Origin of the sequence: Bradyrhizobium sp. CSA207, from assembly GCF_029051685.1 — a bacterium.
Classification (GTDB): domain Bacteria; phylum Pseudomonadota; class Alphaproteobacteria; order Rhizobiales; family Xanthobacteraceae; genus Bradyrhizobium.
Genome location: NZ_JAACFT010000011.1, coordinates 1 through 229,005 on the forward strand (window position 1 = coordinate 1; position 229,005 = coordinate 229,005).

203 protein-coding genes and 7 pseudogenes are annotated in these 229,005 nt (G+C 64.0%); 132 read left to right on the plus strand and 78 right to left on the minus strand.

What is annotated here, in order from left to right; all coding sequences use genetic code 11:
- From GWG65_RS13975 to GWG65_RS13985, 3 genes and pseudogenes are all read right to left on the minus strand, one after another.
- Positions 1-296: pseudogene (locus GWG65_RS13975) on the minus strand (hypothetical protein); the annotation flags it as partial.
- 187 nt (positions 297-483) lie between these two features.
- A pseudogene (locus tag GWG65_RS13980) lies at positions 484-738 on the minus strand (transposase); the annotation flags it as partial.
- A 97-nt stretch (positions 739-835) separates the two neighbouring features.
- Positions 836-1,750 (minus strand): WYL domain-containing protein, encoded by a 915-nt coding sequence (locus GWG65_RS13985; RefSeq protein ID WP_275196149.1) that lies wholly within the window; start codon positions 1,748-1,750, stop codon positions 836-838.
- Positions 1,751-1,872: 122 nt separating this feature from the next.
- Here GWG65_RS13985 and GWG65_RS13990 point away from each other — a divergent pair, with 122 nt between their 5' ends.
- The 4 genes from GWG65_RS13990 to GWG65_RS14005 are packed head-to-tail and all read left to right on the plus strand — an operon-like array spanning position 1,873 to position 3,846.
- On the plus strand, positions 1,873-2,139 hold the full coding sequence (locus GWG65_RS13990) for a hypothetical protein (RefSeq protein WP_275196150.1): 267 nt from the start codon (positions 1,873-1,875) through the stop codon (positions 2,137-2,139).
- On the plus strand, positions 2,139-2,504 hold the full coding sequence (locus tag GWG65_RS13995) for a hypothetical protein (protein WP_275196151.1): 366 nt from the start codon (positions 2,139-2,141) through the stop codon (positions 2,502-2,504). Before GWG65_RS13990 ends, GWG65_RS13995 begins: the two co-directional genes overlap by 1 nt.
- Entirely contained in the window at positions 2,501-3,034 is a 534-nt protein-coding gene (locus GWG65_RS14000) for a hypothetical protein (RefSeq protein ID WP_275196152.1), read from the plus strand. The genes GWG65_RS13995 and GWG65_RS14000 overlap by 4 nt, the downstream gene beginning before the upstream one ends.
- The gene (locus tag GWG65_RS14005) at positions 3,031-3,846 is read left to right on the plus strand and encodes a ThiF family adenylyltransferase (RefSeq protein WP_275196153.1); all 816 of its coding nucleotides are present in this window, start codon (positions 3,031-3,033) and stop codon (positions 3,844-3,846) included. Before GWG65_RS14000 ends, GWG65_RS14005 begins: the two co-directional genes overlap by 4 nt.
- Here GWG65_RS14005 and GWG65_RS14010 read toward each other — a convergent pair.
- Positions 3,801-4,214, minus strand: coding sequence for a hypothetical protein (locus tag GWG65_RS14010; protein ID WP_275196154.1), 414 nt, complete (start codon positions 4,212-4,214; stop codon positions 3,801-3,803). The two genes, GWG65_RS14005 and GWG65_RS14010, sit on opposite strands and share 46 nt — an antisense overlap.
- A gap of 170 nt (positions 4,215-4,384) precedes the next feature.
- Between GWG65_RS14010 and GWG65_RS14015 the strand changes: the two genes are divergently transcribed.
- Positions 4,385-5,608: a tyrosine-type recombinase/integrase gene (locus GWG65_RS14015; protein WP_275196155.1), complete on the plus strand. Its 1,224-nt coding sequence runs from the start codon at positions 4,385-4,387 to the stop codon at positions 5,606-5,608.
- Positions 5,609-5,831: 223 nt separating this feature from the next.
- Here GWG65_RS14015 and GWG65_RS14020 read toward each other — a convergent pair whose 3' ends face one another.
- Complete coding sequence (locus tag GWG65_RS14020; RefSeq protein WP_275196156.1) at positions 5,832-6,098, minus strand: hypothetical protein; 267 nt, start codon at positions 6,096-6,098, stop codon at positions 5,832-5,834.
- Positions 6,099-6,677: 579 nt separating this feature from the next.
- On the opposite strand from GWG65_RS14020, the pseudogene GWG65_RS14025 reads away from it, so the two are divergent.
- The 4 genes and pseudogenes from GWG65_RS14025 to GWG65_RS14040 all read left to right on the plus strand — a co-directional run.
- Positions 6,678-6,809: pseudogene (locus GWG65_RS14025) on the plus strand (IS630 family transposase); the annotation flags it as partial.
- A 958-nt stretch (positions 6,810-7,767) separates the two neighbouring features.
- Positions 7,768-7,929 carry a DUF2934 domain-containing protein gene (locus tag GWG65_RS14030; RefSeq protein ID WP_275196157.1) on the plus strand — a complete coding sequence of 54 codons (162 nt, stop codon included), beginning with the start codon at positions 7,768-7,770 and terminating at the stop codon, positions 7,927-7,929.
- Between the two features lie 635 nt (positions 7,930-8,564).
- Positions 8,565-8,699 (plus strand): hypothetical protein, encoded by a 135-nt coding sequence (locus tag GWG65_RS14035; RefSeq protein ID WP_275196158.1) that lies wholly within the window; start codon positions 8,565-8,567, stop codon positions 8,697-8,699.
- A gap of 47 nt (positions 8,700-8,746) precedes the next feature.
- Positions 8,747-8,881, plus strand: a complete 135-nt coding sequence (locus GWG65_RS14040) for a hypothetical protein (RefSeq protein WP_275196159.1) — start codon at positions 8,747-8,749, stop codon at positions 8,879-8,881.
- Between the two features lie 448 nt (positions 8,882-9,329).
- Here GWG65_RS14040 and GWG65_RS14045 read toward each other — a convergent pair whose 3' ends face one another.
- Complete coding sequence (locus tag GWG65_RS14045) at positions 9,330-11,117, minus strand: peptide ABC transporter substrate-binding protein (protein ID WP_275196160.1); 1,788 nt, start codon at positions 11,115-11,117, stop codon at positions 9,330-9,332.
- A 617-nt stretch (positions 11,118-11,734) separates the two neighbouring features.
- On the opposite strand from GWG65_RS14045, the gene GWG65_RS14050 reads away from it, so the two are divergent.
- The 10 genes and pseudogenes from GWG65_RS14050 to GWG65_RS14095 all read left to right on the plus strand — a co-directional run bounded on the left by GWG65_RS14050 (position 11,735) and on the right by GWG65_RS14095 (position 20,371).
- Positions 11,735-11,929: a hypothetical protein gene (locus tag GWG65_RS14050; RefSeq protein ID WP_148738855.1), complete on the plus strand. Its 195-nt coding sequence runs from the start codon at positions 11,735-11,737 to the stop codon at positions 11,927-11,929.
- 137 nt (positions 11,930-12,066) lie between these two features.
- Positions 12,067-12,249, plus strand: a complete 183-nt coding sequence (locus tag GWG65_RS14055) for a hypothetical protein (RefSeq protein WP_148738854.1) — start codon at positions 12,067-12,069, stop codon at positions 12,247-12,249.
- A gap of 201 nt (positions 12,250-12,450) precedes the next feature.
- A pseudogene (locus GWG65_RS14060) lies at positions 12,451-13,234 on the plus strand (MetQ/NlpA family ABC transporter substrate-binding protein).
- Positions 13,235-13,369: 135 nt separating this feature from the next.
- Positions 13,370-14,404, plus strand: coding sequence for a putative FMN-dependent luciferase-like monooxygenase (locus GWG65_RS14065; protein ID WP_275196161.1), 1,035 nt, complete (start codon positions 13,370-13,372; stop codon positions 14,402-14,404).
- 50 nt (positions 14,405-14,454) lie between these two features.
- Entirely contained in the window at positions 14,455-15,081 is a 627-nt protein-coding gene (locus tag GWG65_RS14070; protein WP_275196162.1) for a CMD domain protein, read from the plus strand.
- A 12-nt stretch (positions 15,082-15,093) separates the two neighbouring features.
- On the plus strand, positions 15,094-15,678 hold the full coding sequence (locus GWG65_RS14075) for an alkylhydroperoxidase domain protein (protein ID WP_275196163.1): 585 nt from the start codon (positions 15,094-15,096) through the stop codon (positions 15,676-15,678).
- 61 nt (positions 15,679-15,739) lie between these two features.
- Entirely contained in the window at positions 15,740-16,897 is a 1,158-nt protein-coding gene (locus GWG65_RS14080; RefSeq protein WP_275196164.1) for an ABC transporter substrate-binding protein, read from the plus strand.
- A gap of 53 nt (positions 16,898-16,950) precedes the next feature.
- On the plus strand, positions 16,951-18,774 hold the full coding sequence (locus tag GWG65_RS14085) for an ABC transporter permease (protein WP_275196165.1): 1,824 nt from the start codon (positions 16,951-16,953) through the stop codon (positions 18,772-18,774).
- Positions 18,774-19,628 carry an ABC transporter ATP-binding protein gene (locus tag GWG65_RS14090; RefSeq protein WP_275196166.1) on the plus strand — a complete coding sequence of 285 codons (855 nt, stop codon included), beginning with the start codon at positions 18,774-18,776 and terminating at the stop codon, positions 19,626-19,628. The genes GWG65_RS14085 and GWG65_RS14090 overlap by 1 nt, the downstream gene beginning before the upstream one ends.
- Complete coding sequence (locus tag GWG65_RS14095) at positions 19,625-20,371, plus strand: ABC transporter ATP-binding protein (RefSeq protein ID WP_275196167.1); 747 nt, start codon at positions 19,625-19,627, stop codon at positions 20,369-20,371. The genes GWG65_RS14090 and GWG65_RS14095 overlap by 4 nt, the downstream gene beginning before the upstream one ends.
- A 62-nt stretch (positions 20,372-20,433) precedes the next feature.
- Here the strand turns inward: GWG65_RS14095 and GWG65_RS14100 are convergent, their stop codons facing one another.
- The 6 genes from GWG65_RS14100 to GWG65_RS14125 form a co-directional block, all read right to left on the minus strand.
- Positions 20,434-21,945 (minus strand): ATP-binding protein, encoded by a 1,512-nt coding sequence (locus tag GWG65_RS14100; protein WP_275196168.1) that lies wholly within the window; start codon positions 21,943-21,945, stop codon positions 20,434-20,436.
- Between the two features lie 247 nt (positions 21,946-22,192).
- Positions 22,193-23,257 (minus strand): 2-dehydropantoate 2-reductase N-terminal domain-containing protein, encoded by a 1,065-nt coding sequence (locus tag GWG65_RS14105; RefSeq protein WP_275196169.1) that lies wholly within the window; start codon positions 23,255-23,257, stop codon positions 22,193-22,195.
- Between the two features lie 342 nt (positions 23,258-23,599).
- Positions 23,600-24,235, minus strand: coding sequence for a MarR family transcriptional regulator (locus GWG65_RS14110; RefSeq protein WP_275196170.1), 636 nt, complete (start codon positions 24,233-24,235; stop codon positions 23,600-23,602).
- Between the two features lie 832 nt (positions 24,236-25,067).
- Complete coding sequence (gene fliI / locus GWG65_RS14115; RefSeq protein ID WP_275196171.1) at positions 25,068-26,393, minus strand: flagellar protein export ATPase FliI; 1,326 nt, start codon at positions 26,391-26,393, stop codon at positions 25,068-25,070.
- A 36-nt stretch (positions 26,394-26,429) separates the two neighbouring features.
- A complete protein-coding gene (gene flgF, locus GWG65_RS14120; protein WP_148738839.1) occupies positions 26,430-27,158 on the minus strand; it encodes a flagellar basal-body rod protein FlgF in 729 nt (242 codons plus the stop codon).
- A gap of 3 nt (positions 27,159-27,161) precedes the next feature.
- Positions 27,162-27,950, minus strand: a complete 789-nt coding sequence (locus tag GWG65_RS14125) for a DUF1217 domain-containing protein (protein WP_275196172.1) — start codon at positions 27,948-27,950, stop codon at positions 27,162-27,164.
- Between the two features lie 142 nt (positions 27,951-28,092).
- Between GWG65_RS14125 and motA the strand changes: the two genes are divergently transcribed.
- The 37 genes from motA to GWG65_RS14310 all read left to right on the plus strand — a co-directional run bounded on the left by motA (position 28,093) and on the right by GWG65_RS14310 (position 58,822).
- Complete coding sequence (gene motA / locus GWG65_RS14130) at positions 28,093-28,989, plus strand: flagellar motor stator protein MotA (protein ID WP_275196173.1); 897 nt, start codon at positions 28,093-28,095, stop codon at positions 28,987-28,989.
- Entirely contained in the window at positions 28,986-29,927 is a 942-nt protein-coding gene (locus tag GWG65_RS14135) for a FliM/FliN family flagellar motor switch protein (RefSeq protein ID WP_275196174.1), read from the plus strand. The genes motA and GWG65_RS14135 overlap by 4 nt, the downstream gene beginning before the upstream one ends.
- Positions 29,908-30,222 carry a hypothetical protein gene (locus tag GWG65_RS14140; RefSeq protein WP_148738835.1) on the plus strand — a complete coding sequence of 105 codons (315 nt, stop codon included), beginning with the start codon at positions 29,908-29,910 and terminating at the stop codon, positions 30,220-30,222. Before GWG65_RS14135 ends, GWG65_RS14140 begins: the two co-directional genes overlap by 20 nt.
- A gap of 114 nt (positions 30,223-30,336) precedes the next feature.
- Positions 30,337-30,711: a flagellar motor switch protein FliN gene (gene fliN / locus GWG65_RS14145; protein WP_275196175.1), complete on the plus strand. Its 375-nt coding sequence runs from the start codon at positions 30,337-30,339 to the stop codon at positions 30,709-30,711.
- Between the two features lie 2 nt (positions 30,712-30,713).
- Positions 30,714-31,754: a flagellar motor switch protein FliG gene (locus tag GWG65_RS14150; protein ID WP_275196176.1), complete on the plus strand. Its 1,041-nt coding sequence runs from the start codon at positions 30,714-30,716 to the stop codon at positions 31,752-31,754.
- 13 nt (positions 31,755-31,767) lie between these two features.
- A complete protein-coding gene (flhB, locus tag GWG65_RS14155) occupies positions 31,768-32,853 on the plus strand; it encodes a flagellar biosynthesis protein FlhB (RefSeq protein ID WP_275196177.1) in 1,086 nt (361 codons plus the stop codon).
- A gap of 64 nt (positions 32,854-32,917) precedes the next feature.
- A complete protein-coding gene (gene flgB / locus GWG65_RS14160) occupies positions 32,918-33,319 on the plus strand; it encodes a flagellar basal body rod protein FlgB (RefSeq protein ID WP_275196178.1) in 402 nt (133 codons plus the stop codon).
- An 11-nt stretch (positions 33,320-33,330) separates the two neighbouring features.
- Positions 33,331-33,747 (plus strand): flagellar basal body rod protein FlgC, encoded by a 417-nt coding sequence (gene flgC, locus GWG65_RS14165; RefSeq protein WP_275196179.1) that lies wholly within the window; start codon positions 33,331-33,333, stop codon positions 33,745-33,747.
- 2 nt (positions 33,748-33,749) lie between these two features.
- Complete coding sequence (locus GWG65_RS14170; RefSeq protein WP_275196180.1) at positions 33,750-34,079, plus strand: flagellar hook-basal body complex protein FliE; 330 nt, start codon at positions 33,750-33,752, stop codon at positions 34,077-34,079.
- Positions 34,080-34,096: 17 nt separating this feature from the next.
- Positions 34,097-34,885: a flagellar basal-body rod protein FlgG gene (flgG, locus tag GWG65_RS14175; protein ID WP_275196181.1), complete on the plus strand. Its 789-nt coding sequence runs from the start codon at positions 34,097-34,099 to the stop codon at positions 34,883-34,885.
- Positions 34,886-34,898: 13 nt separating this feature from the next.
- Complete coding sequence (gene flgA / locus GWG65_RS14180) at positions 34,899-35,375, plus strand: flagellar basal body P-ring formation chaperone FlgA (protein WP_275196182.1); 477 nt, start codon at positions 34,899-34,901, stop codon at positions 35,373-35,375.
- Entirely contained in the window at positions 35,372-36,502 is a 1,131-nt protein-coding gene (gene flgI, locus GWG65_RS14185) for a flagellar basal body P-ring protein FlgI (protein ID WP_275196183.1), read from the plus strand. Before flgA ends, flgI begins: the two co-directional genes overlap by 4 nt.
- A 67-nt stretch (positions 36,503-36,569) precedes the next feature.
- On the plus strand, positions 36,570-37,331 hold the full coding sequence (locus GWG65_RS14190) for a MotE family protein (RefSeq protein ID WP_275196184.1): 762 nt from the start codon (positions 36,570-36,572) through the stop codon (positions 37,329-37,331).
- Positions 37,332-38,027, plus strand: a complete 696-nt coding sequence (gene flgH / locus GWG65_RS14195) for a flagellar basal body L-ring protein FlgH (RefSeq protein WP_275196185.1) — start codon at positions 37,332-37,334, stop codon at positions 38,025-38,027. It abuts the gene before it with no gap.
- 42 nt (positions 38,028-38,069) lie between these two features.
- A complete protein-coding gene (locus tag GWG65_RS14200; protein WP_275196186.1) occupies positions 38,070-38,513 on the plus strand; it encodes a flagellar basal body-associated FliL family protein in 444 nt (147 codons plus the stop codon).
- On the plus strand, positions 38,510-39,250 hold the full coding sequence (gene fliP / locus GWG65_RS14205) for a flagellar type III secretion system pore protein FliP (protein ID WP_275196187.1): 741 nt from the start codon (positions 38,510-38,512) through the stop codon (positions 39,248-39,250). The genes GWG65_RS14200 and fliP overlap by 4 nt, the downstream gene beginning before the upstream one ends.
- A 243-nt stretch (positions 39,251-39,493) precedes the next feature.
- A complete protein-coding gene (locus GWG65_RS14210; protein ID WP_275196188.1) occupies positions 39,494-40,399 on the plus strand; it encodes a flagellin in 906 nt (301 codons plus the stop codon).
- Positions 40,400-40,673: 274 nt separating this feature from the next.
- Positions 40,674-41,585, plus strand: coding sequence for a flagellin (locus GWG65_RS14215; RefSeq protein ID WP_275196189.1), 912 nt, complete (start codon positions 40,674-40,676; stop codon positions 41,583-41,585).
- Positions 41,586-41,888: 303 nt separating this feature from the next.
- A complete protein-coding gene (gene fliF / locus GWG65_RS14220) occupies positions 41,889-43,514 on the plus strand; it encodes a flagellar basal-body MS-ring/collar protein FliF (RefSeq protein ID WP_275196190.1) in 1,626 nt (541 codons plus the stop codon).
- Positions 43,511-44,203, plus strand: a complete 693-nt coding sequence (locus GWG65_RS14225; protein ID WP_275196191.1) for a hypothetical protein — start codon at positions 43,511-43,513, stop codon at positions 44,201-44,203. The genes fliF and GWG65_RS14225 overlap by 4 nt, the downstream gene beginning before the upstream one ends.
- 6 nt (positions 44,204-44,209) lie before the next feature.
- Positions 44,210-45,571: a MotB family protein gene (locus GWG65_RS14230; protein ID WP_275196192.1), complete on the plus strand. Its 1,362-nt coding sequence runs from the start codon at positions 44,210-44,212 to the stop codon at positions 45,569-45,571.
- Positions 45,568-46,758: a chemotaxis protein gene (locus GWG65_RS14235; protein WP_275196193.1), complete on the plus strand. Its 1,191-nt coding sequence runs from the start codon at positions 45,568-45,570 to the stop codon at positions 46,756-46,758. The genes GWG65_RS14230 and GWG65_RS14235 overlap by 4 nt, the downstream gene beginning before the upstream one ends.
- Positions 46,755-48,068, plus strand: coding sequence for a flagellar hook-length control protein FliK (locus tag GWG65_RS14240; RefSeq protein WP_275196194.1), 1,314 nt, complete (start codon positions 46,755-46,757; stop codon positions 48,066-48,068). The genes GWG65_RS14235 and GWG65_RS14240 overlap by 4 nt, the downstream gene beginning before the upstream one ends.
- A complete protein-coding gene (locus GWG65_RS14245) occupies positions 48,019-48,600 on the plus strand; it encodes a transglycosylase SLT domain-containing protein (protein WP_275196195.1) in 582 nt (193 codons plus the stop codon). Before GWG65_RS14240 ends, GWG65_RS14245 begins: the two co-directional genes overlap by 50 nt.
- A gap of 83 nt (positions 48,601-48,683) precedes the next feature.
- The gene (locus GWG65_RS14250) at positions 48,684-49,925 is read left to right on the plus strand and encodes a flagellar hook protein FlgE (protein ID WP_275196196.1); all 1,242 of its coding nucleotides are present in this window, start codon (positions 48,684-48,686) and stop codon (positions 49,923-49,925) included.
- A 34-nt stretch (positions 49,926-49,959) separates the two neighbouring features.
- Positions 49,960-51,435: a flagellar hook-associated protein FlgK gene (gene flgK / locus GWG65_RS14255; protein ID WP_275196197.1), complete on the plus strand. Its 1,476-nt coding sequence runs from the start codon at positions 49,960-49,962 to the stop codon at positions 51,433-51,435.
- A 3-nt stretch (positions 51,436-51,438) separates the two neighbouring features.
- Positions 51,439-52,485, plus strand: a complete 1,047-nt coding sequence (locus tag GWG65_RS14260) for a flagellar hook-associated family protein (protein WP_275196198.1) — start codon at positions 51,439-51,441, stop codon at positions 52,483-52,485.
- 64 nt (positions 52,486-52,549) lie between these two features.
- The gene (gene flaF / locus GWG65_RS14265) at positions 52,550-52,894 is read left to right on the plus strand and encodes a flagellar biosynthesis regulator FlaF (protein WP_275196199.1); all 345 of its coding nucleotides are present in this window, start codon (positions 52,550-52,552) and stop codon (positions 52,892-52,894) included.
- The gene (gene flbT / locus GWG65_RS14270; protein WP_275196200.1) at positions 52,894-53,304 is read left to right on the plus strand and encodes a flagellar biosynthesis repressor FlbT; all 411 of its coding nucleotides are present in this window, start codon (positions 52,894-52,896) and stop codon (positions 53,302-53,304) included. The genes flaF and flbT overlap by 1 nt, the downstream gene beginning before the upstream one ends.
- Positions 53,305-53,318: 14 nt before the next feature.
- On the plus strand, positions 53,319-53,732 hold the full coding sequence (flgD, locus tag GWG65_RS14275) for a flagellar hook assembly protein FlgD (protein ID WP_148738809.1): 414 nt from the start codon (positions 53,319-53,321) through the stop codon (positions 53,730-53,732).
- A gap of 2 nt (positions 53,733-53,734) precedes the next feature.
- Complete coding sequence (fliQ, locus tag GWG65_RS14280; protein ID WP_275196201.1) at positions 53,735-54,001, plus strand: flagellar biosynthesis protein FliQ; 267 nt, start codon at positions 53,735-53,737, stop codon at positions 53,999-54,001.
- Positions 54,002-54,078: 77 nt separating this feature from the next.
- Entirely contained in the window at positions 54,079-56,160 is a 2,082-nt protein-coding gene (gene flhA, locus GWG65_RS14285; RefSeq protein ID WP_275196202.1) for a flagellar biosynthesis protein FlhA, read from the plus strand.
- Entirely contained in the window at positions 56,157-56,909 is a 753-nt protein-coding gene (fliR, locus tag GWG65_RS14290) for a flagellar biosynthesis protein FliR (protein ID WP_247389717.1), read from the plus strand. Before flhA ends, fliR begins: the two co-directional genes overlap by 4 nt.
- A gap of 6 nt (positions 56,910-56,915) precedes the next feature.
- A complete protein-coding gene (locus GWG65_RS14295) occupies positions 56,916-57,335 on the plus strand; it encodes a hypothetical protein (RefSeq protein WP_275196203.1) in 420 nt (139 codons plus the stop codon).
- Positions 57,332-57,814, plus strand: a complete 483-nt coding sequence (locus GWG65_RS14300) for a rod-binding protein (protein ID WP_275196204.1) — start codon at positions 57,332-57,334, stop codon at positions 57,812-57,814. The genes GWG65_RS14295 and GWG65_RS14300 overlap by 4 nt, the downstream gene beginning before the upstream one ends.
- A gap of 43 nt (positions 57,815-57,857) precedes the next feature.
- Positions 57,858-58,367 (plus strand): flagellar biosynthesis protein FlgN, encoded by a 510-nt coding sequence (locus GWG65_RS14305; protein WP_275196205.1) that lies wholly within the window; start codon positions 57,858-57,860, stop codon positions 58,365-58,367.
- Positions 58,364-58,822 carry a hypothetical protein gene (locus GWG65_RS14310; protein ID WP_247389721.1) on the plus strand — a complete coding sequence of 153 codons (459 nt, stop codon included), beginning with the start codon at positions 58,364-58,366 and terminating at the stop codon, positions 58,820-58,822. Before GWG65_RS14305 ends, GWG65_RS14310 begins: the two co-directional genes overlap by 4 nt.
- 281 nt (positions 58,823-59,103) lie before the next feature.
- Here GWG65_RS14310 and GWG65_RS14315 read toward each other — a convergent pair whose 3' ends face one another.
- Complete coding sequence (locus GWG65_RS14315; RefSeq protein ID WP_275196206.1) at positions 59,104-59,874, minus strand: response regulator transcription factor; 771 nt, start codon at positions 59,872-59,874, stop codon at positions 59,104-59,106.
- An 815-nt stretch (positions 59,875-60,689) separates the two neighbouring features.
- Between GWG65_RS14315 and GWG65_RS14320 the strand changes: the two genes are divergently transcribed.
- Positions 60,690-61,640, plus strand: a complete 951-nt coding sequence (locus GWG65_RS14320; protein ID WP_275196207.1) for a hypothetical protein — start codon at positions 60,690-60,692, stop codon at positions 61,638-61,640.
- A 13-nt stretch (positions 61,641-61,653) separates the two neighbouring features.
- On the opposite strand, the gene GWG65_RS14325 is transcribed toward GWG65_RS14320, so the two are convergent.
- Together GWG65_RS14325 and GWG65_RS14330 are read right to left on the minus strand one after the other, a co-directional pair.
- Complete coding sequence (locus GWG65_RS14325) at positions 61,654-62,232, minus strand: MarR family transcriptional regulator (protein ID WP_275196208.1); 579 nt, start codon at positions 62,230-62,232, stop codon at positions 61,654-61,656.
- A gap of 583 nt (positions 62,233-62,815) precedes the next feature.
- Positions 62,816-63,667: an SDR family oxidoreductase gene (locus GWG65_RS14330; RefSeq protein ID WP_275196209.1), complete on the minus strand. Its 852-nt coding sequence runs from the start codon at positions 63,665-63,667 to the stop codon at positions 62,816-62,818.
- Positions 63,668-63,822: 155 nt separating this feature from the next.
- Between GWG65_RS14330 and GWG65_RS14335 the strand changes: the two genes are divergently transcribed.
- A complete protein-coding gene (locus GWG65_RS14335) occupies positions 63,823-64,548 on the plus strand; it encodes an HAD family hydrolase (RefSeq protein ID WP_275196210.1) in 726 nt (241 codons plus the stop codon).
- 67 nt (positions 64,549-64,615) lie between these two features.
- Here the strand turns inward: GWG65_RS14335 and GWG65_RS14340 are convergent, their stop codons facing one another.
- Both GWG65_RS14340 and GWG65_RS14345 read right to left on the minus strand, forming a co-directional pair.
- Positions 64,616-65,023, minus strand: coding sequence for a nuclear transport factor 2 family protein (locus tag GWG65_RS14340; protein ID WP_275196211.1), 408 nt, complete (start codon positions 65,021-65,023; stop codon positions 64,616-64,618).
- Positions 65,024-65,112: 89 nt separating this feature from the next.
- Positions 65,113-66,597, minus strand: coding sequence for a mannitol dehydrogenase family protein (locus GWG65_RS14345; RefSeq protein ID WP_275196212.1), 1,485 nt, complete (start codon positions 66,595-66,597; stop codon positions 65,113-65,115).
- 146 nt (positions 66,598-66,743) lie between these two features.
- Here GWG65_RS14345 and GWG65_RS14350 point away from each other — a divergent pair, with 146 nt between their 5' ends.
- The 10 genes from GWG65_RS14350 (at position 66,744) to GWG65_RS14395 (ending at position 77,929) form a co-directional block, all read left to right on the plus strand.
- The gene (locus GWG65_RS14350; protein ID WP_275196213.1) at positions 66,744-67,562 is read left to right on the plus strand and encodes a FadR/GntR family transcriptional regulator; all 819 of its coding nucleotides are present in this window, start codon (positions 66,744-66,746) and stop codon (positions 67,560-67,562) included.
- 90 nt (positions 67,563-67,652) lie between these two features.
- The gene (locus GWG65_RS14355) at positions 67,653-68,612 is read left to right on the plus strand and encodes a sialic acid TRAP transporter substrate-binding protein SiaP (protein ID WP_275196335.1); all 960 of its coding nucleotides are present in this window, start codon (positions 67,653-67,655) and stop codon (positions 68,610-68,612) included.
- Between the two features lie 215 nt (positions 68,613-68,827).
- Positions 68,828-69,406 (plus strand): TRAP transporter small permease, encoded by a 579-nt coding sequence (locus tag GWG65_RS14360; RefSeq protein ID WP_275196214.1) that lies wholly within the window; start codon positions 68,828-68,830, stop codon positions 69,404-69,406.
- A 4-nt stretch (positions 69,407-69,410) separates the two neighbouring features.
- Positions 69,411-70,817, plus strand: coding sequence for a TRAP transporter large permease (locus GWG65_RS14365; protein ID WP_275196215.1), 1,407 nt, complete (start codon positions 69,411-69,413; stop codon positions 70,815-70,817).
- The gene (locus GWG65_RS14370) at positions 70,814-71,863 is read left to right on the plus strand and encodes an L-idonate 5-dehydrogenase (RefSeq protein WP_275196216.1); all 1,050 of its coding nucleotides are present in this window, start codon (positions 70,814-70,816) and stop codon (positions 71,861-71,863) included. Before GWG65_RS14365 ends, GWG65_RS14370 begins: the two co-directional genes overlap by 4 nt.
- An 18-nt stretch (positions 71,864-71,881) precedes the next feature.
- Positions 71,882-73,069 carry a mannonate dehydratase gene (gene uxuA / locus GWG65_RS14375; RefSeq protein WP_275196336.1) on the plus strand — a complete coding sequence of 396 codons (1,188 nt, stop codon included), beginning with the start codon at positions 71,882-71,884 and terminating at the stop codon, positions 73,067-73,069.
- 357 nt (positions 73,070-73,426) lie between these two features.
- The gene (locus GWG65_RS14380; RefSeq protein ID WP_275196217.1) at positions 73,427-75,088 is read left to right on the plus strand and encodes a thiamine pyrophosphate-binding protein; all 1,662 of its coding nucleotides are present in this window, start codon (positions 73,427-73,429) and stop codon (positions 75,086-75,088) included.
- A 3-nt stretch (positions 75,089-75,091) separates the two neighbouring features.
- Positions 75,092-76,357: an FAD-binding oxidoreductase gene (locus GWG65_RS14385; protein WP_275196218.1), complete on the plus strand. Its 1,266-nt coding sequence runs from the start codon at positions 75,092-75,094 to the stop codon at positions 76,355-76,357.
- A 9-nt stretch (positions 76,358-76,366) separates the two neighbouring features.
- Positions 76,367-77,110: an aspartate/glutamate racemase family protein gene (locus tag GWG65_RS14390; protein ID WP_275196219.1), complete on the plus strand. Its 744-nt coding sequence runs from the start codon at positions 76,367-76,369 to the stop codon at positions 77,108-77,110.
- A 39-nt stretch (positions 77,111-77,149) separates the two neighbouring features.
- Positions 77,150-77,929 carry an SDR family oxidoreductase gene (locus GWG65_RS14395; RefSeq protein ID WP_275196220.1) on the plus strand — a complete coding sequence of 260 codons (780 nt, stop codon included), beginning with the start codon at positions 77,150-77,152 and terminating at the stop codon, positions 77,927-77,929.
- Positions 77,930-78,075: 146 nt separating this feature from the next.
- On the opposite strand, the gene GWG65_RS14400 is transcribed toward GWG65_RS14395, so the two are convergent.
- From GWG65_RS14400 to GWG65_RS14410, 3 genes are read right to left on the minus strand one after another with little or no spacing between them, the layout of a single operon-like run.
- Positions 78,076-78,870, minus strand: a complete 795-nt coding sequence (locus GWG65_RS14400) for an IclR family transcriptional regulator (RefSeq protein WP_275196221.1) — start codon at positions 78,868-78,870, stop codon at positions 78,076-78,078.
- A 19-nt stretch (positions 78,871-78,889) separates the two neighbouring features.
- Positions 78,890-80,623: an FAD-dependent oxidoreductase gene (locus tag GWG65_RS14405; protein WP_275196222.1), complete on the minus strand. Its 1,734-nt coding sequence runs from the start codon at positions 80,621-80,623 to the stop codon at positions 78,890-78,892.
- A gap of 7 nt (positions 80,624-80,630) precedes the next feature.
- Entirely contained in the window at positions 80,631-81,845 is a 1,215-nt protein-coding gene (locus GWG65_RS14410; RefSeq protein ID WP_275196223.1) for an ABC transporter substrate-binding protein, read from the minus strand.
- A 353-nt stretch (positions 81,846-82,198) separates the two neighbouring features.
- Between GWG65_RS14410 and GWG65_RS14415 the strand changes: the two genes are divergently transcribed.
- Positions 82,199-83,500, plus strand: coding sequence for an MFS transporter (locus tag GWG65_RS14415; protein ID WP_275196224.1), 1,302 nt, complete (start codon positions 82,199-82,201; stop codon positions 83,498-83,500).
- Between the two features lie 6 nt (positions 83,501-83,506).
- On the opposite strand, the gene GWG65_RS14420 is transcribed toward GWG65_RS14415, so the two are convergent.
- A complete protein-coding gene (locus GWG65_RS14420; RefSeq protein ID WP_275196225.1) occupies positions 83,507-84,982 on the minus strand; it encodes a hypothetical protein in 1,476 nt (491 codons plus the stop codon).
- A 262-nt stretch (positions 84,983-85,244) separates the two neighbouring features.
- On the opposite strand from GWG65_RS14420, the gene GWG65_RS14425 reads away from it, so the two are divergent.
- The 12 genes and pseudogenes from GWG65_RS14425 to GWG65_RS14480 all read left to right on the plus strand — a co-directional run bounded on the left by GWG65_RS14425 (position 85,245) and on the right by GWG65_RS14480 (position 97,783).
- A complete protein-coding gene (locus GWG65_RS14425; protein WP_275196226.1) occupies positions 85,245-86,606 on the plus strand; it encodes an extracellular solute-binding protein in 1,362 nt (453 codons plus the stop codon).
- Positions 86,607-86,688: 82 nt separating this feature from the next.
- The gene (locus GWG65_RS14430) at positions 86,689-87,591 is read left to right on the plus strand and encodes an ABC transporter permease (RefSeq protein ID WP_275196227.1); all 903 of its coding nucleotides are present in this window, start codon (positions 86,689-86,691) and stop codon (positions 87,589-87,591) included.
- The gene (locus tag GWG65_RS14435) at positions 87,588-88,478 is read left to right on the plus strand and encodes an ABC transporter permease subunit (RefSeq protein WP_275196228.1); all 891 of its coding nucleotides are present in this window, start codon (positions 87,588-87,590) and stop codon (positions 88,476-88,478) included. The genes GWG65_RS14430 and GWG65_RS14435 overlap by 4 nt, the downstream gene beginning before the upstream one ends.
- Positions 88,479-88,485: 7 nt before the next feature.
- Positions 88,486-89,592, plus strand: coding sequence for an ABC transporter ATP-binding protein (locus tag GWG65_RS14440; protein WP_275196229.1), 1,107 nt, complete (start codon positions 88,486-88,488; stop codon positions 89,590-89,592).
- Positions 89,593-89,613: 21 nt separating this feature from the next.
- Positions 89,614-90,105, plus strand: coding sequence for a (2Fe-2S)-binding protein (locus tag GWG65_RS14445; RefSeq protein ID WP_275196230.1), 492 nt, complete (start codon positions 89,614-89,616; stop codon positions 90,103-90,105).
- A 2-nt stretch (positions 90,106-90,107) separates the two neighbouring features.
- Positions 90,108-92,495, plus strand: a complete 2,388-nt coding sequence (locus GWG65_RS14450; RefSeq protein WP_275196231.1) for a xanthine dehydrogenase family protein molybdopterin-binding subunit — start codon at positions 90,108-90,110, stop codon at positions 92,493-92,495.
- Positions 92,496-92,506: 11 nt separating this feature from the next.
- The gene (locus GWG65_RS14455) at positions 92,507-93,304 is read left to right on the plus strand and encodes a xanthine dehydrogenase family protein subunit M (protein ID WP_275196232.1); all 798 of its coding nucleotides are present in this window, start codon (positions 92,507-92,509) and stop codon (positions 93,302-93,304) included.
- Positions 93,305-93,320: 16 nt separating this feature from the next.
- Complete coding sequence (locus GWG65_RS14460) at positions 93,321-94,811, plus strand: amidase (protein ID WP_275196233.1); 1,491 nt, start codon at positions 93,321-93,323, stop codon at positions 94,809-94,811.
- 232 nt (positions 94,812-95,043) lie between these two features.
- Complete coding sequence (locus GWG65_RS14465) at positions 95,044-95,502, plus strand: Hsp20 family protein (RefSeq protein WP_275196234.1); 459 nt, start codon at positions 95,044-95,046, stop codon at positions 95,500-95,502.
- A gap of 97 nt (positions 95,503-95,599) precedes the next feature.
- The gene (locus GWG65_RS14470) at positions 95,600-96,091 is read left to right on the plus strand and encodes an Hsp20/alpha crystallin family protein (protein WP_275196235.1); all 492 of its coding nucleotides are present in this window, start codon (positions 95,600-95,602) and stop codon (positions 96,089-96,091) included.
- A gap of 88 nt (positions 96,092-96,179) precedes the next feature.
- Positions 96,180-96,506: a hypothetical protein gene (locus tag GWG65_RS14475; protein WP_275196236.1), complete on the plus strand. Its 327-nt coding sequence runs from the start codon at positions 96,180-96,182 to the stop codon at positions 96,504-96,506.
- 165 nt (positions 96,507-96,671) lie between these two features.
- Positions 96,672-97,783 (plus strand): annotated as a pseudogene (locus tag GWG65_RS14480) (trypsin-like peptidase domain-containing protein).
- Positions 97,784-98,035: 252 nt separating this feature from the next.
- Here GWG65_RS14480 and GWG65_RS14485 read toward each other — a convergent pair.
- Together GWG65_RS14485 and GWG65_RS14490 are read right to left on the minus strand one after the other, a co-directional pair.
- Positions 98,036-98,254 (minus strand): hypothetical protein, encoded by a 219-nt coding sequence (locus GWG65_RS14485; protein WP_275196237.1) that lies wholly within the window; start codon positions 98,252-98,254, stop codon positions 98,036-98,038.
- Between the two features lie 142 nt (positions 98,255-98,396).
- A complete protein-coding gene (locus GWG65_RS14490) occupies positions 98,397-99,296 on the minus strand; it encodes a LysR substrate-binding domain-containing protein (protein WP_275196238.1) in 900 nt (299 codons plus the stop codon).
- Between the two features lie 209 nt (positions 99,297-99,505).
- On the opposite strand from GWG65_RS14490, the gene GWG65_RS14495 reads away from it, so the two are divergent.
- Positions 99,506-100,303, plus strand: coding sequence for a fumarylacetoacetate hydrolase family protein (locus GWG65_RS14495; protein WP_275196239.1), 798 nt, complete (start codon positions 99,506-99,508; stop codon positions 100,301-100,303).
- Positions 100,304-100,580: 277 nt separating this feature from the next.
- On the opposite strand, the gene GWG65_RS14500 is transcribed toward GWG65_RS14495, so the two are convergent.
- A complete protein-coding gene (locus tag GWG65_RS14500; RefSeq protein WP_275196240.1) occupies positions 100,581-101,432 on the minus strand; it encodes a CoA ester lyase in 852 nt (283 codons plus the stop codon).
- 319 nt (positions 101,433-101,751) lie between these two features.
- Between GWG65_RS14500 and GWG65_RS14505 the strand changes: the two genes are divergently transcribed.
- Positions 101,752-102,918: an acyl-CoA dehydrogenase family protein gene (locus tag GWG65_RS14505; protein WP_275196241.1), complete on the plus strand. Its 1,167-nt coding sequence runs from the start codon at positions 101,752-101,754 to the stop codon at positions 102,916-102,918.
- Positions 102,919-102,978: 60 nt separating this feature from the next.
- Here GWG65_RS14505 and GWG65_RS14510 read toward each other — a convergent pair whose 3' ends face one another.
- The 4 genes from GWG65_RS14510 to GWG65_RS14525 form a co-directional block, all read right to left on the minus strand.
- Positions 102,979-104,574, minus strand: a complete 1,596-nt coding sequence (locus GWG65_RS14510) for an AMP-binding protein (protein ID WP_275196338.1) — start codon at positions 104,572-104,574, stop codon at positions 102,979-102,981.
- Positions 104,575-104,622: 48 nt separating this feature from the next.
- Entirely contained in the window at positions 104,623-105,258 is a 636-nt protein-coding gene (gene upp / locus GWG65_RS14515; protein ID WP_275196242.1) for a uracil phosphoribosyltransferase, read from the minus strand.
- Between the two features lie 161 nt (positions 105,259-105,419).
- Positions 105,420-105,548 (minus strand): hypothetical protein, encoded by a 129-nt coding sequence (locus tag GWG65_RS14520; RefSeq protein WP_275196243.1) that lies wholly within the window; start codon positions 105,546-105,548, stop codon positions 105,420-105,422.
- A gap of 452 nt (positions 105,549-106,000) precedes the next feature.
- Complete coding sequence (locus GWG65_RS14525) at positions 106,001-106,468, minus strand: hypothetical protein (RefSeq protein WP_275196244.1); 468 nt, start codon at positions 106,466-106,468, stop codon at positions 106,001-106,003.
- Between the two features lie 497 nt (positions 106,469-106,965).
- Between GWG65_RS14525 and GWG65_RS14530 the strand changes: the two genes are divergently transcribed.
- The 6 genes from GWG65_RS14530 (at position 106,966) to GWG65_RS14555 (ending at position 115,274) form a co-directional block, all read left to right on the plus strand.
- Positions 106,966-107,055 carry a K(+)-transporting ATPase subunit F gene (locus GWG65_RS14530; protein WP_038965694.1) on the plus strand — a complete coding sequence of 30 codons (90 nt, stop codon included), beginning with the start codon at positions 106,966-106,968 and terminating at the stop codon, positions 107,053-107,055.
- A 111-nt stretch (positions 107,056-107,166) separates the two neighbouring features.
- Positions 107,167-108,870 carry a potassium-transporting ATPase subunit KdpA gene (kdpA, locus tag GWG65_RS14535; RefSeq protein ID WP_275196245.1) on the plus strand — a complete coding sequence of 568 codons (1,704 nt, stop codon included), beginning with the start codon at positions 107,167-107,169 and terminating at the stop codon, positions 108,868-108,870.
- 33 nt (positions 108,871-108,903) lie between these two features.
- Positions 108,904-111,018, plus strand: coding sequence for a potassium-transporting ATPase subunit KdpB (gene kdpB, locus GWG65_RS14540; protein WP_275196246.1), 2,115 nt, complete (start codon positions 108,904-108,906; stop codon positions 111,016-111,018).
- Between the two features lie 206 nt (positions 111,019-111,224).
- Positions 111,225-111,827: a K(+)-transporting ATPase subunit C gene (locus tag GWG65_RS14545; RefSeq protein WP_275196247.1), complete on the plus strand. Its 603-nt coding sequence runs from the start codon at positions 111,225-111,227 to the stop codon at positions 111,825-111,827.
- 37 nt (positions 111,828-111,864) lie between these two features.
- Positions 111,865-114,588: a sensor histidine kinase KdpD gene (locus GWG65_RS14550; RefSeq protein WP_275196248.1), complete on the plus strand. Its 2,724-nt coding sequence runs from the start codon at positions 111,865-111,867 to the stop codon at positions 114,586-114,588.
- On the plus strand, positions 114,585-115,274 hold the full coding sequence (locus GWG65_RS14555) for a response regulator transcription factor (protein WP_275196249.1): 690 nt from the start codon (positions 114,585-114,587) through the stop codon (positions 115,272-115,274). The genes GWG65_RS14550 and GWG65_RS14555 overlap by 4 nt, the downstream gene beginning before the upstream one ends.
- 223 nt (positions 115,275-115,497) lie before the next feature.
- Here GWG65_RS14555 and GWG65_RS14560 read toward each other — a convergent pair whose 3' ends face one another.
- The gene (locus GWG65_RS14560) at positions 115,498-116,379 is read right to left on the minus strand and encodes a Ku protein (protein WP_275196250.1); all 882 of its coding nucleotides are present in this window, start codon (positions 116,377-116,379) and stop codon (positions 115,498-115,500) included.
- Between the two features lie 119 nt (positions 116,380-116,498).
- Between GWG65_RS14560 and ligD the strand changes: the two genes are divergently transcribed.
- A complete protein-coding gene (gene ligD, locus GWG65_RS14565; RefSeq protein ID WP_275196251.1) occupies positions 116,499-119,177 on the plus strand; it encodes a DNA ligase D in 2,679 nt (892 codons plus the stop codon).
- Between the two features lie 55 nt (positions 119,178-119,232).
- Here the strand turns inward: ligD and GWG65_RS14570 are convergent, their stop codons facing one another.
- Positions 119,233-119,397 (minus strand): DUF3309 family protein, encoded by a 165-nt coding sequence (locus GWG65_RS14570; protein ID WP_084292022.1) that lies wholly within the window; start codon positions 119,395-119,397, stop codon positions 119,233-119,235.
- A gap of 159 nt (positions 119,398-119,556) precedes the next feature.
- On the opposite strand from GWG65_RS14570, the gene GWG65_RS14575 reads away from it, so the two are divergent.
- The gene (locus GWG65_RS14575) at positions 119,557-119,874 is read left to right on the plus strand and encodes a polyhydroxyalkanoic acid system family protein (protein ID WP_275196252.1); all 318 of its coding nucleotides are present in this window, start codon (positions 119,557-119,559) and stop codon (positions 119,872-119,874) included.
- Between the two features lie 245 nt (positions 119,875-120,119).
- Here the strand turns inward: GWG65_RS14575 and treY are convergent, their stop codons facing one another.
- Genes treY through GWG65_RS14605 form a run of 6 tightly spaced genes read right to left on the minus strand, consistent with a single transcriptional unit; the run spans position 120,120 to position 134,129 of the window.
- Positions 120,120-122,903, minus strand: a complete 2,784-nt coding sequence (gene treY, locus GWG65_RS14580) for a malto-oligosyltrehalose synthase (RefSeq protein WP_275196253.1) — start codon at positions 122,901-122,903, stop codon at positions 120,120-120,122.
- A 1-nt stretch (position 122,904) separates the two neighbouring features.
- A complete protein-coding gene (gene treZ, locus GWG65_RS14585; protein ID WP_275196254.1) occupies positions 122,905-124,659 on the minus strand; it encodes a malto-oligosyltrehalose trehalohydrolase in 1,755 nt (584 codons plus the stop codon).
- Entirely contained in the window at positions 124,656-126,734 is a 2,079-nt protein-coding gene (glgX, locus tag GWG65_RS14590) for a glycogen debranching protein GlgX (protein WP_275196255.1), read from the minus strand. Before glgX ends, treZ begins: the two co-directional genes overlap by 4 nt.
- A gap of 3 nt (positions 126,735-126,737) precedes the next feature.
- Positions 126,738-128,885, minus strand: a complete 2,148-nt coding sequence (glgB, locus tag GWG65_RS14595; RefSeq protein WP_275196256.1) for a 1,4-alpha-glucan branching protein GlgB — start codon at positions 128,883-128,885, stop codon at positions 126,738-126,740.
- Positions 128,878-132,171, minus strand: coding sequence for a maltose alpha-D-glucosyltransferase (treS, locus tag GWG65_RS14600; RefSeq protein ID WP_275196257.1), 3,294 nt, complete (start codon positions 132,169-132,171; stop codon positions 128,878-128,880). The genes glgB and treS overlap by 8 nt, the downstream gene beginning before the upstream one ends.
- An 11-nt stretch (positions 132,172-132,182) precedes the next feature.
- Positions 132,183-134,129, minus strand: coding sequence for a maltotransferase domain-containing protein (locus tag GWG65_RS14605; RefSeq protein WP_275196258.1), 1,947 nt, complete (start codon positions 134,127-134,129; stop codon positions 132,183-132,185).
- Between the two features lie 204 nt (positions 134,130-134,333).
- Between GWG65_RS14605 and malQ the strand changes: the two genes are divergently transcribed.
- On the plus strand, positions 134,334-136,313 hold the full coding sequence (gene malQ, locus GWG65_RS14610; RefSeq protein WP_275196259.1) for a 4-alpha-glucanotransferase: 1,980 nt from the start codon (positions 134,334-134,336) through the stop codon (positions 136,311-136,313).
- A 30-nt stretch (positions 136,314-136,343) separates the two neighbouring features.
- Positions 136,344-138,146: a glycoside hydrolase family 15 protein gene (locus GWG65_RS14615; RefSeq protein WP_275196260.1), complete on the plus strand. Its 1,803-nt coding sequence runs from the start codon at positions 136,344-136,346 to the stop codon at positions 138,144-138,146.
- 209 nt (positions 138,147-138,355) lie between these two features.
- Here the strand turns inward: GWG65_RS14615 and GWG65_RS14620 are convergent, their stop codons facing one another.
- The 6 genes from GWG65_RS14620 to GWG65_RS14645 are packed head-to-tail and all read right to left on the minus strand — an operon-like array spanning position 138,356 to position 145,879.
- Positions 138,356-139,168, minus strand: coding sequence for an HAD family hydrolase (locus tag GWG65_RS14620; protein ID WP_275196261.1), 813 nt, complete (start codon positions 139,166-139,168; stop codon positions 138,356-138,358).
- A complete protein-coding gene (locus GWG65_RS14625; RefSeq protein WP_275196262.1) occupies positions 139,165-139,737 on the minus strand; it encodes a gluconokinase in 573 nt (190 codons plus the stop codon). The genes GWG65_RS14620 and GWG65_RS14625 overlap by 4 nt, the downstream gene beginning before the upstream one ends.
- Entirely contained in the window at positions 139,724-140,473 is a 750-nt protein-coding gene (gene pgl / locus GWG65_RS14630) for a 6-phosphogluconolactonase (RefSeq protein WP_275196339.1), read from the minus strand. The genes GWG65_RS14625 and pgl overlap by 14 nt, the downstream gene beginning before the upstream one ends.
- Positions 140,473-141,984 carry a glucose-6-phosphate dehydrogenase gene (gene zwf / locus GWG65_RS14635; protein ID WP_275196263.1) on the minus strand — a complete coding sequence of 504 codons (1,512 nt, stop codon included), beginning with the start codon at positions 141,982-141,984 and terminating at the stop codon, positions 140,473-140,475. Before zwf ends, pgl begins: the two co-directional genes overlap by 1 nt.
- A gap of 33 nt (positions 141,985-142,017) precedes the next feature.
- The gene (gene gnd / locus GWG65_RS14640) at positions 142,018-143,016 is read right to left on the minus strand and encodes a phosphogluconate dehydrogenase (NAD(+)-dependent, decarboxylating) (protein WP_275196264.1); all 999 of its coding nucleotides are present in this window, start codon (positions 143,014-143,016) and stop codon (positions 142,018-142,020) included.
- A 13-nt stretch (positions 143,017-143,029) separates the two neighbouring features.
- Positions 143,030-145,879, minus strand: coding sequence for a bifunctional transaldolase/phosoglucose isomerase (locus tag GWG65_RS14645; RefSeq protein WP_275196265.1), 2,850 nt, complete (start codon positions 145,877-145,879; stop codon positions 143,030-143,032).
- Positions 145,880-146,203: 324 nt separating this feature from the next.
- Here GWG65_RS14645 and GWG65_RS14650 point away from each other — a divergent pair, with 324 nt between their 5' ends.
- The 4 genes from GWG65_RS14650 to GWG65_RS14665 all read left to right on the plus strand — a co-directional run bounded on the left by GWG65_RS14650 (position 146,204) and on the right by GWG65_RS14665 (position 151,904).
- Positions 146,204-146,833 (plus strand): STM3941 family protein, encoded by a 630-nt coding sequence (locus tag GWG65_RS14650; protein ID WP_275196266.1) that lies wholly within the window; start codon positions 146,204-146,206, stop codon positions 146,831-146,833.
- A 298-nt stretch (positions 146,834-147,131) separates the two neighbouring features.
- Complete coding sequence (locus GWG65_RS14655; RefSeq protein WP_275196267.1) at positions 147,132-149,075, plus strand: PrkA family serine protein kinase; 1,944 nt, start codon at positions 147,132-147,134, stop codon at positions 149,073-149,075.
- Between the two features lie 19 nt (positions 149,076-149,094).
- Positions 149,095-150,372, plus strand: a complete 1,278-nt coding sequence (locus tag GWG65_RS14660; RefSeq protein WP_275196341.1) for a YeaH/YhbH family protein — start codon at positions 149,095-149,097, stop codon at positions 150,370-150,372.
- Complete coding sequence (locus tag GWG65_RS14665; protein WP_275196268.1) at positions 150,369-151,904, plus strand: SpoVR family protein; 1,536 nt, start codon at positions 150,369-150,371, stop codon at positions 151,902-151,904. Before GWG65_RS14660 ends, GWG65_RS14665 begins: the two co-directional genes overlap by 4 nt.
- Positions 151,905-152,123: 219 nt before the next feature.
- Here GWG65_RS14665 and GWG65_RS14670 read toward each other — a convergent pair whose 3' ends face one another.
- The 6 genes from GWG65_RS14670 to GWG65_RS14695 all read right to left on the minus strand — a co-directional run bounded on the left by GWG65_RS14670 (position 152,124) and on the right by GWG65_RS14695 (position 154,947).
- Positions 152,124-152,564, minus strand: coding sequence for a DUF1801 domain-containing protein (locus tag GWG65_RS14670; RefSeq protein WP_275196269.1), 441 nt, complete (start codon positions 152,562-152,564; stop codon positions 152,124-152,126).
- Positions 152,561-152,779, minus strand: coding sequence for a hypothetical protein (locus GWG65_RS14675; protein ID WP_275196270.1), 219 nt, complete (start codon positions 152,777-152,779; stop codon positions 152,561-152,563). Before GWG65_RS14675 ends, GWG65_RS14670 begins: the two co-directional genes overlap by 4 nt.
- A gap of 46 nt (positions 152,780-152,825) precedes the next feature.
- Positions 152,826-153,257: an SRPBCC domain-containing protein gene (locus GWG65_RS14680; RefSeq protein WP_275196271.1), complete on the minus strand. Its 432-nt coding sequence runs from the start codon at positions 153,255-153,257 to the stop codon at positions 152,826-152,828.
- A complete protein-coding gene (locus GWG65_RS14685) occupies positions 153,254-153,577 on the minus strand; it encodes a metalloregulator ArsR/SmtB family transcription factor (RefSeq protein WP_148743467.1) in 324 nt (107 codons plus the stop codon). The genes GWG65_RS14680 and GWG65_RS14685 overlap by 4 nt, the downstream gene beginning before the upstream one ends.
- 259 nt (positions 153,578-153,836) lie before the next feature.
- A complete protein-coding gene (locus GWG65_RS14690) occupies positions 153,837-154,286 on the minus strand; it encodes a DsrE family protein (protein ID WP_275196272.1) in 450 nt (149 codons plus the stop codon).
- Positions 154,287-154,326: 40 nt separating this feature from the next.
- The gene (locus GWG65_RS14695) at positions 154,327-154,947 is read right to left on the minus strand and encodes a hypothetical protein (protein WP_275196273.1); all 621 of its coding nucleotides are present in this window, start codon (positions 154,945-154,947) and stop codon (positions 154,327-154,329) included.
- Positions 154,948-155,285: 338 nt separating this feature from the next.
- Here GWG65_RS14695 and GWG65_RS14700 point away from each other — a divergent pair, with 338 nt between their 5' ends.
- Together GWG65_RS14700 and GWG65_RS14705 are read left to right on the plus strand one after the other, a co-directional pair.
- Positions 155,286-156,833, plus strand: coding sequence for an SUMF1/EgtB/PvdO family nonheme iron enzyme (locus GWG65_RS14700; RefSeq protein ID WP_275196274.1), 1,548 nt, complete (start codon positions 155,286-155,288; stop codon positions 156,831-156,833).
- A 16-nt stretch (positions 156,834-156,849) separates the two neighbouring features.
- Positions 156,850-157,293, plus strand: a complete 444-nt coding sequence (locus tag GWG65_RS14705) for a DUF4399 domain-containing protein (protein ID WP_275196275.1) — start codon at positions 156,850-156,852, stop codon at positions 157,291-157,293.
- Positions 157,294-157,297: 4 nt separating this feature from the next.
- Here the strand turns inward: GWG65_RS14705 and GWG65_RS14710 are convergent, their stop codons facing one another.
- The 10 genes from GWG65_RS14710 to pqqA form a co-directional block, all read right to left on the minus strand.
- Positions 157,298-158,353 carry a 2-oxoacid:ferredoxin oxidoreductase subunit beta gene (locus tag GWG65_RS14710; protein ID WP_275196276.1) on the minus strand — a complete coding sequence of 352 codons (1,056 nt, stop codon included), beginning with the start codon at positions 158,351-158,353 and terminating at the stop codon, positions 157,298-157,300.
- Positions 158,354-158,519: 166 nt separating this feature from the next.
- Positions 158,520-160,367, minus strand: a complete 1,848-nt coding sequence (locus tag GWG65_RS14715) for a 2-oxoacid:acceptor oxidoreductase subunit alpha (RefSeq protein ID WP_275196277.1) — start codon at positions 160,365-160,367, stop codon at positions 158,520-158,522.
- The gene (locus tag GWG65_RS14720; protein WP_275196278.1) at positions 160,337-162,136 is read right to left on the minus strand and encodes an FAD-dependent oxidoreductase; all 1,800 of its coding nucleotides are present in this window, start codon (positions 162,134-162,136) and stop codon (positions 160,337-160,339) included. The genes GWG65_RS14715 and GWG65_RS14720 overlap by 31 nt, the downstream gene beginning before the upstream one ends.
- Before the next feature lie 237 nt (positions 162,137-162,373).
- Complete coding sequence (locus tag GWG65_RS14725) at positions 162,374-163,051, minus strand: DUF4286 family protein (RefSeq protein WP_275196279.1); 678 nt, start codon at positions 163,049-163,051, stop codon at positions 162,374-162,376.
- Positions 163,052-163,198: 147 nt separating this feature from the next.
- Positions 163,199-164,185 carry a prolyl aminopeptidase gene (pip, locus tag GWG65_RS14730; RefSeq protein ID WP_275196280.1) on the minus strand — a complete coding sequence of 329 codons (987 nt, stop codon included), beginning with the start codon at positions 164,183-164,185 and terminating at the stop codon, positions 163,199-163,201.
- The gene (gene pqqE / locus GWG65_RS14735) at positions 164,182-165,372 is read right to left on the minus strand and encodes a pyrroloquinoline quinone biosynthesis protein PqqE (protein WP_275196281.1); all 1,191 of its coding nucleotides are present in this window, start codon (positions 165,370-165,372) and stop codon (positions 164,182-164,184) included. Before pqqE ends, pip begins: the two co-directional genes overlap by 4 nt.
- Positions 165,369-165,680 (minus strand): pyrroloquinoline quinone biosynthesis peptide chaperone PqqD, encoded by a 312-nt coding sequence (gene pqqD / locus GWG65_RS14740; protein ID WP_275196282.1) that lies wholly within the window; start codon positions 165,678-165,680, stop codon positions 165,369-165,371. Before pqqD ends, pqqE begins: the two co-directional genes overlap by 4 nt.
- A 10-nt stretch (positions 165,681-165,690) precedes the next feature.
- Positions 165,691-166,470 (minus strand): pyrroloquinoline-quinone synthase PqqC, encoded by a 780-nt coding sequence (gene pqqC / locus GWG65_RS14745; protein ID WP_275196283.1) that lies wholly within the window; start codon positions 166,468-166,470, stop codon positions 165,691-165,693.
- Entirely contained in the window at positions 166,467-167,396 is a 930-nt protein-coding gene (pqqB, locus tag GWG65_RS14750) for a pyrroloquinoline quinone biosynthesis protein PqqB (protein WP_275196284.1), read from the minus strand. Before pqqB ends, pqqC begins: the two co-directional genes overlap by 4 nt.
- A gap of 151 nt (positions 167,397-167,547) precedes the next feature.
- Positions 167,548-167,628, minus strand: coding sequence for a pyrroloquinoline quinone precursor peptide PqqA (gene pqqA, locus GWG65_RS14755; protein ID WP_007595659.1), 81 nt, complete (start codon positions 167,626-167,628; stop codon positions 167,548-167,550).
- Between the two features lie 248 nt (positions 167,629-167,876).
- Here pqqA and GWG65_RS14760 point away from each other — a divergent pair, with 248 nt between their 5' ends.
- The 6 genes and pseudogenes from GWG65_RS14760 (at position 167,877) to GWG65_RS14785 (ending at position 172,400) form a co-directional block, all read left to right on the plus strand.
- The gene (locus GWG65_RS14760; protein ID WP_275196285.1) at positions 167,877-168,134 is read left to right on the plus strand and encodes a hypothetical protein; all 258 of its coding nucleotides are present in this window, start codon (positions 167,877-167,879) and stop codon (positions 168,132-168,134) included.
- Between the two features lie 236 nt (positions 168,135-168,370).
- Positions 168,371-169,771: an amidase family protein gene (locus GWG65_RS14765; protein WP_275196286.1), complete on the plus strand. Its 1,401-nt coding sequence runs from the start codon at positions 168,371-168,373 to the stop codon at positions 169,769-169,771.
- Between the two features lie 2 nt (positions 169,772-169,773).
- Positions 169,774-170,250, plus strand: a complete 477-nt coding sequence (locus GWG65_RS14770; protein WP_275196287.1) for a glutathione peroxidase — start codon at positions 169,774-169,776, stop codon at positions 170,248-170,250.
- Positions 170,247-170,504, plus strand: a complete 258-nt coding sequence (locus GWG65_RS14775; RefSeq protein ID WP_018318553.1) for a DUF3297 family protein — start codon at positions 170,247-170,249, stop codon at positions 170,502-170,504. Before GWG65_RS14770 ends, GWG65_RS14775 begins: the two co-directional genes overlap by 4 nt.
- A 229-nt stretch (positions 170,505-170,733) precedes the next feature.
- Positions 170,734-171,902, plus strand: a pseudogene (gene tarD, locus GWG65_RS14780) (D(-)-tartrate dehydratase).
- Positions 171,903-172,112: 210 nt separating this feature from the next.
- Entirely contained in the window at positions 172,113-172,400 is a 288-nt protein-coding gene (locus GWG65_RS14785; RefSeq protein ID WP_275196288.1) for a GIY-YIG nuclease family protein, read from the plus strand.
- 327 nt (positions 172,401-172,727) lie between these two features.
- On the opposite strand, the gene GWG65_RS14790 is transcribed toward GWG65_RS14785, so the two are convergent.
- Together GWG65_RS14790 and GWG65_RS14795 are read right to left on the minus strand one after the other, a co-directional pair.
- Positions 172,728-174,080, minus strand: a complete 1,353-nt coding sequence (locus tag GWG65_RS14790; protein ID WP_275196289.1) for a malonyl-CoA decarboxylase — start codon at positions 174,078-174,080, stop codon at positions 172,728-172,730.
- A 266-nt stretch (positions 174,081-174,346) separates the two neighbouring features.
- Positions 174,347-175,156 (minus strand): helix-turn-helix transcriptional regulator, encoded by an 810-nt coding sequence (locus tag GWG65_RS14795; RefSeq protein WP_275196290.1) that lies wholly within the window; start codon positions 175,154-175,156, stop codon positions 174,347-174,349.
- Positions 175,157-175,207: 51 nt separating this feature from the next.
- Here GWG65_RS14795 and GWG65_RS14800 point away from each other — a divergent pair, with 51 nt between their 5' ends.
- Together GWG65_RS14800 and GWG65_RS14805 are read left to right on the plus strand one after the other, a co-directional pair.
- Positions 175,208-176,380 carry an MFS transporter gene (locus GWG65_RS14800; protein WP_275196291.1) on the plus strand — a complete coding sequence of 391 codons (1,173 nt, stop codon included), beginning with the start codon at positions 175,208-175,210 and terminating at the stop codon, positions 176,378-176,380.
- Positions 176,381-176,896: 516 nt separating this feature from the next.
- Positions 176,897-179,164, plus strand: coding sequence for a cation:proton antiporter (locus tag GWG65_RS14805; protein ID WP_275196292.1), 2,268 nt, complete (start codon positions 176,897-176,899; stop codon positions 179,162-179,164).
- A gap of 202 nt (positions 179,165-179,366) precedes the next feature.
- Here the strand turns inward: GWG65_RS14805 and GWG65_RS14810 are convergent, their stop codons facing one another.
- The 5 genes from GWG65_RS14810 to GWG65_RS14830 form a co-directional block, all read right to left on the minus strand.
- Positions 179,367-182,525: a multidrug efflux RND transporter permease subunit gene (locus tag GWG65_RS14810; protein ID WP_275196293.1), complete on the minus strand. Its 3,159-nt coding sequence runs from the start codon at positions 182,523-182,525 to the stop codon at positions 179,367-179,369.
- Between the two features lie 12 nt (positions 182,526-182,537).
- Entirely contained in the window at positions 182,538-183,731 is a 1,194-nt protein-coding gene (locus GWG65_RS14815; protein ID WP_275196294.1) for an efflux RND transporter periplasmic adaptor subunit, read from the minus strand.
- A gap of 571 nt (positions 183,732-184,302) precedes the next feature.
- On the minus strand, positions 184,303-185,376 hold the full coding sequence (locus GWG65_RS14820) for a hypothetical protein (RefSeq protein WP_275196295.1): 1,074 nt from the start codon (positions 185,374-185,376) through the stop codon (positions 184,303-184,305).
- A gap of 128 nt (positions 185,377-185,504) precedes the next feature.
- Positions 185,505-186,995, minus strand: coding sequence for an NAD(P)/FAD-dependent oxidoreductase (locus GWG65_RS14825; protein WP_275196296.1), 1,491 nt, complete (start codon positions 186,993-186,995; stop codon positions 185,505-185,507).
- A 106-nt stretch (positions 186,996-187,101) separates the two neighbouring features.
- Complete coding sequence (locus GWG65_RS14830) at positions 187,102-187,551, minus strand: cupin domain-containing protein (RefSeq protein WP_275196297.1); 450 nt, start codon at positions 187,549-187,551, stop codon at positions 187,102-187,104.
- 189 nt (positions 187,552-187,740) lie between these two features.
- On the opposite strand from GWG65_RS14830, the gene GWG65_RS14835 reads away from it, so the two are divergent.
- Entirely contained in the window at positions 187,741-188,766 is a 1,026-nt protein-coding gene (locus tag GWG65_RS14835) for an AraC family transcriptional regulator (protein WP_275196298.1), read from the plus strand.
- Positions 188,767-188,811: 45 nt separating this feature from the next.
- On the opposite strand, the gene GWG65_RS14840 is transcribed toward GWG65_RS14835, so the two are convergent.
- Positions 188,812-188,970: a hypothetical protein gene (locus tag GWG65_RS14840; protein WP_275196299.1), complete on the minus strand. Its 159-nt coding sequence runs from the start codon at positions 188,968-188,970 to the stop codon at positions 188,812-188,814.
- 163 nt (positions 188,971-189,133) lie between these two features.
- Complete coding sequence (locus tag GWG65_RS14845) at positions 189,134-189,766, minus strand: cupin domain-containing protein (RefSeq protein ID WP_275196300.1); 633 nt, start codon at positions 189,764-189,766, stop codon at positions 189,134-189,136.
- A 218-nt stretch (positions 189,767-189,984) separates the two neighbouring features.
- Here GWG65_RS14845 and GWG65_RS14850 point away from each other — a divergent pair, with 218 nt between their 5' ends.
- From GWG65_RS14850 to GWG65_RS14875, 6 genes are all read left to right on the plus strand, one after another.
- Positions 189,985-191,676, plus strand: a complete 1,692-nt coding sequence (locus GWG65_RS14850; protein WP_275196301.1) for a peptide ABC transporter substrate-binding protein — start codon at positions 189,985-189,987, stop codon at positions 191,674-191,676.
- Between the two features lie 27 nt (positions 191,677-191,703).
- A complete protein-coding gene (locus tag GWG65_RS14855) occupies positions 191,704-192,654 on the plus strand; it encodes an ABC transporter permease (RefSeq protein WP_275196302.1) in 951 nt (316 codons plus the stop codon).
- Positions 192,654-193,529 (plus strand): ABC transporter permease, encoded by an 876-nt coding sequence (locus GWG65_RS14860; protein ID WP_275196303.1) that lies wholly within the window; start codon positions 192,654-192,656, stop codon positions 193,527-193,529. Before GWG65_RS14855 ends, GWG65_RS14860 begins: the two co-directional genes overlap by 1 nt.
- Positions 193,530-193,572: 43 nt before the next feature.
- Complete coding sequence (locus GWG65_RS14865) at positions 193,573-194,901, plus strand: FAD-binding oxidoreductase (RefSeq protein ID WP_275196304.1); 1,329 nt, start codon at positions 193,573-193,575, stop codon at positions 194,899-194,901.
- 12 nt (positions 194,902-194,913) lie between these two features.
- Positions 194,914-195,840, plus strand: coding sequence for a glyoxylate/hydroxypyruvate reductase A (locus GWG65_RS14870; protein ID WP_275196305.1), 927 nt, complete (start codon positions 194,914-194,916; stop codon positions 195,838-195,840).
- Positions 195,841-196,041: 201 nt separating this feature from the next.
- Entirely contained in the window at positions 196,042-197,913 is a 1,872-nt protein-coding gene (locus GWG65_RS14875) for an ABC transporter ATP-binding protein (protein WP_275196306.1), read from the plus strand.
- Between the two features lie 91 nt (positions 197,914-198,004).
- Here GWG65_RS14875 and GWG65_RS14880 read toward each other — a convergent pair whose 3' ends face one another.
- On the minus strand, positions 198,005-198,613 hold the full coding sequence (locus GWG65_RS14880) for a TetR/AcrR family transcriptional regulator (protein ID WP_275196307.1): 609 nt from the start codon (positions 198,611-198,613) through the stop codon (positions 198,005-198,007).
- A gap of 123 nt (positions 198,614-198,736) precedes the next feature.
- On the opposite strand from GWG65_RS14880, the gene GWG65_RS14885 reads away from it, so the two are divergent.
- The 4 genes from GWG65_RS14885 to GWG65_RS14900 all read left to right on the plus strand — a co-directional run bounded on the left by GWG65_RS14885 (position 198,737) and on the right by GWG65_RS14900 (position 205,285).
- Positions 198,737-199,669: an NAD(P)H-binding protein gene (locus GWG65_RS14885; protein ID WP_275196308.1), complete on the plus strand. Its 933-nt coding sequence runs from the start codon at positions 198,737-198,739 to the stop codon at positions 199,667-199,669.
- Between the two features lie 16 nt (positions 199,670-199,685).
- Positions 199,686-200,801: an alpha/beta hydrolase gene (locus GWG65_RS14890; RefSeq protein WP_342760644.1), complete on the plus strand. Its 1,116-nt coding sequence runs from the start codon at positions 199,686-199,688 to the stop codon at positions 200,799-200,801.
- Between the two features lie 319 nt (positions 200,802-201,120).
- Positions 201,121-201,636: a hypothetical protein gene (locus tag GWG65_RS14895; protein WP_275196309.1), complete on the plus strand. Its 516-nt coding sequence runs from the start codon at positions 201,121-201,123 to the stop codon at positions 201,634-201,636.
- A gap of 319 nt (positions 201,637-201,955) precedes the next feature.
- On the plus strand, positions 201,956-205,285 hold the full coding sequence (locus GWG65_RS14900; RefSeq protein ID WP_275196310.1) for an adenylate/guanylate cyclase domain-containing protein: 3,330 nt from the start codon (positions 201,956-201,958) through the stop codon (positions 205,283-205,285).
- 127 nt (positions 205,286-205,412) lie between these two features.
- Here GWG65_RS14900 and phaZ read toward each other — a convergent pair whose 3' ends face one another.
- Complete coding sequence (gene phaZ, locus GWG65_RS14905; RefSeq protein WP_275196311.1) at positions 205,413-206,636, minus strand: polyhydroxyalkanoate depolymerase; 1,224 nt, start codon at positions 206,634-206,636, stop codon at positions 205,413-205,415.
- A gap of 182 nt (positions 206,637-206,818) precedes the next feature.
- Here phaZ and GWG65_RS14910 point away from each other — a divergent pair, with 182 nt between their 5' ends.
- Positions 206,819-207,475 (plus strand): glutathione S-transferase family protein, encoded by a 657-nt coding sequence (locus GWG65_RS14910; protein WP_275196312.1) that lies wholly within the window; start codon positions 206,819-206,821, stop codon positions 207,473-207,475.
- Between the two features lie 294 nt (positions 207,476-207,769).
- Here the strand turns inward: GWG65_RS14910 and GWG65_RS14915 are convergent, their stop codons facing one another.
- The gene (locus GWG65_RS14915) at positions 207,770-207,994 is read right to left on the minus strand and encodes a hypothetical protein (RefSeq protein ID WP_148743510.1); all 225 of its coding nucleotides are present in this window, start codon (positions 207,992-207,994) and stop codon (positions 207,770-207,772) included.
- Between the two features lie 186 nt (positions 207,995-208,180).
- Between GWG65_RS14915 and GWG65_RS14920 the strand changes: the two genes are divergently transcribed.
- Positions 208,181-208,549: a hypothetical protein gene (locus tag GWG65_RS14920; protein ID WP_275196313.1), complete on the plus strand. Its 369-nt coding sequence runs from the start codon at positions 208,181-208,183 to the stop codon at positions 208,547-208,549.
- A gap of 18 nt (positions 208,550-208,567) precedes the next feature.
- Here the strand turns inward: GWG65_RS14920 and GWG65_RS14925 are convergent, their stop codons facing one another.
- Positions 208,568-209,671 (minus strand): mandelate racemase/muconate lactonizing enzyme family protein, encoded by a 1,104-nt coding sequence (locus GWG65_RS14925; protein ID WP_275196314.1) that lies wholly within the window; start codon positions 209,669-209,671, stop codon positions 208,568-208,570.
- Between the two features lie 183 nt (positions 209,672-209,854).
- On the opposite strand from GWG65_RS14925, the gene GWG65_RS14930 reads away from it, so the two are divergent.
- The 4 genes from GWG65_RS14930 (at position 209,855) to GWG65_RS14945 (ending at position 214,436) form a co-directional block, all read left to right on the plus strand.
- The gene (locus GWG65_RS14930) at positions 209,855-210,688 is read left to right on the plus strand and encodes an AraC family transcriptional regulator (RefSeq protein WP_275196316.1); all 834 of its coding nucleotides are present in this window, start codon (positions 209,855-209,857) and stop codon (positions 210,686-210,688) included.
- 138 nt (positions 210,689-210,826) lie between these two features.
- Positions 210,827-211,753: an SMP-30/gluconolactonase/LRE family protein gene (locus tag GWG65_RS14935; protein ID WP_275196318.1), complete on the plus strand. Its 927-nt coding sequence runs from the start codon at positions 210,827-210,829 to the stop codon at positions 211,751-211,753.
- A gap of 202 nt (positions 211,754-211,955) precedes the next feature.
- The gene (locus GWG65_RS14940; protein ID WP_275196319.1) at positions 211,956-212,549 is read left to right on the plus strand and encodes a GNAT family protein; all 594 of its coding nucleotides are present in this window, start codon (positions 211,956-211,958) and stop codon (positions 212,547-212,549) included.
- Between the two features lie 240 nt (positions 212,550-212,789).
- Complete coding sequence (locus GWG65_RS14945) at positions 212,790-214,436, plus strand: GMC family oxidoreductase N-terminal domain-containing protein (protein ID WP_275196320.1); 1,647 nt, start codon at positions 212,790-212,792, stop codon at positions 214,434-214,436.
- A gap of 1,081 nt (positions 214,437-215,517) precedes the next feature.
- Here the strand turns inward: GWG65_RS14945 and GWG65_RS14950 are convergent.
- The gene (locus GWG65_RS14950) at positions 215,518-216,360 is read right to left on the minus strand and encodes a MoxR family ATPase (protein ID WP_275196321.1); all 843 of its coding nucleotides are present in this window, start codon (positions 216,358-216,360) and stop codon (positions 215,518-215,520) included.
- A gap of 97 nt (positions 216,361-216,457) precedes the next feature.
- Positions 216,458-216,698: pseudogene (locus GWG65_RS14955) on the minus strand (GlsB/YeaQ/YmgE family stress response membrane protein).
- 251 nt (positions 216,699-216,949) lie between these two features.
- Here GWG65_RS14955 and GWG65_RS14960 point away from each other — a divergent pair.
- The 3 genes from GWG65_RS14960 (at position 216,950) to sseA (ending at position 219,821) form a co-directional block, all read left to right on the plus strand.
- Complete coding sequence (locus GWG65_RS14960) at positions 216,950-218,125, plus strand: VWA domain-containing protein (protein ID WP_275196322.1); 1,176 nt, start codon at positions 216,950-216,952, stop codon at positions 218,123-218,125.
- Between the two features lie 223 nt (positions 218,126-218,348).
- Positions 218,349-218,762, plus strand: coding sequence for a rhodanese-like domain-containing protein (locus tag GWG65_RS14965; RefSeq protein WP_275196323.1), 414 nt, complete (start codon positions 218,349-218,351; stop codon positions 218,760-218,762).
- Positions 218,763-218,966: 204 nt separating this feature from the next.
- Complete coding sequence (sseA, locus tag GWG65_RS14970) at positions 218,967-219,821, plus strand: 3-mercaptopyruvate sulfurtransferase (RefSeq protein ID WP_275196324.1); 855 nt, start codon at positions 218,967-218,969, stop codon at positions 219,819-219,821.
- Positions 219,822-219,823: 2 nt separating this feature from the next.
- On the opposite strand, the gene GWG65_RS14975 is transcribed toward sseA, so the two are convergent.
- Positions 219,824-220,570: a hypothetical protein gene (locus GWG65_RS14975; protein WP_275196343.1), complete on the minus strand. Its 747-nt coding sequence runs from the start codon at positions 220,568-220,570 to the stop codon at positions 219,824-219,826.
- Between the two features lie 367 nt (positions 220,571-220,937).
- Here GWG65_RS14975 and GWG65_RS14980 point away from each other — a divergent pair, with 367 nt between their 5' ends.
- Both GWG65_RS14980 and GWG65_RS14985 read left to right on the plus strand, forming a co-directional pair.
- The gene (locus tag GWG65_RS14980; RefSeq protein WP_275196325.1) at positions 220,938-222,146 is read left to right on the plus strand and encodes a L,D-transpeptidase; all 1,209 of its coding nucleotides are present in this window, start codon (positions 220,938-220,940) and stop codon (positions 222,144-222,146) included.
- Positions 222,147-222,283: 137 nt separating this feature from the next.
- On the plus strand, positions 222,284-223,252 hold the full coding sequence (locus GWG65_RS14985) for an NAD(P)-dependent oxidoreductase (RefSeq protein ID WP_275196326.1): 969 nt from the start codon (positions 222,284-222,286) through the stop codon (positions 223,250-223,252).
- A 4-nt stretch (positions 223,253-223,256) separates the two neighbouring features.
- Here GWG65_RS14985 and GWG65_RS14990 read toward each other — a convergent pair whose 3' ends face one another.
- Positions 223,257-224,219 carry a D-2-hydroxyacid dehydrogenase family protein gene (locus tag GWG65_RS14990; protein ID WP_275196327.1) on the minus strand — a complete coding sequence of 321 codons (963 nt, stop codon included), beginning with the start codon at positions 224,217-224,219 and terminating at the stop codon, positions 223,257-223,259.
- A gap of 129 nt (positions 224,220-224,348) precedes the next feature.
- Complete coding sequence (locus GWG65_RS14995) at positions 224,349-224,564, minus strand: hypothetical protein (protein WP_275196328.1); 216 nt, start codon at positions 224,562-224,564, stop codon at positions 224,349-224,351.
- 234 nt (positions 224,565-224,798) lie between these two features.
- Here GWG65_RS14995 and ettA point away from each other — a divergent pair, with 234 nt between their 5' ends.
- Together ettA and GWG65_RS15005 are read left to right on the plus strand one after the other, a co-directional pair.
- A complete protein-coding gene (ettA, locus tag GWG65_RS15000; protein WP_275196330.1) occupies positions 224,799-226,448 on the plus strand; it encodes an energy-dependent translational throttle protein EttA in 1,650 nt (549 codons plus the stop codon).
- 6 nt (positions 226,449-226,454) lie between these two features.
- Positions 226,455-227,681, plus strand: coding sequence for a lytic murein transglycosylase (locus GWG65_RS15005; protein ID WP_275196331.1), 1,227 nt, complete (start codon positions 226,455-226,457; stop codon positions 227,679-227,681).
- 94 nt (positions 227,682-227,775) lie between these two features.
- On the opposite strand, the gene GWG65_RS15010 is transcribed toward GWG65_RS15005, so the two are convergent.
- Positions 227,776-228,060 carry a hypothetical protein gene (locus GWG65_RS15010; protein ID WP_275196332.1) on the minus strand — a complete coding sequence of 95 codons (285 nt, stop codon included), beginning with the start codon at positions 228,058-228,060 and terminating at the stop codon, positions 227,776-227,778.
- Positions 228,061-228,271: 211 nt separating this feature from the next.
- Positions 228,272-228,610, minus strand: coding sequence for a hypothetical protein (locus GWG65_RS15015; protein ID WP_275196333.1), 339 nt, complete (start codon positions 228,608-228,610; stop codon positions 228,272-228,274).
- Between the two features lie 135 nt (positions 228,611-228,745).
- Here GWG65_RS15015 and GWG65_RS15020 point away from each other — a divergent pair.
- On the plus strand, positions 228,746-229,005 hold a 260-nt coding region (locus GWG65_RS15020), incomplete at its 3' end, for a hypothetical protein (RefSeq protein WP_275196334.1).

Consider the following 229,005-nt stretch of genomic DNA (forward strand, 5'->3'; position numbering starts at 1 on the left):
ATCACCGACCTGCTGCCCTTCAACTTCCCCAAAACCGCCACTGCCTGAACAGGCCAGACGCCGCCCCCGATACGAAGGCCATCCGTCAAAAGCGCAGGCGTCAACGTGCGGGGAAAATCGCGCTTACCGTCGATCTGGCGTACACCGCCGCCTTTCTTCGGGATGGCGAAGGTCGTGTATTTGCTCCCGGCCGGAAGTTTATAAAGCAGAAGGACAATCCGCTTGGTTGGTAGCCAAGCAGATGAGCCATGTCGTGAAGCGTTTTTGACCTGTTTAAGAGACTGGAGCGCCGACAAGGATTGCACCGGGGGAGGAAAGGCTTACAGGCACTCTTATGCGCCGCATGGATGGTTCGCCATGCATTTCGTCGAGCTCGTCGTCTCGGAGCAGCACCCGGGACATGGAATCATATATCGCGAAGCACGATAACAAATCTGCCTGTAAGCCCGCGTGATTTTAGAGTGGATGCGGTGAGTCGGGCAACATCGCCTCGAAGATCCGCGCCCAAACACCCTTGATGCTCCATCGACTGAAGCGCCGGAACACGCTGTTCCAATCGCCAAGCAATTCCGGAAGATCACGCCAGGGAGAGCCCGTACGAACGATCCAAAGCACGCCTTCCACGAACATCCGATTTTCGCGCCCGGTCGAGCCTTTCTGGTCAGGCCGACCTATGATCAGCGGTGCCATCCGCTCCCACGCCACGTCGCTCAAAACCAAACGGTCCATCACACCCAAGACTACCTCCCCAAAAGCAGTCTTGAATCTGATTTGCTCCTAAAAAGGAATACCTAGAGTCCACACTACCTAGCGCTGGATTGGAAGCGGGTGTGGCCTATTGGTTTGCTGGCGAATACTTTCCTGCTGCAAGCCGGCGTTTAGATTCCTCTTTCGCTTGTTGGCTTGCGTGTAGGAATTCCTCGTAGTTCTGAAGAAAGAGCTGCGCGCGAGCCGGCGGAATCTCTCCCTTTCTAAGATCGAGGTTGTTCCGCTTGATGAAGTAGAATGCGAGCGCCAGACGCATGTCGATGGCAAGCTCACCATCCTTGAAACGATATTCGCGTTCAATTGTCTCCTTTTGTCGATCATCAAGTTCTGGATAAGCGATCAAGCGGAGCGAGAACTTTGTCTGCCATTCGACGTCGTCCGCAGGATCAATACTGGTGTGAGTCGGAGCGCTACCGATCGACAGAATTCGACCGAGCACGTAATCACGAAACTCCACGCGGTCTAGTGACAGCGCGCGAACGTGCCAGCGATACCCATCATGACCAAGCGCATGCGGGAGGATCGTACGGACGCCAGTCCGTGTCAGCGATTGGTAGTTGATGCTAACTGCACTTCCGGCGGAGATGGCGCGAACAACCGCCCTCAATGTGTACGCCTGGGGACCTCGAACGATGTCGGGAACTACATCCACGGGCGGCACGCGGTCGAACCACGTATCGCTCTGGCGGATCGAGCTGCTGGTCAAAGCCCGCAGCTGAAGAAGGTAGCGCTCGGGTGAAAGGTTGAGAAACTTCGGTCGAAAATCCTGGGTTGCAACATAGGTCTTTTCGGTGGCACTGTACTCGATGTTGCGTGGAACCGTCTTTTGATACTCGCGAAGGTCAATCGACGCTTGTGGCGTCGAAATGTCGAATTCCAGTTCCAGATCACGTCGGTTGATTCGGCCGTCCCAGTAAGCACGCCATTCGATGAACTCGAAGCGCTGCGCCAATCCCCATTTGATTTCAGTAGGTTGCGTCAATTACGTATACTTTCTTGACCAGTCGTGTTTTCATACTTACATAGTTTTTATACCCTCTTGGATGGGTGTGTCTTGCGAGGGTTAACTTCTTACCGCCGGATTCCGGCAGATTGGAAATCATTATGTCTGATGGCAAGCCTGAAACGCCCGGCAACGTGTCCGGGCACCACGAACCGAAGGTGACGATTACTGTCGACGATCACCAATACGAAGTGCGGCCTGGCCAGTGGATTGTCCAAGACCTGAAGACCGCTGTCGGAGTAGACCCCGCGAAGGCCCTCGCTGAGATCACGCCCCATGGTCTGGTCGACCTCGACGACGCATCCTCAATTGGAGTGCACGAAGGCCAGCGGTTCATGAGCCATGTCCGTTCTGGGGCTTCCTCCTGATGTCGGCGGTAACCGACGAGCTGGACGCGAGACTTCGCCCGATCGCTGAACTGTGTGAAGGCGAGGTCTCGTTCCGGAAAGAAGGATGGCGAGAGCTGATCCTCATGAAGGCGCTGCGCCTCGTTGCCTCCGGAGCGCAGCACAAAATTGATGCGATCCTTTGTCTTAATCACGACAATCCTACCTACCCCACAAAGCTGTACTTGGCGCAGCCGGTTGGCAGCGACCTGAATTGGAATGAGACCGTGTACCTCCTCGATCGCAGCTGGCACACGTTCTCTTGGAGCAACGTCAGCCCCGATCAGCCTTGGTTTGATATTTTGGCCGCCCATCTGAGGGCGATCGACCGCGGAGGCAAGCCATGAAGATTCTATTTCGGGCTACTGGAGATTTCATGGCGGCCGTGAGGAGGGATCTCTCGCGTCGTCATCCATTTGCGCACGAACGAGTGGGCTTTATCACGGCCCGTGCGGCTCAGGGGCATGATCATCTTGTTGTTCTCGCTGAGGACTATCATCCCGTCGCGGATAACGACTATGTTCCTGATCCCAGCGTGGGCGCGATGATTGGCCAGGAAGCTCTGCGGAAGGCACTCGAGCTTGCGCTACTGAAACCGGTCGGTGTCTTTCATGTCCACTTGCATGGCCTTCCGGCGGGCAGGAGGTTGTGGTTCAGCCCCATCGATCTACGCGAGCAGGTCAAGTTTGTCCCCGACTTCTTCAAGGTCCGGCGCAATATGCCGCACGGGGCGATAGTTCTGAGTCCTTACAGCGCAGCGGGTAGGGTCTGGCTGCGGCCCGACGAAATCGTGAACTTCTCCGAATTCGTTGAAGTTGACGCGCAGGTTTCCATTCGAAAGTCTTCCCAAGACGGAAGCACGGATTTTTATGCATGAGCAGCAAGGGAGATTTCACGCGGCAGAGTTTTCTTGGTCCGAACTCCGAAAACGTGCTTGCAGATGTCAGGGTGGCTCTGGTCGGTCTGGGGGGGGGCGGCTCCCAGATTGCACAACAGCTTGCTCATGTGGGAGTCGGCCATTACCGTCTGCTGGACCCTCAAGCGATTGAAGAAAGTAATCTCAACCGCCTCGTTGGAGCTACTCAAAACGATGTCGACCGTGGAACGGCAAAGGTTGAAATCGTGCAACGCACGATTTTGGGAATCCGACCGTGGGCGACCGTCGAAGCTGTTCAGGAAAAGTGGCAGGACGCAACCTATCTGCTGAGGGATGCGCACGTCATGTTCGGTTGTGTGGATGGATTTCAGCAGAGGGAAGCACTCGAACGTGCGGCCCGTCGCTTCTGTATTCCCTACATCGATATAGGAATGGACGTGATTGAAGTCGCGCAAGGGAATTTTGCAATCTCCGGACAGATGATCATGACGCGGCCTGGCCGTCCATGTCTGCGTTGCCTTGGCTTTCTGAATTCGCAGAATCTCAGCCAGGAGGAAAACCGTTACGGCGATGCAGGAATAAATCCACAAGTCGTTTGGACCAACGGGACTCTGGCGTCACTCGCGGTTGGGGCATTTATCAGGCTGATTGCCCCATGGTCGAACTTTAAAGATGACTTCACCTGGCTAGAGCTAGATGGAAACAACCAGACGGTGACGCCTAGCCCGCGGCCAGCTTATGAGCCCATTCCCGGCTTATGCCCCCATCACGGTGGGCCGGACGGCGTGGGCGATCCGTTTTTTTCATTGTAAGCTTCCGACTGAAAGGGCGACGGCAGCGGTGCTGCTTGGCTGATGGCGGCGGAGACCCACTCGATGTCCGCGGGCTCTTCCTGAATTTTTAGATGCTTTCGAACTCCGGTCACGAACGCGGCGGGATCCGGCGCGACCAGCTGCTTAAGTTTCAGCGTTTCGGCCTGAGGGTCTAGAGCTGCCCTTGCGTCCCCTTGAATGATGGCGGTCACGATGGCCGCCCAGGGAGTCGTTCCCGTTCGGATGCGCGAGCAGGCTATTGCCACCTTTTCGCCAGGCGCTCGAGTGCTCGCTGCGGCTTTGATGCGCTCCATCATGCTTTCCACCGAGGACCTCGAATAGGCCACCTTCTCCTGCAACATCTGCATGGGGTCCTCCATGCGAGCAACCAAGCGGTCGCTGTTTCTGGGTGCGAAACTGGTGCGGTCACGCCTGCTCGTTGCAGACGAGTCGGGATGGACTTCTATACCCGTAGTCACCGCGCGAACCGTAGGTTTTGGCCGTGGGTTCGGAGGACGGATTTTGCGAGGGAGGACACATGCCTGGCAAGCTCAAGCCACTCGATGTCGAACGTGAAATTCGGCCGGGCAAATACCCTGACGGCGACGGTCTCTACCTGATCGTCGCGAGCGTCACGTCGAAGAATTGGAACTATCGGTACTGGAAGGACGGAAAGCAACGGTGGCTCGGTCTAGGGTCGGTCAAGGACGTATCACTGAAAGATGCGCGCCTAGCTCGGGATGCGGCGCGGCTCCGAGTGAAGGGGGATCGCGGCACACCCGGCGTCGACATCGTGCAAGAGAAGCGAGCGGCGCGCGAGGAAGCGAAAGCCATAGAGATCAAGGTCACTCTGCCCACCTTCGAGCAGTGCGCCGAAATCTACATTCGGGAGCGCTGGCCAAACTGGAGCAAGAAGCATCGCGCCCAATGGCCGTCTTCGCTCAAACGCTACGCTTACGCGACGATTGGAAAACTCACCATCCCGGAGATCAAGCCCAGCCACATCTATGAATTGCTCCGGCCAATCTGGGTTGAGAAGCGAGAGACAGCTAATCGTGTGCGCGGACGGATCGAAACGATCATTGCGAAGAATGTCGATGTTGACGACCGCGATTTTCGGAATCCTGCTGAACTCACCAAACAATTGCGCGAGAAGCTTCCAAGGCGGCCGAAACGCGTCGTTCAGCATCATCCCGCGCTGCCCTACGCCGAAGCACCGCAGTTCTTGATTGACCTGTCCGCAGCAAGCGGCATCGCGGCTTTGATGCTTCGCTTTCTGATCTTCACGGCGTGCCGCACCAACGAAGTCGTAGACGCCCGCTGGTCCGAGATCGATCGACCATCATCGATTTGGAAGATCCCCGGCGATCGCATGAAGATGAACCAGGATCATGTCGTACCACTTTCGGAACCTGCACTCGCGATCCTCGACAAGATACGCGATGGTAGCCAGGGCGAACTGGTCTTCGCGAACCCTGACGGTGGAATGTTCTCAGAGAATGCGATGCTGGCCGTACTGGATCGCCTCGGATACAGTCACGTCACGGTGCACGGCTTCCGCTCGACGTTTGCAACATGGGCAGAGGAGTGCACGGACTATCCCGACGGCGTCCGCGAGGCAGCGCTGGCGCACAAGTACAAATCCGAGACTACAGCAGCCTATCAGCGCGGGCAAAAGCTCGAGAAGCGACGGGTCCTCATGAACGACTGGGCGCAGTTCCTTGCAGGATCAAACATCATCCACTTTGGCGAAAAGGGTTGATCGATCTTGGACAGGCCAATTCTTGGGGCGTTTGATACACTCTCTAGACCGGGCAAAACACGAAATCGCACGACCTGACATCCGAAAATGCGCATGGTCCCCTGAGTGCCTTGCGCCGAAAACCCGGTCTGGCACGCTGCGAAACGTCAGGGAACAACAGGATGGTTCGTATGTCTCGCGCCATGTCCATCGCGGTAGAATCCCCGCTCGTAGCGTCGCCGAATCAGGCGATGAGGGCGATCCAGGTCTCGCTAAAAAGCTGTACGAACTTATCAACACGGGCGAGTTGGAGAGTTATACTGAAGGCAAGTCGCGACGCATCACGGTCAAATCGATCAATGACTACATCGAGCGCCGATTGGTAGCAGAAGCGGTTCGGCGCGGCTGCGCTGCATCCCCTCGAAACAACCAATAATGTCCTGAGTGCCACGCCCGGTTCGGCGGCTGCGAGCCGTTCGGCCAGCGTATCGGACGGGCCGACCTCCGACAATTCACGATGGGCCCAGCTGCAGACGAGCAAACGTGGCCCGGGTAGACTACGAATCTGAGGGGCGGACGTTCGAATCGTTCCGGGCGCGCCATCATCTCGCGAAGTCCTTGTTTCTCGGGAATAAATCGACAAATCAATAGCTTCGTCCTGCCGCACTGGTATCAAGCGGTGGGATCAATGGTGCGTATCGTGGGACTTGGTCTGATACAAAACGAGCATGGCGTTTGGTGTGTGCGCCGGAACGCTCAACGTTTGCCGGCGTGTTCGATGGCCGTTTGTATCTGCCCACCGCGAAGCCACCGAACAAGAGAAGTTTCGATACTCGCTCAGGACGGCGAACGCTGTAGACGATCGAGACGGCGCATCCTTGAGAGAACCTTGCCACAAGCGCGGCGACAGGCGCCGGTTCGCGATTACTCTCGTCCGTGATGATCGCGGCAAGCTGCGCGAGACCTTCCCGTCCCGTCTCCGCAACGAGGCCGAACTCGGCAAGGTGGGCTCGGAGCGCATTGATCAGCTGCGTGCGCTGCGCGCGAACACGGGCCGGCGGCAGGGCATGCCTGCTTGGCCAATTTGGTCCAGGGAACGGTGTGCAAGATCCTCGGCAAGGAGGAAATCAAGCCGCACAAGGTGTGCTACGACTATCTTAAAAATCGCGATGCTGAGTTCGAACGGAAGATGGCCGAGGTCCTGTGCGTCTATCGTGAAGTCGCGAGTTCCTGAAGACCTCCGGTAGGTTCGCGGCCCTAGTCCCGCCCGCGCTGACCGCCTGACTTTCGACGCCGTTGACGTTAACCGCGATTGCGAAGTGGGCGGGCGACGGATCCATCATCGAGCATCACCACCGCGACCGCGATTGAGGAGCTGCCAGTCCGAGCGACAGTTGAACGAAGGCCTGCCGCCAGTGTTCGAGCATCCGCCAGCTCTGAATGCGAGCTCTGCCTTAGGTCTCAGCCACGAGACAGGCCCGGATTGGGGTCTTTTCTCTGCCTGGTGCGACCCCGGCGGGCATCGCGGCCTCAATGGCGCAACAGCACGGCTTCCCGAAGCGCGCGGCTTGAACTTAAGACGCAGACGATACCCAAAGCCATTAGCAGCACGCCTATCCAGGTTTCCGTCCAGCCTCTTCCCTTTTCGCCCGTCTCTGTAGCATGCAGATCGACCGGCACAACCGGTGGCACGGAGGCATCCACCGCGTCGCTAGCAGCCGGCGCGGGCGCCCCAGGCTTTTGGCGGACGATCGGAGAAAATATCGTGGATTTGTGTCGTGTGGGGAAAAGCGGTAGCGGTCTCCCGCTACCAACTTTTCAAGCACTGATCCGCAAATCCACCAGCTCTGAAGGCTTGGCTCAGGCACGCGCGACGTGGCCTGCGTGCATCGCCTGTTGCGCGGTCAGTGCGGCATGGCGCTCGCTTGGTACGAGCAGCCCGCAGAGGACGATGAAACGGCAAGGGCCGAGGCCCGGCGGTATCCCAAGCAGCATCTCCCGATGGAGGCCCGGCACCGGCCGCGCCGAGCCGCCCCGGCCCACGCGAATTAGGAACTCTCGCGCCGGATCAAAGCTTGAATCCCCGGGCCAGCCTCGCCGCCCGATCGCTGGCCTGCACGGCCCCGCCTCCAAGCCCCCCATATCCCCAAGGTGGGGTCGTGCCCATAGCAGGAGGTGCAATGCCCGAGCCGACCGAGCAGCAAATCAGAGAACGCGCGCACCAGCTGTGGGAGCAAGCCGGCAAGCCGGAAGGCCGCGAGCAGGAGTTTTGGCACGCGGCCGAGCAGGAGCTGCGCAACGAGGACAAGTCCAACCCCACGCGCACGCCGGACACGCTGTGACCGAGAAGAAGTGCCCATTCTGCGACGGTCTGGGATGGGTCTGCGCAAACCATCCGCTCCGGCCCTGGAGCGAAGAGCCAGGCGGCTGCCGCTGCGGCGAGGGGATGCCTTGCACCTGCAACACGACTGAAGATCCGGAAGTCAGAGCGGTCGTGATCGATGCGGACACCACCTGGCACTAGACTAGGTGGACTCCGAAGAGTGATACGTAGCTTCCTGCAAACTGCAGGCGATGGAGCAAGACGGAGGGCGGCTCGGCGGCTCACTCCTGCGGCAGAGAAAAAGCCGCCGAGTTCTTCACCCTGGCGGCTTCAGAAGTCGCTAGCTGTTGATCGCCTCCCCAGCCTCGTGCGTACCGCCGTTACCTTGTTTGCGGCCATGCCCAGTCCTTCTAGGCGAAGGCACCTGATTCTGCTGTGACCTGAAGCACACGGCGCAAAGACGATGTTGCGACCTGCGGCAGGTCCCGCGTCACGTGGGTGCCTTAACCTCTCGCCCCAAACCGTTCCTAACCTCCCGCCTGTGAGGAACACGACCAGGTCAAACTTGTTGAACGGCATGGCCGGGAGAGTTCTTTAGGAAGCGCCAATGACGACGTCTGGCGGCTGGTCCGCGATCCGCATTCGGGCGACCCGATGATGGAGCACAGGCCGAACATGAACTCCGGCGCGCAGACGTCGCCGACCGCGATCGGACAATTCGAGCACGCCGGACGCGGCTTCGAACATCAGCCCTTGCTGCAACTCATCGGTACACTTGGTGTCGACTGACAGTGGAGCGCCGGGCCGCCTTGGCGAGCGCTCCTGGAATCGGCTGGTTGGCATCGGAACTTCGCGGCGGACCGAACATGTTTTTCTTCTTCTCAAACCGCTTGGGCTGTTTTGGCTCCCTGCTGATCTCCGCGCTCGTTACGGTTGCGCTGCTTTTCGTGCTCGGGATGCTGCGGTTCTGAGAAGATGTCTGCAATGCACCTGATCGATATCCTTCTTCCCATGAATGACAACAAGGGACGGCCCTTCGCTGCCGAACAATTCGCGGCTACCGGCGCCATTTAGAGCACGTCTTCCAGCAGGACGAGATCATCGTCCGAGCGTCGGGGATCAACTTGCTCTGAGGCCTGGATCATGCGCAGGACGGGAGAACACTTGCGAAACCAATCGTGACCACTGCACACGAAGCTTCGATGCGGCTGCTTTGCTATCCATCCCTTGGGCGGGCAACCATGGTGCAAGGCTAATGGCGCAGCGCCAGGCCGCATGGCCGCACAAGTCCGCGCTCGCCACACCTGTTGCGTCATTGCGAGCGCAGCGAAGCAATCCCGAATCTGACGGTGGAAAGACTCTGGATTGCTTCGCTGCGCTCGCAATGACGACAGCGTTGGCGCCGATGTTTTATCCCCTTCACCCCCGATACCAACTCCCCAAATTCCACGTCGTCACATCCCACCCCGACATATCGACCATCAGGCTATTGACGCCGGCGTTGACGACGTTGCGCGAGAGCAGCGGCAGGAACACGTGGGCTTCGCAGAAGGTCTCGTCGATCTTGATCAGCAGCGCGGCGCGCTTGACCGGGTCGAGTTCGCTCTGCGCGGCCTTGTAGGCCTTGTCGACTTCGGGGTCGGAATAGCGCGAGACGTTGCGGCCGAGCCACTTGTTGTCCTTGTTGGCGATCTCCCAGGACACGCACTGGTTCAGGAAACGCTCCGGGTCGGGCTGCGGCTGCGTCGTGTTGTACATCTCCATGTCGGCATAGAATTTCGAGTAGGTGTCGGGGTTGCCGGCGTCCGACGAGAAGAACACCGAGGCGGTGACCGCCTTGATCTCGATGTCGATGCCGGCCTTCTGGCAGGCCTGCTTGATGATGGCCTGCGTCTTCTGGCGCGGGGCGTTGGTCGAGGTCTGGAACACGTATTTGAGTTTCTTGCCGTCCTTCTCGCGGATGCCGTCCGCGCCCTTTACCCAGCCGGCTTCATCGAGGATCTTGTTCGCCTTGTCGATGTCGAACTCGTATTTCAGCTTGCTCGATTTGAATTGCTTCGGTGCGTTGACGAAGCTCGCCGTCGCGACGCCGCCGCGCCCGTAGATGAATTTCTGGATCGCATCGCGGTCGATCAAGAGGTTGAGCGCCCGTCGCACGGCGGGATCGGACAGCGTCGGGTGCTTCGTCTTGACGCTGGAGCGCTCGCCGTCGACCTCGGTCCACGGGTCCGTCGTGTTGAGGACGATGAACTCGACGTTGCCGGAGGGCGTGACGTCGAGCCGGCCCTTGCCGCCGGCCTCCATGCGCTTGAGGACCTCCTCCTCCACCTGCATGTTCCAGGCATAGTCGTATTCGCCGGTCTGCAGCACGGCGCGCGCCGCGGACACCGCATCGCCGCCGCCCTTGACCTCGAGCGTGTCGAAATGCGGCTGATTCTTGACGTGATAGTCGGGGTTGCGTTCGGCCTTGATCAGGTCGCCCGGCTTGAACTCGACAAACCTGTAGGGACCGGTGCCGACCGGCTTCAGATTGCCCGGGGCCTCGCGCGATTTTGCGCCGACATAGTCGCCGAAATGATGCTTTGGCAGGATCGGGCCAACCGAGCCGACGAAGGGATCGGCCCAGAACGGCGTCGGGGCCTTGAAGGTCAGCTTGACGGTGTGGTCGTCGATCTTGTCGACCTTGATATTCTGGTAGGATCCCGTGGTGTACGCCGCGGTCGCCAAATCCGCGGCGTATGCCCAAGTGAAGACGACGTCGTCGGCGGTGAAGGGCTTGCCGTCATGCCAGGTCACGCCCCGCTTCAGCTTCCAGGTCACGCTCATGCCGTCCGGCGAAAGGCCGCCGTTCGCCTTGGTCGGGACCTCGGCGGCGAGGCACGGGAAGAGGTTGCCGTCCCTGTCCCAGCCGGCGAGCGGCTCGAAGAAGATGCGCGAGGCGATCTGGTCCTTGGTGCCGAGCGCGAAATGCGGATTGAGCAGGGTGGGGGCCTGCCAGAGCAGGATCTTGAGCGGCCCGCCGCCGCCGGCCTTGGTCGGCTTGTAGTCCAGCGTGGCATTCGCCATCGCCACGTCGTTCCACACCAGGATCTGGCTGGCGATCGGCGCCGCGATCCCGACCGCAGCCGCCTTCCGGATGAACGCGCGCCGCGACAGCGTGCCCTGCTTCACCTCCGCGATTGCCTTGCGAATTTCGTTCTCGTTCATCGGATGCCCTCCACCTCGCGACAAGTCGCGGTTGCATGCACTCTAACTCAGGACGCCGGCCCGGAGTCAAAGATGAAATTCCCGGTAGCCCGGATGGAGCGCAGCGCAATCCGGGACCGCTCGGTCCGCATTCGGCACTTCCCGGATTACGCTTCCGCTCCATCCGGGCTACGAGAGGGTGAAGCGACGAAGCAAAGCTCGGGCGAAACGCGCCGCGAGACTATGAAGGCGTGTGTGCAAGTCGAAATGCGAGTTAGAAGATGACGACGGTTCATCTTGCTCACTCATTGCGATCGCAGCGAAGCAATCCAGAGTCTTTCCGCGGCGACAGGCCGGATTGCTTCGCGGAGCCTGTCATCGGGCCGGGCTTTGCGCGGACCCGTTGGCTCGCAATGACGATGTGGTGAGAGCGGCGCGCCACTCCATCGCCGTCATCCTTGTGTGCCCGTCCTGCAACGCAGGACGGGCCTCGAAGGGCGACGGCCCGGCTGCACGATCTCACGAAAGTCTCGTTCTTTCACCATGATGCTTTCACAATCATGGCAGTGGAACGCCATAGCATCACGGCGGTTCCCGTGGGTATCAGGGAGAATCGTGTGGGTATCAGGGAGAATCGGATGAGCGACGCAGACGATCATTTCGCCAGGTTGCTCGGACGGGCGGCGATGGACGTGTGGGGCGACATGCCTCGCGACATCCAGGAAGCGTTGTTCGAGACGGCGATGAAGGAGCGCAGCTCCGAGCGCGAAGAGCTCGCGCGGCTGCTGCACAGCCGCCATCCGCGCACGCTGCACCCGGCGAAGCCGGGCTGAGCGCGCGGTCAGAACCGTGCTCTCGATGCGGGAACGTTTGTGCGTATATCTGGTTGGCGTCTTGAAGGAGACGTTAACTGGACAGCGCAAATGAGCCCCGCGCTCCCGACTGCGCTCGAGCACGTGAGTTGACTGCCGTGACCGACATCAAGATTGGAAAATGGTACGACCCGATCTCCGAGCAGTGGATCGTGCCGCGCGAGACCTCTCCAGAGACGTCGTCTGCGCAGTCGACCGAGGAGCGCCTGCTCGATATCCACAAGCGCGACGAAGCTGAGCGCATCTGGCACCTGCTGGTGGACTGCTGCGCGCGCGAATGAAGTCCGGCCGGCTCGTCGCCGCCCGGTGCGACCAAAGCGCCGTCGCCCGCACGCCAGCGGCAAGCGTTCATTTCCCCGTAGGCGCTGCGCAGAGAAGCGGCATCTCCTCGCGCGGAGAAATTTGAATTTCCATTTCATTGATTTCGGGTCCCCTTCGGAGGAAGACGGCACGAGCTTTTGCCGGTTCCATGGAGACCACAGATGTCGTTTCGTCCCGCCCTGATCATCGCGACCGTACTCGCTGCGTGGTCAGCTGCAGCCACAGCCGAGACCATCAAGATCGGCGTGACGCCGGGTCCGCATGCGCAGATCTTCGAGGCCGTGAAGCCGATTGCGGCCAAGCAGGGCCTCGACATCCAGCTGATCGAGTTCTCCGACTATGTCGTGCCCAATGCCGCGCTCGATGCCGGCGACATCCAGGCCAATTCGTTCCAGAACCAGCCTTATCTCGACAATCAGAAGGTCGACCGCGGCTACAAGATCGAAGCCGTGGGCCTGACCGTGAATTTCCCGATCGGGGTCTATTCGAAGAAGCACAAGGCCTTCGCCGACATCCCCGACGGCGGCAAGGTCTCGATCCCGAACGATCCGACCAATGGCGGGCGCGTGCTGCTGCTGCTGCTGCGTGACAAGGGCGCGATCAAATTGAAGGACGGGGTTGGCTTCAAGCCGACGGTGCTGGACTCACCGAAAATCCCAAGAAGCTGAAATTCGTCGAGGTCGACGCGGCGCAGGCGCCGCGCGCGCTCGACGATATCGATGCAGCGGCGATCAACACCAATTATGCAACCCAGGCGGGCCTCGATCCGGTCAAGGATCCGATCCTGCGCGAGGACCGAAGGGGCCTTACGTCAACCTGATTGCCGTCCGCGCCGCCGACAAGGACAAGCCCTGGGTCAAGACCCTCGTCGACGCCTACCACACGCCGGAGGTCAAGGAGTTCGTCCTGACCAAGTTCAAGGGCGCGGTGCTGCCGAGTTGGTAGGCAGACTGCCTAGCAAAACTCAGGCGGAGAGGCGATCCCGGCCAATTGGCAGCGTTGCGCAATGCCCGCTTGTCTCGGGCTGCGGCAACCGACATCATCGGGGCCGTGGCAATTGATCGCCCGAACAGGGGTCGTATGAAACGCTTTGCAAACCTGAAACGGCTGGGATTCTTCACGCGCCTGCTCGACGAGGCGCCGCCGGCCGAGCGCTATCGCTTCGCCGCCGAGCAGATCGCGTGCGCGGAAAAGGCGGGCCTCGATTCGGCGTGGATCGCGCAGCACCACTTTCACGAGCGCGAGGGTGGATTGCCCTCGCCGTTCGCCTTCCTCGGCTATGTCGCCGCGCAAACCTCGCGCATCCGCCTCGGCACCGGCATCGTCACGCTGCCGCTGGAGAGTGCCGTGCGGGTGGCGGAGGACGCCGCGGTGCTCGATCTGCTCTGCAATGGCCGGTTCGAGCTCGGCGTCGGCACCGGCGGCAATCCCTCCGCCTTCGCCGCCTTCGGCCTCGACAGTGCCCAGCGCAACGAGATCTTTGCCCGCAATCTGGACGTGGTCCGGATCGCGCTGGCCGGCAAGCCGCTCGCCGGCGGCGATACGCTCTATCCGGTGCGGCCGCAATTGTGCGACCGGATCTGGCAGGCGACGTTCTCGGTGGCCGGCGGCGCGCGTGCCGGCAAGGCCGGCGACGGCCTGCTGCTGTCACGCACCCAGCCGAGGGCCAAGGAGGCGCCGCGCGCCACGCTCGCCGAAATCCAGAACCCTGTCATCGATGCCTATCTCGAAGCGCTGCCGGCGGGCTGCGAGCCCCGCATCATGGCCTCGCGCAGCGTCTTCGTCGCCGACGACCGCCGCGAGGCGATGCGCCTTGCCGACATCGGGCTACGGCGCGCACTCCCGCAATTCCTCAAGGGCGGTCACGCCGCGCCGGGCGAGACGCTGGAGGAGATGATCACGGCGTTCGACACCCATGTCGGCGCAGCCGACGACGTCATCGCCTCGCTCCGCGCCGACGCCACGCTGGCGCGGGTGACCGATCTCGTCTTCCAGGTGCATTCGGTCGATGCCCCGCATCCCCATATCCTGCGCTCGATCGAGCTGGTCGCCGACAAGGTCGCGCCGGCGCTGGGCTGGATCAGGACGGCGCCCGATGTGGCCTTGGCAGGCTGATTTGGCAGGCTGCCTGGAATGAACATGATCGCGTTGCACGAGGCTGACTGATGAGCACGAAGGATATCATCGACACGCTGGCGGGGATCGAACCGGGATCGGCTCTGGACGCCATCCGCGCGCGGCGCCTGCAGGCGCGCGACAACGCGCAGAAGAGCTATCTCTCTCTGTTCGAGCCGATCGACGCCAGCGAGGTCTCGCTTGTGGAACGTGCGGCGGTTGCGGTCTTCGTCGCCGGCCTCCATGGCGAGTCTCCCGTGTCCGCCTTCTACCGGGCAAAGCTTGCCGCGAGCGCAGAGCGGGCGGTTCTGATCGAGGCGATCGAGGCCGAGATCGAGCGGGGCAAGACGTCGGGCCCGTATGGTGCCTTTCCGGTCGGCCCGCTGTCGACCGAGAACAAGGCCGGTTTGATCTACCGCGTAAGTGCGGATCGCAAGCCGGTCCTCGGCGCCCGGCTTTCCGCTGCGCTCGAGCATGCCCATTTGCTGGTGTTCCGGCCGCGCGATGCGGCATCCGCTGATATGAAGGTGCTGCTCGGTGCCGGCTGGTCGAACACCGGCATCGTTACCTTGTCCCAGCTCGTCGCGTTCCTGTCGTTCCAGCTGCGCGTCGTCGCCGGCCTGCGCACGCTCGGCGCCTCGCTCGGGCGTCCGGCCAGTGCCGCGGCGAATGCGTAAGGAGATAGCACCATGAGCGCTGCGAGCACCGTCAATCCGCCCGTCGTTTTCACCCAGGACGAGCTCGGCTGGGTGTCCTGGATCGATCCATTGCCCGAGGCCGAGCTGACCGAGCGGCATTTCGCCGGCCTGGTCGATCGCTCCCGCGCCAAGTCGGAATATTTCCGTCTGCTGGTGCGCGATCCCGAGGTGCTGGAAGCCCGCACCAAGACCGACAAGGACATCTTCTACAACACCGCCGACGGCCTGCCCCGCGCCGAGCGTGAGCTCGCGGCGGCTGCGACCTCGCGCTACAACGGCTGCATCTATTGCGCCTCCGTGCATGCGCGGTTTGCCAGCACCTATTCCAAGCGCCGCGACGACGTGCAGCGTCTGCTCGACGAAGGTATCAAGGCCGATCTTGGTGAGCGCTGGAATGCCGTCGTCAAGGCGTCGGTCGCGCTGGCAGCAACGCCGATCGCGTTCGGGCCTGACAATATCGACGAACTGCGCCGCGCCGGCCTGGACGATGCCGAGATCGTCGACGTCATCAACGGCGCGTCGTTCTTCAACTGGGCCAACAGGCTGATGCTGTCGCTCGGCGAGCCGACCAAATAGGCCCTTTCACTGGCATGGAAATTGCCATTTATTTTCAACGTTTGAGCGGATGGAGCCGTGCATGAGCAACATCGACCGTCGTACCCTGGTCAAGGGATCCCTCGCCGCCATGATGGCGGGCGCAGCGATGTCGCGCGGCGCCTTCGCGCAATCGTCCGAGCCGATCCTGATCGGTGTCAGCGGTCCCCTGACCGGACCGAACGCGCAATATGGCACGCAATGGAAACAGGGCTTCGATCTCGCGCTCGACGAGATCCTCGGCGCCGGCGGCATCAACGGGCGCAGGCTCGCCTACAGCTTCGAGGACAGCCAGAGCGACCCGCGCCAGTCGGTGGCGATCGCCCAGAAATTCGTCTCTGATCCAAGGATCGTCATGGAGCTCGGCGATTTCTCCAGCACGGCATCGATGGCCGCGTCTCCGATCTATCAGCGGGGCGGCCTGGTGCAGTTCGGCTTCACCAATTCGCATCCCGATTTCACCAAGGGCGGCGACTTCATGTGGAGCACCTCCGTCAGCCAGGCCGACGAGCAGCCGCTGCTGGCGCAATATGCCGTGCGCCGTCTCGGCCTCAAGAAGCTCGCGGTGCTGCATCTCAACACCGATTGGGGGCGCACCAGCCGCGACTATTTCGTCAAGGCCGCCAAGGAATACGGCGCCGAGGTCGCGGTCACCGAAGGCTACATCGCGGAGGAACGCGATTTTCGCTCGACGCTGGTGCGTGTCCGCGACGCCAATCCGGACGGGCTGATCCTGATCTCCTATTACTCCGATGGGGCGTTGATCGCGCGTCAGGCGCGCCAGGTCGGGCTGAAGCAGACGATCTGCGCCGCGAGCTCGGTCTATTCACCGAAATTCATCGAGCTCGGCGGCGACGCCGTCGAGGACGTCCATCTCGGCACGCGCTATTTTCCGGAAGATCCGCGGCCCGAAGTGCAGAAATTCATCGCTGGCTTCAAGAAGAAATACAACGGGCAGGAGCCCGACGCCTTCAACGCCTATGCCTATGACGCGATGAATATGGCGGCCGCCATGGTCAAGATTGGCGGCACTGATCGCCGCGCCATCCGCGATGCCTTCACCAAGGTCAAGGATGTCTCCAGCGTCATCTTCGGGAAGGCGACGTTCGACGTGGAGAGCCGCCGCGTCAAGGGCGCCATGAATGCCGAACTCGTCGTGCGCAAGGGCCAGTTTGCGCTTTGGGACGGCAAGCCGACCTGACATGATGGCCGGGGGCGCATCCCCGGCCGCACTTCTCTCACTAGGAATGTCGCTTGTCTTCCTGGCTCGACTACACGATCAACGGGCTGATTGTCGGTAATGTGTACGCCCTCGTTGCGGTCGGCCTCGCGCTGATCTTCGGCGTCAGCCGGCTGATCAATTTCGCCCAGGGCTCGATTTATCTCGTCGGTGCCTATATCGGCTGGGTCGCGGTGGTGCAGTTGCACACGCCGCTGCCGCTCACCATCATCGTGGTCGCGTTGGCCGCCGCGTTGGTCGGGCTGATCATCGAGCGGTTCGGTCTGCGTCCGCTCCAGAACTCGGTGCGCATCGCGCCGCTGCTGGCGACGATCGGCATCAGCTTCGTGCTCGACCAGCTCGTGATGCTGACCTTCTCGCCCAATCCGCGGGCGCTGCCGAGTCAGTTGCCTGATGTCCGCTTTCAGATCGGCGGCGGCACGATCGGACCGCTCGACCTGTTGATCGCCGGCGTCGGCCTTACCAGCGCGCTGCTGTTGTTCGCGTTCCTGCGCTACAGCAAGCTCGGCTGGGCCGTGCGCGCCACCGCGCAGGACCGCGACGCCGCGATGCAGATGGGCGTCGACGTCAACCGCGTCAATCAGGCGGTGTTCGGCATCGCCGCCGCGCTCGGCGGCGTCTCCGGCTTGCTGGTCGGCATGTACTACAACCAGATCGACACCGCGATGAGCCTTCAGGCGACGCTCAAGGGCGTCGTCGCGGAAGTGGTCGGCGGCGCCGGCAATGTGCCCGGCGCCGTGATCGGCAGCCTGCTGCTTGGATTGGTCGAGAGCTACGGCGTTGCCGTGTTCGGCACCAGCTACCGCAATCTGTTTGCCTTCCTGCTGCTGGTCGTGGTGCTCGTGCTTCGTCCGAACGGCCTGTTTGCGAGTGCGCGGCAAGCGCCGCCCGAGCCGCTCACGGGCACCTTCATCGCGCCGAGCCGTCCTGTCCGCATTCCTCGCTGGGCCTTGCTGGTTGTGCTCGGCGTCTTCGCGATCCTGCCGCTGCTTCCGGTGTCCTTGTACGTGCTCCAGACCCTGATCAACGCCTGGCTGCTCGGCATGCTCGCGCTCAGCCTCACGCTGGTTGCGGGAACGATCGGCCAGGTCTCGCTCGGACACGCGGCCCTGCTAGCGATCGGCGCCTATACATCCGCGCTACTGTCGCTGAATTTCTCCGTTCCGGTCGGTCTCGCGATCATCGGCGGTGGGCTGACGAGCGCGGCGCTCGGCACGGCACTGATCTCGCCGTCGTTCCGCCTGCGCGGGCACTACGTGTCGATCGCAACGCTCGCCATCGGCGAGATCGTGTCGCTGGTGATACTGAACTGGGAGGGCGTCACCCGCGGCCCAATCGGTGTTTCCGGCATCCCGCCCTTGTCGCTGTTCGGCTATGAGCTGATCAGCCCAACGTCGATCTACTGGTTCAGCTTCGCGGTGATGGTGGTGCTGGCGTTGCTCCAGGCGCGATTGCTCGGCTCGCATCTCGGTCGCAGCTTTCGCGCCATCCGCGACGACGACGTCGCCGCGCGCGCCTATGGCCTCAGCCTGAACCGCTACAAGTCGTTGGCCTTCATCTTCGGCGGGTTCGCGGCCGGCATCAGCGGTGGCATCGCCGCGCATCTGTATTCCTACATCAACCACGAGACCTTCAACACGCAGCAATCCATCCTGGCGCTGACTGTCGTGATCCTCGGGGGTCTCGGCAATGTCGTTGGCGCCGTCGTCGGATCGGTCGCGCTGGTCGGCCTGCCGGAAGTGTTCCGGATCGCGGCCGAGTACCGCATCCTGATCTACGGCATCGTGCTGCTGCTGCTGGTGCGGTTCAGGCCGCAGGGCCTGTTGGGGACGATCTGATGGCGATTGCGCAGGCTGCACCGCTTCTGTCTGTCCGGGGGCTGACGCGCCGCTTCGGCGGCCTCACCGCTGTCGACGCCATCGATCTCGACCTCGCCAAGGGCGAGCTGGTCAGCATCATCGGCCCGAACGGTGCCGGCAAGACGACGCTGTTCAATCTCGTAACCGGGCTCGACAGGCCCGATGCCGGCAATGTCAGCTTCGAAGGGCAGGATGTCACCGGGCTGTCGCCGGAAACGCTGGCGGCCGAAGGCATCGCCCGCACGTTTCAGCTCGGCCGCGTCTTCGGCAATCTCAGCGTCATGGACAATGTCCTGATCGGTGCGCACACGCGGCTGCGTGCGGTGAAGCCAGCCGTGCCGCTGATCGGGCCGCTGCTGGAATTGGGACTCGCGCTGCTGCGGCCCGCAAATGTCAAGGCCGAAGAGGAGCGGCTGCGGGAAGAGGTGAAAGTCATTCTCTCGCGCTTCGGCGAGCGGCTGCTGCCGCGGATCGAGCAGCCGGCCTACAGCCTGTCCTACGCCAACCGCCGCCGCGTCGAGATCGCGCGGGCGCTCGCTCTCAAGCCGCGCCTGTTGTTGCTCGATGAGCCCACCGCCGGCATGAACCCAACCGAGACCGCCGAGATGCAGGCCCTGGTCGCCGAGCTGAAAGCCGAAGGCCTGACCATCCTCCTGATCGAGCACAAGCTCGAAATGGTGATGCGCCTCTCCGACCGCGTCATCGTCATGGACGAGGGCAAGAAGATCGCGGAAGGCGCCGGCGAACAGGTGCGTACCGATCCCAAGGTCATCGAGGCCTATCTCGGCCACGGCCTGTCTGGTGCGGCGGATCAGCGGGAGAGCGCGGCATGACGACCAACGCATTCTCATCCGCTCCGCTCCTGACACTGTCCGGCGTCAACACTTTCTACGGTCAGGCCCAGGTCCATTTCGACCTGTCGATCAACGTCGCCCGCAGCCACATCGTCTGCCTGCTCGGCGGCAACGCCAGCGGTAAATCGACGACCATGAAGATCATTCTCGGCCTGGTAAAGCCGCGCTCGGGCGATGTGAGCTTCGACGGCGCCTCGCTGCTGGGGCTGACCACGCCGCAGATCATCCGCCGCGGCATCGCCTCGGTGCCGGAGGCGCGGCGGCTGTTTGCGGACATGAGCGTCCGCGAAAACATTCTGATGGGCGCCTTCGTGCGCAACGACCGCGATGCCGTCGCGCAGGATCTCGAGCGGATGCTCGCGCTGTTTCCAAAACTCGGCCAGCGGCTGTCGCAGCGCGCAGGCTCGCTGTCCGGCGGCGAGCAGCAGATGGTCGCGATGGCGCGGGCGCTGATGAGCCGGCCACGCATGATCGTGATGGACGAGCCGACCATGGGCCTGTCGCCGCTGTATGTGGACCGCGTGCTGGAACTGATCAGGACGATCAACCAGGAGGGCGTGTCGGTCTTCATGGTGGAGCAGAACGCCAGCCTCGCGCTCGAGATCGCGCATGAAGCCTATGTGCTCCAGACCGGAAAGATCGTGCTGTCCGGCTCCGCGCGGGCGTTGAAGGACGACCCCCGCGTGCGCGATGCCTATCTCGGCGGCGCCGAGGCTGCGTAACTCCATCGGTGGAGCCGCTAACGTTCCGCGTGACAATGGCCGCGCGTTCTACTTCCGTCGGATCAGAGTGACGCGGCGCTGCTGACCGGCTCCGCCGGCATATCGTCGGCGTTGGGATCGCCAGGCGCTGTCGCCCAGGCCAGCTCCACCAGCGTCACGAACCTGCGTCCGGCACCGTCGAGCTGGCAGACGATCAAGCCTTGCTCCTCCATGTAGCTCAGCAAGCGCTGCGCCCGGCGCAGCGAATGCGAGCCATAGGCGCGCGCGATCACGGCATCGCCAGGACACGGCCAGCCTTCCTTCGCCGCGCGCGCAATCATCATGAACACGCCCTGCATGTCTTCGGGCAGGATCGAGGCGCGGAGCGATACATCCTGCCAGGCATCATCCTCGGCAAGTTCAGCGCCAAGTCCCGCGCGTGCGCGCGTCAACATGCGGCGGAATTCGGTGAGGTCGGGCACGGCCGAGCCGAGGCCTTCGATACGGCAGCGAACCACGAACTCCTGATAGAGCACGCCGATGGCGCGGAAGCCGGCATCCGGCTCGGCAAGCACGGCGCGCAAGGTCCGGTCCACGCGCTCGCGCCGGTCCGCCAGCTCCTCGGCGCTCGCCGGCAGCTCGAACGGCTCAGGCCGGATTTCCGGGGCGGCGGCCTTCGCGGCCCGGAGCTGTTCGAGCAGGTCTGGCGCTGGCCGACGCTGTGGCCGGCTGGCATCGGGCGGTGGCGCGGCCAGGATCACGGCACGCGCATCTTCCAGCGTCGCCTCCGGCATCGGCATGAGCCGGGGCGTGGAGTTGCGCGGCTTGGTGTCCGTCGTGCCGATATGCAGGCGCAGCGGACGGCGTGACAGCGCCGGGCCGAGCGCCATAAACTGTCCGCGCTCGAGATCCCGAAATGTCTCCGCCTGCCGCCGTTCCATACCGAGCAGATCGGCGGCGCGCGCCATGTCGATGTCGAGGAAGGTCCGGCCCATCAGGAAATTGGAAGCCTCCGCCGCGACGTTCTTGGCAAGCTTTGCCAATCGCTGCGTCGCGATGATCCCGGCCAGCCCGCGCTTGCGGCCGCGGCACATCAGGTTGGTCATGGCGCCGAGCGAGAGCTTTCGCGCCTCGTCCGACACCTCGCCCGCGACCGCCGGCGCAAACAGCTGAGCCTCGTCCACCACCACCAGCATCGGATACCAATGGTCGCGATCGACATCGAAAAGCCCGCCGAGAAAGGCCGCCGCGCGCCGCATCTGGTTCTCGGCATCCAACCCTTCGAGATTGAGCACGGTGGAGACGCGATGCAGCCGTGCGCGTTCGCCCGCGACCTGAAGGCCGCGCTCAGTATGATCCTCGGCCTCGATCACGAGGTGGCCGAAATGCTCGGCCAGCGTGACGAAGTCGCCCTCGGGGTCGATGATAGCCTGTTGCACCCAGGGCGCGCTCTGTTCCAGGAGCCGTCGCAACAGATGCGATTTGCCGGAGCCCGAATTCCCCTGCACCAGAAGGCGGGTCGCCAGCAGTTCCTCGAGGTCCATGGCCGCCACGGCGCCCGCAATGGTCTGCCCCATCTCGATCGCAACCGTCATGTCCCGACTCAGACCCCTTCATTCGCGGACAGGGGCTTATCAACCCGACCGGGGCGCGTCGAGCGGCACGCGGCGAATCACGTCGCGTTGCCCACGGCGGAGTTCAGGCACGATTCGGTAATTGGAGGGGGGATCGTCGTCCGGGTCATCCGGGATCGCGCAGGATCCGAGCTCCTGCCGCTGCAGTCACGCTCGTCTGGAGTGCCTGCTCGACGAGGATCAATCGAATGAGGTCGCCGCACCGCCGCTATTGCGCGCCGGATCCGCCCTGCACGATCTTCTCGTTCAGCTTCAGGTCCACTGTTTCGACGGTGCGGTCGATCTCGGCATTGGGCGCGCCGAGCTGATGCGAGATCAGCTTCACCAACAGGTCGACGCGCTCGATGAAAGGAGCACCGCTCGCAACCGCGCGCGCCGCCGATGACGGCTTGAGCAGGCTTTCTGCGGCCTTGGCGTATTTTGCAAAGGGTACCTGGTCCTGCGGATCGGCGCCGAGCTTGCGGGCGATGGCATCGACATGGTCGTAGATCGTCTGCGAGCGCGCGAGATCGCCGTGTACGGCGTCACGGATCGACTGTGGCTCGTGCGGTGTGATGCAGCGGTAGTTGCCGGTCAGCAGCATCGACCATTTCGCCAGCGGGACGAACAGCGATGAGAACACCTTCAGCTTCACCGGCACGTCGCGGCCATCGAGCGTCACGGCGTCGATGTCGGCTTCGAGCTCGCGCAGCACCTTGTTGTGCTTGTCGTCGGCGAATACCGACGCCTTGAAGTTCGTGGGCAGGCCGACATGAAGCACATTCGCCGCCTCTTCCGGCGGACGGAATGCCTGCGGATCGGGCGAGCACAGCGTCACCAGTCCCGGCTCGAACCGCTCCCACACCTGCGCATTGGTGTAGGCCTCCTCGAGCTCCATGCCAGCGAGCAACGGGATCCGCTTGAGATAGGGCAGCGGCGGCATGTTCATGATCGACAGGCACGGCAGCTTCGCCGCGGCGATCTTGACCATGAGAACGCGGACCGTGTGGTTGGCGTATTGCGGCTCCTGCATGGCAAGGCCAACCATGTCGTAGCGGGAGACGTCGACGTCGGCGGGCGTCACGGCGTCCAGCTTGCCGGGCAAGTCGCGCGAGAAGATCGCCCGATGAACCGCCTCGTCGCGCAACTTGATGCGCACCTCGGTGCCGTCGCGGTTGATCAGCTCTGCGGTCTTGGCGCGGCAGACCAGGGTGACGTTGTGCCCGGCCATCAGGAGCTTCGTGCCTAGCAGGGAACCGTAAGATGCTCCGAGGATCAAAACGTTGCGCGCCATGCTCTTCCCTATCGCGTGATTTTTGGCCCGGCTGTCATCCGAGGGCGATTAGCGGCATGTAAAGGGAAGTATCCCGTAATGGCAACTGGGATAATGCATACAAGGCGGCTGCAGGATTCTTGCTTCGTTCTCGGCGAGCCCTGAGGCAGCTGCGACGGCAGGCTGCCACCTCAGAATATTCCGCTTCATCGAAATTCGGATTTATCGTCGCCCGGGCCGGGTTACGGTGAATGCGGCAGCGTCGGGCGCGACTATCGAGCAACGGGAGCGCCTACAGCGCACGACACTGCGAAACTTTCCGCAAACTCTGTCAAGCCATTCACCCGGAAATTGCGCGCGGCGTCATCCCTGGCTCGCGACGCGGGCGCGATCGAGATGTTCCTCGATCTTCGGGCGGTCGCGGGTGCGCTCAAAACTCGTGCAGAGCAGTTCGGTCTCCTGGAGCGAGACCGGGGCGCGATACAGCCGGCACATGAATTCGGCGGTCGCACGTCCCTTGCTCGTACTGGGACTGCGTTCGGCGAGAAACATGCAATCCCGGCAGATGCTGGCATCGAGTCGCTGATGTGCCGCATCGAGGTGGTTGAGGATATCCCGCAGCGAGTCGCGCAGCCTGATGCATTCCTCGGTGCCGAGTGCCGTGACCGCATTCACCACGTGATTGACTGGATCATGCTGGCTCAGGCATTTTTCGCCCTGCGCGGTGACGTTGAGCAAGACGGAGCGCTTGTCCTCGGGCGACGGCTTCCGCACCAGGAAGGACTTGCTCTCCAGCGTCTTCACGATCTGCGATGCAGTCGCCCTGGTGGCACCGATGAAACCGGCGAGCGCGGACGGCGTGCGCGAAAACCTGTTGGCGCGACCGAGAAAGCGCAGCGCCATCCATTCCCGATCGCGCAATCCGTGCTGATTGCCTTCGAAATACCAAGCCCTGGCCGCCTGAACCAGCAGCTCGACGGCCTCGCGTGCCAATGGCATGAATCTACCTCGTCCCCGGAACTTCGTCTGCGGCGTCCCGAAGCCGCTTTGCGCCCTGGCTCGCGAATCCATCGAGAGACATCGGACGACCGAAGCTGTCCGATGAGCACGTCATACCCGTCTCTCTTTCGAACGCAGGGACTGCAACGCGCCCGACCTCGACCCATGGGCGTTGCATCGTCCGGAGCAGGAGGCTGCGTCGCTGATCGCATGCCAATCGCGTCGTCGCCGTGGAGCCCGAGTTGCCGTCACCAGCGGACGATGGATCGGAGTTGTTCAACCGAAGCCCCTAAACGTTCAAGTCACAAGCCACGCGTTTCTTATACTCCACCGAAACGATGAATGAGCTTCTCAACAAAATCAAGTAGAGACACTCCTCGAGACCGGATGTCGCTGCAGGCGAATGTAACGTTCAAGACAATCTCGCTGTTCGGGACACATGATAGTGAACACAATACGCTGCTCCGCAAGCAACATGCACGCAACTATACGACGGTTTAATTGCACGGCATGTTGTTGTCCGTCGTTGATGCAAGTTGATCGAAGCTTGTGCATGACGACGATGTGCATAGGCATGTCATCCACAACCTTGTGCGATGGGCCGGAAGAATCGCCAGGGGAACTCGGAGGGAATGCACGCGCCGGTTGTTCGGCCGGCGATCGCAGAATCATGCGTTCGGTCGTTTTTCGCCACGGCCGCGCGCTGCCCATCCGGATGGTTGATGCCCAGGCTGATAGCGGCGATGCATTGGCATGCGCCGGAAGCGGGGTGCCATGCGCGATCGACTGTTGAAAAAAACGAGCAGGAGAGAGCGCGCGCCGTCTTCCCTGATTAGTCGCCCTTGAGCATGTCCCTCAGCTCGCGAAACGGATCGGCACTCGGTCGAGCCGAGGCGTCCTGGCGCATTGCGCTGTAGATCCTCGGAACCATGTCGACCGCCTGGTCGAGGCCCGAATCACGTCCCGACTGATATCCACCCATCAGCCGAAGGTCGCGGGTGTCCTCGTATTTGGCGATCATGGTGCGCAGCTTGCTCACCAATTCGCGCTCTTCGGGGTCCCAGACGTTATGGGCGAGGCGAGAAACTGAGGCGAGCACGTCCACGGCCGGATAGCGCGCCTGGTCGGCGATGTGCCGGCTGAGCACGATGTGCCCATCGAGCGTGCCGCGGATGGTATCGGCAATCGGCTCGTTGTGATCGTCGCCGTCGACCAACACGGAGAAAATGCCGGTGATCGTGCCGGTTCCCTCCTCGCCGGGGCCAGCCCGCTCAAGGAGGCGCGGCAGGTCGGTGAAGACCGTCGGCGCGTAACCGCGCGCAACTGCCGGCTCGCCCGCGGCGAGGGCGACTTCGCGGGCGGCGTGGGCGAAACGGGTGATCGAATCGACCACGAGCAGGACCGATTCGCCCCGATCACGAAAATACTCGGCGACCGCCATCGCGGTCTTCGGCGCCAAACGCCGCATCATCGGGCTTTCATCTCCCGTCGACACGATGGCGACGGCGCGGTTGCGGTTGGTGCCGAGCACGTCCTCGATGAATTCGCGCACCTCGCGGCCACGTTCGCCGACCAGGGCCAGGACGACAGTGTCGAAACCTTCGCTGCGGGCGAGCATCGCGAGCAGCGTCGACTTGCCGACGCCGGAGCCGGCAAAGATGCCGACGCGCTGGCCGGCACAGATCGGCGCGAACAGATCGATGACGCGCACGCCGGTGCGCAGCGGCTTGTGCACACGGGCGCGCTTCATGGCCGAAGGCGCCTCCGCCTCGGCGGAGACGGTCCGCGATCCCGGAGTGAGGGGGCCCTGTCCGTCGAGCGGCGCGCCGAGCGCGTTGATGACGCGTCCCTTCCAGCTCGGATCGGGCGCAAAGGACAAAGGCGGCATCCGGTAGGCGACCGAGCCGAGGCCGCCCGCGAACTGGCGGTCGAACGGTTTGGCGATGATGCCTTCGCTGTCGATCCGCACCACCTCGCCGATCTGGGGCTTGCCGCCCGAATTGACGCCGATGAGCTCGCCGAGCCTGACGAAGCGCGACAGGCCGGAAACACGGAAGTGCGTCGGCGCGATCTCCGAGATCGCGCCGCTGACGCTTGCAAGGGGAGTGCTCTGCTGAAGCTCCAGCAGCGCCCACTCAAGTTGCCGAAGAGCGTTCAAGGAAACCGTCCACTCTCATTGCGCACGAGGCGCAGTCTATCTGCCGGGATCGCCCAGCGTCCGGATTGCGTTCTGGAGCGCGCTCTCCGTGCCCTCGACCAGCGAATTCGTGCCGTCGAAGGCGCGCGAGGCCGACATCAGCTTCGTCAATTCCATCATCGGATTGGCGCCGGAGCCCTCGACATAGCCTTGCTTGAAGCCGTCGCGGGCGAAATCAGAGATGGCGGTTGCGGGCCGGTCGGGCGTGACGCCGGAATTGCCGTAGCGCTCGAGATTGGCATCGGCGGGAATGTTGAACAGGCCGATGGTGCCGATCTCGTTGTTGTCCTGGGTGATCGCACCGCTGCGCGAGATCGAGACCGGTCCGCCGTTCGGGTCGAGCGTGATCTGCGCGCCGCCGGAATCGACGATTGGGAAACCGGTCACGGTCTGAAGGTCGCCGTTGGGAGCGATCTGGAGCCGGCCGTCACGGGTATAGACTGTGCCATTCGGGCCGGCGAAGGCGAGCCAGCCCTGTCCGACCACGGCGACGTCGAGCGGGTTGCCGCTCTCGGTGATATTGCCGAGTTCGCGCGAGATGATGTTGTCGCCGGGCGACGAGAACGCGACGGGGTTCGCACCAGCGCGCGACAGCACGGTCTCGAATTTCACCACGTCGGTGCGAAACGCCGCCGTGTTGACGTTGGCGACGTTGTTGGCGATTGTCTGGAGGCGCTTTTCAAGAGCGACCTGTGCCGACAATCCCACATAGAGAGCCGATTGCATGACTTACTTTCCGAACCGGATGGACTGAAGTTTCGACAGCATGTCGGTATCCATGCTTGCCGTCGTCGACGCGCCGCCGATCAGGACCAGCGCGGGGTTGGTCGAGTTGTCGCTCTGGGCCTGGACTGCATCCCACATCGCGGCAAAGCGTTGCACGAATTTGTTGACCTTGGTCGGATCCTGGAAATCGGTGAGCTTGATCTTGCTGGTGATCATCTTGGCCTGGGCGTCGATGTCAGCCGAGCTGATGGTCGACGACAGGCCGAGCGCCGTCTGGACAACCTGCGTCAGCGCCTTGTCTGCGAGAATCTGGTAGGAATTCTTGATCGTAGAGGCCTTGCGCGTGAAGTAGAGCGCCAGCCGCAGGCCCTCGTTCTGGTCGCCGGCCTTCTGCTCCATCGTCTGCGTGACATATTGGGTTGCCGTGCCGGTCGTGGCCGCGGCGGTCTGGGTCGCCTTGCTGCCGAGGGCGGCAAAGTTGAAGGCGGCGGCGAATTCCCGGTAGCGGGTGTCGGTCAGCTTGTTGGCGAAGGTGTCCTTGTTCGCGATCCCCTCGGTCAGCACCTTGCGCATGAACGCCTTGGCGTAGACCATGTCGCTGAGGCCATAGGCCTTCATCGCATAGGAGTAGAGGCGATAGTCCTTCAGGAAATCGTCGATGGTCTTCACGTTGCCGATATGGCTGAAGAAATAATCGGTCTCGCGGCTGACATCCGGCTGCTTCGCGACCTGCGTCAGCGACTTGCCCATGTCCTTGGTCAGTCTGGTGTAGTCCGCGATCGTGGATAGCATGACACGCGCCCCTCTGGCCGCCATAACGACGTCGTCTCAAGCTGGCGCCAATTGCTTGTGTGAGGCTGGCGACGCCGAAGCCAGCTTCGCGCAAGCGTCGCCCGCTAGATATTCCCGATGGGATCGGTGATGGAGCGGCGTGTTGGGCAGTTTCGTGGGGATCGTCATCACGGTAGCGGCGCTGCTCGGCGGATTTGCCGCCATGGGCGGCCACCTGGGCGTGCTGATGCAGCCGTGGGAGTTCGTGATCATCATGGGCACCGCGGCCGGCACCTTCATCATGGCCAATCCATGGAAGGTGGTCGTGGATACCGGGCTGGCGTGCGTGCAGGCCATCACCGGCGCGGTGCCCGGTGAGCGTTACTATCTCGATCTGCTCGGCGCTCTCCATGCCCTGATGCGCGAGCTGCGGGGCAAGGGCCGCAACGAAGTGGAAGCCCATATCGACGACCCCGCGTCCTCCGAGATCTTCAAGGCGTTCCCGAGCGTGCTCGGTGATGCCTCGCTGCTCCAGTTCATCTGCGACTATGTCCGCCTCATCATCATGGGCAATGCGCGCACGCACGAAATCGAAGCGCTGATGGACGAGGAAATCCACACCATCGTGAAGAGCAAGCTGACGCCCTACCACGCGCTGGTGGTGGTATCCGAGGCGCTGCCGGCACTCGGCATCGTCGCTGCTGTGCTCGGCGTCATCAAGGCCATGGGGGCGCTCGACCAGTCGCCGAAATTGCTGGGCGGCTTCATCGGTGCGGCCCTGGTCGGCACCTTCGCCGGCATCTTCCTATCTTACGGCATCATTTCGCCCTTCGCGCTGAAGATCAAGATGACGCGCGAGAAGAAGTGCCGGCCCTACATCATCGTCAAGCAGACGCTGCTAGCATTCATGAACGGCGCCATGCCGCAAATCGCCGTCGAGCACGGTCGCAAGATGATCGCCAGCAGCGAGCGGCCCTCGATCGACGTCGTCGAGAACGAGACGATTGCCGGTCCCAAGGCCGTCGTGACCGATGCCGAACCAAAGGCTGCACGCGCATGATGACGGAAGACCTCGACGTCGATCAGCAGAAGCGACTGCCGAACTACCTGCTGGACGCCGCCGGCATATCGATCGAGCGTATGCCGATGCTCAATGTGATCTTCGATCGCATGGCGGCATCGTGCACGGACAGCCTCCAGCCGATAGCCGGAACGCCCTGCTATTTCTCCGTCAACGGCATCACGAACGGGCGCGTCGGCGACATCATCAAGGACTACGAGGCCAATGCCGTCGCGGCGGTGCTCTATGCCGAGCAGTGGGATTCCAGAATCCTGATCATGCTTGACCGCGATTTCGTGTTCACGATGGTCGAGGCGATGTTTGGTTCCGACGGTGCCGAACCGCCGCTCGACGTCGAGCGGTCCTTCTCAAACATCGAGATTCGCCTGGTCCAGGCGCTGTTCGAGCGGTTCGCCAAGGCACTGCAATCCTCCTTCGCCGGTACCTCCAACGTCACCTTCCGCGTGGAGCGGGTCGAGACGGCGATGGCTTCGCTGGCGATCGGGCGCAGCGGCAACATGTCGATCTGCGCCAACATCATGTTGCAGGCGCTCTACCGCGGCGGCCAGATGTTCCTCATCATCCCGCACTCTGCGCTCAATCCGCTGCGCCAGAAGCTCGCGACCGTCGTCGTCAGCGACGGCCGCGCGTCCGATCCGCGCTGGCGCGAGCAGATGGAGAGCGAGGTCCATCGCACCGAAGTTACGCTGAGCGCCGTGCTCGATGAAAAGATGATCTCCCTCGGCGACGTCGTGAAGTTCCAGGTCGGGCAGGTTCTCGAACTCGAAGCCACGCCGCGTACGCTGGCTCGGCTCGAGAGCAACAACCAGGTGCTGTTCTGGTGTCAGATCGGCCAGCTTGATGGCTATTATGCCATGCAGGTGGCTGATCACGTCGATCAGAAACGGGAGTTCGTCGATGATATCCTATCTCGTTGATGCCGTGCTGCTGATTGCGCTCGCCTTCACCAGCATGCGGGTGACGCGGATGCACCGCGAACTGGCGCGGCTGCGCAGCTACCAGGGCGAATTTTCGACCATCGTCCACGAGACGGCGGGCGCCTTCGATACGGTCATCACCGCAGCCCACGATTCCACTGCAAATCTCGGGCGGCTCGCCAATGTGTTGAGCGCGAAGATCGATCAGGCTCACGAAGCGATCGCGGCGCTGGATGCGCGGCGCGGGCTTGCGCCCGCGACGACCACGAGCGGCACCGAGGCGAACACGCATTGAATTTGGGGCTTGCGGGACATTTACGATCAAAACGTCATCTGACGGCGGCCCGCAGGCGGGGGAATAATCCCGGGGCGGCGCTCCGGGAGTGGAAATACCAAGAGGCGATACCAAATGGCGCAATCGTTCGACCATGAGTCTGCATCTGCATCGGCAGACACCGAGACGTCTCCGCTGGAGCGGTTGGCGGAGATCGCCGCCCGTACGGCGGAGGAGACCGGCAAGTTCGCCAATGTCGATGCGATCCTGCGGATCCCTGTCACCATGCAGGTGGTGCTCGGTTCGGCGACCATCCCGGTGGCGAACCTGATGAAGCTCGGCCGCGGGGCTGTGGTCCCGCTCGACCACAGGGTCGGTGAGCCCGTCGACGTCGTGGTCAATGGCCGCGTCGTCGCACGCGGCGAGGTCGTCGTTGTCGAAGAGGACAATTCCCGGTTCGGCGTCTCGCTGACCGAGATTGTCGGGCCGTTGGGGCAGGGTGAAACCTGACCATGGCGGCACAGGTCGGCATCGCGCCCATCAAGCAGCGAGGCGTTGCCACGCTCGGTGGAACGGAAAAGGTCGCCGCGCTCCTGCTGGCCATGGGCCGGCAGGCCGCCGCGAGCGTGCTCCAGCAGTTCGAGCCGCAGGAGATCCGCATCGTCACCAAGGCCGCGGCGGAGCTGCGGCCGATCACGGCGCAGGAGCTGGAGGGCATCGTCGAGGAGTTCGCCCAGCAGTTCTCGATGGGCGCCAACATTCTCGGCACCCTCGGCGGTCTGGAGGCCGTGCTCGGCGACGTGCTTCCGGCCGACCAGGTCTCGGCGATCATGTCGGACCTGCTCGGCAATTCGAGCCGGTCGGTCTGGGACCGCGTCTCGTCGGTGTCGGAAAACTCGCTCGCGAGCTATCTTTCCAAGGAGCATCCGCAGACCGCGGCGCTCATCCTGTCCAAGGTCAAGCCGGCCTGCGCCGCCAAGGTCATGAGTCAGCTTCCCTCGAGCTTGCGCAACGAGCTGATGCGGCGTGTGCTCAGCCTGAAGCCGATCGTCGATGACGCCATGAGGGTGCTCGAGAAGACGCTGCACGAGGACCTGACGCTGAACTTTGCCCGCAATCTCGGCGCGGACACCTACGCCCGCGTGGCCGACATCATCAACAAGATGGAGCGTGGCCACATTGAGGACATGCTGAAGAGCCTGTCGGAGAAGCGGCCGAAGTCGGCCGAAGTGCTGAAGGAGCTGCTGTTCACCTTCGACGACGTCATCCACCTGACCCCGAAGGCGCGCACCATGATTTTCGACCAGGTGCCGACCGACCGCATCGTCATCGCCCTGAAGGGCACCGACAAGCACTTCCGGGAGCTGATCCTGGCCTCGGTCGCCTCGCGCGTCCGGCGCGTCGTGGAGCACGAACTGGCCATCGGCGAGCCGTCGAACCAGCGCGACGTGCTCGAGGCGCGGCGGGTGATCACCGACCTCGCGCTCGAACTCGCAGAGAAGGGTGAAATCGAGCTCAACCCCGAGCAGGAGGATGAGCTGGTCTTCCGCTGACCGCTGAAAGGGCATGGCAGAATCATCCGACCAGGAGAGTAAAACAGAAGAGCCGACCGAGAAGAAAGTCCGCGATGCGCTCGAACAGGGCAAAATCCCGGTCTCTCGCGAGGCTTCCATCTTCGCGTCGATGGCGGCGCTGATGGTCATACAGGCGTTCCTGATCGGGCAGGGCGTGCAGCAACTGACGCCGACCCTGATGAGCTTTCTCGACGATCCCGAGGGCTTTCCGCTGAGCACGGGGGCGGACGCGCAGAACCTGCTCACCGTGGTGGGCCTCCAGGCGCTGCGATTCCTGGTGCCGCTGGTCGTCATCATGGCGGTGTTCGGACTGGCCGCCTCGCTGCTCCAGAACGCGCCGCGCCTGGTGCTCGAGCGTATACAGCCGGACCTTTCGCGAATTTCGCCGGTGCAGGGCTGGAGCCGGCTGTTCGGAACCCAGGGACTCGTGGAGTTCGCCAAGTCGCTGTTCAAGCTCACCGCGGTGAGCGTCGTCGTCGGGGTCGTGCTGCGTTCGTCGGAAGCCCGGGCGTTCGAGGCCATGTACACCGATCCCGTCGCGCTGCCGGAGATGATTCTCAGCATCGCGATGCGGATCGTCTCGGCGATCTGCATAGCGACCATCGTCCTGGTCGCGATCGATCTCGCCTGGTCGCGCTTCCACTGGCGGCGCGAACTGCGCATGACCCGGCAGGAGATCAAGGACGAGCACAAGCAGGCGGAGGGCGATCCGCTGATCAAGGCGCGCCTGCGCTCGCTGGCGCGCGACCGCTCGCGCCAGCGGATGATCGCATCCGCATCGCGTGCGACGCTGGTGATCGCGAACCCGACGCATTTTGCGATCGCGTTGCGATATCACCGTGAGGAGAACCCGGCGCCGCTCGTTCTGGCCAAGGGCATGGACGCGCTCGCGCTCAAGATCCGCGAGGTCGCCGAAGAGAACAGAATCCCGGTGATCGAGAACAAGGCGCTGGCGCGCGCGCTCTACGAGGCGGTTCAGGTCGACCAGGTGATTCCGGCCGAGTTCTTCCGGCCCGTCGCCGAGATCATCTACTTCCTTCAGTCGAAGCAGTCGCCGCGGCCTGAGAACGTTCAGTAGATTTCCGAGGACGGCATCCCGCGCATCAGCCTGAGGAAAGCTTGTAGTTCTAGGCTTCTCCCGAATGGACCAGAATGGGACTGCCGTGGGACCGCTTTATCTCTTCGAACTCGCATCGTCGCAGGCGCGCTGGCTCGAGCTTCGCCAGTCGACCATCGCCACCAACGTCGCCAACGCCAACACGCCGGGCTTCAAGGCGCGCGACGTCGAGCCCTTCAACAAGATTCTCGACGGAATGCCGGTCAGGCTTGCGACCACATCGCCTTCGCACATGCAGCTTTCCGCGGCCGAGACCGACACGCGGGCGACGGCGAAGAAGGACAGCTGGGAAGTGGTTCACTCCGGAAACTCGGTCAGTCTCGAGCAGGAGATGATCAAGGGCAGCGACGTCAATCGCGACTACTCGATGAATTCGGCAATCGTGCGGTCGTTTCACCGCATGGTCCTGTCCAGTGCAAAGGCCTGAGGTAAACTGACATGTTGGACGCTCTGCAGTCCTCATTGATCGTCGCGAGCTCCGGGCTCGAAGCGCAGTCGACGCGCATGCGCGTCGTTTCGGAAAACCTCGCGAACGCGAGTTCGACAGGGCGCACCGCCGGCGCCGAACCCTATCAGCGCAAGACGATCACATTCGATGCTGCGATGGATCGCGCCGCGGGCGCGCAGCTCGCGAAGGTCAAGGAAATCGGGGTCGACACCACGCCGTACCGTGTGGAATACGATCCGGGGCATCCGGCCGCCGACAAGGCCGGCTACGTCAAGCTTCCCAACGTCAACATGATGGTCGAGATGGCGGACATGCGGGAAGTCAATCGATCCTATGAGGCCAATCTCCAGGTGGTGAAGCAGGTAAGGTCGATGCTGGGCATGACCATCGATCTTCTGAGGAGCTGACAATGCTAGAGGCGATTTCATCCACGGCGATTTCGGCGGGCCAGGCGGTAGCCCGCGCGACCGAGACGCAGGCCATCGCGCCGGCGGCGACGTCCGCAATTCAGTCGGGCGAGGGCGCAGGCTTCGATTCCGTGCTGAAGCAGGTGACCTCGGACGCGATCGGTACGCTGAAGGCGGGCGAAGCGGCGTCGATCTCGGCAATGCAGGGCAAGGAATCGACACGGCGCGTCGTGGAAGCACTGATGTCGGCCGAGCAGGCCTTGCAGACGGCGGTCGCGGTCCGCGACAAGGTCGTGCAGGCCTATCAAGAAGTCGTTCGTATGTCGATTTGATCTGAAGGAGTCACATTGTGAAATCGCTTGCCATTGCGGCCACGGGCATGAATGCCCAGCAGACCAATATCGAAGTCATCGCCAACAACATCGCCAACATCAACTCGACTTCGTACAAGCGGGCGCGGGCGGAATTCACCGATCTGTTCTACCAGATGGACCGCATGCAGGGCGTCTCGAACGTCTCGGGTTCGTCGCCGATCCCGGAAGGCGCCAATCTCGGCCTCGGTGTCAAGTCTGCGGCCATTCGCAAGCTGCACATCCAGGGCGCGCTCACTCAGACGGGCAATCCCTACGACATGGCGATCAACGGCCGGGGCTGGTTTCAGGTGTTGGGCCCGAACAACGAGGTGCAATATACCCGCGCAGGCTCGTTCAACACCAATGCCAACAGTCAGCTCGTCACGACTGACGGCTACCTGCTCGATCCTTCGATTACGGTGCCGCAGGGAACGGTCGAGGTCACGGTCAACCAGACCGGACAGGTGTTCGCCAAGCTCGATACGGAAGTGAACCCGCGGCAGATCGGCCAGCTCAACCTTGCCAACTTCGCCAATGAGGCGGGCCTCGAGCCGCTGGGCAGCAATCTCTATCGCGAGACCACGGCGTCCGGTACGCCCGTCGTCGGTCTGCCGGGCGATGCCGGCTATGGCAAGATCAACCAGAAGTACCTCGAGGCTTCGAACGTCGATCCCGTCAAGGAAATCACCGAATTGATTTCGGCGCAGCGCGCCTATGAGATGAATGCCAAGGTCATCCAGGCTTCGGATGAGATGGCGTCGACCGTATCGAAGGGCCTTCGCTAGTTCCGGTGTGTCGATGTTGAACAGGGTGGGCCTGATCGCGCGTGGGTTGGCCTCCGCGCTGCTGGTTCTCGTCTCCGCGCGCTTGGCCGCGGCAGAGGAGCGGCGGCTTCCCGTGCCGGCGGTGTCGATTCGCGCCGGCGAGCTGATCAGGGACGACATGATCACCGAGCGCGCTTTTGCGCCGAACGTGCTCGGCGTGGCCATGTTCATCGAAGGACGCCAGGTCCTCGTCGGACGCATGGCGCGGCGAACGTTGCTGCCGGGCCAGCCGATCCCGACCAATTCCGTGGAGGATCCCTGGACCGTTGCCCGCGGCGCCATGGTCAAAGTCGTGGTCGAAGACAGCGGCCTGTCGATCGTGACCTACGGCTCGGCGATGCAGTCGGGCGCCCCCGGCGCGCTTATCCCGATACGGAACACCGATACCGGCGTGATCATCAGGGGCATCGTCCAGCCGGACGGCACCGTCAAGGTCGTGGACGGGTCATGATCAGATTTCTGCTTGCGCTGATGCTCGTCGTCTCCGCGGCCGGCGCGCAGGCTGCCGTCCGCATCAAGGACATCGCGGACATCAAGGGTTTGCGCGAGAACCAGATCGTGGGTTACGGCCTCGTCATCGGCCTGAACGGCACCGGCGACACGCTTCGTAACGCTCCGTTCACCGAGCAGTCCCTGCAATCGATGCTCGAGAATATGGGCATCAACGTCAGGAACGAGACGACGAGCACCAATAATCCTCCGCGCCCGACGACCCTGCGCACCCGCAACGTTGCTGCCGTCATGGTGACCGCGGACCTGCAGCCGTCGATCGGGCCGGGTGAGCGCATGGACGTGACGGTGTCCTCGCTCGGCGACGCGACCTCGCTGCTGGGTGGCACGCTGGTGATGACGTCATTGCGCGCGGCCGACGGCGCGGTCTATGCGGTGGCTCAGGGCGCCATCACGGTCGCCGGCTACAGCGTCGGAGGCCAGGCCCAGAACGTCAGCCAGGGCACGCCGACCGCAGGGCGCATCCCAAACGGTGCGCTGGTCGAGCGCGAGGTGCAGGGAAGCCTCCATGAAATGGAATTCCTGGTGCTGGAGCTCAAGAACCCGGACTTCGTCACCGCCACGCGAATCCTCGACGCCATCAATCGCTACGCCGGCGGCCGCTATCGCGCACAGATCGCCTTCGAGCGCGACTTCCGGACCATCGTGCTGTCCAAGCCGCGCCATATCGGCCCCGTCCGCTTCCTCGCCGAAATCGGCGAACTCACCGTCGAGCCGGACACGCCGGCGCGGGTTGTGATCAACGAACGCACCGGCACGGTGGTGATTGGGCGTGACGTGCGAATTTCGACCGTGGCCGTGACGCACGGCAACCTGACCGTTCGTGTCACCGAGCTTCCCGTGGTGTCGCAGCCGGCGCCGTTCTCGCGGGGTCAGACGGTGGTCGTTCCCCAGACCGTGGTGGAGGCCAACGAGGCCGGGTCGCAGGTGGCGATCCTCAGTGGTGTCGATCTCCAGCGCCTGGTGCGCGGGCTGAACCAGATCGGCCTGAAGCCGTCCGGCATCATCGCCATCCTCCAGGCGATCAAGACGGCCGGCGCGCTCCAGGCCGATGTCATCGTGCAATGATGCACAAGCGTCCTGCAAGCTTGGTCGCTCAATGCTCAGGTCTTGACCGAGAATCGCACGCGGCCCGATGCTGAAGCTGGATCACAAAGCCAAACTCCTCCTCCTGGTCGCGGTGTCTGCGCTCGCGAGCGCGTCGCCCGTGCTGGCGCTGGATGAGGCGACGCCGTCGAAGCCGCTCAACCTGCTCTCCTTCGCGCGCGCGCGTGCGGGCGGACCTCAAAAGCCCCGCAACGTCACGTCGTTTCCGAGCGACACCGTGGCGGTGCGGGCGACGGCCTGGGCGGCCGAAGACGGCGGGCCCGCGACAACCGGTGCAGTGCCGGCTCCCGAGACAGCGGCGCCGGCGCCCGTGGCCGCACGCCCGGCCAAGCCCGCCAGCGTCACGGCGCCGCCGAAGCCTGCACCGCCGCAGTCCGCCGTGCCTGCGGACAACGAAGTCGCGCTGTTCTGCAGCAACGTGGCCGACCCTGCCGTCGATGCAAGGCTGGCCTGGCAGCTCAAGGAGCTGGAGAAGGCCGAGACCCAGCTCCGTGAGCGCATTGCCGAGGTGGAGGCCAAGCGGGCCGAATATGAGAAGTGGATGGCGCTGCGCGACGACTTCCTGAAGAAGGCCGAAGCGAGCGTCGTCGAGATCTATTCGCGCATGAAGCCGGACGCCGCGGCCACCCAGATCGCCGGCATGGCGGACGAGACCGCCGCGGCCGTGCTCGCCAAGCTCAGCCCGAGAAGCTCGAGCGCAATCTTCAACGAGATGGATACGGCACGCGCGGCACACCTCGCCGATCTGCTTGGCGGAATGCGTCGTGTGGATGACGGAAAGACCAGGTAGATGAAGAAGCCGATCCTCATCCTGTTGCTCATGTTGCTGGCCGGTTGCTCGCATGATCCGGCAGAGCTCCTGACCGGTCCGAAATTGTCACCCGTTGGCAGTGGCCTGAGGGCGCAGGCCGACCCGATCCCGGTGACGCCTCGCATGCGTACGCCCGTCAGCTATCGCTCCACCTGGGACGACGGCACCGACCTCTACCGCGATCCCCGTGCCCGCCGCGTTGGCGACGTCGTGACGGTGATCATCTCGATGCAGGACAAAGCCAAGCTCGACAACAAGACCGGCCGCTCGCGCGATTCGCAGATCAAGTTCGGGCTCGACTGGCTGATGGATGTCGCCGGATGGCAAGACAAGGGCCAGACCAACGCCAACCTCAGCACCAACACCCAGATCAAGGGCAACGGCCAGATCGATCGCACCGAGGACATCAAGCTGTCGATCGCCGCGATCGTCACCGACGTCTTGCCGAACGGCAATATGATGATCAGCGGTTCGCAGGAGTTTGGCGTCAATACGGAGCTGCGCGTGCTCAACGTCGGCGGCATCGTGCGTCCGCGTGATATCTCGCGAACCAACACGATCTCTTACGAGAAGATCGCCGAGGCGCGCGTCGCTTATGGCGGTCGCGGCAATCTGTCGGACGTACAGCAGCCTGGATGGGGACATCGGATCTATGACGCCGTTGCGCCGTTCTGAGGTTCAAGGATTCGACGCCGCGTCGCGGGGGCAGGGAGCGCCATGCGCCTGATCGCCGCCATTGTGGTCCTGACGCTGGTCGCGATCGGCGCGGGCGCGTTAGCCGGCCTGCATTTGTTTGCAGCCGCCGAGCGCGTCGCCGACGCGAAGAAGGGTCCCACGGCGCCGCCCATTGCGTCGAGCTACGCCGGCAGCGCGCGGCTCAGGAAGCTGTCTCCGATCGTGACCAATCTCGCCGCCCCGGCCAACAACTGGGCGCGCGTCGAAGCCTCCATGGTGACCGACAGCATGAGCGACGAGGACGCCGGCATTCTCGCCGCCCACATCAGCGAGGACATCGTCGTCTATCTGCGGTCGGCCTCCGTTGCGCAGTTCGAGGGATCGCGCGGGCTTCAGCATCTGCGCGACGACCTGTCCGAACGCGCCAATGTCCGATCTTCAGGCAAGGTGCGCGAATTGATTATCGAGACATTGGTGATCCAGTGAGAGTGAGAGTCCTGCTGCTCGCGTTGGTTCTGGTCGTCCTGCCCGAGGTGGCGCTCGCCCAGATGCCGGACCTCAACTCGCTGCTGCCGCCGGGAAACGGCTCGACCAGCGGCCGGATCATCCAGCTGATGGCGCTGATCACGGTGCTGTCGGTGGCGCCGGGGCTGCTCATCATGGTGACGAGCTTCACGCGATTTGCCGTCGCGCTGTCGTTCCTGCGCGCCGGTCTCGGCCTGCAGACCACGCCAGCCAATCTGGTGCTGATCAGCCTCGCTCTGTTCATGACCTTCTACGTCATGGCGCCGACCTTCGATCGCGCCTGGGAAACCGGCGTCCAGCCGCTGATGAAGAACGAGATCTCGGAGGAGGAGGCCTATCTGAAGATCACCGATCCGTTCCGCGAATTCATGCTGGCCCATGTCCGCGACAAGGACCTCCAGACCTTCGAGGCGCTGGCAGCGGAGAGTTTCCGCAAGAAGCTTGACGACAAGCGCATCGACATGCGCGTCATCATTCCGGCCTTCATGATCTCCGAACTCAGGCGTTCGTTCGAGATCGGATTCCTGATCATCCTGCCGTTTCTGGTGATCGACATGATCGTGGCGACGCTGACGATGTCGATGGGCATGATGATGATGCCGCCGACCATCCTCGCGCTGCCGTTCAAGATGCTGTTCTTCGTGCTGATCGACGGCTGGAATCTGCTGGCCTCCGGACTGGTGCGCTCGTTCTCCTGAGCGCCGCGATCGTCGGCCGGCCGGCTGGTTATGGTTAGCAAAAACTAATATTAACCATATGATATTGCTGCGGAATTCAAGCCGATCTTAATCTGGGCGCAAGATTCGGCGTGTTAGCAACGCGGCACGGCGGGTTGGACCCACCCATTTCAGTCCAAAGGCATGATGCCGCCCTTCCGTACCGGTGAAAGCCCGGTATGTCCCCTGATGAAAATGTAACGCGTACATAAAGGGACATTCGCAATGTCAAGCCTGCTCACGAACTCGACCGCCATGACCGCGCTCCAGACCCTGCGGTCTGTCAGCTCGCAACTCTCTACCACGCAGAACCGGATCTCGACCGGCCAGCGCGTGGCCACCGCTTCGGACAACGCCGCCTATTGGTCGATCGCGACGTCGATGCGCGCCGACAACGCCGCGCTCTCCGCCGTCTCCGACTCGCTCGGTCTGTCGGCTGCGACGGTCGACACTCAGTACACCGCTCTGACCACGGTTATCGGCGACAAGGACTCCGGTCTGACCAAGCTCCAGGCTCTGCTGGTCGAAGCCAAGACCGCCGGTATCGACCGCACCAAGATCCAGGCAGACGTCACACAGATCCAACAGCAGATGAAGAGCACCGCCAATGCGGCGACCTTCAACGGTGTGAACTGGCTGAGCACGACCGCCACCACGCCGACGACCGTCAACCTGGTGTCGTCCTACTCTCGCGTCGGCGCCGTGCCGACCACCAGCTCGATCAGCCTGACCGTCGCCAACTACTCGCTCTATTCCAGCACCCAGACCGGCTTCCTGGACACGGTGAGCGGCACTGCGTCGGTCGACACGATCAACATCGGTGCGCTGACCGACTCGGCGGCTGACCAGACCACACTCGATGGCTACATCGCGCAGGTCACCGCCGCGATCGGCTCGGTCGCTTCGGCGGCGGCCAATCTCGGCGCCGTCAAGACCCGCATCTCGACCAACACGGACTTCGTGAAGTCTCTGATGGACTCGGTGGATCGCGGTATCGGCCAGCTCGTCGACGCCGACATGAACCAGGAGTCCACCCGCCTGGCGGCCCTCCAGGTCCAGCAGCAGCTCGGCGTTCAGGCGCTCTCGATCGCCAACAACAGCAGCCAGAGCATCCTGTCGCTGTTCCGCTAAGCTTCAAACAATTGGGGGGGCCGCGCTTCTCGCGAAGCGCGGCCCCTATTTGTTTGGCGTGATGCCGCCCGCACGCCACGATCTCGGCCGACTGTTGCAGCCGGGGCACAGAGCCACAAGCCTCGCACAAGCTTCGACCTCTATCATCGCCGCTACGACAGGTTGGGCCCTCCAAGCGGATATTCGCGGCCCAAAGGCATGACGCCGCCCTGTCGTACCGGTGCAAGCCCGGTATGTCCCCAATCTCAATTCAATCTCCAAAGGGACATCAAAAATGGGTTCTAGTCTCCTCACCAACTCCGCAGCAATGACCGCGCTGCAGACCCTCCGGAACGTCAGCGCCAGCTTGCAGACGACCGAAAACCGGATCTCGACAGGCCAGCGCGTCTCGACCGCCTCGGACAACGCCGCCTACTGGTCGATTGCGACCTCGATGCGCGCCGACAACGCCGCGCTCTCCGCCGTCTCCGACTCGCTCGGTCTGTCGGCTGCGACCGTCGATACCGAATATACCGCTCTGACCGCGGTTGTCGGCGACAAAACCGGCGGCCTGACCAAGCTCCAGGCGCTGCTCGTCGAAGCCAAGACCGCCGGTATCGACCGCACCAAGATCCAGGCGGACATCACCCAGATCCAGCAGCAGATGAAGGGCACCGCCAATGCGGCGACCTTCAACGGGGTGAACTGGCTGAGCGCGACCGCGACCACGCCGGCGACCTTCAACCTGGTGTCGTCATTCTCTCGCGTCGGCGGCACGCCCACCATCGGGTCCATCACGCTGACGATCGCCAACTATTCGCTCTATACCAGCACCCAGACCGGCATCCTGGACACGGTAAGCGGCACTGCGTCGGTCGACACGATCAACATCTCCGCGTTGACCGATTCGGCTGCTGACCAGACCACGATCGATGGCTTCATCGCCCAGGTCACGGCCGCGATCAACTCGGTGGCCTCGGCGGCCGCCGATCTCGGCGCCGTCAAGAACCGCATCTCGACCAACACGGACTTCGTCAAGACCCTGATGGACTCCGTGGACCGTGGTGTCGGTCAGCTCGTCGACGCCGACATGAACGCGGAATCCACCCGCCTCCAGGCGCTCCAGACCCAGCAGCAGCTCGGCGTTCAGGCGCTCTCGATCGCCAACCAGAACAGCCAGAGCATCCTGTCGCTGTTCCGCAACTAAGCGGCGAGTTCGAAATGACCGTGCTCCCCAGGGAGCACGGTCCCCGCCGTGATAGGCGGATGTAGCGGCCCAAAGCGTGCCCGCAAGCGACCTTCTGACGCCAGCCTTCATGCAACACGCCGCAGCCGATCGCGTGCCATGCGCCCGGTCGCCTGCATGTTGACATTGAGCCGGTTGCGCTGCCCAAGCTTCCTGTAAAACTGCAACGCCTCGAAGGCGAACCGACACGTTCGTGTCCTCACGCAACCTCCAGACAAGGTTCGCAGCGGAGTGTCATCTACGTTCGCATTGGTACGAGGTCTTATGCTCAGCCGCGCGCAGCTACAGCAGCTGCTCAACAATCTGCTGGAACTCGGGCCGCGACGCCTGATGGCCCTGGGACTGATCGGCTTTGCCGTTCTCGTCACCGTCGTCGGAGGCGCCTACTATCTGAGCCGGCCCGAATTCGAATCGCTCTATACCGGCCTCAGCCGTGAGGACGTGACGCGCATCGGCGCCGCGCTGCGCGAGCAGAACATCACCTTCGATGTCAGTGCGGCCGGCGACGCCGTTTCGGTGCGCCCCAGTCAGACCATGCAGGCGCGGATGCTGCTCGCCGAGAAGGGGCTGCCGACCAGCGCCAATTCCGGCTACGAGCTGTTCGACAAGATCGGCTCGCTCGGCCTGACCTCGTTCATGCAGGAGGTCACCAAGCTGCGGGCGCTGGAAGGCGAAATAGCCCGAACCGTTCAGTTGATGAAGGGGGTCAAGGCGGCGCGGGTGCACATCGTCATGCCTGTGCGCGGCTCGTTCCGCGCGACGCAGCAGCCGCCGTCGGCATCGGTCGTGCTGCGCACCGACGGTGCGATCGAAGCCCGCACGGCACAGTCGATCCGCCATCTCGTCGCGGCCGCCATCCCCGGCATGACCCGCGACAAGGTGACGGTGCTGGATGCCGACGGCTCGATGCTGCTGGCCGAAGAGGACGAGGCCAGCGCCGCGCCGACCAAGATGGCGAGCCTCCAGAAGACGGTCAGCGGGATGGTGCAGGAGAACATCCGCAAGGCACTGACGCCTTATCTGGGCCTGGATAATTTCGAGGTCAGCGTCGCCCCGCAGCTCTCGACTGACAAGCGGCAGACCAACGAGACCGTCTACGATCCGGAGAACCGCGCCGAGCGCTCGGTCCGGAACGTCCGCGAGAAGGAGACGTCGCAGAACGCGGATCGCTCGCAGCCGACGACGGTGCAGCAAAACCTTCCGGACCAGCAGGTCAATGCCGGCGGCACCAAGAACTCCAGCGAAGACAAGCAGCGCCGAGAGGACGTCACCAATTTCGAGGTCTCATCCAAGACCACGACGACTGTAAGCGACGGCTATTCAGTCAAGAAGCTCTTCATCGCCGTGCTGGTCAACCGCACGCGGCTTGTCGCCGATCTCGGCGACAAGAGCAACCAGGCCATCGTCGACAGCAAGCTCGCCGAGATCAGCCAGCTTGCGGCGACGGCCGGCGGACTGGACAAGCAGCGCGGCGACCAGATCCAGGTAACGGCCGTCGACTTCATCGAGGGCTCACGCGAGCTGGCGCCGGTACCTCCGATCAGTTTCGTCGAGATGATCAACAAGCAGCTCGGCAGCGTCATCAACGCGGTGACGATCCTGGCCGTCGCCTCGATGCTGGTCTGGTTTGGCCTGCGACCCGCGGTCAACGGCATCCTGACCCACCGCGCGCAGCAGGAGCAGACCGAGGCAGCGGAGGCTGCCGAGCTCGAGGCCGCCGCAGCCCTCGCACTGCCGGAAGGCGATCTGGCCGAGCTCAACCTCGTCGAAGATCTCGAAGGCAAGATGCAGCGAACACCGCAGAAGCGGCTGGAGCAGATCGTCCGCCTCGACCAGGCGCAGGCGGCCGCGATCCTTAAAGACTGGATGCGACGGGAGGAAGCGGCATGAACGCGGCAATCGGAAAACTCCTGACGCAGTTCGACGCGAACGGTCGGGTCAAGTCGCAGCCGCTTCCGCCGCCGAAGGCCCAGGAGCCGGCGGCAAGACCGAAGGAGGTCCGGCGCGAGCCTCAGTCTCAGCCCCAGGCTCAACCGCAGCCGCAGCCTCAGTCGCCGCCTCCGGCGTCCAAGGCGGAAACCCCGCCGGCCAATCTTCTCGACGATGCCCATCGCCGCGGTTATGCCGCCGGCCTTGCGGAAGGCGACGCCAAGCTCGCCGAAGAGCGCGTTCGTAGCGCCATCCGGCTCGGCGAAGAGCGGGCCAAATGGTCCGACCAGCAGGCGGTCGCGGTCGTCAACGGCTTCGAGTCCGCCTGCCGCGAGATCGAAACCAACATCGCAAGCTCCGTCGCGCGGATCCTGCTGCCGTTTCTCGCCGATGCCGTGCGTGACAAGGCGATCGGGTCCCTGGTCGAACAGATTGCTGCGCTGACTGGTTGTTCGCCGGTGCCGGTGTTCAAGATCACCGGCCCGGGCGAGTTGCTCGATCTGGTGCGGGCGCAGCTCGATACGGCCCGGCGAACGGGCATCGAATACGAGGCCGCCGACACTTTCGAGGTTCGCGTCGTCGCCGACCAGACCGTGATCGAGACGCGGATCTCGACCTGGGCCGAACGCCTGAAGGAGGCGCGCCGGTAGTTCGCCATGAATGAGGTCAAGCAAGAGCTAGTGATCATCCGCCGGCGCAGCGCCTTCGACGACGAGAAGGCGCACGGTGGCGTTTGGAAGATCGCCTATGCGGACTTCATGACCGCGATGATGGCATTCTTCCTGGTCATGTGGCTGATCAACGCGCTCAACCAGGACCAGAAGCAGGTGGTCGCGAGCTATTTCAATCCGATCAAGCTCTCAGAAAACGCGCCCGCTCCCAAAGGCCTCAAGGACCTGAGCAAGAAGGAGCCGTCTTCATTCGAAGGCCAGGACGGAAAGCGTCAGCCGGGCGGGCCGAGCGAGGAGCGCCGCGGCGACTCGCCGACGGCGGAGAAGCCGCCGTTCTACGAAGAGAAGGTCCTGTTTCGCGATCCCTACGCCACGCTGGCCGAGATCGCCAATAGCGCGAACCAGGCCTCGGGCCAGCGGCGCGCCGGCGCCCTGGCGTCTGCGGAAGAAGACGGTCTCAAGGGTGGCGACGCCTACCGCGATCCATTCGACCCGGGCTATTGGAAGCTTGCTCCGCAAGCTTCCAAGGATGCCGATCGCATCATCGAGAACGAGCCGAAGCCAAATGCTTCCGCGCGCGACAATCCGGCCGGTACAAGTCAGGGCGAGCCGCAGGCGCGCCGTGCAAAATCGGACGATGCCGGCGGAAGCGTCGATCCGAACCCAGAGGCGTCGTCCGCAAGCATGTCCCCGCTGCTGCCGCCCGGACCCGCGCCGTCGCAGTCTTCGCGCGAAGGCAGCGCCCAGGCGAACGCTCAGCCGGGCGCCCAAGCCAACACGCCTGCCAACACACAAGCCAACACGCCTGCCAACGCCACGGCCCAATCGCGACCTGCCGATACCGCGAAGGACGCCGATCCGCGCGAAGCCGGCCAGGCGCAGCAGCCGACCGTCAAGCAGCTTCAGGCCGAGATCGCCGACGCGCTGTCGGACATCAAGACCGGCGCGGGACCGGTGGCCGAGGTTCGTCAGGTCGAGGAAGGTCTCCTGATCAGCCTGACCGATGATGCGAGCTTCGGCATGTTCGCGGTCGGCTCAGCCGAACCGCGCCCCGAGCTGATCCGTGTGATCGACAAGATCGGGCCGCTGCTGACCAAGCGCCAGGGCCCGATCATCGTCCGCGGCCACACCGACAATCGGCCGTACCGGTCGGAGACCTACGACAATTGGCGGCTGTCGACCGCCCGTGCCCAGATGGCCTATTACATGCTGGTCCGCTCCGGCGTCGATGCGCAGCGGATCGAGCACGTCGAAGGCTACGCCGACCGCCGGCCGAAACTCCCGAACGATCCCGCCGCCGCGCAGAACCGCCGGATCGAGATCCTGATCCGGGAGAAGCGTTCTTGATCAGGCTGCTGCTTAGCGCCGTGCTACTGCTGCTGATGGTACTGCCGCTCAGCGCGACACGCGCAATTGCCGAGCCTGCGCCGGCATCGGTCGAACCCTATGAGCTCGTCCGTGCATTGCAGGCAGTGCAGGACGGAATCGCCAATGGCGATACGGCGGCGCACGGCAGCCACATCGCGCTGATCAGGCAGATCGGCGAAAAATTTCTCGCCGCCGATGCGGGCGCCTGGAGCAATCCGCAGAACGGCCAGGCTGTCGTCATCTATCTGCTCAGCGGCGGCGCGCCGCAGATCGTCCGCAAGTTGCCGCGCGACAAGCTGAACGTCGACGAGCGGCTGCTCAATGGCGCGCTGGCCTATGTCGAGGGTCGCCAGGACGAAGCCCGCGAACTGCTCAAGGACGTCAAGCCGCGCACCATTCCATCGGGCCTGGGCGGGCAGGTCGCACTGGTCCAGGGCGCGCTGTTCGCGCGCTCCGAGGCATCGCTCGCGATCGAGCGCCTGGACGACGCCCGTCTGTTGCTGCCGGGTACGCTCGTGGAGGAGGCAGCGCTGCGGCGCGAGATCCTGCTGGTCGGGCAGGCCGAAGACTTCGACAAATTCGAGTTCCTGACGCTGGCCTATATCCGCCACTACCGCAATTCCATTTATGCAGGCGATTTCTGGCAGCGCTTCTCCTCGGGCCTGACGCAATCGAGCCTGGCCCTCGACGACCGTCGCTTCGCGCGGATCGGCACCCTGCTGGAGCAGATCGATCGCGCGAGCCGCCTCAAGCTCTATCTCGTGATTGCCCGCGCCGCGATGCTCCGCGGGCGACTGGCCGTGACCCGGCTCGCCGGGGAGCGGGCGCTGGCGCTGAGCGCCGATGCCACGGCGGACCGCGAGCGCGCACATTTATTCCGCGGCGTCTCGCGCGCGCTCACGGACGAATATGACGGTGGACTCGCCGAGCTGAAGGCGCTTGACCGCTCGAAGCTGCCTGAGCGCGACGTTCCGCTTCTAAATGCAACGATCCAGCTCGCGCTCGATGTCCGCAAGCCGATCGCGGGCGCGTCAGCCGGCGCCACGGCCGACAAGCCTCCGCCCACGCCGGCGCGTCTCGACCTCGCGTCGTCGACCGCGACGCTCGCGCGTGGCCGCAAGCAGCTCAGCGAACTGGAACTCCTCACCAAGGACCGACGACCATGACCAAGCTCAACGGAACCTCCGCGCAGCTTTTCTCAGGTCTCGCCGAAAGCCTCAGCGTGCGCGGGACGTCGCGCGCCGGCAAGAATGCCGGGGGGAAATCCTCCGGAGACGCGGCGTTTAACGATCTGCTCCACACCGTCTCGAACCTCGCGAAGCGGGCGCTGACCGATGAAGGCAGCGACGCGACCGTGAAAGCCGCAGCGCTGCGCACGCATCTCGTGCATCCGGCCGAGAAGGGCAAGCCGAAGGACGAGGGGCTACACGAGCGCACCGAGGCGGTCGAGGAGCTCAAATCGTCCGAGAAGTCGTCGGAAGACCAGAGTCCGGTCGACCAGGTCGCGAAGGCCGACATCCAGAGCCGATCGAGCATTCCCATGATCGTCGGGCAGGACCTCGCCGCCATGCCGGCCATGAAGCCGCAGATACAACCGCCAGCGGGCGACAAGAAAGACACCTCCGCGCGGGACGAGCGACAGTCCTCAGCCAAACGCGACGTTCAGAGCGTGAACATGGCGAAGGGGGCGGCGACCGACCTCGGTGCCTCCGCTCCATCCGGCTCGCGTCCGCAGGTCGCGGCTCCGCAATCGGCGGCCGCGCAGGAGGGCAGCGATGCCTCGCCGAGGGCGATGCCCACCACGCCCGGCTTCGAAGCGGTCACGGCCAGTGTGGAGCGCGCCGCAAAGGTGTCGGCGCGGGACGCATTGCCCGAAGCGACCAAGGTCACGGTGGTTCAGCAGGAGACGCATCTGCCGCCGGCGCAGTTCAGCGCGACCCAACAGGTCGCCAATGCGGTGGTGTCGGAGCTGAAGGGGGCGCCTGCACCGGTGGCGTCCGCTGCGCCGGATCTCACGTCGTCCCAGGCCAACGCACCCGATCAGCCACTGAGGATTCTTACGATCAATCTCGAGCCGCCGGCGCTTGGCAACGTCACCGTTCGGCTTCGTCTCGTCGGAACGGAGGTCTCCGTCCAGCTTGCGGCCGAACGCAAGGACACCAGCCAGATGCTGGACCAGCAGCGCGACTCGATCCGCGAGCTCATGCAGTCGGCGGGCTATGTCGCCGAGGTCGCACCTGTCCAGCACGGCTCGCTGGACGGATTCCAGTCTGGCTCCGGCCAGTCGCAGCCGCAGCTCTCTGGCCAGCAACAGCAATCGCCGCAGTCGCAAGCCACGTTCGACGGCGCGAGCACATCGCCCGGGCAATCGGACGGCGGAGCCAAGCAAGCGCGGCAAGAGCGCCAAACCAATCAGGAGACGCGTCATGACCAGGACGTGGCGCCGCATCTTCGTCGCGGCCCTGTTTATCTGTAACGCCGGCGCCGCGCAGGCCGCCACCGACGGCGCACGCCCCTGCGAGCGCGAGATGGCGCGCGCCTCGCGGCAGCACGGAATTCCGCTCGGCATTCTCTATGCGGTCGGCCTGACCGAGACCGGGCGTCGCGGTGCGCTCTATCCTTACGCGCTCGGCGCCGAGGGACAGACGGTGTTCGCCAAGGACATGGGGGACGCGATCGCGAATTTCGAAGCGATGCGAAGCAAGGGCATCAAGCTCATCGACCTCGGCTGCATGCAGATCAACCACTACTACCATGGCGACAAGTTCGCTTCGGTGCGGGCGATGTTCGATCCGGCCAGGAATGTCGATTACGCGGCGCGCTTCCTGAAGGAGCTGAAGCAGCGCGAGGGTAGCTGGACCATGGCGGTGGCCCGCTACAATGCGGGCCCCAACAACCAGCCGGCGCAGAAGCGCTATGTCTGCCACATCGTCGCGCACCTCGTCTCAAGCGGCTTCGGCGCGTGGACCGACAAGGCGCGCTCGTTCTGCCAGGCGCAGACGACATGAAGTTGTGCATTATTTCCTTACCATCAGCCTCGCGCAAGCAAGAACCATCATTGTAACTGCAACCTACCGAAGGAGTCCTATTCATGAGCCTGTATGGTGTTATGCGCACCGGCGTATCCGGGATGTCCGCGCAGTCCAACAAGCTGTCGACCGTCTCGGATAACATCGCGAACGTCAACACGACCGGCTACAAGCGGGCTTCGACCGAGTTCTCCTCGCTGATCCTGAAGAGCGGCTCTGGCAACTACGATTCCGGCGCGGTCGAGACGACCGTTCGCTACGCCATCACCGATGCCGGCCATCTCCAGTTCACGACCTCGACGACAGATCTCGCCGTCCAGGGCAACGGCTTCTTCGTCGTGCAGGATCCGAACGGCAACAACTTCCTGACGCGCGCCGGCGCCTTCGTGCCCGACAGCACCGGCAACCTCGTCAACACGGCCGGCTTCCAGCTGATGGGCTACAACATCCAGAACGGTGCCGTGCCAAACACTTCCGCCAACGGTTTCGGCAACCTGCAGGTCATCAACGTCAACCAGATGGCGCTGCAGGCCTCGGCCTCGACCAAGGCCACGGTCGCGGCCAATCTGGCCCCGGCCCCGAGCACCGCCAACCTTGTGGCGCCGGCCAGCCCGACCAACTATACGTCGAAGACGTCGATGGTGACCTACGACAATATCGGCAGTGCCGTGACGCTTGACGTCTATCTTGCCCAGACCGCGACGGATACCTGGGATATCCAGGTCTACCAGGGAGGGACACTGCTTGCACCAACCGGCAGTACCACGTTCACCTTTGACACGACGTCGGTCGGCAAGGGCGCGTTGGCTGCAGCGAGCACGAAGTCGCTAACGTTCCCAGTTCCCAGTTCCGGCGGTTCGACCTTCCCCTTCACGATGGATCTCTCGGCGATGACACAGGTCGCCTCCAGCTTCGACTTCAAGGCCACGGTTGACGGCAACGCCCCATCAGCGGTGGAGAAGGTGGATATCGACAGCAAGGGCGTGGTCACCGCGGTCCTCCAGAACGGCACCCAGCTGCCGAGCTTCCAGATCGCGCTCGCCACCGTGCCGAGCCCGGATCATCTGACCCCTGAAGTCGGCAACGTCTACTCGACGAACTTGGACTCAGGGACGGTGCAGGTCGATGTCGCCGGCAAGAGTGGTCTCGGCACCATTCAGTCGGGCGCGCTGGAAGATTCGAATGTCGATCTCGCCGACGAGCTGACCTCGATGATCGAGGCGCAGCGCGGCTTCACCGCGAACTCGAAATCGTTCCAGACCGGCGCCGATCTGCTCGACGTCGTCGTCAACCTGAAGCGCTGAACCCCCAAGCGTTCATCCCGGGCAAGAGCAAGCCATGTCCCTTACCGCCGCTCTCGATTCCGCCCGCGCCTCGCTCATGGCGTCGGGCATCCAGTCCTCGACCATCTCGCGCAACATCGCCGGCGCCAGCGCCGCCGGCTATTCGCGCAAGATTGCCGTGCTGGACAACCTGCCCAATGCCGGTGTCTACGTCGCAGCGATCCAGCGTGCCGCCAGCTCGGGTCTCTACAACAACGTCCTGATCGCGACCTCGTCGTCGGCCAAGCAGAGCGCGATCTTTGACGGTCTCCAGAAGATCGCATCTGCCACGGTGGACGATCCGGAGCTCGACCAGTCGCCCACCGCCCAGCTCAACAAGCTGAAGCAGGCGCTCCAGCAATATGCCAACGCCCCGGACAATACCACGCTGGCGCAGGCGGCGGTCACGTCCGCCAAGGACATGGCGATCGCGCTCAACCAGGCGACCCAGACCGTGCAGTCGGTCCGTGAGGGCGCCGATGCCGACATGAAAACGTCGGTTCAGAACATCAATCAGTTGCTCTCCCAATTCCAGACCGTGAACACCGCGATCATGAAGGGGACGATCTCCGGCGACGACATCACCGACTACCTCGACCAGCGCGACAGCATCGTCTCCCAGCTCTCGCAAGAGCTCGGCGTCACGATGTCGATCCGCACCAACGGTGACGCGGCGCTTTATGCCGACAGCGGTGTGGTTCTGTTCGACAAGACGGCGCGGACGGTGAGTTTCGTGCCCACCAACGCCTATACGGCCGGCACTACGGGCAATGCTGTCTACATCGACGGCGTACCGGTGACCGGCGCCAATTCAGTGATGCCACTCAAGTCGGGCAAGCTCGCGGGCCTCGCCGGATTGCGAGACAATGCGACGGTCACGTACCAGAGCCAGCTCGACGAAATCGCGCGTGGCCTGATCGAGACCTTCAAGGAGAGTGATCAGTCCGGCGCGGCGCTGCCCGACGTGCCCGGCCTCTTCACCTATCCCGGCGCGCCGACGATACCGGCGAGCGCCACCGTCTCAGTGGGCCTTGCCGGCCTGATCAGCGTTGCGGCGTCGGTCGATCCGGCGCAGGGCGGCAATCCCGATCTGCTGCGCGACGGCGCGATCAGCGGCAACGTCGCATACCAATACAACACCGCCGGCAACGCCGGCTACTCGGCCCGGCTGCAGCAGCTCATCGGTGGCATGGATGCGTCACAGCCGTTCGATGCAACCACGCAGGGCAAGCCGAGCGGCAGCTTGATCGACTTCGCGTCGTCGTCGACGAGCTGGATCGAAAACCAGCGTAAGGCCGCGGACTCCAGCGTCACCTACCAGAAAACACTGCTCGACCGCAGCACCGCGGCGCTGTCGAACGTCAGCGGCGTCAACATGGACGACGAGATGTCCTTGATGCTTCAGGTCGAGCGCACCTATTCGGCGTCGTCGAAGATCATCTCGACCGTCGACGAAATGTTGCAGAGCCTGCTGGCCGCCGTGGGGAATTAAGCCATGATGAGCGCGAACTACATCTCGACCTTGATGCTGTCTTCGTCGTTGAGGTCCTCGATCACGAACAACCAGGCTGCGCTGAGCAAGGCGTCGAAGGAGGCTACCACCGGCCGCTTCGCCGATGTCGGCCTCGAGCTTGGTGCCACGACGGGAGGCGATCTCACCCTGCGGGCGGACCTGAGCTTCGCCGATCAGCTGGTCGATACCAACGGCCTCGTCTCGGGACGCCTGGACGTGACGCAGAACCGGATAACCCAGCTCAACACGACCGCAACGTCCTTCCTCAAGGACCTGATCGCGGCCCGCAGTACGGACGGTGGCGGCCGAGTCATCCTGCCGCCCGCGTCCTCCAACCTCCAGGATCTGATCGGCGCGTTGAACGTCTCCTATAACGGCTCGTATCTTTTCTCGGGCATCAACACGCAGAACACGCCGATCACGACTTACACCGCGGGCTCGGCCAGCAAGAATCAGGTCGACGCCGATTTCCTTGCGACCTTCGGCTTCTCGCAATCCTCGGCCAGCGTGAGCAGCATTACCCCGGCCCAAATGCAGACCTTCCTCGACACCACCTTCGATGCGGAGTTCGCGAGCCCGGCCTGGAACACCAATTGGTCAACGGCCACTGACCAGGTCATGCAAAGCCGTATCTCCACGACCGAGATCGCCGATACGTCCGTTAGCGCCAACCAGACCGGCTTCCGCAAGCTCGCCGAGGCCTACACCATGATGGCGGATCTCGGGAACGCGAACCTGAACCAGACGACGTTCCAGGTCGTCGTGGACAAGGCCATCGGTCTCGTCGGTAACGCCATCACTGACCTCGCTGTGCTCGGCGGCAGCGTCGGCACGGTCCAGCAGCGGATTAATTCTGCAACCGACAAGCTCAAGACGCAGCAGGACATTCTGAACAATCAGATCGTCGGTATGGAGAAGGTCGATCCGGCGGAAGCGTCGGTGCGCGTCAACACCTTGCAGACTCAGATCCAGACCGCGCTCGCGCTGACGTCGCAGCTCCAGAAGATCAGCCTTATCAACTATCTCTGAACCAAGGCTCCTTTGGTTCGTAACCTTTGTCTTGTTCTTCGGTTTCCCGTGCAGAGTGGTCCTGATGACTTTTGAAGCCTATGAAGCGGTCGTCGAAGACAGCGGCCAGGAGGCGCGCGGGCGCGAGCGGCACGCGCTCACCCTCGGCATCGACCGGCTGGAGCGGCTCCAGAAGGGGCGCTTCAGCCTCGAGGATCTGGTCGAGAGCCTGCTTTATGTCCGGCGGCTGTGGACGATCTTCATCGAGGATCTCGCTCATCCCGAGAACGCGCTTCCCGACAAGCTGCGCGCCGACATCATCTCGATCGGCCTGTGGGTGGTCAAGGAAGCCGATCGCCTCCGCGAGGAAAGATCGAACGACGTGGTGCAGCTCATCGAAATCAACCGCCTGATCCGAGACGCTCTTTGATGAAGGTATCCTTGCGGGCGGGCGAACGGATCTACATCAACGGCGCGGTGCTGCGCGTGGACCGCAAGGTCTCCATCGAGCTCGTCAACGACGTGATGTTTCTGCTCGAAGGGCAGGTCATGCAGGCTTGCGACGCCACCACGGCGATGCGGCAGCTCTATTTCGTCGTCCAGCTCATGCTGATGAATCCGACCGATGTTCGGGATCCCATGGCGCTCTATCGGCCGCATCACGCCGCCCTTCTGGCGCTGTGCGAGAACCGCGAGATGCTGGACGGGCTGACCGCGATCGACGAGCTGGTCGGCTCGACCCGCTATTTCGAGGCGCTCAAGCGGATCAGGGCGTTGTTTCCAGTGGAGCAGGCAATTCTGGCCGGCGCCGCGATCGATTCCCCATTCGAGGCTGCCTGACAGCGGAGAGGCACATGAACGTTCCCAGCGCGACCGAGACCACCAGCAAGACCACTTCGACCGGCTCTCCCACGGCCACGTCGAGCAACAGTGTCGACTACAATACGTTTCTTCAGCTCCTCGTGGCCGAGATGAAGAATCAGGATCCGACCAATCCGATGGACACCTCGCAATATATGAGCCAGTTCGCCCAGCTCTCGACGGTCGAGCAGGCCATGCAGACCAACACCAAGCTCGATGCGCTGCTGTCCTCGCAGGCGTTGTCGCAGGCGGACGGGCTGATCGGACGGACCGTCAGCTTCACCGACTCGACCGGAGCGAGCTTCACCGGCAAGATCGCGTCGGTCTCCATCAACAGCGACGGCTCGATTGCGACCCTCGAGAACGGCACGAAGGTCGCGATCGGACCCGGCCTCACGCTCAGCTAGCCATGAACGAGCGGGACGCCCTCGACATCGTCCAGGCGGCGATCTGGACGATCATCGTCGCCTCGGGCCCTGCGGTCGGCGCGGCAATGCTGGTCGGCACCATCATCGCGCTGCTTCAGGCCCTGACCCAGGTCCAGGAGGTGACGCTGACCTTCGTTCCGAAGATCATCGTCATTCTCCTGGTCGTTGCCGTATCCGGCTCCTTCATCGGTGCGCATCTCTCCACTTTCACCGAGATGGTCTATTCGCATATCGAACGCGGCTTCTGATCCGAGGGGCCGCCGGCCCACCACCCTCGCGTAAGCTTTGCGCGGCAGATTAGGTAGGGACCCTCTGCCGGTGACCTATGGCCGATACGTTAGCTGCTAGCCTGCCGACCCCGCGACGACTGGGGGCCGACGCCTTTTTTGCCGGCGGTATCGTGGCCATGCTCACGATCCTGTTCCTGCCGATCCCGCCAATCCTGATCGATCTCGGGCTCGCTTTCTCGATCGCGTTGTCGGCGCTGATCCTGATGGTCGCGCTGTGGATCCAGCGGCCGCTCGATTTCTCGGCTTTCCCGACCGTGCTCCTGATCGCGACGATCCTGCGGCTCGCCCTCAACGTCGCGACGACACGCCTGATCCTGTCGCGCGGCGGGGAGGGGGAAACTGCCGCGGGCCACGTCGTTGCCGGCTTCTCCAAATTCGTCATGGGCGGCGATTTCGTCATCGGGCTGATCATCTTCGCGATCCTGGTCACGGTGAATTTCGTCGTGATCACCAAGGGTGCGACGCGTATCGCCGAAGTCGGCGCCCGCTTCACCCTGGATGCCATTCCCGGCAAGCAGATGGCGATCGACGCGGACCTCTCTGCGGGCCTGATCGACGACAAGGAAGCCCAGCGACGGCGCCGCGAGCTCGAGGAAGAGAGCGCGTTCTTCGGCGCCATGGACGGTGCCTCGAAGTTCGTCCGCGGTGACGCCATCGCCGGCCTGATCATCACCGCGATCAACATCTTCGGCGGCATCGTGATCGGCGTCACCCATCACGGCCTCAGCCTTGCACGCGCCGCCGACGTCTACACCAAACTCTCCGTCGGCGACGGTCTGGTCACGCAGATGCCGGCGCTGATCGTGTCGCTGTCGGCGGGCCTCCTGGTCTCCAAGGGCGGCACCAGGGGGTCAGCGGAGCAGGCAGTGCTGCGGCAGCTCGGCGGCTATCCGCGCGCGGTGTCGGCCGCGGCGCTGATGATGTTCGTGCTCGCCTTGATGCCGGGGCTGCCGATGGCGCCGTTCGTGCTGCTCGGAGGTGTTATGGCCTTCGTCGGCTACTCGTTGCCGAAGCGGCAGGCGGCGCGGGAGCGGAAACAGGAGGCGCTCAAGGCCGACGAGCGGGCGCAGAGCGATGCCAAGGAATCCGTCAAGGAGCAGCTCAAGACCGCCGAGATCGAGCTGTCGCTCGGAGGCCACCTTTCGGTTCATCTATTGGGTTCGCGCAACGAGCTTGCGCACCGTGTCGGCAAGATCCGCAAGAAATTCGCCAAGCAATACGGCTTCGTGATTCCCGAGATCAAGCTCACCGACAATCTGTCGATCGATCCCAAGAGCTACCAGATCCGTATCCACGACACGCGCGTCGCCCATGGCGAGCTGCGGCTCGGCGAGGTGATGGTGCTCGTGGACAAGGATGGCAACCCCGATGTCCCCGGCGAAGAGGTGATCGAGCCCGCCTTTGGCATGAAGGCGCTCTGGGTGACGGAAGCTTTCACCGACGAGGTCAAGCGGCAGGGCTGCAAGCCCGTCGACAATCTGTCGGTTCTGCTCACGCATCTCAGCGAGGTGCTTCGAGCGAACCTTGCCCAGCTGCTGTCCTACAAGGACATGCGTGCCTTGCTCGACCGGCTCGATCCTGAATACAAGCGCCTGGTCGACGACATCTGTCCGTCGCAGATCTCCTATTCCGGGCTGCTGGCGATCCTGAAGATCCTCCTAGCCGAACGCGTGTCGATCCGGAACCTGCATCTGATCCTCGAAGCGATCGCCGAAATCGCACCCCATGTGCGGCGGTCCGAGCAGGTCGCCGAGCATGTGCGCATGCGTCTTGCCGCGCAGATCTGCGGCGATCTCTCCGAAAACGGCGTGCTCAACGTCGTTCGCCTCGGCAACCGCTGGGATCTGGCGTTCCACCAGAGCCTGAAGCGCGATGCCAAGGGGGACGTCGTCGAGTTCGACGCCGACCCGCGTCTGATCGAGCAGTTCGCGACCGAAGCCAGCGCCGCAGTCCGGAAGTTCACCGAGAACGGCACCAGCGTGGTGTTGGCGGTCACGCCTGAAGCGCGTCCCTACGTTCGCATGATTCTCGAACGGGTGTTTCCAACCCTGCCGATCCTGTCGCACGTCGAGGTTGCGCGCAGCGCCGAGATCAGGCCGCTTGGAGCCATATCGTGATCAGCGGCCTCACCGACAGCGTACTCGTGACGTTCATCGTGTTCTGCCGCATTGGCGCCTGCCTGATGCTCGTGCCCGGCTATTCCAGCGTCAACGTTCCGGCCCAGGTTCGCCTGTTCGTCGCGCTGGTCACGACGTTTGCGCTCACGCCGATCTTGATCGCGGTCCTGAAACCACTCACGGAGAACGCAGCACCGCTGACGCTCGCGCTACTGATCTGTTCGGAGCTCCTTGTCGGCAGCGTCATCGGGCTCGGTGGCCGCGTGTTCTTTCTTGCGCTCCAGACCATGGCAACCGTGATGGCGAGTGCGATCGGCCTCAGCAACATCCCGGGGACGCCGGTGGGTGACACCGACCCGGCACCGGCCCTGGTGCCGTTGATCATGGCCGCCGTCACCACACTGTTCTTCATGACCGACCAGCATTGGCAGGTCCTGCGCGGGCTGATGAACTCCTACGATGTCTGGCATCCCGGCGACAGGATCGGCGGAAGCATGGCACTCGATCAGCTCGTCGGCCGCCTGTCGGAGGCGTTCGTGCTGACGCTGCGGATTACCAGCCCATTCATCGTCTACTCGGTCATCGTCAACCTGGCGGTCGGCCTCATCAACAAGCTGACGCCGGCCATTCCCGTCTATTTCATTTCGGTGCCCTTTGTCCTGTTCGGCGGATTTCTGCTGCTCTACCTCACCAGCGACGAGCTGCTGACGCAATTCATGCTCGGCGTGTCGTCGTGGCTGGCGGAATGACCGGCCATGACGTCACGCGCGGACAAGCTCGGCCGGATCGTCTCGCTCGTGAAGCTTCAGCTTCGGCTGTCCGAATGGCAGCTGGCGCAGTTGCGCCAGGAGGAGAGAAGCTTGCACGACGAACAGGCTTGGCTGGTCGGAGCTCTGAACGAAGGCGAGCTGCCGGCGGGCTCGTCGAGCGAATCGATCGCGCGACGCCTTACCAGGACGAGCATCGGCGCACGCGCCCTGCAGGCCCGAGCCGCTCAGCAGCTCGACCAGGTCCGCGCGGAGAACCGCCGTGTGAAACAGCTCGAGCAGGTCGCGAAAGCGGCGCTCGCGGACAAGCTTCGCGACGCGGAGAAGCGCTCGCTCGAGGAGATGACGGGCAAAAGCCCCGCCGTGCGCGACTGGACGCCACGGCCAGCCAACCGGAAAAAGACATGATCGTGACCGCGACACCCGACCTCGTTCTCGACGTCCTTGCGGCCGCCGATCCCGTGACGCAGCGCGCGGCGACCGCGAAGCTCGATGCACTGAAATCCCCGGATGCCGATTTTGCCGCCACGATGGATGCCGAGGTCGGTAAGGCCGCGAGGGCCGCCGGCGATCCGTCGACGGCAAAGACGGCCGATGCACAGCCTTTGCTGCCGAACGCCGCGGCGCCGGTGCAGGTGATCAAGGCGCCGGCCTCGGGCGAGGTCTACCGCAAGTTCGAGGCGTTCATTCTCCAGACCTTTGTCGAGACGATGTTGCCAAAGGAGTCGGAGGAAGTCTTCGGCAAGGGGACCGCCGGCAGCGTCTGGAAGTCGATGCTTGCGGAGCAGCTCGGCAACCAGCTTGCGAAGGGCAAGGGGATCGGCATTGCCAGGCAGCTCGCCGCTGCGCATCCGGCCGTTCTGGACGGTTCGGGCAAGGGCGGATGATGGATCTGAGGATGGGTGACGAAAGTTGAGGGGTGAATTTCCGATGCAGGCAGATGAAGGCGCAGCGGCGCTGGTGATGGAGCAGCCCGAGGTCGACACCGAGGCGACGGTGGAATCCGCGCAGGGCGCGGTGATGTTGCCGGTGCACCTGCCAGATGGCGGCGGTGAGGTGGCGCCCGACGGCACCGATGCGGCGAGATCAGACGAGATGCGGGGCCTGCTGGCGTCGATCCGCCGGCTTGAAAGCATCATTGAAGAGGAGACGGTCGCGCTCGCGACCGGGAAGAAGATCGATTTCGACGACTTCAGCGCGCGGAAGAGCCGGAGCATGCTGGAATTCGTCCGTCTGATGCGGGCGCGGATGCATCTCGGCGCCGAGGTGGAGGTCACCGGTGAAATCCAGCGCCTGCGCCAGAAGCTCGAGCGGAACCGCGCCATCCTCGAAATGCACTACGACGCCGTGCGCGAGGTCGCGAGCATCATCGTCAGGGCGGTCAAAGAAGCCGAGTCGGACGGCACCTATAGCGGTCGCGCAGTGCAGGACGGAAGATGATCAGACTGGTGCTGGCCGGACTCTGGGTATGCATCCTCACCGCGGGTACGAGCTATGCCGTGGCCTATTGGAAGGAAAACGGCAGCCTGCTGCCGGCGAAGGACGAATATCTCGATGGGCTGCAATACCAGAAGACGCGGGCGCTGAGCGTGCCCATGGTCGAGAACGGAAACGTGCAGGGCTACATCGTTGCGCGCTTCGTCTACACCGTGGAGGCGCGGACCATGCACCAGCTCACCGTCCCGCCGGAGCCGTTCGTCGTGGATGAAGCCTTCCGCAGAATCTATGCGGACGAGCGCCTCGATTTCAGGAAGCTCGCCCGCTACGACCTCTCCGTCCTCACGACGGCCATCAAGCAGCGCGTCAACGAGCGGATGCAGGCCGACGTCGTCCAGGATGTCCTGGTCGAGGACTTCAACTACGTCTCGAAGGACGAATTCCAGCAGAAGCCCTAAAGCGGGATGAATCTTGGTTGAATCGATGCGCGCGACGGAGCTCGAATCACCTCTCCCGTAGGGAGAGGTCGGATCGCATCGAAAGATGCGATCCGGGTGAGGGGTTACGGTCGCACTGGGTGTCGCGGCCCGTCACCCGGATTGCTGCGCAATCCGACCCTCCCCGCCGGGGAGAGGTGAACCGCGTACCGCCGACGAACTGTCCGCCGCTGAAAATGCACCGGCCTCTGCGGGATATGTCCGCAGAGGCCGGTGTCGTTTGGTATTGATGTCGTGTCGCGTCAGTTTCCTGCCGGGTGCGCCGCCGGAGCGGCGTGTGCCCTGTTCAGGAGGATGCCGACCTCGTCGAGATCCTGCATCGGATCGTCGATGGCCTCGCCGGCCGGGATGTTGAGGCGGTATCCGACGTAGCGCCGAGCCACGATCGCGTCGAAGCCGAGGCGGTCACGAAGCTTCTTGCGCAGCTTGCTCACATGGCTCTCGATCACGCTCTCGTCGAAGGTCGCCTCGAAGATGCCGTAGACCGCGTTGAAGATCTGCGTCTTGGTGATCCACTTTCCGTGGTTGCCGACCATGTATTCGAGAATGCGCAGTTCGCGGCGGGGCAAGGTGAGGGCGCGGCCGCCGATCTCGGGGTCGCGTCCGTTGAAGAAGACCTGGATTCTGGTTTCGCAGGGCCTCGGCAGGTCGCCGACCCGGCGCCGTGCGATTGCGGCCGTTCGGGCCAGGATCTCGCGAAGATGGATCGGTACGTAAACCACGTCGTCCACGCCCGATTCGAAAAGCTCAAGCGTGTTCTTGAGCATTTTCTGGCCGCTCATGGCGATGATGGGAGCCGAGGAGCGCTTGCGCATCGCCCGCGGCAGGCTTCCGCGGGTATCGCAATCCCCGAGGAGGAAGGCGTCGACCGCTGCCAGATCCGATTCATTGGCGGATTGCAGCCAGTCCCAGAATTCTCCGGAGGAGAAGCCGATCGACGATACACCTTCGCGAACGAGCCCTCCGACGTAGCTGTTCGCGACGCTCTCGCGATCATCAACGATTATATACATCAGTCTTTCGCCCCTGTTTCGCACTTGTTGCGGCCGGATGGGTTAGTGTGATGCCCGGCTCGGCAACCATGCTGTTTGACGATATTTCCTTCCCGCGAACCGTTATTATGGTTTCATATTCGCGGGCAGCCCTACGCATCCAGTGCCTGCATGTGCAGGCCTGCTACTTCGACTCGATACTGAACGCTACGACGTGAAGCCCGGCGGGTGTCTACGGATCACCTCGCGGGGCGGATTGTGACAGCGACCTAGAACAGTTGCGCCAAGTTGCTCATCGCGTCCGAACACCACTGAACTGTGTCGATCTCCTCGCCATCTGGCGAGAATCACTTGAGTAGGACCGTAACAATTGCCGATTTCCGATCAAGCACGCGGAAGAAAGCGGTTGCTACGCGTGCTTGATGCGGTTGGTTTGTTTCGAGTTGTTTCTTGATACGTTCGATCGCATCAGTTGATTCAAAATTCGAACTAGTTTTGCACCGTAGCGGTTATATGGTTCCGTACACCCGTAGAATTGCAGCCATTTTGGGCGGTGGCGCGAGTCAGGTGCATTGAGGGGTTTTCAACTCCCGATTGACTCTGGCGAGTACGTTGCCGTGTGCGACAATTCGACTCATGTATGGCGAGGCAGCTCCAGCTTGGCGAAATCTTGGCGAGTGTGTGTCTTTCGAGTCGCACTCTCGCCGCATGCATGACGCGTCTGACTCATTCGACGTCGCGTTGCGCGTGACGAGAACTTTTCGACGCGCACGTTTCAGGCAAGCTTCGACAACTAGCGTCGTTCGACAGATCGAACCGAACGGAGCATTTTTCACATGTTGTCCGATGGCAAAGCTCGTCCCCACGAGACCGCGGATGTGCCTGCGGCGGCGAAGCAGGTTCCGCAGGCGGGCGCCGCAAAGGACAATGCGACGCGTGCGGCAAAGCCCGCTGCAAGCGCGAGACCTGCGTCGGCGTCGGCCAGCGATGAAACTCTCGCCAAGGAAGCGCTCGAGGGGCTCAAGCGCATTCGCGCCAGGGCGCGCCTCGACAAGATGGCGATACCGAAGCCTGCGCCGACTGTCATTCGTCCGGCCGTGATCGTGGCCAAGCCGCCGCCGCCGCGTCCGACATGGGTCGTGCCGCTCGCAACATTGGCGGTCGCCGCGGTGCTAGTGGTCTGCGCCTGCACCGGCGTGATCGCCTATCTTACCACGCAGCCGAGCCAGACCAGCGCCTCCGCCAATACGGAGATCAGGAACCTGCGCGAGACGGTCGCGCAGCTGCGCAAGCAGGTGTCGGGCGTGTCCGAAAACCTGGACGGCCTGCGTACCGCGGTCGATCTCTCGAGCAAGGCGACCAGCGACCGCTTCGGCCGCTTTGCCGAGAACCTGGATCGTATCGAGCGGGTGACTTCGTCCTCGACGGCGAAGCTCGACAAGCTCGCCCAGGCGCAGATCCAGGCTCCGGCGCCTGTCGCCGCGCAGGCTCAGACGTCGTCGCAGAGCATGCCGATGATGGCCTCGGTCGCAGCGCCCGAGATCACGGGCTCGGTATCTCCATCCGAGCGCACGTCGGCACCGCGCAAGGCGGTCAAGGGCTGGTCGGTCCGTCAGGCCTATGAGGGGATTGCCATCCTGCAAAGTCCGAACGGTGTGATCGAGGCCGTGCTGGGACAACAGGTCCCCGGCCTTGGCCGCATCGAGGAGATCAGGAACGAGAACGGCCGCCTCGTCGTGGAGACCAGTGGCGGCGTGGTCTATTCGCCACGCAAGGCGACGCCGTAGTCCGCGCACTTCTCTATTGGCGGTGATGCTCGAAGCTGGTGCACAGCAGCTGGACCTCGGCCTCCGCGATTGGCGCGCGAAACAGGCGGCAGGTGTATTCGGCCGCTGTCTTGCTGTCGGTGGTGGTGCGGTCCTCGCGGAGGAAGATGCAGCGCTTGCAAACGTCGGTATGATGCCGCTGTTCGGCCGCGTCCGATTGATCCAGCACGTGCCGGAGCCCGTCGCGGAAGCGGACCTTGGCGTCATTGTCGAGGACGCCGATGGCCTCGACGAGAACGTTGACGGGGTCGCGCACCAAGAACTTCTTACCCTGCTGCGTGACACTCAGCATCACCGAACGCTTGTCCTTGGCCGAGCGCGTCCGCTCCAGATATCCCAGCCGTTCGAGCTCACCGATGATGAACGAGGCGGTGCCGCGCGTGGTGCCGACGTAGCTCGCCAGCGCCGACGGCGTCCTGGAAAACCGATTGGCGCGGGACAGGAAGCGGAGCGCCATCCATTCGCGATCGCGCAAGCCGTGCTTGGTACCTTCGAACCACAGGATCCGCGCAACCTGCTCCAATAATTCAATCGATTCGCGAGCCAAATTCATTTCAAATCCACGTCGGATAAAGCTTTATTCAATTGAGCTTTTGGTAGCGCAATCTGGGAAGATGGAACTTTCGAAGGTGGAACTAGAGCGTCACAAAGAAAGTTCGAGTAAATCGCGCAGCTCAACTCTTCTGAAAATTTCACTCAAATGACCGAGGTTCGCGCACGGGATTCCGCTGATATGCGATGCCCCTGCAACATGGTGTGTCTTTGTGGCCATTGCGGCGCCTTTGTTGCGGCGGAAGGTTTGGAATTGCGCGCGCTGACGGGTTGTCGGCAACTCCGGACGGCGTCGGCAGCGGTGAGAGAACCGCCGTTTTCGGTTAACGGATGTTGCGACGCAGTGCAGCTACGCGGTTAAATCCGGCACATAACCTGCATCCAGCCAATGTCGCGTGTCGTTTGTGGGGGAGGAAAAATCGTACAGCAGCGCGCCGTCGCTGTCGTTGATCGGATCGCTGCTGTTCACCGCGTTATGCGACCTTCACCAAGGCGCTGCGGCGGAACATCTGCGGCGGCGTGTTCGTCTACGCGGTCGCGATCGCAAGCGTTCGCGGCACGGCCCGACTCGTGGTCGCGCGCAATTATCGTCCTTCACCCGCGTCCCACAGCGCATCCAGGCCCTGCCGATAGGTCGGATAGGCCAGCGTCACGCCAAGTTCGCGCTTCAGTTTCGCGTTCGAGACACGCGCGTTGCCGGCGTAGAAGCTGCGGGCCATTGCCGACATCTCGGCCGTCTCGAACGCCTCTTCAGCCGGCGGTGCAATGCCTGCAAGCTTTGCCGCATAGGCGATCACGTCCTGCGGCGGCGCGGGCTCGTCGTCGCAAACATTCCACGTGCCGCCGCCCTGATGGCGTACCGTAGCCATGATCGCGCCCGCTATGTCGTCGACATGGATGCGGTTGAAGACCTGTCCCGGCTTGATGATGCGCCGGGCCGTTCCAGCCCGCAGCGTTGCCAGCGCGTTGCGGCCGGGACCGTAGATGCCCGCAAGCCGCAGGACCGCGACATCGCCGCGCCCCGCCGCCATCCAGGCGTGCTCCGCCGCAAGCCGCATGCGCGTCCGCTCGAGGGTGGCCCGCGGTGGCGTGCTCTCGTCGACCCAGGCGCCGCCATGGTCGCCATATACGCCCAGTGTGGACAAATAGATGATCTTCCGGCGCCGGCCCGATGCCAGCACGTTTGCGAACGTCGCGATGGCGGGATCGCCCGCGCTACCGGGCGGGATCGACACCAGAAGGACGTCGGCGTCGCGGACCCGCTCGACCGTCTCGCAATCCGGACTGCTCCCGGAGAATGAGTGCGCCTCGAACCCGGCCACGCCTTGCCGTTTCGCGGGATCGCGCACCGTGCCGGCGATGTGCGAGAAGCTGCCGCCGAATCTGCGGACGAAATGCCCCGCGCTATAGCCGAAGCCGAGAATGAAGAGCCGCATGCGTCTGCCGTGCTGTTCGAAGTTCCGGTCGCGCCGCAGCGCGTCTCTGCTCATAAGAGATTTTTGGGTCCGGCAAAAGATATTGCAATTTTACTCGTCTGCCGCTGCGGGCGATGCTCGCTTGTCACTGGAGCGGCTGGAGGGAGGCGCCGGTCATGCAGGCAGAAGCACTCGCCGCAGCACTATGCGACGCCGCGGAACTGATCCGGCGTGCCAGCGCGCTGATCTTCGATGTCGACGGAACGCTGGCCGAAACCGAGGAACTGCATAGGCAGGCCTTCAACGAAGCCTTCCTGCGCCACGGCCTCGCCTGGCACTGGGATCGTGCCGTCTACAAGGATCTGCTGCTTGTGACCGGCGGCAAGGAACGCATCCGCGCCTACCACGCGAGGCAGCGGGCCGCTGCGCCATTATCGGACGTGGATATCGCAGAGCTTCACCGCATCAAGACCGCGCATTATGCCGAACTGGTCGAGACCGGCTGTTGCCCGTTGCGGCCTGGCGTGGCGGGACTGCTGGCGGCGGCGAGGTCGCGCGGCCAGCGGCTCGCGATCGCGACCACCACGTCGCGCGGCAACATCGATGCCTTGCTGTCGCGGGCGCTGGGGAAGCGCTGGGCCGCGGACTTCGAGGCCATCGTTGCCGGCGACGATGTTCGCCACAAGAAGCCGGCGCCGGACGCCTATCTCGTGATCCTGGGACGGCTGGGGCTGGAAGCTTCCAGCTGCGTCGCGATCGAGGATTCGGCCAACGGCCTGCTCGCGGCCTCGCGCGCCGATATTCCGGTCCTGATCACCCGCAGCATGTTCTTCCGGGACGATGATTTCGCCGATGCCCGGTGCGTGCTGGAGGATCTGTCGGAACTTGCGGGGTCCGGATGAGACTGCAGAACAAAAAAGTGAAAAACAACCCCATGCACAGTAGATCACGCCGGCGTGTCTGGCCGCGTCAGTGGACGCGGCGGGACGGGCTATCTTCCTCTGCCTGCTCGACAATCTGCGCAATCGGGCTCGACTGATGGTGCACCAGGCGCCAGCCGTCGCCGACGCGCTTGAAATGGTTGGCGGCGGCAAGTGCGGTGCCGTCGACGATCTCGATGCAGAGCACGCGCGCGCTCTCGCCGTCGACGATCGCCTGCGGCTCGGCGCAGACGATCTGCGGCCGCTCCGGGCTTTGCAGGATGTCGCGCCAGCTGCCGATCACGGTGGCCCGCCCGACGATGGCCGGCCAGCCGGGATGGATGCAGGAAATGGTGTCGTCGTCCGCCCACATCCGTTCCATGCCGGCAAAGTCGCCCGTCGAAAAGGCAGCGTAAAAGGCCGCGTTGGCGGCGATGACCTTGTTGTCCTTCGTCATGCCTCCCGGGTGGGGCAAGGACGCGGAAAAATCAAGCGCGACTTCCGTCGACTTTAATTGCAGTGCAGCATCGACGTTCGGGGCTGCCGTCAGTGCGAAACGTGTGTCTCCACCGCCCGCCGCGCACCGTCCGCATAGAGACGGCCGAGCGCCGTGGTGACCGCCGCGCGCAACCGCGGCTCGGCACCGAGCGGCCCGAACACCTTTTCGACGCCGAGCAGTGCAGGCGCAAGCCGCTCGGCGACGGGACCGGCCTCACGCGCCAACGCCGCGAATTCGCCGGCGAGCGGATCGCGCACGTCGATCGCGCGGCCTTGCTCGTCGGTGGCCGCGACGTAGCGCATCCAGCCGGCTACCGCGAGCGCATGGGTCTCGATTGGCAGGTCGTTGCGGAGGCGGTCCTGCATCGCGCCGAGCAAGCGCTGCGGAAGCTTTTGCGAGCCGTCCATCGCGATCTGCCAGGTCCGGTGATGCAGCGCCGGATTGGCAAAGCGCTTGAGCAGCGAGGCGCGGTAGGCGGCAAGATCAGTGCCTGACGGCATCGTCAGCGTCACCGCGGCCTCTTCCATCACTTGGGCGGCAAGCCGCGCGAAGTGCGGATCGGTCATGGTGTCGGCGATGGTCTCGTAGCCGGCGAGATAGCCGAGATAGGCGAGTGCCGAATGACTGGCGTTGAGCAGCCGCAGCTTCATCAATTCGAATGGCTTGACGTCGGTGACGAGCTCGACGCCCGTGGCGGCGAGATCAGGCCTGCCCGCGGCGAAGCGGTCCTCGACCACCCATTGCGTGAACGGCTCGGTCATCACCGGCCACGCGTCGTGCAAGCCGAGTGCGGCGGACACCTCATCGCGGTCGGCCTGTAGCGTTTCCGGCACGATGCGGTCGACCATGGTCGAGGGAAAGGTTGCCGTATCCGCAATCCACTTGCCGAGGTCCTTCGACCGCAGCGCTGCAAACTGCGTCACGATCCGCTGCACGGTGTGGCCGTTGGCGGCGAGGTTATCGCAGCAGAGCACGGTGAAGGGCGCAAGGCCTTGCGCCCGCCGGCGTGCAAGGGCGGCAACGATGAACCCGGGCGCCGAGCGCGGCGCGTCAAAATTGTTCAAATCGTGCACGACGTCCGGATGCCGCTCGTCGAGATCGCCGGTCTGCGGCATGTGGCAGTAGCCCTTCTCGGTGACGGTGAGCGAAACGATGCGGATGGCCGGATCGGCCATCCTGTCGACCAGCCGCGCCGGGTTCTCGCGCGCGACGAGGCTGCCAAGCAGCGCGCCGATCACGCGGTGCTCGGTGCCTTCGGCCGCACGCACCGCGAGCGTGTAGAGATGATCCTGCGGAGCGAGCGCGTCGCGCGTATCCGGACTGCGCAGGCTCGCGCCGACGATGCCCCAGGCGGCGGCGCCAGCGGCAAGACAATCGTCGATGACGACGGCCTGATGGGCGCGATGAAAGGCGCCGAGGCCGAGATGCACGATGCCGGGCGTGATGCGCGAACGGTCATAGGCCGGGCGGCGGATGGCCGGCGGCAGCCGGTCCAGATTGGCGCGGCCAAGGCGCATTGAATTAAGGCGCATGGTCGTCTCTCCCTTTGCTTTGCCGCTGCTTGACATGGCGCCTGTCCTCGGTCAATGCTCCGGTCAATTGGTAAGACCAATTTTCGAAAATTGGCGGGCCGCCGGGGCGCGAAGCTTCCCGGCGAGACCCTTTCGGGGAGGCCAGCGTGCCGCTGGAAGCTGTGGAGGCGAGACGGCTCTATCGCCAAATCGCCGATCAATTGCGAAGCCTGATCGACAGCGGTGAATACGCGGTCGGAAGCCGCTTGCCGACCGAACGCGAGCTCGCCGAACAGCTCAAGGTCTCGCGGCCGACGGTGCGTGAAGCGCTGATCGCGCTCGAAGTCGAAGGCCGCCTCCGTATCCGTGTCGGTTCCGGTATCTACGTGATCGAACCTGCGGGCGCCGCGCTGTCCGTGCCGTCGGCGGCCGCCGTCATCGAAGGCCCGTTCGAACTATTGCGCGCCCGGGAATTCCTCGAAAGCGCGATCGCCGAGCAGGCTGCGCGCGTCGCGAAGAAGGACGACATCGCGCGCATCGATGCCTCACTCGTTGCGATGGAGAATGTCACGCATCCCGGCGAAGCCTCGATGATCCACGACCGCGCTTTCCATGTTGCGATCGCCGGAAGCCTCGGCAACGCCGTTCTGGTGCGCGTGGTCGGCGATCTCTTCGACCAGCGCCTCAATCCCTACTTCGCGCAGCTCGCGCATTATTTCGAGAACCCGCGCACCTGGCACGCGGCGCTCGATGAGCATCGCGCGGTGCGCGATGCCATTGCGGCGCACGATCCCGGGGCCGCACGCGATGCGATGCGCAATCATCTGGCGCGCTCCCAGGAACGCTTTGCGCAGAACTTTGGAGCCGAGGTCGCGGCAGGATCGCCCACCGGGCGCAGCCGGGCGGACCGATCCACGGCAAAGCCGGCAAAACCGAAACGTGCGCCGAGCAAGCAGGCCAAGGGTGGAACTGCGCGGCGGCGATGACATTGGGCAGCCCGCATTCCCTTTGGGCGTCGGGCGAACAAGAAGCAGACTTGAAAGATGGAGGAAAAGTCAGTGTTGAAGAAAATGACGATGGTACTCGCGGTCTCGGCCGCGGCGATGGGTGCGACGACCAATGCCGGCATCGCGCAGACCAAGCTCAAATGGGCCCATGTCTATGAGACCTCGGAGCCGTTCCATACCGCCTCGGTCTGGGCGGCGCAGGAGATCGGCAAGCGCACCAACGGGCGCTATGCGATCGATGTCTATCCGGCGTCCCAGCTCGGCAAGGAGGCCGACATCAATCAGGGTCTCTCGCTCGGCTCGGTCGACATCATCATCTCCGGCTCGAGCTTTGCGGCCAAGAGCTTTCCGCCGATCGGCGTGACCTACTATCCCTACACCTTCCGCAACGCCGATCATCTGCTGGCCTATACCAAGAGCGACATCTTCAAGGAACTCGCCAAGGGCTACGAGGACAAGAGCGGCCACCACATCATCGCGGTGACCTATTACGGCGTGCGCCAGACCTCCTCGAACAAGCCGATCAAGAGCTGCGCCGACCTGAAGGGCCTGAAGATGCGGGTGCCCGATGTTCCGGCCTATCTGGCGATGCCGCGTGCCTGCGGCGCCAACACCGCGCCGATCGCCTTTGCCGAAGTCTATCTCGCGCTCCAGAACGGCACTGTCGAGGCGCAGGAGAACCCGCTGACCACGATCGAAGCCAAGAAGTTCTACGAGGTGCAGAAGCACATCGTGCTGACCGGCCATATCGTCGACCACCTCAACACGGTGGTCGCCGGTGCGCTCTGGAAGAAGCTGAGCGACGAGGACAAGAAGATCTTCACGGACGTGGCGCAGGAGGCTGCCGCCAAGGCCACCGGGGAGATCAAGCAGAACGAAGCCAAGCTGGTCGCCTTCTTCAAGGAGAAGGGACTGACCGTGACCGAGGTCGACAAGAACGAGTTCCGCGACACCGTGCTGAAGAACGTCGCGTTCGAGACCTTCGGCTATCGCAAGGCCGACTGGGAACGCATCCAGGCGGTGAAGTGACGGACGCTTGCTGCGCCATGAAACCCTCATGGTGAGGAGCGCGGAACGCGCGTCTCCGGACGATGCTTCGCATCGCCGGGCGAACCATGAAGGCCCCGGTGTCGCTCAGGTGTCGCCCGGGGCCGTCCTTCGAGATGCTTGCTTCGCAAGCTCCTCAGGATGAGGAGCGGAGCGAGTTTGACGCAGTAGAACTAAGTCGTTTGAGGAGTAACCACATGTCGAGCGCCGAATTGCACCGGCAGATCACCGCGGACGAGATCGCCCATACCTTCGAGGAGGAGGCGACGCCGAAGGTGGACCTCGGAATCTACGCTTTCGAGGACTGGCTGGCGCTCGCGATCTTCTGGGTGATGGCGTCCGCCGTCTTCCTCCAGTTCTTTACCCGCTACGTGCTCAACGACAGCTACGCCTGGACCGAGGAGATCGCGACCTATTGCCTGATCGGGGTGGTCTTCATCGGCTCGTCGATGTGCGTGCGGTTGTCGCGGCATATCCAGGTCGACCTGGTCTACCGTTATCTGCCCCATCTCGTGGCGCGCGCCTTGTCGACCGTAATCGACCTGATCCGGATCGCCTTCTTCGGCTACGCCACCAGGCTGGTCTGGGTCTACATCCAGATCATCGGCGACGAGTCGATGACCACGATCAATTTTGCCAAGAACTACGTCTACTACGCCGTGCTGCTCGGCTTTGTGCTGATGTTCGCGCGCTCCGTGCAGGTGGCGCTGCAAAACTGGCGGCAGGGCTACTCGATCCTCGAACGTCCCGGTGCCTACGACGGATCGGAAGGGTAATTTCATGCTGCTGTTGCTTGGAGGCTTTCTCATCCTGATGCTGCTTGGCGTTCCCGTGGCGATCGCCATGGCTGCGTCGTCGCTGCTCTATATCCTGGTCAGCGGCGTGACGCCCGATGTCACGCTGGCGCAGCGCATGATCGCCGGCATCGAGAGCTTTCCGCTGCTCGCCGTGCCGTTCTTCATCCTGGCCGGCAACCTCATGAATATCGCCGGCGTCACCGGCCGCATCTACAAATTCGCCGTCGCGCTGGTCGGCTGGATGCGCGGCGGTCTCGGTCACGTCAACATCATCGGCTCGGTGATCTTCTCCGGCATGTCCGGCACCGCGATCGCGGATGCCGCCGGCCTCGGCACCATCGAGATCAAGGCGATGAAGGATCACGGCTATTCCACCGAGTTCTCGGTCGGCGTCACCGCGGCCTCGGCGACGCTCGGGCCGATCATCCCGCCGTCGCTGCCCTTCGTGATCTACGGCATGATGGCGAACGTTTCGATCGGCGCGCTGTTTTTGGGCGGCGTCATTCCCGGCGTCGTCCTGACCCTGCTGATGATGGCCACCGTCACCTATTTCGCCCACAAGAACAAATGGGGCAGCGACACGCCGTTCTCCTGGCCGCAGCTCGGCTCGGCCGGGCTCGAGATCGTCGTGGTGCTGAGCTTCCCGCTCGCGATCTGGCTGATGGTGGTTGCCGGCATGTCGACCAACATGGCGGTTGTCATCGGGCTCGGCGCGCTGCTCGCGATCGACTGGTACTTCGACTTCTCCGCGGTGATGGCGCTGATGGCGCCGGTGATCCTGATCGGCGGCATGACGCTCGGCTGGTTCACGCCGACGGAGGCCGCCGTCGCCGCCGTGATCTGGTCGCTGTTCCTGGGCCTCGTGCGCTACCGCACCATGACGCTTCAGACGGTGGCCAAGGCGACCTTCGACACCATCGAGACCACGGCCTCGGTGCTGTTCATCGTCACTGCCGCCTCGATCTTCGCCTGGCTGCTGACGGTGTCGCAGGCCGCGCAGATGCTTTCGGACTGGATGCTCAGCATCACCCACAACAAATGGGTGTTCCTGGCGCTCGCCAACATCCTGATCCTGTTCGTCGGCTGCTTCATCGATACCACGGCGGCGATCACCATTTTGGTGCCGATCCTGCTGCCGATCGTGCTCAAGCTCGGCATCGATCCGGTCCATTTCGGCCTGATCATGACGCTGAACCTGATGATCGGGCTGCTGCACCCGCCGCTCGGCATGGTGCTGTTCGTGCTGGCGCGTGTGGCAAAGCTCTCGGTCGAGCGAACGACGGTCGCGATTCTGCCCTGGCTGGTGCCGCTGATGCTCGCGCTGATCGCGATCACCTACATTCCCGAATTGACCCTCTGGCTGCCTAAATACATGGGACTCTCCAAATGACATCCACAGCTCTCGCTGCAACCCTGTTCGGCCCCGAAGACCTGCGCATGGTCGAGCATCCGCTCGACGAGCTTGCATCCGGCATGGTGCGCGTCCGATTCGGCGCCGGCGGCATCTGCGGCTCGGACATGCACTATTTCCGTCATGCCCGGACCGGCGATTTCGTCGTGAAGTCGCCGCTGGTACTCGGCCACGAGATCTCCGGCGAGGTCGTGGAGATCTCTGGATCCGCGTCGAACCTGAAGGTCGGTGACCGCGTCGCCGTCAACCCGTCGCGCTGGTGCGGCCATTGCGTCGCCTGCCGCGAGGGCCGGCCGAATCTCTGCGAGAACATCTACTTCATGGGCTCGGCCTCGAAGACGCCGCACATGCAGGGCGGCTTCGCCAACTATTTCGATGCGATCCCCGCGCAATGCGTGAAGATCCCTGATCACGTCTCCTATCAGGCCGCGGCGCTCGCCGAGCCGCTCGCGGTCTGCCTGCACGCGGTCGCGCGCGCCGGCAACATCGAGGGCAAGCGCGGCATCATCTTCGGTGCCGGCCCGATCGGGCTGCTGACCATGCTCGCCGCGCGCCGCGCCGGCATGGCCGACATCACGGTCGCCGACATCGCGCCGGCCCCGCTTGCGTTCGCGAGCCGGCTCGGTGCGGAACATGTCGAGAATGTCTCGGGCGGGGAGGAAGGGCTGAAGGCGCAGGCTGCGTCGCGCCCCTACGATGTCGCGTTCGAGGTCTCGGGCACGGCCGCGGGCCTTGCCAGTGCTATTGGTATCGTCAGGCGCGGCGGCACGGTGGTGCAGATCGGCAATCTGCCGGGCGGGCAGATTCCCGTGCCGGCCAATGCGGTGATGGCCAAGGAGATCGACCTGCGCGGCTCGTTCCGTTTCGGCTTCGAGTTCATGACGGCGGTGGAGCTGATTGCCGACGGCAGCGTCGATGTGTTGTCGCTGGTCACCGCCGAGCGGCCGCTGTCGACTGCGCCGGACGCGCTGCGGCTGGCGCTCGACCGCTCGCAGAGCGTCAAGGTCGTGCTGACTGCAAACTGATCCGGGAGATTCTTGATGATGTTGCAGGGATGGCGCTGGTACGGGCCCGATGATCCCGTATCGCTCGACGATGTCAGGCAGGCCGGCGCGACGGACATCGTCTCGGCGCTGCACCAGGTGCCGATCGGCGAGGCCTGGACGCGCAAGGCGGTCGAGGAGCGCAAGAATTTCATCGAGCACGGCCAGCCTGGCCGCTCGCCCTTGAGCTGGTCGGTCGTGGAGTCGATCCCGATCCCAGACGACGTCAAGCGGCTCGGCGGCAAGGCGACGCGCTCGATCGAAACCTGGATCGCGAGCCTCGAGGCCGTGGCCGCCGCAGGCATCAAGATCATCTGCTACAACTTCATGCCGGTGGTCGACTGGTGCCGCACCGATCTGGAATGGGAGCTGCCGAACGGCGCCCGCGCCATGCGCTTCGACCAGGACCGCTTTGCCGCGTTCGAGTTGCACATCCTGAAGCGCCCCGCCGCAGCTCAGGAGTATTCGCCGGAGCAGCAGGCGCGCGCGACAAAGCTCTTCGAGAAGATGAGCCAGGCTGACATTGACTATCTCGTCATGGTCATCGCTAGCGCGCTACCGGGCTCGACCACCGAGCCGATGACGATCCCGCAATTTCGCGACCGGCTCGAGCAATACCGCGACATCACGCCAGACATCCTGCGCCTGCATCTGGCCGAGTTCCTTGAGCGCGTCGCGCCGGTGGCCGAGCAGCTCGGCGTCTCACTGACGCTGCACCCGGACGATCCGCCGCGCCCCCTATTCGGGCTGCCGCGCGTCGCCTCCACCGCCGACGACTACCAGGCGCTGTTCGATGCCGTGCCGTCGAAGGCCAACGGCATCTGCCTGTGCACGGGCTCCCTCGGTGTCCGCGCCGGCAACAACCTGCCCGAGATGGCCGAACGCTTCGGCCCGCGCATCGCGTTTGCGCATTTGCGCGCGACCAAGCGCGAGGCGGACGGCCTGTCGTTCTACGAATCCGATCATCTCGACGGCGACGTCGACATGACCGCGGTGCTCAAAGCGCTGCTGAAGGAGAACGCGCGGCGTTCGCCGGACCGGCAGATCGTGTTCCGGCCCGATCACGGCCACCGCATGCTCGACGATCTCGCCGCGACCAAGCGCACCAATCCCGGCTACACCGCGATCGGCCGCCTGCGCGGCCTCGCCGAGCTCCGCGGCGCCATCCGAGCGATCGAGCATGGATAGCCGGCTACTTGTCTCGCAAGGGGATGGCCGCACACACCGCTGTCATGCCCCGGCTTGACCGGGGCATCCAGTACGCTGTGGCGTCTCGGTTCGAATCACAACCGCCTCTGGAATACTGGATCGCCCGGTCGGAGCCGGGCGATGACAGCGAGTACGTGGTGACCATGGTGCCCCTCGGGCAAAACAGCAAAGCGCCGAGCCTCGGTAAGATACGCCGCGAGAATGCAGAGCCGCCTCTGCTGTCATGCCCGTAGGCCGTTTCAGCCTTGCACCGCCTGACGGTCTATTCTACGCCACCTCAGGATAAAAGTTGCGCGAGGCGGTGATGCGCATCGCCAAAGCCTGCAGGGAGCTATCATGACCATTCGCAACACCCGCACCGGGGGCCAGATCCTGATCGACCAGCTGGTCGCCCAGGGCGTCGAGCGCGTCACCTGCGTGCCGGGCGAGAGCTATCTTGCGGCGCTCGACGCGCTGCATGACAGCCCGATCGACGTCATGATCTGCCGCGCCGAGGGCGGCGCCGCGATGATGGCGGAGGCCTATGGCAAGCTCACGGGCAGGCCCGGAATCTGCTTCGTCACCCGCGGCCCGGGCGCGACGAATGCCAGCCACGGCGTCCACATCGCCATGCAGGATTCGACGCCGATGATCCTGTTCGTCGGCCAGGTCGATACCGGCATGCGCGAGCGCGAGGCGTTCCAGGAGCTCGACTACAAGGCGGTGTTCGGCACCATGGCGAAATGGGCGGTCGAGATCGACCGTCCCGATCGCATACCGGAGCTGGTCGCGCGCGCCTTCCGCGTTGCGATGCAGGGCCGTCCGGGCCCCGTGGTGATCTCGCTGCCGGAGAACATGCTGACGGAAACCGCAGCTGTCGCCGATGCCATGCGGATCGAGCCGGCGGTGAGCTGGCCGGCGCCCGCCGACATCGAACGCGTCCGCGCCATGCTCGCGAGCGCGAAGGCGCCGCTGGTCATCCTCGGCGGCTCGCGCTGGACGGATGAAGCGACCAGAAGCATCGCGCGTTTCGCCGAGCGGTTCGACCTGCCGGTCGCGACCTCGTTCCGGCGGGCATCGCTGATCGACGCCGATCATTCGCATTATGCCGGCGATCTCGGCATCGGGCCGAGCCCGGGGCTGAAGGCCCGCATCGAGGGCGCCGACGTCGTTCTTCTCATCGGCGGCCGCATGTCGGAAATGCCGTCGTCATCCTACACGCTGCTGGACATTCCCACCCCGCAACAGCAGCTGATCCACGTCCACCCCGGCTCCGAAGAGCTCGGCCGCGTCTACCAGCCGGCGCTGGCGATCCAGGCGACGCCGGCCGCGTTCGCCGCCGCAGTCGAGACGCTGAGGCCTTCGGCCGCGCCGGCCTGGAAGGGCGAGGCGGCGAAAGCGCATGCCGATTATCTCGCCTGGACGGAGAAAGCGCGCGAACTGCCGGGCGCGTTCCAGTATGGTCAGGTCATGACCTGGCTGCGCGACCGCCTGCCCAAGGACGCGATCGTCTGCAACGGCGCCGGCAACTATGCCGGCTGGATCCATCGCCATCACCGCTTCCACAGCTTTGCCGCCCAGCTCGCGCCGACCTCGGGCTCGATGGGTTATGGCGTGCCGGCCGCGGTGCTCGCCAAGCGGCAATATCCGGATCGGACCGTCGTCGCCTTCGCCGGCGATGGCTGCTTCCTGATGAACGGCCAGGAGTTCGCGACCGCCGTGCAGTACGACGCGCCGCTCGTCGTCATCGTCGTCGACAATTCGCAATACGGCACCATCCGCATGCACCAGGAGCGCGACTATCCCGGCCGCGTGGTCGGCACCCAGCTCAAGAACCCGGATTTTGCGATGTACGCAAAAGCGTTCGGCGGCCATGGCGAGCGTGTCGAGCGCACCGAAGAATTTGCGCCGGCGTTCGAGCGCGCGCTCGCCTCGGGCAAGCCGTCGATCCTGCATTGCATCATCGATCCGCGCGCGATGTCGGTCAGCAAGGATTTCGCGCCCGCGGTGAAGGCGTAAGCGATGTCGCAAAGCCGCCACGTCGCCATCATCGGTGCCGGCGCGGTCGGCGTGATCAGCGCCATCGAGGCGCTGCGCGAGGGCCATCGCGTCACGCTGATCGATCCGGGCGATCCTGGTGGCGAACAGGCGGCGAGCTATGGCAATGCCGGTTGGCTCTCCTCGCATTCGGTGATTCCCCCGGCAGAGCCTGGCGTCTGGAAGAAGGTGCCGTTCTATCTGATGGACCCGCTCGGGCCGCTGGCGATCCGCTGGTCCTACTTGCCGAAGGCCTTGCCCTGGCTGATCAGATATCTGCTCTCGGGCTGGACCGAGGCGCGCGTCGAGAAGACCGCGTTTGCGCTGCGCGACCTCTTGAAGGACGCGCCGCTCCTGCACAGGAAGCTTGCGGAGGAGGCCGGTGTTCCAGAATTGATCGAGCGCAACGGCGTGATGCACGTGTTCCCATCGCGGGGCAATTTCGACGGTGATCTCGGCTGGCGCCTGCGCAAGCGCGTCGGCGTCAAGTGGCTCGAGCTTGATGCCAACGAAATGCGTCAGCGCGAGCCGGATTTGCACCCGCGCTATACCTTTGGCGTGGTGGTGGAGGAAGCCGGACGCTGCCGCGATCCCGGTGCTTACGTTGCGGCCCTTGCCAATCATGCGCTTGCGAGCGGCGTGAATCTCGTCCGCGCCAAGGCAACGGGCCTCAAGCTCAACGGCAACAAGCTCGTGGCTGTTCTCACCGAAACCGGCGAGGTTCCTTGCGATGCTGCGGTTATCGCCGCGGGCGCCCGATCGAAGCAGCTCACCGCATCCGTCGGCGATCCGCTGCCGCTCGAGACCGAGCGCGGCTACCACGTCATGATCGAAAATCCCGAGTCCGGTCCACGCGGCTCGATGATGGCGTCCGATGCCAAGATGGTTGTGAACTGGACCGACAAGGGCCTGCGCGCTGCCGGCACCGTCGAGATCGCCGGCCTCGAGGTCGAACCGAACTGGAAGCGCGCCGAGATTTTGCGCGATCATCTGCTCAGCATGTTCCCGAAACTGCCGAAGGATATTCCGGCCTCGCGCATCAAGACCTGGTTCGGTCATCGCCCGAGCATGCCCGACGGCCGCCCCTGCATCGGCTATGCGCGGGCCTCGCGCGATATCGTCTATGCCTTCGGCCACGGCCATATCGGCCTGGTCGGCTCAGCCCGCACCGGCCGCCTCGTCGCGCAGCTTCTGAGCGGCAAGACGCCTGAGATTCCGCTGGCGCCGTTCGCGCCCGACCGTTTCCTCTGAGGCCGCAGCATGACCACTCCAGCCAATTCATCTTCCCGCATCGCCCGTGGCGGCAAGGCCATCTATGGGGCGCCGCTCGGCATCTTGATGCTTGAAGCGCGCTTCCCTCGCATTCCCGGCGACATGGGCAACGGCACGACCTGGCCGTTTCCAGTGCTCTATCGCGTGGTAAGCGGGGCAACGCCGGAGAAGGTGGTGCTGAAGGGCGCGGCCGGCCTGCTGCCGGATTTCATCGATGCGGCAAAGGACCTGGTGCGGCTAGGGGCCGAGGCGATCACCACCAATTGCGGCTTCCTCTCGCTGTTCCAGAGGGAGATCGGGGCCGCCGTCGGCGTTCCCGTTGCGACCTCGTCGCTGATGCAGGTGCCCTGGGTGCAGGCGACCTTGCCGCCGGGCAAGCGCGTCGGCCTCGTCACGGTGTCGGGCTCGACCTTGACGCCGGCCCATCTCGAAGGTGCCGGCGTGCCGATGGACACGCCGCTGGTCGGCACCGAGAACGGCAAGGAGTTTTTCCGTGTCCTGATCAAGGCGGAGAAGGACGATATGGACATCGCGCAAGCCGAGCGCGACGTGGTCGAGGCCGGCAAGGAGCTCGTCGCCAGGCATCCGGACGTCGGCGCCATCGTGCTCGAATGCACCAACATGCCGCCTTATGCGGCGGCATTACAGGCCGAAGTCGGGCTGCCCGTGTATGACATCTATTCCATGATCACCTGGTTTCATGCTGGACTGCGCCCGCGCGTGTTTGGCTGATCGCAACAATCGAAGCGATGTGAGCAATTGGAGGCAGACATGAAACTATCCGGCAAGGTCGCCGCCATCACGGGCGCGGCGCGCGGCATCGGCAAGGCCTGCGCGAAGAGATTCTTGGACGACGGCGTCAAGGTCGTCATCTCGGATGTCGATACCGATGGCCTGGCCGCGACGGCGGCCGAGCTCGGCCGGCCGGATGCCCTGCGCGCGGTCCCCGGCAATGTCGCCAAGCGGGTGGACGTGGATCAGATCGTTGCGACGGCCGCAAAGGAGTTCGGCCGGCTCGACATCATGGTCAACAATGCCGGCGTCGCCCGCAACCAGGACATCCTGGATATCTCCGAGCAGGATTTCGACGACGTCATCGCCATCAACTTGAAAGGCGCTTTGTTCGGCGTGCAGGCGGCGGCCAGGCAGATGATCGCGCAAGGCGGCGGCGGGGTCATCATCAACATGTCCTCGGTCAATGCGCTGCTCGCGATCCCGACGCTTGCGACTTACGCCATCTCAAAAGGCGGCATGAAGCAGCTCACGAGCGTCGCCGCGGTGGCGCTGGCCCCGCACAACATCCGCGTCGTCGCGGTCGGGCCCGGAACGATTTTGACCGACATGGTGGCGTCAGCGATCTTCAATTCCGAGGATGCCCGGCGCGGCGTGATGTCGCGAACGCCGATCGGCCGCGGCGGCGAGCCGAGCGAGGTCGCCTCCGTCGTTGCATTCCTCGCCAGCGACGATGCGTCCTACATCACGGGCCAGACGATCTATCCGGATGGCGGGCGGCTGATCCTGAACTACACGGTGCCGGTGAAGGAGAAGTAGCTGCCACACTCTCGCTGTCATCGCCCGGCCTCGACCGGGCGATCCAGTATTCCGTGACGTCTGCGACTAAACCGAGAGGCTGCGGCGTACTGGATGCCCCGCCTTCGCGGGGCATGACAGCGTTGATTGTGGCAAGCAGCGCAACCTCACTCCGCCGCAACCGTCATCCCGTGACCCAGCCGCTTCGAGATGCTGCCGGCGCAGTCGCGCAAGGCGTGGGCGATCGGGCTGTCCCAGCGCGCATCGAACGTGCCTTCCGGCCCCATCGCGGTGATGACCAGGGCGACATGGCCGGCATGGTCGAACACGGGCGCGGAGAACGCGTTGACGCCGGGCAGGGGATCGCCGAGTGCGCGCGCAAGGCCGTGCTTGCGCACCTCGGCGAGCATGTCGGCGAGCTTCGCACCCTTGATCGGTCGCTTCGGATTGTAACCGACGCCGTGGCGATCGAGGCCGCTTTCCAGCGCCGCATTGATGGTCTTTTCCGGAAGGAAGGCGGCAAAGGCGCGGCCGGTCGCGGTCTCCAATAGCGCCATGACCGAGCCGGCGCGCATCACGATGTGAACGGGCTGGGCGGGCTCTTCCAGCTGCACGACGGTCGGTCCGTGCGTGCCCCAGACCGCGAGCGAGACCGCATGCCCGATTTGACTTGCGAGCGCCGCGATCTTCGGTCCCGCGATGCGCACGCCGGAGAGGCGGCGCAGGCTGATCAGGCCGAGCTCCAGCGCCAGCGCCCCGATTTCGTAGCGGCCGGTGATCTCGTCCTGCTCGATCAGCCCGATACGCGAGAAGCTCGCAAGATAAGGATGCGCCTTGGCGGGCGCCATGCCGGCCTCGCGGGCGAGATCGCGCAGCATCATCGGCTCGCCGCACCTCGCGAGCGCGCGGAGCAGCTCGCCGCCGACCTCGATCGACTGGATGCCGCGGCTTTCTCTCTTCATGGGCCTCCTGGCGTACGTGTTACGCCGCGTCGCGCTTGGCGGCGCTGTCGGCGAGGTGACGGCCGGCAATGTAGCCGAAGGTCAGCGCCGGCCCAAGCGTGATGCCGGCACCGGGATAGTTGCCGCCCATGATGCTGGCCATGTCGTTGCCGGCCGCATAAAGCCCGGGAATGACCCGGCCCTCCGCATCGAGCGCCCGCGCGTTCTCGTCGATGACGATGCCGGCATAGGTGCCGAGATCGCCGACCACCATCTTGATGGCGTAGAACGGGCCGTTCTCCAGCGGCGCGACGCAAGGGTTCGGGCCGTGCAGCGCATCGCCCTGGTAGCGGTTATAGGCTTTCGAGCCCTTGCCGAAGGCGGCATCAAAGCCTTGCGGTGCCGTGGCGTTGAATTGCGCCACTGTCGCGACGAACGTTTTGGCGTCGATGCCGGCCTTTGCAGCAAGCGCCTCCAGCGTATCGCCGCGCATGAGATAGCCGGTGCGTAAGTGATGGCCGAGCGGCATCGGGAAGGGCGGCACGCAGCCGAGGCCATATTTCCGCAGCGTCTTGTGGTCACAGACGAGGAAAGCCGCGATCTCATCGCCGGGCTTGGCGGCCTTGACCATGGCTTGGACGAAATCGTGGTAGGAATTGCCTTCATTGGCGAAACGCTTGCCGTCGCGCATCACCGCGATCACGCCGGGCTTGGCGCGGTCGATGAAATGCGGCATGACGCCCTTCGAGCCGTCCTTGCGCGTGGTCAGCGACACCGGCACCCAGGCCGCCGCATTCGGCAGGCGGTCCTCAATATGGCCGCCGGCACTTTCCGCAAGGCGCAGGCCGTCGCCGGTGTTACCGGTCGGTCCTGGCGAATAGTGCTCGTTGCCGGTCGGCGCATGCGGGAACATCTTCTTGCGCCGTTCCACGTCATGCGGGAAACCGCCGCAGGCCAGCACGACACCGTGGCGGGCACGAACGCGCACGTCGCGTCCCTCACGGGTGACGATCGCGCCGGTCACGGCGCCGTTTTCGACCGTCAGCTCGCGCACGGGCGAGGACAGCCACATCGGAATCTTCAGATCGAGTGCTGATTTCGCCAGCCGCCCCGCCAGCGCATTGCCGTTGGTCAGCGTCATGCCGCGGCCATAGCGCAGCACGTCCATCAGATGTCGCGACAGTCGTTTCGCGACGTAGACCGCCGAACTCACCGACTTCGTTACGCGCATGAAATGGATGATCTCCTTGCCGGAGCCTAACATCATGCCGAAGACGGTGAGCTCGGGCAGCGGCATGCCGAGCGTCTTGATGAGGTCGCCGAGCTCGCGGCCGTCGAAGGGACGCGTCACCATGGAGCGGCCACCCTGGGCGCCGCCGGGTGCTTCGGCGTGATAGTCCGGAAACACCAGCGGCATGTCGAATCGCAGCGCCGTCTTAGTGGTGAAAAAATCGACCGCCTCGGGGCCGGCGCTCAAGAACGCATCGACGCGTGCGGCATCGAAATTGTTGCCGGCCTCATGCCGCAAATAGATGCGCGCCTGCTCCGGCGTCTCCTCGATGCCGTAGGCCCGCGCCAGCGAGGTGCCGGGGATCCAGAGCCAGCCGCCGGAGCGGGCAGTGGTGCCGCCGAAGCGCGGCTCCTTCTCAACGATCAGCACATCGAGCCCGCGATAGCGCGCGGTGATCGCGGCCGACATGCCGGAGGCGCCCGATCCGGCCACGAGCACATCGCACTCGTAAGTTTCGCCTGCGTTGCGCTCGTTGCCGGTCATGCGGGCCTCACTTCTTCAGCAGCGGACATTTGGACTCGGAGGCCGGGCGGAAGGCATCCTCGCCCTTCACGGTCTTGATGATCTCCAGATAGTCCCAGGGTTCCTTGGACTGCGCCGGGGATTTCACCTTGGCGAGATACATATCGCGGATGACGCGGCCGTCCTCCCGCAACTTGCCGCCATGGACGAACATATCCTCGATCGGCAGCTCGCGCATCTTGGCCATCACCTTGGCCGGATCGTCGGTGCCGGCGGCCTTGATGCCCTTGAGATAGTGCAGCACCGACCCGTAGACGCCGGTCTGGATCATGGTGGGCATCACCTTGGTGCGCTCGTAGAACTTCTTCGACCAGGCGCGGGTCGCCTCGTCCATGTTCCAGTACGACGCCGTGGTCATATAGGTGCCTTGCGCGGCCTTGAGCCCGATCGCGTGCACGTCGGTGTCGAACATCAGAAGGCCGACGAGCTTCTGGCCGCCCTGCACCAGGCCGAACTCGCCGGACTGCTTGATGGCGTTATCGGTGTCCTGGCCGGCATTGGCGAAGGCGACGACGTCGGCCTTCGAGCTCTGTGCCTGCAGCGCAAAAGAAGAAAAGTCGGCGGTGTTGGTCGGATGCTTCACGCCGCCCAGCACCTTGCCGCCCATCTCGTTGATGAAGCGGGTTGCGTCCTTCTCGAGCTGCTGGCCGAAGGCGTAATCGGCGGTGATGAAGTACCAGGACTTTCCGCCTTCCTTGATCACGGCCGACGCCGTCACCTTCGACAGCGCGTAGGTATCGTAGGTGAAGTGCACCGTGTTGGGGCTGCACAGCTCGTCGGTCAGCGAGCTCGCGCCAGGGCCCGACAGCAGCGCGATCTTGCCCCGCTCGCGCACCATGTTGTGGACGGCGATCGCGATGCCGGAGTTGGGAATGTCGACGACCGCGTCGACCTTGCCGTTGTCGAACCAGCCGCGCACGATCTGTACGCCGACGTCGGTCTTCATCTGGTGGTCGGCGCTGATGATCTCGATCGGCTTGCCGAGCACCGTCGGCCCGAATTCCTCGACCGCCATCTTCGCCGCTTCGACCGACCCCGGCCCGCTGTTGTCGCGACCCCAGCTCGACAAATCCGTCAGCACGCCGATCCGCACCGCATCGTCGGAAACTTGCGCGGTGGCAGCCGAAGTCGTGGCAGCCGAAGTCATGGCCGCGAGCATCGCGCAGGCCAAAAGCCCTCTCATCGTTGTTTCCTCTCTTTTATGTCCCGCATTTCGCGGTTGGTTATTGAGTTGGCGGTAAGTTAGATATTAGCGAATAGATTTGTCAATAGCGAAAATGAGTTCCCGGAGTCTCCGCCGTCATTCCGCGGCGACGGTTGGGATAGCCGGTTCAACGGACTCGCCATTGCGAGCGCAGCGAAGCAATCCAGAATCATTCCGCGGAGACAGTCTGGATTGCTTCGTCGCAAGGGCTCCTCGCAATGACGGGTGTTGAAGCAGCCGCCCGCGAATCGCGCGGCAAAAGCAAGCACGCGGGCAGGTTGCAACGCACATCGGGATTAGCCATGATACCCGCGAACAGTCTGGGGCGTGGCATGACGACAGCAACGGGGGTCTCCGGCGCGACGGAGAGATCGACGACGGCGCATGTGGTGTGGGCGAGTGCGCTCGGGACTGCGATCGAGTGGTACGACTTTCTGATCTACGGCACCGCGGCGGCGCTGGTGTTCAACAAGCTGTTCTTTCCGAGTTTCGATCCCTTTGTCGGCACGCTGGCGGCGTTCTCGACCTATGCGGTCGGCTTCGTCGCGCGGCCGATCGGCGGCGCCATCATCGGGCACTATGGCGACCGGCTCGGGCGCAAGAAGATGCTGGTTGCGACTATGATCGCGATGGGGCTCGGCACCTTCCTGATCGGCTGCCTGCCGACCTACAGCCAGATCGGCGTCTGGGCGCCGATTTTCCTCGTCATGCTTCGCTTCATCCAGGGCATCGGGTTAGGGGGCGAATGGAGCGGCGCGGTGGTGATGGTGATCGAGCACGCCGGCAATCGCCGCGGCTTCTACGGCAGCCTGGTGCAGATCGGCTTTCCCGTCGGTGTCGCCGCCTCCACCGGCATTTTTGGCTTGATGACGAAATTGCCGGAGGCGGATTTTCTGAGCTGGGGCTGGCGCGTGCCGTTCCTGATCAGCATCTTGCTGGTCGGTGTCGGCTTCATGGTGCGACTCAAGCTCGCGGAAACGCCGCACTTCAAGGAAGTTGTCGAGCGCAAGGAGGTGCTGGCACAGCCGGTGCTCGAGGTTCTGCGTCGGGACTGGCGCAGTTTCTTGCTCGCGATCTGCATCACGGTTTCAGAGGTGGGGCTGGCTTATCTCCTCACCGTCTTCACCGTGGTCTATGCGACGACAAAGCTCGGCCTGCCGCGACAAGTGATTTTGGATGCGGTGGTCTACGCCGCTCTCGTCGAGTTCGCGACGCTGCCGCTGGCCGGTTGGCTCTCCGACATCTTTGGCCGCAAAGCGCTGTATCTTGCCGGCGGCGTATTCTCGGTGGCGCTGGCGTTTCCGTTGTTCTGGTTCCTCGACACCAGGGAGCCAGCGTTGATCACCCTCGCCCTCGTCGTCACGATGACGTTGACGCATGCAATGCTGTTCGGGCCGAAGGCCGCCTTCATGCCAGAACTGTTCCGCACCCAGGTGCGCTATAGCGGCGCTTCGCTCGGCGCCAATGTCGCGGCCGCGCTCAGTGGCGGCTTTTCGCCGCTGATCGCCGCGGCGCTGCTTGCATGGGCCGGCTCCTACTGGCCCGTATCGCTCTACATCGTCGGGCTCTCGCTGATCACGCTCATCGCAACGCTGATGGCGCCGGAGACCGCGCGGGATTCGCTCAGATCTTGAGCGCCGTCATCGGCACGCGGGGTTCGCCGCGCCCGGGATGGCGAGGAAGGTGATCGTTGCCGGCGCGAGCCGGATCGGGCCGGCCGCTGTTGCGTGCCCGGAAAGGCGCGGCAGTTCATTCCCGTCGGCGAGTGCGAGCGTGGAGCCATTCAATTTCACCATCGCGCTTTGCAGCTTTGCGGCCTCCAAGGTGTAGCGCTCGGACGGAAGCGGCAGCACGATCGTGCGGAATGAGTTCCGCGAAATATTGATCGCGAGCACCGTCACGGCCCCCGGCGCCGATCGATGACAGTGTGCGTAGACGTGAAGGCCGGGTGCCGTTGCCGCGCTTGCATCGAGCACGGTCGTTCCCATCAGCTGATGCCAGACGAGCGCGCTCCAGTAACTGGGGCGGGGACGGAACGTGCCTTCGTCGAGCAGGCCATAATCGCTCGCGGCCAGCGTGTTGTGCATCACGACCTGAACGCCGGCTTTTGCCAGCCGTCCGAGCTGGTCGAGATAGCGGAATGTGTCGAGAAAGGTCTTGTCCCAGCGGTTGCCGCCGCAGGCGGCATCGGCGGTTTCGGTCAGCCAGATCGGCTTTCCCGGCGCGAACTGATCGCGCAGGCCGCGATAGACCGAGAGCGTCGCATCGGTACGGGCGAGCCATTCCTCCGAGAGCGCCTGCGCCGGCTCATCGCTTCCGCCGCAGCGCGGCGAGACCGTGTTGTAATGATGGTAGGAGAAGCGGTCGATGCCTTCGCCTGACGCCGCGAGCAGATCGCGCGTGCGAATGCCCGGTACGGACGGCGCGGCGGAGTCGCCGACCGAGCCGGGGCCAACGATCAGAGTCTCCGGCGCGGCGCGCTGCATCCACTCGCGAAACGTTCTGAAATCCCGGCCATAGGCCCTTGCATCATATCCGGGCGGCGCGCCACTCGTCGCTGCCAGCGTCGGCTCGTTCATGAATTCGGCAGCGGCGATCCGGCTGCCCTGCGATCGCGTGGCATCGACAAGACGTTGCGCCTGATCCGGCCTCCATGCGCCGTCCGCATCGCGGCTGCCGGCGCTGATCGCAAAGGAGGTGATGATCTCCGCATCGACCGCACGCGCAAAGTCGATCACCCCGCGCCATTGCGCACGGCCCAGCACCGTGTTGAATCCCGGCGGTGGTGTGGCCGGTGCCGGTTCGGTGTCGGCGGAGAACGTCGCATTGGCCCAGGTTCCGCTCACGCGCAGATACGCCGGCGACAAGGCTGCAGCGAGCCTGCGCAGGCGCGCGTTGGCGAGATCGATCGGAGGTCTGTCGCTGTAACGATCATGCTGATCGAATGCGCGTGTCGTGCGCAGATACGGTTTCCAGAACCGGCCGCCCGTTATCTCGACCATCTCGATGTTGTAAGATTGAAAGCGCGGGTCGATCGTGCCGACCGCCTTCAACTCCGCAGGCGCAATCGCCAACTCGCCCGCATGCGCCGCGCACGACGTTGCGGCAACGAGCATTGCAAGCCCTGTCACACGCGCTGCGCGAAACGGCCGGACTTGTTGATTTCCTCGCCCTGTATGCACGTCCTGACGCCTTCTTATGCGCCCTGCCAAAAGCAAATGCAGCGGCCCGAACCATTAGCTCCGTTTATGTGGCGAATTTTTACTTCCAATTTTACTTCGCTACATCCCGCCCATAGCCTCGCCCGCAACTGATCACATCCGCAGCCGGTCAATGGCGACCGGTGCGCCGCGTTCATCGTAGCCAACGAGGGTTGCCATGTCTGACAAGGGTAAGGGGACGTCCACTTCCGATCCGGTGGGGACGGGGGCCAAGGCGGAAGTCAGCTCGAGGAAAAAGCTGAGCCGGCGCACGCTGTTGAAGGGGGCAGCCGCGGTCGCGGGCGCAGCCGCAGGATCGGACGCGATCCGCGGCTTCCCGACCATCTGGGCGCAGGAGATCAAGGACATCGAGCTGCGCCATGTCGGCGTCTCCTATTCAGTGGTGAAGGCGATCGGCGACCAGGCTGCCAAGGATCTCGGCTTCAAGGTGACGATGCAGAACCTCGACACCTCCGCTGCGATCAACCGCTTCATAAGCCAGCCTAATACGGTCGACATCGCCGACCTCGAGGGCTGGCAGGCCAAGCTCGCCGCCAAGCGCAGCGTGATCCAGGGCATCGAGGTCAGGAAGATCAAGGAGTTCGACAACATCCTGCCGATCTTCACCAAGGGCGAGATCGACGGCCACAAGATCCCGCGCCAGGGTATCTCGCCCTATGAGGCCATGTACATCGCAAAGCCCGACGCGACCGACCTCAACGATGGCGTCACCGAATGGGCGACCTTCCTGCCGCAGGTCTACAATGCCGACTCCATTGGCTATCGCCCCGATCTCGTCGGCCATGAAGTGACCGAGTGGAAGGACCTCATCGATCCGAAATTCAAGGGCAAGGCCGCGATTCTCGACGTGCCCGCGATCGGCATCATGGATGCCGCGCTCTGCTTCGAAAGCGCGGGCCTGATCAAGTACGGCAACAAGGGCAACATGACCAAGGAGGAGATCGACTTCACCTGCAACAAGCTGATCGAGCTGAAGAAGCAGGGCCAGTTCCGCGCGACCTGGACCACCTTCGACCAATCGGTGCAGCTGATGGCCGCGGGCGAGGTCGTCATCCAGTCGATGTGGTCGCCGGCGGTCGCAGCCGTCCGGGTCAAGGAGATTCCTTGCGTCTACGCGCCGGTCAACGTCAAGAACGGCAAGGAAGGCTACCGCGGCTGGTGCAACGGCATGGGGCTGATGAAGCACCTCTCCGGCAAGAAGCTCGACGCTGCCTACGAATATCTCAACTGGTATCTGTCGGGCTGGCAGGGCGGCTTCGTCGCGCGCTACGGCTATTACAGCCCGGTGCCGTCGACCGCGAAGAAATTCCTGACGCCTGCCGAATGGGCATTCTGGTACGAGGGCCAGCCGGCGCCGGAAGCGATCAACGATCCCTACGGCGTGCCGATGGAAAAGATCGGCACCAAGCGCGACGGCGGCTCGTTCCTCGACCGCGTCAAGAACATCTCGTGCTGGAACACGCTGATGGATGAGGCGGCCTACATGAACAAGCGCTGGAACGACTTCAAGGTGGCCTGAAACCTGCTTTCCCTGACGTAACGAGAGCGCCGGCGCGGCGACGCGCCGGTGCAAGGGAAGCGACTTCGAGGCGTTCGCCGATATGCAGCCAGGTCCAAGTTCAGCTCCAAGTCTCGCTCAAACCACATCACGCGCCAATCTCGCCGGCTGGCTCTACGTGTCGCCGCTTGTGCTGGTGCTCGTGCCGTTCTTCGTGGCGCCGATCCTGGTCGTGCTGGCCGCAAGCTTCTTCGCCACCGATGGTTTTGGCGGGCTGACGCCCGGCTTCACGCTCGCAAGCTATGTCGAGGTGCTGCATTCGGCGCTGACGCTGAAGCTGTACCTGGCGACGATCAAGTTCACGGTTCTGACCTGGGTCTTCACGCTCATCATCGGCTTCTTCGTCGCCTATTTCCTGGTGTTCCACGTTCGCAACCAGCTGCTGGCGATCGGCCTGTTCCTGCTGTGCACGGTGCCGTTCTGGACCTCTAACATCATCCGGATGATCTCGTGGATTCCGCTGCTCGGCAAGGAAGGCCTGATCAACCAGGCGCTGCTCGGAGCGGGCGTCATCCGTCAGCCGCTGGAGGTGCTGCTGTTCTCCGACCTCGCGGTCGTCATCGCCCATGTCCACCAGCTCACGATCTTCATGATCGTGCCGATCTTCAATTCTATGGCGCGGATCGACAAGAAGCTGATCGAGGCCGCGATCGACGCCGGCGCCAGCCGGTTCGACATCATGCGGCTGATCGTGGTGCCGATGTCCAAGAGCGGCATCGCGCTCGGCACCATCTTCGTGGTCTCGATCGTGATGGGCGATTTCTTCGTGGTCAAGGTGATGTCCGGCGGCGGCTCGGCCTCGGTGGTCAGCGCGTTCTACGAGGACGTTGGCGTGCTGCAATACCCGACCGCGGCCGCGAGCGCGGTGCTGCTGACGCTGGTGCTGGTCGCGATCGTCTCGCTGATCCTGCGCACCGTCGACATCCGGCACGAGATCACACGATGAGCGCGGTGCTGGCCGACATGCCCGAGACAGTCGCGCCTGCGACCACCAAGGCGATCGCGCCGAGCAAGGGTGGGCGGCCCTGGACATTCTATGTGCTGGCGACGCTGTTCGCGCTCTACGTGCTCGCACTCTACGGCCCGATGTTCTGCATCTACATCCTGTCGTTCCAGGACATCCGCGGCGGCTTGGTGTTTCCGATGAAGGGACAGTCGCTGCACTGGTTCATCGATCTCTTCACCCAGGTGCGGACCGGCGACGTCAAGGGCTCGTTCGACCGCTCGATCAAGCTCGCGGTCATCGTCACCATCATCACGGTGGTGGTGTCGTTTCTCGCCGGTCTTGGTTTCCGCAGGCGCTTTCGCGGCGACACCGTCGTCTTCTACACGATGATCGGCAGCCTGGTCGCGCCTGGCCTCGTGCTCGGCCTCGGCACCGGGCTCCTGTTCCAGGCGCTCGGGCTGAATGCGAGCTGGTACACCTCGGCGCTCGGCGCGCAGCTGTCCTGGACGCTGCCGTTCGGTGTGCTGGTGATGTTCGCAGTGATGTCGCGCTTCAACCACGTCTGGGAGGAGGCGGCCTACGATCTCGGCGCCAGCCGCTGGCAGTCGATCCGGCTGGTGATGATCCCGGTGCTGGCGCCCGGCCTCGTTGCTGTCGCGCTGTTCGGCTTCACGCTGTCCTATGACGAATTCGCCCGCAGTCTCCAGACCGCCGGGTCGCTGAACACGCTGCCGCTAGAAATCTGGAGCATGACATTGAACGTCACCTCGCCCTCGCTCTACGCGCTCGGCACGGTGACGACCATCGTCTCCTTCATCGTCATCGGCGCGAGCCTGGGCAGCATCGTGCTGATCCAGAAGAAGCGCGGCAGCAATGCAAAGGGTTGAGCTGGGAATGAAGAGCGATCGCGGCGATATCGAACTGGCGGGCGTCTGCAAGAGCTTCGACGGCGTCACCAACGTGGTCGACGGCGTCAACCTCAGGATCGCCGACGGTGCCTATTGCTGCTTCATCGGCCCGTCCGGCTGCGGCAAGACCACGATCTTGCGCATGATTGCCGGCCATGAGGATCCGACTGCGGGTGAGATCGTGATCGGCGGCCAGAACGTCGTTGGGCTCGCGCCGGTGCAGCGGCGCACCGCGATGATGTTCCAGTCCTATGCACTGTTTCCGCACCTGACCGTGCGCGAGAACATTGCCTTTGCGCTACGCGTGCGCGGCATGTCCAAGGCGGATCGCCTGCGCGCGGCGGACGCCATGATCGAGAAGGTGAGGCTGACGCAATTCGCCGATCGGCTGCCGGCGCAGCTCTCCGGCGGTCAGCAGCAGCGCGTGGCGCTGGCACGCGCGGCGATCACGGAGCCGCGCGTGCTGCTTCTCGACGAGCCGCTGTCGGCTCTGGACGAGCAGCTCCGTGTGCAGATGCGCCAGGAGTTGCGGCGGATGCAGCAGGACCTCGGCATTACCTTCGTCCACGTCACCCACACCCAGCTCGAGGCGATCGCGCTCGCCGATCTCGTGGTGGTGATGGAGCAGGGCAGGATCAAGCAGGCGGGAGCGGCGCGCGAGGTCTACGCCCATCCGCACGACCGCTATGTCGCCGAGTTCATGGGCGGCCAGAACGTGCTGTCGGGGCGAGTCGAGAAGGTCAACGGCGTGAGCTTTACGCTCGCGCAGGCCGCCCCCTCGGGCATTGAGGTGCCACTTCAGGCGCGCTCGACCGTCAGCGTCGGCGACAAGGTCGACATCGCGGTGCGCCGGGACGACGTTGTGCTGGTCAGGTCTGGCAAGGAATTGCCGCCCGGCTGTACCAACTCCCTGCCGAGCCGGGTGCTTGCGATCGAATACCAGGGCTACTTCGTCAAGGTCATGCTCGACACCGTGCCGGACGATGCGTTCGTGGCGTACGTGCCGGAAAAGACCTTCTTTGCGGATCCCTTCACCGTCGGCGATGTCGTGATGGCCACCTGGGCCACCGGCAGCGCGCTTCCACTCGCCTAAAGCCCCGTCGCGCACAGGAGTATGATCGTGCAGATATCCTTCACACTCAACGGACGGCCGACCACGGTGGATGTCGAGCCGGCGACGCTCGTTGCCGAACTCCTGCGCGAGCAGTTCAACCTCACCGGCACCCATATCGGCTGCGACACCAGCCAGTGCGGCGCCTGCGTCGTGCATCTCGACGGACTTCCCGTGAAAAGCTGCACGCTGCTGGCGCCCGCGCTCGACGGCGCGACGCTGCTCACCATCGAAGGCCTGCAAGGCGCACCGGGTTCGAACCGGCTGCATCCGATGCAGGAAGCCTTCCGCGAGCATCACGGCCTGCAATGCGGCTTCTGCACGCCCGGCATGCTGATGACCGCGGTGGCGCTTGCCACCGAAAAGCCGGCGCTGACGGAAGCCGATGTCCGTCGCGGCCTCGAAGGCAACATCTGCCGCTGCACCGGCTACCAGAACATCGTCGTCTCGGTGATATCAGGCGCCGCCGCCATGAACGCCGCCAAGGGAGAGTGACCATGGGCAATGTGATCGGGATCGGCGCCTCACCGAAACGCAAGGAAGACCAGCGCTTTCTCACCGGACGCGGCAGCTATGTCTCCGACATCAAGCGCCCGGGCATGACCGCCGGCGCGTTCGTGCGCTCGCCGCATGGACATGCGAAACTGCGCGGCATCGACAAGAGCGCGGCGCTCGCAGCGCCGGGCGTCATCGCTGTCCTGACCGGGGACGACGTCGCAGACGATGGGCTCGGTTCGCTGCCCTGCGGTTGGGGCATTACGGACGCCAAGGGCGTGCCGATGAAGGAGCCGCCGTTCCCGATGCTGGCGCAGGACAAGGTGCGCTTCGTCGGCGACATGGTGGCCTTCGTCATCGCCGAGACGCCGGAGCAGGCGAATGCGGCGGCCGAGCTGCTCAACGTCGATTACGAGGTGCTACCCTCGGTAGTCGGCGTGCTCGAGGCCGTGCGGCCGGGCGCACCGCAATTGTTCGACGACGTGCCGAACAACATCTGCTGCGACTGGGAGCTCGGCGACAAGGCCGCGGTCGAAGCCGCGTTTCGCAAGGCCGCGCATGTCGCAAAGCTCAGCCTGGTCAACAATCGCCTGATCGGCAATCCGATGGAGCCGCGCGCGGCGATCGCGGAGTATGAGCCCGGTACCGATCGCTTCACGCTGTGGACTACCAGCCAGTTCCCGCACGTCGTGCGCTTCCTGATGGGTGCGCTGGTGCTGAACATCCCGCAGCACAAGCTGCGGGTGGTCGCGCCCGATGTTGGCGGCGGCTTCGGCGTCAAGCAGTTCCATTACGGCGAGGAGGCCGTGATCACCTGGGCTGCCAAGCGCGTGATGCGGCCGATCAAATGGGTGGCGAGCCGCTCCGAAGGCTACGTCTCCGACCGCCACGGCCGCGACCACGTCACCGAGGCCGAGCTTGCGCTCGACGAGACCGGCAAATTCCTGGCCTTCCGGGTCAAGACGCTCGCCAATATGGGCGGCTATCTCTCGACCTTCGGGCCGAACATCCCGACCAATCTCTATGGCCCCTTGCTCGGCGGCGTCTACACTACGCCGGCGATCTATTGCAATGTGAAGGTGGTGTTTACCAATACCGTTCCGGTCGATGCCTATCGCGGGGCCGGCCGGCCCGAGGCGACCTTCGTGCTGGAGCGCATCGTCGATGTCGCAGCCAGTGAGATGGGGATCGACCGCGTCGAGATCCGTCGCCGCAACATGATCCCGAAGGAGGCTTATCCGTATCAGACGCCGGTGCTGGTGCAGTACGATTCCGGCGATCCGGTTGGGTGCCTCGACGGTGCGCTGGTGGCGGCCGACGCCAAGAACTTTGGCATCCGCAAGTCGGAATCGGCGCGCAAGGGCAAATTCCGCGGGCTCGGCTACTCCACTTATGTCGAGGCCTGCGGTCTCGCCCCGTCGCGCTTCGCAGGACGGCTGGGCGCGCGCGGTGGCCTCTATGAGAGCGCCACGGTGCGCGTGCATCCGACCGGCCAGGTCACGGTCATGATCGGCACGCACAATCACGGCCAGGGCCATGAGACGACGTTTGCCCAGATCGTCTCGGAAAAGCTCGGCGTGTCCTTTGAGAACGTCGACATCGTGTTCGGCGATACCGATCGCGTGCAGTTCGGCATGGGCACCTATGGTTCACGCTCGCTGGTGGTCGGAGGCGCGGCGCTGTCGAAGGCGACGGACAAGGTGGTCGCCAAGGGCAAGAAGATCGCGGCGCATCTATTAGAGGCCGCCGAAGTCGATATCCAGTTCGAGGCCGGAAAATTCTCGGTCGCGGGCACGGACCGCATGAAGACGTTCGAGGAGATCGCGGGCGCCGCCTACGTACCGCATGACTATCCGCTCGAAGTGTTGGAGCCGGGACTGGAGGAGCAGGCCTATTACGATCCCGTCAACTTCACCTATCCCGGCGGCTGCCACATCGCCGAGGTCGAGGTCGATCCTGAGACCGGCACGGTGACGCTGGTCAATTATACCGCGGTGGACGACGTCGGAACGGTGATCAACCCGATGATTGTCGAAGGCCAGCTGCATGGCGGCATCGTGCAGGGTGTCGGCCAGGCCTTGTTCGAGAACGCGGTCTATGACGAGGGCTCGGGCCAGCTGCTGTCGGGCTCGCTGATGGACTACTGCATGCCGCGTGCCGACCATCTGCCGATGATGAAAGTGGAGACCCATTCGACGTTGTGCACGCACACGCCGATGGGCGTGAAGGGCTGCGGCGAGGTCGGCACCATCGGCTCGCCCGCTGCCGTCATCAACGCGGTGGTCGATGCGCTGTCGCATCTCGGCGTTACCCACGTCGACATGCCGGCGACGCCGAACCGGATCTGGCGGTTGCTGCAAAACGCGTCGCTGCCGGTCGCCGCGGAATAGGGAGGACAAAAATGAAACCGTTTGCCTATCATCAGCCAACCCAGATTCCCGACGCTGCAAAGCTGCTGACCTCGATCGAGGACAGCAAGCTCGTCGCCGGCGGCATGACGCTGATCCCGACGCTGAAGCAGCGCTTGGCCAGTCCGGTCGCGCTGATCGATCTTTCCAGGCTTGGAAGCCTGAAGGGTATCACTGATGACGGCGCGACGATCACCATCGGTGCGATGACGCCGCACGCCGTGGTCGCTGGCTCCAAGCTCGTGCAAGCAAGGATCCCCGGTCTCGCTGCGCTGGCCTCGATGATCGGCGATCCCGCGGTTCGCAGCCGCGGCACCATCGGCGGCTCGGTCGCGAACAACGACCCGGCGGCCGATTATCCCGCCGGAGTCCTCGGCCTGGGCGCGACCATCGTCACCAGCACGCGCGAGATCGCGGCCGACAAGTTCTTCCTCGGCCTGTTCGAGACCGCGCTCGAGCCGGGCGAGATCATCACCGCAATCCGCTTTCCCCTGCCGCTCAAGGCGGGTTACGCGAAATTCAAGGCGCCGGCGTCGCGCTACGCGCTGGTCGGCGTCTTCGTCGCGAAATTCGCCGATGGCGTCCGTGTCGCCGTGACCGGTGCCGGAGCGGGCGTGTTCCGGGTGCCGCCGATGGAGGCGGCGCTGTCGCAACATTTCGATCCGTCCGCGATCGCAGCGATCAAGATCGACACCGACGGCCTCACCTCCGACATCCACGCCGAAGCCGATTACCGTGCGCATCTCGTCACGGTGATGGCCAAGCGCGCCGTCGACGCGGCGCTCAGCTAGCTCTTTAGGGTTGATGATGACTGATGGTTCCGGCCGAACGGCCTTTCCGCCGGCGCCGACTGGCCTTGGCGCGCTTTCTGCCACCGAGATCATGGCCGGCTACCGCCGCAAGGCGTTCACCCCGCGCGAGGTCGTGGACGACACGATCGCCGCGCTCGAGGCGACCAACGAGGCCTGCAACGCCGTGGTGACGCCGATGTACGAGCAGGCGAGGGCGGATGCCGACCGCCTCACCCGGGAGATGCGCGCGGGCGAAGCCAAGGGGCCGCTTGCCGGAGTGCCAGTCTCGATCAAGGACCTCGTCTTCGTCGCGGGCGTGCCGGCCTATGGTGGCTCGCCGATGAACAAGGCGTTCGTGCCTGAGGTCGATGCCGCCGTTGTGTCGACGTTGAAAGCGGCCGGCGCGATCATCACTTGCAAGACCACGACCTGCGAGTCCGGTTACAAGCTCACGGCGGACAGTCCGGTCACCGGCACCACGCGAAACCCCTGGAATCCTGCACGCACAAGTGGCGGGTCGAGCGGCGGCGCGGCGGCGGGCGTGGCCGCCGGTTGCGGTCCGATCGCGATCGGCACCGACGGCGTCGGCTCGATCCGCGTGCCTTCGTCGTTCTGCGGCGTGTTCGGGCTCAAGCCGACCTTCGGCCTGGTGCCACGCTCGCCCGGCTTCTCGCCGCCGTCCTGGGCCTCGCTCGCGCATACGGGACCGATCACGCGGACGGTGGCGGATGCCGCGCTCACGCTCGAAATCATTGCCGGTTACGATTTGCGCGATCCCGCGAGCCTGCCGGTGTCGCCGCGGAGGTTCGACACCAACGCTGCGTCGTTGAACGGCATTCGCATCGGCGCCAGCGTCGATCTCGGTTATGCCGCCGTCAGCCCCGACGTCCGCACAGCTTTCAACAAGGCGCTGGCCATTCTCGACTCCTGCGGCGCGCAGGTCACCATCGACGGTCCAGGCCTCGATCCCGGCATTCTCGAGCATACGCTGAAGCCGATCGCCTTCACCGAGCAGGCGGCGGCTGTTGCGGGCAAGACCACGGCCGATCTCGCCGGCTCTGAATCGGATTATCGCGACATCATCAGCGCCGGCCGCAATTACAGCGGCACCGACTATATCGAGGCCGGCTATCGCCGCGGCCAGGCGCGCAACGCGTTCTTAAAGCTGTTCGAGCGCGTCGATGCGCTGGTGACGCCGACGGTTGCGGTGACCGCGTTCGAGGCCGGCCAGATCGGCGTCCACCGGATTGATGGCACCAGGGTCGATCCGCATCTGGGCTGGTCGCCCTTTACCTGGCCCATCAATCTCGCCGGCCTTCCGGCCGCGACGCTGCCCTGCGGCTTTGATCGCGATGGCCTGCCGATCGGCTTGCAGATCGTTGCGCCCTGGCTCGACGAGCCGACGATTTTCCGGATCGCCGCGGCGTTCGAAGCGGCCCAGCCCTGGGCAAGATTCTGGCCGGCGCTGGCGTTACGTGAACCGGACCGTGCCCGCGCCAAGGCGTGAAGGGGAATCGGGCCTGGAACTGGCCGGCCACGGTCCGCCTCGGGCCAAAAATTTTTTCGACAGCCCTCTTGAAACCGACTTCCGTTCTTCTATGTCACTTTTCGCCGCGAGAGCGGTGTGTCGGGTGCCCGCGAGGGCCCGGCACGGGCGCGGGGCCGTTGTCTTCGGACCCCGTCTGAAACCCCTGTCCTGCGCTCCTTCGTATCCATCTTGCTCTTTGGAGGACTTGGCTATGAGGACCACCTTAGATTTCGCGCCCTTGTGGCGCTCCACCATCGGCTTCGATCATCTGGCCGATCTCGTCGACAGCACGCTGCGCCAGGCGACCGAGGACAACTATCCCCCTTACAACATCGAACGTTCCGGCGAAGATCATTACCGGATCAACCTCGCCGTGGCGGGCTTCGGCATCAACGATATCACCGTGACCGCCGAGCAGAACGCGCTCACGATCGAGGGCAGGAAGCCCGACGGCGCCACGCACGAATATCTCTATCAGGGCATCGCGGCGCGTCCGTTCCGGCGCGTCTTCAACCTCGCCGACTATGTCCAGGTGAAGCAGGCGTCTTTCCAGGACGGCCTCTTGATCATCGACCTCGTCCGCGAGGTCCCGGAAGCGATGAAGCCGCGCCGGATCGAGATCGCGGGCGGCGCACCTGCGGCATCGCAGATCGAGAAGAAAGCAGCCTAGGCGCTCGATCGAGGGATTGGCGGAACGCGGCGCTCAGATGTGTGCGCACCGCGCTCCCGATGCATGAAGGAGAGAACGATGCATGAAGGAGAGAACCATGGGTTTTCGTGATCTCATTCCCTGGTCGAGGAACCAGGAGCTTGCGCCGCTCCGCGACAGCTTCGATCCGTTCCTGACGCTTCATCGCGAGATGAACCGTCTGTTCGACGACGTGTTTCGCGGCTTTGCCGGGAGCAATCTTTCGCCTCTGATGGAGGGCCGTTTCGGCTGGCCCAAGGTCGAGCTCAGCGAGACCGACAAGATGCTGACCGTCACGGCCGAGCTTCCGGGGCTGACGGAGAAGGACGTCGAGGTCGAAGTCGCCAACGGCGTCCTCACGCTCCGCGGCGAGAAGAAAGCTGAGCGCAAGGGCGAAGGCAGGTATTTTACCGAGCGTTACTACGGCGCCTTCGAGCGGCAAATTCCGCTTGAGGACGTCGAGGAGGACAAGGCCGAGGCGTCGTTCAAGAATGGCGTTCTGACCGTGTCGCTGCCGAAGTCCGACAAGCCGCGGGAAGGTGTCAAGCGCATCGCGATCAACACGCACTAGCACGAATGCGGATGGCGGCGAGGCTCGCCGCCATCCGATCATCAACATACCTATCCCTTTGAAAGGAGCGTCAGGGGAGGCACAACCGATGACAAACGTGAACGCAAATTCCGGCAATCTCAATCCGCTGTTTTATCCCGCCGCCCACTACGACTCGCCTGCTGATGTCCTGAACGCAAGCGAACTCTCCACGCCGGAGAAGCGGATCATCCTGTCGTCCTGGGCGTCCGACATGTACGCTGTCGAATCCTGCCCCGCCTTGCGCGAAATTCCCGGCATGAGCCATACGGTCCGGCTCGCCGATATCCTGGCGGCCCTGCGCCGGCTCGACGGCGACAATGACGACGACGACCCGCCGCGCGGCGGCGGCGTTCCGATGCGGTTGCGGCGACCTTGGGCCGCCGCAGAACGGTAGGGCGCATGATGCTCACGCAGACCGTTCTGGCTCCGGTGCTGCCCGGCGAGGTCTCTGCGGCCTGGGCCATTCCGTTCCTGGCCTTGCAAGGCTGGATGGACGCGCCGCGCGATAGAGCGTGAAGCGGCTCTCCAATTTCAATCTCAGGCGATGCGATAGGTTATGATGAAGACGTATGCTGTGCGTTTGTTCTCGTTGGCGTTGCTGGTGCTGACGCTGACGGCGTCGCATCCTGCCGCAGGCCAGCTCCCCGATCTGAAGACGGGCGGCTCGATCCCGACGCTGGCGCCCCTGGTCCGCCAGATGACGCCGGCGGTGGTCAATATCTCCGTGCACGGCCGCGTACGCGAAGACAATCCGCTCTATCGCGACCCGCTGTTCCGCGAGTTCTTCGATGTTCCGAAGCAGATCGAGAAGGAAGTCAGCGCGACGGGCTCCGGCGTGATCGTCGATGCCCGCAGCGGCTATGTGCTGACCAACAACCACGTCATCGAAGGCACTTCCGCCGTCCAGATCACGACCAAGGACGGCCAGCAGTTTTCCGCAAAGGTCGTCGGCCGCGATCCGCCGACCGACGTCGCGGTGCTCCAGATCCAGAACCCGGCCGGGCTCAAGGCGCTTCCCATCGGCGACAGCGACGCGCTCGAAGTCGGCGACTTCGTGCTCGCGATCGGCAATCCCTTCGGCCTCGGACAGACCGTGACGTCGGGCCTCGTCAGCGCACTTGGCCGAACCGGCCTCGGCGAGCAGGGCTATGAGGATTTCATTCAGACCGACGCGGCGATCAATCCCGGCAATTCCGGCGGCGCGTTGGTCAGCCTGCACGGTGAACTGGTCGGCATCAATTCGGCCATCATCTCGCCCGCCGGCGGCAATGTCGGCATCGGCTTTGCTATTCCGGTCAACATGGCGCGCAAGGTGATGGAGCAGATCATCGCCACCGGCCGGGTCGAGCGCGGCCGCATCGGCGTGTCGCTGAAGGATCTGCATCCGTCCGTCGGCAACGGACGAAATGAAGGCGCTGCCATCGCGGAAATTGCCGCCGATTCCCCCGCCGAAAAGGCAGCCTGCGCAAGGGCGATATCGTGACCGCGGCGGACGGCCGCCCGATCCGCAGCGCCGCGCAGTTCCGCAACATGATCGGCCTTGCGCGCGTCGGCGAGGATGTGAAGCTCGCCCTGCTGCGCAATGGTGCGCCTCTTACGGCTGTCGTGAGAATAGCGCCGGCGCTCGAATCGAACAATGCGCTTGCAGGGCGCAATCGCCTCGTCCGCTAGGTGGGCCGCAGGAGACCTGAACCGCAGCCGAGCCCGGCGGTTCGGTCCCTGCGGCCGCGCGATCCGGCGAATGCCGGGCGGTCAAGCCGCGCGGTGATCCGGCTCGCCCTGGAGGTCCCTGATCAGCCGCCACTCGCGTTCTATCCGCTGCCGATAGGGCGCGCGCTCGTGCTCGGTCTTCGCGCTAGGAAGAAGCAGTTCGTAGTGGTCGATCAGCCTCTCGCTGCCTCAATGAGCAACTCAGGGGACTGTTCATTTCACTACTCCCGTCGCATCAATCGGCGCCGTGGGGGCGCGGAAGGCAACCGGGAATGTCGCTGCGGTCAGGCTATCGAGGGCCGATTGCTCTTCTGCGAGACGCCTTTCGATGAAATGACGCTCTAGCTCCGACAGCCTGGTTTTCAGCAGCCGCCGGTAGCGGTGGATGTTGTTGCGGTGCGCACGAAGGCGGGCAAAATTATCATCGAGCATCGTCGTCTCTCCAGACGGTCGCGTTGGGTCCTTTGAAATTTAGAGGGTGAGAAAGAGATTTTCTCGGCGCAAAAAATATGCTGCCGGAAACCGGTGTCAAGATGTTTGAGGGATCGCCGCACCTGCGAACGCCGGGTCCCCGTCAAGACAGCTCGATCGGAACGCCCCTGCCGCTGAGCTCTTCATCGAGGCGCAGATAGTGCGCAAGATAATCGTGCAGCGCGGTCGCCGCTTTCGAGGTGGCGCCGCTCGACTTGTAGAGCAGGAGCTCGATCTTCGGCAGCGGCGGCAAACCCTCATTCGGCCCGATCTCGCGCATCGCGGGCACCAATGCGCTGCGGCCGAGCACGGTGACCGCCATGCCGGCGAAGGCTGCAGCCTGAAGGCCGCCAACGCTTTCACTGACGCAGGCTATGCGCCAGCGCAAATTGGCGCGCTCGAGCGTGTCGATAGCGTAGTCGCGATAGATGTTGCCTGGCGGAAGCAGTGCGAGGGGGATCGGCCGCTCCTGGTGCACGGCGGATTGCTCGCCGGTCATCCAGACCAGCTGCTCGCGCCGCACCACCTGGCCGCCGGTAAAGTCGTTCATGCGGGTGACGAGCGCGATGTCGACGTCGCCGCGCTTGACGAGGCCGACCAGCGGCGTCGACAGCGCGCAATTGAGCTGGACCTGGACACGCGGAAAGGATTTCCGGAATACGCTGAGGATCGAGGGCAGCATGAAGGCGGCGTAGAGGTCGGGCGTGCCCAGTACAACCTGGCCCTCGATCTCCTGCGAGGCCAGCTGCGAAATCAGCTCGTCATGCAACCGCAGGATGGATTTGGCGTAGGTGAGGACCGTGGTGCCGTCCTCGGTCAGCGTCAGCCTGCGGCCGGCATGCTCGAACAATTGCTTGCCGGTGAGCTCCTCCAGCCGCTGCAATTGCAGGGTGATCGCCGGCTGGGTGCGGCCCAGCCGACGCGCGGTCTCGGTGATGCTGCCGGTGTCGACCACCGAGATCAGCGACCGGAGCATGCGGATGTCGAGGCTGATGAGGTTCATTCGGCGTCCATCTCGCCCGGAATTTATGCAAATTCCATGCTAGGGGCAGCGGGGGAAGGCTTGAAAGGCACGGCAGCAGGCGGCCCGTTCATCCATAAGACGATGCCGTGTCGCGCGCGTCCAGCGTTGCCGGCATATGGAATATCGATTATCAGCCGGGCCGGCGCGTATAAGGGTGCCCAAGGACATAGAAAAAGGGAGCACAAAACATGAAAGAGATCTCACCGACGCGACGCGAGGTGCTCGCAATTGCCGCGGCGGCCAGCGCAGCGTCGATCGCGGGCGTCGCGCCTGCCACGGCGCAGGCGGGACCCAAGCCGATCTTCCCGGTGCCGATGGTGACGATCCCGATCGTCGGCGAGACCCAAGTGTTTCAGGTCCGCCGCATCTACTGCATCGGACGCAACTACGCGGCGCACGCGATCGAGCGCGGCTCGGATCCGAACCGCGAGCCGCCGTTCTTCTTCCAGAAGCCGACCGACGCGATCCAGAACGTCGCGGTCGGCGAGGTCGCCGACCATCCCTATCCGTCGCTGACCAAGAACTATCACCACGAAGTCGAGCTGGTCGCCGCGCTGAAATCCGGCGGCACCAACATCCCGGCCGAGAAGGCGCTCGACCATGTCTATGGCTACGCGCTCGGCCTCGACATGACCCGCCGCGATCTCCAGAACGGCATGGCCACGGAGAAGAAGCCCTGGGAGATCGGCAAGAGTTTCGACCACGCCGCGGTGATCGGTCCGATCCATCCGGCCAGCAAGATCGGCCATTTCGACAAGGGCGCGATCTCGCTCTCGATCAACGGGACCGTGAAGCAGAACTCGGATCTCAGCAAGATGATCTGGAGCGTGGCCGAGCAGATCGCAAAACTGTCGGAGGCGTTCGAGCTGAAGGCCGGTGACATCATCTATTCCGGCACGCCGGAAAACGTCGGGCCGGTGGTGAAGGGCGATGTGCTGCTGTGCAAGCTCGAGGGCTTGCCGGACATGTCGATCAAGATCGTGTAAGCCTTAGCTTGCTCGCTTGCGGTAGGGGCGGAACGCCTCCTCTTCGTCATGCCCGGGCTTGTCCCGGGTATCCACGTCTTGCTGCAATCGCGGATGCGCGTGGATGGCCGGGACAAGCCCGGCCATGACGACGCTGAGAGTGCAGGGGCGGCAGCCTAGGTCGCCGTCTTCGGCCGCAGCCGCTCGACAATCCTTGCCATCAGCGCGGCCACATCCGTTTGCGGCTTGGCGTACGATCATTCTTCGATCCCGTCTGTCGCGACGCGCTGTCTCGGAGCTATGGCTGGCCGAGAATTTTCTTGGCGGCGCGAAGATGTGGCTTGTCGATCATCATGCCGTCGAGGCGCAGCGTGCCGGAGTTGGGATTGCTCGCGAACGCCGCAATGACCTTCTCCGCCCATGTGCGCTCGGCTTCCGTCGGCTCGAACGCCGCATTGACGATGTCGACGTGCTTGGGGTGGATCAGCGCCTTGGCCGAAAAGCCGTCGCGCCGCGCGGCGCACGTTTCTTGCTCGAGGCCCGCCAGATTGTCGATATCGGCATAGATGGTGTCGATCGGGGCGACTTCGGCGGCGGCCGCCGCCATCAGGCAGAGATCGCGCGCGAGGCGATAGGGACTGTGGAACACGCCGCCCGAGGCCTTCTCGGTTGCGCCGAGCGAGGCCGAGAGATCTTCCGCTCCCCACATCAGGCCGGCGAGGCGAGAGGAGCAATCCTTGTAGGTGCCGAGTCCGAAGATCGAGCCGGCGGTTTCGGTGGCGACGCAGACGATGCGGGTCAAGCCGACCGTGCTCCCGGCCGCCGCCTCGAAAGCCTCGAGCCAGATCGCCACTTGGCGCACATCGTCGCCGCTCCGCGACTTCGGCAGCACAATGCCGTCCGGCGCACCGGGCATCACCGCGGCGAGATCGGCGAGCGTCATGCCGGTGTCGAGTGCGTTGACGCGAACATAGAGAAGGTGCGGGCCGCGGCTACCCCTCAGCATCGCCAGCGTCAGCGTGCGCGCCTCTTCCTTCTTCTCGGTGACGACGGAGTCCTCGAGGTCGATGATCAGCGCGTCGGCCTTGCCTTGGCTCGCCTTCTCGAATTTGCGCGGGGAATCGCCCGGGACGAACAGCATCGAACGCATCAGACCGGCCTCTTGTGCATCATCGCCATGCGGCGGAATTTGCGACGATCTCGTTGTTCTGATTTCAGGCCTGGTACTCAAACTCGACGTGCCAGCCGTCCGGCAACAATGCATGGTCGCATGCCAAGTTCATATATATATGGCTTTGAAGTTTTGGATATATGGTGGCGGGAGTATTCCACGGCGTCTTCCTGCATTTCATCGCGCACCTGATCGCTATTGGATCGCGGTGGCCGTTGCTCGATCATTCTCTGGCCACCCTCGCAGATGGGGCGCTAAGCTACGGGCCGTCGCGGCTCCAATCAAGGAGATCAAAAACATGGATTTCGCGCTCACCGATCAGCAGGAAGCCATTCGCGATGCCATCGCCAAGATCTGCGAAGGTTTTGACGACGCCTATTGGCTGAAGAAGGACCACGACGGCGGCTTCCCGCACGACTTCCACAAGGCGCTGGCTGATGCCGGCTGGCTCGGCATCTGCGTGCCTGAGGCGTATGGCGGCTCGGGGCTCGGCATCACCGAGGCCGCGATCATGATGCGGACCATCGCGGAATCCGGCGCCGGCATGTCCGGCGCCTCCGCGGTGCACATCAACGTGTTTGGGCTCAACCCCGTCGTCGTGTTCGGCACCGAAGAGCAGCGCAAGCGCATGCTGCCGCCGATGGTCGAGGGCCGCGAGAAGGCGTGCTTCGCGGTCACCGAGCCCAACACCGGCCTCAACACCACACAGCTCAAGACGCGTGCGGTGGCCAAGAACGACCGCTATATCGTCAATGGCCAGAAAGTGTGGATCTCGACCGCGCAGGTCGCGCACAAGATCCTCCTGCTTGCGCGCACGACGCCGCTGGAGGAGGTGCGCTCGCCGACGCATGGGCTGAGCCTGTTCTACACCGATTTCGACCGCAACAAGATCAAGGTCCATGAGATCGAGAAGATGGGCCGCAAGGTCGTCGATTCCAACGAGCTGTTCTTCGAGGACTTTGAAATTCCGATGGAGGACCGCATCGGCGAAGAGGGCCGCGGCTTCCAATACATCCTCGAAGGCATGAACCCCGAGCGGATCCTGATCGCGGCGGAGGCGGTCGGCCTCGGCAAGCTCGCGCTGTCGCGCGCCACCGAATACGCCAAGACGCGAATCGTGTTCAACCGCCCGATCGGCAAGAACCAGGGCATCCAGCATCCGCTCGCGGTGAACTGGGTCGAGCTCGAGGCGGCCTGGCTGATGGTGATGTCGGCGGCCTGGCAGTACGACAAGGGCTTGCCCTGCGGCGCCGCTGCCAATGCCGCAAAGTATCTCGCGGGCGAGGCCGGATATCACGCCTGCGAGCAGGCCGTCATGACCCACGGCGGCTTCGGCTACGCCAAGGAGTTCCACGTCGAGCGCTACTTGCGCGAGGTGCTGATCCCGCGCATCGCGCCGGTCAGCCCGCAGCTCGCGCTGAGCTTCATCGCGGAAAAGGTGCTGGGGCTGGCCAAGTCGTACTAAGCTAATGCGCGACCATTTGGTCGACGACGAACCTCGCGAGCCATCCGGAGTTGGCCGTGCTCATTCGGAAGCGATCCGATCAACTGCCATAGCGCGGAGCCTGGTACGCTGGATCTTGATGCCGTTGGCGCTGTCGGTAACTGGAAAGGCATCCACGAAGTAGATCCGGGCCGGCACCTTGTAGCCGGCGAGCCGCTCGCGCAGGCGCGCGACAAGCGCCTCCTGCGACGGCGGTTCTTGCTGCGGTTCTTGCTGTGGTTCTTGGGCCGGGATCACGAAGGCGACGCAGCGCGCCTGTCCCTTCAGATCGACGGCAACCACCTGGGCATCGGCAACACCAACGCAGGATTTAAGCTCATCTTCGATCTCGCCGGGCGCGACCAGAAAGCCGCCGAGCCGCATGGCGTCGCCCGCACGGGTCTCATAGACGAACGAGCCATCGCCGCGAAGGCGGCCGATGTCGCCGGTGCGGAAGAAGCCATCCGCGGTGATCGCATCACGGGTTGCCTCGGGATTGTTGAAATAACCGAGAAAGCGCGACGGGGCGTTGATCTCGATCTCGCCGGAAACGCCAGGAGGCGCAAGCTCGCCGGTCTCGGTGTCACGGGCGCGGACCTTGGCTTGCGGCGACATCGGCCAGCCGCCGCCCTCGATACGGTCCGCGAAGGCGTCGCTGGCGCGCCCGATCGAGAACAGCGCCTGCACCTCGCTCGAGCCGTAGAGGCCGAACAGCGGCATGCCGCGCGCCTCCGCCTCCGCAGCCAGCTCGCGCCAGCCGGGCTGAAACGCAGCGAAGCCGAAAACCTCTGCTTTCGTAAGCGGGCGCGGCGCATCGGTCAGCGCCAGGATGCGGCGGAACATCTCGTCGGAGCCAAAGGCGTGCGTGATCCCGTGCTCGCTGAGGATTGACAGGGCCGGCGCCGCCTCGAAGGCGTCCAGCACATGGATGGTCACGCCGGCGGCGAGGAAGGCAAGCAAGCTGGTCATGCCGAACGTGCCGCAGAACGGCAGCATCGCCAGCAGCGAATGGCGCTGCGGCGAGAGCGTCAGCGCTTCGGCAATCGAGACGGCATGCGCGGCCAGGGTCCGCTGCGAATGCGCCACCAGCTTCGGCCCCTTGGTCGTGCCCGAGGTCGTATAGAGCAGCACTGGCAGGTCGACATCGCTCTCGGCGGGCGGGCGCGGCGGGCTGGGCTTGTCGAAGGCGTCGAAGCGCACGCAAGGCCAGTGCGCGGGGATCGCGTCCGCGCCGACCACCGCGAGCTTTTGCAGCGCGGGCACCTCGGTCTTGGCGACATCGGTCAAAATGGCGGCGAAATCGATCGAGCGGAATGCGGCCTCGACCACCATGAGCCTGGCGCCGGAAACCTTCAACAGGTGCGCGACCTCGGCGCTGCGGTATCGGGTATTGACGGCGGCGACAACGGCGCCGAGGCGGGCAGCGGCGAACAGCAGCGCGATCCATTCGATCCGATTGACCAGCCAGACCGCGACCACGTCGCCCTCGCCGATGCCCTGCGCGGCGAGCCAGGCCGCGGTCTGCTCGACCTTTTGCGTGAGCTCGGCGCGCGTGACCGGTGTGCCGTCAAACACGAAGGCGGGACCGGCAGTGCCGGTCCGGATCAGCGATTGCAGTGAAAAATCGTCGGCGCGCATGACGACCGGAGTAACCCGATCACGCAAAACTGTCTACTTGGTGCCAGTCTATTTGGTGCCGAACATCCGGTCGCCGGCATCGCCGAGGCCGGGCACGATGTAACCGTGGTCGTTGAGCCGTTCATCGACCGCGGCGGTCCAGATCGGCACGTCGGCATGCTCCTTTTGGAACTGCGCGATGCCTTCCGGTGCGGCCAGCAGGCACACGAAGCGGATGTCGCGGGCGCCGCGCGCCTTGAGCAGGGACGCGCCGGCGCAGGCCGAATTGCCGGTCGCCAGCATCGGGTCCATCAGGATCACGGTGCGGTCGGACAGGTCCTGCGGCGCCTTGAAGTAATATTCCACGGCCTGCAACGTTTCGGGGTCGCGGTAGAGCCCGATATGGGCGATGCGCGCCGACGGCATCAGCGCCAGCATGCCGTCGAGGAAGCCGACCCCGGCGCGCAGGATCGGCGCCAGCGTGAGCTTTTTGCCGGCGATCTTCGGTGCCTGCATCGGTGCGATCGGCGTCTCGATCTCGACCAGCTCCAGCGGCAGGTCGCGCGTCACCTCGTAGCAAAGCAGCATCCCGATCTCGTTCAGGATCTCGCGAAAGCTCTTGGTCGAGCGGTCCTTCTCCCGCATTAGGGAGAGCTTGTGCTGGACCAGGGGATGGGCGACGACATTGACGTTACTGATGCTCATAAAACCGATCTACACGGTTCCGTGAAACTGCGCCAGATCGGTCCGGCTTTTTCCGCGGGATACGTGGCCCAGGCAGCCATCGCGACCGCCGTTCGAACCCGGCTGCTCGCCCCGTGGGCAGGCAACTCCTGCCTAGTCGCGGTGCGCGCAGCGACGAAGGGCTAGACGCCGAGCCCGCGCGCCGCAAGCGTGATCACGAGCGTCAGGATCGCGCCCCAGATTATACTGAGCGTCACGGTCAGGATGGCCGTGGTGATCGCCTGCTCCAGGTTTCCCTTGAACGGCTGCACGCTAGCTGTCCGCGGTTCTTTTCGCACTGATCCGCATGCCAAACAGCAGCGCGCCCATCAATGCGACGAGGATAATGATCTTGATTTCGACCATGATGCTATCTGCAACGTCTTGACGGTCTTCCGCGTCGATCAGGAGTGGAGGTGCCAGACGTAGATCGCGGTCCTCAGCGCTATCAGCGCGGTGAGCACGCTGCCCATCGAGAGCACGGCTAACGCGCGCAAGGCGAAGCGCCTGAGCTGGGCCCGGCGCGCTTTTGCTCTCGGCCGTCGTTCTGTCCAGTCAAAGGACTGTTCGAAACCATGTGTCAGCATCGACATTTCGGGAGCCCTCATGCTTGGTTCGGCGAGATGGCCGCTCCAAGCTGCCTCGTATGATGGGCGGGGCGGCATAGGAATGCGAGACGCGCGCTGCCGCTTTTGTATAGGAACGCCATAAGTGCGCCGCGCCGCTAGCCGAAATTGTCGCAGGCGGCCGGCTCGTAGAGCGGGTCCAGCAACGGACGCACGGAAGGGACGCTGGGCCGCGACATCTCCACGGCCAATGCTTGCACCTCGACGGAGGCGGACAGCAGGGCGAGCGCTAGATCCGCATGGTGCGCTTCGACCGCGGCATCCAGCCAGTCAGGCAATTCGCGTTCACGCGAAAGCGCGCAATGCCACTCGCCCTCGTCATAGGCGATGCGCCGGACTTGCCATAGCGGCAGTTCGATTGCCATCAGCGCCAGCGCGGCATCGGTCCAGGCCTCCGCATCGATCAGACGCCTGATGCGAGCGATGCGCTCGCTGTGTCCGAATGAGGGCAGACGCCGGCAGGCGTGGTCGATGATGTCGAATATCAACGGCCGCGTCATCGCGTGGGCATTGCGCAGGCGCTCGCCGAGCGGGGCTGGGTCATAGCATCGAAGAGTGGCGGTCATGTCAGGCCTCCTGGAATTGGCGTCGGTCAGTCGGCCGGCCCCTCCAAGATGGCCAAAACGGTATTTGAAAACGAGATGTGGATGGGGTGAGAGATATAGAGATTTCATAAGTGTGCGTGGCATATGGGTCCCGGATCGGCGCTCCGCTTCGCTGCGCTTGTCCGGGACGACGAGTGTAATTTGCCTCGCGAGCATCGTCTGACTGCGGAATCAGCTGGGCCCTTTATGAGATTCCTATAACTTCGCCGGAGCCCTCATCTCGAAAACCTATGGTCGTGGTGGCACTTCAGCGCGGTGAGAAATCTGGCGGGCGTCCTGGAAACGCGTTGCGTTTTCCCCAACGCTTGCCGGACGCCTGAGACACCGTTGCGCCTGACGCGAGGGGGCAACGAGGAGTATCGCCATGATGGACATTCTGATGCTGGCGCTGGGCTTCGGCTTCTTCGCCCTTGCGATCGGCTACACCTATGCCTGCGAACGGCTGTGAGGAGCGGACAATGATTTTCGATTATGCGCTTGCCGGTGCCGTCTCGTTCGGCCTGCTGTTCTATCTCACCTACGCGCTGCTGCGGCCCGAGCGGTTCTGACCGTGTTGCTGCTTCTCAAATTGCTCGTGACGGACGCCGCGCTCGCTGCGGGTCTGCTGGCGTTGCTCCTGCCGCTTCTGCGCAGGACACAAGTCCTAAAGGGTTAATGCCATGACTGCGATCGGTTGGCTCCAGATCATTCTCTATTGCGCGATCATCGTCGCGCTGACCAAGCCGCTCGGCTGGTACTTGACGCGTGTGTTCAATGGCGAGCGGACGTTCTTGTCGCCGGTGCTGCGCCCGATCGAGGCCGGCATCTACTGGTTTTCCGGGGTCGACGAAAAGCGCGAGCAGCACTGGCTGACTTATACGGTCGCCATGCTGCTATTCCACGTCGGCGGTTTTCTCATTATCTACGGCGTGATGCGGCTCCAGGCCGTGCTGCCCTTCAATCCGGCCGGGCAGGGCGCGGTCGCGGAGGATCTTTCCTTCAATACCGCGATCTCCTTCATCACCAACACCAACTGGCAGAACTACGGCGGCGAGAGCACGCTTTCGTACCTCGTGCAGATGCTGGGCCTGACCCACCAGAACTTCCTGTCGGCGGCAACCGGCATCGCGCTCGCGGTGGCCCTGATCCGCGGCTTCTCGCGCGCCTCGACGCGTACGGTCGGTAATTTCTGGGTCGATGTCACCCGCACGACACTCTATGTATTGCTGCCGATCTGCGTCGTCTACACGCTGTTCCTGGTCTCGCAGGGCATCCCGCAGACGCTCGGTGATTATGTCGAGGCCACCACGCTCGAAGGCGCCAAGCAGACCATTGCGGTCGGCCCCGTCGCCTCTCAGGTCGCGATCAAGATGCTCGGCACCAATGGCGGCGGCTTCTTCAACGCCAACGCCTCCCATCCCTTCGAGAACCCGACGGCGCTGTCGAACTTCGTGCAGATGCTCTCGATCTTCACGCTCGGCGCGGCGCTGACCAACGTGTTCGGCCGCATGGTCGGCAACCAGCGCCAGGGCTGGGCGATCCTGGCCGTGATGGGCGTGCTGTTCGGCGCTGGCGTCGCCGTCACTTATTGGGCGGAGGCGGGCGGCACCTCGACGCTGCATGCGCTCGGCCTGACCGGCGGCAACATGGAAGGCAAGGAGGTTCGCTTCGGCATTGTCGCGTCCTCGCTGTTCGCCGTGATCACGACGGCCGCCTCCTGCGGCGCGGTCAACGCCATGCATGACAGCTTCACCGCGCTCGGCGGCATGATCCCGCTGATCAACATGCAACTCGGCGAGATCATCGTCGGCGGCGTCGGCGCCGGCCTCTACGGCATGCTGCTGTTCGTCGTGCTGGCGATCTTCGTCGCAGGACTCATGGTCGGCCGCACACCGGAATATGTCGGCAAGAAGATCGAGGCGCGCGAGGTGAAGATGGCGATGCTCGCGATCCTGGTGCTGCCGCTGATGTATCTGGGCTGGACCGCGGTCGGCGTGGTTTATCCCTCGGCGGTCGCCTCGATGGCGAATGCCGGGCCGCACGGCTTCACCGAGGTGCTCTACGCCTTCACGTCGGCAACCGGCAACAACGGCTCGGCCTTCGCGGGCCTCACCGGCAACACCCTGTTCTACAATCTCACGCTCGCAAGCGCGATGTTCGTCGGCCGTTTCTTCATGATCATTCCTGCGATGGCGATCGCAGGCTCGCTGGCCGCCAAGAAATCCATTCCGCCGTCAGCCGGGACCTTTCCGACCACGGGCGGGCTGTTCGTCGGTCTCGTCGTCGGCGTGATCCTGATCATCGGCGGCCTGACCTTCTTCCCGGCCCTCGCGCTCGGCCCGATCGTCGAGCACCTCGCGATGAATGCCGGCCAAATATTCTGATCGACAGCCTTCTGATTGTTTGGAGTGACCTCCATGGACACCATGAAACTGCAAAAACGCGCGTCCGTCTCGGCGATGCTTGACCCAAAGATTGTCGTGCCCGCGATCCGCGCGTCCGTCGTCAAGCTCGATCCACGGCTGATGATCAAGAACCCCGTGATGTTCGTGGTCGAGATCGTGGCCGCGCTCACTACCGTGATCTTTCTGCGCGACCTCGTCACCGGTGGCGAGAATCTCGGCTTCACGTTCCAGATCATCCTCTGGCTGTGGTTCACCGTGCTGTTCGCCAACCTCGCCGAAGCAGTCGCCGAAGGCCGCGGCAAGGCGCAGGCCGAATCGCTGCGCAAGACCCGCACCGAGAGCCAGGCCAAGCTGCTGACCGGCTCCAACCGCACCTTCAAGCTGGTGCCGGGCACCAGCCTCAAGGTGGGTGACCTCGTTCTGGTCGAAGCGGGCGACACCATCCCCTCCGACGGCGAGGTGATCGAGGGCGTGGCCTCCGTCAACGAAGCCGCCATCACCGGCGAATCTGCGCCCGTCATCCGCGAGTCCGGCGGCGACCGCTCGGCGGTGACCGGCGGCACGCAGGTGCTGTCCGACTGGATCCGCGTCCGCATCACGGCGGCGCAAGGCTCGACCTTCATCGACCGCATGATCAAGCTGGTCGAGGGCGCCGAGCGGGCGAAGACGCCGAACGAGATCGCGCTCAATATCCTGCTCGCAGGATTGACCATCATCTTCGTGTTCGCGACCGTCACCATTCCGAGCTATGCGGCCTATGCCGGCGGCTCGATCTCGGTGGTGGTGCTGGTCGCACTGTTCGTGACGCTGATCCCGACCACCATCGGCGCGCTGCTGTCGGCGATCGGCATTGCCGGCATGGACCGCCTGGTGCGTTTCAACGTGCTGGCGATGTCCGGCCGCGCGGTCGAGGCCGCCGGCGACGTCGATACGCTGCTGCTCGACAAGACCGGAACGATCACGCTCGGCAATCGCCAGGCGACCGCGTTCCGCCCGGTTCGCGGCGTCACCGAGCAGGAACTCGCCGATGCGGCCCAGCTTGCCTCGCTCGCCGACGAGACGCCGGAAGGCCGCTCCATCGTCGTGCTGGCGAAGGAGAAGTACGGCATCCGCGGCCGCGACATGGCCGAGCTTGGCGCCACTTTCATCCCGTTCACGGCGCAGACCCGCATGAGCGGCGTCGATGCCGGCGGCTCGTCGGTGCGCAAGGGCGCGGTCGATGCCATGCTCAGCTATGTCGGTGGCGGTGCGCCGCTGGCGGTAGCCTCCGGCAACACGGCCCGCGCGATCCAGCCTGCGCTGCTTTCGGATATCGGCCGGGAGGTGCAGACCATCGCCGATGAGATCGCCAAGGCCGGCGGCACGCCGCTGGCGGTTGCCAGGGACGGCAAGCTGCTCGGCGTCATCCAGCTCAAGGACATCGTCAAGGGCGGCATCCGCGAGCGCTTCGCCGAACTGCGCCGCATGGGCATCCGCACCATCATGATCACCGGCGACAACCCGATGACGGCGGCCGCGATCGCCGCGGAAGCCGGCGTCGACGACTTCCTGGCGCAGGCAACGCCGGAGGACAAGCTCAGGCTGATCCGCGACGAGCAGGCCAAGGGCAAGCTGGTTGCCATGTGCGGCGACGGAACCAACGACGCGCCGGCGCTCGCCCAGGCCGATGTCGGCGTCGCCATGAACACCGGCACCCAGGCCGCGCGCGAGGCCGGCAACATGGTCGACCTCGATTCCAATCCGACCAAGCTGATCGAGGTGGTCGAGATCGGCAAGCAGCTCCTGATGACGCGCGGCGCGCTGACGACGTTCTCGATCGCCAACGACGTCGCGAAGTATTTTGCGATCATTCCCGCGATGTTTCTGGCGTTCTACCCGCAGCTCAACGTGCTCAACGTCATGAACCTGTCGAGCCCGCAGAGCGCCATCCTGTCGGCCATCATCTTCAACGCGCTGATCATCATCGCGCTGATCCCGCTCGCGCTGAAGGGCGTCGCCTACCGCGCGGTCGGTGCCGGCGCGCTGCTCCAGCGCAACCTGCTGATCTATGGCCTCGGTGGGATCGTCATTCCCTTCATCGGCATCAAGGCGATCGACCTCGTCGTCGTCGCTTTGCATTTGGCTTGAGCCATCGTGACTACGGACGAAGTGAAAGGCCGATCCGGGCTGTCAGTTCCTCATCCTGAGGAGCGCGGAACGCGCGTCTCGAAGGATGCAGGCCCCGCCGGTGGCCTCGCCCTTCGAGACGCCGCGAAAGCGCGGCTCCTCAGGGTGAGGGTCTAGTTTCTGGATCGCTTCGCTCCTCGCAATGACGGAAGACACAGGAGAAACTTATGCTCAGAGAAATCCGCCCCGCCATCGTCCTGCTGCTGGTGCTCACCGCCATCACGGGCGTGGCCTATCCGCTCGCCATGACCGCCATCGCCGGCGCGATCTTCCCCGCACAGGCGCAGGGCAGCTTGATCGAGCGGGACGGCAAGGTGGTCGGCTCCGCCCTGATCGGGCAGCAATTCAAGGACGACAAATATTTCCACGGCCGCCCCTCGGCGACGCTGGCGCCAGACCGCGATGATTCGACCAAGACGGTCTCGGCGCCCTACAACGCGGCCAATTCGGGTGGCTCCAACCTCGGCCCGACCAGCAAGGCGCTGGCCGACCGGCTGAAGGAAGATGTGGACAGGCTCAAGGGCGAGAATCCGAATGCCGCCGTGCCGGTCGATTTGGTGACCACCTCGGCCAGCGGCCTCGATCCGGATATCTCGCCGGAAGCGGCGCAATTCCAGGTGCCGCGGGTGGCGAAGGCGCGGAATGTGCCAGAGGATCAGGTCAAGCAGCTCGTGGCCTCTAACACCCAGGGTCGTCTGCTCGGTCTGATCGGCGAGCCCCGCGTGAACGTATTGGCACTGAATCTCGCGCTCGATCGCGCCGCGAAGTAGCCTAGGCTGAGCACGTGCGGATGATTATATTGGGCTGATGGTCCGAGAGCGCCGCGATCCCGAACAACGTCCTTCGCCTGAAGCGCTGCTGGAAGCAGCGCGCCGGGAGGAGAGCGCGAGCGGCAAGCTCAAGATCTTCGTCGGCGCCGCCCCCGGCGTCGGCAAGACCTACGAGATGCTGCAGAGCGCCCATGCCAAGCGCAAGGCCGGCGTCGACGTCGTGGTCGGCTTCGTCGAGACCCACGGCCGTGCCGAGACCGAGGCGCTGGTGCGCGACCTCGAAGTGATCCCGCGCCGGAAGCTGGACTACCGCGGCCAGACGGTCGAGGAGATGGACCTCGACGCTGTAATCGCACGGCGCCCCAAGATCGCGCTGGTCGACGAACTCGCCCACACCAACGCGGCCGGCAGCCGCCATCCCAAGCGCTATCTCGACGTCGAAGAGCTGCTGTCGCACGGCATCGACGTCTACACCGCCGTCAATATCCAGCACATCGAAAGCCTGAACGACGTCGTCGCCCAGATCACCCATGTGCGGGTGCGCGAGACCGTGCCGGATTCGGTGTTCGACCGCGCCGATGCGATCGAGCTGATCGATCTCACGCCCGATGATTTGATCCAGCGGCTGAGGGAAGGCAAGGTCTATGTGCCCAGGCAGGCCGAGCGGGCGCTGGAGCATTATTTTTCGCCGGGCAACCTCACCGCGCTGCGCGAGCTGGCGCTGCGGCGCACGGCGGAGCGGGTCGACGAGCAGCTCCTCACCCACATGCAGGCGAACGCCATCGCCGGTCCTTGGGCGGCGGGCGAACGTATCCTCGTCTGCGTCAGCGAGGATCCGCGCGCAGCCGGGCTGGTGCGCTACACCAAGCGGCTGGCCGACCGCCTGCATGCGCCATTCACCGCGATCTCGATCGAGACACGGCGTTCGCTGCAGCTGTCCGAAGAGGAGCGCGACCGGCTTGCCGATACGCTGCGGCTTGCGGAGTCCCTGGGCGGCGAGGCGCTGACCATTCCCGCCGTCGGCCGCCGCATCGCCGACGACGTCGTCAATTTCGCTCAAGGCAACAACGTCACCCAGATCGTGATCGGCAAGTCGACCCGTTCGCGATGGTTCGAGATGACGCGCGGTTCCGTCGTGCATGATCTGGTGCGCCGCGCCGGCAATATCAGCGTTCACGTCATCGCCGGCGACGAGCTCACGAGCGAGCCGGCGCCGAAGACCGCGGTGCAGACCGCAGCACGTTCCGAGCCGTTCGATGCACTGCCTTATCTGAAGGCGCTCGGGATCACCGCGCTCGGCCTTGCCGCAGCGATGATCATCAAGCCGTATTTCGGCGTCGAGAACGTCGACCTGATGTTCCTGACTGCGGTGGTTGCCGTGGCTGTCCGCTATGGGCTGTGGCCGTCCTTGCTTGCGAGCATTGCGGCGTCGCTGGCCTACAACTTCTTCTTTCTGCCGCCGGTCTACACTTTCACCATCACCGATCCAACCAACGTTGCGGCGTTCTTCTTCTTCATGCTGATCGCGTTCGTGGTGTCGAATGTAGCGGGGCGGGTGCGGACCCAGGCCGACACCGCGATCGGCCGCATCAGGACGACCGAGCAGCTGTATGCGTTCAGCCGCAAGCTCGCCGGGACCGGAACGCTGGACGACGTGCTGTGGGCGGCCGCCTATCAGACCGCGCTGATGCTCAGGGTTCGCGTGGTGCTGCTGCTCCCGGAAGAAGGGCTTCTGACCGTGAAATCCGGCTATCCCCCGGAAGACCAGCTCGACCAAGCCGACCTTGCTGCCGCCAACTGGGCCTGGAGCAACGATCGGCCGGCCGGCCGCGGCTCGGATACGCTGCCGGGTGCAAAACGCCTGTTCTTGCCGATGCGCACCGGGCGCGGCCCGATCGGCGTCATCGGTATCGACAACGACCGTACCGGTCCGCTGCTGACGCCGGATCAGCGCCGGCTGCTCGACGCGCTGGTCGATCAGGGCGCGCTCGCGATCGAACGGGTGCTGCTGGTCGAGGACATGGACCGCGTCAAGCGCACCGTGGAATCCGAGCGGCTGCGTTCGGCGCTGCTGACCTCGATCTCGCATGATCTGAAGACGCCGCTCGCCTCGGTGCTCGGCGCCGCCTCGACCATGCGCGATCTCGCCGGGGCGCTGTCCGATACCGAGAAGCGCGACCTGCTCGCCACCGTCATCGACGAGTCCGAGCGGCTCAACCGTTTCATCGCCAACCTGCTCGACATGACCAAGCTCGAATCCGGCGCGATCGTACCCAACACGGCGCTGCACGATCTCGGCGAGATCGTCGGCAGCGCGCTTCGGCGCGCAAGCAAGATCCTGACCGCGCACAAGGTGGACCTGGTGCTCGCCGCCGATCTTCCGATGCTTCAGCTCGACGCCGTGCTGTTCGAGCAGGTGCTGTTCAACCTGCTCGACAACGCCGCCAAATATTCGCTGCCGGACACCACGATCTCGATCAAGAGCCAGCGCGACGGGGATCACGTAATGCTCCAGATTGCCGACGAAGGCGACGGCATTCCGCCCGAGGAGCTCGATAGCGTGTTCGACAAGTTCTATCGCGCGCAGAAGGGCGACCATGTCCGTCCCGGCACCGGGCTCGGGCTCGCCATCTCCCGCGGCTTCGTCGAGGCGATGCGGGGCACGATCTCGGCTGCCAACCGCAGCGACCGGAGCGGCGCGGTTTTGACTATCCGTCTGCCCGTTCCGGCGCAAACCCAGGCATTGGATACCGCTGCATGAGTGCTGCTCCGATCAAGGTTCTGGTCATCGACGACGAGCCGCCGATCCGCAAGCTGCTGCGGATGGGGCTGACGACGCAGGGTTATGAGATCCTGGAGGCGTCGAACGGCAAGATCGCGCTGGAAAAGCTCACCGAAGAGCCAGCGCTGATCATCCTCGATCTCGGCCTGCCCGATATCGGTGGTCATGAGCTGCTCCGCACCATTCGCGCCCGCAACGAAGCCGTGCCGATCGTGGTGCTGTCGAGCCGCGGCGACGAGGCCGGCAAGGTGCAGGCGCTCGATCTCGGCGCCGACGATTATCTGACGAAACCGTTCGGCATGGACGAGCTCCTGGCGCGCCTGCGCGCCGCGCTGCGGCACCAGCTCCAGGTCCAGGGCGAGCGGCCGGCGTTCCGCAGCGGCGATCTCTCCGTCGATCTGGTGCGCCGCATCGTCAAGGTTGGTGAGCGCGACGTAAAACTGTCGCCGAAGGAATATGACCTTCTGCGCGTGCTGGTGCAGCACGCCGGCAAGGTGCTGACCCATCGCTTCCTGCTTAGGGAGCTCTGGGACGAACTGACGGATGCGCAATATCTGCGCGTCTATGTCCGCCAGCTCCGCCAGAAGATCGAAGCCGATCCGGAACGGCCGCAATATGTGCTGACCGAGACGGGGATCGGGTATCGGCTGAAGGCGGGGGACTAGCTATCCACGCGAGACGATCCGTCATTGCCGGGCTTGTCCCGGCCATCCACGCCTTGACGCGCGGCACGAAGAATGTGGATGCCCGGGACAAGCCCGGCATGACGACTGAGATGGTGGCGCAAGCCTTCATCAACATCGTCATTGCGAGCGAAGCGAAGCAATCCAGAATCCCTCCACGGAGACAGACTGGATTGCTTCGCTTCGCTCGCAATGACGGAGCAAATCAACTCGCCTTGCGATGCCGCGCCGTCGAACGGTGCGCCTTTTTCGCGCCGCGATGCCGCCCCGTCGCCCGGCGCGCATGAGACTTGGCGGACTTTCCTCCGCCGCGTCCCTTCAAGCTCTGCTTCAGGGCATCCATCAGGCTGACGACGTTGCTCGGCCGCTCCTCGGGTTCCGGAAGCTCGATCTTCTTGCCACTGGCCTTCCGCTTTACCAGCGCCTTCAGCGCATCCTCATACTCGTCCTTGAATTTTCCGGGGTCGAAATGCGCGGCCTTGGTGTGGAGGATGTGGCCGGCGAGGTCGACCATGTCCTTGCTGATCTTCGGGCTCTTGATGTCGCCGAAGAACTGGTCCTCGTCGCGCAGCTCGTAGGGATAGCGCAGCGTGGTGCCGAGCAGGCCCTTGCCGAGCGGCTCAATCGCCATGACATGCTCGCGGTTGGTGAGCACGATCTTGGCGAGCGCGACGCGGTCCTGATCCTTCATGGCATCGCGGATCACGGCAAAGGCGTCGACCGCGGCCTTGCCGTCGGGCGCGATGTAATAGGGATGGTTGAGGTAGCGCTGGTCGATCTCCTCGCTCGGCACAAAGCTCTCGATGTCGATGGTGTGGTTGCTCTCGATCTGGACTGCCTCGAGCTCCTCCGGTTCGATCTCGACATATTTGCCCTTGCGCAGTTCGTAGCCGCGCCCCTTCTGGTCGCTCTCGACGACGTCGCCAGTCTCGGAATCGATCATCTGCTGCTTCAGCCGGTTCCCGGTCTCCCGGTTGATCAGGTGAAACCGGGTCTTTTCGGCCGCGGTCGAGGCGGGATAAAGCACGACCGGGCAGCTCACCAGAGAGAGCTTCAACGTCCCTTTCCAATAGGCGCGGGGAGCCATTCCATTCTCCAGTGTTTTCAAGGCGTTTCGGAACTCCAACCCAGGTTCGGGGTTTTGGTTCCGGATGGGACTTTGGCCATGATAGGCTTGGAAACGCGCGCAAGAATGCAGGACCAATCGTGCTGAGAAACCTCTCCACCTATCGCAAGAAGCGGGACTTCGAGATCACGCCCGAGCCCTCAGGGGCGACGGCGGTCGCGCCGTCGAAGCAGCGGCGATTCGTGATTCAAAAGCACGATGCGACGCGGCTGCATTACGATCTGCGGCTGGAGTTCGACGGCGTCTTCAAGTCTTGGGCCGTGACGAAAGGGCCCTCGCTCGACCCGCACGACAAGCGGCTGGCGGTCGAAGTCGAGGACCACCCGCTCGACTACGGCGACTTCGAAGGCACCATTCCGGAAGGCCAGTATGGCGGCGGCACGGTGATGCTGTGGGACCGCGGCTATTGGGAGGCGGAGGATCCCGAACGCGGCTTCAAGAAGGGCGACCTGAAGTTCACCCTGCACGGCGACAAGCTGCATGGCAGCTGGGTGCTGGTGCGGATGCGCAACGACCGCACCGGCGGCAAGCGCACCAACTGGCTCCTGATCAAGCATCGCGACGAGTATGCGCAAGAGGGTAAGGACAACACCGTTCTCGATGAAGACAGATCGGTCGCCTCCGGCCGTGCGATGGAGCAGATCGCAGAGGGCAAGGGCCGCGCACCAAAACACTTCATGGTGGCGAAGGGCGCCAAGGGCAAGGCCGATGCGATCTGGCAGTCCAATCGCGCCGAGGAGCCGAAAGCGCGTACCGTCAAGCCGGCGCCGCGCGCGGCGCTAAAGGGCGGCAAGAAAGCAACGAAGGCGGCGACCGCCAAAAAGGTCTCGGAGATGCCGGACTTCGTGGCGCCGCAGCTCTGCACGTCGGTCGAACGCCCGCCGGCCGGCGAAGGCTGGTGCCACGAGATCAAGTTCGACGGCTATCGCGTACAGCTTCGGGTCGAGGACGGCAACGCAACGCTGAAGACCCGCAAGGGTCTCGACTGGACCGACAAATTCGTCTCGATTGCGAAGGAAGCGGGCGCGCTGCCCGATATGATGATCGACGGCGAGATCGTCGCACTCGACCACCACGGCGCGCCGAATTTCTCCGCGCTTCAGGCCGCGCTGTCGGACGGTAAGTCCGAAGATCTCATCTTCTTTGCTTTCGATCTCTTGTTCGCGGAAGGTCTCGACTTCCGCCGCCTGCCGCTCGGCGAGCGCAAGGCGCGTCTCAAGGAACTCCTGGAAGCGCGCAAGCGGAAATCGACCCAGATTCGCTATGTCGAGCATTTCGAGAGCGGTGGCGACGCCGTGCTGCAATCGGCCTGCAAGCTCGAGCTCGAAGGGGTCGTGTCCAAGAAGCTCGACGCACCCTATCGCTCCGGCCGGACCGAAAGCTGGACCAAGGCAAAATGCCGGGCCGGCCATGAGGTCGTGATCGGCGGCTGGAAAACCACCAACGGCAAATTCCGCTCGCTGATGGCTGGCGTGCATCGCGGCGATCACCTCGCCTTTGTCGGCATGGTCGGTACCGGCTTCGGCGCTGACAAGGTGAAGCGCATCATGCCGCTGTTGAAGGCGGCAGAAGCCAAGCAAAGCCCATTCGGCGGCAAGAATGCGCCGAAGAAAACCCGCGAGGTGCACTGGCTGAGGCCGGAGCTCGTCGCGGAGATCGAGTTCGCCGGCTTCACCGCCGACGGCAACGTTCGCCAGGCCGCCTTCAAGGGCCTGCGGCAGGACAAGCCGGCCGAGGAGGTCGAGGCGGAAACGCCCGTCGATACCGAGCTCGCCGAGCCTTCGGCCGACACGCGGACGAATTCGCGCGCGAAGCCGAAGTCCGCAGGGCGCTCGAAACAGAACGGCCAAAATGCCGAGGTGATGGGTGTCGTCATCTCCAAGCCGGACAAGGAGCTCTGGCCCGACGACGGTGATGGCGCGCCGGTCACCAAGCTGGATCTGGCGCGCTATCTCGAAGCCGTCGGTGAATGGATGATCGTTCATCTGAAGGGGCGGCCCTGCTCCCTGATCCGCGCGCCTGATGGCATCAAGGGCGAATGCTTCTTCCAACGCCACGCCATGCAGGGGACGTCGAATCTTCTGGAACTCGCAAGGGTCTCCGGCGATCGTAAGCCCTATCTGCAGATCGATCGCGTCGAGGGGCTCGCGGCCGTGGCGCAGATCGGCGGCGTCGAGCTGCACCCCTGGAATTGTGCGCCTTACGCCTATGACACGCCGGGCCGGCTGGTATTCGACCTCGATCCCGCGCCGGATGTGGAATTTGCCGACGTGATCGAAGCGGCTAAGGAGATGCGGCAACGGCTGACCGATCTCGGGATGGACAGCTTTTGCAAAACCACCGGCGGCAAGGGCCTGCATGTCGTGGTGCCGTTGCTCTATGGCGCGCGCGACAAAGTCAGCTGGAAGGAAGCTAAGGCATTCGCGCAAGGCGTCTGCCAGTGGATGGCCGATGATGATCCCGAGCGCTATCTGCTGAACATGTCGAAGAAGCTGCGCAACAGGAAAATCTTCCTCGACTATTTGCGCAATGATCGGATGTCGACGGCGGTGGCGCCGCTCTCGCCGCGCGCGCGCGATGGGGCGACCGTGTCGATGCCTGTCGCGTGGACGCAGGTGAAGAGCGACCTCGATCCGAAGCGATACACGTTACGGACCGTGCCGGGATTGCTGACGCGCTCGAAAGCATGGGAGGGCTATGACGATGCGGCTGCGCCGATCAAGGCGGCGATGAAGAAGCTCGCGGCGAAAGTGAAATAGATGAAGTAGGGTGGGTTCCGCTCCTAGCAGCGAACCCACCGGACGACGCTGGCGGCTAGATCCGTCCGAGCAAAAGCAGGATCAGCAGGATGATGATCACGAGCCCGAGACCGCCGCCGCCGTAATAGCCGGTGCCGTAGAACGGCCCGCCGCCGATGCCGCTGAAGCCGCCAAGCAGGGCGATGACCAGGATGATCAGAATAATTGTACCAATAGACATGCGAATCTCCTCCAGCCCTTCGTGGAAAGGGTTGTGTTTGTCCGTTGTGCTCACGGCAACTTGCCGCAGGTTTGAAAGTTCCGCAGGGTGAAGCGCGTGGAACCTTTGCCTGTGCGGCCGAGATAATGAGTTGAGGATCAATCAGCGCGGGGCAGGATCATGTCGGCACCGTTCGTCGTTTCAATTCCCCATCGTCTCGGCCGCGAAGAGGCGGTGCGCCGGCTCAAGAGCGGCCTGGGTCGTGCCGCAGCCAGTATTCCGGTGATGCAGGTCGAGGAGGAGCGCTGGAGCGGCGACACCATGAATTTCCGCATCCGTGCGCTCGGGCAGATCGCAAGCGGACAGGTCGACGTCAGCGACGATAACGTTAGGGTCGAGGTGATGCTGCCGTGGCTGTTGCAGCGTTTCGCCGAAATGGCGCAGGCCACGATCCGCAAGCGCGGGCAATTGCTGCTGACGAAGGACGGCGGGAAATAGAGCATGATGAGATTACAGTCCGTCGGCGCTGTGCCGTTCACCTCGCCCCAGCGGGGAGAGGTCGGATTGCGCCTGGCGATGCGAAGCATCGTCCAGTGCAATCCGGGTGAGGGGCCGCGGCACCCAGTGAGACCGTAACCCCTCACCCGGATCGCATCTTTCGATGCGATCCGACCTCTCCAGGGAGAGGTGATCGAACTCCGCCGGGCTCACCGATTCAACACAGACTCATCCCGCAGTAGCCTTCAATGGCGGGCGCGCTGTCGTGCAGGCTTTAACGCGCCTGTCGTACGCGCCGCGATGACAACAGCGGGGAAATCGCGAAGAGCCTGCGCAATCGGCAATTCATTGCCGGCGAGGCCTGTCGCTGCATGGCCCGTGATATCGACCGTTGCGTCAAATTCCTCAAGCACCGGCCATTCCCGCCCCGCTTGCGTGAACGGCGCAAACCGGCGCCCCACCACGACGATTGCGGCGGCGCGGCCGCGCCGGCGGGCGAAGGCGATGACATGGTCGGCGTGCGCGCCGCGCACTTGCAGCGGCCGGTAGTCGCCCTGCGTGAAGATTTCGGCGAGTTCGTTGCGCAGCTTGAGGAGGTGCCGCGTCCAAGCCAGCTTGAGCCGGCCATCCGGCCATGCCTTGATCAGGCCGGACCAGTCCGGAGTTTCCAGCGATGCCAGCGCCGCGCGCCGGGCAGCAAAATCCACCGGGCGGCGATTGTCGGGATCGACCAGCGACAGATCCCAGAATTCGGTGCCCTGGTAGAAGTCCGGGACGCCCGGCAGCGTTGCCTTGAGCGTGAGCTGGCTCAGCGAGTTCAACGCGCCGAGCAGCGCGACGCGGCGCGCCAAGATTTGCAGCGCCTCCAGGAATTCGCCCGACTGCGCAGGATCGAGGATCTTGGCGACGAAGTCCCCTATGCCCGCCTCGTAGGTCTCATGCGGGTTGAGCCAGCTCGTCTCCTCCTTGCCTTCGCGCGCGGCCTTGAGCCCGTAAGCCTGGATGCGCTCGACGAAGCCGGCATCTGGTCCCTCAAGCGGCCATGCGCCGAGCAGGGTCTGGTAGAGCATGTATTCGAATGTCGCCGATGGTGCGCGCAGATTGCCGCGCAGCGCGAGGTGCGGTGCGTTCAATACCTTCCAGCGCGCCACCGCGCTGGTCCACTCGCCGGGGATCTCGCTGAGCGCGGCGATCCGCGCGCGGGCATCCTCGCCGCGCTTGGTGTCGTGGGTGGCGGTCGCGGTCATGCCGTGCGGCCATTCCCTGGCGCGGGCCTGCATAGCGTCGTGGAAGGCGGAAATCGCAAGGCCGGTGCTCGCAGGATCGCCGCCGACCTCATTCAGCGCGAGCAGCCGGTGGAACTGATAGAAGGCGGTGTCCTCCAGCGACTTCGCCATCATCGGCCCGGTGAACTGCTGCACCTTCAGCGCGAAGCGGCGCACCCGCGGGGCGCTGTGTGGGGGACGGCCGGGCTTGAGCAGGTCCATGGTGAGGGCATCGCGCAGGAAGTCGAAGATGCCCTCGTCCGCGGCGAACCACTCTGTACGTGCCCGCGCGATTGTCTCGTCGATCAGCTTGCGGTCGTGCGCCGTCGGTGCGCTGGTCGTGAGATAGGTGCGATAGACCGGGAAATGCAGCACATAGAGTTCGAGCGCCTGCCGCAGGCTGTCGGCCGAGAAGTCGCGGGTCGAGTAGTGGCCGTTGGCGATGCGCGCGAGCAGCCGCGTCAGCACGGTGAATTCGCTGGTCAGCAGCGTCTCCAGCACGCGCCGCTTGGCGTCCTTGACGTAAGGCGCAAGCCGCGGCGGCCGGTTGCTGACCTGCCGCCAGGTCTCGTCCAGCGCTTCCAGTCCCTTGGGATCGACCAGCACGTGGGTGATGACGTTCATCCACTCGTAACCGGTGGTGCCTTGAACGCCGGCAAAGTGCGGCAGGCGCTCGTGCTCGCACAGGATCTTCTCGATGACGGTATAGAACGGCTTGGTCGGGCCTTGCGCGTCACGCACCAGCCGGCGCAGCCGCTGGCAATATTGCGCGGGGTCGCGCAGGCCGTCGATGTGGTCGAGGCGAATGCCTTGCAATTTTCCGTCGGCGACCAATTGCTTCACCAGCCTGTGGGTGGCCGCGAACGTACCGGGATCCTCGACACGCAACCCGGCGAGCCCGTTGACGTCGAAGAAGCGGCGATAGTTGATGTCGCTGGAGGCAAGCCGCCAGTGGCCGAGTTTGTAGTGCTGACGCTCCAGCAGATGATGCAGCGCCAGGGTCGGCGCCGGCCGGTCCTTTGCCGCGCGATAGGCACCAAGGCCGCGGGCGATGATATCGGCACCTCCCCCGATCTCCCTGAGCTCGCTCTTGAAGGCGGGGGCTTCCTTGCGATTGGGACGGCGCAGTCCCGTGTAGCGCGCCGCAAGCGCGAGCATGCGCTGGCCCGCTTCCGTCCCGGCGGCGTCAGCCTCCTTCACGATCATCCGCAGCATCTCGCCATAGCGCTCCGGCGCGATCGGCAGGCGATGCTCGAAATACCAGGCGGAAAAACTGCCATCGTCGGAATCGTAGCGTAATTCGATCTCACCGCGCTCGAGCGCGTCGCCATAGGACGAGCCGAGGATCGGCAGCAGCACGCCGCCGCGGGCGCGGTGGGGCAGCAGGTCCCAGTCGATGTCGAAGGCGACCGCGTGCGGCGAATTTGGTCCCCATTCCAGCACGTCCAGCCACCAGGGATTGTCGGCAAAATGCACGCCGACATGGTTGGGCACGAAATCGATGATGAGGCCGAGATCGTGCGTGGCCAGCGCCGCGCTCAGCCGCGCGAAGCCGGCCTCGCCGCCGAGCTCGGGACTGAACTGGCTGTGATCGACGGTGTCGTAACCGTGCGTCGATCCCTTGCGGGCCTTCATCACCGGCGAGGTATAGAGATGCGTGATCCCCAGCGCCTTCAGGTAAGGCACCACCGCGGCGGCCTTGTCGAAATCGAAATCCGCGGTGAGTTGGAGGCGGTAGGTTGCAAGGGGAATGGCCGGAGGCATGTTAACCTCCGAGACGCCAGACCACCGACCAGGGCGGAAGCCGATCGCCGGCCGCGCCGCCCCAGATCGGCGTGCCCGCGTTATTGCTGGAATGCGCGATCTCCCGATCGGACAGATTGGCCGTCAGGCGCAGCATCGTTCCGTCGCCCATGCGCCAATGCGCGGCGAGCAAGCCGTTGTCAGCTGCCTCGGCATCGCCGAAGATCGCGCCCTTCAGCCGCGGCGCGATTTCCTTGCGACGGAGCGCGAGCAGGTCTCGCACCAGAGCGAGCCGCGCATCCTGCTCCGGCGTGTGGCCGGTCCAGTCGAGCACGGCCGATTTCAGCGTCGCGGGGTCGAGCGGGTCGGGCACCTCGTCGCCGTATTTCTCATAGGCCCAAGCATATTCCTGCCGGCGGCCCTTGCGCACGGCATCGGCGAGCCCGCCCTGGAAGTCGCAGAAGAACGGGAAGGGTGCTGTCGAGCCCCATTCCTCGCCCATGAACAGCATTGGTATCATGGGAGCCAGAAGCGTCACCGCCAGCGCAGTCTCGACCTGCTGCGGCGATGCCAGGCTTTCAAGCCGGTCGCCCAGCGGGCGGTTGCCGATCTGGTCGTGGTTCTGGAGGAAATTCACAAAGGTGGCCGGCGGCAGCTCACCGCTCGGCTCGCCACGCGGCTTCTTGCCCCAGAATTCCGAGATTTCGCCCTGGTAGACGAAGCCGGACGCCAGCGCACGCGCGAGATCCATGCGCGGCGTCTGGTAGTCGGCATAGTAGCCGGCGAGTTCGCCGGTCAGCATCACGTGCCAGACGTGATGGTAGTCGTCGTTCCACTGCGCACGATATTTGCCGTTCGGCGGATCCTGCGCGGCATCGAGCAGGCTTGCGCGATTGTCGCCGTTCTCCAGCACCAGATGGATGTGCCGCCCGGTCGCCTTGGCGAGTTCGCCGGTAGCGACGCTGAGATCCTGCAGCATCGACTGCTCGCCGGGGATCGCCATGATATGGTTGGCGGCGTCCAGCCGCAGGCCGTCGAAGCGGTAGTCGGTGAGCCAGGACAGTGCGTTCTCGACCGCAAATGCGCGCACCTGCGGCAGCCGATAATCGATCGCGCTGCCCCACGGTGTGTGGGCGTCGGTGAAGAAGGTCGGCGCGTAGCGGCCGAGGTAATTTCCTTCGGGGCCGAAGTGATTGTAGACCACGTCGAGAAACACCATCAGCCCGCGCAGATGCGCTTCGTCGATCAGCGTCTTCAGGTCTTCCGGACGGCCATAGGCGTTGTCGGGCGCATACCACAGCACGCCGTCATAGCCCCAGCCGCGCCGGCCCGCGAAATCCGCAAGCGGCATCAATTCCAGCGCGGTGATGCCGGTCGCAACGAGATGATCGAGCCTGCCGATCATGGCGCGGTAAGTGCCCTCCGCCGTGAACGTGCCGACATGCGTCTCGATCAGCACCGTCTCTTCCCAGGGACGGCCGCGCCAATCGCGCGCGCGCCACGTGAAGGCGTCATGATCGACCACCTCGCTCGGACCGAACACGTCCTCGGGCTGGAACGCCGAGGCGGGATCGGGCACGTCGATCTCGTCGTCGATTCTGAACTTGTAGGCGCTGCCGGCGGTCAGGCCGGAAATGTCAGCCACGTACCAGCCATCCTGCCGGCGCTGCATCGCATGCCTCCTGTCGAGCAGGAGATCGACGCGTCTTGCCGCCGGGGCCCATAGCCGGAACGATACACCGTCCTTCGTCGGCCTGGCGCCGAAGGATGGCCTCATAGCGCCCCCGCAAAGGCGAGCACGGAGCGCGGCGGCGCCTTGCTGTCGCTCCCGGGCTGGAAGTCGACCGTGTTCAGCTTGGCCTCGGTCGTGTTGAGGATCTGCTGCCAGCTCTTGTATCCGGTCATTTTGGGCAATTTGAATGCGATCTCTTCGGGCGCGGCGTTCAGAATGATAAAGATCGCAGCCCCGCCGGGTTCCATCGGCCCCATCACATAGGAGAGGAACCGTCCCTCCGGGAAATTCCAGTCGCTTTCCGTCATCTCGTCACCGGCCGGCGTCAGCCACAACACGCCATAGGCGACGCCATCGGCGGGGCGGCCGTCGAGCCAGCGGTGGCTGCGGAGTTGCGAGAATCGGCGGCGGATGTCGGCGAGATGGGCGACGAAATCGATCATATCGTCGCCGTCCTTGCCGAGATTGTCCCAGCCCACCCAGCCCACCTCGTTATCCTGGCAATAGGCGTTGTTGTTGCCGGATTGCGAGTTGCCGACCTCGTCGCCGGCGAGGATCAGGGGAATGCCCTGCGCCAGCATCAGGCAGGCCAGCACGTTCTTGCGAAGCTGCCGGCGCAGGCTGAGGATTTCCGGATCGTCGGTCGGGCCCTCGACACCGCAATTGTTGCTGTGGTTGTCGCTGGAGCCGTCGCGGTTGTCCTCGCCGTTGGCCTCGTTGTGCTTCTCGTTGTAGCTGAAGAGGTCGGCGAGGGTGAAACCGTCGTGCACGGTGATGTGGTTGATGCTGGCGCGCGGCCGCCGCCCGTCATGATTGAATAGATCGGAGGACGCGGTCATGCGGCTGGAAATGTCGCCAATCAGGCTGCCTTCGCCGCTCCAGTAGCGCCGCATGGCGCTGCGATAGCGGTCGTTCCATTCTGACCATTGCGAGGGAAAGGCGCCGACCTGATAGCCGCCGAGGCCGAGGTCCCAGGGTTCGGCGACCAGCTTGACGGTGGCGAGCACAGGATCCTGCCGGACCGCGGTCAGGAACGAGCTGCCGCGATCAAAACCGTTCGGCCCGCGCGCAAGCGTGGTGGCGAGGTCGAAACGAAAGCCGTCGACGTGGCAGACCTCGACCCAGTAGCGCAGCGAATCCATCACCACCTGAAGCACGCGCGGATGGGTGAGGTTGACCGATGAGCCGCAGCCGGTGAAATCGTCGTAGTAGCGCGGATTCTCGCGATTCAGCCAGTAATAGGAGGCGTTGTCGATGCCGCGATAGCATAGCGTCGGACCAAGGTGATTGCCTTCGGCGGTGTGGTTGTAGACGACGTCCAGCATCACCTCGATGCCGGCATCGTGCAGGCGCGCCACGGTGGTGCGGAAGGAATCCAGGGCATTGTCCTGGGCGTAGCGCTGCTCCGGCGCGAAGAAGGACAACGTGTTGTAGCCCCAATAATTGGAGAGCTTCTTCTCGACAAGAATGCGATCGTCGACGAAGCTGTGGATCGGCAGGAGCTCGATCGAGGTGACGCCGAGCTTCTTCAGATGTTCGATCATCGCGGGCGACGACAGGCCGCCATAGGTGCCGCGAAGGTTCGGCGGCACGTCCGCGCGCCTCTGCGTCAGGCCCCTGACGTGGGCCTCGTAGATGATGGTGTCTTCCCAGGCGATGTGGGGGCGGATCTCGCGGCGGCCCCAGTTGAAGGTCTCGTCGACGACGACCGCTTTGGGCATGCCGCGGGCATTGTCGCGCCGGTCGAACGACAGATCCTCGCGCGCGCTGCCGGTGCGGTAGGCGAAATGCGCATCGCTCCAGACCAGCCGTCCGGCGAGCCGCTTGGCATAGGGATCGAGCAGCAGCTTGTTGGCATTGAAACGGTGGCCGTGCTCGGGCTCGTAGGGGCCGTGCACGCGATAGCCGTAGAGCTGGCCTGGCGAGACGTCGTTGAGATAGCCGTGCCAGACGTCTTCGGTACGCTCCGGCAATTCGACGCGTTCGAGCTCGCGGCGGCCCTGGCTGTCGAACAGGCACAACTCCACCTTCTGCGCATTGGCGGAGAACAGCGCGAAATTGGTGCCGCGTCCGTCCCAGCTTGCACCGAGGCGTGCCGGCGATCCAGCAGTCAGGCGCATGGGTCAGCTTTCCGGAACGAGGAAGATCGCGGCCAGCGGCGGAATGGTGAGGCGAAGCTCGGGCGCCTTGCCATTGACGGCATGAACCTCGCCGATGTTTCCGACATTGCTGCCGCCATAATGGGCCGAATCGGAATTGAGCGCTTCTTTCCACTTGCCGGCAAATGGCACGCGAACGCGGTAGTTGCGATAGACGTTGGGTGAGAAGTTGACGATCACCAGGCAGCGCGCGTGCTCGTCAAAACCCTTGCGCAGCCAGGCAAACACGTTGCGGTTGGCATCATCCGTGATCAGCCATTCGAAGCCGGCGTGGTCGCAATCCATCTGGTGCAGCGCCGGCACTGCGCGATAAAGCCGGTTGAGGTCGCGGATCAGCGCCTGGACGCCGGAATGGTACTTGTATTCGAGCAGGTGCCAGTCGAGCGACTGGTCGTGATTCCATTCGCGGCTTTGCGCGATTTCCGCGCCCATGAACAGCAGCTTCTTGCCGGGATGGCCGAACATGAAGCTGTAATAGGCGCGTAAGTTCGCAAAGCGCTGCCACTCGTCGCCGGGCATCCGGCCGAGGATCGAGCGTTTGCCGTGCACGACCTCGTCATGCGACAGCGGCAGGATGAAGTTCTCCGAGAACGCGTAGTGCAGCCCGAACAGGATTTCGCCGTGATGATGCTTGCGGTGGATCGGATCCTTGCTGATGTAGTTCAGCGTGTCGTGCATCCAGCCCATGTTCCACTTGTAGCCGAAGCCAAGCCCGCCGAATTCGACCGGACGGGAGACCTGCGGCCATGCGGTGGATTCTTCGGCAGCAGTGGTCGCTTGCGGGAATCGGGCGAACAGCTCGGTGTTGAAGCGCCGCAGGAACGCGATCGCCTCGATGTTTTCCCGCCCGCCATACTGGTTCGGAATCCACGCGCCCGGCGGGCGGCTGTAATCGAGATACAGCATGGAGGCGACCGCATCGACCCGCAGGCCATCGATCGCGTAGCGCTCGAGCCAGAACAGCGCGTTCGACACCAGAAAGTTCGTCACTTCGGTGCGGCCGTAATTGTAGATCAGCGTACCCCAGTCGAGGTGACGGCCCTGCAGCGGGTTGGCGTGCTCGTAGAGCGATGTGCCGTCGAAGCTGCCGAGCCCGTGCGGATCGTCGGGGAAGTGACCGGGCACCCAGTCGAGCAGCACGCCGACGCCTTCGCGGTGGCAGGCATCGACCAGCGCAGCAAAATCCTCCGGCGTGCCGAAGCGGCTCGTCGGCGCATAAAGGCCGGTCGGCTGATAGCCCCATGAGCCGTCGAAGGGATGTTCGCTTACGGGCAGGAATTCGAGATGGGTAAAACCCATGTCGCGGGCATAGGCCGGCAGCTGCTCGGCGAGTTCGCGGTAGGTGAGCCATTCACCGCCGTTCTTGCGCCGCCACGAGCCGAGATGGACCTCGTAGATCGACATCGGCGCCGACAATGCATTGATGCCGTCCGGCGCCGGGCGGGGCCGCGGCAGATGCGCTTCGTCGAAAACGATGGAGGCTGTCTTCGGACGCAGCTCGCTCGCAAACGCCATCGGGTCGGATTTCAGCGGCAGCAAGTGTCCGTGCGGACCGACGATCTCGAACTTGTAGTGGTCGCCGGCCTTGGCGTGCGGGATGAACAACTCCCAGTAGCCGGAGCCACGCACCCGCATGGGATGGCGCCGCCCGTCCCAGAAGTTGAAATCACCGACCACGGCGACGCGTCGCGCATTCGGCGCCAGCACTACGAAGCCGATGCCGTCGACGCCTTCGAGCGTCATCGGATGCGCGCCGAGCTTGTCATAGATGCGCTGATGGGTGCCTTCCCCGAGCAGATAGAGGTCGAAGTCGGTCAGGATCGGCGGAAAGCGGTAGGCGTCCTCGAACTCGACGACATTGTCGCCGAACTTCGCGCGCAATTGGTAATGCCTGGAGCCGTTGGGCAGGGCGCCGATGAACAGGCCGGCGTCGTGGACGCGGTCAAGCCTTGCCACCTCGCCATGCTCGCCGACCGCCTCGACGTTGGAGGCCTCGGGGAGAAACGCGCGCACCACGCTCTTCCCGCCCTCGGGATGCAGCCCGAGATAGTGGAAGGGATCGGAATGGCGGCCCTCGATGATCGCATAGGCCTCGGCGGGCAATTTAGGCATGGGCTTCGCTCTCGGTATCGGACAGAATGCGAAGCAGTCCGCTCAGCGGCGCATGGAGCCCTTCCGGCCGGTGGGACAGCTCGTATTCTACTTCGTCGAACGCTTGATCAAGCAGGAAAAACCTTAACAGGCCTTCCGCGGAATGCGGGTCTTCCGGCCATAGCCGCCGATCGGTCATGGCCTCGCGGTACACGGACAGGAACGTCGAGGTGGCGCGCTCGCGCCACTCGCCGAGCGCGGCTGCGATCCGCTCCTGCTCGTCGGAGGGTCCCGAGAACGCACGGGTGAGCGCCGCGGCGGCCGACAGATCGATCGAGCGGATCAGGCCGGCGACATCGCGCGCGGCCGGCGCCTTGCGTCGCTTGTCGGCCAGGGGAAGACGTGGATCGCCGTCGAAATCGATGATGAAGATATCGTCCTTCACGATCAAAGTTTGCCCAAGGCGGAAGTCGCCATGATGACGGATGTTCAACCCGCCTATGTCGGGTGGCAATAGCGCATCTAGCCGGTCGGACAGACCCGCGCGCGCCGTGGCGAGCTGATCGACCAGCGGCCGGTCGGCTTCGCGCAGGCCCTCGCGGCTTTCGATCAGCCGCTCGAAAACGTGCTCGGCGCGTGTCTTGAGGTCCGACGTCCAGTGCTCGACGTGTGCCGGGCTGATTGGCTCGGCGGCGAGATCGCCGGGCTTTGCGGCGGCGAGCGCGATATGCAACTCGGCGAGCCGTCGGCCGGTCTGCGCCAGATGGTGCAGATAAGGCGCCTGGTCCGGGTTCGCAGGGGACGTCTCCTCCGCCGGCAGCAGGCGCTGCTCATCCACGTAGCGGTCGAGAAAGGCCGCGGTCACGGCCCAGCCGTCGCCCTGGTTCTCGACATAGGCATGCAGGACACCGATCGCGCTGCGCTGGTCGCCTTCGACCAATTCGGCCGTGCCGAGCAGCGCCGGCGTGTTGGCGAAGCGCGCAACCTCGGTCAGATAGCGGCCGATCTCGATCTCGGGATTGATGCCGCTTTCGAGCCGGCGATAGATCTTGGCAACGTATTGGTTGTCGACCAGGGCGGTGCTGTTCGACTGTTCGATCGCGCGAATACGCTCGGGTTCCTTGACGGTGTATTCGGAGAACAGGCTGGTCGGCTTGAACTCCAGCCGCAGATTGTTCTCCTCCACGACCAGGTGCTGCGACAGGTTGCGCAGGAACAGGCCGATGAAGATCTGGTCGGTCGCGACATCGAGCAGCGTGCCCTCGCGCGCGCCCTGGCGCACGGCGGCGAGCGCTTTCGGATTGAAGCGTTCGCGGTCGAAGCGCACCCACTCGATCTGCATCGGCAGTACAAAGCGCGTCGCGACGCCATATTGCGCCGCTTCGAAGAACGCGATCCACGGCCGGTTGTCGCCGATGTCGCAGAACGGAATCGCCGACGTCAGCGTGGGCCGAATCTGCCGCGGATTGTGCTCGGGATACCACCGCGTCCGCGACAAAAATCCCGGCAGCACGTCGCGCTCGAACACGCCGCGTTCGCGCGCGAGCGAGACCCAGGTCGAGTTGAGCGGCACCACCAGCGTCTCGAATTCCGGCACCGCCCGCGGGATCACCGGCTCGGACTTGTCGCGCTCCAGCAGCTGGAACCAGTAGAAGCCGTAGGGACCCAGCGTGATCATGTAGGGCAGCTCGCCGATCGCGGGGAAGCGGGTGCGGCCGAGCATCTCTTGCGGAATGCGGTCCTTCCACGGCGACAGGTCGAGCTCGGTCGCCTGCGCGGCGCGCGAGAGGTTGGCGACGCAGAGGATCACCTCGTCGCGATACTGCCGGATATAGGCGAGCACGGCGCGATTGGACGGGCGGATGAAGGTCATGGTGCCGCGGCCGAAGGCCAGCGTCGACTTGCGTACCGAGATCAGCCGCTTGGTCGCGCTGAGCAGCGAGGACAGGCTGCGCGATTGCGCCTCGACGTTCACCGATTCGTAGCCGTAGACCGGGTCCATGATCGGCGGCGCATAGAGGCGGGCCGGATCGGCGCGGGAGAAGCCGCCATTGCGGTCCGGGCTCCACTGCATCGGCGTGCGCACGCCGTTGCGGTCGCCGAGATAGATGTTGTCGCCCATGCCGATCTCGTCGCCGTAATAGATGATCGGCGTGCCCGGGAACGACAGCAACAGCGAGTTCATCAGCTCGATCTTGCGGCGGTCGTTGTCCATCAGCGGCGCAAGGCGCCGGCGGATGCCGACATTGATGCGGGCCCGCGGGTCGTTGGCATAGGTGGTCCAGAGATAGTCGCGTTCGACGTCTGTAACCATTTCCAGCGTCAGTTCGTCGTGGTTACGCAGGAACAGCGCCCATTGGCAGCTTGCGGGAATGTCCGGGGTCTGGCGCAGGATGTCGGTGATCGGAAAGCGGTCTTCTTGCGCGATCGCCATGTAGATGCGGGGCATCAGCGGGAAGTGATAGGCCATGTGGCACTCGTCGCCGCGGCCGAAATATTCCTGCACGTCCTCGGGCCATTGATTGGCTTCGGCCAGCAGCAGCTTGCCTTTGGAGTAGGCGTCCAGCTCCTGGCGCAGGCGCTTAATGATCGCATGCGTCTCGGGGAGGTTCTCGTTCGACGTCCCCTCGCGCTCGCACAGATAGGGGATCGCGTCGAGGCGGAAGCCGTCGACGCCGGCATCGAGCCAGCGCTTCATCACCTGGATGAGGGCGCTGACGACGCGCGGATTGTCGAAATTGAGATCCGGCTGGTGCGAGAAGAAACGGTGCCAGTAAAACGCGCCGGCCTCGGTATCCCAGGTCCAGTTCGATTTCTCGGTGTCGGTGAAGATGATACGCGTGCCCTGGTATTTCTGGTCGTTGTCGCTCCAGACATACCAGTTGCGGGCGCTCGAGCCTGCCGGGCTGCGCCGTGCGCGCTTGAACCAATTGTGCTGATCGGAGGTGTGGTTGACGACGAGCTCGGTGATCACCCGCAAGCCGCGCCGTTGCGCCTCCTGGATGAAGCGCTTGAAATCCTTCATCGTCCCGAAATCGGGATTGACCGCGCCGTAATCGGCGATGTCGTAGCCGTCGTCGCGGCCGGGTGAGGGGTAGAACGGCAACAGCCACAGCGCGGTGACGCCGAGATCCTGGAGATAGGCCAGCTTCTCGGTCAGCCCGGCGAAATCGCCGATGCCGTCATTGTTGCTGTCGGCGAAAGCCTTGACGTGAAGCTGATAGATGATGGCGTCCTTGTACCAGAGCTCATCCACGATCTCGGCAGCGTCAGCCTTCTTGGTGTCGACGGAAGACAATACATTCATGGCGTGCGCCCTTACGCCAGGCAGCGGAACAAGAGCGCAGGATCGCGGTCGGGATCGATACGCAACCTGATGCCGCCCCATTCGATGCGGGACTGTTCGCCGGTGAGGACATTTTCGAGTACGGTGACGTGGCGGCGCTCGCCGCCGAAGTCGACGGTGAGGTCGCCGAGCGGCAACCAGGATTCGCGCGCATGGCCCGTGAGCGCGATCGCGGCGACGATGGTGTTCGCCGGATCGGCTGCCTCCTTCACGAAGGCGATCGTCTCGCCATCCTCGATGCCGAGGAAGCGCAGATTGGCGGTCTGCTGGAGCGCGGCGTTTTCGTTGCGGATCCGGTTCAGCTCGGTGATGTAGCTCTTGATATTGCCCGCCTTGTCCCAGTCGCGCTGCCGGATCTGATACTTCTCGGAATCGAGATATTCTTCGCGGCCGGGGATGGCATCATGCTCGAGCAGCTCGAACCCACTGTAGATGCCGTAATTGCCGGACAGCGTCGCGGCCAACGCAACGCGCGATTTGAAGGCCCAGGCTTCGCCGCTCTGGAGGTGATAGGGCAGGAGGTCGGGCGTGTTGAGGAACAGGTTCGGCCGATAGAAGTCCCGCTCGGGATAGCGGGTGATCTCGCCGAGATATTGCTCGAGCTCCCACTTCTCGGTGCGCCACGGAAAATAAGTGAACGATTGCGTAAAGCCGAGCTTTGCCAGGCCCTTCATCAGCTTCGGACGTGCGTAGGTCTTGGAGAACAGGATCACCTCGGGATAGCGGCGGCGGATGTCACGGATCAGCCATTCCCAGAACTGGAACGGCGCCGTGTCGTGATTGTCGATGGCGAAGATGGTCACGCCATGGTCGATCCAGAACAGCATGGCGTCGCGGAACGCATTCCACAGCCCGATCCTGTCGACGGATGTGAAATCGGGGATGACGATATCCGGATAGGGCCCGTCGGCGGTTCGCACCGAGCGGTCCGGCCGCCACTTGAACCATTCCGGATGCTGCGTCAGCCAGGGATGGTCAGGCGAGCACTGCACGGCGAAGTCGAGCGCGAGCTCCAGGCCGTATTCGAGGCAGGTCGCGACCAGCGCGCGGAAATCCTCGATCGTGCCGAGCTCGGGATGCAGTACGTCGTGCCCGCCCTCAGCGGCACCGATGGCATAAGGCGAACCGGGATCGCCTTCGGCCGCCACCTGTGAATTGTTGCGGCCCTTGCGGCGGGTGCGGCCGATCGGGTGGATCGGCGTGAAGTAGAGCACGTCGAAACCCATCGCGGCGATGTCGGGCACGCGCGCGATGCAGTCTCTCAGCGTGCCGTGCTGGCCCGGTACCTGGCTCTGGCTGCGCGGCATCATCTGATACCAGGCGCTGAAGCGCGCCTTGTCGCGGTCGACGATCAGGGGCAAGGGCGGCGAGCGGGTCAGGTCGGGCCGCGGCTGGCTCTCCGCCATGGCCTTGCCGAGCTCGGCCGCGAGCAGAGGCATGACTTCGCCGGTCTGAAGATAGTCCTCGCACTGTCTGACGATGACATCAGCGGCGTCCTGCCGGGCGCCATGCGCCTTGGTCAGGAGGCCGGCGCCTTCGATCGCGTCGAGTGTGATATCCACGCCGGAGAGCTGCTTTCGCGCGAGGGCATGACGCCAGGTTGCGAATTCGTCGGTCCAGGCTTCGATGGCATAAACATATTGACCGGGTTCGACCGGAGTGAACGTGCCGGACCATCGGTCATTGTCGTGATGGACCATCGGCTCGCTCCGCCATTCCCGGTCCTGTTCGCCGCGCCAGACCAGCGCGGCGCCGACCACGTCGTTGCCGTCGCGATAGATGTCGGCCCACACCTCGACCCGTTCGCCCGCGATCCGTTTCACGGCAAAGCGGCCGCCATCGATCGACGGATAGATGTCTTCGATGAGAAAAGCACCGCCGGCTGCGGCACTCTCGACAGTTTGAATTGTCTTGTTCACGGTGATGCCATTGACAAGAAAGCAGGCGCCCGTTTCCCTTATCGGGAACCTATGCTTGATACCTATATAGAAAGCCGCTTGTGTGTCATTAGTTCCCCCTGGGAACGGGAGGCGCGGTTTGCGAGTTAACCTTGGCTAACGTCCTCCGCGACCTCATAAAATCGATGCCCCCGGCCAAAGAGTGGCCTGCAAGCTGCGTGCCGAATGGATCTTTTAGCTCAAGCCCAGATCAAGGGCGTTCAGTCCGAATTCGTCGATGCCCTCGGAAAGCTGCGGGTCACCGATCCCGTCGCCCTCAAATCCATCCTCGACGCCCTGCCGGAGAAGCGGGTTTATCGCTTCGTCAGCGGGCCGGTCGTGATTCGCGCCTTGGGCAATCCGCGCACCGAGTTGGCGGCAACCGGGGCGCCGCCGCTCAAATGGAAAATCACCGGCAACGCCCAGATCGCCGGCAATGACAATGCGATCGCGCAAGGCGAGACGCGCGAGCCCGTGATCGCCTGGCCCGCCGGCCTGCCGCTCGGTTACCACCGGTTGACGCTCACCGATGCCGGGGGCGTGACGGAAGAGGTGCCGATGATCGTGGCGCCCGAGCGCGCCTTTGGCGGCGATTTCGATCGCGGCTGGCTGCTCGCCGTGCAACTTTACAGCGTCCGCTCCGATCGCAATTGGGGTATCGGCGATTTCACCGACTTGGCTGGCCTCGTCCGGCTCGCCAGGCAACTCGGCGCCGACGGCGTCGGGCTGAACCCGCTGCACGTGCTGTTCGACGACCAGCCCGGCGATTGCAGCCCGTATTCGCCGAACAGCCGGCTGTTTCTCAATCCGCTCTATATCGACGTCGAGGCGATCCCGGAATTTTCCGCCGATCTCGTCCCTGACGCCGCCGCGGTCGCTGCGCGGCTGCGTGAAGGCGATCGCGTCCCTTATGCCGACATGGCCGCGTTGAAATGGCTGGGCCTGCGCGCCGCCTTTGACAGCTTCGTGACAACGGCAAGCGGGGCACGCCGCCAGGCGTTTGATGCATTCCGCGCCGCCCGCGCGCCGCTGTTGTCCCGTTTCGCCTGCTTCGAGGTGCTGCGGCATCGTTTCACCGGGCCGTGGTGGGAATGGCCGCCGGAATGGCGGCAGCCGGACGAGACAAAATGCGCCGAGCTGCGCAATGGCGCGAGCAAGCGCGAGGTCGAGTTCGTCGAATTCGTGCAATGGACCGCGGACAGCCAATTGCGTGCCGCCAAGGAGCTTGCGAGCCAGCTCGGCATGCGGGTCGGGCTCTATCTCGACGTCGCCGTCGGCGTGCAATCCAACGGCTTCGATGCCTGGAACGAGCAGGTGGCGATTTCCCGCCACCTCGCCGTTGGCGCGCCGCCCGACGTGCTCAACACCGTCGGTCAGGATTGGGGCCTGGCCGGCTTCAACGCCGGCGGTCTGGAAGCCAAGTCCTTCGTGCCGTTTGCCGATATGCTGGCCGCCTCGATGCGCCATGCCGGTGCCATCCGGCTCGATCACGTGCTGGGGCTGAAGCGGCTCTATCTGGTGCCGCGCGGCTTCAAGCCCGACAATGGCGCCTATGTGCAGATGCCATTCGAGGCGCTGCTTGGAGCGGTGGCGCGCGAGAGCGCAGCCCACAAATGCATCGTGATCGGCGAGGACCTCGGCACCGTGCCGGAGGGTTTTCGCGAGACCATGCAGGATTTCGGCATCTGGTCCTACCTCGTCATGATGTTCGAGCGCGACGATGCCGGCCGCTTCCGCTCTATCGACCATTACCGGCCCAATGCGCTGGTGACCTTGAACACGCATGACCTGTCGACCTATGCCGGCTGGCGCTCGTTCAGCGATCTTGAGATGAAGCGCTCGCTTGGGCTCGATCCCGGCGAGAACGATCAGGCGCGCTGGGATGCGCTCGGCATGCTCGACGAGATTCTGCGCCAGAACGGCATTGGTGCCAACGACCTCTATTCGGTACTCGCTTTCCTGTCGCGCACGCCGTCGCGGCTATTGGCGGTGTCGCTGGAGGATCTGCTCGGCGTGATCGACCAGCCGAACATTCCCGGGACGATCGACGAGCATCCGAACTGGCGCCAGCGTCTGCCGGTCGCGCTCGACAAGATCGCCTCCAAGGTCGATCTCGCGGCCTTGAAGGCCGCGACACGGGAACGTTCCTTGACCGGCGGGAGTTGAAGCGCCGGGCATTTTCAGGCTCGCAATACCGTGTCTCAGAAGATCGAGGATTACGCGCTGATCGGCGACTGCGAGACCGCGGCGCTGGTCGGGCGCAACGGCTCGATCGACTGGCTCTGCTGGCCGGCCTTCGATTCCGATGCCTGCTTCGCCGCAATCCTCGGCACGCGCAAGAATGGCCGCTGGCTGATCGCGCCCACCGCGGACGTCATCGGTACGTCGCGCCGCTATCTCGGCAACACGCTCATCCTCGAGACGCGTTTTGAGACGAAGGACGGCACCGTCGCGCTGATCGATTTCATGCCGCCGCGCGGCAAGGCGTCCGACATCGTGCGGCTGGTCCGCGGCGTGAGCGGTTCGGTGAAGCTGCGCATGGAACTCGTGATCCGATTCGGCTTCGGCATCAGCATTCCCTGGGTGCGCCGCTCCGAGGACGGATCGCTGCTGGCGATCGCCGGTCAGGATATGACGGTGCTGCACACGCCGGCCCAAACCCACGGCGAGGATCTGACCACGGTTGCCAAATTCGAGGTGAAGGCCGGAGAGACCGTGCCGTTCGTGCTGAGCTATGGCCCCTCGCATCTGCCTCCGCCCGAGCCGATCGACCCGGAGATCGCGCTTCAGGAGACCGAAAGATTTTGGAAGGACTGGTGCAGCCGCTCCACGCATGACGGGGCGTACCGCGATCTTGTCATGCGCTCGCTGATCACGTTGAAGGCGCTGACCTTCGCCCCAACCGGCGGCATCGTTGCCGCACCGACGACGTCATTGCCGGAAAAGCTCGGCGGGATGCGGAACTGGGATTACCGCTTTTGCTGGCTGCGCGACGCCACCTTCACGCTGCTGGCACTGATGAACTCGGGCTATACCGAGGAAGCCTCGGCCTGGCACAATTGGCTGCTGCGCGCAGCAGCCGGCTCGCCGTCGAACATGCAGATCATGTACGGCATCTGGGGCCAGCGGCGGCTGCTGGAATGGGAGGCGGGCTGGCTCGACGGCTATGAGGGCGCACGGCCGGTGCGCGTCGGCAATGCCGCCCATGCTCAGCTCCAGCTCGACGTCTACGGCGAACTGATCGATGCGTTCCACCAGTCGCGAATGGCCAAGCTCAAGCTCGACGATGAAACCTGGGCGCTGGAATGCGCCGTGCTCAATCATCTCGCCGAGGTCTGGGACGAGCCCGATCACGGCATCTGGGAGCGGCGCGGCCAGCCGAAGCACTACGTCTTCTCCAAGGTGATGACCTGGGTGGCCTTCGACCGCGGCATCAAGAGCGCCGAGACCTTCGGCTTCAAGGCGCCGCTGCTGCACTGGCATACCCTGCGTGATTCCATCCATCGCGATGTCTGCAACAGAGGTTTTGACGCAAGTCAGAATGCGTTCGTCGAGTCCTATGGCTCGAAATTGCTCGACGCTAGCGTCCTGCTGCTCCCGGCGGTCGGCTTCTTGCCGGCGTCTGATCCGCGCATCCGCAGCACCGTTGCAGCCGCCGAAAAATACCTGATGCACGACGGTTTCGTGCTGCGGCATGATCCGCGCGAAGTGTCCGAAGAGAATCAGCCGATCGAGGGCGCGTTTCTGGCTTGTAGCCTGTGGCTGGCCGATGCCTATGTGCTGTCAGGCGATCTCGACAAGGCGCAGGCGCTGTTCGACCGCGTGGCCGGGCTAGCGAACGATGTCGGGCTATTGGCCGAGGAGTACGACTCCGTCGCGCGCCGCCAGACCGGAAATTTCCCCCAGGCGCTGACGCATATCGCGCTGATCAACACCGCGCATAACCTGTCGGCGGCAAGGCAGGAGAGCGAGAAGCCGGCCGTGCAGCGGTCGCAATAGCTCGCGATATCGAAGTGGTGCAACTGGCCTTTACCTCTCCCGTAGGGAGAGGTCGGATCGCATCGTAGATGCGATCCGGGTGAGGGCTTACGGTCTCACTGAATGCTGCGGCCCCTCACCCGGATTGCTCTGGACGATGCTTTGCATCGCCAGGCGCAATCCGACCTCTCCCCGTCGGGGAGAGGTGAACCACGAGCAGCCATCGAGCCTCAGCCGATCCCGTTCCGCTTCAAAATCATCTCGATCGCCTCGGCAAAGCCATCCTGCTCGTTGGTGGCGGTGACGTGGGTCGCCTGCTCCTTGACGTTGTCGGCGGCATTGCCCATGGCGATCGAGACGCCGCTGACGCGAAACATTGCGAGGTCATTCTGCATGTCGCCGATGGTGGCGACCGCCTCGGTCGCAATTCCGAGCCGCTTTGCCATCGCCTCGACGAAAGTGCCCTTGTTGAAGGAGGGCGGGGTGATGTCGAGATAATAGGTCTGCGAGCGCACCGCGGTCGCCTGGCTGCCGAGCGCCTCCTGCATCACCTTCTCGCAACGCTCCAGCCCGGCTGCATCGGCGCTGGCGCCGACGATCTTGCAGGCGCTTGCGAGGAACGGCGAAAAATCGGCTATGACGGTCGGGTCGGACCGGATCGTGTGCTGCTCGTGGGCCACGTAGCTGCCGCGGGGATTGTCGATCAGCCATTTGTCGTAGGTGAAGAGCCAGATGTCGGCGCCGAATTCCCGGAGGATCTGCAAGGACCGTTCTGCCGCGCTCGCAGGGATGAGGTGCTGCTCGACCGGCTTCATCTCGGGCTCGACGATCGAGGAGCCGTTGAACGGGCCGACCGGCAGCCAGATCGCGAGCGGCTCGATCAGGAAGCGCATCCCGATCGCGGGGCGGCTCGACGTGATGGTGAAGCCGATGCCGGCCTTGTGCAGCCGCTGCACCGCCGCTTTGGCGCGGTCGGTCAGCGTCTTGTCCTTGGTCAGCAGCGTGCCATCGACGTCGGAAACCACGAGTGAGATTTGCGTCATGGCAGAACCTTGGGCTTCATGGCCTTGGATGTCACGGCCGTGGGCTTGTCGCCGCCCAATTTCAACTGTCGCACGACGCCGTCCACGATCGCCTCGACGGTCTCGTCGATCGAGACGCTGATCACGTGCTCGCCCGCTCCCGGCGGCTCCAGCGTATTGAACTGGCTGGTCAAGAGCTCGGGCGGCATGAAATGGCCCTTGCGGCGCGCGAGCCGATCGGCGATCAGCTCCTTGCTGCCCTTCAGGAAGACGAAGCGGACGTCGCTCCGTCCACGCAAGAGCACGTCACGATAGCTGTGCTTCAGAGCCGAGCAGGCAATGATGACGTGCTCGCCGCGTCCGCAGACCCGTGCGATCTCGTCGGCGATGGCGTTGAGCCAGGGCCAGCGATCCTCGTCGGTGAGCGGGTGGCCGGCCCTCATCTTCTGGACGTTACTGGCGGGGTGAAAGCCGTCGCCGTCCTCGAACCGCCAGCCGAGCCGCTCGCCTAGCGCTTTGGCGATCGTGCTCTTGCCCGAACCCGACACGCCCATCACGATCAATGCACAAGGTGCTTCAACGCCCGCCACGAATTCCCTCCGGAAGCGCGGCCTGGTCGACCAGCCAGACGGTTTCACCATTCGAGCGCGCGCGCAACGCCGGCAGGTTCTCGCCATTGAATAGGCGCGTCAAGATCGGCTGCTTGTCGTGCCCGGCAATCTCGAACAGCATTTCGCGGCAGGACGCCAGCGCGGGCAGGGTGAGCGAGACTCGCGGCACGAAGGGCGCGACGTTGGCCTTGGGCACGCCGACGACCCAGCGCTGCGTCTCTTCGAGGGCAGGATAGCCGGGAAACAGCGAAGCGGTGTGGCCGTCCGGGCCCGCGCCCATCAGGACGAGATCGAACAGGGGCCGCGACGGATCCAGCCGCTCCGCACCGTAGAAGGACTGCAGCTCGCGCGCGTAGGCCTCGGCGGCGTGGTCGGGATTTTCCGCGGTCGTCGGGATCGGGTGGATATGGCCGGACGGCGCGCTGCGATCGAGGAAGGTTGCGCGCGCGACAGCCATGTTGTTGAGAGGATCGCTTTCGGGCACGAACCGCTCGTCTCCGATGAACCAGTGCACGCGGTCCCAGGGAATCTTATCGCGCCAGGCATCGCCGCCGAGCAATTGATAGAGCCTCTTTGGGCTGGAGCCGCCGGTGAGGCAGATCGCGATACGCCCGGGATTGGCCGCGATCCGCGCCATCACCCGTTCGGCCGCTGCGCGGGCGAGCGCCTCGGCGTCGGCCTCGACGATCAGCTTCGGCAGGCCGGCCGCGGCCATCACGAAAACTTCCGCCAGCTTCGCCCGTCACGCCGGAGCAATTCATCGGCACAAGCCGGGCCGTCGCTGCCGGCGGGATAGGTCTCGATGCCGTTGACGCCCGCCTTCTTCCAGGCGTCCAGGAACGGCTGCACTGCCTGCCACCCGGCCTCGACGCCGTCGGCGCGCTGGAACAGGATGTTGTCGCCGATCATGCAGTCATAGATCAGCGTCTCGTAGCCGGTGCTGGGATCGGCCCGGAAATAGTCGCCGTAGCGGAACTTCATTTCGACGCCGTCGATCATGACACTCGGTCCCGGAATCTTGGCATTGAACTGAAGCTCGATAGTCTCGGTCGGCGCGATGCCGATGGTGAGGAAGTTTTGCGATAGACGGTCGACCGCCGTGCCCGAAAACATCGACAGCGGTGCCTGCTTGAACTTGATCGCGACTTCCGTGCGTTTGTGGCCCAGTGCCTTGCCGGTGCGCAAATAGAAGGGCACGCCGGCCCAGCGCCAATTGTCGATCATCAGCTTCAGCGCGACATAGGTCTCGGTGGAGCTGCCGGGTTTGACGTCCGCCGTGTTGCGATAGTCCGGAATCTCGTCGTCGCCGATGCGGCCGGCGAGATATTGCGCGCGGACCGAGCTCTTCAGCGCTTCCTCTTCGCTCGGCCGTTGGATCGAGGTTAGAACCTCGGCCTTCTCGGAACGCACGGAATGGGCGTCGAAACGCGCCGGCGGCTCCATCGCCACCAGCGACATCAGTTGGAATAGGTGGTTCGGCACCATGTCGCGCAGCGCGCCGGTGGCGTCGTAGAAGCCGCCGCGATGGCCGACGCCGAGCTTCTCCTCCACCGTGATCTGGATGTGGTCGATATGGTTGCGATTCCAGATCGGCTCGAACATGCCATTGGCAAAGCGCAGCACCAAAATGTTCTGCACCGTCTCCTTGCCGAGATAGTGATCGATCCGGTAGATCTGGTGCTCATCCATGATCTTCAGCAGTTCGGCGTTCAAGGCGCGTGCCGAAGCGAGATCGGTCCCGAACGGCTTCTCGATCACCAGCCGCCGCCAGGCACCGTTCTCCTTCGTCATACCGGTGCGGCCGAGCTCGCGCGCGGTTGGGGCGAACGCGGCCGGCGGCGTCGCCAGATAGAACAGTCGGTTGCCGCCGGTGCCTTCCGCGCATTCCAGCGAATCCAGATGCTCGCGCAGGCGGTCGAACGACGGCGGGTCCTTCGGATCGGCCTCGACGAATGTCACACATTGCAGCAGCTTCTGGGCGACGACGTCGTCAACCGGGCGCGTCGCAAACTCGCGCAGACCCTTCATCAGGCTATCGCGCAGCTCGTCATCCGACTGGCCCTTGCGGGCCACGCCGACGACGCAGAACTTTTCCGGTAGCAGGTGCTCGGCGGCGAGATTGTAGAGTGACGGCATCACGAGGCGGTGGGTGAGATCACCGGTGACACCAAAGATGACGAAGGCGCAATTTTCCGGCTTGCGCTTTGCTTGCGGGTCTTTTGTCACGAATGATCGGCCTTCGCTTGCTACTTGCTCTTCTTACTTGGACTTCGAAGCGTCCGGCTGCTTCGGCTCCTTGTGGCCGCCAAAACCCGCGCGCATCGCGGAAAGAATCTTTTCAGCGAAGGTGTGTTCCTGGCGGGAACGGAAACGTGCGTAGAGGGCCGCGGTCAGGACTTCGGCCGGCACAGCCTCGTCGATTGCCGCATTCACGGTCCAGCGTCCTTCGCCGGAATCCTCGACGAAACCGGAATATTCCGACAGCGCCGGGCTGTCCGCGAGTGCCGTCGAGGTCAGATCGAGCAGCCAGGACGGGATCACGCTGCCGCGCCGCCATACCTCGGCGATATCGGCAAGATCGAAATCGTAGCGATGATCCGCCGGCAAGGCTTCGATGCTGGCGTTCTTGAGAATATCAAAACCTTCGGCATAGGCCTGCATCAGGCCGTATTCGATGCCGTTGTGGATCATCTTGACGAAGTGACCGGCGCCCACGGGACCTGCATGGATGTAGCCCTGCTCGATGCGGGGATCGCGGCCTTCCCGCCCAGGCGTGCGCGCAATGTCGCCGGCGCCGGGCGCGAGCGCGGCGAAAATCGGATCGAGCCGGTCGACCACGACCTTCTCGCCGCCGATCATCATGCAATAGCCGCGGTCCAGTCCCCAGACGCCGCCGGAGGTCCCGACGTCGACATAATGGATGCCGCGTTCCCTGAGCGCCTTGCCGCGGCGAACGTCGTCTTGCCAGAACGTGTTGCCGCCGTCGATGATGACGTCGTCGGCCTGCATCACGTTCGCAAGCGTGTCGATCGTCGCTTCGGTGATGCGGCCGGCAGGCAGCATCACCCATGCGGTACGCGGTCGTTCCAGCTTGGCGACGAATTCTTCGAGCGTCGCCGAGCCCTGCGCGCCGTCTCCGGCAAGGCCGGCGACGGCCTTGGCGTCCTTGTCATAGACCACGGTCGAATGGCCGTGACGCATCAGCCGGCGCACGATGTTGCCGCCCATCCGGCCGAGGCCGATCATGCCGAGTTGCATTTGAATTATTCCCTTAGTTCAGCGCGTCCGTGAGGGCGGCGTTGAGTGCCGCGAGACCTTTCTTGAGCCCGCCCTTCAGGTGCACGCGGAGCGCACGTCGGCCGCGCTCGGTGAGCACATCGAAATCGCCGCGCGCCTGTGCCGCCTTGATGACGCCAAAGCTAGCCTTCTGGCCCGGCACAGTCAGGTCCTTGGCGTCATCGGCGGTGATCTGGAGGAATACGCCACTGTCGGGGCCGCCCTTGTAGGCCTGCCCGGTGGAGTGCAGGAAGCGCGGCCCGAACTCGGCGCAGGTCGCGACGTGGCGCTTCTCGCGCACTTCGAGCCGCATCGTCTGGAGCGCATCGATGGTGGCCTTGTCGCGCGCGATGTAGCCGAGCAGGGCGACATAGTCGCCGTGGTTGGAGCGGGCGAGATGCGCCTTCAGCCATGAGGTGAGATCGCCGTTGGCCCCTGCGGCACGCAGCGCTGTGGCGTTGGCCTCGTCGGTGTAGAGATCGGCCTCGGCGGTGCTGACCACCGGCTGTTCCGCCGGCAGCGCGCCGGTCTTCTCGAACGCGGCGGTGAGCTCGCGGGTCTTGATCTTGGCCGCTTCCACGTCGGGCTGATCGAACGGGTTGATGCCGAGGATGCTGCCTGCCACCGCGGTTGCCATCTCGAAGCGGAAGAATTCCTGGCCGAGATGATCGATCGACTTCATGACGATGCGCGCGACGGGATGGCCGGCCGCTTCGATCGCGGCAAGCTTCGAGTCGTGTGGGGCGTCCGCCTCGCCTTCGGTGCGGATGTCGATGAAGAACCGATCGTTGCCGTAAAGTGAAGGCTCGCCGAGCGGCTCGCCGGCAATCGGGATCAGGCCCTTGCCTTCCTTGCCGGTCGATTCCGCGATGAGCTGCTCGGCCCAGGCGCCGAAATCGGCGATCTTCTTCGACGTCAGGATCGTCACCTTGTCGCGGCCTTCGAGGCCGGCGAGACCCATGGCGAGCCCGAGCTGGACGCCGGGATTTTCCTGCGGCGGCACGTCCGGTCCGCAGGAGCGGGCCATCGAGAGTGCATGCTTGACCAGGGTCTTGACGTCGATGCCCGCGGTTGCCGCGGGGACGAGGCCGAACGGCGAGAGCACCGAATAGCGACCGCCGATCGAGGGCTTGCCGTGGAAGATGCGGGCATAGTTCAGTTTCTTGGCCGCCTTCTCCAGCGACGAGCCGGGATCGGTCACTGCGATGAAGCGATGGCCGGTCTTGACCGACGGTCCGAGCGCCTGCGCGACACGCTCGTGGAAATAATCCTTCATCGCGTTCGGCTCGGTGGTGCCGCCGGACTTGCTGGAGACGATGAATACGGTGTTGGCAATGTCGATGCTGGCTTCCATCGCCCGCACCTGCGCCGGATCTGTGGAATCCAACACATGCAGCTTCGGGAAGCCGGACTTCCGCGCGAAGGTCTCCGCCAGTACTTCCGGCCCTAGGCTCGATCCGCCCATGCCGAGCACGACGGCGTCGGAGAATTTCTGACCCTTGACGCGATTCGCGTAGTCCTCGTAGTCGGCGACGTCGGCCTTTGCGGCGCTGTCGAGCCAGCCGAGCCATTTGTCCTCGTCCGCGCCGGTCCAGACCGACTTGTCGCGCTGCCATAGCCTGCGGATTTTCGCTGACGCCCTCCAGTCCTCGGTGCTCTTCGCCACGGCCTTGCCGAGCCCGTCACCGAGCGACAGCAGCTGGCGATCGATCGCGGGCCCAAGCACGGTGGCGCGCTTGTGGGCGACTGCGCCATACAGCTTGTCAGCGGCGTCGGCAAACTGCTTGACGCCGTCCTTGACCAGCTCGGCGGTGATGGCGTCGAGCGAGATGCCGGAGCGCTCCAACTCCTCCAGCACGCGGCGGGCGTCCTCGACATTCTCTTCGAGACTGTCGCGCGTCTTGCCGTGGTCGCGGAACGCGTCCAGCGTCGCCGGCGGCATGGTGTTGATGGTGTCGGGGCCGATCAGTTCCTCGACATAGAGGACGTCGCTGTAGTCCTTGTTCTTGGTTCCGGTCGACGCCCACAGCATGCGCTGCGGCTTGGCACCCCTGGCTGCGAGATTGTCCCAGCGGGGACCTGCAAACAGCCGCCTGTAGTCCTGGTAGGCGACCTTGGCGTTGGCGATCGCGACCTTGCCTTTCAGCGCGGCGAGCCGCTCCTTTTCGGATGGATCGTTGGCGCGGGCGATCTTTTCGTCGAGCTGCTTGTCGACCATCGAGTCGATGCGGCTGACGAAGAAGCTCGCCACGCTCGCGACATGCGAAGGATCGCCGCCGCCTGCGACATATTTCTCCAGACCGGCGAGGTAGGCCTCGGCGACCTCGAGATAGACCGCTTTGGAGAACAGCAGCGTGATGTTGATGCTGACGCCTTCGCCGATGAGTTGTTCGATCGCCGGCAGGCCCTCGGGCGTCGCCGGGACCTTGACCATCAAGTTCCTGCGATTGACGTCCTTCCAGAGCCGCTTCGCCTCGGCGACTGTGCCCGCGGTGTCCAGTGCGAGATAAGGCGAGACCTCCAGGCTGACGAAGCCGTCCTGCCCCTTGAGGCGGTCATAGACCGGGCGGAGCACGTCGGCGGCATTCTGGATGTCCTCGACCGCGACGGCCTCGAACAGGTCGGCGACGGTCCGGTCGCCGCGCTTGAGCGCCTTGCCGATCGAGGCGTCGTATTCGTCCGAGCTGCCGATCGCCTTCTCGAAGATCGAGGGATTGGAGGTGACGCCCTTGACGCCGTCAGTCTCGATCAGCCGTTTCAAGTCGCCCTTGGCGATGAAGCCACGGGCGAGGAAGTCCAGCCAGACGGCTTGTCCGTGCTTTTCCAGTTCTTTGACGGGATTCATGCTGTTTATTTATCTCCAAGCCTGCGGGCGAGGGGTTTCCGCGCCGGTCCTGACGCGCTATCCTGTAGCTTACATGCGCACCTGAGGGAACCAATCAAGGGTACAGGTGTTTCTACTCTGGGTGTAACTCCGTCGCGATCGTGACGATCCAGGCGGCAGTAGCGGTGTTGCGTAAAATTCTCTGGCCGGGACGGTTCGGCCGGGTCGTTGCGTAGCGTCAGCCTGCCACGTCTGCTTGTCGCAGCGCGGAGTGCCGTCAGGGGGCTTTCCAATCCGCCTGACGCATCGTTGGCTCGGTCGCAAATGGCCATGCTGGGGGAAAGCATGCACGCTGAAACTGAGGGTCTGGCACTCGCCGTTCCCGACGGGGCGCAATCCGCCCGCCTGGGCTTGTGTATCGACGCATCCCACGATCTTGAAATCGGTCAATGCGCGACGCGCCTGCGGCTGCTGGTCGCGGCGGGATTTGCGATGATGCTGATCAGTGCGAGCCTTGCCTTTGGCTGGTGGGATGTCATCGGCAACTATGGCACGACGATCGGCTATACCGGCATCGTGGTGTTCGGCCTGATCACCTGCCGGCTCATCTGGATGCTGCCGTCCGAACGGGGGCCGGTGGTGATCGTCACCACCTACGGCATCCGCGATCTCCGCATCGGCAATGAATTTCTGCTTTGGGAGTCGATTGAGGACGTTTCGGCTGAAGAATGCCGCGGACACAAGGTCATCGTGCTGACGCTGACGCCGGCCTTCCAGCGTCAGCTCGCCTGCGTCCACGCCACCACGCGCGCTGCGCCCACCGATCGCGTCGTCATCCGGGCCGACGGTCTGACGATGGAATTCGACACCTTGCTGCGCGCCTGTCGCGACTGTCATGCCGCCAGCGATTCACGCACCGCATTGCGGCGAGAGCGCGATCACGGCACGCAAAGCTTGGCCGCACGAACGTCATAAAGCCGCCGCCAGCCGGCGGTTATGTTGCGGTGCCGGATGGCCTATCCCCGGTAACGCCCGGATGTTGCGGCGGGGCGACATTTGCTGGAAATTAGCGAATACAAGTGTAGATTCGCACAAATAACAGGCAGCTGCCTGTTCGTAACTCGCCCGATGCCTACGTTGTGCGTTGCGTGGTGAAGGCCCTCGGGTGTCGAATGTTCGTCATGTGCTCACGCTGATTCGAGAGTGGCGCTAAGGAACGGTCCGGTCGCTGCTTTAGTTCAGTTGTGTAGCGGAACTCACGCGGAGAGGGATCATGTACAACGATTCTCTATTCAACGCTTTCGCTCGGTCGTTCGAGGCGAGAAGCCAGCACGACATGTCGATGGCGGAATATCTGGAATCGTGTCGAAGCGATCCCATGAAATATGCAAATGCGGCCGAACGATTGCTAGCCGCGATCGGTGAACCCCAGACGATCGACACGGCCAAGGACCCACGCCTTGGCCGTATTTTTTTGAACCGCACGATCCGCACCTATCCGGCCTTTGCCGGTTTCTACGGCATGGAAGAAACCATCGAGCGCATCGTTGGTTTCTTCCGTCATGCTGCGCAAGGCCTCGAGGAGCGCAAGCAGATCCTCTATTTGCTCGGCCCGGTCGGCGGCGGCAAATCCTCGCTCGCCGAACGGCTGAAGTCGCTGATGGAAGTGCATCCGATCTACGTGCTGAAGGCCGGCGACGAACTCTCGCCCGTGTTCGAGAGCCCGCTGAGCCTGTTCGATCCCGATCAGCTCGGCCCGATGCTGGAGGAAAAGTACGGCATTCCGCGCCGGCGTCTCACCGGGTTGATGAGCCCGTGGTGCTACAAGCGCCTGGAGGCCTTCGGTGGCGACATCTCGCAATTCCGTGTCGCCAAGATTCAGCCGTCGCGGCTGCGCCAGATCGCGGTTGCCAAGACCGAGCCCGGTGACGAGAACAACCAGGACATTTCCTCGCTGGTTGGCAAGGTCGATATCCGCAAGCTCGAAACCTATGCGCAGAACGATCCGGATGCGTATAGCTATTCGGGCGGTCTCAACCGCGCCAACCAGGGCATTCTCGAATTCGTTGAGATGTTCAAGGCACCGATCAAGATGCTGCACCCGCTGCTTACTGCGACGCAGGAGGGCAACTACATCGGCACCGAGAACATCGGCGCGATTCCATTCACCGGCATCATCCTCGCGCACTCCAACGAGGCAGAGTGGTCGAGCTTCAAGTCGAACAAGAACAACGAGGCCTTCATCGACCGCATCTGCGTGATCAAGGTGCCCTATGTCCTGCGCTACACCGAAGAGCAGAAGATCTACGAAAAGCTGATCCAGGGCTCCGAGCTTGCGTCTGCGCCGTGCGCGCCGGCGACGCTGGAAACGATGGCGCGATTCTCGGTGATGTCGCGGCTGCGCAAGCACGAGAATTCCACGCTGTTTGCCAAAATGCGGGTTTACGATGGCGAAAGTCTGAAGGAATCCGATCCCAAAGCGCGCAGCGTCCAGGAATACCGGGATGCCGCCGGCGTCGACGAAGGCATGGATGGTGTCTCCACGCGCTTTGCCTTCAAAATCCTGGCCGCGACCTTCAACCACGATCCGCAGGAGGTTGCCGCCGACGCCGTGCACCTGATGTATGCGCTGGAACAGTCTATCCGCCGCGAGCAGCTTCCTGAGGAAATCGAAAAGCGTTACCTCGAATTCATCAAGGCGGAACTCGCGCCGCGTTATGCCGAGTTCATCGGCAACGAGATCCAGAAGGCTTATCTGGAATCCTACTCGGATTACGGCCAGAACCTGTTCGACCGTTACGTCGATTACGCCGATGCCTGGATCGAGGATCAGGACTTCAAGGATCCCGACACCGGACAATTGCTCGATCGCGAGCTTTTGAACCAGGAGCTGACCAAGATCGAGAAGCCGGCCGGCATCGCCAACCCGAAGGATTTCCGCAACGAGGTCGTCAAGTTCTCGTTGAGGGCCAGGGCACAGAATGCCGGCAAGAATCCGACCTGGACCTCCTACGAGAAGATTCGCGATGTGATCGAAAAGCGGATATTCTCCCAGGTCGAGGACCTGCTTCCGGTCATCTCGTTCGGGTCCAAGAAGGACGGCGAGACGGAGAAGAAGCACGGCGAGTTCGTCGCACGCATGGTGGAGCGCGGCTACACCGAGCGTCAGGTTCGCCGGCTCGTCGAGTGGTACATGCGCGTGAAGCAAGCCGGTTGAGGCGGATGGGAACGTGGCCATTCACATTATTGACAGGCGCCTGAATCCAGGCGGCAAGAGTCTTGAGAACCGCCAGCGGTTCTTGCGTCGGGCCAAATCCCTGGTGCAGGGCGCCGTCAAGAAGACCTCGCAGGAACGCGACATCAAGGATGTCCTGGAGGGTGGCGAGGTCACGATCCCGCTCGACGGCATGCACGAGCCGCGCTTTCGCCGCGAAGGCGGCACGCGCGACATGGTGCTGCCCGGGAACAAGAAGTTCATCGAGGGCGACTATCTCCCTCGATCCGGCCAGGGCAGCGCCAAGGATTCCGGTCCGGGCGAAGGCGACAGCGAAGACGCCTTCCGTTTCGTGCTGAGCCGCGACGAATTCGTCGATCTCTTCCTCGACGATCTCGAGCTTCCGGATCTCGCCAAGCGCAAGATCGCGCAGACCGAGAGCGAGGGCATCCAGCGCGCCGGTTACACCACGTCAGGCTCGCCATCCAACATCTCGGTCAGCCGGACGGTGCGGCTCGCGCTCGCGCGCCGCATCGCGCTCAAGCGGCCCCGCAAGGAAGAGCTCGAGGAGCTGGAAGCCGCGATCGCCGCATGCACCGACGAGGATGAGCGCGCGGAACTCGTCGCCGAGCTCGAAAAGCTCAAGGCGAAATCCAAGCGCATTCCCTTCATCGATCCGCTGGACATCCGCTATCGCCGCTTCGAGACGGTGCCCAAGCCGGTCGCGCAGGCGGTGATGTTCTGCCTGATGGACGTCTCCGGCTCGATGTCCGAACACATGAAGGATCTCGCCAAGCGCTTCTACATGCTGCTCTACGTGTTCCTGAAGCGGCGCTACAAGCATGTCGAGATCGTCTTCATCCGCCACACCGACCGCGCCGAGGAGGTGGACGAGCAGACCTTCTTCTACGGCCCGGCGTCCGGCGGCACGCTGGTCTCCAGCGCGCTCCAGGCGATGCACGAGATCGTGCGCGAGCGCTTCAATCCGGCGGACTGGAACATCTACGCGGCCCAGGCCTCCGACGGCGACAACTCCTATTCCGACGGCGAGCTCGCCGGCATGCTGCTGACCGACAAGATCCTCCCGGTCTGCCAGTTCTTCGCCTATCTCGAGGTCGGCGAGTCCGGGGGCAGCGCCTTCGATCTCTCGGACTCCTCGCTCTGGACCCTTTACGAGCGCCTGCGGGGCGGCGGTGCACCGCTCTCGATGCGCAAGGTCAGCGAACGCAGCGAAATCTTTCCGGTGTTCCACGACCTGTTCCAGCGCCGCGAAACTAATCAGGAGAAGGCCGCTCCATGACGGAACGCTTGTTCGAAGGCGCGGATTGGGATTTCCACACCTTGCAGCGCATTAGCGATGCCTGCGAGGAGGTGGCGATGAAAGATCTCGGGCTCGACGTCTATCCGAACCAGATCGAGGTCATTACCGCCGAGCAGATGCTGGACGCCTATTCGTCCGTCGGCATGCCCCTGTTCTACAAGCACTGGTCGTTCGGCAAGCACTTCGCCTATCATGAGGCGTCCTACCGCAAGGGCCTGATGGGCCTCGCTTATGAGATCGTGATCAACTCCTCGCCCTGCATCTCCTACCTGATGGAGGAGAACACGGCGACGATGCAGACGCTGGTGATCGCGCACGCCGCGTTCGGTCACAACCACTTCTTCAAGAACAACTATCTGTTCAAGCAGTGGACCGACGCCGACGGCATTCTGGACTATCTCGATTTCGCCAAGAAGTATGTGATGAGTTGCGAGGCGCGCCACGGCCGCGTCGAGGTCGAACGCACGCTGGATGCCGCGCATGCGCTGATGTCGCACGGCATCGACCGCTACCCCGGCAAGAAGAAGCTGGATTTGCGCGCCGAGGAGAAGCGGGCAGGGCGCCGCCGCCAGCACGAGGAGGAGGTCTTCAACGATCTCTGGCGCACCGTGCCGGCAGGAAAGAGCAAGAGCCGCTCCGCGATCAGCGTCGAGCGCCGCCGCAAGCTGCTCGGCCTGCCGCAGGAGAATCTGCTTTACTTTCTGGAGAAGAGTGCGCCGCGGCTGGCGCCCTGGCAGCGCGAGCTTTTGCGGATCGTCCGCCACATCGCGCAATATTTCTATCCGCAGAGCCAGACCAAGGTGATGAACGAGGGGACGGCGACCTACGTCCACTACCGCATCATGACCAAGCTGCACGAGCAGGGCCGGCTCACTGACGGCAACTTCCTCGAATTCCTGCAATCCCACACCAATGTGGTGTTCCAGCCCGAATTCGACGATCGGCGCTTCTCCGGCTTCAATCCCTATGCGCTCGGCTTTTCGATGATGCAGGACATCGAGCGCATCGTCACCCGTCCGGAGGACGAGGACCGCGAATGGTTCCCGGACATTGCCGGAAAGAACGACGTGATGGGCGTGTTGCGTGACGTCTGGGCCAACTACCGCGACGAGAGTTTTATCGCCCAGTACCTGAGCCCGAAGCTGATGCGGCACTTCCGCATGTTCCATCTGCACGACGATCCCGAGGAGCGCGCCGGCATCCGGGTCGATGCCATTCACGACGAGCGTGGTTTCCGCCGGGTGCGGCGCGAGCTCGCGCGGCAGCATGATGTCGGCTACATCGATGCCAATATCGAGGTGGTCGACGTCGACCTGTCCGGCGACCGCCGGCTGATCGTGCATCATCGCGTCATCAAGGGCTCGCAGCTCAACGAGACCGACGCCAAGCGGGTGCTGCAGCATCTCGCCGATCTCTGGACCTATGACGTCGCGCTGATCGAGGTCGACGCCAACGACAAGGTCCTGCGGGAATATGTCGTGAGCCCGCGCCCAATTCCGGCGGCGGCCTGAGGCGGCCGGCAGCTCCTGGAGCGCAGACGTGGCGGATCGCTGGTCCGCGGCCCATCCTTCGAGACGCCCGCCTTTGGCGGGCCCTCAGGATGAGGACGGAGTGTGCGGCTGCAATTTCGACAAACAGAGATGCTGCTTAGCCTCATCCTGAGGAGACCGCGGAGCGGTCGTCTCGAAGGACGAGGCGCTTGCTCTGGCCGCCACCAGAATTTGCATGCTCTAAGTCGATCGCTTCTTGGCCGGCTTCTTCTTGGACGCATTCAGGTCCACGGCCGCGCGGATGAGCGCCTTCAGCGCCTTCTCATTGATTTTCTCGCCTTCGCGAACATCGATTGCGCGCCGCACATTGCCCTCGAGGCTCGAGTTGAAGAGGCCGGCCGGGTCGTCGAGCGCAGCGCCCTTGGCGAAGGTCATTTTCACGACGGCTTTGTAGGTCTCGCCGGTGCAGATGATTCCGTCGTGCGACCACACCGGCACGCCCCGCCATTTCCATTCCTCGACCACATCGGGGTCGGCGTCCCTGATCAGGGCGCGTAGCCGCCCCAGCATCTCGCCGCGCCAATCGCCAAGCTCCTTGATCCTGCCGTCGATCAACCTGGAGGCCGAAACTCCGTCCGATTCCTTGGCGCTGCTGGTCTTCGCCGTCACAGCTTTCTTCATGACCTTGCCTCGTTCACGCGCCGCTGGCTGACGTATGGCAGCGCGAACAGATATAGCCCGGTCGCGAGCAACGGAATCAGCGGGACGAACGCCAACAGCCCGATCCACACCGCCTGCATCTGCAGGGCGATGGCGACGATATTCGCGGTGACGGCAAGCGTGAAGGCGATGGACAGCCAGCGATGGATCTGCCGAATCCAAATGTTCGAGCTCAATGGGACCTCCTCTGAAGATGAATTGGAATGGATATCGCCGGCCGGGCTAGTCGCCCCGCGCCAGCAGCTCGTCCAATTTTGCAAGAAACTGCTTCCAGCCGGCGTGTGCGCCGCCATAGGCCTGCTTCTGGGTGGGACGGAAGCCCGCCTGCTCCACGCGCAAATGCGTGCCCGCGCCCGTCGGCGTCAGCGTGAAGGTCACGACGCTCTTCAAATCAAACGCCGCGTCCTCATGCGTGAAATTCCAGGTGTAGGCCAGCGATCGCTGCGGTTCGATGGCGAGGACCTCGCAATCGAGCACGCCGCCCCACTCGCCGCGAAGATTGAAGCGATGGCCGACGGTGGGCTTGAAGTCGTTCTTCATCAGCCACTCCTCGATCAGGTGCGGCTGCGTCAGCGCGCGCCAGATCCGCTCCGGCGGAAAGGCAAATTCGCGCTCGATGGTGACGGAACGGGTTTCAGTCTCAGCTTCGGTCATTGGTCCATCCTCTTCAGGAGATCGTCGAGGGCGTCGAGCCGGTTCTGCCAGAACCCGGCCATCTGGCTGGTCCAGTCGATCAGCGGATTCAGCGCGCCGGGCTGCGCGCTGTAGTGCGTCTGCCGCCCCTCGTGACGGTCGCGCACCAGCCCGGCCAGCTTCAGCGCGCCGAGATGTTTCGAGACCGCCGGCTGGGAAACGCCGGATAGCGCCGTCAGGGCCCCGACCGTCTGCTCGCCCTCGCGGCACAGCCGCTCGAAGATCGCCCGCCGGGTGGGATCGGCGAGCGTCCTGAACAGAAGATCGGGGGCGGTGGACATGTGGAATCCATAACCAGCAAGTTATGGGTTAAACTAATAACTGCAGAGTTATGGGTGAGTCAAGTGCGATGCGGATCAGTTGGGATGAGGTCTTGTTTCGCGGCGAAATCTTAGACCCTCATGGTGAGGAGCCCGCCAAAGCGGGCGTCTCGAACCATGCAGGCCGAGCACTTTCATGGCATCCCAAGTGCCATATGCGATTGCCCTGCCCGCAAGCGGGGGAGGGAGCGCACCGAATTCGCGGAAGCGTTAGTGGCCCTCAGGGCCGCAGATAGAGATAGCCCTGCGACTGCAGCTCGGCCAGGCGGACCACGCCGCCCTTCTCCGCGCTGACGAAGCCCGGCAGCAGATCCGTCAGCGTGACGTTCTGCGCCTTCATCGTGTTGCCGCAGGCGGCGAGCTCGACGCCGTCCCTGGAGAAATCGCCGACACGCTTGCTGACATCAGGGTTGGCCTGCGCGGAGTGAAACGCCTTCAGCGCCGGACCGTGGATCACCAACGCGATCGTCACGTGCTCGGGGCCGCCGACGCCGTCGATGTGGTTCTGGATGTTGCCGAGCACGAAATTGACCTTCTCGGCGTCGCTGAGATGGTAGACGACCTTGAGCTTGTTGGCCGCACCGGTTTCGGTCGCGGCCTCGGCGCGGGATGTCGCAAACGCCGCGCCCAAGGCCGAGACTGCGCTCCAAAGGATGTTCCGGCGGTTCATGGCGATCTCCCTCGACTGGCCTGACTTTGCCGCACGCACATCACTTGTGGCGCAGTTCAGCGAGTTCCTTGCGATCGGTCACGAGCGAAGCGCACTCGCTGTTGTCGGTGCGGTCGAGGCGGAAAATCTTGTCGTCGACGCCGGCCACCAGCGATCGCTCGGCGTCGTCATCTGGCTTGTTGTTCTGCCAGACCCGTACCTGCTCGAGCCGAATGATCGCGGACTTGTTGTCCTTTGACAGCGCCACCCCGATGCCGCCGCCCTCGCAGTCGACGCCGCAGCCGAGGCGAACGTCGTTGCCGTCCTTCGCGAACACCACGTGACCGCACGAACCGCTGGAATCGAAATCGCCGGAGCGGTGGCGGTATCTGAAGCCGAGCCGAAAGGAGCTGTGCAGCTGCTTGTCTTCCTTGTCGTATTCCGCCGAGACCAGCAGCTTCATTGACGCGACCTTCTGCTTCGGATGCCGCGCCAGATGCTCGGCATCGTAGCGGCGGACGAAGCAGGCATAGGCCTTGTCGCTGGGCAGCCCTGCGTACATCCGCGCGTTGAAGGTTTCGGCTTCGGCCTTGCTGGCCTCGCGAATGTCGTCGGCCTCCGCGGCATGCCCGGCACCGCTGAGTGCGGCAAAGATGACCGCGACGAAAAGAACGAGCTTCATGATCGCACCGAATGCGGGAGCAGCAATTGGCCCGACCGCGATGGGCGGCGCGGACCGGTTTGCCGTTAGTCGCGCGCCCAACGCGGCGCGTTCACGCTCGCAAGTCCGCGATGTCATCGCCGCGGCACAGGGATTATATAGATGACGCCGTGCGGCGCGTTAGTCGCGGGTCGGGCCAGGAAGGTTCAATCGACGTGGAGCCGTCAGACTTTGGAACTCGATATCGGCGATCTCTTCGACGTTGTCCGGGTTCGTCAATGTGATAGCCTTCACAGACGATTGCTTCTCGAAGTCGTAGGCTGGGGCCGCCTCTTGGCAAGTTTGTGGAGTGCCCCGCAATGGGCGAAATTCGCAACTTCAAATCCGGAAGCCACGATGAGCCGCCGTCAAGCGGCAGGATGCCTCGTCGTCTTGCCGCGATCATTGTCGGTGACATTGCTTCCTACAGCCGCTTGATGCAGGCCGACGAGGAAGGCACGCATGTTCGCGTCAAGCGGATCGAGCGGGATCTCATCGAGCCCAGTATCGTCGAGCACCATGGAAGCCTGGTGAAGACGACGGGCGACGGCTTCATCGCTGTTTTCGACAGTCCAGTTGAGGCGGTTCGCTGCAGCATCGTCATCCAGCAAAATCTCATTGGCCGCAACGCCTCGCTTCCGAAGGAGTCCCGGATCGAATACCGGATCGGAGTCAATCTTGGTGATGTCATCGTAGAGCCGGACGACGTCTATGGTGATGGCGTCAACATCGCCACGCGTATCGAGGGTATTGCCGAGCCCGGCCAGGTCTACATCTCAGGTGCGATCTACGAGCAGATCAAGCACAAGGTGGTGTGCGGCTACGAGTCGCTTGGCGACCGCAAGGTGAAGAACATCACCGATCCCGTGCGCATCTATCGCGTGCTGCCGGACGCGGATGCCGTGGGCAGGACGCGCGGCCGGCGCGAGAATACGTTGCTATTCCTTCTGGCCCTGACACTGCTCGTTATTGCGAGCGGCGTCCTTTGGTATCTGCTCGTGCAGCCGCGCCTCGGCGAACAGGCTGCGGCTCCTCCGACGCCGGCTCCGGCCGCATCCTCAACGTCGCAATCCGTGCAAGCCGAACCCGGTTCGTCGACGCAGGCGCCGCAGACAGCACCGGCGGCTTCTCCCTCGACGGCCGCGGCGCCTGCAAGCGCGCCTTCGCCGGCCCCGTCGCAATCCACGGTGGCGGTCCAGGAGCCGGATATGGTTGCGATCCGCGGCGGCAGTTTCGCGATGGGCAGCAACGATGACCCGACGGAAAGACCCGTCCACCAGGTCGCGATCAAGCCGTTCGCGATCGGAAAATATCCTGTGACCGTTCGTGAATGGAATGAATGTGCGGCAGCGAAGGCGTGCAGCTTTACAGCGATCGGGAAGGAAGATGCCCCCGTCACGAACGTGAGCTGGGCAGACGCCCAGCAATATGCGGGCTGGCTCGCGCAGGCGACGAAGAAGCCCTACCGCCTTCCCAGTGAAGCGGAATGGGAATATGCGGCGCGTGGGGGAACGCAGACCAAATATTGGTGGGGCGACAAGCTCCAGCCGGGCATGGCCGGGTGCAAGGATTGCGGTGACGTCGCGGCCGAGCAGCCGGCGAAAGTCGGCAGCTTCAAGCCCAATCCATTCGGGCTCTACGATATGGGTGGCGGCGTCGATCAGTGGGTCGCCGATTGCTGGCACAGGACCTATCAGGGTGCGCCCAGCGACGGCTCGGCATGGGCCGGTGCCGATTGCAGCTCGCATGTGCTGCGCTCGGGATCCTGGAAGAACGATGCGAGGTACGTGCGGCCGTCCAACCGCGATGGCTACGACACCAACGTTCGTTATCCGACGCATGGATTCCGCGTCGCGCTCGGTCCTTAATGCTGGAGTAGATCTGATGCAGCTCCTTCGTTGCGTTGCGCTATCGGCGGCGCTCGCATTGCTCCCGGCCGCCGCGCACTCGCAAGGCAAGACCGCCCCCAAGGACGCCAAGCTGTATTTTATCACCCCGCGTGACGGGCAGAAGGTCCGCGGCGCGTTCCTCGTTCGGTTCGGCTTGCACAACATGGGCGTGACGCATGCCGGCGACGACTACCAGAACGCCGGTCACCATCATTTGCTGGTCGACGTCAACGACCCCATCGACCCGAAGGAGCCGATCCCGCAGGACAAGTCGCATCTGCATTTCGGCGCAGGGCAGACCGAAACTCTTCTCGAGCTTGCGCCGGGGACGCACACGCTCCAGCTGGTGCTGGGCGATGCGAAGCACTATCCGTTCGAACCGCCCGTGGTCTCGAGCAAGATCAGCGTTCGGGTCAGGCCGTCCACGTCAGCGCGGTAACTGATCACCGCAAGCTGGCGTTGAACTTGTCCAGCGCCGTCGAGCCCGGGCAAAGCGTGTCCGCCTCCAGCGTGTTGAGCGGGACCTCGACCGTGTTGAGATGCTCGTGCAAATCTTCCGCGTCGGGATCGACATAGAGCAGGCCGGTGACGATCTGGCCCTTGGCGGCGTGCTTCTGCAGAAAGGTCATGGCGCCGAGCCGGTCGTGCGGATCGTAGTCCGCATCGATCTTGCGCAGCGCGATTCTGCTGCCGTCATGCTGGTCGACCATCTGCACCGTGCCCGGCGCGTAATCGACCGCGATCGGATCGCGGCCCACCAGCACGTCGAGCCGGTTCACTGCGTCATTGTGCTCGCGGACATAGTCGAAACTCTTGGTCGAACCGGCATGGTTGTTGAAAGCGATGCAGGGGCTGATGACGTCGATGAAGGACGCGCCCTTGTGGCCGATTGCGGCCGCGATCAGCGGTACGAGTTGGCTCTTGTCGCCGGAGAAGCTGCGCGCGACGAAGGTCGCACCCAGCTGCAGCGCAATCGCGACGAGGTCGATGGCGTTATCGGTGTTGGTGACGCCCTTCTTGGACTTCGAGCCGCGGTCGGCGGTCGCCGAGAATTGCCCCTTGGTCAGGCCGTAGACGCCGTTGTTCTCGACGATGTAGGTCATGTTGACGCCGCGCCGGATCGAATGCGCGAACTGGCCGAAGCCGATCGAGGCGGAATCACCGTCGCCGGAGACGCCGAGATAGATCAGGTCGCGGTTGGCGAGGTTGGCGCCGGTCAGCACCGACGGCATGCGGCCGTGCACGGAGTTGAAGCCGTGCGAATTGCCGAGGAAATAGTCCGGCGTCTTCGACGAGCAGCCGATGCCGGAAATTTTCGCCACCCGGTGCGGCTCGATCGACAGCTCATAGCAGGCCTCGATGATCGAGGCCGTGATCGAATCGTGGCCGCAGCCGGCGCACAGCGTCGAGATCTTGCCCTCGTAGTCGCGATGGGTGTAGCCGAGCTCATTCTTCTTCAGCCCCGGGTGATGGAATTTCGGCTTTGCAATGTAGGTCATGCGAGCACCTGCGTTTCCAAGCCCGTCATGGCCGAGCTTGTCCCGGCCATCCACGTCTTGAGGGCAAGGGAGAAAGGCGTGGATGCCCGGGCATAGGCGAGCGGAAGCGACGCCGTCCTTCGGACGGCTATGCCCGGGCATGGCGACTGAGAGAGCGAAGCAAACATCATGACACGGCCTTGCGGAGCGGGGTCACCTTGAGGTGATCCTGATGGTCGCCAATGGCTTTTGCGATGAAACGGGCGGTGATCGGCGAGCCGTCGTAATGCACGATCGGCACCAGCCGCACCGGGTCGATGCCGTTCTCGTTGACGATGAGCTGGCGGAGCTGACTGTCGCGGTTCTGCTCGACCACATAGACGAAATCGTGCTCGGCGAGGAAGCTGGCGACGCTCGAGTGGAACGGGAAGGCGCGGATGCGCAGGCGGTCGAGCTGATGCCCGCGCGCCTCGAGTAGCCCGATCGCCTCGTCCATTGCCGGCGAGGTCGAGCCGAAATAGATCACGCCATATTTGGTCGGCCGTTCCGCATTGGCCTGCAGCGGCCGCGGCACCAGATCCTGCGCGGTCTCGAACTTGCGCATGAGGCGCTGCATGTTGTCGGCATAGACCGAGCCCTCCTCGGAGTAACGTGCGTAGCGATCGCGCGATGTGCCGCGGGTGAAGTAGGAGCCTTTGGTCGGATGCGTGCCGGGATAGGTGCGGTAGGGGATGCCGTCGCCGTCGACGTCGAGATAGCGTCCGAAGTCGCGGCCCTCCTCCAGCATCTCCGCTGTCATCACCTTGCCGCGGTCGTACTGTTTTGCGTCGTCCCACTTCAGCGGACGGCAGAGACGGTGGTTCATGCCGATATCAAGGTCGAGCATCAGGAAGATCGTGGTCTGAAGCCGATCGGCGAGGTCGAAGGCGGCTGCCGCGAACTCGAAGGCTTCCGCCGGATCCTCGGGGAAGAGCAGCACATGCTTGGTGTCGCCATGCGAGGCATAGGCGCAGGCGATGATGTCGCATTGCTGGGTGCGGGTCGGCATGCCCGTCGAGGGCCCAGCGCGCTGGATGTTCATGATCACAGCCGGAATCTCGGCGAAATATGACAGCCCGATGAACTCGGTCATCAGGGAGATGCCGGGGCCCGACGTCGCGGTGAAGGCGCGGGCGCCGTTCCAGGAGGCGCCGATCACGATACCGATCGAAGCAAGCTCGTCCTCGCCCTGCACGATGGCGTATTTCGCCTTGCCGGTCACAGGGTCGTGCCGGTACTTCTTGCAGTGGCTGGTGAAGGCCTCCGCCACCGAGGAGGACGGCGTGATCGGATACCAGGCGCACACGGTAGCACCGCCATAGACGGCGCCGAGTGCGGCAGCGCTATTGCCCTCGATGAAGATGCGGTCGCCGACCTTGTCGGACTTCTTGACGCGCAAGCCGATCGGGCATTTCAGGTTTTGCAGCGCCCAGTCGCGGCCGAGATGCAACGCGTGAACGTTGGAGGAGAGCAGCTTCTCCTTGCCCTTGTACTGCTCGCCGATCAGCTGCTCGATCAGCTTTGGATCCATGTCGAGCAGCGCCGAGAGGCTGCCTAGATAGATGATGTTCTTGAACAGCTGACGCTGGCGCGGATCGGTGTAGGTCGAGTTGGTGATCGCGGTTAAGGGCACACCGATCACGGTGATGTCGCCACGGAATTTGGTCGACGGCATCGGCTTGGTCGAATCGTAGAACAGATAGCCGCCGGGCTCGATGCCGGCGATGTCCTTGTCCCAGGTTTGCGGATTCATCGCCACCATCATGTCGACGCCGCCGCGGGCGCCGAGATGGCCGCCTTCCGTCACCCGCACCTCGTACCAGGTCGGCAGGCCCTGGATGTTGGAGGGGAAGATGTTGCGTGGACTCACCGGCACGCCGTGACGCAGGATCGCGCGCGCGAACATTTCGTTGGCGCTGGCCGAACCCGATCCGTTGACGTTGGCGAAGCGGACGACGAAGTCGTTTACGCTGCTGATCGGCTTTTTGTCGGACATGATGATCCTGCGTACGTCATTTCGATGAAATACTTCTGCATGTCCCAGGCGCCGGTGGGGCATCGCTCGGCGCACAGCCCGCAATGCAGGCAGACGTCCTCGTCCTTCACCATCACGCGGCCGGTCTTGAGATCGCTGGAGACGTAGAGGTCCTGATCCGGACGCGGCGAGGGCGCCTTCAGGCGCTGACGCAGATCGGCCTCCTCGCCATTCTCTGTGAAGGTGATGCAATCCATCGGGCAGATGTCGACGCATGCGTCGCATTCGATGCAGAGCGAAGTCGAGAATACGGTCTGCACGTCGCAGTTCAGGCAGCGATGCGCTTCGCCGAGCGCGAGCTTGACGTCGTAGCCGAGCTCGACCTCGGTGCGGATGTCCTTCAGCGCGACGACCTTGTCGCGATGCGGCACCTTGTAGCGCTTGTCGATGGAGATGTCGTTGTCATAGCTCCATTCGTGGATGCCCATCTTCTGCGACGAGATGTGCACCTCCGGCAGCGGCCGTTCGTTGACGTCCTCGCCCGAGAGCAGTCGGTGGATCGACAGCGCGGCGTCGTGGCCCTGCGCCACCGCCCAGATGATGTTCTTCGGCCCGAACGCGGCGTCGCCGCCGAAGAACACCTTTGGGTTGGTCGAGACGAACGTCTTGGGATCGACCTTCGGCATATTCCACTTGTCAAACTCGATGCCGCAGTCGCGCTCGATCCAGGGAAAGGCGTTTTCCTGGCCGACCGCGACCAGCACGTCGTCGCATGCGAAGGTCTGGTCGGGCTCGCCCGAGGGCACCAGGTTGCGGCGGCCCCTGGCGTCGTATTCGGCTTTCACCTTCTGGAAGGTGATGCCGGTGAGCTTGCCATTGTCATGGATGAAGGCGACGGGGACGAGGAAGTTCAGGATCGGGATGTCCTCGTGGATCGCGTCCTCCTTCTCCCAGGGCGAAGCCTTCATCTCTTCGAAGCCGGAGCGCACGATCACCTTGACGTCTTCGCCGCCGAGTCGGCGCGCCGTGCGGCAGCAATCCATCGCGGTGTTGCCGCCGCCGAGCACGATGACGCGTTTGCCGATCTTGTCTGTGTGGCCGAACGACACCGAGGACAGCCAGTCGATGCCGATATGGATGTTGGCGGCGGCCTCTTTGCGGCCGGGAATGTCGAGCTCGCGGCCGCGCGGTGCGCCCGAGCCGACGAAGATCGCGTCGTACTTCTCCGCGAGCAGCGCCTTCATGCTCTCGATGCGATGACCGCCCTTGAACTCGACGCCAAGGCCCAGGATGTAACCTGTTTCCTCGTCGATCACGGAGTTGGGCAGGCGGAATTTCGGGATCTGCGAGCGCATCATGCCGCCGGCTTCCGGATCGGCGTCGAACACGGTGCAGTGATAGCCGAGCGGCGCGAGATCGCGCGCCACCGTCAGCGAAGCAGGGCCGCCACCGACCAGCGCAACGCGCTTGCCGTTCTTGGGCGAGGGCTTCGGCAGGCGCTGCCTGATGTCGTCCTTGAAGTCGGCGGCGACGCGCTTGAGGCGGCAGATCGCGACCGGCGTTTCCTCGACGCGTCCGCGCCGGCACGCCGGCTCGCATGGACGATCGCAGGTGCGTCCCAGAATTCCGGGAAACACGTTCGATTTCCAATTGATCATGTAGGCGTCGCTGTAGCGGCCTTGGGCGATCAGTCGGATATATTCGGGAACCGGGGTGTGTGCAGGACAGGCCCATTGGCAATCGACCACTTTGTGAAAATAGTCGGGGGCCGCGATATCGGTCGGTTTCATTCCTACCCTGTCCGCACAGGCTCAAGGACCCGGCGGCCTTTTCTTGAGCTTGGCGAACGCCTAACGCGCGTCGATCTGGTTTCTGAATGGCATCATTGGGTTAGCTTATTAGAACCGCTCCGAAGTACAACGGCAAATTTGGGGGATCACCGGCTTTCATGGGAGCTGCGCGCATACAGCATTAGCGGCCGTGCGCCAGCATGCGGCGGTGCAATATATTGCAACGCGCTGATTGCTTCAGCTGCACGCGATGTCGCTCTTCGCAAGATCCCACATCAGGCTGTAGGTGCCGACCGAGACCGGAAGCTGTAAGGGCGCCGCGGCGGGGCCGGTGAAGCGCTGGGCGATGACAGCCGAGACCGCGCCGACATGCGTGCCGTCGATCAGCACGAACCAGTCGCGCGCACCTTCGTTTCGCGCCGCCGGAATCCCCGCCGTCGCGCCAGACAGCTCCGGCTCGCTTTCGAGAAGATGCATGGAGATGATATCGTCGAGCTTCTCCGGCATCAGCTTTTCTTGCAGTGCATCACGCCACGAACCGGCATTGTCGGGCGCGGGCCGCAGCCGGACCAGGCCGAGCGCCGCGCCGCGGCCGGTGCCATTGCTGATCGTGATGCGTGCGACCACGCGGAGCATGTCCCTGAAACGCGCCATGGTCTGCCGCGACCAGTCGGTCGGGCTGGCGAGCCGCGCGCGGTAGGCCGGACTGTCGAGCACGTCGAGCTTCGCGGTCGAATACAGGCTGAGATATTTGGGATTGGCCGCGTGCGCGACATAGCGCCGCGCCTCCAGAAAACCCTCGATCGCGACGCGCTCTTCCAGATGTTCGCGGTCGTACCAGCGGTTGAAATCGGCTTCATCGGCTGCGTCGATATTCATCGACGTCAACAGCATGCCTTTCCCGGCGAGTGGCATTTTTTTCTTGTCCTTCCTTGCAGACCCTCATGGTGAGGAGCGCGTCTTCGCGCGTCTCGAACCATGAAGGCCCCACTACAACATCTCGGCCTTCATCCCTCGAGACGCGCGCGAAGGGCGCGCTCCTCAGGATGAGGGGACAGATCTCTACCGCGCGGTCTTCGACGCAAGGTCCGCGATCGACTTCATGACCGCGTCCCGCACGCCGGCATCATAGAGCGAATGTCCGGCTTCTTCCACGATGCGAATTTCGGAATCGGGCCAAACCTGCGCGAGCGCCTGCGATGTCTCAGGCGGGCACAGCAGGTCATAGCGACCCTGGATGATGATGCCGGGAATGCTGGCGAGCCGGCCCGCATTTCGCAGCAGCTGACCTTCGCTCATGAAGCTGTCGTTGACGAAATAGTGCGCCTCCATGAACGGCGTTGCGGGCAACGTCCGCCATACGTTGAGCGAGGCCAGGTCCAGCCGCGTCCGCGCCGGCTTGTGTTCGGAAAGCGCGCGCTCGGTATCGTGCCACGCCCGCGCCGCCGGTCCGTGCACGGCCGGATCGGAATCGAGAATGCGACGCCAATAGGCTTGCACCGGTTGCTTGCGTTCTTCGGGTGGCAACACGCTCAGAAAATCGTCGTGAAGCGCGGGATAGAACTGCGCCAGGCGCGAGGCGAAAGCCGTTTCGACCTCGGCCTGTGTGCCCAGGAAGGTCGCGCGCAGCGCAATGCCGGAGACGCGTTCGGGATGGGCCTCTGCATAAGCCAGCGCCAAGGTCGCGCCCCAGGAGCCGCCGACCACCATCCAGCGTGCAAAACCGAATTTGTCGCGGATCTTCTCCATGTCCGCGATCAGATGCTGCGTCGTGTTGTGCGCGCGCGATCCCTTGGGCCGGCTGCGGCCGCAGCCGCGCTGGTCGAACAGCACCGCATGGAAACGGTCAGGATCGAACAGCCGGCGATGGTCGGGCTGGCAGCCGCTGCCGGGACCGCCATGCAGATAAACGGCCGGAATGCCGTCGGCGCGGCCGACGCTTTCGACGTAGAGCTCGTGGCCGTCGCCGACGTCGAGCATCTCGGAGGCCAGCGGCGCAAAGGGATCGGCGCGTTTGGCCGCTGCGGCCGCGTCGGCATCAGGCATCATTCGGATTCCAGAGTGCCGCCGGCGAAGTTGCGGTAGAGGAAACGGCTGGTCTCGCCCTCGGCCTCGCGCTCGGCCTGCTTGAAGATGGTCTCGTGCAGCGGCGACAGCGCGCAGGCCGGATCGGTGTTGGCGGCATCGCCAGTCAGCGCAAAGGCCTGGCAGCGGCAGCCGCCGAAATCGATCTCACGGAATTCGCAAGATTTGCAAGGCTCCTTCATCCAGCCGGTGCCGCGATAGCGGTTGAAGGCGTCCGAGTTCTGCCAGATCCAGGCGATCGAATGGTTGGAGCGCACCGATTCAAACTCGAGGCCGGTGATGCTCTCGGCGGCGTGGCACGGCAGCACTTTGCCGGCCGGCGAGATGTTGAAGAACTGCCGGCCCCAGCCGCCCATGCACTTCTTCGGCCGCAGCGCGTAATAATCCGGCACGACGTAATCGATCGCGAGTGTACCCTTGAGCCGCTCGCGCGCCTCCTCGACGATACGGGTGCACTCGTCGAGTTGCGCCACCGTCGGCATCAGCGCGGCGCGGTTCTTCAGCGCCCAGCCGTAATACTGCACGTTGGCGACCTCAAGCCGGTCGGCATCGAGATCGACCGCCATCTGGATGATGTCGGGGAGCTGGTGCAGGTTCTGGCGATGCATCACCGCGTTCACGGTCAGCGGCAGATCGAGCTCGCGCGTCCATTTCGCGACCTCGAGCTTCTTGCCATGCGCACCCTTGTAGCCGGCCACGCGATCGGACAGACCTTGTTCGGTGCCCTGAAAACTGATCTGCACATGGCAGAGCCCGGCATCGGCAAGATCGCTCAGTTTCTCGCGCGTCAGCAGCACGGCCGAGGTGATCAGATTGGTGTAAAGACCGGCGTCGCTGGCATGCTTGACCAGCTCGACGAGGTCCTTGCGTGCGGTCGGCTCGCCGCCGGAGAAATGCACCTGGAGCACGCCGATCTCGGCAAGCTCGCTCAGCACCTTCTTCCATTCCTCGGTCGTCAGCTCTTTGCCGGCGCGGTCGAGCTCGACCGGATTGGAGCAATAGGGGCATTGCAGCGGGCAGCGATGGGTGATCTCGAGCAGCACGGCGAGTGGAATGCCGAAGGTCTCCGCCGTCGAGCGCTGCTTCTCCAGCACCGCGAGGCTGTCGCTGGCATCGGGCGGGATCGTCGGATTGCCGAGCAAATCGCTCATGGCGTCTTCTCCCGGGCTTCGGTGAGAAAGCCCTTGTCGGCGAGATCCTGGAGCATGGCGATCACGTCGGTCAGGATCGCCTCGCGCGGCGCGGCGTATTTCGCCGCCAGCTGGTCGGAGATGTCGCCGACGCTGCGCTCGCCGTCGCAGAGCTGCAAGACCTCGACCGCGATCTCGTCCGGCGCCAGCACCCGCTCCGGCGCCAGGATCACCCAGACCTGCCGCGTCTCGTCATATCTGAGCTTGGCATGCCGCGGCAGCACCGGCCGGCTCGGCTCGCTGACGCTGATGTGACGCGGCCCGGCCATCGATTGCTCCTCAGCTCGCTTTGGGCACGAACGCGCCCGGCGGAATGTGCCCCTCGACATAGGCGTGGTAGAGCGCATCGAGCTGTACCCACAGCACGTTGGTCTTGAAGATCAGCGCGTTGCAGACGGCGGCGCGCTGTTCCGGTGTCGTCGCGTGCTTCCTGACATAGTCGAGCGCGAAATTGGCATCGCGCGGTGCCTGTGTCAGGCGGCGCTTGAAGTAGCTCATGGTGTCCGGATTGACGAAATCGTAGTGTTGTAGCATTCCGCTGATGCGCTCTTCATGGATGCTGGGCGCGAACAGTTCAGTGAGTGAGGACGCGATCGCCTCCAGCGGGCTCTTTTCCCGGCAGTAGTGCACATAGGCCTCAACCGCAAAGCGCGTCGCGGGCAAAATGCCTTCGGTCGATTCCACATAGGCCGTATCGAGCCCGAGGCCGTCGGTCAGCTTGAGCCAGCGCTCGATACCGCCCTCGCTGCCGACGTCGCCGTCATGGTCCTCGATGCGGTGGCGCCATTCCACGCGCGTGGCGCGGTCGCGAAACCGCGAGATCACCACCGCGTCCTTGATCGGGATCGTGCTCTGGTAATAGTAGCGGTTGAGCGCCCAGGCCTGCACCTGGCCCTTGTTCAGCTTGCCGCCGTGCAGCAGCTTATGGAACGGATGCAAGCTGTGATAGCGCGTCGCGCCGATATGGCGCAGCGCTGCTTCGAGCTCCTCGGCCGAGTTGAGCCTGGTGTCCTTGCCGACCGAGAGCGCGGTCATTCCTGTCAGTGTTATCGCATTCACAGTACGATCTCCGTTCCGTCGGAAGGTATCTGCCAGCCCGCACGTTCCGCGGCCTTGCGCTCGGGTGAAGCAGGCAACAGCGCAGGGTTCGAGTTATTGATATGCAGAAATATCTTCCTGTCGATAGCAAGGTTGGAGAGTGAAGCGATTGCGCCGTGATCGCCGGACATCGAGATGTGTCCCATGCTCTTGCCGGTCTTTTGCCCGAGACCGGCTCTGATCATCTCGTCGTCCTGCCACACCGTACCGTCGAAGAAGACCAGCGGTGCGCCCGTAATCATGGCCTTGAGCGCGTCGGTGACTTCGGCACAGGCTGCGAGGAAGTAGAAATATTTTTCGGTAGCCTTGTCGGTGATCCGCAAGCCCACGGTATCGCCCGCGCCGTCGCTTCCACCTGGATGAGCCTTTCCTTCCAGATACCACGCGCCCTTGCCGGGTACGATGAACGGCAGCACCTCCAATCCGGATGGCGAGCCGTCCGACAACACAGGCTCAAAGGCGACGTCGAGCGCGATCGGACAGCGTCGCACATATTTTTCGTTCAACACGTCGAAGATGTTGTTGGACTTCAGGATCGCAAGGACCTTGGGATGCGCGTAGATCGCGAACGGCGAACTCTCGCGCATCGAGAGCAGGCCCGCCACCGCATCGACCTCGCCATTGGTCAGGATCACGCCGGCAATCGGCGTGTGGCGCAGCACGCCCGCTTTGGGATGCAGCTGTGGCGCAGCATTCAATTGCTGGCGCAGATCGGGCGAGGCGTTGATCAAAAACCAGTGCTCGCCGTCGCCGCTGAAGGCGACCGAGGCTTGCGTCCGCTGGAGCTCATGGCCGTTGGCACGGGCTGCCCGACAGCCCTCGCATCCGCAATTCCATTGCGGAACTCCGCCGCCGGCTGCGGCGCCCAGGACGACGACACGAAGCATGATCCGTCTCCTGGAAGGAACGTTGCGAGGTGGATCTCAGGTCAACACAAATCGTGTCTTCCGGAAACGCATTGTGTCCGAAAGAACCCGACCTGTCCGAAAAACCGTAACCGAACGATCCACCTGCGCTGAACGCAAACTGAGCAACCGCTTACTTGCGGGTGGCGCTCACATACATGTTGATTTCCATGCCGCAGGGCACTTCGACGATCTTGGGGGCTTTCCAGGCCATTTCGGCTCTCCATTTTCATAATTCGGACGTATCCGCCCATGCCTTAAACTAGTGCCGGCGCAAAACTTCGCCAGTTAAATCTTGGCTAAAGGCCTTATGCTGCGCCGCGAAATATAGGGTTGGAACACCGCTTTTGGTGAGGCAGTCTTGCGTTCGGCGCATTCGGTCGCGAACCCTGCCCTGATAAAGCAGTTGTGAGTGCAGTGCAGCTTTCAATCCGGTACAGGCGGCCCAATTGGATCTCGGTAATGCCCAAATACTTCTTCAACACCCGTATCGGCGATGAATTGATCGTAGATCCTGAAGGCGAGGATCTGCGCAATCCCGATCGCGCCTGGGAGGTTGCCCGCCAGATGATCCTGGAGGTGCTGAAATCCGAGGGGACCCAGCCGGCCCTGCTCGAGGCGGTGATCGAAGTCACCGACGTCGCCGGCGAAATCGTGCTGGAATTCCCCTTCACCGAGGCGCTGCTGGACATGCCGGATCAGTCCGCGACGAGGCATTGAGCCCCCAGCTCTATCCACCGTCATTGCGAGGAGCTCGCGACAAAATTGCGAAGCAATTTTGCGCTGATGCGACGAAGCAATCCAGACTGCCTTCGCGGAGGGACTCTGGATTGCTTCGGTTCGGTGACGGGGAATGAAGCGCCACCCGGCACCACCGCCCGCGTTCGCCCCTGCGAAATCCGCATGGCTTTGCCGCTTTCCCGGCGCTAAAAGACGCCGGTCATACGGAGAAAGCCATGCAAGACCTCTGGCGCCTGTCGGCCGCCGACCTCGCCACCCTCGTCAAGTCCAAGAAGGTGTCCGCCAGGGAGGCCGCCAAGGCCGGACTTGACCGGCTCGATGCGGTCAACCCCAAGCTCAATGCGGTGATCGACCACCGGCCGGAGGACGTGCTCAAGCAGGCCGACGCCGTCGATGCGGCGATTGCGCGGGGTGAGGATCCCGGCGTTTTGGCCGGCGTGCCCGTCACCATCAAGGCCAATGTCGACCAGGAAGGCTTTGCCACCACCAACGGCCTCAAGCTGCAGCGCGACCTGATCGCCCGCGAAGACAATCCGGTGGTCGCCAATTTCCGCAAAGCGGGCGCGGTTCTGCTCGGCCGCACCAATTGCCCGGCCTTCTCCTATCGCTGGTTCACCACCAATCTGGTCCATGGCGACACCAAGAACCCGCGCGATGCCTCGCTGACCCCCGGCGGCTCGTCCGGCGGTGCCGGCTCGGCGGTCGCGGCCGGCATCGGCCACATTGCCCATGGCACCGATATCGCGGGCTCGATCCGCTACCCCGCCTATGCCTGCGGCGTGCATGGCCTGCGCCCGACCCTGGGCCGGATTCCGGCCTTCAACGCCGCGCTGCCGGAGCGCCCGATCGGGCCGCAGATCATGGCGGTGTCCGGACCGCTGGCGCGCACCGTCAACGACATCAGGATTTCGCTCGCCGCGATGGCGGCGCGCGACGTCCGAGACCCCTGGTTTGTGCCGGTGCCGCTCGAAGGTCCGGCGCGGCCGAAGCGCGCCGCGCTCTGCCTCAATCCGGACGGGCTGGTGACCACGCCGGAGGTGAAGGCGGCCGTCATCGATGCCGGCAAGCGGCTGGAGCGTGCCGGCTGGACCGTGGAGGTGATCGAGAACACGCCGCCGATGCGCGAAGCGGTGGAGTGGCAGACAAAGCTTTGGCTCGGCGACGGCTATGAGGCGCAGCTGGAGATGGCCGAGCGCGAGGGCGATCCCGGTGCGCTGGCTTGTCTGCGGGGCAACCGCGCCAAGGTCACGCCGCTCGACCAGGCGACTTACGCCAAGGCGCTGACCCGCCGCGCCACGCTGACCCGGGACTGGATGCTGTTCTTCGAGCAATACGCGGTGGTACTGACGCCGGTGTCCGGCGAGCTGCCGTTTCCGGATCAGCTCGACTGCAAGGACGACGAGTCCTTCAAGCGCGTCTGGGAGGCGCAACTGCCGCAAATTGCGATTCCCTTCATGGGGCTGCCGGGCCTGGTGGTCTCGACCGGCCTCGTCGGTAAGGCTCCGGTCGGCGTGCACATCGTGTCCGGCCGCTACCGCGAGGATCTTTGCCTGCTCGCAGGCGAAGCGATCGAGGCGGGCGGCGTGCCGCCGTCGCCGATCGATCCCGTGGGCTGACGATGTCGGATATCTACGACTTCAAGGCCAACTCGCTTGCCGGCGATGAGGTGCCGATGCGCCGCTTCGAGGGACAGGTGCTGCTGATCGTCAACACCGCGAGCAAATGCGGCTTCACGCCGCAATATCGCGGGCTCGAGGATCTGCACCGCGACTTGTCGCCACGCGGCTTCTCGGTACTGGGCTTTCCCTGCAACCAGTTCGGCGCGCAGGAGCCGGGGCAGGCGAGCGAGATCCAGGCATTCTGCTCGACCAATTACGACGTGACCTTTCCGCTGTTCGAGAAGATCGACGTCAACGGCAGCAATGCGCATCCTCTGTATGAGTACTTGAAACGCCAGCAATCCGGCCTGCTTGGCGCCTCCATCAAATGGAATTTCACGAAATTCCTGGTGGATCGCGCCGGCAAGGTGATCGCGCGCTACGCGCCGACCGCACGGCCCGAAGGATTGCGGCAGCACATCGAGACCCTGTTATGAGCGAGACAATAATGAGCGACGAATTTCCGGACCGCCTGTCGGTCGATCCGAACAGCCCCTATTACAACGCGGACATCCTGGCGCGCGACGTCGGCATCCGTTTCAAGGGCGTCGAGAAGACCAATGTCGAGGAATACTGCATCAGCGAAGGCTGGGTCCGCGTCACCGCAGGCAACGCCAAGGATCGCCACGGCAACCCGCTGACCATCAAGGTGCATGGCCCGGTCGAGCCGTATTTCAGGGACAAGAAGTAGAGCCCCGCACACACTCTCTCCTCGTCATTGCGAGGAGCCCTTGCGACGAAGCAATCCAGACTTGTCAGTCCCTCATCCTGAGGAGCGCGGTACGCGCGTCTCGAAGGATGAAGGCCCGGCCGGTGGCCTCGCCCTTCGAGACGCGCGCGAAGGGCGCGCTCCTCAGGGTGAGGGTCTACTGGATTGCTTCGCTTCGCTCGCAATGACGAAAGTAAAAGGCTGAACAACCATGTCCGTCCGCATCGTCGACGTCCGCGAGATCACAAAGCCGATCTCCTCGCCGATCCGCAACGCCTATATCGACTTCACCAAGATGACGACGAGCCTCGTTGCCGTCGTCACCGACGTGTTGCGCGACGGCAAGCGCGTCGTCGGCTATGGCTTCAACTCCAACGGCCGCTACGGCCAGGGCGGCCTGATCCGCGAGCGTTTTGCCTCGCGCATCCTCGAGGCCGATCCGAAGAAGCTCTTGAACGAGGCCGGCGACAATCTCGATCCGGACAAGGTCTGGGCCGCGATGATGACGAACGAGAAGCCGGGCGGTCATGGCGAGCGCTCGGTCGCGGTCGGCACCATCGACATGGCGGTGTGGGATGCGGTGGCAAAGATTGCGGGCAAGCCGCTGTTTCGGCTGCTGGCCGAACGTCACGGCCGCACAGCCAATCCGCGCGTCTTCGTCTATGCCGCCGGTGGCTACTACTATCCCGGCAAGGGGCTCTCGATGCTGCGCGGCGAGATGCGCGGCTATCTCGACCGCGGCTACAACGTCGTCAAGATGAAGATCGGCGGCGCTGATATCGACGAAGACCGCAAGCGCATCGAGGCGGTGCTGGAGGAGATCGGCAAGGACGCGCAACTCGCCGTCGACGCCAACGGGCGTTTTGATCTCGAAACTGCAATTGCCTATGCCAAGATGCTGCGGGATTATCCCCTGTTCTGGTACGAGGAGGTCGGCGATCCCCTCGACTATGCACTCCAGGCCGCGCTCGCCGAGTTCTATCCAGGCCCGATGGCGACCGGCGAAAACCTGTTCAGCCACCAGGACGCCCGCAACCTCATCCGCTACGGCGGCATGCGCCCGGACCGCGACTGGCTGCAATTCGATTGCGCACTGTCCTATGGCCTGTGCGAATATCAGCGCACGCTGGAAGTTCTGAAGACCCACGGCGGTCGCCAAGCCGCTGCATCCCGCATGGCGGCCACCAGATGTCGCTCAACATCGCGGCCGGCCTCGGCCTCGGGGGCAACGAGAGCTACCCCGACCTGTTCCAGCCCTATGGCGGCTTCCCAGACGGTGTGCGCGTCGAGAACGGCCACATCACCATGCCGGAGCTTTCAGGCATCGGCTTCGAAGGCAAGTCGGATCTCTACAAGGAGATGAAGGCGCTGGCGGAATAGCCCGGCTGCGGCAACACATTCCGTCATTGCGAGCGTAGCGAAGCAATCCAGAATCTTTCCGCGGAGGCAGCCTGGATTGCTTCGTCGCAAGGGCTCCTCGCAATGACGATGTTGGGCGAGCATTGCGCTTTCCTCGTTTCTATTGCGCTCGTTGCTCGCGATCACCTTGTGGTTGTGATATCGTGGTGGCTCTCTCAGCCGAGCACGATCATGAAGCAGCCTTGCGTGTACATGTTCGCCAATCGCCGCAATGGGACGATCTACACGGGCGTCACTTCCAATCCGCCGCATCGCGCTTTCGAGCACCGCGAGGGATTGGTAAAGGGGTTCTCGTCGAAGTACGGCTGCAAGCTTCTCGTCTGGTACGAACTGCACGCGACCATGACCGACGCGATTACACGCGAAAAGCAGATCAAGGCTGGCTGCCGGGCGAACAAGCTTGCGCTAATCGAGACGCTTAATCCGGACTGGAAGGATTTGTACGAGACGCTGATTTGATGGCCGAGAGCGCTGCACCCGTTAGTCGCGAGATGTCGCCACACTCTTCGTCATTGCGAGCGCAGCGAAGCAATCCAGAGTCCTTCCGCGGCGGCAGTCTGGATTGCTTCGTCGCAAGGGCTCCTCGCAATGACGGCGGAGAGGGCGGTGTCGACTGGGAGCGGCCGGGCCTCGACGGACGAAGGCTGGAAGTTGCGCGAGATGTCGCCACACTCTCCGTCATTGCGAGCGCAGCGAAGCAATCCAGAGTCCTTCCGCGGCGGCAGTCTCGATTGCTTCGTCGCTAGAGCTCCTCGCAATGACGATGTGGTGCGAGCCGGACGTCCGCTACGACGACCTCATATCCAGCAGCCGCCGTCCTTCGCCTTTCAGCAGCTTCTTCACCGCGCTCGAGGCCACGACTTCGCCGTCATTGGCGTAGGCCTCGTGGTTCTTCTCGATGTCGTCGAGGCGGTAGAGATAGTTGACCATGACGCCCGCGGACTCCCGCATGCCCTTGGGCGAGAGGTCGCCGAGCCAGTTGATGCGCTCGAGCCGGGCGCCATTGCCGAGATGGAAGCGGCCGACCGAGTCGATCAGCCGGCCCTTTGGCGTGCGTGCCTTCAGGAAATAGTGGGCGGCGAGCGGTTCGACCAGACCGCGCAGCTGCGCGGTCGCATCCGCATCCTCGAACCATTTCGGCTCGTCCAGGCGCTTCAGCAGCTCGCGGTCCTCGTCCGAGAGCGGCAGGTCCTTGTCCTGCTTGATCCACGGCATGAAGCCCGGCACCGGCGACAGCGTCACGAAATTGTCGAGCTTCGGCAACTCGCGGCGCAATTCCTCCACCACCTGCTTGATCAGGAAGCTGCCGAAGGAGATGCCGCCAAGGCCGCGCTGGGTGTTGGAGATCGAATAGAACACCGCGGTGCGTGCGCGCTCGATCGGGACGGACCGGCGGTCGACCGCGAGCAGCGGCGCGATCGCGCCGGGTATCGTCTCGGTCAGCGCCACCTCGACGAAGATCAGGGGTTCGTCGACCATGGCGGGATGGAAGAAGGCGTAACAGCGGCGATCGACCGGATCGATGCGGCGGCGCAGATCGTCCCAGTCGCTGATCTCGTGCACGGCTTCGTAACGGATGATCTTTTCGAGGATGTTGGCCGGGGTCGACCAGTCGATCCTGCGCAGCACGAGAAACCCCCTGTTGAACCACGAAGAGAGCAGATGAGACATGTCGCGATCGAGCGCGGCGAGATCGGCGTGGCCGTTCATCATGCCGAGCAGATCGGCGCGCATGTTGACGAGATCGCCGGTGCCGCCCGGCGCGCGGTTGAGGCGGCGGATCAGTTCCTGCCGCCGCGGCTCCGAGGCGAAATGAAGCGAGCTTGCGTCCTCGTCGCTTGGCTCGGCGCGCCATGTCTCGATCGCTTTTGCCAGACGATCGCGATCGGGGCCGAAATCGCGCACCAGCGCCTCGAAGAAGGCGCGGCGACCTGCCGCGTCCAAATCCTGATAGAGGTCGAGCACCTCGCGCGCCATGGCAGTGCCCGAGGCTTCGCCCCGGCCCGACAGCAGCGCGCCGCAGAGCTCGATCAGGCCGTCGGCATCCTGCTTGGTGTCTGCGCTATCGCCGCGGCGAAGCAGGGTGCGGCCGCGCTCGGAGATTGTGGCGAGCAGGTCGGAGAAGAAGGCATTGGCCATCTGGGCTTTTCGAATCCGGTTTGTGCGGTGCGGGAAGCTTACACAGCATTTAGGCGGAAGCCGATCACAATCAAGCGGAGGATTTCTGCATCTTTAGCTGGCCATGCGCCGCAAGCAAGCTGTCATGCCCCGCGAAGATCGTCATGCCATCCGACGCCGTCATGCCCCGCGAAGGCGGGGCATCCAGTACGCCGCGGCTCCTCCGTATTCCACTGGAGTCTCTGGAATACTGGATCGCCCGGCCAAGCCGGGCAGCGAGGGTGTGGCTATCCCTTCCCCGCAAACTCCGTCGGCGTCCGCCCGGTCACTTGGCGGAACGCCGCCGAGAAGGCGGGCACGCTGGCATAGCCGAGCTGGGCGGCGAGCTGCTTGACCGAGACATTGGCATCCGTCGACAGTCTTTCGATCGCCGCCGCGATGCGCGCGCGCTGGCACCAGCTCTTGAAGCTCAATTGGGTCTCGCTCGAGAACAGTCGCGACAGCGTGCGCGCGGAGGTTCCGACGTCCCGCGCCAGCGCGTCGATGTCGTGCAGGCCGGTGGGGTCGTCAAGCACGATCATCGCGGCACGCCGGCAGCGCGGCTCGCGCGGCAGCGGTACGAAGGTCGCGGAATCCTCGGCCTGGTGCAATTCCAGCATCGCCAGGCGGACCAGCAGCTCGGTGCGCTCCTCGGTATTGCGCGCATCGAACAGCGCAAGGATCGCCTGATTCAGCAGTGGCGACACCCGCACCACGAATTCCCTGGTCAATCCCTCATAGCGTTTTTCTCGCTTCAGCCAGGGCAGGTCGAAATACAGCGTGCGCATCTCGATGTCGGCGAGCAGATCGATGGCATGCTCGAGCCCGGCCGGAATCCAGACCGCGCGGTCCGGCGGCACCAGCCAACGCCCTTTGGGCGTCGTCACCTGCATGGTGCCTTTGGCCGCATAGACCAGCTGCGCCTCGCGGTGCAGATGCGGATCGATCCGTAAGCCCTTGGGATAGTCGCGCGCGACCAAGTGCACGCCCGCGGGTGAGCGATGGTTGCTCCGGACCTCCCGCAGGATTGGCGTTTCCAAGACAGTCATTGGCAGCATCCCGTCATAGGTCCGACATATAACTCATTTCGGTGCAGGAGAGGATTCGGAATGAACAGCCCCAGCCGGGTGATCGGCTTCGTCAACGCAGGCCATTTCATCGACCATTATGCGATGCTGATCTTCGCCGCCGCCGTGATCATCATGGGGCCGGCGCTCGGCATGGCTTATTCGGAGCTGCTGCCCTATGCGACGCCGGGCTTCGTCGCCTTCGGCGCGGGATCGCTGCTCACCGGCTGGCTCGGGGACCGCTGGAGCCGCCGCCACATGATGCTGATCTTCTTCATCGGCATTGGCGCTGCCATGATCTCGGTCGGCTTGGTGCAGACCCCGCCGCAGCTCGGTGCGGCGCTGTTTGCGATCGGCATCTTCGCCTCGATCTATCATCCCGTCGGCACCGCCATGATCGTGTCCTATGCCGACAGGCTCGGCCGCGAGATGGGGCTGAACGGCGTCTGGGGCAATCTCGGCGTGGCGTCCTCGGCGCTGGTCACCGGCGTGATCGGGCAATATTTCGGCTGGCGCTTCGCCTTCATCGTTCCCGGCGTGGTGACGATCCTGATCGGCATCGGCTTTGCGATGATGGTCGTGCATGAGGACCGCAAGGGGAGCAAGCAGGCGGCGGCGCAAGCGCGGGTGGCAAAGCAGGACATGTGGCGCGTGATCCTGGCGCTCTTGATCGTCGTCATCGCGATCTCCACGACCTTCAACGCGGTGACGGTGGCGCTGCCAAAACTGTTCGCGGAGCGGCTCGCGGACCTCACCAAAAGTCCGGCGCTGCTGGGCGTGATTGCGGCCTGCGTCTACGTGTTCGGCGCAATGACGCAGTACACGATCGGCCGGCTGCTCGACCGCTACTCGCTCAAGACGGTGGCACTGCCGCTGTCCTTCATGCTGGCGCCGTTCCTGTATCTCGCCGCCAGCCTGTCCAACCTGCCGCTGATCCTGGTCTCGATCGGCATCGTCATGGGCGCGTTCGGGCAGGTCACGGTCAACGACGCCATGGTCGGCAAATACACCAGCGAAGAATGGCGCTCGCGCGCCTATGCCGTGCGCTATTTCGTCGGCTTCACCGCGGCGGGTGCCTCCGTCGGCCTGGTTGCCTGGCTTTACGAGCAGGGTGGCTTCGTCACCATGCTGCATGCCTTCGCCGCACTCTGCCTGCTGGCGATCGCAGCCGCACTCATCCTGCCCGGCGAAATCAGGACGCCGCAGCCGGCTTAATGGATGTCGTGAGGCAGTCGGCTCGCGCCACATCGTCATTGCGAGGAGCCCTTGCGACGAAGCAATCCAGACTGCCCCCACGGAGGGATTCTGGATTGCTTCGCTGCGCTAGGAAGAAAGTGGTCGGTCCCAGATCAGAATCCGACCAGATGTGCTGACCCATTTTCGTTTACGTCGGGTCGGCGCCTCGCCGCCGGTCCCAACTCGCAATGACGGAGAAGCTAGGAATGAGGGGGATATGGCGGCACTTCGCGTCAGCCGCCCATGATGCAATTCTGCCGATGTTTTGCCCGACGAGTCAAACGTCGGTGCGGCCAGAAAATCTCGGCCAGAAAACCTCAACGCCATCAACGCCGTTCTACTTTGCATGGGGTTGTTTTCGACTTTTTTGTTTTCGCCCCCTCAAGCCCGCGCAAGAGACGGGAACCCACTCCACCTCCCGCGGGTTTTACCTCCTCCGGCACTTGCCGGGACAGTTGAAGGGGGCGGGACAGTTGAAGGGGAAAAGACACCCGCATGCAGTGGAGCCTGCTCCGACCGGTCGGCCTTGTCCCCGCGGCGCTTGTCCTCACCGCCATTGCGGCCGGTGCCGAGGGTGGCAAATCGGCCGCTCCCTCCGAATTCCTTCTGGTGGCGCAGATCGTGCTGCTGATTGCCGTCGGCCGCGGCCTCGGCGAGACCATGCAGCGCATCGGCCAGCCCTCAGTGATGGGCGAGCTGCTCGCCGGCATCCTGCTCGGGCCGTCGCTATTCGGCTGGATCTGGCCGGAGGCGCAGCAGGCGATCTTCCCCGGGGCGCCCGAGCAGAGGGCGATGATCGACGGCATCGCGCAGTTCGGGATCCTGCTGCTGTTGCTGCTGACCGGCATGGAGACCGACCTCAAGCTGGTCAGGAAGGTCGGCAAAGCCGCGATTGCAATCTCGATCGCCGGCATCCTCGTGCCCTTCGCCTGCGGCTTTGCGCTCGGCGAGTTCCTGCCCGATGCGCTGCTGCCCAATCCGCAAGCCCGCCTGGTGGCCTCGCTGTTCATGGGCACGGCGCTGTCGATCTCCTCGGTGAAGATCGTCGCGGTGGTCGTGCGCGAGATGAACTTCATGCGCCGCAATGTCGGCCAGATCATCGTCGCGACCGCCGTGATCGACGACACCATCGGCTGGATCATCATCGCGGTCATTTTCAGCCTGGCTTCCCAGGGCACGCTGGATGTCGCCTCCGTCGCTAAGGCGGTCCTCGGCACGCTCGCCTTCCTCGCCGTCAGCTTCACCATTGGCCGCCGGCTGGTGTTCCAGCTGATCCGCTGGGCCAACGACACGCTCGTCAGCACCGCCCCGGTCGTCACCGTGATCCTGCTGCTGATGGGCGCGATGGCGCTGATCACGCATCTGATCGGCGTCCACACCGTGCTCGGCGCCTTCGTCGCCGGCATCCTGGTCGGGGAGTCGCCGATCCTGACGCGGCAGATCGACGAGCGCCTGCGCGGGCTGATCTCGAGCTTCTTCATGCCGGTGTTCTTCGGCCTGGCCGGACTCAGCGCCGATCTGTCGGTGCTCCGCGACCCCAATCTCCTGATGCTCACCGGCCTGCTGGTCGTGATCGCCAGTGTCGGCAAGTTCGGCGGCGCCTTCGTCGGCGGCACCCTGGGCGGCCTGAACTATCGGGAGTCCCTGGCGCTCGCGAGCGGGATGAATGCGCGCGGCTCGACCGAGGTCATCATCGCGACCATCGGCCTGTCCATCGGCGTGCTCAGCCAGAACCTGTTCACGATGATCGTGACTATGGCGATCGTGACGACGATGGCGATGCCGCCGATGCTGCGCGCGGCGCTGGCGAAGCTGCCGATCAACAAAGACGAGAAGGAGCGCCTGGAGCGGGAAGGGTTCGAGAGGCGCGGCTTCATCGCCAATCTCGAACGTCCCCTGCTGGCGGTGGACGAGAGCGTCAACGCCACCTTCGCCGCACATATCGCGGGCCTGATCGCCGGCATGCGCGGCCTGCCGATCACCGTCCTGCATATCGGCAAGCGCGCCGAGGAGCAGGAGAAGAGCCGCGGCGCTGAAGAGAGCCACGAAGCCGTGGTGAAGAAGGCCGCCGGAACCGTGTCGGCCCATGGCGAAGGCGACGCCGGCAGCGTCGATGTCGTCACGCGGGCGAGGCGCGCGGAGCTCGGCGAGACCATCGCCGCCGAAGCGCGTAAGGGCTTTGATCTCCTTGTCGTCGGCGTCGGCAAGGTCACCATCGCCAAGGACCGCTTCGACCGGAAGATCGAGGACATCGCCGCCGGGTTTGAAGGTCCGCTCGCGATCGTAGCGGCCAAGGGCAAGCATTTGAAGCAGCCGACGCCGGACGCCCTCAACATCCTCGTTCCCATCTCCGGCAGCGGCGTCTCCAAGCGCGGCGCGGAAGTCGCGGTCGCACTGGCACAGGCCGGATCAGGCTCGCTGCGGGTAATCTATGTGGCGACGACGCGGGACAAGGGCGCGCAGCGCAGCGCGTCCCGCGGGCTGAGCCAGGAGGAAGGCATCCTGAAGGACGCCAGCGACCTCGCCGCCCGTTACGACGTCGACATCACCACGACCTTGCGTGTGAACCGCGCGCCTGACGCTGCAATCCTGCGCGAGATCGACACCACCGACGTCGATCTCGTGGTGATGGGCGTTGACCGCATCCAGGTCGATCATCTCTCCTTCGGCGGCGTCGCCGACGCCGTGCTCGGGCAGTCCAAGGTCTCGGTGCTGCTGGTGTCGAGCGGCGAGGCGCAGCAGGCGCCGGCGGAGAAGGCGTGAAGGCCGGCTGTATCTGCGCGGCTGGTGCGCTCCCTCTCCCGCTTGCGGGAGAGGGCAGGGGAGAGGGTATTTCCTCATTGAGACACTCCCGACGAACACTCCCGATGAGGAGAGAGCCCTCACCCGGCGCTTCGCGCCGACCTCTCCCGCAAGCGGGAGAGGTTGCAGCGAGTTCGTGGCCGCACGATCTGCCAAACTTGCTTTAGGACTTCACCTCCGCCATCGGCTGCGCCTTCGGCGCCTTCTTCGACGAGCGCCAGTTCTCGAAGCGCTGCACCACCACGAAGAAGGCCGGCACGAACAGCACCGCAAGGCAGGTCGAGGCCAGCATGCCCGAGAACACCGTGATGCCGATCGACTTGCGCGCACTGGCGCCGGCGCCGGTCGCGAGCACCAGCGGCACCACGCCGAGGATGAAGGCGAACGACGTCATCAGGATCGGGCGGAAGCGGGCGCGCGCCGCCTCGATCGCGGACTCCAGCACCGGCTTGCCATCGCGCCCGTGCAGCTCGAGCCCGACCTCGACGATCAGGATGGCATTCTTGGCCGACAGCGCGATCAGCAGGATCAAGCCGATCTGGCAATAGAGGTTATTATCGATCTTCAGCGCATTGAGGATCAGCATCGGCCCGATCAGCGACAGCGGCACTGCGAGGATCACCGAGATCGGCGCGTACCAGCTCTCGTACTGGCCGGCGAGCACGAGATAGACCAGCAGCATGGCGAGCCCGAACACCCAGTAGATCTGGTTCGAGACCGCCTTCTCCTGATACGACATCGCAGTCCATTCAAAGCCGGTGCCCGGCGGCAGCGTCTTGCCCGCGATCTCTTCCATCAGTTGCAGCGACTGGCCGGACGAATAGCCCTGCGCCGGCAGACCGACGATGGTCGAGGATGGATAGAGGTTGTACAGGCTGATCAGCGACGGGCCCGTCGCCGCCGTGATCTTGGCGACGGTGCCGATCGGGATCATGTCGCCGTTCGAGTTGCGGACCTGCATGTTGGCGATGTCGCGCTCGGTGACGCGGAACGACGGATCGGCCTGGGTGTAGACCTGGAACACGCGGCCGAACTTGTTGAACTGGTTGACGTAGGACGAGCCGAGATAGGTCGACAGCGCCGCGAACACCTGGTCCGTCGTCACGTGCAGCGTCTGGGTCTTGATGCGGTCGATCTCGACGTTGAACTGCGGCACCGAAGAGCGGAACGAGGACTGGACCCGCTGCAGCGCGCTCTGGCTCTGGGCGTTGCTGACCATCGCGCCGGTGATGGCCTGGAGCTTTGCGAAATCGCTGTTGCCGTCGCGCAGCTCGACCTGCATCGAGAAGCCGGCCGCGTTGCCGATGCCCTGGATCGGCGGCGGCGGCAGCACCAGCGTGCGCGCTTCCATGATGGTCGCGAGCTTGTCGTTCAGCCCGTACACCAGCGAGCGCAGGTCCTCGCCGGGTCCTTTGCGCGCCTCCCAGTCCTTCAGGATGATGTAGGCGACGCCGGCATTGGCCAGGCTCGCGCTGCTGTCGAGCGCGGAAATGCCGGCGATGGTGATGACCTGCTGGACTCCCGGCGTCTCTTTGATCAGCTCGCTCGCTCTGTCGAGCACCGTCTGGGTTCGCTCCAGCGCGGCGCCATCGGGCAGCTGCACGGCGGCGATCAGATAGCCCTGGTCCTCGATCGGCAGGAAGCCGGTCGGCACCCGCGACAGGCCATAGCCGCCGATCCCGATCAGCACCAGCGCGATCGCAACCGAGATCGTGCTGTTCCTGCACAGCACGCCAATGAGCCGCGTGTAGCCCCGCTCGAGCCGGTTATAGACCGCGTTGAAGCCGCGGTAGAAGAAATTGCGCTGCTCCGGCGGCACCGTCGGCCGCAGCCAGAGCGCGCATTGCGTCGGCTTCAGGGTCGCGGCGTTGATGGCGCTGAGCAGCGCGGTCGCGGCGATCACCAGCGCGAATTGCGAATAGATTCGCCCGGTGAGGCCGGCGAGGAACGATGCCGGCAGAAACACCGAGATCAGCACCAGGGTGATGCCGACGATCGGCGCGAACAGCTGGTCCATCGCCTTGATCGCGGCGTCGTGCCCGTTCATGCCCTGCTCGATGTTGTGAGCGGCGCCCTCGACCACGACGATGGCGTCGTCGACCACGATGCCGATCGCGAGCACGATCGCGAACAGCGTCGACATGTTGATTGTGAAGCCGAGCGCCGCCATCGCGGCGAAGGCGCCGATGATGGTCACCGGCACGGTCGTCGCCGGCACCAGCATGGCGCGCCAGTCCTGCAGGAACACCAGGATCACGACCAGCACCAAGAGGCCGGCCTCGATCAGGGTCATGTAGACCTCGTGCACCGAGGCCTCGACGAATTTGGTGGTGTCGAACGGTGTGTCGTATTTGATGCCTTCCGGAAATCGCTTGGCCAGCTCCGCCATCTTCTTCTCGACGGCCTGCTCGACCTGGAGCGCGTTGGCGCCGGGCGACTGGAACACACCGATGCCGGTGGCGGGCTGCTTGTTGAGCGAGAAGATCTGGCTGTAGGTCTGCGCGCCGAGCTCAACCCAGCCGACGTCGCGCACCCGCGTGACGTCGCCGCTGGTACCTGATTTGACGATGATGTTCTCGAACTGGCTGGTGTCGTCGAGCCGGCCGTTGACGTTGAGCGTATACTGGAACGCCTGGCCCGGCGGCGTCGGCGGCGCGCCGACCTGGCCGGCCGAGACCTGCTGGCTCTGCTGCTGGATCGCCTGGATGACATCCTGCGGCACGAGGCCACGCACTTGCAGCTTGTTCGGATCGAGCCATACCCGCATCGAATATTGGCCGGCGCCGAACACAGTGACGTTGCCGACGCCGGGCAGACGCGAAAGCTCGTCGCGGATGTTGATGGTGGCGTAGTTGCTCAAGTAGAGGCTGTCGAACCGGGAGTCCGGCGAGGTCAGCGTCACGAACAGCAGGATCGAGGTCGACTTCTTCTGGACGGTGACGCCCTGGTTCTGCACGGACGTCGGCAGTTGCGAGAGTGCGCTGGAGACGCGGTTCTGCACCAGCACCTGTGCAAAATTCAGGTCGGTGCCGATCTTGAAAGTGACGGTCAGGGTGTAGGTGCCGTCGGAGCCGCTGTAGGACTGCATGTAGAGCATGTCCTCGACGCCGTTGACCTGTTGTTCTATCGGCAAGGCAACCGTGTCGATCACGGTCTTGGCGCTGGCGCCGGGATAGCGCGTGGTGACCTGCACCGTCGGCGGCACCACGTCGGGATATTGCGCGATCGCAAGGTTGAACAACGCGACGCCGCCGATCAGGATCATCAGCAGCGCGATGACGTTCGAGAGGACCGGCCGCTCGATGAAGAATTTTGAGATCATGGCCGGCGGCTCCTACTTGGCAGACGCCTGCGGCTGCTCGATCTTTGTGACTTGCGGGTCGATCTTCTGGCCCGGGATCACCCGCAGCAGCCCTGCGACGACGACGCGGTCGTCCGGCTTCAGGCCGCTTTCGATCACGCGCAGGCCGTTGTCGACGGGACCGATCTGCACCTTGCGCTGTTCGACCATGTCGTCCTTGCCGACCACCAGCAGATAGCGCCCGCCCTGGTCGCTGCCGAGCGCGGTGTCGGGCACGAGGAGGGCCGCCTTCTCCTGGTCGAAGGGCACGCGGACGCGGACGAAATAGCCGGGCAGCAGCACGCGCGTGTCGTTGGGCACGAGGCCGCGCACCGCAAGCGTCCCGGTCGACGTGTTGAGGGTCGGCGAGACATAATCGAGGTGGCCTTCATGCGGATAGCCTGACTCGGTCTGCAGGCCGACCTGGATCGGGAATTGCTTGAGGTCGGTAGGCGTGAGGCCACGCCGGGCCGCCTCGGCGCGAATGCGCAGCACGTCCTGCTCGTTGACGGTGAAGTTCACATAGATCGGGTCCATCGCGACGATGCTCGCGAGCTGGGTCGGGGAGGAGACGCCGACGAGCTCGCCGATCGAGACCATGTGCGCGCTGACGATGCCGTCGAATGGCGCGCTCACCTTCGTGTAGCCGTAATTGACCTCGGCGAGCCTCGTATTGACCTGGGTCTGCTGGAGATTGGCCTGGGCGTTGTCGCGAGTCGATGTCGAGGTGTCGAGGGTGGACTGCGAGACCGCCTGGCGCTGCACGAGCTCGGCCTGCCGCTTGAAATCGGCTTCGGCCTGCTTGACCGTGGCCTGCGCACCGGCTTCGGCTGCCTGCGCCTGGTCGAGCTTGAGCTTGTAGGTCTCCGGCTCGATCGTGAACAGCTGGGTGCCTTGTTTGACGAAGCTGCCGTCCTGGTAATCGATCGATTGCAAGAAACCCTGCACGCGGGCCACGAGATCGACGCTCTTGATCGGCGCCGTGTTGCCGGTGGCTTCGACATAGCGCGTCACCGCGCGCTGCACCGGCGTGGCGACATCCACCTTGGGCGGGGGCGGGGCGACGAAGGTGTTCTTGTCCTCGCAGCCGGCGAGCGCGATCACAGCCGTCACGGCGGCCAGCGCCCGCCCGATATGTCTCCACTCTCCATTGCGTTGTGCAGGAGATGCGGAATTCGCGCAGGTCATTTGATGGCCCCCGATTGCCGTCTGTCGGAGCGGCAGGCTAGCAACAAATGACCGGCCGTGGAACACCATAGCCATGGCAGTCGCAGGGCTTGCACTGCAAACAGCGGCGTGGCCTTTGACAGGTTTGTCATGACCAGGCGCTTTTCATCGCGCGCACGATCGACCAGAATTGTGTCAAAGGCCACGCGACAGAGGCTAAGCGGTCGCAAGAAGAAAAGGTGAGGGAGCATGACATGCCAACGCCTCTCCTGCCCGTCCTTGCTGCGGGTCGCGTTCCCGAAGACGCTGACGGACGGGTACCAGCCGGAGAATTAAGCCGTCCCGCCGGCATGCCACGCGGCCAGCACTTCTGTCTCTTCATCGCTTGTGAGACCGATGACGGTACCGTTGCTGGCGCGTAGCCAACAGAGCGTATCGCGCGCGGTGAGGTCAATCCGGCCTCGCGAGCCGGCGAAGTCGGGCAGGGGCAGCCACATCGGCAGCGATCGCGGGCCCGCCCAGCGCCTGACGTCGTTCGCTTCCAGGAACGTCCAGTAGCATCGACCCGCTCCGCCTGCGGCCGATCGATCTTTCACCGCCCCTTGAACTCCACGTATTTCGCCAGCGCCCGTTCGAACTTCCTGTTGAACAGCCACATGGCGCCGAGAATTTCGCGGAAGCTTGCCGAGGTCCGCGACCTGTCGGCCTGTCCGAAGGCGAAGATGCTGTTGTTGCGCAGATGCTTCATGATGGTGGGACTCGACACCCTGTAGTCCAGCAGATTGCCCGATTTGAGCGCTGACCGCGTCGGTGTGGGAATGATCTGGATCAGCTCGAACAGCTTCATCTGGTCGATCGGATCGGGCAGCGTCTTCACGATCACAGGGATCTCCGCGAAAAGCTCCGCATGCGCGTTCATGAGGCCGTCGCGCACCGCGGTCCAATGGTTGAAGCGGTGATCGGTGCCGCGGGCGCGCGCCTCTTCCTTGTCGTCGCGCGCGTTCAGCTCGGGATCGGCCGCGGCGATGGCAGGCTTGATGGCCTCCCATTTCCGGTGCCCGTTCCGGTCTTCGGACGGGCCGGTCTGCAAGCTGCCCATATAGGTGTTCGAGCGCCCGTTGCGGACATTCTGCTTGCCGTTGGTCTCCGCAAAGAACAGCCCGAGGCTGATCCGGCCCGCCGCTTCGGCGTGAACCGGCGCAAGCCCGTTGGCGCGCGCGATCGCAACCGCAAGATCGACGACGTCCTTGAATGGCGTTGCCGATGCTTGCGCGCCGGCCGGCGGCGCCTCCATCAGATCGAACAGCCGTCCGTATTCGTCGATCAGCGGTTCGATGTCGGCATCAAAATAGGCCGGAGGAATTTCGAACTTGTTCGGCCTTCCGATCCTGGACGGCATGGCGTCCGTGAGATCCTTGTAGGTACTGATCACCGCGACCCGCGCCAGATAGATCGCCTGTCCCGGCAGGTTCGGCAGTGGCTGCTTTGCTTCGATCTGGCCGCGCCGCTCGGCAAGGATCGATTTGAAACCGACGAGCGCGCGCTCGTAGGCGGCAAGCGCATCGGATTGCCTGGTGGTGAGTGCATCCTTCTGTCCCATGGCGGGCGCCATGACGGCGAAGGTAACAGCCACGAAGGCTGCAACGGCAAGACGTCTCGTTCTCATTGCCCGTTCCCCAAGGTCCGCGACAAGGTGTGTCGATGAAGCCTGTCGATTCGATGGCCATGAGGATCGTAAGCATCAGATACGAGGGCTGACGAGATGCAAATCCGCGCAACCGCAATTCTCCGCCGTCACGCCGCACGATAGTCCGGAGCCGAAGCCAGGAACTTCGCGTAGGCATCCGCATCCGGCGGCTGGAAGCGGCCTGCGAGCCCGCCGAGCTTTTGTTCCTTGGTGCCGATGTCGGCCATCAGCTCGTCGAAATGGCGGTAGTGATAGGGCGCGACGCAAAGACCGCCGTAGACGCCGGCGGCCGGCCGCTCGACCCGCTTGAAGTGCAGCATCATCTCGATGTTGTCGCGCATCCGTTGCGCACTCGGCTGACGTGCGAGCTGACCGTCGGCATAACGGACCAGCCAGTTGGCGGCGAGGTCGGCGCAAAGCACGGTGCAGAACGAGGAGTTGAAGCCGACGAAGCCCATGTCCGGCAGATCGGGATTGGCGATCAGGCGATAGAGCCGGTGCTGCCCGTCCGGGTCGACCAGCTTTGCCTGATACGCGGCGGGCAGGAATGGCACGCCGAGCTTGTAGCCGATCGCGAGCACCGCGACATCCGCAGCGACGCGCTCGCCGCCGCTCATCACGATGCTGTCGCCGTCATAATGATCGAAGCTGCCGAACACGGCCTTGATGCGGCCGTCGGCCACCATCGGATAGAAGCCGGGCGTTGCGATCGGCACCGAGCAGTTGACGCCATCCTCGATCCGCGCCTTCGGCACCATGTTGCATTGCTTCAGCTTGAGCTGCGCCTTCAACAGGCTCTCCAGCCCGCGCCAGTTCGCCCAGACCAAGGGTGCGGCGATGCGGTGCGCAAGGCGCGACATGGCGCCGATACCCCAGCCCGGAAACATCTCCTCCTGGGCGCGGATGTAGAGGATGCGCTTGAAATTCACGAGCCCGCCGATGAAATAGGGAATGCGCCAGACCGGCTCGCGCATCACGATCGTCACCTCGCGCGCGCCCGCCTTCACGGCGTTCACCGCGATGTCGGTCGCCGATTTCGATCCGCCGAGCACGACGACGCGGCGGCCTTTGGTCAGTGCCGGATCGTTGTATTTCGATGAGTGCAGGATCTGTCCGCCCTTCGCCACAAACCCGTCTTCGCCAGGGCAGTGCAGCTCCCGGGGCTCGTTGAACTGCCCGGTGCAGACCGCGACGAAGTCGAAATCTTCGCACGAGGCTGCACCGTCCTTGTTGGCGAGCGCGAGCGTCCAGCCAGGCCTGCCGTCGGCGCGCCGCTCCATGCCCGATACCCCGGTCTTGAGGCGCAGCATGGCGTCGAGGCCAAACTTCCGGGCATAGTCGTTGAGATAGGCATGGACCTGCGGCCCGGTCGGCCATTCCGGGTAGGAGTCGGGCATGGCGCGGTCGGTGTAGCGGTAGAGCTCCTTCGGGCTCTGGGTCTGCACCTCCGGATAGGAGCGCGCCGGCTCCCAGACGCCGCCGAGATCGCCGCTGCGCTCGACAATCGTGACCCGGTGACCGCGAGTCGAGAACGCCTTGGCGGCGGCAAGGCCGGAGACGCCGGCGCCGATTACGCAGACATGCTTTGGGCTGACCATCGGATTGCTCGCTAGTTCGAGTGTTCTGAGCACAGCAAGCCGCGTTCGGCCGCGCTGTACGGCCGCTCGACCTGCGACGAAGCAGAAATGGGAGGAGGCCGGCCGCCTAGTCGCTCGCTTCAGGCGGCAGGAAGTCGACCTCGTGCAGCGCCGAGATGCGCACCACCTCGGCCGGGTCGGTCAGATTGTGCAGCTGGTTGAACAACGCTTCCAGCTTCTGCATCGGCGAGACCCAGAACAGCGCACGGCAGGGCTTATCCGACTTGTTGAAATAGCCGTGTGGGATGCCGCGCGGCATGCGCACGAGGTCGCCGGCATGGGCCTTGACCCACTGTCCGTCGAGCTTGAGGTCGAGCACGCCCTCCTGCACCAGGATGAACTCGTCCTGGGTCGGGTGGATGTGGACCGGCACGAACTGGCCCGGCTCGCTGTTGGTCTCGAACGCGAAAGTGGAGTCGGTGACGGCCTTGGGGAAATAGACCTGGCCCAGGATGTTCCAGGTCTTGCCGCCATATCCGGTGCCGTTCGCGGTAATGCCCTTCTCGAGTGCAGTCATGGCTCGCCTCCATCGTGGATCCCAGCGAGGGTGGAGCTTCGGGCACGCGCAGGGCGCTGTCTATCCGCTAAACGAATCCCTGCGCGGCCGGTGGCCGCACAGCCCGACGTTTTTGCCTTAGGGCTCTTTCCGCGGGCCGGGAACTCTTATAGGCTTAAAACACTTCCCTGGCGCGAAGGGTGGTCGACGATGTCCGCTGCCGAGCTCGAGATGAGTGCGCGTCGGCCCGGTACCGAAAGGCTCACGGCGTTCGCCCGCGTCACCACTGATGATGTCGACGAGGCGGCCGAGCAGATCGGGCGAATCTTCTGCCCGCATGACCTGATGCCGGCCCAGGCGCGGCCATCCGGCTTCTACGCTACGCACAATTGCGCCGCGTTCGACGGCTTCTCCATCAACTATGTTGCCTATGGCGGGTCGGTCACGATCGATCCCGGCTGCCTTGAGCGCTTCTTTCTGGTGCAGATCCCGCTCGCGGGCACGGCCCGCATTCGTGCCGGCGCCCGCGAACTCGACACCGCGCCGGAGCGGACGGCGTCGTTGTTGTCGCCGACGATTCCGACCCGAATGGTTTGGACCGGTTGCGCGCAGGCGATCCTGCTGCTCGATCGCCGCTTGGTCGAGCAGCGCGCCGCTGCATTGTCGGGCAGGGCGGCCGGTACGATCGAGTTCGATCCGGCGATCGATCTCGAGAACCCGGCCGCGCGCAGCCTTTGGGCGAAGCTCGATGACCTCATGACGCTCGCCGAGCGCCTCGGTCCCGGCGCCAGGCTGCCGGCGGTCGCCGGCGCCGACTGGCGCGAGGCGCTGCTCGACCATCTTCTCAACGCCCAGCCGCATGGATTGTCCGGCGCGGTCCGAACCTTCTCGGGCCGGGCCGAACGCCTGCCGCGCGCCCTGCGCGCCGCGCGCGACTGTCTCCACGACATGGCCTGCGAACCGCTCGACCTCGTGCAGCTCGCATCCTCCTCCGGCGTTGGCATCCGCGCGCTCCAGCTTGGCTTCCGCCGGCATTTCGGCGTGTCGATCTCGGAGATGCTGCTCGACATTCGCCTTGCCAAACTACACGCCCGGCTCTCGCACGCCGCCCCTGATGCCTCCATCACCGGCATCGCCTTCGATCTCGGCTTCACCCATCTCGGTCGTATGGCCGGCGCCTATCGCGAAAAATTCGGCGAGACGCCATCTGCGACGCTGAGACGACGGATGAGCTAACTAGGGACGATGAGCTATCTTCGCGACCGGGTCGTGCCGTTGTCTTCAACCGACTGCTTGCGCGGGAAGCGCTCGACATCGGCCAGCACCAACGGCACCGCTTGCCGTGATCGCGACGATTTGGGCGATACCGAATCCGGCGGTGCCGGTCAGGGCATAGGAGGCGAGGAGGGCCGCGGCGGTCACGACGACCTGCACGGCCATCGCAAATGTCACAAGCCTCCTCAGTTTCATGGTCTCACACCAAAGACGCCAGCCCCAGCCTGTGCCGGCACTGTGGAGGAGTCCGGCTTCATGTGAGCTACAGACTGCCCGCGTCGGCGTCGAGGGTCGGCGGCGCGAGGCGGCCGGCTTTTCCCGCCGCGGTTCAACCTGCGGGCGAATCGGCCTGGCGCAGCGTCGTCACCCAGATCACGCGCGCCACCAGCTGGGTCGGGTTGTCGAACATGTGTGGCACGATGCTCGGAAAGCGAAAGCTGTCGCCGGCCTCGAGCACATGGGCCTGGTTGTCGAGCCACAGCCGCAGGCTGCCCGAGAGGATATAGCCGGCCTTCTCGCCGGTGTGCTGTAGGAAGTCGGTGCCGGAGGAGGCACCGGGATTGAGCGTGAGCTCGTAGAGCTCGAGCTGGCCCTGGTCTGCCGGTGTCAGCGCCTCTTTGACGACGCCGCTGGCGGTGAGCCGGAGCAGCCGCCGGCTGGTCTTGCGCACGATATAGCGCTGCACGTCGGCGGGATCGCTGGTCTCGAAGAAATAGGAAATGGGAACGTCGAGGGCGATGCTGAGCAGGCGCAGCGTGCGTATCGACGGCATGGCGCGCGCGCGTTCGAGCTGGCTGATCATGCCGTTGGAGAGGCCGGTGCGGTTGGCGACGTCCTGGATCGAAAGGCCGGCGCGCTGGCGGAGCAGCCGCACGGTCTCGCCGAGGCGCTGGTCGACCGTATCGTCGCTCTCGATCGCCGGGGCGTCCTTCGGACCGTTGGTGTCGCCGCGACCATCCATGTCGCTCTCCCATGCATCATCTCGCCGCCGGACCGCACCGGTCCGAGGCTTCAGTCAGAGTGAAAAGGTCGCGCATACTAGCAATGTGATTGACAGCTGTATTTAGTCATGATGAACTTTTGATAGAAAAATTTAGAAGCACTAAAGCCCACTCCTGTCCCTTGCCGGGGTCTCGGGGGCGCGGGAGATGGTGCCGCGTGCGACAACGGAGAGTGGTCATGGCAGACGACACCGGCCGGTTCGGCGTTGGGGCACCGCATCTCGGCATTCCGAATCGCCGTCAGTTCTTTCAGCTCGGTGCTGGCGCGGCGGCAGGGTGGAGTCTTTCGGGCTCCGCCTTTGCCCAGAGCGAACGCTCAACCAACCCGCCGGACAAGCCGCGCGGGCAGGTGATCGCGGCCCTGTCGCAGGAGCCGACCGTCTTTCATCCCCTGATGCCCGGCATCGAGGTCGATCAGGGCATCTGGTGGCAGGTGTTCTCGCCGCTCTGGTTCATCGATCCCGACGGCAACTTCGTTCCCGACCTCGCCCGCGAAGTCCCGACCATCGAGAATGGCGGCCTGTCGGCCGACGGCCTGACCTGGAAGATCAAGCTGCGCAGCGACGTGAAGTGGCACGACGGCACGCCGTTCACGGCGGAGGACGTCAAGTTCTCGCTCGATCTGATCAACAATCCTGATTTCCGCGCGCGCAGCCGCGTCGGCCATAGTCTGGTGAAGGACATCAAGATCGTCGCGCCCGACGAGATCCATTGGCGGATGGAAGCTGCTTACTCGCCCTATATGTCGATCCTGGGAGCGCTGACCTTCATCGTGCCCAAGCACATCCTGGAGAAGGTGACCGATCCGAACGCCTCGCCGTTCCACAACGCGCCGGTCGGGACCGGACCGTTCCGCTGGGGCGAGCGCGTGCCGGGCGACCACATCCAGTTGAATGCCCATACCGGCTACCACGGCAAGGGGCCTTACCTCGAACGCGTCGTGTTCAAATACATCCCGGACCTCACCGTTCTCTACACGCAGTTCCGTACCGGTCAGGTCGACTACACCGGCTTGCAGGGCATCCTGCCGAACTTCGTGCAGGAGGCGAAGACGCTGAAGGGCCGCAGGATCTTCGTCTCCTCGACGTCCTCGGTGGAGCACATCGCGCCCAATCTGGAGTTCGGTCCTTTCGCCGACCGCACGGTGCGCGAGGCGCTGTATCTCGCCATCAACAAGCAGGCGATCATCGATGCGCTGAACTACGGCCTGCCGAGGCAGACCGAAAGCTTCGTGCCGCAGCAGGCCTGGTCGTTCCAGCAGGGACTGCCGCAGCACAAATACGATCCCGCAAAAGCCAATGCGCTGCTCGATGCGGCAGGATGGGTTCGCGGCTCCGGCGGCGTGCGCGAGAAGGGCGGCGTCAAGCTCGAATTCACCAACTCGACGACGTCAGGCAACGCGGTGCGCGAGCAGACACAGCAGCTCCTGATCCAGGACTGGCGCGCGATCGGCGCTGCGATGCGCGTCAACAACATGCCTGCGGCCGTCATCTGGGGCGACTTCTGGCAGCAATCAAAATTCAATTCGGTGATAGTCGGGGTGAACTTCATGCTGGGTAGCGACCCTGACGTGACGCCGCGGTTCGGCTCCGGCGCCATTCCCGCCAAGGGCGGCCGTGGCTACAACACCTATCAGTACCGCAGCCCGGAGGCGGATCGGCTTCTCGCCGAAGGCGCAAAACAGTTCGAGCTGGCGCAGCGCAAGACGACCTATGGCGCCCTGCAAAAGCTGATCCGCGACGACCTCGCGATCCTGCCGCTGTTCCAGGGCTTCATTGCCGAAGGCGTGAAGGAGGGGCTTCAGGGTTTCCGCCCCAACATCAACATGTCGATCAACTGCTGGAACATCCGCGAATGGTATTGGGCGTGAAGCGTCCGGTGCGCGGGCCCGTCTGAGATGGTGCGTTACGTCGTTAATCGCCTGGCGCAGGCGGTCATGTTGCTGGTGATCGTCTCCACGATCGGCTTTGCCATCCTGCATCTGGCACCGGGCGGTCCGCTGTCGCAATTTGCCGCCTCCGCGCAGATGACGCAGGAGGATCTCGACCGCGTCACGCGGCAGCTCGGCCTCGATCGTCCGTTGCCGATCCAGTATCTCGACTGGTTCGGCCGCATGCTGACGGGCGACTGGGGCCGCTCCTATCGCGACGGCGAAGCGGTGCTGTCGGTGATCTCGTCGCATCTCGGCGCCACGCTGGAGCTGATGGCGACGGCGACGATCATCGCGGTGCTGCTCGGCTGCTGGATCGGCGTGCTCGGCGCGCTGCGCCGCTATTCGCTGTTCGATTCGCTGGCGACCGTCGGGGCCATGATCGCGCTGTCGATTCCGACCTTCTGGTTCGGGCTCGTCACGATCTATGTGTTCTCGGTGAAGCTCGGCTGGCTGCCGGCCGGCAACCGGCAGACCGTCGGCGACGGCTCGCTGCTCGACCTGCTGCATCATCTGATCGCGCCGGCGCTGGTGCTGGCGCTGGTCGAGACCGCGATGTGGGGCCGCTTCATGCGCTCCTCCATGCTCGAGGTCGTCAACCAGGACTACATCCGCACCGCGCGCGCCAAGGGCATGCCGGAATGGCGCATTCTCACCGTGCACGCCCTGCGCAACGCGCTGCTGCCGATGATCACCGTTGCCGGCCTGCAATTTCCGACGCTCCTTGGAGGGGCGCTGGTCGCCGAGACCGTGTTCACCTGGCCCGGCATGGGCCGGCTGTTTCTCGATTCCATCGGCTATCGCGACTATCCAGTGGTGATGGGCATTCTGATGTTCTCGGCGATGATGGTGCTGATCGGCTCACTGCTGGCCGACATCTTCTATGCGGTCGTCGATCCGCGCATCCGGGTGGGGTGATGACAAGCGCTGCTCTCCCCACCGTCCAGCTCGCGCCCGGCCAGGCCGCCTGGCGGCGATTCCGCCGCCACCGGCTGGCGCTCGCGGGTGCGTTGATCATTCTCGTCCTTGTCCTCGGCTCGGCGTTCGGTCCATATCTCTTGCCGTTCGACGACACCTATATCGACATCCTGAAGCGGTTCGCGCCTCCATTTTCCGGCGCGCACGTCCTCGGCACCGACGAGCTCGGTCGCGACGTGCTGGCGCGGCTGATGATGGGCGCGCGTGTCTCGCTTTCGATCGGCATCGTCGCGATGGTGATGGCGATGGCAGTCGGCATCGTCGTCGGCGCCTTCGCCGGCTTCTATGGCGGCGTGGTCGGTGCAGTGCTGATGCGGCTCGTTGATGCCGTGCTGTGCTTTCCGACGATATTTCTGCTGATTGCGCTGGCGGCGCTCACCGAGCCCGGTCTCGTCACCACCACCGTGCTGATCGCGGCGACCGCCTGGATGTGGGTGGCCCGCGTCGTTGAGGCCCAAGTGCGCTCACTGCGTGAACGCGAGTTTGCGGTTGCTGCACTCGCATTCGGCTCGTCGAATCTGCGGATCATGTTCCGCGAGCTCGTGCCCAATGCGATCGCGCCGATCGTGGTGGCGGCGACGCTGAACGTCGCCAAGGCGATCCTGCTGGAATCCTATCTCAGCTATCTCGGCTACGGCATCCAGCCGCCGGCCGCGAGCTTGGGCAACATGCTCAACAATGCGCAGATCTATCTCGCCAGCGCGCCGTGGCTCGCGATTGCGCCGGGCGTCGTCATCACGCTGGCGGTGACGAGCTTCAACTTCCTCGGCGACGGCCTGCGCGACGCGCTCGATCCGCGGATGAACATCCCATGACCAGCAGACTTGCTTTGATCGAACTGAATATCCGGAGTGTCCCATGTCCCCGCCGCTCACCCGTATAACCAGCGACGATCGCCTGCCGGCGCAGGTGGACGTCGTCGTCATCGGCGGCGGTGTGATCGGCGTCTCCGCGGCCTATCATCTGGCAAAGAAGGGCCATTCCGTCGCGCTCGTCGAGAAGGGCCATGTCGGCGGCGAGCAGTCCAGCCGCAATTGGGGCTGGTGCCGCCAGCAGGGCCGCGCGCGCGAGGAGATTCCGCTCGCCCGCGAGGCGCTTCGGCTGTGGGAGGACATGCAGAACGATGCCGGCGTCGACGCCGGCTTCCGCCGCACCGGCGTGCTGTTCCTGACCAAGAGCAAGGACGAACTCGCCAGTTGGGAGCGATGGGCGGCGATGGCGCGTGAGCAGCAGGTTCATTCGACCATCCTGACGCCGGCCGAAATCGCCGAGCGCCTGCCCGGCACCACCGACAAATGGGTCGGCGGCCTGCACACGCCGAGCGACGGCCGGGCCGAGCCGTCGATGGCGGTGCCGGCGCTCGCGACCGCTGCGCGCAAGCACGGCGTCACCATTCACCAGGGCTGCGCCGCGCGCGGTCTGGAGACGCAAGGCGGACGGGTCAGCGCCGTCGTCACCGAGAAGGGGACCATACGCACGCAATCCGTGCTGCTGTCGGGCGGCGCATGGTCGTCGCTGTTCTGCCGACGCCATGGCATCGAGCTGCCGATTGGCCTCGTCAACGCCACCGCATGCCGGACCACGCCCGGGCCGGAGATCACATCGGGCGCGCTCGGCACCGACTTCTACTGCATCCGCCGCCGCCTCGACGGCGGCTTTACGCTGGCGCTGCGCAACCGCGGCACGGTCGAACTGTCGCCCGATCTCTTTCGATATGCGCGGACCTTCTGGCCGACCTACCTGCACCGCCGCAATGGGTTGAAGCTGTCGTTCGGCAAGTCGTTCTTCGACCAGGTCGTGCGCGGCACGAGCTGGAGTCTTGACAAGCCGTCACCGTTCGAAACGGAGCGCGTGCGCGATCCCGAGCCGGATATGTCGCTGGTCACTGCGGCACTCGCCGCTCTGATCAAGTCGAATCCTGAATTGAAGGATATCGAGATCGCGGAAGCCTGGGGCGGCACGATCGACTGCACGCCCGATACCATTCCGGTGATCGCGCCGGTCGATGCGGTGCCCGGCTTCTTCCTCGCGACCGGCTTTTCCGGCCACGGTTTTGGTATTGGGCCTGCGGCCGGCAAGCTCGCTGCCGACATCGTCACGGGCTCGACGCCGCTGGTGGATCCCGTGGCCTATAGCCACAAGCGCTTGATCGACGGCCGGCGGCTCGCGCCGGTCAGCCCGTTCTGAGAGCTTGGCGGCATGACGGTTCTCTACAAGGCCAACATGGTGCGCGGCGCGGAATGGGCGACGTTCTTCGCGGAGCGCGCGCCGCATATGCCGTTCCGGCTCTGGCCCGACATCGGCGATCCCGCGGACGTGCGCTATCTGGTCGCCTGGGTGCCGCCGGATGACATCGCGGAAAGCTTTCCCAATCTCGAACTCGTCTTCTCGGTCGGCGCCGGCGTCGACCAGTTCGATGCCGCCAGACTTCCACCGCACATTCCGCTGGTTCGCATGCTTGAGCCCGGCATTGCCGAGACCATGGTCGAATACGTCACCATGGCCGTGCTCGCGTTGCATCGCGATCTCCTGCACTTCATCGCCCAGCAGCGAGAGCAGGTCTGGCGCGAGATCCGGATCACACCGGCGAAGCGGCGCCGTGTCGGCGTGATGGGGCTCGGGCAGCTCGGCCTGGCCGTGCTCGAACGGCTCAAGGCGTTCGGCTTTCCGCTTCTTGGCTGGAATCGTTCGCCGCGGGAGATCGAAGGCGTGTCCTGCTATGCGGGTGTGGACGCGCTGCCGGCCTTCCTCGAGCGCACCGACATTCTCGTCTGTCTGCTGCCGCTGACCGACGAGACGCGCGGTATTCTGGATGCGGACCTGTTCGCGCGTCTGCCGCGCGGTGCGGCGCTGGTCAATGTCGGGCGTGGTCCGCACCTGGTTGAAGCCGATGTCCTTAAGGCGCTCGACAGCGGCGCACTGTCGGGTGCGGTGCTCGACGTCACCGAGCCCGAGCCGCTGCCGCCAGGCCATCCGTTTTGGAGCCACCCGCGCATCCTTGTGACTCCACATAATGCGAGCATGACGACGCCGGACACGGCCGTCGACTACGTGCTCGACGTCATCGCGCGTCATCAGCGCGGCGAAGAATTGCCGGGGCGTGTCGATCGTAGCCGCGGTTACTGAGGGTGAGATGGTGATGGTAACATCGGTGCGGCTACGGGCTCCTCATACTTCTCCCGCTTGCGGGAGAGGTCGCGCCGAAGGCGCGGGTGAGGGCTCGTTCCTCATCGGGAGTGTCGCTTGTGGATGCACCCTCTCCCCAACCCTCCCCCGCAAGCGGGGGAGGGGGCGCACCTTCGTCGCCGCACGCGCGAGGATGTTCGCATGAGCATTGGCGCAAGCGCACCTGACCATGTGGTTGCAGAGGCCCAGGCGCCAGTCCTGTCGGTCTCTGGCCTGACCACATCATTCATGCGCGAGCGGCAGTGGCTTCCCGTCGTCCGCAACGTGTCGTTCGACATTGCCGCCGGCGAGACCGTGGCGATCGTCGGCGAGTCCGGCTCGGGCAAGAGCGTCACCGCGCTCTCCATCATGCGGTTGATCCCGAAGGAGAGCGGCCGCATCGACGGCCGCGTCATGCTGGCCGGCCGCGATCTGCTGACGCTGCCCGAACACAGCATGAAGGATATCCGTGGCAACGACGTCGCCATGATCTTCCAGGAGCCGATGACGAGCCTCAATCCGGTGCTCACCATCGGCTTCCAGATCGCCGAGGCGTTGATCTACCATCGCGGCCTGTCGCGCGCGGCCGCTGAGGCCGAAACCGTGCGGCTGCTCGATCGCGTCCGCATCCCGGCGGCGAAATCGCGCTTCCACGAGCATCCGCATCGTTTCTCCGGCGGCATGCGCCAGCGCGTGATGATCGCGATGGCGCTGGCCTGCAGGCCGAAACTGCTGATCGCCGACGAGCCGACCACCGCGCTCGACGTCACCATCCAGGCCCAGATCCTGGAGCTGCTCAAAGAGCTGCAGCAAGAGGAGGGGATGTCGATCCTCTTCATCACCCACGACATGGGCGTGGTCGCCGAGATCGCGGACCGCACCGTGGTGATGTATGGCGGACAGGCAGTGGAGCTTGATGCGACCGCGCGCATCTTCGCTGCAGCCTCGCATCCCTACACCCGTGCGCTGCTCGCGGCCGTGCCACGCCTCGGCTCCATGGACGGACGGCCGCGGCCGATGCGTTTTCCGATCGTGGATAAGGTCACGGGGATGTCGGACGAACCGACCCAGACGCCGGATACGGTCTCGATTGCCGAGCGGCCGCTGCTCGAAGTGTCCAACCTCACCACACGCTTTCCGATCCGGTCGGGATTGTTCGGAAAAGTCTCGGGCCGCGTCCATGCGGTCGAGAACGTCTCCTTTACTCTACGTGCCGGCGAGACGCTGGCGCTGGTCGGCGAGTCCGGTTGCGGCAAGTCGACGACGGGCCGCTCCATCCTCAGGCTGCTCGAGCCGGACACCGGCACCGTTCTCCTCGACGGCCAGGATGTCCTCGGCATGAGCGGCCGCAGCTTGCGCGACTGCCGCAAGCAGATGCAGATCGTGTTCCAGGATCCGTTCGCAAGCCTTAATCCGCGCATGTCGGTGGGAACGGCGATCGCCGCGCCCTTGCTGGCCAACGGTCTCGCCACCGCCTCGCAAGCGCGAGACAAGGTCGCGGACCTCCTCGTCCGTGTCGGCCTGACCCCGGACATGGCCGCGCGCTTTCCACACGAGTTCTCCGGCGGCCAGCGCCAGCGCATCTGCATTGCGCGTGCGCTCACGCTCGGCCCGAAGCTGATCGTCGCCGACGAGGCGGTGTCGGCGCTCGACGTCTCCGTCAAGGCGCAGGTGGTCAATCTCATGCTCGACCTCCAGGCCAGCATGGGACTTGCCTATCTCTTCATTTCCCATGACATCGCGGTGGTCGAGCGCATGAGCCACCGTGTCGCGGTGATGTATCTCGGCGAGATCGTCGAGATCGGCCCGCGTGCCGCCGTGTTCGGCAATCCGCAGCATCCCTACACCAAGAAGCTGATGGCCGCCGTGCCGGTGCCCGACCCCGCACGCCGCGGCGGCGCCAAACGCGAGGTCTCGAATGACGAGATCAGAAGCCCCATGCGCGCGCCCGATTACCAGCCGCCGGTCCGGCAATATCGTGAAGTGTCCCCGGGCCACGTCGTCCAGATCTGGGGCGAGGAGTGGTCGGCCTGAGACGTGAAATGCGTCCTTACGCTCCGTCGCCATGTCGTAGTGAGGTACTACAGGCCGGCCGCTGCCCAAGGCGCGTTACGCAACGGGCGCCTCACGCTGTATGAAGTCTAAGCAATACCGTAGACGCTTCGCTCGCACGTCGCATGATTTCCGTGTTACTCGGCCGGTCCGTGGTCTGGAGCAAGAGGCCCGTCATCAGGTCACCCCATAGCAGTCCCAGGAAAGTGTGGGTCATCGCCTCCGGCTCGCCGGCAAGCAGTCCTGCCGACACGGCGTTCGCGATGATGGTCCGCAATGCTTCACGAATGGGCTTGCGGGCCATCGATTCCAGGGTTTGCGCAACTTTCGGCGCGTTGACTGTTTCGGATATCGCCAGCCGAAACACGGCGACGACGACCGGATCGGTCGTTTCCGTCAGGAGCTTCGTTCCAAATGCGGTGAGTACTTGGCCGAGCGTTGCCCTGTCGCGCAGCGCAGGCAGGTCGACCGGCACCTGTAGCCGCTGCGCGCGCTCGGAGATGCATGCGACCAGCATCGCTTCCTTGTTGCCGAACAGCGTGTAGAGATCCCGCTTCGAAACGCGGGCGCGTGTCGCAATCTCGAGCGTGCTGGTCTGCGCGTAGCCTCCCTCCATGAAGGCCGAAAGGGCCGCGCCAAGGATTCGCTTTCGAACCTCGCGCTCCTCGGCTTCCTTCTCCAACTGCTTGGTCTTCGAGATCATCGACACACTTTTCCGCTTGACTTGGTACTATATGGTACCATATTTAACCCTTAAGGTACCGGATGGTACCGAAAAGCCTTGTAGCAGTAAAGGAGCATTGCGATGACGACAGTTCTCGTGACCTCGGCGGCTGGCGGCACTCAGGGAAGAACGGGCAGACATGTTGCAGAAATGCTGCTCGATCGTGGTGTTGGTGTTCGCGCTTTTGTGCGCAAGCTCGATGAGCGATCCGATCGCCTGAAAACGCAAGGCGCCGAGATCGTTCTCGGCGATTTCCTCGACGCGAGGTCGGTCGATGCGGCCGTTCGGGGCGTCTCGTCGATTTACTTTGCCTATCCCGTCCAGGACGGGCTGGCAGATGCGACCGCGGCAATGGCGCTCGCGGCGCGCAGGCATGGCGTCTCCCGCCTCGTCAATCTCGTCATGTACCAATCCTCGATTGATGCGCCGACGCCGCGCATGCGGCAGAACTATCTGTCCGAACAGGTGTTCGAGTGGGCCGGCGTCGGCCCGGTCCATATCCGCGCCACGGTCTTCTATGAGAACGTCGCGCGTCTCGTCGGGGCGAACCTGCCCGCGAAGGGCGCCCTCCGACTTCCGCTTGGTGATCAGCATACGCTTCTGCCGCTGACCTCGGCCGAGGACGTCGCGCGGATCGCCGTCGGCCTGCTCACCGCGCCGGCGTTGCCGGCGGGAGCTGCGTATCCCGTGATCGGAAGCGTGATCTCCGTCCGCGACGTCGTCGAGACGTTCGCCCGTGTCCTCGAAACGGACATGCACTACGAGGAGATCACCGACGAGCAGTGGCGAAGCGAGGCTCTTGCGCGGGGCTGGAACGCGCATGCGGTCGAGCATCTCTCCTCGCTCTGGAAGTCGCTGCGCGCTGCGAGCGCCTCGGCGGAGGCAGGACGCTTCAGTGCGTCGGACACGATCGAAAAGATCGGCGGCGCCAAGCCCAAGACGTTCGAGCAGTTCATTCGCGAGCGATGGTCTGAACTGGCGCAGCCGTCATCTGCCGCCGGCGCAACAGCCTAGCCGGAGGAGAGAGCCCATGAACAGACGCCAGCTGCTGGCCGGAGCACTGGTGCCGCTCGCGTTGCAGGCGACGCCTCGAATTCTCTCATCGAACTCATTCGCGGCAACTTCGGAACGGGAGGGAAAAATGAGCAAGACGACGCAGCGGATCGTCGTGTGCAACGGCATCCACCTCAACATCGCCGAACAAGGCGACGGGCCGATGGTGCTTCTGGTGCACGGCTTCCCGGAATCCTGGTATTCCTGGCGACGCCAGATCGATGACCTCGCGGCTGCAGGCTTCCGCGTCGCCGCGCCCGATATGCGCGGCTACGGCAAGAGCGATGCACCGCAGGCAATCGACCAGTACACGATCCTAAATCTTGTGGGTGACATGGTCGGTATTCTCGATGCCCTGGGTGCGCAGACCGCGGTCATCGTCGGCCATGACTGGGGCGCCAGCGTCGCCTGGCAGGCGGCGCTCACGCGGCCCGATCGGTTCCGGGCGATTGCCGCACTCAGCGTCCCTTTCCGGCCCCGCGGCAAGACGCTGCCGACCAGTCTCATGCCGCGGACCGAGAGCGCACAATTTTATCAGCTCTATTTCCAGGAGCCGGGGCCTGCCGAGGCGGAGTTGGAGCGCGATCCGCGTGCGACCATTCGCAACATGTTGTTTGGTGCCTCCGGAGATGGCGTCGCGGCGGCGCGTGCAGCCGTCGCGGCCGGGGGGCCCGCGCCGAACCTCGGCATGGTCCCAAAAGGTGGCGGATTCCTGCAAGGTCCCGGCGCCCCGGCAACCTTGCCGCCCTGGATCAACGAAGCCGACATCGACTTCTATGGCGAGGAATTCAAGCGCCGCGGCTTTCGCGGGGCGCTCAACTATTATCGCAACATCGATCGCAATTGGGAGATCACGGGCGCGTTGTCCGGCCTGCAAGTGTCCGTGCCGGCGCTCTATATCGCGGGCGACCGCGATTTCGTGGTTGCTTTCCCGGGGACCGAACAGATGCTCGCGAACATGAAGACTCTGGTCCCCGGCCTGCGCGGGATCAGGATGCTTTCCGGTTGCGGCCACTGGACCCAGCAGGAGCGGCCGAACGAGGTCAGTGCCGCGCTCATCGAATTCATTCGCGCTCTTCCGAACCGCTCATGACCTCCGGAAATTGTGACCGGATGGAGCGACAGAGAACGGCGGTATGTGAACCGTCTCATATTCCATCACTCTATTTCGAGCTACCACTCCCGCAAGAAATTGCCACACCCGAAGCGAACTCACAGACACGGGTGAGATGCAATGCCTGCGAAGCCGCGTGCTCGCAGCTTTGGATTGGCCCTCGTCTTGCTCACGAGCAAGCCAACACCATCACTCAGAACAGATATTCAGACATTGGAATCAAGGGCATCGCGAAAACGCGTCCACGATCTCTTTTCGGGGTCGGCCGGTAGGCTGCTATTACCTGAGGAGTTCCCCAATGAAGATAAGCAATGCAATTTCCAGCGCATTATCCGTAACCGGATACGTCGGCAATCTCCGGATCGCTCGTTCTGATCTGATCAAAGCGGCCCATCTTCTTGAAAGAATTGGGCTCGCAGCCATCGGGGCATCTTGCGGCCTCTATGTGGGTGCGACGTTGTTGCGTCAGCGAGGTGGACTGTTTGAAGGCGGCTGGATCGTGCTGCTAATGATGCTCTACGGAGCTCTTAGCTGTTATGTCGGAATTGATCTGTCTTGCAATGTTGCCCGGAAGTCCGTTCCGAGCATCTCGGAAGAATGGAACGGTTCCGAGGTGGCTGAGATCATGAGCGCGGCAGGAACGTTCGGCGCCGCGATTGCAGCAACTCTCTCCGTCAGTATCCTTGTCCTTGATCAAAACCTGCCCAATGGCCTGATAGGCTTTGTTGCCGGCTCTTGGGTAGTTGGCTCTTCGCTTCAAGTCGCGGCGGGAACGATGGCTCGTACCTACGAAGCCCCTATGGACAAGGAATGAAGAAAGCGGTGCTCACGGAAAGACATCTGTTTGGCGTCGTGACGTGGGCACAAGACGCAAGTGTTTGGATTCGGATCCAGTCTGGAAGTGAGTAGCTGACGACCTTTCGCAACCTCAGTAGCCAAACGTTGCGTGCCGTCGATTTTTAGTGGTGCGACCGTTCGCATCGAGCACTATCCATGGAAGCGGTATCGGCACTGAGCAGCCTAATTTGTCGCACAACAAACAAGGCGTGCCATCGTGGTCATGTTGAGATATTGTCCCCGCGTGCCGTGGTCCAACATTCTGCTAACCGCCAACCACACGATCGGTGGAGTCAATGCAGATTGCGGAGTGGCTCGAGAAGCTTGGGCTTGGACAATACGCGGAGCGTTTTGCCCAAAATGGGATCGACATGGGCGTCCTTCCCGAATTGATGGACGAGGACTTCGATAAGCTCGGAGTCCTGCTCGGCCATCGCCGTAAGATGCTGCGTGCTATTGCCGACCTCGACCCAGCCGCGTTGATCGCCTCGCCCGCTCCTCCTCATGACGCCGAGCGGCGCCACCTCACCGTTATGTTTTGCGATCTGGTCGGCTCGACTGCGCTCTCGGCGCGTCTCGATCCCGAGGATATGTGGGAAGTGATCCGGGCCTACCGCGCCGCCTGCGCGAGCGTCATTGCTGCCTATGACGGCAAGATAGTCAGGTTCGTCGGTGACGGAATACTCGTCTATTTCGGCTATCCCCGCGCCCACGAGGATGACGCGGAGCGCGCAGTGCGAGCGGGCCTAGACGCCATCACAGCGATTAGTCGGCTCAAAACAGGCGCCGACGAGCGGGTTGAACTGCGGATCGCAATCGCGACCGGGCTTGTGGTGGTCGGCGACCTCATCAGCGGCGATGCGTCGGAAGAGCACGCAACGGTCGGCGACACACCAAATCTGGCTGCCCGGCTCCAGAGCTTGGCGGAACCGGGGGCGGTCGTCGTTGCGTCGTCGACGCGCCGGCTGCTTGGCGATCTCTTCACTTTTCGCAATCTCGGCCGCCGCGAGGTCATGGGGATATCCGAACCCATCGCGGTCTGGGCAGTCGAGGGGGCGAGCGCATCGGAGAGTCGCTTCGAGGCGGTCCGCGCGGCGCGCTCGATCGGCTTTGTCGGCCGCAAGGAGGAGATTGAATTCACGCTCTCGCGCCAGCGGCTCGCATGGCAGGGGCAGGGCCAGATGGTGTTGATTTCTGGCGAAGCGGGCATCGGCAAGTCGCGCATTGTCGCAACGCTGTCCGAAAGTCCCGCTTTGGGGGCGCACCGCCGGGTGCGGTATCAGTGTTCGCCCTACCACACCAACAGTGCGCTTCATCCCTTTGTCGCGCAGATCGAGCGCGCCGCCGGCATCTGCTCGCACGACACGCCCGGGCAAAAGCTCGACAAGCTTGAGGCAATGCTGGCGCTTGGAACACGGCAGGTCGCCTCAGCGACACCCCTCATTGCGGCCCTCCTTTCGATTCCAACCGGCAACCATTGTCCACCACTCGGTTTGAGTCCAGCGCAGCAGCGGCGACAGACATTTGCCGTCCTTCTCGATCAACTTGAGGGGCTGGCGCGAGAGCAACCCCTGCTGGTTGTCTGCGAGGATATGCATTGGGCCGATGCCACGACGCTTGAACTTTTCGATCTCGGGGTCGACCGGATCAGGGGACTGCCGATACTCGTGCTCATGACAGCCCGGCCAGAGTTCGAGCCTTCCTGGTCGGGCCTTGCCAACGTCAGCCTGGTGCGGCTCGACCGGCTCGATCGGCAGGACACGCGCGCGCTGGTCGAGCAGGTGACCGTTGGTCGCCAGCTGCCGCGCGAGATGATGAAGCAGATCATCGACAAGACGGACGGCATCCCGCTATTCGTCGAAGAACTGACAAAGATGGTGCTGGAGTCCGGACTGCTCGTCGAAGATGCCGGGCGCTATCGCCTCGGTCATCCGCTCCCGCCGCTCGCTATTCCCGCGACGCTACAGGATTCGCTGATGGCGCGGCTCGACCGGCTGGCTCCGGTCAAGGAGGTGGCGCAGATTGGCGCCGCTATCGGTCGCGAGTTCTCATACGCGCTGCTGAGATATGTGGCAGGACGGGATGATTTGACGCTTAGCGCTGCGCTACAGCAACTCGGAGAGGCCGGACTGCTGGTGTGTCGCGGGGCTCCTCCAGAAGCAGACTATAGTTTCAAGCACGCTCTCGTTCAGGAAACGGCCTACGAGAGCCTGCTTAAGAGCAAACGGCAGGTGCTTCACGCGCGCATCGGTGATGTCCTGCGTGAAAAGTTTCCGATTGTCGCTGAGACTGAGCCTGAAATTATAGCACGCCACTTCACGGAGGCCGGGCTGAGCGAGGCCGCCCTCGAGTGGTGGCGCAAGGCGGGCCAGCAGGCGTTGAAACGTTCGGCCTATTCCGAAGCGATTGCACATCTCGGCAAGGCGATTGCCACCGCCGATGAGCTGCCCGATGAGCCGGGCCGGTTGATGAGTAGGCTGCATCTTCAAATCGCATATGGCCGCGCATTACGAGGCAGTCTCGGGCACAGCGCCCCGGAAACGGTGGCCGCATGGACGCGCGCCCGACAGATCGCGGCCGATATCAATGATGCGGTTGAACTTGCGCCAGTCCATTCGGGCCTCTTCAATGCCTGCCTGACACACGGCGAGTTCGCTCCGATGCGGGAGCTGGCGGATTCCATCATGAGCGCCGCTGATCGACGACCGGACTCGCCGGTGGCCGCGGTAGTTGCGCATTGGACGGGCGGAGTCACCTCCTGGTTCGGGGGCGACTACTTGAACGCGAGAACGCATCTTGAGCAGGCACTAGCGATCTATGGTGCCGAGCCGGATCCCTCGGCGTTTAGGGCCTCGGCGCTGGATCTCCCGTTTGTGATCATGAGGTTTCTTGCCCTGGTGCTTTGGCCGCTTGGCAGCATCGCTCGCGCGCGCCGGCTTGCCGCTGAAGCAGTGAGTGCCTCAGGAGAAAAGCGGGCGCTTTCCCGGGCCAATGCGCTTGTTCATCGCGCCGTATTCGACGGGCTGTGCGGGGGCTTGTTGCAGCAAACGGAGACCATCCTGGCGCTCGCTCTCGCTCGCGACCATACGATGCCGCTTTATGTGGCCGCCGGGACCTATCTGAATGGCCTGGCCAAGTGGCGTGGCGGCGATCGAATGGCCGGACCGATGGAAATGCGTCGCGGCTGGACCTTGCTGCATGAGAATGACTGCTACCTCTGTGAGCCGTTTTGGGGGATGCATGTGGCCGTGGCGGATGCAGAGGCGGGCCATCTCGAAACCGGGCTGGAAATCTTGAGCGAATTGATCGCATGGACGGCCCAATCCGGCCAGCATTGGCTTGATGCCGAGCTGCATCGTGTCCAAGGGGAGCTCTTGTTGCGTCACGACTCCCCGGCCGATTCCATGGCTGAAAATGCCTTCAATCGCGCGCTGGAGGTCGCACGACACCAACAGGCGAGGACTTTTGAGCTGCGCAGCGCCCTTGGACTTGCGCGCCTGCACAAGAAGAATGGCCGAGTGGGCGCAGTGTCCATGGTGCTGGCTCCCGTGCTCGCTGAATTCGATGTGGAGCGAGATCTTCCAGAAGTTATTGAAGCCAAGGAACTGCTCGAGAAAGAGCGTTAGCCACGTGCCGTTTCTCTAGCTGGTCGTGGCGAGAGAGGCATCTCGATCGTTCCGCCCGCATCTTCGAAGCTCGACGCCCAATTGCCCGCTGGTTCGCGGCGCGACGTGTGGGCGAGGGAATGCCGCCTCACGAATTGACGTGCACGAAATCCCGCAGCAGCGGGTAGATCTCGTTATTCCAGCGCTTGCCGGAGAACACGCCGTAATGGCCGACGCCGGCCTGCATGTGGTGCACCCTGCGATAGGCGCGCACGCCGGTGCAGAGGTCTTGCGCGGCGAGTGTCTGGCCGATCGAGCAGATGTCGTCCTTCTCGCCCTCGACCGTCATCAGCCCCATGCGGCTGACGGCCTTGGTGTTCACGGGACGGCCGCGATGCATCAGCTTGCCTTGCGGCAAGAGGTGCTCCTGGAATACGTCGCGCACGGTCTCGATGTAGAACTCCGCCGGCAGGTCCATCACGGCGAAATATTCGTCGTAGAAGGTTTTGATGCTGGCGGCCTTCTCCTTCTCGCCCTTGGCGATGTGATTGGCGAGATCCATGTGCTGTCTGATATGGCGCTCGAGATTCATCGAGACGAAGGCGGTGAGCTGCACGAAGCCGGGATAGACCTTGCGGAGCGCGCCTCGGCACTGCATCGGCACGTAGTTGATCAGATTGCTCTCGAACCAGTCGATCGGCTTGCTCTTGGCGAACTCGTTGACCCTGGTCGGCTGGATGCGCGTGTCGATCGGGCCGGCCATCAGCGTCAGCGTCGCCGGCCGCGAGGGGTGATTGTCCTCGCACATGATCGCAGCGGCCGCGAGCGCCGATACCGACGGCTGGCAGATCGCGACCATGTGCGGGCGCGGCCCGAGTTGTCCGAGAAAGTCGATGAGGTGCTCGGTATAGTCGTCGAGCCCGAAGCGGCCTTCGCTGCGGGGAATGTCGCGCGGATTGTGCCAGTCGGTGATGTAGACGTCGTGGTCCTGGAGCAGCGTCTTCACGGTGCCGCGCAACAGCGTTGCGAAATGGCCGGACATCGGCGCCACCAGCAGCATGCGCGGCTGCTCGCCCACGTCCTTTTTCCTGAAGTGCAAGAGCGAGCCGAACGGCGTCGCGTAGGCGATCTCCTCGGTGACGGTGACCTCGCGATTTCCGACCATGACGCTGTCGATGCCGTAGGCCGGGCGGTGATAGGTGAGGGTGGAGCGCGAGATCAGCTCCAGCGCGGCGGCGAGCCGGCCGACGACCTGATCCGACATGCCCTGCGGCACCAGATTGAGAAATCTGAGCGCGGACGAAGCTCCCGATCGCCACGGCGCCGTCAGGTCCATCTGGTTCTGAAAAGCTTGATAAAACATCGACATCATACTGAAGTGCCCACCTGTCCCATGTTGTCATGCAATATCGGAGCCAAACCTCAATCAAATCGCCCGGAAAACTGGCACATCGCTTGCTCTTCAAGCGCAGTGAACACACGGGAAAGCACAGGCAATGGGCACGCCCGCGGGCCGGGCGGGCTGCCAGTGTCAGGCGTGAGGGAAGGGGCCATATGGCGAAAGCGACACTGACCATCAGCAGCAAGAACTACTCGTCCTGGTCGCTGCGTGGCTGGCTGCTGACGAAGTTTTCAGGGCTCGATTTCGAGGAGATCGTCACCGCGCCGGACGACGCCTCAGCGCGGGCCGAAATTCTGCTGCTGTCGTCCTCGATCCTGGTGCCGTGCCTGCGGCACGACGGCGCCACGGTCTGGGATACGCTGGCCATCGCCGAATATCTCAACGAGGTCATGCCGGAGGCCGGGCTATTGCCGGCCGACCGTATCCAGCGCGCCCATTGCCGCTCGATTTGCGGCGAAATCCATTCCGGCTTCACCACGCTGCGCGCCTCGCTGCCGGTCAATCTGAAGGGGCACTTCCCCGGCTTCAAGATCTGGTCGCGCGCGCAGGCCGATATCGACCGGATCTGTGCGATCTGGCGCGACTGCCTGGAGCTGTCGGGCGGTCCGTTCCTGTTCGGCGAGAAGCGCACCATGGCGGATGCGATGTACGCGCCCGTCGTGACGCGCTTCGTGACCTATAACGTCAAGCTCGAGCCGCGGCTCCAGGCCTATGCCGATACCATCATGGCCATGCCCGAGATGAGGGAATGGGTCGCCGCGGCCAAGGAAGAGCCGGCGGAGATCGAGGAGCTCGAGGTCGAATATTAGGCAGCTCTGTCCCGCCTTGCCTGTTTAGGCGGCGCGGACCTTCCGCGGTGCTGCCGGCCATTGTGCGATTGCTGCAGTTAACCTTTGGTGCCCGCTTGGCCCTGCGCCCGCCCGCGCCTCTCACAGATATGGTACGCACGAGCGGCGCGGCTGGCGACATCTAGCCGTGAACAGGCGTGGACGACGCCTCACGGCTGATTCGGACGTGATTCGTTCGGGCCGCGTTCCGAAGGTTAAAGCGGCGCGCGGCGCCGTTGCATTTTGGGACAAATGGGTCCTGAGACAAACCCGCCGTCAGGCCACTCCGCGCTGCTTCACGCGCGGCAGGCGCCAGCCGATGACGGTTGCTTCGACCGCGATGCCGGCGTCGTGGTTCTGCCAGCGTCCCTCGACATAGCGGCAGGCGAACGGCAGCTGATACGTTCCGCTGTGATCCTCGCACAGCACTTCGAGCGGCATGCCCGGAGGCGGTTCTCCGGCGCCATCGAATTCCGCCAGACGTCTATCGCGCGTTGCCATTCCAAAAAACTCCCCTAATGAAACTCGGAAAGCGGCAGAGCGCCCACTTCGCCACATCCCGATCATCGCTCCCCGTCCAGGGAACAGGTGCAAGCTCAACGCGAGAATGCGGTACGAGTGTGGTAGCGTCCGGCCGCGGCGTGCAATCAGCGCAAATTGCCGTGATTGATGTGATGAGGAACCTGCATGCTGCTTCGAAACGCCGGCGTTTGTGTCGCGATGTTGCTGCTCGCCACGCTGGCGCCTCTGCCGCTCCGCGCGCAGGACGTGCCGGGGATCGAGATCTGCACGGTCGAGAAGACCATGGAGCGGCGCACCAGCTGCCTGCAGAGCAACGTCGATTTCCTGCAGAAGACAATCACCAAGCTCACCCTCGACCACCAGCAGAAGTTAGACGCGGCCAATCGTCAGATCGACGCGCTGAAGACGATGGCGGCCGGCTTGCAGAAGACAGTCAGCGACTTCCAGGCCGCGCAGGCCAAGGCGGCCGAAGAAGCAAAGAAGAAAGCCGACACGAAGGATGCGCCGCCGGCGGCCAAGGACGCGACGAAATAGGCGCGCCGACGCTTGCGATCACGCAACGCGATATCGTTCCATCACGCTGTGATCTGGTTCAAAGCCGAGCCCCGGGCCAATCGGTACCGCGACATGGCCCGAAGCATCGGCATCGGCGCGGCCGCTCCAGAGGCAAGCCTCGCGCTTCAGGTAGAACATCTCGACGAGCCCGTCGTCGCGTAGTGCCAGGAGATGCAGCGTCGCCAGCAGGCCCGGACCGAAATAGGGGGAATGCGGGGCGATCCTGACGCCGAGCTGATCGGCCAGGCTCGCCACCTTCAGAAACTCGGTAATGCCGCCGACTTTGATCACCGACGGCTGGGCGTGGCTCACCGCGCCCGCACTCATCATCTGGCGGAATTGATATTCCGTGCAGGCGTTCTCGCCGGCGGCGATGGCGAGCCCGCCCTTGCTGCGCACCTCGGCGAGCGCGACAAAGTCCTCCGGCGGCCAGACCGGCTCCTCCAGGAAGGCCGGTTGCGCGTCCCGACATGTCTTCGCGAACGCGATCGCCTGCTCGGCGGTGAGCGGGCAATTCATGTCAACCATCAGCGGAATGTCGGAGCCGAGCGCCGCGCGCGCGGCAAACACCGCCGGCGCCGTAGTCTCGTGCAGCTTGATCGCGCCATAGCCGAGCGCGAGCGCCTTCCTGCATTCGGCGGCGATGTTGTCGGGCGAACCGATCCGCAACAGGCTCGCATAGGCGGGAATGGCCGTGCGCCTGCTCTCTCCGAGCAGGCGATGAAGCGGCAGCCCCTTTATTTTCGCAGCAAGATCCCACAATGCGATGTCGAGCCCGGAGATCGCGAACATGGTGATGCCGTAGCGGCCGAACAGATGCAGGTTGCGCTGGATCTGTTCCATGACCGCGGGAATGCCGGCCGCATCAGGAACCTCCAGCCCTCGGGCCTGCGGCGCGATCATCTCCTCGACGGCACTGCGCGTGGTGCGGGGGCAGACATAGGCGAAGGCATCGCCCCAGCCGGTCAGCCCGGCGTCGGTCGCGACCTCGACGATCACCATATCGAGGGCGGTGATCGCCGCGGCGCCCTGGCGGAAGCTCGCAACCCCGGCGTCATAGGGGATGCTGATATGGTGTGCCCGAACATCGGTGATCTTCATGATGACACGTTTCCTCCTGCTTTCTTGTGAGCGGTTCAGGAAAGGTCCTGAGTGTAGACTTGAATCGGCGCACGTTGCCAGTGGCTGTGCCGGCGCTATCCTTTGCGGGACCGCAACGCCGGTCAAGCGAGGCTCCGGCATTGCGCGCAGGATCGCCATGCTTCGAACGAGGGCCGAGACGTCATGAACCCAGCCCAGCGCGCGCTCTGGTACATCGAGAGCCATCTGGCCGAGCCGCTCACGCTCGACGAGATTGCTGCGATCGCCGGCGTGTCGCGGTTCCATATGGTGCGCGCGTTTGCCGCGGCCACAGGGGTTCCGGTGATGCGCTACGTGCGCGCGCGGCGGCTGTCAGAGGCGGCGCGTCTTCTTGCGAAAGGCGCGCCCGATATCCTGTCACTCGCGCTGGAGGCGGACTACGGCTCCCACGAAGCCTTCACCCGCGCGTTCCGCGACCATTTCGGTCTGACCCCCGAAGCGGTGAGGGCGGCAACGTGCATCAAGCATCTCAAGCTTCAGGAGCCGATCCTCATGGATTCCACGATGCTCGACCATCTTGCACCGCCGCGTTTCGAAACCGCAAAAGCCTTCCTCGTTGCGGGGCCCGCCGAGCGCATTTCCTGCGACAACGGCGCCATCATCCCCGGCCTTTGGCACCGCTTCCACCAGGAGGTCGCCGACATTCCCGCGCGCAACGGTAATGTTGCCTATGGCGTCTGCTGCAATAGCGATGATGCCGGCAATTTCGATTATATCGCCGGCGTCGAGGTCGCCGATTTCTCCGATCTGCCGCGCCGCTTCGGCCACATCCGCATTCCCGAGCAGCGCTATGCGGTCTTCACGCATGCGGGCCATGTCGCCGCGATCCGCCGGACCGTCAACACGATCTGGAATCAATGGTTGCCCGCTTCCGGCCTGAAGGCCGCGGACGCGCCGAATTTCGAGCGCTATGATGAGACCTTCGATCCCGCGACCGGCAATGGGGGCTTCGAGATCTGGGTGCCGGTGAAGGAGTAGCGCCGCGCAACGCTGGCATACCATCCCGCTTGCTTGGCAAGCTTCGGCGACTTTGCCATAACCGCTGGCAAATCTTGCCTGCGGGGCCCCGTGCCGGACATCCGGGCAAGGCATAACAAGCAGCCGGGAGGTCCAAAAATGTCCAACGTCCGTGTTCTCGCCACCGACCTCGAATTTCCTGAAGGGCCGGTCGTGATGCCGGACGGCTCGGTCGTGCTGGTGGAGATCCGCGGCCAGCGCCTGACCCGGGTTTATCCCGACGGCCGCAAGGAGATCGTCGCGAAGATTCCGGGTGGCCCGAACGGCGCCGCGCTCGGGCCCGACGGCAAGATCTACGTCTGCAACAACGGCGGCTTCAGCTGGATCCCGACCCGCAACATGATCATGCCCGGACCGCAGCCCGACGACTATCTCGGCGGCTCGATCCAGCGCGTCGATCTGCAATCGGGGAAGATCGAAACCGTCGTGACCAAATTCGGCGAGCACGATCTGCGCGGGCCCAACGATCTCGTGTTCGACAGGCAGGGCGGCCTCTGGTTCTCCGATCTCGGAAAACGCCGCGCGCGCGAGATGGACGTTGGCGGCATGTACTATCTCAAGCCCGGCATGAAGGAGATCATCGAGGTCGTGCACGGCGTGCTGCCGGCCAACGGCATCGGTCTGTCGCCGGACGAGAACACCGTCTACATCGCCGAGACGCCGACCGGGCGGCTCTGGGCCTACGAGCTTTCGGCGCCCGGCACGCTCAAGCCGCGCGACGCGATCTATCGCGGCGAACGTGGCAAGCCGATCTGCGGGCTCGGCGGCTACCAGATGTTCGACTCGCTCGCGGTGGAAGCCGGCGGCAATGTCTGCGTCGCCACCCTCGTCTCCGGCTGCATCTCGGTGATCGCGCCGGACGGAACGCTGGTCGAGCAGGTCCCGACCGGCGACCGCGTCACCACCAACATCGCCTTCGGCGGCCCCGAGCTCAAGACCGCCTACATCACGCTGTCCGGCAAGGGCGAGCTGATCGCCATGGACTGGCCGCGCGGCGGTTTGCCGTTGAATTTTTTGAACAAGTGAGCCAAGCCGTCATTGCGAGCAAAGCATAGCTACCAGCAGACCCTCACCCTGAGGAGCGCGCTCTTGGCGCGCGTCTCGAAGGGCGAGGCCACCGGCCGGGCCTTCATCCTTCGAGACGCGCGTTCCGCGCTCCTCAGGATGAGGATCTGACAGTCTGGATTGCGTCGCTTCGCTCCTCGCAATGACGTAAGGAGACTTCAAAATGCCCTGGCCTGATCCCATCACCCTGCGTGGACAGCACGCCCATCTCGAGCCGCTGTCGCATCAGCATCGCGAGGGGCTGATCGAGGCTGTGAAGGACGGCGAGCTCTCAAAGCTCTGGTACACCGCGATCCCGACGCCGGAGAACATGACCAAGGAGATCGATCGCCGGCTCGGCCTTCAGGCCGCGGGCTCGATGCTGCCGTTCACGGTGTTCGACGGTAGCGGCAAGATCGTCGGCATGACGACCTACATGAACATCGATGCCGCCAACCGCCGCGTCGAGATCGGCTCGACCTGGTATGGCAAGAGCGCGCAGCGCGGGCCGCTCAACACGCAGTGCAAGCTCCTGCTGCTCACCCACGCCTTCGAAATCCTGGACTGCATCGCGGTCGAATTCCGCACCCACTTCTTCAACCACCAGAGCCGCCGCGCCATCGAGCGCTTAGGGGCTAAGCAGGACGGTATTTTGCGCAGCCATCAGGTCGCGCCGAACGGCACGCTGCGCGACACCGTGGTCTACAGCATCACCGCCGCCGAATGGCCGACGGTGCGCACGCATTTGAATTATCAACTCAACGACAAGCCGCGCTAGCAATGATATGCACCAGATTGGCCGCGAGTCCGATCACCTCTCCCATGGGGAGAGGTCGGCGCGAAGCGCCGGGTGAGGGGAGCGGTCTCTCGTGGGACCTGAATCCCTCACCCGATTCGCTCTGGACGATGCTTCGCATCGCCAGGAGCAAATCGACCTCTCCCTCCGGGAGAGGTGAAGAACGCCCGCTTCTGGCACCGGTTCAATCGAGACTTATTGCGCGCTAAGGACGCAGGCACCATGGACAGATTTGACTATGTGATCGTCGGCGCGGGCTCCGCCGGTTGCGTGCTCACCAGCCGGCTGAGCGAGGATCCCGCGACCAGCGTCTGCGTGCTCGAGGCCGGGCCGAGCGACTGGCATCCCTACATCCATTTGCCGGCCGGCTTCATCAAGACCTTCCACATGAAGAGCATCAACTGGGCCTACCAGCAGGAGCCAGGGCCCTGGACCGGCGGGCGCAGCATCTACGCGCCGCGTGGCAAGACGCTCGGCGGCTCGTCCTCGATCAACGGCCACATCTACAACCGCGGCCAGCGCATGGATTTCGACACCTGGGCGCAGATGGGAAATCGCGGCTGGGGTTACGCCGACGTGCTGCCCTACTTCAAGCGGCTGGAGAAACGGGTCGGCGAGGGCGAGGACATCTATCGCGGCCGCGACGGCAACCTCATCGTCACCACCATGGACTGGCGCGATCCGCTCTGCGAAGCCTTCATGGAAGGCGCGATGAGTCTCGGCATTCCCCGCAATCTCGATTACAACGGCAAGACCCAGGAAGGTGTCTCCTACTGCCAGCGCACCATCGACAAGGGTCTGCGTGTCTCCGGCTCGACCGCGTTCCTCAAGCCCGCGATGAAGCGGCCCAACGTGCATGTGCGCACGCATGCGCATGCGACCGAGATCATCTTCGAAGGCAAGCGCGCGGTGGGCGTGCGCTACATGAAGGGCGGCCGCGGCGGCGCGCCGGTCGAGGTCCGCGCCAACAAGGAAGTCATCCTCTCCGGCGGCACCTATAATTCGCCGCAGCTGCTCCAGCTCTCCGGCATCGGCTCGCCGGATCTGTTGCAGGCCCACGGCATCGCCGTGCGTCATGCCCTGCCGGTCGGAGAAGGCCTGCAGGACCATTACGCACCACGCACGGTGGCGCGCGTAAAAGACATCAAGACCATCAACGAGCTCCGCCGCGGCGTCTCGCTCTGGATCGAGGCGCTGAAATGGGCCACGACGCGCCGCGGGCTGCTGTCGCTGTCGCCGACCATGGTCTATTGCTTCTGGCACTCCGGCGAGAGCGCGGAGAGCTCGGACTTGCAGCTCACCTTCACGCCGGCGAGCTACAAGGAGGGCGTACAGGGGCAGCTCGAGGACGAGCCCGGCATGACCGTCGCCTCCTGGCAGCAGCGCCCGGAGAGCCGCGGCTACGTCCGCATCCGTTCATCTGATCCATTCGCCCCGCCGATCATCCAGACCAACTATCTCGACGCCGAGCACGATCGCCGCGTCATCGTCGCCGGCATGAAGCTCGCGCGGCGCTTGCTGAAGTCTGCGCCGCTTTCGCCCTATTACGCCTACGAGGATTTCCCCGGCCCCAACGTCAACACCGACGGCGAATTTTTGCACGCCGCCACCGAGCGCGGCACCACCACCTTCCACCCCGGCTGCACCTGCCGCATGGGCCCGGCGGATTCCACCTGGGCGGTGGTCGACGATCAGCTCCGCGTCCACGGATTGCAAGGTCTCCGCGTGATCGATGCCTCCGTGATGCCGCGCATGATCTCGGCAAACCTCAACGCCGCGACCATGATGATCGCCGACCGCGCCTCGGACCTGCTCCGCGGCAAGCAGCCGATGGAAGCCGCGCGCGTGCCTGATACGGCGGTGGCGTGAGCTTCGTAGCCCGGATGGAGCGCAGCGCAATCCGGGACGATCGCGTCCGTTCGCACGCCATTTCCCGGATTACGCTTTCGCTCCATCCGGGCTACGATCGGCAGATGTGACGTGCCCGTCGGGCAAAACACCACAAAACGCGTCAACCCCTCGAAAATATTCCACTTTACCGAAATTCGGAATTGCGGCATAAGTCGAAACAGCCCGGCCTACGGAAGAGGGGCGGTTCGCGAGTCGTTCGAAACGCGGGCCGGGTTGCGGTGGACGCGGCAGCGTCGGGCGCGAGAGGCGTGGGCAGGGCGGATTGCTCTCCGTGAGCCCAAGGCTTCGTGCCGACGAGCGGCGCTGTCAGGTTCGTCTCGCCAGCATTCTTCCGCAACGTCGACAAGGCCGGGAGATAATGCGGCGAGCAAGCGGACCGTGCGTACGGCAAAACCGTGTGGTCCTGGCCGTCGTTGCTACGGTCAAGCTCTTGCGGAGGCGGCATTCGCGTCAACCGGCGCGGTGTCGGCGACTTTCGCTGGGGTGAGGGAGGCCAGAAGGAATTCGGCTCCCGGGAGAGCACGGCATAAGCCGTCCAACCACTGCGCAGGGAAGGCCGAGTGTTTAGGCTTCACCTGTATGCCGCTGTGCAGTCCTTTTGCGCTACATGCGCACAGCGGACCGTGGGTGCCGAGCCGGCACCCGGCCTTCCCTGCGCCCTCTTTTTCTGAGGGTGCGAAGGAGACAGCAAAGCTCGGGCGGAATGCACCGCGAGGATGCGAAGGCGTGTCTTCGGTGTGAAATGCGAGTGGGAGAATGGCGACGATGCACCCTTGCTCCGTCATTGCGAGCGCAGTGAAGCAATCCAGTCTGTCTCCGCGGAGGAATTCTGGATTGCTTCGCTGCGCTCGCAATGACGAGGTGGAGAGAGCGTGCCCACACTCTCGCTGTCATCGCCCGGCTTGACGGGCGATCCAGTATTCCAGAGGCGGTTGTGGTTGAGCCGAGAAGCCGCGGCGTACTGGATTCCCCGCCTTCGCGGGGAATGACACCGGTGATTGGAACGACGGCGCAGTACTATCGGGAGCGAGCTCGCGCCTCACACTTCCCGCCGGCTCAAGAACGCCAGCCGTTCGAACAAATGCACGTCCTGCTCGTTCTTGAGCAGCGCGCCGTGCAGCGGCGGGATCAGTTTGCGCGGGTCGCGTTCACGGAGCTGTTCGACGCTCATGTCCTCGTTGAGCAGCAGCTTCAGCCAGTCGAGCAGCTCGGAGGTCGAGGGCTTCTTCTTCAACCCGGGCACTTCGCGCACCTCGAAGAAGATGCGCAGTGCTTCTTCGACCAGGCGCTTCTTGATGCCGGGAAAGTGGACGTCGACGATGCGGCCCATGGTGTCGGCGTCGGGGAATTTGATGTAATGGAAGAAGCAGCGGCGGAGAAAAGCGTCCGGCAGCTCCTTCTCGTTGTTGGAGGTGATCATCATGATCGGGCGCTGCTTGGCCTTGATGGTCTCGCCGGTCTCGTAGACATGGAATTCCATGCGGTCGAGCTCGAGCAAGAGGTCGTTGGGGAATTCGATATCGGCCTTGTCGATCTCGTCGATCAGGAGCACTGGGCGCTGCTCGGCGGTGAAGGCGTCCCACAGCTTGCCGCGCTTGATGTAGTTCTTGATGTCGGAGACGCGGGCGTCGCCGAGCTGGCTGTCGCGCAGGCGCGACACTGCGTCGTATTCGTAGAGGCCCTGCTGCGCTTTGGTGGTGGACTTGATGTGCCAGGTCAGCAGCGGCGCCTTCAGCGCCTTCGCCACTTCCTCGGCCAGCACCGTCTTGCCGGTGCCGGGCTCGCCCTTGATCAGCAGCGGGCGCTCCAGCACGATCGAGGCGTTGACGGCGATCTTGAGGTCGTCGGTCGCAACATAGTCCTTGGTGCCGGTGAATTTCATCGCGCGTCCTTGTTTGGTCGTCGGCCGAGACATGGCTCTGGTCGCGACATGGGAACGGCCGCGCAAGGCGGCGGCCGTTCCTGGTTCGGTCAGGCTTTCAGACCCGTTTTATCAGCGAAAGGATGACGAGCACAATCACCGCGCCGATGGTGGCGTCCACCGCCGAACGTGCCGCTGGCGAGCTCGATGTGCAGCTGGGGCAGGACCCAGCCCGCGACCAGCGCGCCGATGATACCGACGACCATGTTGCCGATCAGCCCAAATCCCGCACCGTGGACAATTTTCCCGGCGAGCCAGCCTGCGATGGCACCGATGATGAGTGCTGCGACAATTCCCATTGCAAACGTCCCCAAAACAACCCCTCGAGGCCGCTAATTCTAGAGCAAAAAGCTGCCCGGTCCACCCGCGCTCGCGATTTCGCTTCACCTCTCCCCAGCGGGGAGAGGTCGATTTGCGCAGCAAATCGGGTGAGGGGGCGCCGGCCTCACGAGAGAGCGAAACCCCTCACCCGGCGCTATGCGCCGACCTCTCCCAATGGAGAGGTGGAGCGCCCCTTGACGTTCGCCATCCGACGGGCAATCTGTCACTCATGTTCCTGCAATTCTTCACCTCATTGCGCGACGCACAGGTCCCCGTGACGCTGCGCGAATACCTCACGCTGATGGAGGCGCTCGACGCCGACCTTGCGGACTATACGGTCGAGAATTTCTACTATCTGTCGCGCACCTCGCTGGTGAAGGACGAGCGCAACCTCGACAAGTTCGACCGCGTCTTCGGCACCGTGTTCAAGGGGCTGGAAAGCCTGCTCGACGCCATGGAGGGGGCCGAGATCCCCGAGGAGTGGCTGAAGAAGCTGGCCGAAAAATACCTGACGGAAGACGAGAAGAAGCAGATCGAGGCCATGGGCTGGGACAAGCTCATGGAGACCCTGAAGAAGCGGCTCGAAGAGCAGAAGGGCCGGCACCAGGGCGGCAGCAAGTGGATCGGTACCGCAGGCACCTCGCCGTTCGGCGCCCATGGCTATAATCCCGAAGGCGTCCGCATCGGCCAGGAGAAGAACCGCAACAACCGCGCCGTGAAAGTGTGGGACAAGCGTGAGTTCAAGGATCTCGACGGCAATGTCGAGCTCGGCATCCGCAACATCAAGGTCGCGCTGCGCCGCCTGCGCAAGTTCGCCCGCACCGGCGCGCCTGACGAGCTCGATCTCGACACCACCATCCGCGAGACCGCCAATCATGGCTATCTCGACGTGCATATGCGCCCCGAGCGGCGCAATGCGGTGAAGCTCCTGGTGTTCTTCGACATCGGCGGCTCGATGGACGCGCATGTCGAGCAGGTCGAGGAGCTGTTCTCGGCGGCGAAGAGCGAGTTCAAGCACATGGAGTATTTCTACTTCCACAACTGCCTTTATGAGGGCGTGTGGAAGCAGAACAAGCGCCGCTTCACCGACCGCACGCCGACCTGGGACGTGCTGCACAAATATCCGCACGATTACAAGATCGTGTTCGTCGGCGATGCCTCGATGTCGCCTTACGAGATCATGGTGCCCGGCGGCTCGGTCGAGCATGTCAACGAGGAGCCGGGCTCGGTCTGGCTCGACCGCATCATCCGCACCTATCCGCATTCGGTGTGGCTCAACCCAGTACAGCAGAAGCACTGGGACTATTCGGAATCCACCACCATCATCCGCCGCATCTTTGCGGGCCGTATGTTCCCGATCACGATCGAGGGGCTCGAGGGAGCGATGAAGGAGTTGACGCACTGATACATGATTTGGCCGGCTGCATTGCCGACGGCACTGCGCTCCCTCCCCCGCTTGCGGGGGAGGGTTGGGGAGAGGGTCTCTCCACGAGCGAGGCTCCCCAAGAGGAGAGAGCCCTCACCCGCCGCGCTCTTCGAGCGCGTCGACCTCTCCCGCGAGCGGGAGAGGTGGCTTCCACCTCCGGCAGATCGCTTGGGGATGACGACGTAACAAGAGGGAGAACCACATGCCCCAGACCATCACCCGCGGCATCAAGGCGCTGATCGACGAGGCCAATGCCGAGATCGAGACGCTGACCGCCAAGGACGCCATCGAGATCTCCAAGAACGGCGACGTCGTCATCGTCGATATCCGCGACCCCCGCGAGATCGAGCGCGACGGCCGCATCCCCGGCGCGTTCGCCTGCACCCGCGGCATGCTCGAATTCTGGATCGATCCCCAGAGCCCCTATGCCAAGCCGGTGTTCCAGGAGGACAAGAAGTTCGTGTTCCATTGCGCCGGCGGCCTGCGCTCCGCACTCGCTGCCAAGACCGCGCAGGACATGGGCCTCAAGCCCGTCGCCCACATCGCCGGCGGCTACGCCGCTTGGCGCGACGCCGGCGGACCGGTGGAGATGTGGGAGCCGAAGAAGAAGGGGTGAGGGAGATGCGCTGCCCCTCCAATCTCCAGCGTCATTCCCCGCGAAAGCGGGGAATCCAGTACGCCGCGGCCTCTCCGTTCAATCACAACCGCCTCTGGAATACTGGATCGCCCGGTCACGCCGGGCGATGACAGCGGAGTTGGACGCGCACCGCTTCAGCCTCGCTCACGCTGCGCACGCCCCGGAATGACAAGGACATAATGAATGACCACAGCCGATCCCCTCGTCTCCACCGAATGGCTCGCCGCCCACATCAACGACGCCAACGTCAAGCTCCTCGACGCCAGCTTCAAGCTGCCGGGCGTGCTGCCGCTGCCGAAGGACGACTATCTCGCCGCGCATCTGCCCGGTTCGGCGTTCTTCGACGTCGATGCGGTGTCGGACCATTCCAATCCGCTGCCGCACATGTTTCCGAGCGCCGAGCAGTTCGGCCGCGACGTCGGCAATCTCGGCATCTCCAACGCCGACACCGTCGTGATCAACGATGCTGGCGGCTGGGTCGCAGCGCCGCGCGCGTGGTGGATGTTCCTGTCCTATGGCCACAACAATGTGCGCATCCTCAATGGCGGCCTGAAGAAGTGGCGCGCGGAGGAGCGTCCCGTCGAGAGCGGCGAGGTGAAGCCGAAGCCGGCGATCTTCAAGGCGAGCTATGACGCCAAGCGCGTGCGCAGCATCGAGCAGATGATCGCGAATGTCGAGAGCAGCAAAGAGCAGGTGATCGACGCGCGCGCCGCCGACCGTTTCGAGGGCCGCGCGCCGGAGCCGCGGGCGGGCATCCGCTCCGGCCACATCCCCGGCGCCCGCAACGTGCCTTATAATCTGTTGTTCGATGCCGCGACCGGAACGATGAAGCCGCTTGATGACCTGCGCGCCGCCTTCACCGGCGCCGGCGTCAAGTTAGATGCGCCGATCGTGACCAGCTGCGGCTCCGGCGTTTCGGCCGGCGTGCTGACGCTGGCGCTCTATCGCCTCGGCATCACCGACACCGCGCTCTATGACGGCTCCTGGTCGGAATGGGGCCAGGCCGGCGGCCCGCCGGTCGCGACCGGACCGGCGTAAGCCTACTGCCGGGCGCGCGCGGTTGCTGTCGCCGCGAGCGCGGGCTGCTGCTGCGGCGCGAACGGATCGTAGGTCTGTTGAACAGGCGGCGGCGGGCGCCGCACGACGCGGTGCCGCTTCTTCGCCTTCGCCCGGGGCTTGGTCGTCTTGCTCTCGGGCGCGCTGCTGGCCGCCTTGGCATCAGCCTTGGCCTTCGCGGGCGGATCCTTCAAGGCCGTGGTTGCCGGGTCGTTCAGCGCCGCCACCTTGGCGCTCGCAATGTCGAGCGCCGAGGATGCCAGGGCAGCATTGGTCTCAGATGACGCTGGTTCGCTGACGGCGGCAGTCGCAGTGTTGTCCACGGCAATGGTGTCGGCCGGGGTGAGCGTGTCGGTCACGGCGGCCTCCGCCTTCGCTACTTCCGTCGCAGGCGCGGCCTCGGTGACTTGCGGCTCAGGCTGCGCGTTCGTCTCGGTCGTCACCAGGGCGACCTGCTCGGGTTCGCTCGCCGGCAGTCCGATGGTCGGAACCTGGTCCCGCAGCGACGGCGCGGGCTCGGCTTCTGCCTCGGCGCGCAATGCGGAAAGCACCGGCTGGGCCGGTTCGGACGCCTGCGCGAACATCTGCTCCTGCGGACCGTTCCGCCAGGACGGGTTGGTGACGTACTGCTCATGCGTCGCCCGCAGCAGCGCGGCGGCGCCCAGGCCGAACACCAGGATGGAGGTTGACAGCAGGATCGCGGCAAACAGGAAGCGAAAGCCGGGAAGCATCGACGGGTTACGAATTTCCGCCCCGGCAGTGTGGTCGCCCGGGCCTTGAGCCATCTGAACGCGGTGTCGGTACTGATTGCTGCGTTCGCCACACGGGATCGGAGCTCAAAGCGGCGGCGAATCAGGCTGATTCGAACATACCGCAACGATTCCGCGCCGTTCCCTTAAATTCGGGGCCGCAAACTCCGGCGATCTATGGCGCGATGCGATTTCCGCCCCGTGATGTAACGGGGCAACGGTAGTCTTGCGGATCACAAATCGCCAAATCCGGCGCAAATGAGCCTCTTATGTCTTGAATGTGCCGCTATCTTCGGTCATCTGGCCGTTAACGGTCCGGACGGGGCCCGGGGACTATACAAGAGCGATGATGATCAAACATTTTCTGACGATATGCGCTGCCGCAACAGTCGCTGCGGCGGGAACTTCGCTCGTGCACGCCCAGAGCTATCCGGTGCAGCAGGCCCCGGGTTATGGCGCCCCGGCCGAATATCGCCCCGGCGACCGCACGCCGAATTTCGATGCGCTGGAAGATGATGACGACGGCATGCCGCAGAGCTCCGCGGCGCTGCCGCCGCCCGGCCCCCCGAGCGCATCACCCGGCGATCCACGCTACGGCCGCCCCGCCGGCGCGCCGGTCTATTCGGCCGCGCCGCCGCAGGGTCCGGTGATGTCGCCGGATGATCCCCGTTATGGCCGTCCCGCAGGTGCCCCGGTCTATTCAGCGGCCCCGCCGCAGGGCCCGATCATGTCGCCAGACGACCCCCGTTACGGCCGCCCTGCCGGCCCGCCGGCGGTGATCTATGCCGACCGTCCGGCGCAGCAGGCGCCCGGCAGCGACGGCCTGCGTCCGCCGGAAGCCATCGGCGGTCCGGCCGCGACCGGTGCGGTCTCGCAGCAGCCCGCCCTCGGTGCCGATGGCCGGCCGATGTCGATCGCCTCGCTGCCGCCCGAGGAGCAGCCCGACGCCGCTCCGGCGCAGTTGCCGCAGAATCTGCGCCGTCAGGAAGTCTCGCTGGCGACCAAGGAGCCGGCCGGAACGCTCATCGTCGATACCCCGAACACCTATCTCTATTACGTGCTCGGCAATGGCCGTGCGATCCGCTACGGCGTTCGCGTCGGCCGCGACGGCTTCACCTGGACCGGCGTGCAAAAGATCACCCGCAAGGCCGAGTGGCCGGACTGGCATCCGCCGACGGAAATGATCGAGCGCCAGCCCTATCTGCCGCGCTTCATGGCCGGTGGCCCCGGCAATCCGCTCGGCGCCCGCGCAATGTATCTCGGCTCGACCGTCTACCGCATCCACGGCACCAACCAGCCCTCGACGATCGGCAAGTTCGTCTCCTCAGGCTGCATCGGCATGCTGAACGAGGACGTCTCCGACCTGTTCGATCGGGTCAAGGTCGGCACCCGCGTGGTGGTGATGCCGGGTGGCCCGCCGCCGGGAACCGCAACCGCATCCGCAGCGCCGACGCCCGGTGCTGCTGGTCCGGCTCCGATGTCTGCTCAAGCCGGCCCGGTCCCGGGCACGCAGCCGACGGTGGTGCCGCCGCTGCCCGCGCCAGTCACGGTGCGCTGAACCGGCTCGCAGGAATTGGCTAATTACGGCGCGTGAACTTCGGTCACGCGCCGTAATTATTTGACGCGCATGTGCACTTGAACGGCTCCGCACCTCGATTACGTCCGAGAGGATTGCAACGAATTGAGGAGCACACGATGCGCATCTTTGTTGCGGGCGCGACCGGCGCGGTCGGGCAGTATCTTGTTCCGGCGCTGGTCGCGGCGGGTCATTCCGTGATTGGCACGACGCGGAGTGCGGCAAAAACAGACTTCGTGCGCCAATTGGGTGCGGAGCCGGTCGTCGCCGACGGCCTCGATGCTGACGGCATGCGCGCTGCGGTCGTTGCGGCGAAGCCCGATGTGGTCGTCCACCAGATGACGGATCTTGCGGCCGCCACGGACCTGCGTCATTTCGATCGGGCTTTCGCGCGAACCAACGAGCTCCGCACACGCGGAACCGATATTCTGCTCGCCGCCGCACGCGAAGCCGGCGCGAGGCGCTTCATCGCGCAAAGCTTCTGCGGCTGGACCTTCAGTCGCACCGGGGGAGCGGTGAAGACCGAGACCGATGAACTCGACCTGCATCCGCCGCAAGAGCTGCAACGCACGCTCGAGGCCATCCAGTATCTGGAGCGAAGCGTCACCGCATCGACGACGCCGGAGGGCATCGTGCTGCGCTATGGATTCTTCTATGGACCCGGCACCGGCACGCTCTCGCCGGCGATGATTGACCAGCTCCGGCACCGGCGTGTGCCAGTGATCGGCGATGGCGGTGGCACGTGGTCGTTCATTCACACCGAGGATGCCGCCTCCGCCACGCTTGCCGCGGTTGAGCGCGGACGCGCGGGCAGCATCTACAACATCGTCGACGATCATCCGGCGCAGGTGAAGAATTGGTTGCCTGCGCTGGCCGAGCTGCTTGGTGCCAAGCCGCCGCGTCACATTCCCGCCTGGCTCGGGCGCCTGCTGGCGGGCGAGCATATGGTTGCGATGATGACAGAGGTGCGCGGGGCATCCAACGCCAAGGCAAAGCGCGAGCTCGGCTGGCTGCCGGCGCATGCCTCCTGGCGCGACGGCTTTGCCGATGCGGCAAGGCAGTCCACCAGCTACCGCTCGGCCGCCTGAGGCGTCAGGCCAGTTTCCGCGGCAGCTCGCCGCCCTTGGTCCAGGCGTCGATCGCCTCGACCATCTGGCCGTAATGGATGCGCAGGCCGTCCTCGGTCGCGTAGCCGAGATGCGGCGTCAGCACCAGGTTGTCGAGCTTGCGGAACGGATGATCGACGGGCAACGGCTCGACCGAGAACACGTCGATGCCGGCGCCCGCGATCTTCTTCTGCTGCAACGCCTCCAGCAGCGCCGCCTCGTCCACGATCGGCCCGCGCGCGGTGTTGACGAGGAAGGCCGTCGGCTTCATCCGCGCGAGATCCGCAGCTCCGACCAGTCCGCGCGAACGCTCGCTCAGCACCACATGGATGGTGACGATATCCGCCTTGGCGAACAGCTCCTCCTTGCTGGCATAGCTGACGCCAACCTCCTTGCACTTCTCGGGCGTTAGGTTCGGGCTCCAGGCGATCACGTTCATGCCGAATGCTTTCGCGATGCCCGCCATCTTGCTGCCGAGCTTGCCGAGCCCGACGATGCCGAGCGTGCGGCCTTCGATCTCGGTGCCGGCGAAGGTCTGCCAGGGCTCGCCGGCATGCATGCGCGCATTCTCGCGGCCGATGCCGCGGGTCAGCTCCAGGATCAGGCCCATGGCGAGCGGGGCGGTCGGATCGCGGGAATATTGCGTGCCGGCGATCGCCACATTGCGGGCCTTCGCGGCCTCCATGTCGATCGAGGCGTTACGCATGCCGGAGGTCAGCAGCAGCTTCAGCATCGGCAGCGCCTGGAGCAGGCTGTTCGGAAACGCGGTGCGTTCGCGCATCGCGCAGATGATCTCGAAATCGCCAAGCGCGCCGGCTGCGGCCTGCTCGGAGGCAAAGGGGTGGCTGAACACGGTGACATCGACGCGGTCGGACAGTTTCGACCAATCGGCGACGTCGAGGGCAACGTTGAAATAGTCGTCGAGAATTGCACAGCGCAGCCGCGTCATCGGCGCTCATCCATGGCGAGAGGGGACGGCGCAAGCGGAGCGCCATCGTCGAAACCGGGCCATGGTTGCGCACAATCAGAGCTGCGCGCAAGCAGCTTACGTCTTCAAAAATCCGATAGGGAACGAGGCTCAGAGATCGCGGGGCTTCAGCCGGAGCGGCGTATCCATGCCGTGCTTGGCGCGCCAGGCGGGGCCTGGGCCGCGCATGTAGTGCAGTTCCGGACGATAGGGATTGAAGGCGGTGGCGAAGAAGCGGGTCCAGAACGTCTTGAGCTCGGTGGCGAGCCTGGCGGAGCGGCCGGCTTCTGCCGGAACGGGAAACGAATTGGTCTCGATCATAGCCATGATGCGGCCTCGCTGTTCTCCCCGCCCGTTCTGCGCGGGTGGCGCTTTTTTCAGCGCTGAGGCGAGCTTTGGCCTGATTTATTAAAAGATGGTTTCAATTGTCCGGATCCGCGGCCGGATGGTGTCCGTCCCGTATTCATCCGTGGTGAACGGAGGGAAAACATTGCCCTTTGGGGGCGGGATCGCTACATCGGCGGCAGGCAAATTTCCTCAAATCGAAGGTTTTCGGGACCGATGGCGCGCCAGTTCATCTATTTCATGAAGGATCTGACCAAGAGCTACCCGACGCGCAAGCTGCTCGACAACATCAATCTGAGCTTCTATCCGGACGCCAAGATCGGCGTGCTCGGCGTCAATGGCTCGGGCAAGTCGACGCTGCTCAAGATCATGGCCGGCCTTGACAAGGAGTACAACGGCGAGGCCTGGGTCGCGCAGGGGGCCCGCGTCGGCTATCTCGAGCAGGAGCCGCACCTCGATGCCAAGCTCAGCGTGCGCGAGAACGTCATGCTGGGCGTCGCCAAGCAGAAGGCCATCCTCGATCGCTACAATGAGCTGGCGATGAACTACTCCGAGGAAACCGCCGACGAGATGACCAAGCTGCAGGATGAGATCGAGGCCCAGGGCCTCTGGGATCTCGACAGCAAGGTCGACCAGGCCATGGACGCGCTACGTTGTCCGCCCGACGATGCCGACGTGACGAAGCTCTCCGGCGGTGAGCGCCGCCGTGTCGCGCTGTGCAAGCTGCTGCTCGACCAGCCCGAGCTGTTGCTGCTGGACGAGCCCACCAACCATCTCGACGCCGAGTCGGTGTCGTGGCTGGAAGGCCATCTGCGGAATTATCCGGGCGCGATCCTGATCGTCACCCATGATCGCTACTTTCTCGACAACGTCACGGGCTGGATTCTCGAGCTCGACCGCGGCAAGGGAATTCCTTACGAGGGCAATTACTCGTCCTGGCTGGTGCAGAAGCAGAAGCGGCTGGAGCAGGAAGGCCGCGAGGACGCCGCGCACCAGAAGACGCTCGCCCGCGAGCAGGAATGGGTCGCCTCGTCGCCGAAGGCGCGGCAGGCCAAGTCCAAGGCGCGCTACCAGCGCTACGAGGACCTGCTCAAGCAGGCGAGCGAGAAGCAGACTCAGACCGCGCAGATCATCATTCCCGTCGCCGAGCGGCTTGGTGCCAACGTCGTCGACTTCGAAGGCCTCAGCAAAGGCTTCGGCGACCGTCTCCTGATCGACGATCTCACCTTCAAGCTGCCGCCCGGCGGCATCGTCGGCGTGATCGGCCCCAACGGCGCCGGCAAGACCACGCTGTTCAAGATGATCACCAAGCAGGAAACTCCGGACAAGGGCACCATCACGGTCGGCGAGACCGTGCATCTCGGTTATGTCGACCAGTCGCGCGACGCGCTCGATGGCAACAAGAACGTGTGGGAAGAGATCTCCGGCGGCAACGAGCTGATCTTGCTCGGCAAGAAGGAAGTGAACTCGCGCGGCTATTGCTCGGCGTTCAACTTCAAGGGCGCCGACCAGCAGAAGAAGGTCGGCGCGCTCTCCGGCGGTGAGCGCAACCGCGTGCATCTCGCCAAGATGTTGAAGTCCGGCGCCAACGTCCTGCTGCTCGACGAGCCGACTAACGACCTCGACGTCGATACGCTACGCGCGCTCGAAGAGGCGCTGGAGGATTTTGCCGGCTGCGCCGTCATCATCAGCCATGATCGCTGGTTCCTCGACCGCATCGCGACCCACATCCTGTCATTCGAGGGCGACAGCCACGTCGAATGGTTCGAAGGCAATTTCCAGGATTACGAAAAGGACAAGATGCGCCGTCTCGGCCAGGACAGCATCATTCCGCACCGCGTGAAGTACAAGAAGCTGACGCGGTGATCCGGCATGATACGGCGGGCACTTATTGCTGCGGTGATCGTTGTCACCTGCGGCTGGTCGCCCGCTCGCGCCGCCGACGCTGCCTTCACGCAATTCATTGCCTCGCTCTGGCCGGAGGCGCAGGCGGCCGGCGTGTCCCGCGCCACGTTCGACGAGCAGATGCGCGGGCTCGAGCCCGATTACAAGCTGCCCGACCTGATTCTGCCCGGACGGCCCGCAACCGGCGCGCCGTCGCAGGCCGAGTTCGTGCAGGTGCCTGCCGATTACGTCAAGGAAGCATCGATCGCGCGCCTTGCCGGCGAGGGACAGCGGCTGCTGCAAAAATATCACCCTGCTCTGACGCAAATCGAGAAGAGCTCGGGTGTGCCCGCAACCGTGATGCTCGCGATCTGGGGTCGCGAGACCGATTACGGCCGCTACACGCTGCCTTATGATCTCGTGCGCGTGCTGGCGACGCAGGCCTATGTCGGCCGGCGCAAGGACCAGTATCGCAACGAGTTCATCTTGGCGCTGAAGATCCTGGGCGACGGCGTGGTGACGCGCAAGGACATGCGCTCGTCCTGGGCCGGCGCCACCGGGCTCACGCAATTCCTGCCTTCGGAATACTACAAGCACGGCGTGGATTTCGACGGCGACGGCCGCATCGACATCTGGCACTCGGTGCCGGATGCATTGGCCTCAGCCGCACAGCAACTCGTCAACAAGGGTTGGCAGAGCGGCGTGCGCTGGGCCTACGAGGTGCAGGCGCCGGCCAAGGTCGATTGCACGACTGGCGTGCCCGAGGTGACGAAGTCGATCGGCCAATGGTTGCGCGAGGGCTTCGTGCCGGTGCGCGGACAACGACTGAGCGCCGCCGAGCAGGCGCAGCCTGCCTCGCTGTTGCAGCCGGAAGGAATCTACGGTCCGTCGTTCCTGACTACCAAGAACTACTTCGTCATCAAGGAATACAATTTCTCCGATCTCTATGTGCTGTTCGTCGGCCATCTCAGCGACCGCATGACGAGCCCGCAGCCGTTCGCGACGCCGTGGTCGGCCGCAAAGCAGCTGCGGACGAAGGATGTCGAGGCGATGCAGCGCGGGCTCACGCGCGTCGGGCTCTACAAGGACAAGATCGACGGCAAGGCCGGCATGCAGACCCGCGCCGCGCTCGGCGCCTATCAGAAGTCGGCGGGCCTGAACGTCGATTGCTGGCCGAGCGAAGAGGTGCTGCGGTCGATCCAGGCGGCGCGCTGAGCGATCGTCGCGAAAGAAAAAGCCTGAAAGAAAAAGCCCGGCCGAGAGGCTCGGCCGGGCTTTAATCGCGGCGCATACGCGCCCTGCGATCAGATCAGTAGCAGACGCGAACCGGGCGGACGACCCAGCCGTAGCCGTCCCAGTAACGCTGGCGCTGCCAGTAGCAGGGCGGCGGCGGCGGGCCGGGCTCGGCCACGTAAACGGGGCCGCCATAGGCGGGACGGCTCGACGCGATGGCGCCGCCGACGATTGCGCCGCCGATCAGGCCGGCCGCGATGCCAGCGCCGACGCCGTCATGGGCCCTGGCGGACGGAGCGGCAGTTACCAGCGAACCGGCGACCGTCGCAACCGTGAGGGCGGCAACTAAAGTCTTCTTCATGCTCTTGGCTCTCCTGCGAGATGGACGCTTCTTGTTAGGAGCGCCCGGGTTTCAAAGGTTCACGCACACTCTGATGGAATTGGCCGTTGGGTTAGGAAGCGCGCAAATGGTCAATCCACGGTAAACGCGCACGGAGCTGTGACGAGAAAAAGCGGTCTTTTTCAGGCCCCGAGATGAACGGCGCGTCCGTAATCAACCGGCCTTTGGCGCTTCAGCCACAGACTCTGACGCGACGGACGCGCCAGGCATAGCCATCCCAGAAGCGCTGCTTCTGCCAGACACAGCCGTTGCCGTAATAGTCGTCGGCGACGTAGCCGGGACCCGGCGCATAATAGCGGGGCGGGTAGTAGCCGGGGCCATAACCCGGTCCGTACGCATAGCCGGGACCGGGTCCGTAATAATACGGGGACGCCAATGCGCCGCCGACAATGGCGCCGCCGATGATCCCGGCGGCCACGCCTGCAGCGACGCCGCGCTGCGCGTGGGCGGGTCCTGCTGCCGAAAGGGCCAGCACGGCGGCGGCAGCGGCTGCCAGGAGTGATCTCTTCATGGGCTCGATCTTTCTCACGCGGGACTGCGGAACACTTGCGGCCAGAGTTCCACACTTCGTTTGAATGATCAATGAACGGCACCTTTGGTGGGGACGACCAATTAATGCAAAGGCAGTCCCGCCTGGGAGACGACGATGGGCAGCATGCTGGTGAACACCCTGATTGCGGCTGGGATCATCTCCGCGATTGGCTATGGCTGGATCACCCATCTCCAGAACCGCGGCCAGCGGCGCTCGCGTGCCGGCGCGGGCGGGGATGGCGGCGACAGCAGCTATTCAGGGACGAGTGACGGGGTCTCGCTGGGAAGCTGGTTTTCGAGTGATAGCTCGGCAAGCTCGAGCGACAGCGGCAGTTGCTCCAGTGGCGATAGCGGCGGTGGCGGGGATTGCGGAGG

What these genes read in the sequence shown, in the direction of transcription:
- GWG65_RS13990 (WP_275196150.1), top strand. Translation starts at nt 1,873, where the DNA reads ATGTCTGATGGCAAGCCTGAAACGCCCGGCAACGTGTCCGGGCACCAC.
- GWG65_RS13995 (WP_275196151.1), top strand. Translation starts at nt 2,139, where the DNA reads ATGTCGGCGGTAACCGACGAGCTGGACGCGAGACTTCGCCCGATCGCT.
- GWG65_RS14000 (WP_275196152.1), top strand. Translation starts at nt 2,501, where the DNA reads ATGAAGATTCTATTTCGGGCTACTGGAGATTTCATGGCGGCCGTGAGG.
- GWG65_RS14005 (WP_275196153.1), top strand. Translation starts at nt 3,031, where the DNA reads ATGAGCAGCAAGGGAGATTTCACGCGGCAGAGTTTTCTTGGTCCGAAC.
- GWG65_RS14010 (WP_275196154.1), bottom strand. Translation starts at nt 4,214, where the DNA reads ATGCAGATGTTGCAGGAGAAGGTGGCCTATTCGAGGTCCTCGGTGGAA.
- GWG65_RS14015 (WP_275196155.1), top strand. Translation starts at nt 4,385, where the DNA reads ATGCCTGGCAAGCTCAAGCCACTCGATGTCGAACGTGAAATTCGGCCG.
- GWG65_RS14030 (WP_275196157.1), top strand. Translation starts at nt 7,768, where the DNA reads ATGCCCGAGCCGACCGAGCAGCAAATCAGAGAACGCGCGCACCAGCTG.
- GWG65_RS14035 (WP_275196158.1), top strand. Translation starts at nt 8,565, where the DNA reads ATGATGGAGCACAGGCCGAACATGAACTCCGGCGCGCAGACGTCGCCG.
- GWG65_RS14045 (WP_275196160.1), bottom strand. Translation starts at nt 11,117, where the DNA reads ATGAACGAGAACGAAATTCGCAAGGCAATCGCGGAGGTGAAGCAGGGC.
- GWG65_RS14050 (WP_148738855.1), top strand. Translation starts at nt 11,735, where the DNA reads ATGAGCGACGCAGACGATCATTTCGCCAGGTTGCTCGGACGGGCGGCG.
- GWG65_RS14065 (WP_275196161.1), top strand. Translation starts at nt 13,370, where the DNA reads ATGAAACGCTTTGCAAACCTGAAACGGCTGGGATTCTTCACGCGCCTG.
- GWG65_RS14070 (WP_275196162.1), top strand. Translation starts at nt 14,455, where the DNA reads ATGAGCACGAAGGATATCATCGACACGCTGGCGGGGATCGAACCGGGA.
- GWG65_RS14075 (WP_275196163.1), top strand. Translation starts at nt 15,094, where the DNA reads ATGAGCGCTGCGAGCACCGTCAATCCGCCCGTCGTTTTCACCCAGGAC.
- GWG65_RS14080 (WP_275196164.1), top strand. Translation starts at nt 15,740, where the DNA reads ATGAGCAACATCGACCGTCGTACCCTGGTCAAGGGATCCCTCGCCGCC.
- GWG65_RS14090 (WP_275196166.1), top strand. Translation starts at nt 18,774, where the DNA reads ATGGCGATTGCGCAGGCTGCACCGCTTCTGTCTGTCCGGGGGCTGACG.
- GWG65_RS14095 (WP_275196167.1), top strand. Translation starts at nt 19,625, where the DNA reads ATGACGACCAACGCATTCTCATCCGCTCCGCTCCTGACACTGTCCGGC.
- GWG65_RS14100 (WP_275196168.1), bottom strand. Translation starts at nt 21,945, where the DNA reads ATGACGGTTGCGATCGAGATGGGGCAGACCATTGCGGGCGCCGTGGCG.
- GWG65_RS14105 (WP_275196169.1), bottom strand. Translation starts at nt 23,257, where the DNA reads ATGGCGCGCAACGTTTTGATCCTCGGAGCATCTTACGGTTCCCTGCTA.
- GWG65_RS14110 (WP_275196170.1), bottom strand. Translation starts at nt 24,235, where the DNA reads ATGCCATTGGCACGCGAGGCCGTCGAGCTGCTGGTTCAGGCGGCCAGG.
- flgF (WP_148738839.1), bottom strand. Translation starts at nt 27,158, where the DNA reads ATGCAATCGGCTCTCTATGTGGGATTGTCGGCACAGGTCGCTCTTGAA.
- GWG65_RS14125 (WP_275196172.1), bottom strand. Translation starts at nt 27,950, where the DNA reads ATGCTATCCACGATCGCGGACTACACCAGACTGACCAAGGACATGGGC.
- GWG65_RS14135 (WP_275196174.1), top strand. Translation starts at nt 28,986, where the DNA reads ATGATGACGGAAGACCTCGACGTCGATCAGCAGAAGCGACTGCCGAAC.
- GWG65_RS14140 (WP_148738835.1), top strand. Translation starts at nt 29,908, where the DNA reads ATGATATCCTATCTCGTTGATGCCGTGCTGCTGATTGCGCTCGCCTTC.
- fliN (WP_275196175.1), top strand. Translation starts at nt 30,337, where the DNA reads ATGGCGCAATCGTTCGACCATGAGTCTGCATCTGCATCGGCAGACACC.
- GWG65_RS14150 (WP_275196176.1), top strand. Translation starts at nt 30,714, where the DNA reads ATGGCGGCACAGGTCGGCATCGCGCCCATCAAGCAGCGAGGCGTTGCC.
- flhB (WP_275196177.1), top strand. Translation starts at nt 31,768, where the DNA reads ATGGCAGAATCATCCGACCAGGAGAGTAAAACAGAAGAGCCGACCGAG.
- flgB (WP_275196178.1), top strand. Translation starts at nt 32,918, where the DNA reads ATGGACCAGAATGGGACTGCCGTGGGACCGCTTTATCTCTTCGAACTC.
- flgC (WP_275196179.1), top strand. Translation starts at nt 33,331, where the DNA reads ATGTTGGACGCTCTGCAGTCCTCATTGATCGTCGCGAGCTCCGGGCTC.
- GWG65_RS14170 (WP_275196180.1), top strand. Translation starts at nt 33,750, where the DNA reads ATGCTAGAGGCGATTTCATCCACGGCGATTTCGGCGGGCCAGGCGGTA.
- flgA (WP_275196182.1), top strand. Translation starts at nt 34,899, where the DNA reads ATGTTGAACAGGGTGGGCCTGATCGCGCGTGGGTTGGCCTCCGCGCTG.
- flgI (WP_275196183.1), top strand. Translation starts at nt 35,372, where the DNA reads ATGATCAGATTTCTGCTTGCGCTGATGCTCGTCGTCTCCGCGGCCGGC.
- GWG65_RS14190 (WP_275196184.1), top strand. Translation starts at nt 36,570, where the DNA reads ATGCTGAAGCTGGATCACAAAGCCAAACTCCTCCTCCTGGTCGCGGTG.
- flgH (WP_275196185.1), top strand. Translation starts at nt 37,332, where the DNA reads ATGAAGAAGCCGATCCTCATCCTGTTGCTCATGTTGCTGGCCGGTTGC.
- GWG65_RS14200 (WP_275196186.1), top strand. Translation starts at nt 38,070, where the DNA reads ATGCGCCTGATCGCCGCCATTGTGGTCCTGACGCTGGTCGCGATCGGC.
- GWG65_RS14210 (WP_275196188.1), top strand. Translation starts at nt 39,494, where the DNA reads ATGTCAAGCCTGCTCACGAACTCGACCGCCATGACCGCGCTCCAGACC.
- GWG65_RS14215 (WP_275196189.1), top strand. Translation starts at nt 40,674, where the DNA reads ATGGGTTCTAGTCTCCTCACCAACTCCGCAGCAATGACCGCGCTGCAG.
- fliF (WP_275196190.1), top strand. Translation starts at nt 41,889, where the DNA reads ATGCTCAGCCGCGCGCAGCTACAGCAGCTGCTCAACAATCTGCTGGAA.
- GWG65_RS14225 (WP_275196191.1), top strand. Translation starts at nt 43,511, where the DNA reads ATGAACGCGGCAATCGGAAAACTCCTGACGCAGTTCGACGCGAACGGT.
- GWG65_RS14230 (WP_275196192.1), top strand. Translation starts at nt 44,210, where the DNA reads ATGAATGAGGTCAAGCAAGAGCTAGTGATCATCCGCCGGCGCAGCGCC.
- GWG65_RS14240 (WP_275196194.1), top strand. Translation starts at nt 46,755, where the DNA reads ATGACCAAGCTCAACGGAACCTCCGCGCAGCTTTTCTCAGGTCTCGCC.
- GWG65_RS14245 (WP_275196195.1), top strand. Translation starts at nt 48,019, where the DNA reads ATGACCAGGACGTGGCGCCGCATCTTCGTCGCGGCCCTGTTTATCTGT.
- GWG65_RS14250 (WP_275196196.1), top strand. Translation starts at nt 48,684, where the DNA reads ATGAGCCTGTATGGTGTTATGCGCACCGGCGTATCCGGGATGTCCGCG.
- flgK (WP_275196197.1), top strand. Translation starts at nt 49,960, where the DNA reads ATGTCCCTTACCGCCGCTCTCGATTCCGCCCGCGCCTCGCTCATGGCG.
- GWG65_RS14260 (WP_275196198.1), top strand. Translation starts at nt 51,439, where the DNA reads ATGATGAGCGCGAACTACATCTCGACCTTGATGCTGTCTTCGTCGTTG.
- flaF (WP_275196199.1), top strand. Translation starts at nt 52,550, where the DNA reads ATGACTTTTGAAGCCTATGAAGCGGTCGTCGAAGACAGCGGCCAGGAG.
- flbT (WP_275196200.1), top strand. Translation starts at nt 52,894, where the DNA reads ATGAAGGTATCCTTGCGGGCGGGCGAACGGATCTACATCAACGGCGCG.
- flgD (WP_148738809.1), top strand. Translation starts at nt 53,319, where the DNA reads ATGAACGTTCCCAGCGCGACCGAGACCACCAGCAAGACCACTTCGACC.
- fliQ (WP_275196201.1), top strand. Translation starts at nt 53,735, where the DNA reads ATGAACGAGCGGGACGCCCTCGACATCGTCCAGGCGGCGATCTGGACG.
- flhA (WP_275196202.1), top strand. Translation starts at nt 54,079, where the DNA reads ATGGCCGATACGTTAGCTGCTAGCCTGCCGACCCCGCGACGACTGGGG.
- GWG65_RS14295 (WP_275196203.1), top strand. Translation starts at nt 56,916, where the DNA reads ATGACGTCACGCGCGGACAAGCTCGGCCGGATCGTCTCGCTCGTGAAG.
- GWG65_RS14300 (WP_275196204.1), top strand. Translation starts at nt 57,332, where the DNA reads ATGATCGTGACCGCGACACCCGACCTCGTTCTCGACGTCCTTGCGGCC.
- GWG65_RS14305 (WP_275196205.1), top strand. Translation starts at nt 57,858, where the DNA reads ATGCAGGCAGATGAAGGCGCAGCGGCGCTGGTGATGGAGCAGCCCGAG.
- GWG65_RS14310 (WP_247389721.1), top strand. Translation starts at nt 58,364, where the DNA reads ATGATCAGACTGGTGCTGGCCGGACTCTGGGTATGCATCCTCACCGCG.
- GWG65_RS14315 (WP_275196206.1), bottom strand. Translation starts at nt 59,874, where the DNA reads ATGTATATAATCGTTGATGATCGCGAGAGCGTCGCGAACAGCTACGTC.
- GWG65_RS14320 (WP_275196207.1), top strand. Translation starts at nt 60,690, where the DNA reads ATGTTGTCCGATGGCAAAGCTCGTCCCCACGAGACCGCGGATGTGCCT.
- GWG65_RS14325 (WP_275196208.1), bottom strand. Translation starts at nt 62,232, where the DNA reads ATGAATTTGGCTCGCGAATCGATTGAATTATTGGAGCAGGTTGCGCGG.
- GWG65_RS14330 (WP_275196209.1), bottom strand. Translation starts at nt 63,667, where the DNA reads ATGCGGCTCTTCATTCTCGGCTTCGGCTATAGCGCGGGGCATTTCGTC.
- GWG65_RS14335 (WP_275196210.1), top strand. Translation starts at nt 63,823, where the DNA reads ATGCAGGCAGAAGCACTCGCCGCAGCACTATGCGACGCCGCGGAACTG.
- GWG65_RS14340 (WP_275196211.1), bottom strand. Translation starts at nt 65,023, where the DNA reads ATGACGAAGGACAACAAGGTCATCGCCGCCAACGCGGCCTTTTACGCT.
- GWG65_RS14345 (WP_275196212.1), bottom strand. Translation starts at nt 66,597, where the DNA reads ATGCGCCTTAATTCAATGCGCCTTGGCCGCGCCAATCTGGACCGGCTG.
- GWG65_RS14355 (WP_275196335.1), top strand. Translation starts at nt 67,653, where the DNA reads ATGGTACTCGCGGTCTCGGCCGCGGCGATGGGTGCGACGACCAATGCC.
- GWG65_RS14360 (WP_275196214.1), top strand. Translation starts at nt 68,828, where the DNA reads ATGTCGAGCGCCGAATTGCACCGGCAGATCACCGCGGACGAGATCGCC.
- GWG65_RS14365 (WP_275196215.1), top strand. Translation starts at nt 69,411, where the DNA reads ATGCTGCTGTTGCTTGGAGGCTTTCTCATCCTGATGCTGCTTGGCGTT.
- GWG65_RS14370 (WP_275196216.1), top strand. Translation starts at nt 70,814, where the DNA reads ATGACATCCACAGCTCTCGCTGCAACCCTGTTCGGCCCCGAAGACCTG.
- uxuA (WP_275196336.1), top strand. Translation starts at nt 71,882, where the DNA reads ATGTTGCAGGGATGGCGCTGGTACGGGCCCGATGATCCCGTATCGCTC.
- GWG65_RS14380 (WP_275196217.1), top strand. Translation starts at nt 73,427, where the DNA reads ATGACCATTCGCAACACCCGCACCGGGGGCCAGATCCTGATCGACCAG.
- GWG65_RS14385 (WP_275196218.1), top strand. Translation starts at nt 75,092, where the DNA reads ATGTCGCAAAGCCGCCACGTCGCCATCATCGGTGCCGGCGCGGTCGGC.
- GWG65_RS14390 (WP_275196219.1), top strand. Translation starts at nt 76,367, where the DNA reads ATGACCACTCCAGCCAATTCATCTTCCCGCATCGCCCGTGGCGGCAAG.
- GWG65_RS14395 (WP_275196220.1), top strand. Translation starts at nt 77,150, where the DNA reads ATGAAACTATCCGGCAAGGTCGCCGCCATCACGGGCGCGGCGCGCGGC.
- GWG65_RS14400 (WP_275196221.1), bottom strand. Translation starts at nt 78,870, where the DNA reads ATGAAGAGAGAAAGCCGCGGCATCCAGTCGATCGAGGTCGGCGGCGAG.
- GWG65_RS14405 (WP_275196222.1), bottom strand. Translation starts at nt 80,623, where the DNA reads ATGACCGGCAACGAGCGCAACGCAGGCGAAACTTACGAGTGCGATGTG.
- GWG65_RS14410 (WP_275196223.1), bottom strand. Translation starts at nt 81,845, where the DNA reads ATGAGAGGGCTTTTGGCCTGCGCGATGCTCGCGGCCATGACTTCGGCT.
- GWG65_RS14415 (WP_275196224.1), top strand. Translation starts at nt 82,199, where the DNA reads ATGACGACAGCAACGGGGGTCTCCGGCGCGACGGAGAGATCGACGACG.
- GWG65_RS14420 (WP_275196225.1), bottom strand. Translation starts at nt 84,982, where the DNA reads ATGCTCGTTGCCGCAACGTCGTGCGCGGCGCATGCGGGCGAGTTGGCG.
- GWG65_RS14425 (WP_275196226.1), top strand. Translation starts at nt 85,245, where the DNA reads ATGTCTGACAAGGGTAAGGGGACGTCCACTTCCGATCCGGTGGGGACG.
- GWG65_RS14430 (WP_275196227.1), top strand. Translation starts at nt 86,689, where the DNA reads ATGCAGCCAGGTCCAAGTTCAGCTCCAAGTCTCGCTCAAACCACATCA.
- GWG65_RS14435 (WP_275196228.1), top strand. Translation starts at nt 87,588, where the DNA reads ATGAGCGCGGTGCTGGCCGACATGCCCGAGACAGTCGCGCCTGCGACC.
- GWG65_RS14440 (WP_275196229.1), top strand. Translation starts at nt 88,486, where the DNA reads ATGAAGAGCGATCGCGGCGATATCGAACTGGCGGGCGTCTGCAAGAGC.
- GWG65_RS14445 (WP_275196230.1), top strand. Translation starts at nt 89,614, where the DNA reads ATGATCGTGCAGATATCCTTCACACTCAACGGACGGCCGACCACGGTG.
- GWG65_RS14450 (WP_275196231.1), top strand. Translation starts at nt 90,108, where the DNA reads ATGGGCAATGTGATCGGGATCGGCGCCTCACCGAAACGCAAGGAAGAC.
- GWG65_RS14455 (WP_275196232.1), top strand. Translation starts at nt 92,507, where the DNA reads ATGAAACCGTTTGCCTATCATCAGCCAACCCAGATTCCCGACGCTGCA.
- GWG65_RS14460 (WP_275196233.1), top strand. Translation starts at nt 93,321, where the DNA reads ATGACTGATGGTTCCGGCCGAACGGCCTTTCCGCCGGCGCCGACTGGC.
- GWG65_RS14465 (WP_275196234.1), top strand. Translation starts at nt 95,044, where the DNA reads ATGAGGACCACCTTAGATTTCGCGCCCTTGTGGCGCTCCACCATCGGC.
- GWG65_RS14470 (WP_275196235.1), top strand. Translation starts at nt 95,600, where the DNA reads ATGGGTTTTCGTGATCTCATTCCCTGGTCGAGGAACCAGGAGCTTGCG.
- GWG65_RS14475 (WP_275196236.1), top strand. Translation starts at nt 96,180, where the DNA reads ATGACAAACGTGAACGCAAATTCCGGCAATCTCAATCCGCTGTTTTAT.
- GWG65_RS14485 (WP_275196237.1), bottom strand. Translation starts at nt 98,254, where the DNA reads ATGCTCGATGATAATTTTGCCCGCCTTCGTGCGCACCGCAACAACATC.
- GWG65_RS14490 (WP_275196238.1), bottom strand. Translation starts at nt 99,296, where the DNA reads ATGAACCTCATCAGCCTCGACATCCGCATGCTCCGGTCGCTGATCTCG.
- GWG65_RS14495 (WP_275196239.1), top strand. Translation starts at nt 99,506, where the DNA reads ATGAAAGAGATCTCACCGACGCGACGCGAGGTGCTCGCAATTGCCGCG.
- GWG65_RS14500 (WP_275196240.1), bottom strand. Translation starts at nt 101,432, where the DNA reads ATGCGTTCGATGCTGTTCGTCCCGGGCGATTCCCCGCGCAAATTCGAG.
- GWG65_RS14505 (WP_275196241.1), top strand. Translation starts at nt 101,752, where the DNA reads ATGGATTTCGCGCTCACCGATCAGCAGGAAGCCATTCGCGATGCCATC.
- GWG65_RS14510 (WP_275196338.1), bottom strand. Translation starts at nt 104,574, where the DNA reads ATGCGCGCCGACGATTTTTCACTGCAATCGCTGATCCGGACCGGCACT.
- upp (WP_275196242.1), bottom strand. Translation starts at nt 105,258, where the DNA reads ATGAGCATCAGTAACGTCAATGTCGTCGCCCATCCCCTGGTCCAGCAC.
- GWG65_RS14525 (WP_275196244.1), bottom strand. Translation starts at nt 106,468, where the DNA reads ATGACCGCCACTCTTCGATGCTATGACCCAGCCCCGCTCGGCGAGCGC.
- GWG65_RS14530 (WP_038965694.1), top strand. Translation starts at nt 106,966, where the DNA reads ATGATTTTCGATTATGCGCTTGCCGGTGCCGTCTCGTTCGGCCTGCTG.
- kdpA (WP_275196245.1), top strand. Translation starts at nt 107,167, where the DNA reads ATGACTGCGATCGGTTGGCTCCAGATCATTCTCTATTGCGCGATCATC.
- kdpB (WP_275196246.1), top strand. Translation starts at nt 108,904, where the DNA reads ATGGACACCATGAAACTGCAAAAACGCGCGTCCGTCTCGGCGATGCTT.
- GWG65_RS14545 (WP_275196247.1), top strand. Translation starts at nt 111,225, where the DNA reads ATGCTCAGAGAAATCCGCCCCGCCATCGTCCTGCTGCTGGTGCTCACC.
- GWG65_RS14550 (WP_275196248.1), top strand. Translation starts at nt 111,865, where the DNA reads ATGGTCCGAGAGCGCCGCGATCCCGAACAACGTCCTTCGCCTGAAGCG.
- GWG65_RS14555 (WP_275196249.1), top strand. Translation starts at nt 114,585, where the DNA reads ATGAGTGCTGCTCCGATCAAGGTTCTGGTCATCGACGACGAGCCGCCG.
- GWG65_RS14560 (WP_275196250.1), bottom strand. Translation starts at nt 116,379, where the DNA reads ATGGCTCCCCGCGCCTATTGGAAAGGGACGTTGAAGCTCTCTCTGGTG.
- GWG65_RS14570 (WP_084292022.1), bottom strand. Translation starts at nt 119,397, where the DNA reads ATGTCTATTGGTACAATTATTCTGATCATCCTGGTCATCGCCCTGCTT.
- GWG65_RS14575 (WP_275196252.1), top strand. Translation starts at nt 119,557, where the DNA reads ATGTCGGCACCGTTCGTCGTTTCAATTCCCCATCGTCTCGGCCGCGAA.
- treY (WP_275196253.1), bottom strand. Translation starts at nt 122,903, where the DNA reads ATGCCTCCGGCCATTCCCCTTGCAACCTACCGCCTCCAACTCACCGCG.
- treZ (WP_275196254.1), bottom strand. Translation starts at nt 124,659, where the DNA reads ATGAGGCCATCCTTCGGCGCCAGGCCGACGAAGGACGGTGTATCGTTC.
- glgX (WP_275196255.1), bottom strand. Translation starts at nt 126,734, where the DNA reads ATGCGCCTGACTGCTGGATCGCCGGCACGCCTCGGTGCAAGCTGGGAC.
- glgB (WP_275196256.1), bottom strand. Translation starts at nt 128,885, where the DNA reads ATGCCTAAATTGCCCGCCGAGGCCTATGCGATCATCGAGGGCCGCCAT.
- treS (WP_275196257.1), bottom strand. Translation starts at nt 132,171, where the DNA reads ATGAATGTATTGTCTTCCGTCGACACCAAGAAGGCTGACGCTGCCGAG.
- malQ (WP_275196259.1), top strand. Translation starts at nt 134,334, where the DNA reads ATGGATCTTTTAGCTCAAGCCCAGATCAAGGGCGTTCAGTCCGAATTC.
- GWG65_RS14620 (WP_275196261.1), bottom strand. Translation starts at nt 139,168, where the DNA reads ATGACGCAAATCTCACTCGTGGTTTCCGACGTCGATGGCACGCTGCTG.
- pgl (WP_275196339.1), bottom strand. Translation starts at nt 140,473, where the DNA reads ATGGCCGCGGCCGGCCTGCCGAAGCTGATCGTCGAGGCCGACGCCGAG.
- gnd (WP_275196264.1), bottom strand. Translation starts at nt 143,016, where the DNA reads ATGCAACTCGGCATGATCGGCCTCGGCCGGATGGGCGGCAACATCGTG.
- GWG65_RS14645 (WP_275196265.1), bottom strand. Translation starts at nt 145,879, where the DNA reads ATGAATCCCGTCAAAGAACTGGAAAAGCACGGACAAGCCGTCTGGCTG.
- GWG65_RS14650 (WP_275196266.1), top strand. Translation starts at nt 146,204, where the DNA reads ATGCACGCTGAAACTGAGGGTCTGGCACTCGCCGTTCCCGACGGGGCG.
- GWG65_RS14655 (WP_275196267.1), top strand. Translation starts at nt 147,132, where the DNA reads ATGTACAACGATTCTCTATTCAACGCTTTCGCTCGGTCGTTCGAGGCG.
- GWG65_RS14665 (WP_275196268.1), top strand. Translation starts at nt 150,369, where the DNA reads ATGACGGAACGCTTGTTCGAAGGCGCGGATTGGGATTTCCACACCTTG.
- GWG65_RS14670 (WP_275196269.1), bottom strand. Translation starts at nt 152,564, where the DNA reads ATGAAGAAAGCTGTGACGGCGAAGACCAGCAGCGCCAAGGAATCGGAC.
- GWG65_RS14680 (WP_275196271.1), bottom strand. Translation starts at nt 153,257, where the DNA reads ATGACCGAAGCTGAGACTGAAACCCGTTCCGTCACCATCGAGCGCGAA.
- GWG65_RS14685 (WP_148743467.1), bottom strand. Translation starts at nt 153,577, where the DNA reads ATGTCCACCGCCCCCGATCTTCTGTTCAGGACGCTCGCCGATCCCACC.
- GWG65_RS14690 (WP_275196272.1), bottom strand. Translation starts at nt 154,286, where the DNA reads ATGAACCGCCGGAACATCCTTTGGAGCGCAGTCTCGGCCTTGGGCGCG.
- GWG65_RS14695 (WP_275196273.1), bottom strand. Translation starts at nt 154,947, where the DNA reads ATGAAGCTCGTTCTTTTCGTCGCGGTCATCTTTGCCGCACTCAGCGGT.
- GWG65_RS14700 (WP_275196274.1), top strand. Translation starts at nt 155,286, where the DNA reads ATGGGCGAAATTCGCAACTTCAAATCCGGAAGCCACGATGAGCCGCCG.
- GWG65_RS14705 (WP_275196275.1), top strand. Translation starts at nt 156,850, where the DNA reads ATGCAGCTCCTTCGTTGCGTTGCGCTATCGGCGGCGCTCGCATTGCTC.
- GWG65_RS14710 (WP_275196276.1), bottom strand. Translation starts at nt 158,353, where the DNA reads ATGACCTACATTGCAAAGCCGAAATTCCATCACCCGGGGCTGAAGAAG.
- GWG65_RS14715 (WP_275196277.1), bottom strand. Translation starts at nt 160,367, where the DNA reads ATGTCCGACAAAAAGCCGATCAGCAGCGTAAACGACTTCGTCGTCCGC.
- GWG65_RS14720 (WP_275196278.1), bottom strand. Translation starts at nt 162,136, where the DNA reads ATGAAACCGACCGATATCGCGGCCCCCGACTATTTTCACAAAGTGGTC.
- GWG65_RS14725 (WP_275196279.1), bottom strand. Translation starts at nt 163,051, where the DNA reads ATGCCACTCGCCGGGAAAGGCATGCTGTTGACGTCGATGAATATCGAC.
- pip (WP_275196280.1), bottom strand. Translation starts at nt 164,185, where the DNA reads ATGATGCCTGATGCCGACGCGGCCGCAGCGGCCAAACGCGCCGATCCC.
- pqqE (WP_275196281.1), bottom strand. Translation starts at nt 165,372, where the DNA reads ATGAGCGATTTGCTCGGCAATCCGACGATCCCGCCCGATGCCAGCGAC.
- pqqD (WP_275196282.1), bottom strand. Translation starts at nt 165,680, where the DNA reads ATGGCCGGGCCGCGTCACATCAGCGTCAGCGAGCCGAGCCGGCCGGTG.
- pqqB (WP_275196284.1), bottom strand. Translation starts at nt 167,396, where the DNA reads ATGCTTCGTGTCGTCGTCCTGGGCGCCGCAGCCGGCGGCGGAGTTCCG.
- pqqA (WP_007595659.1), bottom strand. Translation starts at nt 167,628, where the DNA reads ATGGCCTGGAAAGCCCCCAAGATCGTCGAAGTGCCCTGCGGCATGGAA.
- GWG65_RS14760 (WP_275196285.1), top strand. Translation starts at nt 167,877, where the DNA reads ATGCCCAAATACTTCTTCAACACCCGTATCGGCGATGAATTGATCGTA.
- GWG65_RS14765 (WP_275196286.1), top strand. Translation starts at nt 168,371, where the DNA reads ATGCAAGACCTCTGGCGCCTGTCGGCCGCCGACCTCGCCACCCTCGTC.
- GWG65_RS14770 (WP_275196287.1), top strand. Translation starts at nt 169,774, where the DNA reads ATGTCGGATATCTACGACTTCAAGGCCAACTCGCTTGCCGGCGATGAG.
- GWG65_RS14775 (WP_018318553.1), top strand. Translation starts at nt 170,247, where the DNA reads ATGAGCGAGACAATAATGAGCGACGAATTTCCGGACCGCCTGTCGGTC.
- GWG65_RS14785 (WP_275196288.1), top strand. Translation starts at nt 172,113, where the DNA reads ATGAAGCAGCCTTGCGTGTACATGTTCGCCAATCGCCGCAATGGGACG.
- GWG65_RS14790 (WP_275196289.1), bottom strand. Translation starts at nt 174,080, where the DNA reads ATGGCCAATGCCTTCTTCTCCGACCTGCTCGCCACAATCTCCGAGCGC.
- GWG65_RS14795 (WP_275196290.1), bottom strand. Translation starts at nt 175,156, where the DNA reads ATGCTGCCAATGACTGTCTTGGAAACGCCAATCCTGCGGGAGGTCCGG.
- GWG65_RS14800 (WP_275196291.1), top strand. Translation starts at nt 175,208, where the DNA reads ATGAACAGCCCCAGCCGGGTGATCGGCTTCGTCAACGCAGGCCATTTC.
- GWG65_RS14805 (WP_275196292.1), top strand. Translation starts at nt 176,897, where the DNA reads ATGCAGTGGAGCCTGCTCCGACCGGTCGGCCTTGTCCCCGCGGCGCTT.
- GWG65_RS14810 (WP_275196293.1), bottom strand. Translation starts at nt 182,525, where the DNA reads ATGATCTCAAAATTCTTCATCGAGCGGCCGGTCCTCTCGAACGTCATC.
- GWG65_RS14815 (WP_275196294.1), bottom strand. Translation starts at nt 183,731, where the DNA reads ATGACCTGCGCGAATTCCGCATCTCCTGCACAACGCAATGGAGAGTGG.
- GWG65_RS14820 (WP_275196295.1), bottom strand. Translation starts at nt 185,376, where the DNA reads ATGAGAACGAGACGTCTTGCCGTTGCAGCCTTCGTGGCTGTTACCTTC.
- GWG65_RS14825 (WP_275196296.1), bottom strand. Translation starts at nt 186,995, where the DNA reads ATGGTCAGCCCAAAGCATGTCTGCGTAATCGGCGCCGGCGTCTCCGGC.
- GWG65_RS14830 (WP_275196297.1), bottom strand. Translation starts at nt 187,551, where the DNA reads ATGACTGCACTCGAGAAGGGCATTACCGCGAACGGCACCGGATATGGC.
- GWG65_RS14835 (WP_275196298.1), top strand. Translation starts at nt 187,741, where the DNA reads ATGTCCGCTGCCGAGCTCGAGATGAGTGCGCGTCGGCCCGGTACCGAA.
- GWG65_RS14840 (WP_275196299.1), bottom strand. Translation starts at nt 188,970, where the DNA reads ATGGCCGTGCAGGTCGTCGTGACCGCCGCGGCCCTCCTCGCCTCCTAT.
- GWG65_RS14845 (WP_275196300.1), bottom strand. Translation starts at nt 189,766, where the DNA reads ATGGATGGTCGCGGCGACACCAACGGTCCGAAGGACGCCCCGGCGATC.
- GWG65_RS14850 (WP_275196301.1), top strand. Translation starts at nt 189,985, where the DNA reads ATGGCAGACGACACCGGCCGGTTCGGCGTTGGGGCACCGCATCTCGGC.
- GWG65_RS14855 (WP_275196302.1), top strand. Translation starts at nt 191,704, where the DNA reads ATGGTGCGTTACGTCGTTAATCGCCTGGCGCAGGCGGTCATGTTGCTG.
- GWG65_RS14860 (WP_275196303.1), top strand. Translation starts at nt 192,654, where the DNA reads ATGACAAGCGCTGCTCTCCCCACCGTCCAGCTCGCGCCCGGCCAGGCC.
- GWG65_RS14865 (WP_275196304.1), top strand. Translation starts at nt 193,573, where the DNA reads ATGTCCCCGCCGCTCACCCGTATAACCAGCGACGATCGCCTGCCGGCG.
- GWG65_RS14870 (WP_275196305.1), top strand. Translation starts at nt 194,914, where the DNA reads ATGACGGTTCTCTACAAGGCCAACATGGTGCGCGGCGCGGAATGGGCG.
- GWG65_RS14875 (WP_275196306.1), top strand. Translation starts at nt 196,042, where the DNA reads ATGAGCATTGGCGCAAGCGCACCTGACCATGTGGTTGCAGAGGCCCAG.
- GWG65_RS14885 (WP_275196308.1), top strand. Translation starts at nt 198,737, where the DNA reads ATGACGACAGTTCTCGTGACCTCGGCGGCTGGCGGCACTCAGGGAAGA.
- GWG65_RS14890 (WP_342760644.1), top strand. Translation starts at nt 199,686, where the DNA reads ATGAACAGACGCCAGCTGCTGGCCGGAGCACTGGTGCCGCTCGCGTTG.
- GWG65_RS14895 (WP_275196309.1), top strand. Translation starts at nt 201,121, where the DNA reads ATGAAGATAAGCAATGCAATTTCCAGCGCATTATCCGTAACCGGATAC.
- GWG65_RS14900 (WP_275196310.1), top strand. Translation starts at nt 201,956, where the DNA reads ATGCAGATTGCGGAGTGGCTCGAGAAGCTTGGGCTTGGACAATACGCG.
- phaZ (WP_275196311.1), bottom strand. Translation starts at nt 206,636, where the DNA reads ATGATGTCGATGTTTTATCAAGCTTTTCAGAACCAGATGGACCTGACG.
- GWG65_RS14910 (WP_275196312.1), top strand. Translation starts at nt 206,819, where the DNA reads ATGGCGAAAGCGACACTGACCATCAGCAGCAAGAACTACTCGTCCTGG.
- GWG65_RS14915 (WP_148743510.1), bottom strand. Translation starts at nt 207,994, where the DNA reads ATGGCAACGCGCGATAGACGTCTGGCGGAATTCGATGGCGCCGGAGAA.
- GWG65_RS14920 (WP_275196313.1), top strand. Translation starts at nt 208,181, where the DNA reads ATGCTGCTTCGAAACGCCGGCGTTTGTGTCGCGATGTTGCTGCTCGCC.
- GWG65_RS14925 (WP_275196314.1), bottom strand. Translation starts at nt 209,671, where the DNA reads ATGAAGATCACCGATGTTCGGGCACACCATATCAGCATCCCCTATGAC.
- GWG65_RS14930 (WP_275196316.1), top strand. Translation starts at nt 209,855, where the DNA reads ATGAACCCAGCCCAGCGCGCGCTCTGGTACATCGAGAGCCATCTGGCC.
- GWG65_RS14935 (WP_275196318.1), top strand. Translation starts at nt 210,827, where the DNA reads ATGTCCAACGTCCGTGTTCTCGCCACCGACCTCGAATTTCCTGAAGGG.
- GWG65_RS14940 (WP_275196319.1), top strand. Translation starts at nt 211,956, where the DNA reads ATGCCCTGGCCTGATCCCATCACCCTGCGTGGACAGCACGCCCATCTC.
- GWG65_RS14945 (WP_275196320.1), top strand. Translation starts at nt 212,790, where the DNA reads ATGGACAGATTTGACTATGTGATCGTCGGCGCGGGCTCCGCCGGTTGC.
- GWG65_RS14950 (WP_275196321.1), bottom strand. Translation starts at nt 216,360, where the DNA reads ATGAAATTCACCGGCACCAAGGACTATGTTGCGACCGACGACCTCAAG.
- GWG65_RS14960 (WP_275196322.1), top strand. Translation starts at nt 216,950, where the DNA reads ATGTTCCTGCAATTCTTCACCTCATTGCGCGACGCACAGGTCCCCGTG.
- GWG65_RS14965 (WP_275196323.1), top strand. Translation starts at nt 218,349, where the DNA reads ATGCCCCAGACCATCACCCGCGGCATCAAGGCGCTGATCGACGAGGCC.
- sseA (WP_275196324.1), top strand. Translation starts at nt 218,967, where the DNA reads ATGACCACAGCCGATCCCCTCGTCTCCACCGAATGGCTCGCCGCCCAC.
- GWG65_RS14975 (WP_275196343.1), bottom strand. Translation starts at nt 220,570, where the DNA reads ATGCTTCCCGGCTTTCGCTTCCTGTTTGCCGCGATCCTGCTGTCAACC.
- GWG65_RS14980 (WP_275196325.1), top strand. Translation starts at nt 220,938, where the DNA reads ATGATCAAACATTTTCTGACGATATGCGCTGCCGCAACAGTCGCTGCG.
- GWG65_RS14985 (WP_275196326.1), top strand. Translation starts at nt 222,284, where the DNA reads ATGCGCATCTTTGTTGCGGGCGCGACCGGCGCGGTCGGGCAGTATCTT.
- GWG65_RS14990 (WP_275196327.1), bottom strand. Translation starts at nt 224,219, where the DNA reads ATGACGCGGCTGCGCTGTGCAATTCTCGACGACTATTTCAACGTTGCC.
- GWG65_RS14995 (WP_275196328.1), bottom strand. Translation starts at nt 224,564, where the DNA reads ATGGCTATGATCGAGACCAATTCGTTTCCCGTTCCGGCAGAAGCCGGC.
- ettA (WP_275196330.1), top strand. Translation starts at nt 224,799, where the DNA reads ATGGCGCGCCAGTTCATCTATTTCATGAAGGATCTGACCAAGAGCTAC.
- GWG65_RS15005 (WP_275196331.1), top strand. Translation starts at nt 226,455, where the DNA reads ATGATACGGCGGGCACTTATTGCTGCGGTGATCGTTGTCACCTGCGGC.
- GWG65_RS15010 (WP_275196332.1), bottom strand. Translation starts at nt 228,060, where the DNA reads ATGAAGAAGACTTTAGTTGCCGCCCTCACGGTTGCGACGGTCGCCGGT.
- GWG65_RS15015 (WP_275196333.1), bottom strand. Translation starts at nt 228,610, where the DNA reads ATGAAGAGATCACTCCTGGCAGCCGCTGCCGCCGCCGTGCTGGCCCTT.